Origin of the sequence: Polaromonas jejuensis NBRC 106434 (genome assembly GCF_001598235.1) — a bacterium.
GTDB classification, from domain to species: domain Bacteria; phylum Pseudomonadota; class Gammaproteobacteria; order Burkholderiales; family Burkholderiaceae_C; genus Polaromonas; species Polaromonas jejuensis.
Map to the genome: position 1 here is coordinate 111,881 of NZ_BCYO01000002.1, position 221,727 is coordinate 333,607.

224 protein-coding genes, 1 tRNA gene and 3 pseudogenes (2 of these 228 only partly in view) are annotated in these 221,727 nt (G+C 63.3%); 110 read left to right on the forward strand and 118 right to left on the reverse strand.

Annotated elements, in window-relative coordinates; all coding sequences use genetic code 11:
* Nucleotides 1–148 carry the start of an efflux transporter outer membrane subunit gene (locus PJE01S_RS02965; protein ID WP_084389354.1) on the reverse strand. It extends 1,382 nt beyond the left edge of the window, so the window shows 148 of its 1,530 coding nt (coding positions 1–148); its start codon is at nt 146–148; the stop codon falls past the left edge of the window.
* Between the two features lie 89 nt (nt 149–237).
* Entirely contained in the window at nt 238–762 is a 525-nt protein-coding gene (locus tag PJE01S_RS02970) for a MarR family winged helix-turn-helix transcriptional regulator (protein WP_068831661.1), read from the reverse strand.
* Nucleotides 763–839: 77 nt separating this feature from the next.
* On the opposite strand from PJE01S_RS02970, the gene PJE01S_RS02975 reads away from it, so the two are divergent.
* Nucleotides 840–2,642, forward strand: a complete 1,803-nt coding sequence (locus PJE01S_RS02975) for an ABC transporter transmembrane domain-containing protein (RefSeq protein ID WP_068831662.1) — start codon at nt 840–842, stop codon at nt 2,640–2,642.
* A 113-nt stretch (nt 2,643–2,755) separates the two neighbouring features.
* A complete protein-coding gene (locus PJE01S_RS02980) occupies nt 2,756–4,072 on the forward strand; it encodes a Glu/Leu/Phe/Val family dehydrogenase (protein ID WP_068831663.1) in 1,317 nt (438 codons plus the stop codon).
* A gap of 145 nt (nt 4,073–4,217) precedes the next feature.
* On the opposite strand, the gene PJE01S_RS02985 is transcribed toward PJE01S_RS02980, so the two are convergent.
* From PJE01S_RS02985 to PJE01S_RS03105, 25 genes are all read right to left on the reverse strand, one after another.
* The gene (locus PJE01S_RS02985; protein ID WP_068831664.1) at nt 4,218–4,742 is read right to left on the reverse strand and encodes a DUF1178 family protein; all 525 of its coding nucleotides are present in this window, start codon (nt 4,740–4,742) and stop codon (nt 4,218–4,220) included.
* Nucleotides 4,743–4,763: 21 nt separating this feature from the next.
* The gene (locus PJE01S_RS02990) at nt 4,764–5,378 is read right to left on the reverse strand and encodes an NUDIX domain-containing protein (protein WP_068831665.1); all 615 of its coding nucleotides are present in this window, start codon (nt 5,376–5,378) and stop codon (nt 4,764–4,766) included.
* On the reverse strand, nt 5,375–5,677 hold the full coding sequence (locus tag PJE01S_RS02995) for a DUF2818 family protein (protein ID WP_068831666.1): 303 nt from the start codon (nt 5,675–5,677) through the stop codon (nt 5,375–5,377). Before PJE01S_RS02995 ends, PJE01S_RS02990 begins: the two co-directional genes overlap by 4 nt.
* A gap of 9 nt (nt 5,678–5,686) precedes the next feature.
* On the reverse strand, nt 5,687–7,189 hold the full coding sequence (nuoN, locus tag PJE01S_RS03000; RefSeq protein ID WP_068831667.1) for an NADH-quinone oxidoreductase subunit NuoN: 1,503 nt from the start codon (nt 7,187–7,189) through the stop codon (nt 5,687–5,689).
* Nucleotides 7,190–7,212: 23 nt separating this feature from the next.
* Entirely contained in the window at nt 7,213–8,688 is a 1,476-nt protein-coding gene (locus tag PJE01S_RS03005) for an NADH-quinone oxidoreductase subunit M (RefSeq protein WP_068831668.1), read from the reverse strand.
* 18 nt (nt 8,689–8,706) lie between these two features.
* On the reverse strand, nt 8,707–10,743 hold the full coding sequence (gene nuoL, locus PJE01S_RS03010) for an NADH-quinone oxidoreductase subunit L (protein WP_068831669.1): 2,037 nt from the start codon (nt 10,741–10,743) through the stop codon (nt 8,707–8,709).
* A gap of 92 nt (nt 10,744–10,835) precedes the next feature.
* Nucleotides 10,836–11,144, reverse strand: a complete 309-nt coding sequence (gene nuoK, locus PJE01S_RS03015; protein WP_068831670.1) for an NADH-quinone oxidoreductase subunit NuoK — start codon at nt 11,142–11,144, stop codon at nt 10,836–10,838.
* Nucleotides 11,141–11,794, reverse strand: a complete 654-nt coding sequence (locus tag PJE01S_RS03020; protein WP_068831671.1) for an NADH-quinone oxidoreductase subunit J — start codon at nt 11,792–11,794, stop codon at nt 11,141–11,143. Before PJE01S_RS03020 ends, nuoK begins: the two co-directional genes overlap by 4 nt.
* 44 nt (nt 11,795–11,838) lie before the next feature.
* Entirely contained in the window at nt 11,839–12,336 is a 498-nt protein-coding gene (gene nuoI, locus PJE01S_RS03025) for an NADH-quinone oxidoreductase subunit NuoI (RefSeq protein WP_068831672.1), read from the reverse strand.
* A gap of 139 nt (nt 12,337–12,475) precedes the next feature.
* Complete coding sequence (gene nuoH, locus PJE01S_RS03030) at nt 12,476–13,555, reverse strand: NADH-quinone oxidoreductase subunit NuoH (RefSeq protein ID WP_068831673.1); 1,080 nt, start codon at nt 13,553–13,555, stop codon at nt 12,476–12,478.
* Nucleotides 13,552–15,705 (reverse strand): NADH-quinone oxidoreductase subunit NuoG, encoded by a 2,154-nt coding sequence (gene nuoG, locus PJE01S_RS03035; RefSeq protein WP_068831674.1) that lies wholly within the window; start codon nt 15,703–15,705, stop codon nt 13,552–13,554. Before nuoG ends, nuoH begins: the two co-directional genes overlap by 4 nt.
* Nucleotides 15,706–15,723: 18 nt before the next feature.
* A complete protein-coding gene (gene nuoF / locus PJE01S_RS03040) occupies nt 15,724–17,121 on the reverse strand; it encodes an NADH-quinone oxidoreductase subunit NuoF (RefSeq protein WP_068831675.1) in 1,398 nt (465 codons plus the stop codon).
* The gene (gene nuoE, locus PJE01S_RS03045) at nt 17,118–17,612 is read right to left on the reverse strand and encodes an NADH-quinone oxidoreductase subunit NuoE (protein WP_068831676.1); all 495 of its coding nucleotides are present in this window, start codon (nt 17,610–17,612) and stop codon (nt 17,118–17,120) included. Before nuoE ends, nuoF begins: the two co-directional genes overlap by 4 nt.
* A gap of 17 nt (nt 17,613–17,629) precedes the next feature.
* The gene (locus PJE01S_RS03050) at nt 17,630–18,883 is read right to left on the reverse strand and encodes an NADH-quinone oxidoreductase subunit D (protein ID WP_068831677.1); all 1,254 of its coding nucleotides are present in this window, start codon (nt 18,881–18,883) and stop codon (nt 17,630–17,632) included.
* Between the two features lie 35 nt (nt 18,884–18,918).
* Entirely contained in the window at nt 18,919–19,539 is a 621-nt protein-coding gene (locus PJE01S_RS03055) for an NADH-quinone oxidoreductase subunit C (RefSeq protein WP_068831678.1), read from the reverse strand.
* The gene (locus tag PJE01S_RS03060; protein ID WP_068831679.1) at nt 19,539–20,018 is read right to left on the reverse strand and encodes a NuoB/complex I 20 kDa subunit family protein; all 480 of its coding nucleotides are present in this window, start codon (nt 20,016–20,018) and stop codon (nt 19,539–19,541) included. The genes PJE01S_RS03055 and PJE01S_RS03060 overlap by 1 nt, the downstream gene beginning before the upstream one ends.
* Nucleotides 20,019–20,056: 38 nt before the next feature.
* Entirely contained in the window at nt 20,057–20,416 is a 360-nt protein-coding gene (locus PJE01S_RS03065) for an NADH-quinone oxidoreductase subunit A (RefSeq protein WP_068831680.1), read from the reverse strand.
* Nucleotides 20,417–20,524: 108 nt separating this feature from the next.
* Nucleotides 20,525–20,609, reverse strand: a tRNA-Leu gene (locus PJE01S_RS03070).
* 119 nt (nt 20,610–20,728) lie between these two features.
* Nucleotides 20,729–21,154, reverse strand: coding sequence for a preprotein translocase subunit SecG (gene secG / locus PJE01S_RS03075; RefSeq protein ID WP_068831681.1), 426 nt, complete (start codon nt 21,152–21,154; stop codon nt 20,729–20,731).
* 33 nt (nt 21,155–21,187) lie between these two features.
* A complete protein-coding gene (tpiA, locus tag PJE01S_RS03080; protein WP_281178548.1) occupies nt 21,188–21,949 on the reverse strand; it encodes a triose-phosphate isomerase in 762 nt (253 codons plus the stop codon).
* An 11-nt stretch (nt 21,950–21,960) separates the two neighbouring features.
* Complete coding sequence (locus PJE01S_RS03085; protein WP_068831683.1) at nt 21,961–22,947, reverse strand: NAD(P)H-quinone oxidoreductase; 987 nt, start codon at nt 22,945–22,947, stop codon at nt 21,961–21,963.
* 75 nt (nt 22,948–23,022) lie between these two features.
* Nucleotides 23,023–25,140 carry a polyribonucleotide nucleotidyltransferase gene (gene pnp, locus PJE01S_RS03090; protein ID WP_068831684.1) on the reverse strand — a complete coding sequence of 706 codons (2,118 nt, stop codon included), beginning with the start codon at nt 25,138–25,140 and terminating at the stop codon, nt 23,023–23,025.
* Between the two features lie 208 nt (nt 25,141–25,348).
* Nucleotides 25,349–25,615 carry a 30S ribosomal protein S15 gene (gene rpsO, locus PJE01S_RS03095; RefSeq protein WP_068831685.1) on the reverse strand — a complete coding sequence of 89 codons (267 nt, stop codon included), beginning with the start codon at nt 25,613–25,615 and terminating at the stop codon, nt 25,349–25,351.
* Nucleotides 25,616–25,791: 176 nt separating this feature from the next.
* The gene (locus PJE01S_RS03100; RefSeq protein WP_068831686.1) at nt 25,792–26,988 is read right to left on the reverse strand and encodes a pyridoxal phosphate-dependent aminotransferase; all 1,197 of its coding nucleotides are present in this window, start codon (nt 26,986–26,988) and stop codon (nt 25,792–25,794) included.
* 55 nt (nt 26,989–27,043) lie between these two features.
* Nucleotides 27,044–28,321, reverse strand: coding sequence for a branched-chain amino acid ABC transporter substrate-binding protein (locus PJE01S_RS03105; protein WP_068831687.1), 1,278 nt, complete (start codon nt 28,319–28,321; stop codon nt 27,044–27,046).
* 129 nt (nt 28,322–28,450) lie between these two features.
* Here PJE01S_RS03105 and PJE01S_RS03110 point away from each other — a divergent pair, with 129 nt between their 5' ends.
* Nucleotides 28,451–28,852 (forward strand): Hsp20/alpha crystallin family protein, encoded by a 402-nt coding sequence (locus PJE01S_RS03110; RefSeq protein ID WP_068831688.1) that lies wholly within the window; start codon nt 28,451–28,453, stop codon nt 28,850–28,852.
* 23 nt (nt 28,853–28,875) lie between these two features.
* On the opposite strand, the gene tsaD is transcribed toward PJE01S_RS03110, so the two are convergent.
* The gene (gene tsaD, locus PJE01S_RS03115) at nt 28,876–29,937 is read right to left on the reverse strand and encodes a tRNA (adenosine(37)-N6)-threonylcarbamoyltransferase complex transferase subunit TsaD (protein ID WP_068831689.1); all 1,062 of its coding nucleotides are present in this window, start codon (nt 29,935–29,937) and stop codon (nt 28,876–28,878) included.
* 142 nt (nt 29,938–30,079) lie between these two features.
* On the opposite strand from tsaD, the gene PJE01S_RS03120 reads away from it, so the two are divergent.
* Nucleotides 30,080–30,712, forward strand: a complete 633-nt coding sequence (locus tag PJE01S_RS03120) for an ANTAR domain-containing response regulator (protein WP_068831690.1) — start codon at nt 30,080–30,082, stop codon at nt 30,710–30,712.
* A 132-nt stretch (nt 30,713–30,844) separates the two neighbouring features.
* Here the strand turns inward: PJE01S_RS03120 and PJE01S_RS24970 are convergent, their stop codons facing one another.
* On the reverse strand, nt 30,845–31,039 hold the full coding sequence (locus PJE01S_RS24970) for a hypothetical protein (protein ID WP_157090206.1): 195 nt from the start codon (nt 31,037–31,039) through the stop codon (nt 30,845–30,847).
* On the opposite strand from PJE01S_RS24970, the gene PJE01S_RS03125 reads away from it, so the two are divergent.
* From PJE01S_RS03125 to PJE01S_RS03135, 3 genes are all read left to right on the forward strand, one after another.
* The gene (locus tag PJE01S_RS03125; RefSeq protein ID WP_068831691.1) at nt 31,038–32,282 is read left to right on the forward strand and encodes a CmpA/NrtA family ABC transporter substrate-binding protein; all 1,245 of its coding nucleotides are present in this window, start codon (nt 31,038–31,040) and stop codon (nt 32,280–32,282) included. The genes PJE01S_RS24970 and PJE01S_RS03125 overlap by 2 nt on opposite strands.
* 49 nt (nt 32,283–32,331) lie before the next feature.
* Nucleotides 32,332–33,312 (forward strand): nitrate ABC transporter permease, encoded by a 981-nt coding sequence (ntrB, locus tag PJE01S_RS03130; protein WP_068831692.1) that lies wholly within the window; start codon nt 32,332–32,334, stop codon nt 33,310–33,312.
* A gap of 108 nt (nt 33,313–33,420) precedes the next feature.
* Nucleotides 33,421–34,236: an ABC transporter ATP-binding protein gene (locus PJE01S_RS03135; protein WP_068831693.1), complete on the forward strand. Its 816-nt coding sequence runs from the start codon at nt 33,421–33,423 to the stop codon at nt 34,234–34,236.
* Between the two features lie 165 nt (nt 34,237–34,401).
* On the opposite strand, the gene PJE01S_RS24975 is transcribed toward PJE01S_RS03135, so the two are convergent.
* Nucleotides 34,402–35,721, reverse strand: coding sequence for a DUF5666 domain-containing protein (locus PJE01S_RS24975; protein ID WP_157090207.1), 1,320 nt, complete (start codon nt 35,719–35,721; stop codon nt 34,402–34,404).
* A 22-nt stretch (nt 35,722–35,743) separates the two neighbouring features.
* Nucleotides 35,744–36,559 (reverse strand): DUF6502 family protein, encoded by an 816-nt coding sequence (locus tag PJE01S_RS03145; RefSeq protein WP_218017489.1) that lies wholly within the window; start codon nt 36,557–36,559, stop codon nt 35,744–35,746.
* Nucleotides 36,560–36,838: 279 nt separating this feature from the next.
* On the opposite strand from PJE01S_RS03145, the gene PJE01S_RS25475 reads away from it, so the two are divergent.
* On the forward strand, nt 36,839–37,372 hold the full coding sequence (locus PJE01S_RS25475; RefSeq protein ID WP_068831695.1) for a hypothetical protein: 534 nt from the start codon (nt 36,839–36,841) through the stop codon (nt 37,370–37,372).
* A 93-nt stretch (nt 37,373–37,465) separates the two neighbouring features.
* On the opposite strand, the gene PJE01S_RS03155 is transcribed toward PJE01S_RS25475, so the two are convergent.
* Nucleotides 37,466–37,906, reverse strand: a complete 441-nt coding sequence (locus PJE01S_RS03155) for a CBS domain-containing protein (protein WP_068831696.1) — start codon at nt 37,904–37,906, stop codon at nt 37,466–37,468.
* Nucleotides 37,907–38,225: 319 nt separating this feature from the next.
* Here PJE01S_RS03155 and PJE01S_RS03160 point away from each other — a divergent pair, with 319 nt between their 5' ends.
* Together PJE01S_RS03160 and PJE01S_RS03165 are read left to right on the forward strand one after the other, a co-directional pair.
* Nucleotides 38,226–39,497 (forward strand): MFS transporter, encoded by a 1,272-nt coding sequence (locus PJE01S_RS03160; RefSeq protein WP_068831697.1) that lies wholly within the window; start codon nt 38,226–38,228, stop codon nt 39,495–39,497.
* A gap of 93 nt (nt 39,498–39,590) precedes the next feature.
* A complete protein-coding gene (locus PJE01S_RS03165; RefSeq protein ID WP_068831698.1) occupies nt 39,591–40,802 on the forward strand; it encodes a nitrate/nitrite transporter in 1,212 nt (403 codons plus the stop codon).
* Between the two features lie 237 nt (nt 40,803–41,039).
* Here PJE01S_RS03165 and PJE01S_RS03170 read toward each other — a convergent pair whose 3' ends face one another.
* Entirely contained in the window at nt 41,040–42,794 is a 1,755-nt protein-coding gene (locus PJE01S_RS03170) for a bifunctional protein-serine/threonine kinase/phosphatase (protein ID WP_068831699.1), read from the reverse strand.
* Between the two features lie 382 nt (nt 42,795–43,176).
* Nucleotides 43,177–44,484: a type IV pili methyl-accepting chemotaxis transducer N-terminal domain-containing protein gene (locus PJE01S_RS03175; RefSeq protein ID WP_068831700.1), complete on the reverse strand. Its 1,308-nt coding sequence runs from the start codon at nt 44,482–44,484 to the stop codon at nt 43,177–43,179.
* Between the two features lie 491 nt (nt 44,485–44,975).
* Between PJE01S_RS03175 and nirB the strand changes: the two genes are divergently transcribed.
* The 11 genes from nirB to PJE01S_RS03225 all read left to right on the forward strand — a co-directional run bounded on the left by nirB (nt 44,976) and on the right by PJE01S_RS03225 (nt 57,014).
* A complete protein-coding gene (nirB, locus tag PJE01S_RS03180) occupies nt 44,976–47,420 on the forward strand; it encodes a nitrite reductase large subunit NirB (RefSeq protein ID WP_068831701.1) in 2,445 nt (814 codons plus the stop codon).
* Between the two features lie 10 nt (nt 47,421–47,430).
* Nucleotides 47,431–48,213, forward strand: a complete 783-nt coding sequence (locus tag PJE01S_RS03185; protein WP_068831702.1) for a type IV pili methyl-accepting chemotaxis transducer N-terminal domain-containing protein — start codon at nt 47,431–47,433, stop codon at nt 48,211–48,213.
* 13 nt (nt 48,214–48,226) lie between these two features.
* Nucleotides 48,227–48,613, forward strand: coding sequence for a nitrite reductase small subunit NirD (gene nirD / locus PJE01S_RS03190; RefSeq protein WP_068831703.1), 387 nt, complete (start codon nt 48,227–48,229; stop codon nt 48,611–48,613).
* Nucleotides 48,614–48,748: 135 nt separating this feature from the next.
* Nucleotides 48,749–48,862, forward strand: a complete 114-nt coding sequence (locus PJE01S_RS26270) for an ATP-binding protein (RefSeq protein ID WP_369406093.1) — start codon at nt 48,749–48,751, stop codon at nt 48,860–48,862.
* Nucleotides 48,859–51,789: a nitrate reductase gene (locus PJE01S_RS03195; protein WP_068831704.1), complete on the forward strand. Its 2,931-nt coding sequence runs from the start codon at nt 48,859–48,861 to the stop codon at nt 51,787–51,789. Before PJE01S_RS26270 ends, PJE01S_RS03195 begins: the two co-directional genes overlap by 4 nt.
* Nucleotides 51,790–51,823: 34 nt before the next feature.
* Nucleotides 51,824–52,729: a DNA-binding protein YbiB gene (gene ybiB / locus PJE01S_RS03200; RefSeq protein WP_068831705.1), complete on the forward strand. Its 906-nt coding sequence runs from the start codon at nt 51,824–51,826 to the stop codon at nt 52,727–52,729.
* Nucleotides 52,726–53,526 (forward strand): uroporphyrinogen-III C-methyltransferase, encoded by an 801-nt coding sequence (cobA, locus tag PJE01S_RS03205; RefSeq protein WP_068831706.1) that lies wholly within the window; start codon nt 52,726–52,728, stop codon nt 53,524–53,526. The genes ybiB and cobA overlap by 4 nt, the downstream gene beginning before the upstream one ends.
* A 67-nt stretch (nt 53,527–53,593) precedes the next feature.
* On the forward strand, nt 53,594–54,601 hold the full coding sequence (locus tag PJE01S_RS03210) for a hypothetical protein (RefSeq protein ID WP_068831707.1): 1,008 nt from the start codon (nt 53,594–53,596) through the stop codon (nt 54,599–54,601).
* 151 nt (nt 54,602–54,752) lie between these two features.
* Nucleotides 54,753–56,009, forward strand: a complete 1,257-nt coding sequence (locus PJE01S_RS03215; protein WP_174548509.1) for a BaiN/RdsA family NAD(P)/FAD-dependent oxidoreductase — start codon at nt 54,753–54,755, stop codon at nt 56,007–56,009.
* Between the two features lie 209 nt (nt 56,010–56,218).
* A complete protein-coding gene (gene rpsU, locus PJE01S_RS03220) occupies nt 56,219–56,431 on the forward strand; it encodes a 30S ribosomal protein S21 (protein WP_011484193.1) in 213 nt (70 codons plus the stop codon).
* 121 nt (nt 56,432–56,552) lie between these two features.
* Nucleotides 56,553–57,014, forward strand: a complete 462-nt coding sequence (locus PJE01S_RS03225; RefSeq protein ID WP_068831708.1) for a GatB/YqeY domain-containing protein — start codon at nt 56,553–56,555, stop codon at nt 57,012–57,014.
* A 40-nt stretch (nt 57,015–57,054) separates the two neighbouring features.
* On the opposite strand, the gene PJE01S_RS03230 is transcribed toward PJE01S_RS03225, so the two are convergent.
* Nucleotides 57,055–57,951 carry a DMT family transporter gene (locus PJE01S_RS03230; RefSeq protein WP_068831709.1) on the reverse strand — a complete coding sequence of 299 codons (897 nt, stop codon included), beginning with the start codon at nt 57,949–57,951 and terminating at the stop codon, nt 57,055–57,057.
* 14 nt (nt 57,952–57,965) lie between these two features.
* Nucleotides 57,966–59,375 carry a metalloprotease PmbA gene (gene pmbA, locus PJE01S_RS03235; protein ID WP_068831710.1) on the reverse strand — a complete coding sequence of 470 codons (1,410 nt, stop codon included), beginning with the start codon at nt 59,373–59,375 and terminating at the stop codon, nt 57,966–57,968.
* A gap of 25 nt (nt 59,376–59,400) precedes the next feature.
* On the opposite strand from pmbA, the gene yjgA reads away from it, so the two are divergent.
* Together yjgA and mog are read left to right on the forward strand one after the other, a co-directional pair.
* Nucleotides 59,401–59,991 (forward strand): ribosome biogenesis factor YjgA, encoded by a 591-nt coding sequence (yjgA, locus tag PJE01S_RS03240; RefSeq protein WP_245660568.1) that lies wholly within the window; start codon nt 59,401–59,403, stop codon nt 59,989–59,991.
* 2 nt (nt 59,992–59,993) lie between these two features.
* Complete coding sequence (mog, locus tag PJE01S_RS03245; RefSeq protein WP_068831712.1) at nt 59,994–60,611, forward strand: molybdopterin adenylyltransferase; 618 nt, start codon at nt 59,994–59,996, stop codon at nt 60,609–60,611.
* 71 nt (nt 60,612–60,682) lie between these two features.
* Here mog and cysE read toward each other — a convergent pair whose 3' ends face one another.
* Nucleotides 60,683–61,462, reverse strand: coding sequence for a serine O-acetyltransferase (gene cysE, locus PJE01S_RS03250; RefSeq protein ID WP_068831713.1), 780 nt, complete (start codon nt 61,460–61,462; stop codon nt 60,683–60,685).
* A 9-nt stretch (nt 61,463–61,471) separates the two neighbouring features.
* Nucleotides 61,472–62,281 carry an RNA methyltransferase gene (locus PJE01S_RS03255; RefSeq protein WP_068831714.1) on the reverse strand — a complete coding sequence of 270 codons (810 nt, stop codon included), beginning with the start codon at nt 62,279–62,281 and terminating at the stop codon, nt 61,472–61,474.
* 157 nt (nt 62,282–62,438) lie between these two features.
* Between PJE01S_RS03255 and PJE01S_RS03260 the strand changes: the two genes are divergently transcribed.
* From PJE01S_RS03260 to fabG, 13 genes and pseudogenes are all read left to right on the forward strand, one after another.
* Nucleotides 62,439–63,434, forward strand: a complete 996-nt coding sequence (locus tag PJE01S_RS03260) for an inositol monophosphatase family protein (RefSeq protein ID WP_068831715.1) — start codon at nt 62,439–62,441, stop codon at nt 63,432–63,434.
* Between the two features lie 131 nt (nt 63,435–63,565).
* Nucleotides 63,566–63,862, forward strand: coding sequence for a phosphopantetheine-binding protein (locus PJE01S_RS03265; protein WP_068831716.1), 297 nt, complete (start codon nt 63,566–63,568; stop codon nt 63,860–63,862).
* Nucleotides 63,859–64,539: a COG4648 family protein gene (locus PJE01S_RS03270; protein ID WP_068831717.1), complete on the forward strand. Its 681-nt coding sequence runs from the start codon at nt 63,859–63,861 to the stop codon at nt 64,537–64,539. The genes PJE01S_RS03265 and PJE01S_RS03270 overlap by 4 nt, the downstream gene beginning before the upstream one ends.
* Nucleotides 64,536–66,231 (forward strand): annotated as a pseudogene (locus PJE01S_RS03275) (AMP-binding protein). The gene PJE01S_RS03270 and the pseudogene PJE01S_RS03275 overlap by 4 nt, the downstream one beginning before the upstream one ends.
* Complete coding sequence (locus PJE01S_RS03285) at nt 66,228–67,199, forward strand: lysophospholipid acyltransferase family protein (RefSeq protein ID WP_068831720.1); 972 nt, start codon at nt 66,228–66,230, stop codon at nt 67,197–67,199. The pseudogene PJE01S_RS03275 and the gene PJE01S_RS03285 overlap by 4 nt, the downstream one beginning before the upstream one ends.
* A 3-nt stretch (nt 67,200–67,202) precedes the next feature.
* On the forward strand, nt 67,203–67,850 hold the full coding sequence (locus PJE01S_RS03290; RefSeq protein WP_068831721.1) for a LolA family protein: 648 nt from the start codon (nt 67,203–67,205) through the stop codon (nt 67,848–67,850).
* Nucleotides 67,850–70,195: an MMPL family transporter gene (locus tag PJE01S_RS03295; protein WP_068831722.1), complete on the forward strand. Its 2,346-nt coding sequence runs from the start codon at nt 67,850–67,852 to the stop codon at nt 70,193–70,195. Before PJE01S_RS03290 ends, PJE01S_RS03295 begins: the two co-directional genes overlap by 1 nt.
* The gene (locus PJE01S_RS03300) at nt 70,188–70,991 is read left to right on the forward strand and encodes a polysaccharide deacetylase family protein (RefSeq protein WP_068831723.1); all 804 of its coding nucleotides are present in this window, start codon (nt 70,188–70,190) and stop codon (nt 70,989–70,991) included. The genes PJE01S_RS03295 and PJE01S_RS03300 overlap by 8 nt, the downstream gene beginning before the upstream one ends.
* Before the next feature lie 68 nt (nt 70,992–71,059).
* Nucleotides 71,060–71,686, forward strand: coding sequence for a phosphatase PAP2 family protein (locus PJE01S_RS03305; RefSeq protein ID WP_245660570.1), 627 nt, complete (start codon nt 71,060–71,062; stop codon nt 71,684–71,686).
* Between the two features lie 57 nt (nt 71,687–71,743).
* A complete protein-coding gene (locus PJE01S_RS03310; RefSeq protein WP_068831923.1) occupies nt 71,744–72,943 on the forward strand; it encodes a beta-ketoacyl-[acyl-carrier-protein] synthase family protein in 1,200 nt (399 codons plus the stop codon).
* 1 nt (nt 72,944) lies between these two features.
* Nucleotides 72,945–73,742 (forward strand): beta-ketoacyl synthase chain length factor, encoded by a 798-nt coding sequence (locus PJE01S_RS03315; RefSeq protein ID WP_068831725.1) that lies wholly within the window; start codon nt 72,945–72,947, stop codon nt 73,740–73,742.
* Nucleotides 73,736–74,203 carry a hotdog family protein gene (locus PJE01S_RS03320; RefSeq protein WP_068831726.1) on the forward strand — a complete coding sequence of 156 codons (468 nt, stop codon included), beginning with the start codon at nt 73,736–73,738 and terminating at the stop codon, nt 74,201–74,203. Before PJE01S_RS03315 ends, PJE01S_RS03320 begins: the two co-directional genes overlap by 7 nt.
* Complete coding sequence (gene fabG, locus PJE01S_RS03325; protein WP_068831727.1) at nt 74,200–74,919, forward strand: 3-oxoacyl-ACP reductase FabG; 720 nt, start codon at nt 74,200–74,202, stop codon at nt 74,917–74,919. The genes PJE01S_RS03320 and fabG overlap by 4 nt, the downstream gene beginning before the upstream one ends.
* A gap of 19 nt (nt 74,920–74,938) precedes the next feature.
* Here fabG and PJE01S_RS03330 read toward each other — a convergent pair whose 3' ends face one another.
* Both PJE01S_RS03330 and PJE01S_RS03335 read right to left on the reverse strand, forming a co-directional pair.
* The gene (locus PJE01S_RS03330; protein WP_068831728.1) at nt 74,939–75,712 is read right to left on the reverse strand and encodes a glycosyltransferase family 2 protein; all 774 of its coding nucleotides are present in this window, start codon (nt 75,710–75,712) and stop codon (nt 74,939–74,941) included.
* 39 nt (nt 75,713–75,751) lie between these two features.
* Nucleotides 75,752–76,567 carry a lysophospholipid acyltransferase family protein gene (locus PJE01S_RS03335; protein ID WP_068831729.1) on the reverse strand — a complete coding sequence of 272 codons (816 nt, stop codon included), beginning with the start codon at nt 76,565–76,567 and terminating at the stop codon, nt 75,752–75,754.
* Between the two features lie 345 nt (nt 76,568–76,912).
* On the opposite strand from PJE01S_RS03335, the gene mutS reads away from it, so the two are divergent.
* Genes mutS through PJE01S_RS03350 form a run of 3 tightly spaced genes read left to right on the forward strand, consistent with a single transcriptional unit; the run spans nt 76,913 to nt 81,291 of the window.
* Entirely contained in the window at nt 76,913–79,534 is a 2,622-nt protein-coding gene (mutS, locus tag PJE01S_RS03340) for a DNA mismatch repair protein MutS (protein ID WP_068831924.1), read from the forward strand.
* Nucleotides 79,535–79,574: 40 nt separating this feature from the next.
* Nucleotides 79,575–80,402 (forward strand): proteasome-type protease, encoded by an 828-nt coding sequence (locus PJE01S_RS03345; RefSeq protein WP_068831925.1) that lies wholly within the window; start codon nt 79,575–79,577, stop codon nt 80,400–80,402.
* A gap of 52 nt (nt 80,403–80,454) precedes the next feature.
* Nucleotides 80,455–81,291 (forward strand): alpha/beta hydrolase, encoded by an 837-nt coding sequence (locus tag PJE01S_RS03350; protein WP_068831730.1) that lies wholly within the window; start codon nt 80,455–80,457, stop codon nt 81,289–81,291.
* 32 nt (nt 81,292–81,323) lie between these two features.
* Here PJE01S_RS03350 and PJE01S_RS03355 read toward each other — a convergent pair whose 3' ends face one another.
* On the reverse strand, nt 81,324–82,148 hold the full coding sequence (locus PJE01S_RS03355; protein WP_068831731.1) for an undecaprenyl-diphosphate phosphatase: 825 nt from the start codon (nt 82,146–82,148) through the stop codon (nt 81,324–81,326).
* 95 nt (nt 82,149–82,243) lie between these two features.
* Here PJE01S_RS03355 and PJE01S_RS03360 point away from each other — a divergent pair, with 95 nt between their 5' ends.
* Entirely contained in the window at nt 82,244–82,891 is a 648-nt protein-coding gene (locus PJE01S_RS03360; protein WP_068831732.1) for a DUF924 family protein, read from the forward strand.
* Nucleotides 82,892–83,162: 271 nt separating this feature from the next.
* Here PJE01S_RS03360 and PJE01S_RS03365 read toward each other — a convergent pair whose 3' ends face one another.
* Nucleotides 83,163–83,513: a hypothetical protein gene (locus tag PJE01S_RS03365; protein WP_068831733.1), complete on the reverse strand. Its 351-nt coding sequence runs from the start codon at nt 83,511–83,513 to the stop codon at nt 83,163–83,165.
* Nucleotides 83,514–83,648: 135 nt separating this feature from the next.
* On the opposite strand from PJE01S_RS03365, the gene PJE01S_RS03370 reads away from it, so the two are divergent.
* Nucleotides 83,649–85,478, forward strand: coding sequence for a glutamine--tRNA ligase/YqeY domain fusion protein (locus tag PJE01S_RS03370; protein WP_068831734.1), 1,830 nt, complete (start codon nt 83,649–83,651; stop codon nt 85,476–85,478).
* 44 nt (nt 85,479–85,522) lie between these two features.
* A complete protein-coding gene (locus PJE01S_RS24300) occupies nt 85,523–88,279 on the forward strand; it encodes an nSTAND1 domain-containing NTPase (RefSeq protein WP_084389328.1) in 2,757 nt (918 codons plus the stop codon).
* Nucleotides 88,280–88,514: 235 nt separating this feature from the next.
* Here the strand turns inward: PJE01S_RS24300 and PJE01S_RS03375 are convergent.
* Together PJE01S_RS03375 and PJE01S_RS03380 are read right to left on the reverse strand one after the other, a co-directional pair.
* A pseudogene (locus PJE01S_RS03375) lies at nt 88,515–88,877 on the reverse strand (DUF72 domain-containing protein); the annotation flags it as partial.
* 23 nt (nt 88,878–88,900) lie between these two features.
* Nucleotides 88,901–89,764, reverse strand: coding sequence for a restriction endonuclease (locus PJE01S_RS03380; RefSeq protein WP_068831736.1), 864 nt, complete (start codon nt 89,762–89,764; stop codon nt 88,901–88,903).
* 322 nt (nt 89,765–90,086) lie between these two features.
* Between PJE01S_RS03380 and PJE01S_RS03385 the strand changes: the two genes are divergently transcribed.
* Nucleotides 90,087–90,377 carry a nucleotidyltransferase family protein gene (locus PJE01S_RS03385; protein WP_068831926.1) on the forward strand — a complete coding sequence of 97 codons (291 nt, stop codon included), beginning with the start codon at nt 90,087–90,089 and terminating at the stop codon, nt 90,375–90,377.
* A complete protein-coding gene (locus PJE01S_RS03390; RefSeq protein ID WP_068831737.1) occupies nt 90,374–90,724 on the forward strand; it encodes a HepT-like ribonuclease domain-containing protein in 351 nt (116 codons plus the stop codon). The genes PJE01S_RS03385 and PJE01S_RS03390 overlap by 4 nt, the downstream gene beginning before the upstream one ends.
* Before the next feature lie 258 nt (nt 90,725–90,982).
* On the opposite strand, the gene PJE01S_RS03395 is transcribed toward PJE01S_RS03390, so the two are convergent.
* Entirely contained in the window at nt 90,983–91,291 is a 309-nt protein-coding gene (locus tag PJE01S_RS03395) for a hypothetical protein (RefSeq protein ID WP_157090209.1), read from the reverse strand.
* A 141-nt stretch (nt 91,292–91,432) separates the two neighbouring features.
* Here PJE01S_RS03395 and PJE01S_RS03400 point away from each other — a divergent pair, with 141 nt between their 5' ends.
* The 4 genes from PJE01S_RS03400 (at nt 91,433) to PJE01S_RS03415 (ending at nt 94,043) form a co-directional block, all read left to right on the forward strand.
* Entirely contained in the window at nt 91,433–91,924 is a 492-nt protein-coding gene (locus PJE01S_RS03400) for a restriction endonuclease (protein WP_245660572.1), read from the forward strand.
* Nucleotides 91,925–92,112: 188 nt separating this feature from the next.
* Nucleotides 92,113–92,331 (forward strand): hypothetical protein, encoded by a 219-nt coding sequence (locus PJE01S_RS03405; protein WP_068831927.1) that lies wholly within the window; start codon nt 92,113–92,115, stop codon nt 92,329–92,331.
* Nucleotides 92,332–92,348: 17 nt separating this feature from the next.
* The gene (locus tag PJE01S_RS03410; RefSeq protein WP_245660574.1) at nt 92,349–93,254 is read left to right on the forward strand and encodes a M23 family metallopeptidase; all 906 of its coding nucleotides are present in this window, start codon (nt 92,349–92,351) and stop codon (nt 93,252–93,254) included.
* Nucleotides 93,255–93,515: 261 nt separating this feature from the next.
* Entirely contained in the window at nt 93,516–94,043 is a 528-nt protein-coding gene (locus PJE01S_RS03415; RefSeq protein ID WP_068831740.1) for a hypothetical protein, read from the forward strand.
* A 26-nt stretch (nt 94,044–94,069) separates the two neighbouring features.
* Here PJE01S_RS03415 and PJE01S_RS03420 read toward each other — a convergent pair whose 3' ends face one another.
* The gene (locus tag PJE01S_RS03420; RefSeq protein WP_245660575.1) at nt 94,070–96,292 is read right to left on the reverse strand and encodes a PAS domain-containing sensor histidine kinase; all 2,223 of its coding nucleotides are present in this window, start codon (nt 96,290–96,292) and stop codon (nt 94,070–94,072) included.
* 305 nt (nt 96,293–96,597) lie between these two features.
* Nucleotides 96,598–98,655 carry an acetate--CoA ligase gene (gene acs, locus PJE01S_RS03425; RefSeq protein WP_068831741.1) on the reverse strand — a complete coding sequence of 686 codons (2,058 nt, stop codon included), beginning with the start codon at nt 98,653–98,655 and terminating at the stop codon, nt 96,598–96,600.
* Nucleotides 98,656–98,924: 269 nt separating this feature from the next.
* Between acs and PJE01S_RS03430 the strand changes: the two genes are divergently transcribed.
* Together PJE01S_RS03430 and PJE01S_RS03435 are read left to right on the forward strand one after the other, a co-directional pair.
* Entirely contained in the window at nt 98,925–99,347 is a 423-nt protein-coding gene (locus tag PJE01S_RS03430; RefSeq protein ID WP_068831742.1) for an ACT domain-containing protein, read from the forward strand.
* A 159-nt stretch (nt 99,348–99,506) separates the two neighbouring features.
* Entirely contained in the window at nt 99,507–100,481 is a 975-nt protein-coding gene (locus tag PJE01S_RS03435) for a cysteine synthase A (RefSeq protein ID WP_068831928.1), read from the forward strand.
* A gap of 92 nt (nt 100,482–100,573) precedes the next feature.
* Here PJE01S_RS03435 and PJE01S_RS03440 read toward each other — a convergent pair whose 3' ends face one another.
* A complete protein-coding gene (locus PJE01S_RS03440; protein ID WP_068831929.1) occupies nt 100,574–100,960 on the reverse strand; it encodes an SRPBCC domain-containing protein in 387 nt (128 codons plus the stop codon).
* A gap of 316 nt (nt 100,961–101,276) precedes the next feature.
* On the opposite strand from PJE01S_RS03440, the pseudogene PJE01S_RS03445 reads away from it, so the two are divergent.
* Nucleotides 101,277–101,944, forward strand: a pseudogene (locus tag PJE01S_RS03445) (M23 family metallopeptidase); the annotation flags it as partial.
* A gap of 48 nt (nt 101,945–101,992) precedes the next feature.
* On the opposite strand, the gene manD reads toward PJE01S_RS03445, so the two are convergent.
* The 7 genes from manD to PJE01S_RS03480 form a co-directional block, all read right to left on the reverse strand.
* Nucleotides 101,993–103,204, reverse strand: coding sequence for a D-mannonate dehydratase ManD (gene manD, locus PJE01S_RS03450; RefSeq protein WP_068831743.1), 1,212 nt, complete (start codon nt 103,202–103,204; stop codon nt 101,993–101,995).
* Between the two features lie 73 nt (nt 103,205–103,277).
* A complete protein-coding gene (locus tag PJE01S_RS03455) occupies nt 103,278–104,087 on the reverse strand; it encodes an amino acid ABC transporter ATP-binding protein (protein ID WP_084389330.1) in 810 nt (269 codons plus the stop codon).
* Nucleotides 104,084–104,743 carry an amino acid ABC transporter permease gene (locus PJE01S_RS03460; RefSeq protein WP_068831744.1) on the reverse strand — a complete coding sequence of 220 codons (660 nt, stop codon included), beginning with the start codon at nt 104,741–104,743 and terminating at the stop codon, nt 104,084–104,086. The genes PJE01S_RS03455 and PJE01S_RS03460 overlap by 4 nt, the downstream gene beginning before the upstream one ends.
* Entirely contained in the window at nt 104,740–105,405 is a 666-nt protein-coding gene (locus PJE01S_RS03465; RefSeq protein WP_068831930.1) for an amino acid ABC transporter permease, read from the reverse strand. The genes PJE01S_RS03460 and PJE01S_RS03465 overlap by 4 nt, the downstream gene beginning before the upstream one ends.
* Before the next feature lie 129 nt (nt 105,406–105,534).
* Nucleotides 105,535–106,383 (reverse strand): transporter substrate-binding domain-containing protein, encoded by an 849-nt coding sequence (locus PJE01S_RS03470; RefSeq protein ID WP_068831745.1) that lies wholly within the window; start codon nt 106,381–106,383, stop codon nt 105,535–105,537.
* 67 nt (nt 106,384–106,450) lie between these two features.
* Nucleotides 106,451–107,287 (reverse strand): substrate-binding periplasmic protein, encoded by an 837-nt coding sequence (locus tag PJE01S_RS03475; protein WP_068831746.1) that lies wholly within the window; start codon nt 107,285–107,287, stop codon nt 106,451–106,453.
* 40 nt (nt 107,288–107,327) lie between these two features.
* Nucleotides 107,328–108,059, reverse strand: a complete 732-nt coding sequence (locus PJE01S_RS03480) for a FadR/GntR family transcriptional regulator (protein ID WP_068831747.1) — start codon at nt 108,057–108,059, stop codon at nt 107,328–107,330.
* Between the two features lie 127 nt (nt 108,060–108,186).
* Here PJE01S_RS03480 and PJE01S_RS03485 point away from each other — a divergent pair, with 127 nt between their 5' ends.
* The 4 genes from PJE01S_RS03485 (at nt 108,187) to PJE01S_RS03500 (ending at nt 112,553) form a co-directional block, all read left to right on the forward strand.
* Complete coding sequence (locus tag PJE01S_RS03485; RefSeq protein ID WP_068831748.1) at nt 108,187–109,623, forward strand: mannitol dehydrogenase family protein; 1,437 nt, start codon at nt 108,187–108,189, stop codon at nt 109,621–109,623.
* Nucleotides 109,624–109,685: 62 nt separating this feature from the next.
* Nucleotides 109,686–110,441, forward strand: coding sequence for an SDR family NAD(P)-dependent oxidoreductase (locus PJE01S_RS03490; RefSeq protein ID WP_068831932.1), 756 nt, complete (start codon nt 109,686–109,688; stop codon nt 110,439–110,441).
* Between the two features lie 152 nt (nt 110,442–110,593).
* Nucleotides 110,594–111,991: a TAXI family TRAP transporter solute-binding subunit gene (locus PJE01S_RS03495; protein WP_068831749.1), complete on the forward strand. Its 1,398-nt coding sequence runs from the start codon at nt 110,594–110,596 to the stop codon at nt 111,989–111,991.
* Nucleotides 111,981–112,553 (forward strand): pseudouridine synthase, encoded by a 573-nt coding sequence (locus PJE01S_RS03500; RefSeq protein WP_084389331.1) that lies wholly within the window; start codon nt 111,981–111,983, stop codon nt 112,551–112,553. Before PJE01S_RS03495 ends, PJE01S_RS03500 begins: the two co-directional genes overlap by 11 nt.
* Before the next feature lie 15 nt (nt 112,554–112,568).
* On the opposite strand, the gene PJE01S_RS03505 is transcribed toward PJE01S_RS03500, so the two are convergent.
* The gene (locus PJE01S_RS03505) at nt 112,569–113,153 is read right to left on the reverse strand and encodes a DUF2242 domain-containing protein (RefSeq protein WP_422630671.1); all 585 of its coding nucleotides are present in this window, start codon (nt 113,151–113,153) and stop codon (nt 112,569–112,571) included.
* A gap of 282 nt (nt 113,154–113,435) precedes the next feature.
* Between PJE01S_RS03505 and trxC the strand changes: the two genes are divergently transcribed.
* Together trxC and PJE01S_RS03515 are read left to right on the forward strand one after the other, a co-directional pair.
* Nucleotides 113,436–113,882 (forward strand): thioredoxin TrxC, encoded by a 447-nt coding sequence (trxC, locus tag PJE01S_RS03510; protein WP_068831751.1) that lies wholly within the window; start codon nt 113,436–113,438, stop codon nt 113,880–113,882.
* A gap of 208 nt (nt 113,883–114,090) precedes the next feature.
* Nucleotides 114,091–114,315 (forward strand): hypothetical protein, encoded by a 225-nt coding sequence (locus tag PJE01S_RS03515; protein ID WP_068831752.1) that lies wholly within the window; start codon nt 114,091–114,093, stop codon nt 114,313–114,315.
* Nucleotides 114,316–114,608: 293 nt separating this feature from the next.
* Here the strand turns inward: PJE01S_RS03515 and PJE01S_RS03520 are convergent, their stop codons facing one another.
* Entirely contained in the window at nt 114,609–115,079 is a 471-nt protein-coding gene (locus PJE01S_RS03520; protein ID WP_084389332.1) for an Hsp20/alpha crystallin family protein, read from the reverse strand.
* A gap of 39 nt (nt 115,080–115,118) precedes the next feature.
* Nucleotides 115,119–115,559 (reverse strand): Hsp20/alpha crystallin family protein, encoded by a 441-nt coding sequence (locus PJE01S_RS03525; RefSeq protein WP_068831935.1) that lies wholly within the window; start codon nt 115,557–115,559, stop codon nt 115,119–115,121.
* Between the two features lie 326 nt (nt 115,560–115,885).
* Here PJE01S_RS03525 and PJE01S_RS03530 point away from each other — a divergent pair, with 326 nt between their 5' ends.
* Nucleotides 115,886–116,323, forward strand: coding sequence for a universal stress protein (locus PJE01S_RS03530; RefSeq protein WP_068831753.1), 438 nt, complete (start codon nt 115,886–115,888; stop codon nt 116,321–116,323).
* 248 nt (nt 116,324–116,571) lie between these two features.
* Here the strand turns inward: PJE01S_RS03530 and PJE01S_RS03535 are convergent, their stop codons facing one another.
* From PJE01S_RS03535 to ylqF, 16 genes are all read right to left on the reverse strand, one after another.
* Complete coding sequence (locus PJE01S_RS03535; protein ID WP_068831754.1) at nt 116,572–117,138, reverse strand: carboxymuconolactone decarboxylase family protein; 567 nt, start codon at nt 117,136–117,138, stop codon at nt 116,572–116,574.
* Nucleotides 117,139–117,148: 10 nt separating this feature from the next.
* Entirely contained in the window at nt 117,149–118,489 is a 1,341-nt protein-coding gene (locus PJE01S_RS03540) for an aspartate aminotransferase family protein (RefSeq protein ID WP_068831755.1), read from the reverse strand.
* 102 nt (nt 118,490–118,591) lie between these two features.
* Entirely contained in the window at nt 118,592–119,500 is a 909-nt protein-coding gene (locus PJE01S_RS03545; protein ID WP_068831756.1) for a carbon-nitrogen hydrolase family protein, read from the reverse strand.
* A gap of 36 nt (nt 119,501–119,536) precedes the next feature.
* Complete coding sequence (locus PJE01S_RS03550; protein ID WP_068831757.1) at nt 119,537–121,060, reverse strand: M81 family metallopeptidase; 1,524 nt, start codon at nt 121,058–121,060, stop codon at nt 119,537–119,539.
* Nucleotides 121,057–122,133, reverse strand: coding sequence for an ABC transporter ATP-binding protein (locus PJE01S_RS03555; RefSeq protein ID WP_068831758.1), 1,077 nt, complete (start codon nt 122,131–122,133; stop codon nt 121,057–121,059). The genes PJE01S_RS03550 and PJE01S_RS03555 overlap by 4 nt, the downstream gene beginning before the upstream one ends.
* Before the next feature lie 33 nt (nt 122,134–122,166).
* Entirely contained in the window at nt 122,167–122,988 is an 822-nt protein-coding gene (locus PJE01S_RS03560; protein ID WP_068831759.1) for an ABC transporter permease, read from the reverse strand.
* Nucleotides 122,985–123,827 (reverse strand): ABC transporter permease, encoded by an 843-nt coding sequence (locus PJE01S_RS03565; RefSeq protein ID WP_339374661.1) that lies wholly within the window; start codon nt 123,825–123,827, stop codon nt 122,985–122,987. Before PJE01S_RS03565 ends, PJE01S_RS03560 begins: the two co-directional genes overlap by 4 nt.
* A 2-nt stretch (nt 123,828–123,829) precedes the next feature.
* Nucleotides 123,830–124,861, reverse strand: coding sequence for an extracellular solute-binding protein (locus PJE01S_RS03570; protein WP_084389333.1), 1,032 nt, complete (start codon nt 124,859–124,861; stop codon nt 123,830–123,832).
* A gap of 402 nt (nt 124,862–125,263) precedes the next feature.
* Entirely contained in the window at nt 125,264–126,196 is a 933-nt protein-coding gene (locus PJE01S_RS03575) for a MurR/RpiR family transcriptional regulator (protein ID WP_068831936.1), read from the reverse strand.
* Nucleotides 126,197–126,230: 34 nt separating this feature from the next.
* A complete protein-coding gene (locus tag PJE01S_RS03580) occupies nt 126,231–127,286 on the reverse strand; it encodes a C45 family autoproteolytic acyltransferase/hydrolase (protein WP_068831762.1) in 1,056 nt (351 codons plus the stop codon).
* Nucleotides 127,276–128,004, reverse strand: coding sequence for a glutamine ABC transporter ATP-binding protein GlnQ (gene glnQ / locus PJE01S_RS03585; protein WP_068831763.1), 729 nt, complete (start codon nt 128,002–128,004; stop codon nt 127,276–127,278). Before glnQ ends, PJE01S_RS03580 begins: the two co-directional genes overlap by 11 nt.
* Nucleotides 128,001–128,657 (reverse strand): glutamine ABC transporter permease GlnP, encoded by a 657-nt coding sequence (gene glnP, locus PJE01S_RS03590; protein ID WP_068831764.1) that lies wholly within the window; start codon nt 128,655–128,657, stop codon nt 128,001–128,003. The genes glnQ and glnP overlap by 4 nt, the downstream gene beginning before the upstream one ends.
* A 32-nt stretch (nt 128,658–128,689) precedes the next feature.
* Nucleotides 128,690–129,439 (reverse strand): glutamine ABC transporter substrate-binding protein GlnH, encoded by a 750-nt coding sequence (glnH, locus tag PJE01S_RS03595; RefSeq protein ID WP_068831765.1) that lies wholly within the window; start codon nt 129,437–129,439, stop codon nt 128,690–128,692.
* Between the two features lie 139 nt (nt 129,440–129,578).
* Nucleotides 129,579–130,454: a MurR/RpiR family transcriptional regulator gene (locus tag PJE01S_RS03600; RefSeq protein WP_068831766.1), complete on the reverse strand. Its 876-nt coding sequence runs from the start codon at nt 130,452–130,454 to the stop codon at nt 129,579–129,581.
* Between the two features lie 376 nt (nt 130,455–130,830).
* Nucleotides 130,831–132,048, reverse strand: a complete 1,218-nt coding sequence (locus PJE01S_RS03605; protein ID WP_068831767.1) for an MFS transporter — start codon at nt 132,046–132,048, stop codon at nt 130,831–130,833.
* Between the two features lie 21 nt (nt 132,049–132,069).
* Nucleotides 132,070–133,065, reverse strand: a complete 996-nt coding sequence (gene ylqF, locus PJE01S_RS03610) for a ribosome biogenesis GTPase YlqF (protein WP_068831768.1) — start codon at nt 133,063–133,065, stop codon at nt 132,070–132,072.
* Between the two features lie 261 nt (nt 133,066–133,326).
* On the opposite strand from ylqF, the gene PJE01S_RS03615 reads away from it, so the two are divergent.
* Both PJE01S_RS03615 and PJE01S_RS03620 read left to right on the forward strand, forming a co-directional pair.
* Nucleotides 133,327–133,620, forward strand: coding sequence for a hypothetical protein (locus PJE01S_RS03615; RefSeq protein ID WP_174548510.1), 294 nt, complete (start codon nt 133,327–133,329; stop codon nt 133,618–133,620).
* A 20-nt stretch (nt 133,621–133,640) separates the two neighbouring features.
* A complete protein-coding gene (locus tag PJE01S_RS03620; protein WP_068831769.1) occupies nt 133,641–133,859 on the forward strand; it encodes an oxidoreductase-like domain-containing protein in 219 nt (72 codons plus the stop codon).
* Nucleotides 133,860–133,952: 93 nt separating this feature from the next.
* Here PJE01S_RS03620 and PJE01S_RS03625 read toward each other — a convergent pair whose 3' ends face one another.
* Nucleotides 133,953–134,261 carry an EthD family reductase gene (locus tag PJE01S_RS03625; protein WP_068831770.1) on the reverse strand — a complete coding sequence of 103 codons (309 nt, stop codon included), beginning with the start codon at nt 134,259–134,261 and terminating at the stop codon, nt 133,953–133,955.
* 99 nt (nt 134,262–134,360) lie between these two features.
* The gene (locus tag PJE01S_RS03630) at nt 134,361–134,996 is read right to left on the reverse strand and encodes a DUF2076 domain-containing protein (RefSeq protein WP_084389356.1); all 636 of its coding nucleotides are present in this window, start codon (nt 134,994–134,996) and stop codon (nt 134,361–134,363) included.
* 265 nt (nt 134,997–135,261) lie between these two features.
* Here PJE01S_RS03630 and PJE01S_RS03635 point away from each other — a divergent pair, with 265 nt between their 5' ends.
* Nucleotides 135,262–135,516 (forward strand): hypothetical protein, encoded by a 255-nt coding sequence (locus PJE01S_RS03635; RefSeq protein WP_068831772.1) that lies wholly within the window; start codon nt 135,262–135,264, stop codon nt 135,514–135,516.
* 273 nt (nt 135,517–135,789) lie between these two features.
* Nucleotides 135,790–136,635 carry an intradiol ring-cleavage dioxygenase gene (locus PJE01S_RS03640; RefSeq protein WP_218017490.1) on the forward strand — a complete coding sequence of 282 codons (846 nt, stop codon included), beginning with the start codon at nt 135,790–135,792 and terminating at the stop codon, nt 136,633–136,635.
* Nucleotides 136,636–136,670: 35 nt separating this feature from the next.
* Here PJE01S_RS03640 and gshA read toward each other — a convergent pair whose 3' ends face one another.
* The gene (gene gshA / locus PJE01S_RS03645) at nt 136,671–138,239 is read right to left on the reverse strand and encodes a glutamate--cysteine ligase (RefSeq protein ID WP_068831773.1); all 1,569 of its coding nucleotides are present in this window, start codon (nt 138,237–138,239) and stop codon (nt 136,671–136,673) included.
* Nucleotides 138,240–138,599: 360 nt separating this feature from the next.
* On the opposite strand from gshA, the gene PJE01S_RS03650 reads away from it, so the two are divergent.
* Nucleotides 138,600–139,337 carry a hypothetical protein gene (locus PJE01S_RS03650; RefSeq protein WP_068831774.1) on the forward strand — a complete coding sequence of 246 codons (738 nt, stop codon included), beginning with the start codon at nt 138,600–138,602 and terminating at the stop codon, nt 139,335–139,337.
* A 110-nt stretch (nt 139,338–139,447) separates the two neighbouring features.
* Here the strand turns inward: PJE01S_RS03650 and PJE01S_RS03655 are convergent, their stop codons facing one another.
* The gene (locus tag PJE01S_RS03655) at nt 139,448–140,110 is read right to left on the reverse strand and encodes an alpha/beta hydrolase (RefSeq protein WP_068831775.1); all 663 of its coding nucleotides are present in this window, start codon (nt 140,108–140,110) and stop codon (nt 139,448–139,450) included.
* A gap of 280 nt (nt 140,111–140,390) precedes the next feature.
* Here PJE01S_RS03655 and PJE01S_RS03660 point away from each other — a divergent pair, with 280 nt between their 5' ends.
* Together PJE01S_RS03660 and PJE01S_RS03665 are read left to right on the forward strand one after the other, a co-directional pair.
* A complete protein-coding gene (locus PJE01S_RS03660) occupies nt 140,391–140,858 on the forward strand; it encodes a DUF4864 domain-containing protein (protein ID WP_245660577.1) in 468 nt (155 codons plus the stop codon).
* 346 nt (nt 140,859–141,204) lie between these two features.
* Nucleotides 141,205–141,792: a hypothetical protein gene (locus tag PJE01S_RS03665; protein ID WP_068831776.1), complete on the forward strand. Its 588-nt coding sequence runs from the start codon at nt 141,205–141,207 to the stop codon at nt 141,790–141,792.
* A 129-nt stretch (nt 141,793–141,921) separates the two neighbouring features.
* Here PJE01S_RS03665 and PJE01S_RS03670 read toward each other — a convergent pair whose 3' ends face one another.
* Together PJE01S_RS03670 and PJE01S_RS03675 are read right to left on the reverse strand one after the other, a co-directional pair.
* Nucleotides 141,922–142,440 (reverse strand): DUF1993 domain-containing protein, encoded by a 519-nt coding sequence (locus PJE01S_RS03670; protein ID WP_068831777.1) that lies wholly within the window; start codon nt 142,438–142,440, stop codon nt 141,922–141,924.
* 153 nt (nt 142,441–142,593) lie between these two features.
* Nucleotides 142,594–143,067 (reverse strand): Lrp/AsnC family transcriptional regulator, encoded by a 474-nt coding sequence (locus PJE01S_RS03675; protein WP_068831778.1) that lies wholly within the window; start codon nt 143,065–143,067, stop codon nt 142,594–142,596.
* A gap of 256 nt (nt 143,068–143,323) precedes the next feature.
* On the opposite strand from PJE01S_RS03675, the gene PJE01S_RS03680 reads away from it, so the two are divergent.
* Genes PJE01S_RS03680 through PJE01S_RS03690 form a run of 3 tightly spaced genes read left to right on the forward strand, consistent with a single transcriptional unit; the run spans nt 143,324 to nt 146,561 of the window.
* Complete coding sequence (locus tag PJE01S_RS03680; RefSeq protein WP_068831779.1) at nt 143,324–144,487, forward strand: M20 aminoacylase family protein; 1,164 nt, start codon at nt 143,324–143,326, stop codon at nt 144,485–144,487.
* A 23-nt stretch (nt 144,488–144,510) separates the two neighbouring features.
* Nucleotides 144,511–145,830 carry a diaminopropionate ammonia-lyase gene (locus tag PJE01S_RS03685; protein ID WP_084389335.1) on the forward strand — a complete coding sequence of 440 codons (1,320 nt, stop codon included), beginning with the start codon at nt 144,511–144,513 and terminating at the stop codon, nt 145,828–145,830.
* On the forward strand, nt 145,827–146,561 hold the full coding sequence (locus tag PJE01S_RS03690) for an aldolase (protein WP_068831780.1): 735 nt from the start codon (nt 145,827–145,829) through the stop codon (nt 146,559–146,561). The genes PJE01S_RS03685 and PJE01S_RS03690 overlap by 4 nt, the downstream gene beginning before the upstream one ends.
* Nucleotides 146,562–146,627: 66 nt before the next feature.
* Here PJE01S_RS03690 and PJE01S_RS03695 read toward each other — a convergent pair whose 3' ends face one another.
* The 7 genes from PJE01S_RS03695 to PJE01S_RS24985 all read right to left on the reverse strand — a co-directional run bounded on the left by PJE01S_RS03695 (nt 146,628) and on the right by PJE01S_RS24985 (nt 156,399).
* A complete protein-coding gene (locus PJE01S_RS03695) occupies nt 146,628–147,683 on the reverse strand; it encodes a tRNA dihydrouridine synthase (RefSeq protein WP_084389336.1) in 1,056 nt (351 codons plus the stop codon).
* Between the two features lie 15 nt (nt 147,684–147,698).
* The gene (locus tag PJE01S_RS03700) at nt 147,699–148,946 is read right to left on the reverse strand and encodes a methyltransferase (protein ID WP_068831781.1); all 1,248 of its coding nucleotides are present in this window, start codon (nt 148,944–148,946) and stop codon (nt 147,699–147,701) included.
* Between the two features lie 432 nt (nt 148,947–149,378).
* The gene (locus PJE01S_RS03705; RefSeq protein WP_068831940.1) at nt 149,379–150,791 is read right to left on the reverse strand and encodes an efflux transporter outer membrane subunit; all 1,413 of its coding nucleotides are present in this window, start codon (nt 150,789–150,791) and stop codon (nt 149,379–149,381) included.
* A 22-nt stretch (nt 150,792–150,813) separates the two neighbouring features.
* Complete coding sequence (locus tag PJE01S_RS03710) at nt 150,814–154,056, reverse strand: efflux RND transporter permease subunit (RefSeq protein ID WP_068831782.1); 3,243 nt, start codon at nt 154,054–154,056, stop codon at nt 150,814–150,816.
* A gap of 33 nt (nt 154,057–154,089) precedes the next feature.
* Nucleotides 154,090–155,319 carry an efflux RND transporter periplasmic adaptor subunit gene (locus PJE01S_RS03715; RefSeq protein WP_068831783.1) on the reverse strand — a complete coding sequence of 410 codons (1,230 nt, stop codon included), beginning with the start codon at nt 155,317–155,319 and terminating at the stop codon, nt 154,090–154,092.
* Between the two features lie 25 nt (nt 155,320–155,344).
* On the reverse strand, nt 155,345–156,238 hold the full coding sequence (locus tag PJE01S_RS03720) for an alpha/beta hydrolase (protein ID WP_068831784.1): 894 nt from the start codon (nt 156,236–156,238) through the stop codon (nt 155,345–155,347).
* On the reverse strand, nt 156,220–156,399 hold the full coding sequence (locus PJE01S_RS24985; protein WP_157090212.1) for a hypothetical protein: 180 nt from the start codon (nt 156,397–156,399) through the stop codon (nt 156,220–156,222). Before PJE01S_RS24985 ends, PJE01S_RS03720 begins: the two co-directional genes overlap by 19 nt.
* A gap of 242 nt (nt 156,400–156,641) precedes the next feature.
* Between PJE01S_RS24985 and PJE01S_RS03725 the strand changes: the two genes are divergently transcribed.
* The gene (locus PJE01S_RS03725) at nt 156,642–157,574 is read left to right on the forward strand and encodes a LysR family transcriptional regulator (RefSeq protein ID WP_068831785.1); all 933 of its coding nucleotides are present in this window, start codon (nt 156,642–156,644) and stop codon (nt 157,572–157,574) included.
* A 36-nt stretch (nt 157,575–157,610) separates the two neighbouring features.
* Here PJE01S_RS03725 and PJE01S_RS03730 read toward each other — a convergent pair whose 3' ends face one another.
* On the reverse strand, nt 157,611–158,270 hold the full coding sequence (locus PJE01S_RS03730; protein ID WP_084389337.1) for a DNA-3-methyladenine glycosylase: 660 nt from the start codon (nt 158,268–158,270) through the stop codon (nt 157,611–157,613).
* Nucleotides 158,271–158,380: 110 nt separating this feature from the next.
* Here PJE01S_RS03730 and PJE01S_RS03735 point away from each other — a divergent pair, with 110 nt between their 5' ends.
* Nucleotides 158,381–158,596: a hypothetical protein gene (locus tag PJE01S_RS03735; protein WP_068831786.1), complete on the forward strand. Its 216-nt coding sequence runs from the start codon at nt 158,381–158,383 to the stop codon at nt 158,594–158,596.
* A gap of 201 nt (nt 158,597–158,797) precedes the next feature.
* Nucleotides 158,798–158,971: a hypothetical protein gene (locus PJE01S_RS24990; protein ID WP_157090213.1), complete on the forward strand. Its 174-nt coding sequence runs from the start codon at nt 158,798–158,800 to the stop codon at nt 158,969–158,971.
* Nucleotides 158,972–159,053: 82 nt separating this feature from the next.
* Here the strand turns inward: PJE01S_RS24990 and PJE01S_RS03740 are convergent, their stop codons facing one another.
* Entirely contained in the window at nt 159,054–159,575 is a 522-nt protein-coding gene (locus tag PJE01S_RS03740; RefSeq protein ID WP_068831787.1) for a GNAT family N-acetyltransferase, read from the reverse strand.
* A gap of 110 nt (nt 159,576–159,685) precedes the next feature.
* Here PJE01S_RS03740 and PJE01S_RS03745 point away from each other — a divergent pair, with 110 nt between their 5' ends.
* From PJE01S_RS03745 to PJE01S_RS03760, 4 genes are all read left to right on the forward strand, one after another.
* Nucleotides 159,686–160,021: a 2Fe-2S iron-sulfur cluster-binding protein gene (locus PJE01S_RS03745; protein WP_084389338.1), complete on the forward strand. Its 336-nt coding sequence runs from the start codon at nt 159,686–159,688 to the stop codon at nt 160,019–160,021.
* A 193-nt stretch (nt 160,022–160,214) separates the two neighbouring features.
* Nucleotides 160,215–161,285, forward strand: a complete 1,071-nt coding sequence (locus PJE01S_RS03750; protein WP_068831789.1) for a M14 family zinc carboxypeptidase — start codon at nt 160,215–160,217, stop codon at nt 161,283–161,285.
* A 13-nt stretch (nt 161,286–161,298) separates the two neighbouring features.
* Complete coding sequence (locus tag PJE01S_RS03755; RefSeq protein ID WP_068831790.1) at nt 161,299–162,060, forward strand: alpha/beta fold hydrolase; 762 nt, start codon at nt 161,299–161,301, stop codon at nt 162,058–162,060.
* 167 nt (nt 162,061–162,227) lie between these two features.
* Nucleotides 162,228–162,704, forward strand: a complete 477-nt coding sequence (locus PJE01S_RS03760; protein ID WP_068831791.1) for a hypothetical protein — start codon at nt 162,228–162,230, stop codon at nt 162,702–162,704.
* A gap of 42 nt (nt 162,705–162,746) precedes the next feature.
* Here the strand turns inward: PJE01S_RS03760 and PJE01S_RS03765 are convergent, their stop codons facing one another.
* A complete protein-coding gene (locus tag PJE01S_RS03765) occupies nt 162,747–164,192 on the reverse strand; it encodes an aminotransferase-like domain-containing protein (RefSeq protein WP_068831792.1) in 1,446 nt (481 codons plus the stop codon).
* Nucleotides 164,193–164,335: 143 nt separating this feature from the next.
* Here PJE01S_RS03765 and PJE01S_RS03770 point away from each other — a divergent pair, with 143 nt between their 5' ends.
* Nucleotides 164,336–165,121 carry a c-type cytochrome gene (locus PJE01S_RS03770; RefSeq protein WP_084389339.1) on the forward strand — a complete coding sequence of 262 codons (786 nt, stop codon included), beginning with the start codon at nt 164,336–164,338 and terminating at the stop codon, nt 165,119–165,121.
* Nucleotides 165,118–166,395: a c-type cytochrome gene (locus tag PJE01S_RS03775; RefSeq protein ID WP_068831794.1), complete on the forward strand. Its 1,278-nt coding sequence runs from the start codon at nt 165,118–165,120 to the stop codon at nt 166,393–166,395. The genes PJE01S_RS03770 and PJE01S_RS03775 overlap by 4 nt, the downstream gene beginning before the upstream one ends.
* A 31-nt stretch (nt 166,396–166,426) precedes the next feature.
* Here the strand turns inward: PJE01S_RS03775 and PJE01S_RS03780 are convergent, their stop codons facing one another.
* Entirely contained in the window at nt 166,427–167,662 is a 1,236-nt protein-coding gene (locus tag PJE01S_RS03780; RefSeq protein ID WP_245660581.1) for an MFS transporter, read from the reverse strand.
* Nucleotides 167,663–167,873: 211 nt separating this feature from the next.
* Between PJE01S_RS03780 and PJE01S_RS03785 the strand changes: the two genes are divergently transcribed.
* The 5 genes from PJE01S_RS03785 to PJE01S_RS03800 all read left to right on the forward strand — a co-directional run bounded on the left by PJE01S_RS03785 (nt 167,874) and on the right by PJE01S_RS03800 (nt 171,284).
* Nucleotides 167,874–169,184 carry an NAD(P)/FAD-dependent oxidoreductase gene (locus PJE01S_RS03785; RefSeq protein ID WP_068831795.1) on the forward strand — a complete coding sequence of 437 codons (1,311 nt, stop codon included), beginning with the start codon at nt 167,874–167,876 and terminating at the stop codon, nt 169,182–169,184.
* Between the two features lie 31 nt (nt 169,185–169,215).
* Nucleotides 169,216–169,359: a hypothetical protein gene (locus PJE01S_RS25490; RefSeq protein WP_169804358.1), complete on the forward strand. Its 144-nt coding sequence runs from the start codon at nt 169,216–169,218 to the stop codon at nt 169,357–169,359.
* Between the two features lie 107 nt (nt 169,360–169,466).
* Nucleotides 169,467–169,733 (forward strand): VF530 family protein, encoded by a 267-nt coding sequence (locus tag PJE01S_RS03790; protein WP_068831796.1) that lies wholly within the window; start codon nt 169,467–169,469, stop codon nt 169,731–169,733.
* Nucleotides 169,734–169,776: 43 nt separating this feature from the next.
* Nucleotides 169,777–170,475 (forward strand): pseudouridine synthase, encoded by a 699-nt coding sequence (locus PJE01S_RS03795; RefSeq protein WP_068831797.1) that lies wholly within the window; start codon nt 169,777–169,779, stop codon nt 170,473–170,475.
* Nucleotides 170,476–170,525: 50 nt separating this feature from the next.
* Nucleotides 170,526–171,284, forward strand: coding sequence for an SDR family NAD(P)-dependent oxidoreductase (locus PJE01S_RS03800; protein WP_068831943.1), 759 nt, complete (start codon nt 170,526–170,528; stop codon nt 171,282–171,284).
* An 81-nt stretch (nt 171,285–171,365) separates the two neighbouring features.
* Here the strand turns inward: PJE01S_RS03800 and PJE01S_RS03805 are convergent, their stop codons facing one another.
* The 6 genes from PJE01S_RS03805 to PJE01S_RS03830 form a co-directional block, all read right to left on the reverse strand.
* Nucleotides 171,366–171,605 (reverse strand): HP1242/YdcH family protein, encoded by a 240-nt coding sequence (locus tag PJE01S_RS03805; protein WP_068831798.1) that lies wholly within the window; start codon nt 171,603–171,605, stop codon nt 171,366–171,368.
* 69 nt (nt 171,606–171,674) lie between these two features.
* Nucleotides 171,675–172,112, reverse strand: a complete 438-nt coding sequence (locus tag PJE01S_RS03810) for a universal stress protein (RefSeq protein WP_068831799.1) — start codon at nt 172,110–172,112, stop codon at nt 171,675–171,677.
* Nucleotides 172,113–172,289: 177 nt separating this feature from the next.
* Nucleotides 172,290–172,607 carry a DUF427 domain-containing protein gene (locus PJE01S_RS03815; protein ID WP_500796506.1) on the reverse strand — a complete coding sequence of 106 codons (318 nt, stop codon included), beginning with the start codon at nt 172,605–172,607 and terminating at the stop codon, nt 172,290–172,292.
* Between the two features lie 100 nt (nt 172,608–172,707).
* Nucleotides 172,708–173,196 carry a hypothetical protein gene (locus PJE01S_RS03820; protein WP_068831801.1) on the reverse strand — a complete coding sequence of 163 codons (489 nt, stop codon included), beginning with the start codon at nt 173,194–173,196 and terminating at the stop codon, nt 172,708–172,710.
* Between the two features lie 59 nt (nt 173,197–173,255).
* Nucleotides 173,256–173,951, reverse strand: a complete 696-nt coding sequence (locus PJE01S_RS03825; protein ID WP_068831802.1) for a glycine zipper 2TM domain-containing protein — start codon at nt 173,949–173,951, stop codon at nt 173,256–173,258.
* Nucleotides 173,952–174,115: 164 nt separating this feature from the next.
* Nucleotides 174,116–174,646, reverse strand: a complete 531-nt coding sequence (locus PJE01S_RS03830) for a cupin domain-containing protein (protein ID WP_068831803.1) — start codon at nt 174,644–174,646, stop codon at nt 174,116–174,118.
* 145 nt (nt 174,647–174,791) lie between these two features.
* Between PJE01S_RS03830 and pabB the strand changes: the two genes are divergently transcribed.
* Both pabB and PJE01S_RS03840 read left to right on the forward strand, forming a co-directional pair.
* Nucleotides 174,792–176,681, forward strand: coding sequence for an aminodeoxychorismate synthase component I (pabB, locus tag PJE01S_RS03835; RefSeq protein ID WP_068831944.1), 1,890 nt, complete (start codon nt 174,792–174,794; stop codon nt 176,679–176,681).
* A 112-nt stretch (nt 176,682–176,793) separates the two neighbouring features.
* Nucleotides 176,794–177,351, forward strand: a complete 558-nt coding sequence (locus PJE01S_RS03840; protein ID WP_068831804.1) for a YaeQ family protein — start codon at nt 176,794–176,796, stop codon at nt 177,349–177,351.
* Between the two features lie 183 nt (nt 177,352–177,534).
* On the opposite strand, the gene PJE01S_RS03845 is transcribed toward PJE01S_RS03840, so the two are convergent.
* A complete protein-coding gene (locus PJE01S_RS03845; protein ID WP_245660583.1) occupies nt 177,535–179,295 on the reverse strand; it encodes a long-chain fatty acid--CoA ligase in 1,761 nt (586 codons plus the stop codon).
* A 331-nt stretch (nt 179,296–179,626) separates the two neighbouring features.
* On the opposite strand from PJE01S_RS03845, the gene PJE01S_RS03850 reads away from it, so the two are divergent.
* The 6 genes from PJE01S_RS03850 to PJE01S_RS03875 all read left to right on the forward strand — a co-directional run bounded on the left by PJE01S_RS03850 (nt 179,627) and on the right by PJE01S_RS03875 (nt 183,711).
* Nucleotides 179,627–180,409: a GntR family transcriptional regulator gene (locus PJE01S_RS03850; RefSeq protein WP_068831805.1), complete on the forward strand. Its 783-nt coding sequence runs from the start codon at nt 179,627–179,629 to the stop codon at nt 180,407–180,409.
* 26 nt (nt 180,410–180,435) lie between these two features.
* Complete coding sequence (locus PJE01S_RS03855; protein WP_068831806.1) at nt 180,436–181,227, forward strand: transporter substrate-binding domain-containing protein; 792 nt, start codon at nt 180,436–180,438, stop codon at nt 181,225–181,227.
* A gap of 68 nt (nt 181,228–181,295) precedes the next feature.
* Entirely contained in the window at nt 181,296–181,958 is a 663-nt protein-coding gene (locus tag PJE01S_RS03860) for an amino acid ABC transporter permease (protein ID WP_068831807.1), read from the forward strand.
* 2 nt (nt 181,959–181,960) lie between these two features.
* Nucleotides 181,961–182,611, forward strand: coding sequence for an amino acid ABC transporter permease (locus tag PJE01S_RS03865; RefSeq protein WP_068831808.1), 651 nt, complete (start codon nt 181,961–181,963; stop codon nt 182,609–182,611).
* Nucleotides 182,601–183,344 (forward strand): amino acid ABC transporter ATP-binding protein, encoded by a 744-nt coding sequence (locus tag PJE01S_RS03870; RefSeq protein WP_068831809.1) that lies wholly within the window; start codon nt 182,601–182,603, stop codon nt 183,342–183,344. Before PJE01S_RS03865 ends, PJE01S_RS03870 begins: the two co-directional genes overlap by 11 nt.
* Nucleotides 183,345–183,432: 88 nt before the next feature.
* A complete protein-coding gene (locus PJE01S_RS03875) occupies nt 183,433–183,711 on the forward strand; it encodes a hypothetical protein (RefSeq protein ID WP_068831810.1) in 279 nt (92 codons plus the stop codon).
* A 40-nt stretch (nt 183,712–183,751) separates the two neighbouring features.
* Here PJE01S_RS03875 and PJE01S_RS03880 read toward each other — a convergent pair whose 3' ends face one another.
* Nucleotides 183,752–184,237, reverse strand: a complete 486-nt coding sequence (locus PJE01S_RS03880; protein WP_068831811.1) for a Cd(II)/Pb(II)-responsive transcriptional regulator — start codon at nt 184,235–184,237, stop codon at nt 183,752–183,754.
* An 87-nt stretch (nt 184,238–184,324) separates the two neighbouring features.
* On the opposite strand from PJE01S_RS03880, the gene PJE01S_RS03885 reads away from it, so the two are divergent.
* From PJE01S_RS03885 to PJE01S_RS03925, 9 genes are all read left to right on the forward strand, one after another.
* Entirely contained in the window at nt 184,325–184,984 is a 660-nt protein-coding gene (locus tag PJE01S_RS03885; protein ID WP_068831812.1) for a cation efflux transmembrane domain-containing protein, read from the forward strand.
* 22 nt (nt 184,985–185,006) lie between these two features.
* Nucleotides 185,007–185,465, forward strand: a complete 459-nt coding sequence (locus PJE01S_RS03890) for a hypothetical protein (protein WP_068831813.1) — start codon at nt 185,007–185,009, stop codon at nt 185,463–185,465.
* A gap of 111 nt (nt 185,466–185,576) precedes the next feature.
* Nucleotides 185,577–185,930, forward strand: a complete 354-nt coding sequence (locus PJE01S_RS03895) for a hypothetical protein (protein WP_157090214.1) — start codon at nt 185,577–185,579, stop codon at nt 185,928–185,930.
* An 11-nt stretch (nt 185,931–185,941) separates the two neighbouring features.
* Nucleotides 185,942–187,360: a TolC family protein gene (locus PJE01S_RS03900; protein WP_068831815.1), complete on the forward strand. Its 1,419-nt coding sequence runs from the start codon at nt 185,942–185,944 to the stop codon at nt 187,358–187,360.
* A gap of 30 nt (nt 187,361–187,390) precedes the next feature.
* Nucleotides 187,391–188,803 (forward strand): multicopper oxidase family protein, encoded by a 1,413-nt coding sequence (locus tag PJE01S_RS03905; RefSeq protein ID WP_068831816.1) that lies wholly within the window; start codon nt 187,391–187,393, stop codon nt 188,801–188,803.
* A 57-nt stretch (nt 188,804–188,860) separates the two neighbouring features.
* Nucleotides 188,861–189,370, forward strand: a complete 510-nt coding sequence (locus PJE01S_RS03910; RefSeq protein ID WP_084389340.1) for a cupredoxin domain-containing protein — start codon at nt 188,861–188,863, stop codon at nt 189,368–189,370.
* Between the two features lie 26 nt (nt 189,371–189,396).
* Nucleotides 189,397–189,906 carry a DUF411 domain-containing protein gene (locus tag PJE01S_RS03915; RefSeq protein WP_068831818.1) on the forward strand — a complete coding sequence of 170 codons (510 nt, stop codon included), beginning with the start codon at nt 189,397–189,399 and terminating at the stop codon, nt 189,904–189,906.
* 11 nt (nt 189,907–189,917) lie between these two features.
* Nucleotides 189,918–190,205 carry a copper-binding protein gene (locus tag PJE01S_RS03920; protein WP_068831819.1) on the forward strand — a complete coding sequence of 96 codons (288 nt, stop codon included), beginning with the start codon at nt 189,918–189,920 and terminating at the stop codon, nt 190,203–190,205.
* A 167-nt stretch (nt 190,206–190,372) separates the two neighbouring features.
* On the forward strand, nt 190,373–191,704 hold the full coding sequence (locus tag PJE01S_RS03925; RefSeq protein ID WP_068831946.1) for a TAXI family TRAP transporter solute-binding subunit: 1,332 nt from the start codon (nt 190,373–190,375) through the stop codon (nt 191,702–191,704).
* Between the two features lie 21 nt (nt 191,705–191,725).
* On the opposite strand, the gene PJE01S_RS03930 is transcribed toward PJE01S_RS03925, so the two are convergent.
* The 3 genes from PJE01S_RS03930 to PJE01S_RS03940 are packed head-to-tail and all read right to left on the reverse strand — an operon-like array spanning nt 191,726 to nt 193,503.
* Nucleotides 191,726–192,571, reverse strand: coding sequence for an anti-sigma factor family protein (locus tag PJE01S_RS03930; RefSeq protein WP_068831820.1), 846 nt, complete (start codon nt 192,569–192,571; stop codon nt 191,726–191,728).
* A gap of 3 nt (nt 192,572–192,574) precedes the next feature.
* Complete coding sequence (locus tag PJE01S_RS03935) at nt 192,575–193,087, reverse strand: RNA polymerase sigma factor (RefSeq protein WP_068831821.1); 513 nt, start codon at nt 193,085–193,087, stop codon at nt 192,575–192,577.
* Between the two features lie 38 nt (nt 193,088–193,125).
* The gene (locus PJE01S_RS03940) at nt 193,126–193,503 is read right to left on the reverse strand and encodes a COG4315 family predicted lipoprotein (protein ID WP_068831822.1); all 378 of its coding nucleotides are present in this window, start codon (nt 193,501–193,503) and stop codon (nt 193,126–193,128) included.
* A gap of 328 nt (nt 193,504–193,831) precedes the next feature.
* Between PJE01S_RS03940 and PJE01S_RS03945 the strand changes: the two genes are divergently transcribed.
* Nucleotides 193,832–195,352: a CYTH and CHAD domain-containing protein gene (locus tag PJE01S_RS03945; RefSeq protein ID WP_068831947.1), complete on the forward strand. Its 1,521-nt coding sequence runs from the start codon at nt 193,832–193,834 to the stop codon at nt 195,350–195,352.
* A 38-nt stretch (nt 195,353–195,390) separates the two neighbouring features.
* On the opposite strand, the gene PJE01S_RS03950 is transcribed toward PJE01S_RS03945, so the two are convergent.
* Nucleotides 195,391–195,927, reverse strand: a complete 537-nt coding sequence (locus tag PJE01S_RS03950; protein WP_068831823.1) for a DUF1415 domain-containing protein — start codon at nt 195,925–195,927, stop codon at nt 195,391–195,393.
* A 167-nt stretch (nt 195,928–196,094) separates the two neighbouring features.
* On the reverse strand, nt 196,095–197,756 hold the full coding sequence (ettA, locus tag PJE01S_RS03955) for an energy-dependent translational throttle protein EttA (RefSeq protein ID WP_068831824.1): 1,662 nt from the start codon (nt 197,754–197,756) through the stop codon (nt 196,095–196,097).
* Nucleotides 197,757–198,184: 428 nt separating this feature from the next.
* Here ettA and PJE01S_RS03960 point away from each other — a divergent pair, with 428 nt between their 5' ends.
* Nucleotides 198,185–199,873: a DEAD/DEAH box helicase gene (locus PJE01S_RS03960; RefSeq protein ID WP_068831825.1), complete on the forward strand. Its 1,689-nt coding sequence runs from the start codon at nt 198,185–198,187 to the stop codon at nt 199,871–199,873.
* A gap of 104 nt (nt 199,874–199,977) precedes the next feature.
* On the opposite strand, the gene PJE01S_RS03965 is transcribed toward PJE01S_RS03960, so the two are convergent.
* The 10 genes from PJE01S_RS03965 to PJE01S_RS04010 form a co-directional block, all read right to left on the reverse strand.
* A complete protein-coding gene (locus PJE01S_RS03965) occupies nt 199,978–200,361 on the reverse strand; it encodes a cupin domain-containing protein (protein WP_068831826.1) in 384 nt (127 codons plus the stop codon).
* 1 nt (nt 200,362) lies between these two features.
* Nucleotides 200,363–201,400: an L-idonate 5-dehydrogenase gene (locus PJE01S_RS03970; protein WP_068831827.1), complete on the reverse strand. Its 1,038-nt coding sequence runs from the start codon at nt 201,398–201,400 to the stop codon at nt 200,363–200,365.
* Between the two features lie 30 nt (nt 201,401–201,430).
* Nucleotides 201,431–202,201: a glucose 1-dehydrogenase gene (locus tag PJE01S_RS03975; protein ID WP_068831828.1), complete on the reverse strand. Its 771-nt coding sequence runs from the start codon at nt 202,199–202,201 to the stop codon at nt 201,431–201,433.
* 13 nt (nt 202,202–202,214) lie between these two features.
* A complete protein-coding gene (locus tag PJE01S_RS03980) occupies nt 202,215–202,724 on the reverse strand; it encodes a gluconokinase (protein WP_377371786.1) in 510 nt (169 codons plus the stop codon).
* An 18-nt stretch (nt 202,725–202,742) separates the two neighbouring features.
* On the reverse strand, nt 202,743–203,813 hold the full coding sequence (locus PJE01S_RS03985; RefSeq protein WP_068831830.1) for an ABC transporter ATP-binding protein: 1,071 nt from the start codon (nt 203,811–203,813) through the stop codon (nt 202,743–202,745).
* Between the two features lie 17 nt (nt 203,814–203,830).
* Complete coding sequence (locus PJE01S_RS03990; RefSeq protein ID WP_068831831.1) at nt 203,831–204,685, reverse strand: carbohydrate ABC transporter permease; 855 nt, start codon at nt 204,683–204,685, stop codon at nt 203,831–203,833.
* Nucleotides 204,686–204,761: 76 nt separating this feature from the next.
* Complete coding sequence (locus PJE01S_RS03995; protein ID WP_245660585.1) at nt 204,762–205,577, reverse strand: carbohydrate ABC transporter permease; 816 nt, start codon at nt 205,575–205,577, stop codon at nt 204,762–204,764.
* A gap of 135 nt (nt 205,578–205,712) precedes the next feature.
* Nucleotides 205,713–207,098, reverse strand: coding sequence for an ABC transporter substrate-binding protein (locus tag PJE01S_RS04000; RefSeq protein WP_068831833.1), 1,386 nt, complete (start codon nt 207,096–207,098; stop codon nt 205,713–205,715).
* Nucleotides 207,099–207,147: 49 nt separating this feature from the next.
* Nucleotides 207,148–207,891 (reverse strand): FadR/GntR family transcriptional regulator, encoded by a 744-nt coding sequence (locus tag PJE01S_RS04005; RefSeq protein ID WP_068831834.1) that lies wholly within the window; start codon nt 207,889–207,891, stop codon nt 207,148–207,150.
* A gap of 94 nt (nt 207,892–207,985) precedes the next feature.
* Nucleotides 207,986–208,945, reverse strand: a complete 960-nt coding sequence (locus tag PJE01S_RS04010) for a 2-hydroxyacid dehydrogenase (RefSeq protein ID WP_068831835.1) — start codon at nt 208,943–208,945, stop codon at nt 207,986–207,988.
* A 132-nt stretch (nt 208,946–209,077) separates the two neighbouring features.
* Here PJE01S_RS04010 and PJE01S_RS04015 point away from each other — a divergent pair, with 132 nt between their 5' ends.
* The 8 genes from PJE01S_RS04015 (at nt 209,078) to PJE01S_RS04050 (ending at nt 218,208) form a co-directional block, all read left to right on the forward strand.
* A complete protein-coding gene (locus PJE01S_RS04015) occupies nt 209,078–210,814 on the forward strand; it encodes an IlvD/Edd family dehydratase (protein ID WP_068831836.1) in 1,737 nt (578 codons plus the stop codon).
* 239 nt (nt 210,815–211,053) lie between these two features.
* Nucleotides 211,054–212,130, forward strand: a complete 1,077-nt coding sequence (locus PJE01S_RS04020; RefSeq protein WP_068831837.1) for an ABC transporter ATP-binding protein — start codon at nt 211,054–211,056, stop codon at nt 212,128–212,130.
* Nucleotides 212,131–212,193: 63 nt separating this feature from the next.
* Nucleotides 212,194–213,513 carry an ABC transporter substrate-binding protein gene (locus tag PJE01S_RS04025; protein ID WP_068831838.1) on the forward strand — a complete coding sequence of 440 codons (1,320 nt, stop codon included), beginning with the start codon at nt 212,194–212,196 and terminating at the stop codon, nt 213,511–213,513.
* Between the two features lie 122 nt (nt 213,514–213,635).
* On the forward strand, nt 213,636–214,538 hold the full coding sequence (locus PJE01S_RS04030) for a carbohydrate ABC transporter permease (RefSeq protein WP_068831839.1): 903 nt from the start codon (nt 213,636–213,638) through the stop codon (nt 214,536–214,538).
* Nucleotides 214,535–215,410 carry a carbohydrate ABC transporter permease gene (locus PJE01S_RS04035; protein ID WP_068831840.1) on the forward strand — a complete coding sequence of 292 codons (876 nt, stop codon included), beginning with the start codon at nt 214,535–214,537 and terminating at the stop codon, nt 215,408–215,410. Before PJE01S_RS04030 ends, PJE01S_RS04035 begins: the two co-directional genes overlap by 4 nt.
* 413 nt (nt 215,411–215,823) lie before the next feature.
* Nucleotides 215,824–216,711: a 2-dehydro-3-deoxygalactonokinase gene (locus tag PJE01S_RS04040; RefSeq protein WP_068831841.1), complete on the forward strand. Its 888-nt coding sequence runs from the start codon at nt 215,824–215,826 to the stop codon at nt 216,709–216,711.
* Nucleotides 216,712–216,748: 37 nt separating this feature from the next.
* Nucleotides 216,749–217,387 (forward strand): 2-dehydro-3-deoxy-6-phosphogalactonate aldolase, encoded by a 639-nt coding sequence (locus PJE01S_RS04045; protein ID WP_068831842.1) that lies wholly within the window; start codon nt 216,749–216,751, stop codon nt 217,385–217,387.
* Nucleotides 217,384–218,208 (forward strand): SDR family NAD(P)-dependent oxidoreductase, encoded by an 825-nt coding sequence (locus PJE01S_RS04050; protein ID WP_068831843.1) that lies wholly within the window; start codon nt 217,384–217,386, stop codon nt 218,206–218,208. Before PJE01S_RS04045 ends, PJE01S_RS04050 begins: the two co-directional genes overlap by 4 nt.
* A 77-nt stretch (nt 218,209–218,285) precedes the next feature.
* On the opposite strand, the gene PJE01S_RS04055 is transcribed toward PJE01S_RS04050, so the two are convergent.
* Complete coding sequence (locus PJE01S_RS04055; RefSeq protein ID WP_068831844.1) at nt 218,286–218,891, reverse strand: hypothetical protein; 606 nt, start codon at nt 218,889–218,891, stop codon at nt 218,286–218,288.
* Between the two features lie 176 nt (nt 218,892–219,067).
* Here PJE01S_RS04055 and PJE01S_RS04060 point away from each other — a divergent pair, with 176 nt between their 5' ends.
* The gene (locus PJE01S_RS04060; RefSeq protein ID WP_068831845.1) at nt 219,068–219,745 is read left to right on the forward strand and encodes a DNA-3-methyladenine glycosylase I; all 678 of its coding nucleotides are present in this window, start codon (nt 219,068–219,070) and stop codon (nt 219,743–219,745) included.
* On the opposite strand, the gene PJE01S_RS04065 is transcribed toward PJE01S_RS04060, so the two are convergent.
* The 3 genes from PJE01S_RS04065 to PJE01S_RS04075 form a co-directional block, all read right to left on the reverse strand.
* Entirely contained in the window at nt 219,740–220,714 is a 975-nt protein-coding gene (locus tag PJE01S_RS04065) for a magnesium and cobalt transport protein CorA (RefSeq protein ID WP_068831846.1), read from the reverse strand. The genes PJE01S_RS04060 and PJE01S_RS04065 overlap by 6 nt on opposite strands.
* Before the next feature lie 140 nt (nt 220,715–220,854).
* Nucleotides 220,855–221,328, reverse strand: coding sequence for a MaoC family dehydratase (locus PJE01S_RS04070; RefSeq protein WP_068831847.1), 474 nt, complete (start codon nt 221,326–221,328; stop codon nt 220,855–220,857).
* Between the two features lie 56 nt (nt 221,329–221,384).
* Nucleotides 221,385–221,727 carry the 3' portion of an MATE family efflux transporter gene (locus PJE01S_RS04075; RefSeq protein ID WP_068831848.1) on the reverse strand. It continues 1,061 nt past the right edge of the window, so only the last 343 of its 1,404 coding nucleotides appear in the window; the start codon falls outside the window, past its right edge; the stop codon is at nt 221,385–221,387.

Consider the following 221,727-nt stretch of genomic DNA (forward strand, 5'->3'; position numbering starts at 1 on the left):
CCTCACCCGACGCGGCGGCACTCAGGCCCAGCGACGGCGCGTCGCGCAGGCTGGACTGCGGCGTGATGCCGGACATGTCGGCGCAACCGGTGATGCCGGTGGCCATCAGGCCCGCGGCCACCAGCCCGGCCGCGGCAACGAGGGCCATGCGAAAGGAGGCGCGCCACAGCGGCAAGGGTTGCTGGCTGCGCCCAGGCGCACTCAAGGGAAAGCCTGAAAAGGAGTTGGTTTTATCTGTCATTTTTCTTCCGCCGATGCTTGCAGGGTTTGCGCCGTTTCAAGAATGCGGCGCAGGTAGCTTTTAAGGATTTGCCATTCGTCGACCGAGAAGCCGGCCAGATGGGCGTTCTGGACGCGGCTGAGAATGGCCGGGATGCCTTGGGCCGCCGCACGCCCGGCGTCCGTCAGCTCCAGATTGACCACGCGCCGGTCTTCCGAAGAACGAACACGGCGGCACAGCTGCTTGGCCTCCAGGCGGTCAAGCAAGCGGGTCATGGAGCCGGCATCCAGGTCGCATTGGCGTGCCAGTTCGGCCACCGTTGAGGCCCGGCCCATGTAGAGCTTGAGCAGCGGCACCCATTGCGCGTTGGTCAGGCCGGTGGGCTCGAGTTCGCGCTCCACACCCTGGGCAATCAGGGCAATGATGCGGCGCATCAGGTAGCCGACGCTGTCATCCGGCTTGTAGCCTTCCGCACGGTAAAACTCGACCAGCGGACACGCGAGCGCGTCGATGAAGGGATTGGATTTGCTTTTTGAAGCCATGGGCGAATATTACTTGCTTAGACAAATATTGTCAAGGCTGTGTTTGCAAGGGCAATTTTTATGGCTAAACTCGCCGGATGGCCGCCTCAAACTCCTTATCGCCCTCTTCTGCGTCTGCCGCGCCCAAGGGCTCTCCCCGCTCCCTGTCGGGCCTGGCCCCCTTTCTGCGCCCCTACCGGGCGCGGATTGCACTGGCCGTGCTGTTCCTGGTGCTGGCGGCGGTGGCCACGCTGGTGTTTCCGCTGGCCTTGCGCAGCCTGATCGACGGCGGCCTGAGCGCGGCCGGCAAGGGCGAGCAGCTGATGGCGCTGCGCACCCACTTTTTCGAGCTGTTCGCCGTGGCGGCGGCGCTGGGGCTTTTTTCGGCCGGCCGCTTCTACATGGTCAGCTGGCTGGGCGAACGCGTGACCGCAGACCTGCGCAATGCGGTGTACTCGCATGTGCTGCGGCAAAGCCCGGAGTTTTTTGAAACCACGCAAACCGGCGAGGTGCTGAGCCGCCTGACCGGCGACACCACGCTGGTGCAGACCGTGGTCGGTTCGTCGCTGAGCATGGGCCTGCGCAATGCCGTGATGGGCGTGGGCGCCCTGGTCATGCTGGTCTACACCAACCCCTACCTGATGGTGCAGGTACTGGGCGTGCTGGTGCTGATCGTCGCGCCGTCGGTGTGGTTCGGGCGGCGCGTGCGCAAGCTCTCGCGCGCCAGCCAGGACAGGATGGCCGACTCCAGCGCGATTGCCGCCGAGGTGCTCAATGCGATTCCGGTGGTGCAGAGCTACACCGCCGAAGCCAGGGAAACCGCGCGCTTTGACCAGTCGACCAGCGACGCCTTCCATACCGCCGTGCGGCGCAGCAAGGCGCGCTCGGTGCTGGTGGCCTTCATCATCATCGCCACCTCGGCGGGACTGCTGTGGGGCCTGTACCAGGGCACGCAGGCGGTGATGCGCGGCGACATCACGGCCGGCCACCTGGGCCAGACCATCGTCTACGTGATCATTCTGGCCGGCGCCGCCGCCGTGCTCGGCGAGGTCTATGGCGACCTGCTGCGCGCCGCCGGCGCCACCGAACGGCTGATGGAACTGCTGGAAACCCGCTCACCTGTGATTTCACCTTCAAAACCGGCTCCAGCGCCTACCACGCAAGCGGGAAGCGCTATCAAATTTGATAACGTGACCTTTCACTACCCGTCCCGCCCGGCGCAAGCGGCGCTCAGCGACTTCAGCATGAACGTGGCGCCCGGCGAAACCGTGGCCATCGTGGGCCCCAGCGGCGCCGGCAAGAGCACGGTGTTCCAGCTGCTGCTGCGCTTTTACGATCCGACCTCGGGCCGCATCACGCTCGATGGCGTGGCGACCCGCGACATGGCCCTGGACGACCTGCGCCAGCACATCGGCATCGTGCCGCAGGATGCCGTCATTTTCTCCACCAGCGCACTGGAGAACATCCGCTACGGCAAACCCGGGGCCAGCGACGAAGAAACCAGGGCAGCGGCGCAGGCGGCGTTTGCGCATGAATTCATCAGCGCCCTGCCCGAGGGCTACGACACCTTCCTGGGCGAGCGCGGCGTGCGCCTCTCGGGCGGCCAGCGCCAGCGCATTGCGATTGCCCGCGCCATGCTGAAAAACGCCCCGCTGCTGCTGCTCGACGAAGCCACCAGCGCACTCGATGCCGAAAGCGAACGCATGGTGCAGGCGGCGCTGGAGTCGGCCATGAAGGGTCGCACCACGCTGGTGATTGCCCACCGGCTGGCCACGGTACAAAAAGCCGACCGCATCATCGTGCTGGACCACGGCCGCCTGGTGGAGCAAGGCAGCCATGCCGAGCTGGTGAACCGCGGCGGCGTGTATGCGCGGCTGGCGGCACTGCAGTTCAACGTCTGAGGCAAACCTTAACTATGCATTTTTTGCATGAAGCCACATGAAGCTGGCCTTGGACAGTTCAAGGCCACGCACCTAAGCTCCGGGGCTTGATTGTTCCCACAAGGAGTTTTTTCATGTCACAAACACCCTCCTCCGGCGCAGGCGTTGCCCCTGGAGCCCACCCCCTGCCCTCTTATTTGCAGGCCGACAACCTCGGCCCCTGGGGCAATTACCTGCAGCAGGTAGACCGCGTCATACCGCACCTGGGCAGCCTGGCGCGCTGGGCCGAAACGCTGAAGCGCCCCAAGCGCGTGCTGATTGTGGACGTGCCGATTCACATGGACAACGGCACCGTGGCGCACTTTGAAGGCTACCGCGTGCAGCACAACGTCTCGCGCGGCCCCGGCAAGGGTGGCGTGCGTTTTCACCAGGACGTGACGCTGTCTGAAGTGATGGCGCTGTCGGCCTGGATGTCGGTGAAAAACGCGGCGGTGAACGTACCTTACGGCGGTGCCAAGGGCGGCATCCGTGTCGACCCGAAAAAGCTGTCACGCGGCGAGCTCGAGCGCGTCACGCGCCGCTACACCAGCGAGATCGGCATCATCATCGGCCCCACCAAGGACATTCCGGCGCCCGACGTGAACACCAACGAGCAGATCATGGCCTGGATGATGGACACCTACTCGATGAACACCGGCTCCACCTCCACCGGTGTCGTCACCGGAAAACCGGTCGACCTGGGGGGCTCACTGGGCCGGCGCGAAGCCACCGGCCGCGGCGTCTTCACGGTAGGTGTTGAAGCGGCCAAACACATCGAACTGGATATCGCTACCTCCCGCGTGGCGGTACAGGGCTTCGGCAATGTGGGCGGCGTCGCCGGCAAACTGTTTGCCGAAGCCGGTGCCCGCGTGGTCGCCGTGCAGGACCACGGCGGCACGATTTACCGCGAAGCCGGGCTGGATGTGCCGGCCCTGCTCAGGCATGTGGCCGAGACCGGCAGCGTGGGCGGCTTTGCGCAAGCGGAGGTGATTGCCAATGAGCAGTTCTGGGACGTGGACTGCGACATCCTGATTCCCGCAGCGCTGGAGCAGCAAATCACCGCGGCCAATGCCGGGCGCATCAAGGCGCGCATGATTATTGAAGGCGCGAACGGGCCGACCACGCCCGAGGCCGACGACATCCTGCAGGAACGCAATGTGCTGGTGCTGCCCGACGTGATCGCCAATGCCGGCGGCGTCACCGTCAGCTACTTTGAATGGGTGCAGGATTTTTCCAGCTTCTTTTGGGATGAGGCCGAGATCAATGCGCGCCTGGTGCGCATCATGAAAGAGGCCTTCGCCAGCGTCTGGCAGGTCGCCCAGGACCACAAGGTCAGCCTGCGCACCGCCACATTTATCGTGGCCTGCAAGCGCATTCTGCACACGCGCGAACTGCGCGGCCTCTACCCTTGAACCCGCCCGGCCTGGCGTGCTGAACGCCAGGCCATCAGGCCTTATTCCATTTCCAATTCAATGCGGGATTAGGCGCACGCCCGCAGACAGTACTACAGCACGGCAAGGGCGTGCAACGACATACCGTGCTGAAGTGGAAATGGAATTACTGCAGGGTTTCCTTGAGGGCCGGAGGCAGGGGCAAGGGCATCACGTCGATACCCTCCTCCAGCAACGCCACCGTTTCGCGCGCGCTGGCCCGGCCGCGGATGTTGCGCGCCTCGGCGTCGCCGTAATGCATGCGGCGCGCCTCGTCGGCAAAGCGCTCCCCCACATCTTCGGTATTGGCCAGCACATGACGCAAGGCCTTGAGAAACGCGGCCTGCGCTTCAGGACCTGATGCCACGGGATGCTTCACCGCCGTTTCGCCACGAGTCGCAACGCCGTCGACGCCCGGCACCGCTGGCGTGGCGGCGGATGGCTGGTGCGCGCGCTCCGCGCGTGCCGCATCGGACGCCTGATGGGCCCCCAGGTTGAGCCGCGGCGCACTGGGCAGCTTTTGAATGCCTTTATCCGCACACATCGGGCATTCAATCAGGCCACGCGCCAGTTGACCCTGGAAATCATCTTCAGAGGCAAACCAGCCTTCAAACGAATGCTGCCGCGAACACTGGAGATTCAGGACTTTCATGACGGGATTATCGCCAGGCGGCTACCGGGCCGCAGGCTGCCAGTCCAGTGCCCATGTTCCCGACAACACGTTCTGCAACCACAACATGCCGGTCAGCGTTTTGGCATCGGTGACCTGGCCGTTGCCGCACCAGGCCAGCAATTCGGCAGGCGTGGCCGTGAACACGTCGAGGAACTCCCCCGCATCCAGCTGGCGCTCGCCCTGGGTCAGGCCGCGCGCAAACCAGACGTCAATGAATTCGGTCGAATAGGAAATCACCGGGTGCAGCACGCCTGCCCTGGCCCATTCGCGCGCGCTGTAGCCGGTTTCCTCCAGCAATTCGCGCTGCGCACAAGCCAGCGAAGGCTCGCCGGGGTCGAGCTTGCCGGCCGGGAATTCAATCATCACCGCTTGCACCGGATAGCGGTATTGGCGCTCCAGCACCAGCCGGCCGTCGTCCAGCAGGGCCACGATCATCACTGCGCCGGGGTGAACCACATATTCGCGCGTGGCATGGCTGCCATCCGGCAAACCCACCGTATCGCGCAGCACATGAAGGAAGTTCCCCTTCAGCAATTTTTCAGAGCCCACGCAGGTCTCGACCAGATGGGCGTCGGCCACGCCGTTCTCCCCGTCCAGAGCAAGCGCAGGCCTCATGTCCGGGGCTTGAACAGATAGCGGTAGGTAAAACCAGGAAAGGCAAAAGTCAGGAAGAGCGTGCCGGTGATGGCGTAAAACTCCCAACCCTGAGGCGCAATCTGCCCGAGGCGATGCTCAAGGTACAGCCCTAGCGCGCCGACCAGCAGATACCAGACGACCAGCTCCCCCAATCGCAGCGCCAGACTCTTAGGGGTCTTGAGCGCCACCACCGCGAAGAGGCGGTTGCTGATAAAGGGCAGATTGGCTGCCAGCAAGGCCAGCAACACCACCAGCCACACTGAAGCGGTCTGAGTCATGAGCGGGTCTTAGCTTCCCAGGGTCTTGACGATGCTGCTGATCGATTCCGCGCACAAGTTCATCAGGCCGCCAGGCACGATGCCCAGAATCAGGATGAGCGCGCCATTCATGGCCAACACGGCCTGGGCATCCGCCGGTGCCGAGATGGGCTGGGCATTGTGGCTATGGGGTGCATCAAAATACATCACCTTCACCACGCGCAGGTAGTAGAACGCGCCAACAAGCGACATGATCACCGCAAAAACGGCGAGCACGATGTAGCTGGTTTGCTGCGAAGAAATCAAGGCCTGCAACACAGACAGCTTGGCGTAGAAACCCACCAGTGGCGGCAAACCGGCCAGCGAGAACATGCTTATCGCCATGACACCGGCGTACAAGGGGCTGCGCTGATTGAGGCCGGCCAGGTCGGTGATCTCTTCGGACTCGTGCCCGGCACGCGCCAGCAGCAGGATGATGCCGAACGCGCCCAGCGTGGTGAGCACATAGGTCAAGGCATAGAACATGGCGGCGCCATAGGCCGACTCGGTATTGATCTGGTTGCCGTTGACCACACCGGCCAGCAGGCCAAGCAGCAGGAAACCCATTTGCGAAATCGTTGAAAACGCCAGCATGCGCTTGAGATTGGACTGGGCTATCGCGGCCAGATTGCCGACCAGCAGCGAGCCAATGGCCATCAAGGCCAGCATCTGCTGCCAGTCAATCGCCAGGGGCAGCAGGCCTTCCACCAAAAGGCGGATGCAGATGGCGAAAGCCGCCAGCTGCGGTGCGCCGCCGATCAGCAGGGTGATGGCCGTTGGGGCACCCTGGTAAACGTCGGGCAGCCACATATGGAAGGGCACAGCACCCAGCTTGAACGCCAGGCCGGCGACGATGAACACCAGGCCGAACACCAGCACCTGGTGCTTGACCTGACGGCTGGCAATGGCGTTGAACACCTCGTTGATGTCCAGAGAACCGGTCGCGCCGTACAGCATGGACAAACCATAAAGCAGGAAGCCAGAGGCCAGCGCACCGAGCACAAAGTACTTCATCGCCGCTTCCGTGGCGGTGGCGTTGTCACGGCGCAAGGCCACCAGTGCGTAACTGGACAGCGTCAGCAATTCCAGGCCCATGTAGAGGACAAGGAAGTTGTGACCCGAGATCATCACAAACATGCCCAGCAAGGAGAACAGGCCCAGGGTAAAGAACTCGCCACCGCGCAGCATGTCGCGGTCAGCCGCGTAAGGCCGGCCATACACCAGCGTGACCATCAGGGCGATGCTGGAAAAACACTTGAGCCAACTGCCCATGGGGTCCACGACCACCATGTTGCCAAAGCCATAGAAGGTCTGGCCGCCCAGCGCGTAGCGGGCTTCCAGAGCGGCCACCACGGCCAGCGTCAGCATGGTCAGCACATGGGTGCCGGTGCGGCGCGGTGTTTTTACGCCCAGGTCTGCGAGCGCAATCACGCAGGCCATCACCAAGAGGACGATCTCGGGGAAAACCGCGATCCAACTGAGTTTGTCAATCATCTGAATTCTTTGGATAGGTTGCGTCAGTTCAGTTTCGAGATGGCCACGTGCTTGAGCAGATCAGCCACCGAGCTGTCCATCACATCGGTAAACGGCTTTGGATAAATACCCATGTACAAAGTAGCAATGGCCAGCAAGGCCAGCGACAGGAATTCGCGGGCATTGATGTCTTTCAGCGCCTTGACGTCGTCATTGGCCACCGGCCCCAGGTAGACGCGCTTGTACATCCACAGGGTGTAAGAGGCGCCGAAGATCAGTGCCGTGGCGGCGGCCCCGCCGATCCAGAAATTGGACTTCACGGCCCCCAGAATCACCATCCACTCGCCCACAAAACCGGCCGTCGCCGGCAAGCCGCAGTTGGCCATGGCGAACAGCAGCGCAAACGCTGCAAACTTGGGCATGGTGTTGACCACGCCGCCGTAACTGGCGATTTCGCGTGAATGCACGCGGTCGTAAAGCACGCCGATGCACAGGAACATCGCGCCCGACACGAAGCCGTGGGCAATCATCTGGACGATACCGCCCGAGACGCCGAGGTCATTGAAGATAAAGAAACCCAGGGTGACAAAACCCATGTGCGCGACAGACGAATAAGCCACCAGCTTTTTCATGTCCTGCTGCACCAGGGCCACCAGCCCCACGTAGACCACCGCAATCAGCGACACGGCCGCCATCAACCACGCCCACTCATGCGCCGCATCGGGGGCGATCGGCATGGAGAAGCGCAGAAAGCCGTAAGCACCGAGCTTGAGCATGATGGCCGCCAGCACCGCCGAGCCGCCCGTCGGAGCCTCCACGTGAACGTCGGGCAACCAGGTGTGGACTGGCCACATCGGCACCTTGACGGCAAAGGCCGCAAAGAAGGCGAAGAACAGCAGCGTCTGCACCGTACTGCCCAGCGGCAGCTTGTGCCAGGTCAAGATATCAAAGCTGCCACCCGACTTGTTGTACAGGAAGATCAGCGCCACCAGCAGCAACAGCGAACCAAGCAGCGTGTACAGGAAGAACTTGAAGGCCGCGTAGATCTTGTTGGGGCCGCCCCAGATACCGATGATCAGGTACATCGGTATCAGCGTGGCCTCGAAGAACACGTAGAACAGAATCCCGTCCAGCGCCGCGAACACACCAATCATCAGGCCGCTGAGGATCAGGAAGGACGCCATGTACTGGTTGACGCGGGTCGTGATGGACTCCCAGCTGGCGATGATGACCACCACATTGATGAAGGCCGTCAGCAGCACGAACCAGAACGAAATGCCATCAACACCGAGGTGGTAGTTGACATTGAAACGCTGGATCCAGCTCGCTTTTTCGACGAACTGCATGGCCGAAGTACCCAGCTTGAAGCCGTCATACAAAGGCAAAGTCACCAGGAAACTGACGATCGCACCGATCAGGGCAATCCAGCGCACACTGCGTGCCTGCTCGTCCCGACCCAGCGCCAGTAGAACGACACCGAAAACAATCGGTGTCCAGATGGCAAGGCTCAACAAACCCATTCTTGTTCTTCCTTATTCTTATCGATTGAGCCAGACGAAGTACGTCATCAAAACGAAGACGCCCAGAATCATCCCGAAGGCATAGTGATAGATATAGCCCGACTGCAAGCGGCGGATCACGCTGGAGACCCAGCCCACCAGCTTCCAGGAGCCGTTGACGAACGCACCGTCGATCAGCGCCTCATCGCCGCCCTTCCACAGAGCCGTCCCCAGCAGGCGTGTACCACGGGCAATGACGTTTTCGTTGAACCAGTCGAAGTAGTACTTGTTCTCCAGCAGCGTGTGGATCGGCTGCACCTTGCGCTTGATGGCCGCAGGCAAGGCCGGGTTCACCAGGTACATGTAATACGACAGCACCACACCCGACAAGGCCAGCCAGAACGGCGCTGCCGTCAGGCCGTGAATCGCCATCTGGAGCGGGCCGTGGAAGACCTTGGCCATCTCTTCCATGGCGGGATGGTGCTCAAGACTGACGAAGATCACGTCCTTGAAGAAATCACCGTACAGCATGGGCTGAATCGTCATGAAGCCAATCACCACGGAAGGGATCGCCAGCAGGATCAGCGGAACCGTCACCACCCACGGCGACTCGTGCGGCGCATGGTGCTCGTCATGGTGATGATGCGGATCGGGTTCTTCGGCCGGGTCGTGGTCTGCAGCGCTGTGGTTCTGGTCATAGCGCTCCTTGCCGTGGAAGACCAGGAAGTACATGCGGAATGAATAGAAAGCCGTGACGAAGACACCGGCCAGCACGGCGAAGTGCGCGAAGCCGGCGCCCGGCAGGTGGCTCTCGGCCACCGCCTCGATGATGCTGTCCTTGGAATAGAAGCCGGCGAACAGAGGCGTTCCGATCAGCGCCAGCGAGCCCAGCAGCGACGTGATCCAGGTGATGGGCATGTATTTACGCACGCCGCCCATCCAGCGGATGTCCTGGTTGTGGTGCATGCCGATGATGACCGAACCAGCGCCCAGGAACAGCAGCGCCTTGAAGAAGGCATGCGTCATCAGATGGAATACAGCCACCGAGTAAGCCGACGCCCCCAGGGCCACCGTCATGTAGCCCAGTTGCGACAAGGTGGAATAGGCCACCACGCGCTTGATGTCGTTCTGGATGATGCCGAGAAAACCCATGAACAGCGCCGTGATGGCGCCGATCACCATGATGAAGCTCAGTGCGGTATCGCTGAGTTCAAACAGGGGCGACATGCGGGCCACCATGAAAATGCCTGCCGTCACCATGGTGGCGGCGTGAATCAGCGCGGAAATCGGCGTGGGGCCTTCCATAGAATCGGGCAGCCACACATGCAGGGGGAACTGGGCGGACTTGCCCATGGCACCGATAAACAGGCAAATGCAGATCACCGTGACCAGCATCCAGCCGGTGCCGGGGAAAGCCAGCTTGGCCAGTTCGTCAGCCTTGGCAAAGGCTTCGCCATAGTTGAGCGTGCCGGCATAAGCCGCGATCAGGCCAATGCCGAGTATGAAACCGAAGTCACCTACCCGGTTCACCAGGAAGGCCTTCATGTTGGCGAAAATGGCGGACGGCTTGTTGAACCAGAAACCGATCAGCAGATACGACACCAGGCCCACCGCCTCCCAGCCGAAAAACAGCTGCAGCATGTTGTTGCTCATCACCAGCATCAGCATGGAGAAGGTGAACAGCGAGATGTAGGCGAAGAAGCGGTTATAGCCCTCGTCTTCCTCCATGTAGCCGATGGTGTAGATGTGCACCATGAGCGACACAAAGCTCACCACGCACATCATCATGGCGGTCAGGCTGTCGACCAGGAAGCCGACTTCCATTTTCAGGCCGCCCACCGTCATCCAGGTGTAAATCGTTTCATTGAAGCGCGCACCATCGAGCGCAACGCTTTTGAGCGTCATGGCCGAAATGATGAAGGCCACCAGCACACCAAAAATTGTGAGGGTGTGCGACAGGCGGCGACCTATCCAGTTGCCGCCAAACGAGGTGCCGAGAATACCGGCAACCAGCGCCCCCACCAGGGGCGCCATCGGAACGGCCAGCAAGGCCGATGCAGAAAGGGTTTGACTCATTGTTTAACCGCCCGTAGGGCCGCCCCAAGGGCGGTTAGCGCCCCCTTGGGGGGCAGCGAATACATGAAGTGAAAAGCGTGGGGGCTCATTGTTTAACCCTGCAGCGTATTGAGTTCGTCGACGTTGATGCTGGCCTTGTTACGGAACAGCAGCACCAGGATGGCCAGCCCGATGGCGGACTCGGCAGCCGCAACGGTCAGGATGAAAAACACAAAGACCTGGCCCGCCATGTCGTTCAGGTAGTAGGAGAACGCCACAAAATTCATGTTGACGGCCAGCAGCATCAGCTCAATGGCCATCAGCAGCACGATCAGGTTCTTGCGGTTCAGAAAAATGCCGATGACCGACAGCGCAAACAGCATCGCGCCGAGGGAAAGAAAGTGTCCCAAAGTGAGCATCATGATTGTTTTTCCTCGGCGGCAGCCGGCACGGGCACCACAGGCGCAGCGACCACAGGCTTCATCTTGACCAGGCGAAGACGGTCAGCCGCCTTGACACGGACTTGTTCAGATGGATTCGTGTTTCTGGAATCCTTGCGCTGACGCAGCGTCATGGCAATGGCCGCAACCATGGCCACCAGCAAGATGACAGCCGCAATTTCCAGCGGATAGAGATATTCCGAATACAGCAGCTTGCCCAACTCTTTGGTATTGGACACCTGAGCCGCGAGTTGACCGGCCGCCGAAGAGGCCAGCTTGGGCGGCTCGCGAAACCCGCCCATCAAGACATAGGACATTTCCAGCGCAATGATGGCGCCCACCGTGCCGGCCAGCGGAAAATGCTTCCAGAAGCCCTTGCGCACGCTGTCCAGGTTGATGTCGAGCATCATCACCACAAACAGAAAGAGCACCATCACCGCGCCCACATAGACAAGCACCAGCGTGATGGCCAGAAATTCGGCTTTGAGCAATATCCAGACGGCGGCCGCCTGGAAAAATGCGAGCACAAGGTACAGCGCCGCATGCACCGGGTTGCGCGCCGTAATCACCCGGAATGCAGCAAAGAGCAGCACCGCGGCGAAGACATAGAAGAGACCTGTTTTAGCGTCCATATTGTTGTGGATTCTTTCTTGAGCCAGCTACTTGGGCGTGGGATTCAGCGGTATTTGGCATCGGCCGCCTTGTTGGCAGCAATTTCGGCTTCATAGCGGTCACCCACTGCGAGCAGCATCTCTTTGGTGAAATACAGGTCACCACGTTTTTCACCGTGGTACTCAAAAATGTGGGTCTCGACAACCGCGTCCACCGGGCAGGCCTCCTCGCAGAAGCCGCAAAAAATGCATTTGGTCAGATCGATGTCGTAACGCGAGGTGCGGCGGCTGCCGTCGTCCCGCACGTCGGACTCAATGGTGATGGCCAATGCCGGACACACCGCTTCGCAGAGCTTGCAGGCAATGCAGCGCTCTTCGCCGTTTTCATAACGGCGCAGCGCGTGCAGGCCGCGAAAACGCGGGCTCAGCGGGGTTTTCTCTTCGGGGAACTGGACCGTGATCTTGCGGCTGAACATGTACTTGCCGGTCAGGGCCATGCCCTTGAACAGCTCGGTGAGCATGAAGCTCGAAACAAAATCCTTGACGGAGGCTACGGCACTCATGATGATTTCCTGCGCAACTGAGTCATAGAAAGGCTGCTATTCAAGCAGGGGCCGCGGAACCGGCTTAGCCGGGCCGCAGGCGCAGCGGCCCCCTCGGGGGGCAGCGCATTACACGAAGTGAAAAGCGTGGGGGCCATCGTCATTTCCAGATGTTGTATGGGGTCTGCATCCAGGCCCCGACGACCACCAGCCAGACCAGGGTCACAGGTATGAAGATCTTCCAGCCCAGACGCATGATCTGGTCGTAACGGAAGCGTGGGAAGGTGGCGCGCACCCACAGGAACATCGTGACCACCACAAAGGTTTTTGCCGCCAGCCAGATCCAGCCCGGGATCCAGTTGAAAAAGGCGCTGTCGATCGGAGGCAGCCAGCCACCCAGGAACAGGATGACGCACAGGGTCGACACCAGAATCATGTTGGCGTACTCGGCCAGGAAGAACATGGCAAAGGCCATGCCCGAGTACTCGACCATGTGGCCGGCAACGATCTCGGACTCACCCTCGACCACGTCAAACGGATGGCGGTTGGTCTCGGCCAGGCCGGAGATGAAATACACCACAAAAATCGGCAGCAAGGGCAGCCAGTTCCATGACAGGAAATTCAGCCCTTGACTTGCAGCCATGCCTTTGCCCTGGCTCATGACGATGTCCGTCATGTTCAGGCTGCCTGCCACCATGAGCACCACCACCAGGCAAAAGCCCATGGCAATTTCATAGCTCACCATTTGTGCCGAGGCGCGCATGGCGCCCAGAAACGCATACTTGGAGTTGGAGGCCCAGCCCGCAATGATCACGCCATAGACTTCCATCGAAGTAATGGCCATCAAAAACAGCAAGCCGGCATTGATGTTGGCCAGCGCCACATCAGGACCAAAAGGAATGACGGCCCAGGCCGCCAGCGCCGGCATGATGGTCATGATGGGACCCAGCACAAACAAGCCCTTGCTGGCCGCCGTGGGCATGATGATTTCCTTGGTCAGCAGCTTGAGCGCATCGGCAATCGGCTGCAGCAAACCCAAAGGCCCCACGCGATTGGGGCCGAGACGGATCTGCGTAAAACCAATCGCCTTGCGTTCCCACAAGGTGAGGTAGGCCACGCAACCCATGAGCGGCAGCAGAACACAGACGATCTTGATGAGCGCCCAGAGCACGGGCCAGACTGTCGCGGGCCAGATGCCGCCCAGCAGACCCTGGCCGAAGCCGTAAATTCCGTCAATCATGCGCTGACTCCTTCAAGGCTGGCCGCCTGCCGCGCATCGGCCGTCAGCTGCAGCGATGTCGCGCGCCTGACCAGCCCGTCGAGTTGATAAATGCTGGCCACCGCAGGCACTTGGCCGACAGCATCGGCCGGCGTAAGGGTCGCCTGCATGGCGTCCATGCTGTTGTCCAGCCTGTCGGCCGGCACTTGCGCCGCGGCTGCGCCAGGGATCTGCTTGAGCACATCCTGTGCCGACTCAAAATCAAAACCGGGCAAATTCAGCAGATTGGCCAGCACGCGCAAGACTTTCCATGCCGGACGCGTTTCACCCAGCGGCTTGACGACGGCATGGAAGCTCTGGATGCGACCTTCGGCATTGACGAAGGTACCGGGGGTTTCGGTGAACGGCGCAATCGGCAACAGCACGTCGCTAAAGCCCATATTGGCCTTGAACGGGCTCAGCGTGACGACCATCTGGGCGGCGTTCAGCGACGCTTTGGCCCTGGCGCCTGCGGCCGAATCAAATTCCGGCTCGTTATTCAACAAGATGACGGCCTTCAGCCTGCCATCGAGCATTTGGCCGGCGTGCAGGCCTTGCGCACCCGGCAAGGCTCCCGCCAGTTGCGCACCCACGGTGTTCGCCGCTTCGGTCAGGTAGCCCACGGTCGCGCCGGTTTGCGAGGCTATCCAGTTGGCGAGTGCCAGCAGGGTAGACGCATTGGCATGGTGTGCGGCAGCATTGCCCAGCAGGATGGCTTTGCGCTCACCGCCCAGCAATGACAGTGCAATCGCCTTGGCGGCCTCGGTGGCCTGTCCCGGAGCCGGCGCAGACACACCCTTCTCTGCCGCCACCGCCGCAGCCACATCCGCCAGGGCTTGCGCCCAGGCATCCGGCGACACCAGCAGGGTGTTGGCAACTGGCATGGCCCAGGCGTCGGCAGCAGCCAGTTCCGCTATTGAATTAATAGCACTCAGCGCACAACCCTTGCGGACAGACTGCCGAATACGTTGTGCAAACAGGGGGTGATCCTTGCGCAGATTGGAGCCGACCACGAGCACGCGCTGCAATTCCGACAGCGAGGCAATGGAGGTGCCCAGCCAGCGCACAGAGGCCGAGTTCGCAAATTCAGCGTTGCGCAGGCGGTAATCGACGTTCTCGCTGCCCAGGCCGCGCATCAGGGCGGCAGCCAGGTACAGCTCTTCCAGCGTGCTGTGCGGGCTGGCCAGGGTACCGATGCTGGCCGCGCCGTGGTCAGCGCTGATCTGCTTCAGGCCATTGGCCACGTATTCAAGCGCGGTCTGCCAGTCAACCGTCTTCCACTCGCCGCCCTGCTTGAGCATGGGACTCAGCAGGCGTTCGTCGCTGTTCAGGGCTTCGTAGGAGAAGCGATCGCGGTCGGCAATCCAGCATTCGTTGACGTCTTCGTTTTCGAGCGGCACCACGCGCATGACCTTGTTGCTCTTGACCTGGACAATCAGGTTGGCGCCGGTCGAATCGTGCGGGCTGACGGACTTGCGGCGCGACAGCTCCCAGGTACGGGCGCTGTAGCGGAAGGGCTTGCTGGTCAGCGCGCCGACCGGGCAAATGTCGATCATGTTGCCCGACAGCTCGGAGTCCACCGACATGCCCACAAAGGTTTCAATTTCGGCGTGCTCACCGCGGTGCGACATGCCGAGCTCCATCACGCCGGCCACTTCCTGGCCAAAGCGCACGCAGCGTGTGCAGTGAATGCAGCGGCTCATCTCCTGCATGGAGATCAGCGGGCCCACATCCTTGTGGAACACCACGCGCTTTTCTTCTTCGTAGCGTGATTCGCTGCCGCCATAGCCCACGGCCAGATCCTGCAACTGGCACTCGCCGCCCTGGTCGCAGATCGGGCAGTCCAGCGGGTGATTGATCAGCAAAAACTCCATCACGCCCTGCTGGGCCTTGATGGCTTTGTCGCTCTTGGTGCGCACTATCATGCCCTGGGTCACCGGCGTCGCGCAGGCGGGCATGGGCTTGGGGGCCTTTTCCACATCCACCAGGCACATGCGGCAGTTTGCCGCAATGCTCAATTTCTTGTGGTAGCAGAAATGCGGAATGTAAGTGCCCGCCTTTTCAGCGGCATGCATCACTGTGCTGCCTTCGAGCACTTCCACCTTCTGGCCGTCGAGTTCTATTTCAACCATTGTGTTTTCTTTCCGCGGTCAGGCCTGTGCGACGGCTGGGGAGCTCGCAGCCTGCGATGCGTCGGGTTTGATCATGGCTTCAAACTCATGACGGAAATGCTTGATCATGGCGCGCACCGGCATGGCGGCGGCATCGCCCAAGGCGCAAATGGTGCGCCCCTGGATGTTGTCGGCCACGGAGTTGAGCAGGTCCATGTCGCTCGAACGGCCCTGTCCGGTGTGGATGCGCTCCACAACGCGCCACAGCCAGCCCGTGCCTTCACGGCAAGGCGTGCATTGGCCGCAGGACTCGTGCATGTAGAAGTAGGACAAGCGCTTGAGCGACTCAACCATGCAACGGCTGTCGTCCATCACGATCACCGCGCCCGAGCCCAGCATGGAGCCGGCCTTGGCGATCGAGTCGTAATCCATGGTGCATTCCATCATGATGGACGCAGGCAGCACCGGGGCAGAGGAGCCACCGGGAATCACGGCCTTGAGCGTGCGGCCCTTGCGCACGCCGCCCGCGAGCTCCAGCAGCTTGGCAAACGGCGTGCCCATGGGCACTTCATAATTGCCGGGCAATTCCACATCGCCGGACACCGAGTAAATCTTGGTGCCGCCATTGTTGGGCTTGCCGCATTCCAGATAGGCCTGGCCACCGTTGCGGATGATCCAGGGCACGGCCGCGAAGGTTTCGGTGTTGTTGATCGTGGTCGGCTTGCCGTACAGGCCAAAGCTGGCGGGGAATGGCGGCTTGAAGCGTGGCTGGCCTTTTTTGCCTTCCAGTGATTCCAGCAAGGCGGTTTCTTCGCCGCAGATGTAGGCGCCGAAACCATGCGACGCATGCAGCTCGAAATTGAAACTGCTGCCGAGAATGCCCTGGCCGATCAGGCCCGCGGCGCGCGCCTCGGCGAGCGCTTCTTCAAAGCGCTGGTAAGTCGCAAAGATTTCGCCGTGAATGTAGTTGTAGCCGGCGCTGATGCCCATCGCGTAGGCGGCAATCGCCATGCCTTCGATCACGCTGTGCGGGTTGTACTGCATGATGTCGCGGTCTTTGCAGGTACCCGGCTCGCCTTCGTCGGAATTGCAGACCAGGTATTTCTGGCCCGGGAACTGGCGCGGCATGAAACTCCACTTCAGCCCGGTCGGGAAACCCGCGCCGCCACGGCCGCGCAAGCCGCCGGTCTTGACCTCGGCAATCACCTGGTCAGGCGTCAGGCCTGCGCCGCCATCCTGCCCCAGGATTTTGCGCAAGGCCTGGTAGCCGCCGCGCGCCTCGTAGTCCTTGAGTCGCCAGTTGCTGCCGTTGAGGTCGGCAAGAATCTGCGGATTGATGTGCCGGCCATGAAAGCAGGTCTGCACGCCGGTGGCCGCAAATTGCGACAACACGCTTTGTGCTGCCGCCTGGTTATTTGAGCTGGATGCGAGCGTCATAAGACTTTAGCCTCGGCAGATTTGAGACCATCGATGAGCTGGTCCAGTTTTTCATTGTTCATGAAGCTGCACATCGTGACGTCGTTGACCAGCATCACGGGAGAGTCCGCGCAGGCGCCCAGGCACTCGGACTGCTGCAAGGTGAAAAGGCCATCGGCCGTGGTCTCGCCCATGGCGATGCCCAGTTTATGCTCCAGATGCTTGAGCGCCTTGGCGCCATCGCGCAACTGGCAGGGCAAGTTGGTGCAGACGTTGAGCTTGTACTTGCCCACCGGCCGCTGGTTGTACATGTTGTAGAAGGTGGTGACTTCATGCACGGCAATCGGCGCCATGCCCAGATAGTCGGCCACCAGCTTTTCGCTCTCGGCGCTCACGAAGCCCTGTTCCTGCTGCACGATGGCGAGGCAAGCCATCACGGCCGACTGCTTCTGGTCCGCAGGGTATTTGGCGACTTCGCGGTCAAAACGCGCTTTGGTTGGTTCAGAAATCATGGGGGAAGTCATGGGATTTAGCGGTCAATTTCACCGAACACAATGTCCATGGTGCCGATCACGGCAACGGCATCGGCGATCATGTGGCCGCGCGACATTTCATCCATGGCGGCCAGATGCGGAAAGCCTGGCGGACGAATCTTCAGGCGGTAAGGCTTGTTCGCGCCATCGCTGACGATGTAAATGCCGAACTCGCCCTTGGGATGCTCGACCGCCGCATAGGCTTCGCCCTCGGGCACATGGAAACCTTCGGTGAAGAGCTTGAAATGGTGAATCAGCTCTTCCATGTTGGACTTCATGGATTCGCGATCGGGTGCGGCAACCTTGTGGTTGCTGGTGATCACCGGGCCGGGATTGACGCGCAGCCAGTCCACGCATTGCCTGATGATGCGGTTGGCCTGGCGCATCTCCTCGACGCGGACCAGATAGCGGTCATAGCAGTCGCCGGTCTTGCCGATCGGGATGTCAAAATCCATGTGCGCATACACGTCATAGGGCTGCTGCTTGCGCAAGTCCCAAGCCACGCCGGAACCGCGCAGCATGGCGCCGGTGAAGCCGAGGTTCAGGGCGCGCTCGGGCGGCACCACACCCACACCGACCGTGCGCTGTTTCCAGATGCGGTTGTCGGTCAGCAGGGTTTCGTATTCGTCAACGAGCTTGGGAAAGCGGGTCACGAAATCATCGATGAAATCAAGCAGTGAACCCTGGCGGTTTTCATTCAGCGCCTCAATCGCCTTGGCGTTCTTGATCTTGCTGACCTTGTACTGCGGCATGCTGTCCGGCAGGTCGCGGTAGACGCCGCCCGGCCGGAAATACGCCGCATGCATGCGTGCGCCGGAGACGGCTTCGTACATGTCAAACAGGGTTTCGCGCTCGCGGAAGCAGTAAATCAGGATATTCATCGCGCCGCAGTCAAGACCATGCGCGCCAAGCCACAGCAGGTGATTGAGCAGACGCGTGATTTCCGCATACATCACGCGGATGTATTGCGCACGAATAGGAACGTCGACACCCAGCAGCTTCTCGATGGCCAGACAGTACGCATGCTCGTTGGACATCATCGACACGTAGTCGAGCCGGTCCATGTAGGGCAGCGACTGGATATAGGTTTTGCTTTCGGCCAGTTTTTCGGTGGCGCGGTGCAGCAGACCGATGTGCGGATCGGCGCGCTGGATCACCTCGCCGTCGAGTTCCAGCACCAGGCGCAGAACGCCATGCGCGGCAGGATGCTGCGGTCCAAAGTTGAGCGTGTAGTTTTTGATTTCAGCCATGTCGTATCTCTTGCCGGTGTACTTGTCGGTACGGCTTATTGAAGGCCACCGTAGTTGTCCTCGCGGATCACGCGCGGCGTGATCTCACGGGGCTCGATGGTGACCGGCTGGTAAATCACGCGCTTTTGCTCGGGGTCGTAACGCATTTCCACATGGCCCGTGGTCGGGAAGTCCTTGCGGAAAGGATGGCCGATGAAACCGTAATCGGTCAGGATCCGGCGCAGGTCGTTGTGCCCTTCAAAGACGATGCCGTAGAGGTCAAAGGCTTCACGCTCAAACCAGTTCGCGGAATTCCAGATGCCATTGACCGAATCAATGACAGGAAAATCGTCATCAAGGCAAAACACCTTGAGGCGTACGCGCTGATTCAGGCTGACCGAGAGCAAGTGCGAGACAACGCAGTAGCGCAAGCCGTCGTACCGGCCGTCCTTGTACTCGGAATAGTCCACACCGCAAAGGTCAATCAGCTGCTCGAACTGGCAGCCTGCCGCATCACGCAGCAGGGTTGCCGCAGCCAGGTAATCGGCCGCGGCCACGGTCACCGTGACTTCACCGAGCGCGATCTGCACATTTTTGACCTTGGCGCCAAGCACTGCGGCCAGGGTATCGCCAAGTTGCCGGGCGGAAGCCGGCGAGGAAGAGGAAGAGGACTGCATCAGGCCCTCGCAATCGTGTTGGTGCGGCGAATTTTTTGCTGCAGCTGGATGATCCCGTACAGCAGCGCCTCGGCGGTAGGCGGACAACCCGGCACATACACATCCACCGGCACGATGCGGTCGCAACCGCGCACCACGGAATAACTGTAGTGGTAATACCCGCCGCCGTTGGCGCACGAGCCCATGGACAAAACCCAGCGCGGCTCGGCCATCTGGTCGTAGACCTTGCGCAGGGCCGGCCCCATCTTGTTGCACAGCGTGCCGGCGACGATCATCAAATCAGACTGGCGCGGGCTGGGGCGAAACAGCATGCCGAAGCGGTCGATGTCGTATCGCGCCGCGCCGGCGTGCATCATCTCAACCGCGCAGCAAGCCAGACCGAAGGTCATGGGCCAGAGCGAGCCAGTCTTGGCCCAGTTGACCACCGAGTCATAGCTCGTGGTCATGAAGCCTTCGTTGAAAACACCTTCAAGTGACATACCCGTACCTTTTTGGCAAAAACCCTAGCGGGTCTTTTTCATTCCCAGTCCAGCGCACCTTTTTTCCACTCGTAGACAAAGCCCACGACCAGAATGGCCAGAAAAATCATGACTGACCAGAAACCCACCGGACCGATTTCCTTGAGCACAACCGCCCAGGGAAAAAGAAACGCGATTTCAAGGTCGAAAAGAATAAAGAGGATGGCGACCAGGTAGTAACGCACATCGAACTTCATGCGGGCGTCTTCGAAGGCCTCGAAGCCGCACTCGTAAGGGGAATTTTTTTCAGCGTCGGGACGATGGGGGCCCAGCAAACGGCCCAGCACCTGCGGCGCAACACCGACACCCACGCCGACCAGAATAAACAGGAAAACAGGGAGGTATTGATCGAGGTTCATCGTGGATTCAACTTCTGGACAGCGGCCTGCGCAGTTGTTTGCGCAGCCTGTACAGCTTACCGTTTGAACCGACAGCATCGCCGGAGCGGTGCTGCCGATGCTTTTATCTGGTGCGGACGGCGAGACTCGAACTCGCACAGCTTTCGCCACTACCCCCTCAAGATAGCGTGTCTACCAATTTCACCACGTCCGCGGTTTTTATTCAGCTGCCCGGATGGCATGAGGAAACTTTGCAGTTTTTGGCTTTCCGGACAGTCTTAGAGTTTACCCTGAAATCCGCCCACTCCCACTGGAAGCGACGGCTTTATCAGCTTATTTCGTAGGAATTTGCCCGGCGCCCGACGCAGCGGGTGCGGGTGGCGCAGGAACTGCAGCACTGGACGTTGCCGGTGCGCTGGTTCCGGGGATTTGAGCCGCGCCGGAAGCCGCGCTCGCGGCTGCTCCAGGAACAGGCGCCGTCACGGCCGCCCCCTCCAGAACACTGGAGCCGGTGCGCGGCTGCGCATTGCCGAAGTAAGCCAGCATCAGGGTGCAGGCGAAAAACAGCGCCGCCAGAATGCCGGTGGTGCGCGACAGGAAGTTGGCGCTGCCACTGGCGCCAAACAGGCTGCCCGAGCTGCCGCTGCCAAACGCTGCGCCCATGTCGGCGCCTTTGCCGTGCTGCACCAGGATCAGGCCAATCATGCCCAGCGCCGCCAGCATTTGCACTGCGAGAATAACGGTCAATACAACGTTCATACTTACTCCTAATTTAATAGCGTACTGCGCCCGTCACACCTGGGCTGCAGCAATAATCTTTAAAAAATCCGGGGCATTGAGCGAGGCGCCGCCAATCAGGCCGCCGTCAATGTCGGGCTGGGCCAGCAGCGTTGCCGCATTGGCCGCATTCATGCTGCCACCGTAGAGGATTTTCACACGCGCCGACTGATCGGTCGCGGCTTTGAGCTGGGCCCGCAGCACGGCATGCACGGCCTGCGCTTCTTCAGGCGAGGCAGTCTTGCCGGTACCTATGGCCCACACCGGTTCGTAGGCCACCACGATCTCACTGATGCAGTGCCCGTTGGCGTGAATCACGGCGGCCAGCTGGCGCTTGACCACTTCTTCGGTGTGTCCGGCTTCACGCTCGGCCAATGTCTCACCAACGCAGACGATGGGCGTGATGCCGGCCGCCAGCGCGGCCCTGGCCTTCTCGGCCACCAGCGCATCGGTCTCGAAGTGGTACTGGCGGCGCTCGGAGTGGCCGACAATCGCGTAACGGCAAGCGAAGTCCTTGAGCATGCCGGCACTGACCTCGCCCGTGTAGGCACCCGAGGCTTGCGCCGACACATCCTGCGCGCCCACGCCAACGGTTGACAGTGCGGGCTGGACGGATTTCAGCGCCTGTACTTGCGCCAGGTAAGGCGCAGGCACGCACACGGCAATGTCGCAAGACGGCTTGTTGGCAGCCAGCCCCTGCGCCAACGCGCCCAGCAGGGCCTCGTTGGCCGCCAGGCTGCCATTCATCTTCCAGTTGCCTGCAATCAGCTTCTTCATCTTGCCTGCCATTACCAGGTTAAAACGATTTTGCCGACATGCTGGTTGGACTCCATCAGCGTGTGGGCCTGGGCCGCATCGGCGGCCGCAAAAGTGCTGTGGATCACGGGCTTGATGGCACCGCTGGCCAACAGTGGCCAGACTTTATCCTTGAGCGCCCTGGCAATGGCGGTCTTGAATTCGAGCGAGCGCGGACGCAGGGTTGAACCGGTCACGGTCAGGCGCTTGCGCAGCACCAGGCCGGCGTTGATTTCGGCCTTGACGCCGCCCTGCACCGCGATGATCACGAGACGGCCGTCTTCGGCCAGGCTCTCGACTTCACGCGCCACGTAGCTGCCGGCGACCATGTCCAGAATGACATCGACGCCGCGGCCATTCGTCAGCTTTTTGACTTCTTCCGCAAAGTCGGAGGTCTTGTAGTTGATCGCATGGTCGGCGCCCAGGCCCACGCAGGCGGCGCACTTGTCGTCGCTGCCTGCCGTCACCAGCACCGTGGCGCCCAGCGCCTTGGCCATCTGGATGGCGGTTACGCCGATACCGCTGGAGCCGCCCTGGATCAGCAGGGTTTCGCCGGCTTGCAGGCGGGCCCGTTCAAAGACATTGCTCCAGACGGTGAAGAAAGTTTCCGGCAGCGAAGCCGCTTCCACATCGCTCAGGCCGGCCGGCACCGGCAGGCATTGGCCGACGGGCGCCACGCACAGCTCGGCATAGCCACCGCCAGCCACCAGGGCGCACACGCGGTCGCCAATCTTGAAGCCGGCCGCCGCCATGGCCTGAGCATCGCCGGACACGATTTCGCCCGCCACCTCAAGGCCGGGGATGTCGGACGCGCCGGGCGGCACCGGGTAGTTGCCCGTGCGCTGCAGCACATCCGGCCGGTTCACGCCGCTGGCGCTCACGCGGATCAGCACCTCGCCAGCACCAGCAAGCGGCGCGGGACGGGCACCCAGGCGCAGCACGTCGGGCGCGCCATAGGAGGTAATTTCAACGGTTCTCATGGGTTTCCAGATAATTTGTGCCGCCAGCACCCGCTATTCGGGCGTCGGCAGCTACAAAATAAATAGCAGAGAGGATCAGCCCCGGTCCTGGTCCTGGGCCGGGCGGTCCAGCAAGGCCTTCATGGACAGCTTGACGCGGCCCTTTTCGTCGGTTTCCAGAACCTTGACCTTGACGATCTGGCCTTCGCTCAGGTAGTCGGTGACCTTCTCCACGCGCTCGTGGGCGATCTGGCTGATGTGCAGCAGGCCGTCCTTGCCGGGCAGCAGGTTGACCAGTGCACCGAAGTCCAGGATCTTGGTGATGGCGCCTTCGTAGACCTTGCCGATTTCGACTTCGGCGGTGATCTCGGCGATGCGGCGCTTGGCCTCGTCCGCCTTGGCGCTGTCAGTGGAGGCGATGGTGATGGTGCCGTCTTCCTCGATGTTGATCTGGGTGCCGGTTTCTTCGGTCAGCGCGCGGATCACGGCGCCGCCCTTGCCGATCACGTCGCGGATCTTCTCGGGGTTGATCTTCATCACGTAGAGGCGCGGTGCGAAGTCGGACACTTCGGCCTTGGCTTCGCCCATGGCTTCCTGCATCTTGCCCAGGATGTGCATGCGGGCTTCCTTGGCCTGGGCCAGCGCGACCTGCATGATTTCCTTGGTGATGCCCTGGATCTTGATGTCCATCTGCAGCGCGGTGATACCGAAGGTTGTGCCGGCGACCTTGAAATCCATGTCGCCCAGGTGATCTTCGTCACCCAGGATGTCGGTCAGCACGGCGAAGCGGTTGTCTTCCTTGATCAGGCCCATGGCGATGCCGGCCACGTGGGCCTTCATGGGCACGCCGGCGTCCATCAGCGACAGGCAGCCGCCGCAGACCGAAGCCATCGACGAGGAGCCGTTGGACTCGGTGATCTCGCTGACCACGCGCATGGTGTAGGGGAATTCTTCCTTGCTGGGCAGCACGGCGACCAGGGCGCGCTTCGCAAGCCGCCCATGACCAATCTCGCGGCGTTTCGGGCTGCCGACACGGCCGGTTTCGCCGGTGGCGAACGGAGGCATGTTGTAGTGCAGCATGAAGCGGTCTTCGTAGTCGCCGGACAGCGCGTCGATGCGCTGCGCGTCGCGCTCGGTGCCCAGCGTGGTCACGACCAGCGCCTGGGTTTCGCCGCGCGTGAACAGGGCCGAGCCGTGGGTGCGCGGCAGCACGCTGTTGCGGATTTCGATGGCGCGCACGGTGCGCGTGTCGCGGCCGTCGATGCGGGGCTCGCCGGCCAGGATCTGGCTGCGCACGATCTTGGCTTCGATGTCGAACAGCATGCCGTCAACGGCGACGCTGTCGAATTCAACGCCTTCGGCCTTCAGGCCCGCCTTGGTCCAGGTCGTCACTTCGCGCGTGGCGTGGGTGCGAGCCTGCTTGTTGCGGATCTGGTAAGCAGCGCGCAGCTTTTCTTCGGCCAGCGCGCCGACCTTGGCGATCAGCACTTCGTCTTTGGGAGGAGCACGCCAATCCCAGACAGGCTTGCCGGCATCGCGCACGAGTTCATGGATCGCGTTGATCGCGATATTGCCCTGCTCATGGCCGAACACCACGGCGCCCAGCATGATTTCTTCGGACAGTTGCTGGGCTTCGGACTCGACCATCAGCACGGCGGCTTCGGTACCGGCCACGACCAGGTCCATCTTGGAGTCTTTGAGCTGGGTCTTGCCGGGGTTCAGCACGTACTGGCCGTCAATGTAGGCCACGCGGGCGGCGCCGATCGGGCCGTTGAACGGGATGCCGGAAATCGCCAGCGCGGCGCTGGAGGCGATCAGCGCGGGAATGTCGCCTTCGACTTCAGGGTTCAGCGACAGCACATGGATCACAACCTGCACTTCGTTGAAGAAGCCTTCGGGAAACAGCGGGCGGATCGGGCGGTCGATCAGGCGCGAGGTCAGCGTTTCGAATTCGCTGGGGCGGCCTTCGCGCTTGAAGAAGCTGCCGGGAATGCGGCCGGCGGCATAGGTTTTTTCCAGGTAGTCAACGGTCAGCGGAAAGAAGTCCTGGCCGGGCTTGGCATCGGTCTTGGCGACCACGGTGGCCAGCACCACGGTGCCGTCCATGTCAACGACGACGGCGCCGCTGGACTGGCGTGCGATTTCGCCGGTTTCCATGGTGACCTTGTGCTGGCCCCACTGGAAGGATTTGGTGACTTTATTGAAAATGCTCATGTTCTTTTCTCCACTAAATTCACGCGCTTGAGGCAGCGCGGGAGGCCCGGAGTGACAGCTGGCTGAACACGATGCCATTCCACAAAACGCCTGATTTTCAGGGCTTTTCTTGTGGAATGACACAGCGCGTGCTCGTTTTGCCTTGCTCCGAAGTAAAAAACGCCTGAGCTAGTGAACTAACTCAGGCGCTTCCTGTTGGGTTTATCGCTTACTTACGCAGGCCAAGCTTGGCAATCAGGGCAACATAACGGCTTGCGTCCTTGGACTTCAGGTAGTCCAGCAGCTTGCGGCGACGGCTCACCATGCGCAGCAGGCCGCGACGGCCGTGGTGGTCTTTGGCGTTGGCCTTGAAATGGGGGGTCAGTTCGTTGATGCGGCCGGTCAGCAGCGCCACTTGAACTTCAGGACTGCCGGTATCGTTGGCAGCGCGGGCGTTGTCCTTGACAATCTCGGCCTTGATTGATTTTGCAATCATGTATTTTCCTCTTGCACTGTGTGCACTTGCGAGCGAAGCAGTGTTCCCACTATTGGGACTTGACCGCTTTCGTCGTGTTCTCCGCCTTGAGCCGGCTACTTTTTCAAGCAGCCCCGCTAAACGCAGAGCCTTGGATTATAGCCCAGGGCCTGTTCACCCTAAAACGGGCGTGCGTTTTAGGGTGAACAGGCCCTAAGCCAATGTTTCAGCCTATCCACACCCTGCCCCAGCCTGGCGACATCCCGGCTGGCGAAACACCAGCGCAGCCAGCCCTGGGCCTCTGGGCCGGGATTCACCATGAAGGCATTGCCGGGCGCCAGCCCCAGCCCGGCCTCCGCCACCAGCCGCTTGGCGGTCTCCAGCGAGTCGGCAAAACGGCTTTGGTCTGCCAGCCGGAAAAAGGCGTACATCCCCCCTTTGGCCGGCGCCACCTCCACGCCCGGCACCGCCTGCAGCAGCGGCACCAGCGTGTCGCGGCAGGTTTTGAGGTGCGCCACCAGCTGCGGCGTGACATCGCCGGTTCCCTGCAGGGCCGCCAGGCCGGCCCGCTGGATAAACACCGGCGCGCAGGAGGTGTTGAACTCGACCAGCTTGCCCATGTGCGGCGTCATGGCCGGCGGCATGACCAGCCAGCCCAGGCGCCAGCCGGTCATCAAAAAGCTCTTGGAAAAACTGTGCACCACCACCAGACGGTCTTGCGGCGCGGCAATATCCAGAAAACTCGGCGCGCAGCCGTTCGGCGTCTTTTCGAAATAAAGACGCTCATAGACCTCATCCGCCAGAATCCAGGTGCCGGTGCTGCGGCAGTGCGCCAGGATGGCTTCCTGCTCGGCCCGGCTCAAGGTCCAGCCGGTCGGGTTGTTGGGCGCGTTGACGATCAGCAGTTTGGTTTGGGGCGTGATCGCGGCCAGCAGTTCCGTCATGTCGAGCTGCCATTGACCGGCCACCGGCTTGAGGCTCACGCACTTCACATCGGCGCCCATGATGGCGGGCTGCGCCGTGAGGTTGGGCCAGACCGGTGTCACGGCCACCACTTCGTCGCCGGCGTTCACCAGGGCCTGCACGGCGAGCATCAGGGCATTCACGCCGCCCGAGGTGATGGCGATGCGATCGGCGCCAATGGGCGCAGCGCCCGGGCAGCGCAGGGACGTCGCATACCGGGCGATCGCCTCGCGCAATTCCGGCAAACCGAGGTTGTGCGCGTAAAAAGTCTCGCCCTGCTGCAGGGACGCAATGGCCGCCTCGCGGATGAAGGCCGGCGTGACCTCATCGCTCTCGCCAAACCAGAACTTGAGCACATCGCTGCGCCCCATGCCGGCATTGGCCACCTGGCGAATCATCGACTCCTCAAGATTCAAAACTGCCTGCCTCATGTGCGCCTTTCAATTTTTACGGTATTACCTGGAGGGACCCGCGGTTTCAGCAAGTTTAGGGCCGCACCATCTTGCAGCTGTATGGCTGCTCGGCACGCTCGGCCGCAATCGTCTTGATCACACGAAAACCGTAGCCCGAGCCCTCGACATCAAACTTCACACCGGGCGCGCCCTGCTTGCCCATCATCGCCACCTGCAGCGGCTGCTGGAACTGGTGATCGGCGGCCCGCATCGCGCCCTGATAGCCCGAAAACTTCACCGTGGCCCGCTCCATCTGGGCCGCCACGGCAGCGGCATCCGTCGCGCCGGCCTTCTCCAGGCTTTGGGCCAGGGCTTCGATCATCATCTGCATGCGCATGTGCACATAGTCGTCCTCCGGCCTGGGAAAGCGCTGGCGGAAAGACCGGTAGAAGGCTTCCGCTTGAGCCCCCGGGGCATTCGGAAACCAGTCGGCCACCGCGATCACCTTGCCCACGCCAGCATCGCCCAGCGCGGCCGGCACGCCCAGCGCATTGCCGTAAAAGGTGTAGAACTTGCCTTCGTAGCCGACCTCTTTCGCCGCCTTGATGAGCAGCGTCAGGTCGTTGCCCCAGTTGCCCGTCAGCACGGCCTGCGCGCCGCTGCTCTTGATCTTGACGGCGTAGGGAATGAAGTCCTTCACGCGCCCGAGCGCGTGCAGCTCGTCGCCCACGATCTGCACGTCGGGGCGCTGCGCGCCCAGCTGCTGGCGCGCCTCGCGCAGCACCGCCTGGCCAAAGCTGTAATCCTGGCCGATCAGGTAGACGCGCTTGAGCGCCTTGTCGTCCTTGAGCACATCCATCAGGGCGGCCATGCGCATGTCGGCATGGGCGTCAAAGCGGAAATGCCAGTAGCTGCATTTCTCATTCGTCAGGCTGGGATCGACCGCCGAATAATTCAGGAACAGCACGCGCTTGCCCGGCTCGCGCTGGTTGTGTTTGTTGATGGCATCAATCAGCGCCGCGGCAACGGCCGATGAGTTGCCTTGCGCAATGATGCTCACGCCGTCGTCAATCGCCGAGCGCAAGGCCGCCAGCGACTCTTCGTTCTGGCCCTTGTTGTCGTAGCGCTCCACCACCAGCATGCGCGAACCGTTGGCCAGCTTGACGCCGCCGCGCGCATTGACACGCTCGGTCGCCCACACCAGGTTGCGAAAGACGGCTTCGCCGGTGTTGGCAAAGGAGCCGGACAGGCTTTCAATCAGCGCAATCCGCAGAGGCGGCAGGGAGGCCGGCGGGGTGGCCGGCTGCGCCTGGGCCAGCAGCGAAACGCCGAGACATAGGGCCGCAGCGACCCGTTTCAAGAGTTTTTGCATAAAAAAATAGATCCGGTTCTCAGCTTGAATAAGTCGGTGACATGCCTAGTTGAAGAGCATGCGGCAGTCATGGTGAACGCCGCGCAGTGCAAGGGGAATCCTCTAAGCACTTCATCCAAAGGAGTCCACATGTTTTACACCCTCGCGCCCCGTTCCAGCCACACGTTTAACCGCAACTTCTCGCCCGCGGCAGGTCACGGCGCCCTGGAAAAATTCCTCAGCGACACCCTCTCCGGGCTGGCCGACGCGAGCAGCGCCAAAGCCGCCAGCGTGGAAGATGAGGAAACCCGCTACAGCCTGCAGCTCGACGTTCCCGGCCTGGCCAGGGAGCAGCTGAGCATAGACATTGAAGGCGATGTGGTGCGCGTTACCAGCAAGGCCGATGCCCCGCGCAGCGTCAAGGCGGCCTGGCGCTTCCCGCTGGAGATTGATGTGGCGGCCAGCACGGCCAAGCTCGAAAACGGCGTGCTGAGCTTGAGCCTGGCCAAGAAAATTCCGGTCAGCAACGTGAGCCAGCTGGCCATCCAGTAAACCGGCGTTCATAGCCAGTCGCCTCAAGGCGCGGCGGCCAGCTCGGGCTGCAGCGCGGAAAGACTCCAGCGCGGCTTCACATCAAAGGTGTAGCCGCGCTGCAGCACCTCCAGTTTCACCAGCCCGGCCTGCAGGCGCATGCCGGCCGCCATGGCAATCATGGCGCCGTTGTCGGTGCACAAATGCAGCTCGGGGTAGTGCACGCGGATGCCGCGCTGCCGGCAGGCCGCGTTGAGCTGGCTGCGCAGCAGGGCATTGGCCCCCACGCCGCCCGCCACCACCAGGCGCTTGAGCCCGGTCTGCGCCATGGCGCCCAGTGATTTCTTCACCAGCACCTCCACGATGGCGGCCTGCGTCGAGGCCGCCAGATCCGCCTTGCGTGCCTCCAGTTCATCGCCCAGTTTTTTGGCCTGCGTCAGCACGGCGGTTTTCAGGCCGGCGAACGAAAAATCAAGGTTGCCGCTGTGCAGCAGCGGCCGGGGCAGCCTGAAGGCCGCGCCATCGCCCTGCTGCGCCAGTTTCGACAAATGCGGCCCGCCTGGATAGGGCAGGCCCATGAGCTTGGCCGACTTGTCAAAGGCCTCGCCCGCGGCGTCATCAATGGTTTCGCCGAGCAGCTCGTAACTGCCGACGCCATCCACCCGCATCAGCTGGGTATGCCCGCCCGACACCAGCAGCGCCACAAAGGGGAACTCAGGGGGGTCGGCACTCAGAAAAGGCGACAGCAGATGCCCCTCCAGATGGTGCACGCCCATCACCGGCTTGCCCAGCGCCGCCGCCAGCGAGCAGGCCACGCCCGCCCCCACCAGCAAGGCACCGGCCAGGCCGGGCCCGCGCGTGTAAGCCACCACATCGACCTCGGCCAGGGAGCGCTGCGCTTCTTTCATGGTTTCCCGCGTCAGCGGCAGCACACGCCGGATATGGTCGCGGCTGGCCAGCTCCGGCACCACGCCGCCATAGGCCTGGTGCATGTCGATCTGGCTGTAGAGGGCGTGGGAAAGCAGACGGGGCAGCGGTTGGGCGCCGGCATCCACCAGCGCCACACCCGTTTCGTCACAACTCGATTCAATTCCTAGGACTAGCATCGCCCCAAGTGTAAGGTTTGCGCTATTTCCGGACGCCAGACCGGGCCAGCGGCCCGAAGCCAGCCTCAGCCCGGCCCCGAGAAATGCAGGCCAAGCGGTGCACCGGCCTACCATCCTGGCGCGAATCTTGCTTAGTTTTGGCATGGTAACGCCCCATTCCTTGCGCCTGGTCGTGATTGCGCCGGATTTATCTGCATCCGATGCTGCGGATGAGGCCGGGCTGGCGCTGATTGAGCGTTCACGCCAGCTGCGCATTGGCCTGCTTGAAAACGGCTACAACATCGTGGCGGTGTTGCCGGTGGACACTTTTCTGCGTGAGCGGCTGGCGCAGTTGCAGCCCGACATGATCATTGTGGACGCGGAGAGCGAGGCCAGGGACGCGCTGGAGCATGTGGTGATGGCCACGCGTGACGAGCGCCGCCCGATTGTGCTGTTCACCAACGACGATGACACCCGCCATGTCCGGGACGCGGTGGCCGCCGGCGTCTGCGCCTATATCGTGGCCGGGCTGGAACCTACGCGCATACGCCCGATCCTGGATGTGGCGATGGCACGCTTCGAACACGAGCAGGGCCTGCGCCGCGAGCTGGCCGACGCCAGGTCCGAGCTGAATGACCGCAAGGTCATAGACCGGGCCAAGGGCATGCTGATGCAGCGCCAGGGCCTCTCGGAGCAGGCGGCCTATGAAAAGCTGCGCAAGGCAGCGATGGACAAGGGCCTGCGCCTGGCCGAAGTGGCCCAGCGCATGCTGGACGTCGCCGACCTACTAGGCTGAAGCAGCCGAAATGGTGCAGCGCACAACGACGGTGCGCACCCGCAAAAATCCGGCCCCAGGCCTGCCTGCTATTAATTCAATAGCCTCCTGCGCCCGTTAATCAAGGGCTAGAGGCCTATTTCCTTGATATTTTCAGGCCACACCGGCGCAAAACAGATTGGCACGGCTTTTGCTCTGACCTAGGCATCGGGCTTTCCACTTCAACGGCGAAGTGGCTGATGCCCCAGGAACAAAGGCGTTCGCACCCTGCTGCCACTCTTCAATGTGGCGGTCCGGGTCGAGCGCCTTTTTTGTTTTCGTTTCTTTACCTTCTGGAGTCGCTGACATGACCGATCTGCTGAAATCCTCCCTGACCCGCCGCACCGTGCTGCAGGCCGCCGCCGTCGGCGCCGTGGGCCTCAACCCCGCGCTGCGCGCCGCCGTCTACGCCCAGGGCTCGGACGCGCCGGAAAAAAAGGAGGTCAAGATTGGCTTCATTCCGCTGACCGACTGCGCCTCGGTGGTGATGGCCTCGGTGCTGGGCATAGACAAGAAATACGGCGTGACCATCATCCCGACCAAGGAGGCCAGCTGGGCCGGCGTGCGCGACAAGCTGGTCAACGGCGAGCTCGACTTTGCCCACGTGCTCTACGGCCTGGTCTACGGCGTGCACATGGGCACGGCCGGCCCCAAGAAAGACATGGCCGTGCTGATGAACCTGAACAACAACGGGCAGGCCATCACCTTGTCGAAAAAAATCGCCGACAAGGGCGCCGTGGACGGCGCTGGCCTGGCCAAGCTGATGGCCAGCGACAAGCGCGAATACACCTTTGCCCAGACCTTTCCCACCGGCACGCACGCCATGTGGCTTTACTACTGGCTGGCCGCCAACGGCATCAACCCGATGAAGGACGCCAAGGTCATCACCGTGCCGCCGCCGCAGATGGTGGCCAACATGCGCGTGGGCAACATGGACGGCTTTTGCGTCGGCGAGCCCTGGGGCCACCGCGCCATCATGGACGGCATCGGCATCACCGCCGTGACCACGCAGGACATCTGGAAAGACCACCCTGAAAAAGTGCTGGGCACCACGGCCGAGTTCACCAAGAAATACCCCAACACCGCGCGCGCCGTGACCGCCGCCATCCTGGAGGCCGGCAAATGGATCGACGCCAGCCTGGCCAACAAAAACAAGATGGCCGAGACCATCGCCGACAAGGCCTATGTCAACACCAGCGTGGACGCCATCAACCAGCGCATCCTGGGCCGCTACCAGAACGGTCTGGGCAAGACCTGGGACGACCCGAACCACATGAAGTTCTTTAACGACGGCGCGGTGAATTTCCCTTACCTCACCGACGGCATGTGGTTCCTCACCCAGCACAAGCGCTGGGGCCTGATCAAGGAGCACCCGGACTACCTGGCCGTGGCCAAACAGATCAACCAGATCGACCTGTACAAGCAGGCGGCCACCGCCGCCAAGGTGAACGTGCCCAAGGACGCCATGCGCACCAGCAAGCTGATCGACGGCACGGTCTGGGACGGCAAGGACCCGAAAAAGTACGCCGACGGCTTCAAGGTCCACGCCTGAAGCGCTCTTGAACTCTCATTGAATATTCCACTTGGAAAGAGGTGATGCCATGGTCAGTGCCGTATTTCACAACTCGCTGGAGGCCGCAGCGAAGGCTGCCCGCGGCGGCGAAAGAACCCGAGAATCAAGCGCTACACATTTGATAGCTGACTCCGCCCATCAAAAGGGCGCCACAGCCCAAAATGACATGACGAGTCCGGCCATATCCGCGCCCCCGGTCGCCCCGCCGACCGCCAGGCGGCAGTGGGATGCCTCTGCTCTCTGGCTCGGCATCCTGCCGCCCCTGCTGGGCCTGGGCCTGCTGGTGCTGGTCTGGGAGCTGGTGTCCATGGGCACCGGCGCGAGCATCCCCTCGCCCAAGGACACGTTCACGCAGGCGGTGCAGATCTTCAGCGACCCGTTTTACAGCAAGGGGCCCAACGACCAGGGCGTGGGCTGGAACGTGCTCTCCTCGCTCAAGCGCGTGGCCATGGGCTTCGGCATGGCGGCCATCGTCGGCATTCCGGTCGGTTTCCTGATCGGCCGCTTCACCTTTTTGAGCCGCATGTTCAACCCGCTGATCAGCCTGCTGCGCCCGGTCTCGCCGCTGGCCTGGCTGCCGATCGGCCTGCTGGTGTTCAAGGGCGCCAACCCGGCCGCCATCTGGACCATCTTCATCTGCTCGATCTGGCCCATGATCATCAACACCGCCGTGGGCGTGCAGCGCGTGCCGCAGGACTACATGAACGTGGCGCGCGTGCTGAATCTTTCCGAATGGAAGATCGTCACGAAAATTCTTTTCCCGGCCGTGCTGCCCTACATGCTGACCGGCGTGCGCCTGGCGGTCGGCACCGCCTGGCTGGTGATCGTGGCGGCCGAAATGCTGACCGGCGGCGTCGGCATCGGCTTCTGGGTCTGGGACGAGTGGAACAACCTCAACGTCAAGAACATCATCATCGCGATTTTTGTGATCGGCATCGTCGGCCTGATCCTCGAATACGCGCTGATCAAGCTGGCCACCGCCTTCACGTTTGAAGAAGTGAAGAACTAAGAAAGCCCTCCCCCGAAGCGCCTTCGGCGCCTCCCCCTCAAGGGGGCACCACCAGCGGCCCGGCAAAGCCGGTTCCGCGGTGGTCCTCGCAAAAATCGGAGCCACATCATGAGCGAATCCTTTTCCACCAAATACATCGAAATCCACGGCGTCGAGCAGACCTTCAAGACCAAAAAAGGCCCGTTCCGCGCCCTGCAGAACATCAACCTCACGGTGACCAAGGGCGAATTTGTCGCCTTGATCGGCCACTCGGGCTGCGGCAAGTCCACCCTGCTCAACCTGATTGCCGGCCTGACGACGCCGACCCAGGGCAGCCTGCTGTGCGCCAACCGCGAAATCGCCGGCCCCGGCCCGGAGCGCGCCGTGGTGTTTCAAAACCACTCGCTGCTGCCCTGGCTGACCTGCTTTGAAAACGTGTACCTCGCCGTCGAACGCGTGTTCTCGGCAAACGAAAACAAGGCACAACTAAAAGCCCGTACCGATGCAGCGCTGGCCATGGTCGGCTTGAGCCCCGCCGCCCAAAAACGGCCCGGCGAAATCTCCGGCGGCATGAAGCAGCGCGTCGGCATTGCCCGCGCGCTGTCGATGGAGCCCAAGGTGCTGCTGCTGGACGAGCCCTTCGGCGCGCTCGATGCGCTGACCCGCGCCAAGCTGCAGGACGAGCTGCTGCAGATCGTGGCCAACACCCAGAGCACGGTGGTGATGGTGACGCACGACGTCGATGAAGCCGTGTTGCTCAGCGACAAGATCGTGATGATGACCAACGGGCCTTCGGCCACGATTGGCGAAGTGCTGCGCGTGGATTTGCCGCGCCCGCGCGACCGGGTGGCGCTGGCCGAAAGCGCGCCCTATCAGCAGTACCGCAAGGCGGTGATTGACTTTTTGTACACGCGCCAGGCGCATGTTGAAAAGCTGACGGCCTGAAGTCCAGCGCCGCCGGGGCCAGAGATGACCCCGTCGGCGACATCAGCCATCATCGGCCATTCACCAGCGGGCATCCAGGCGTGCGCATGCCGGCACGCCTTTGCGCAGGGGCAGGCACAGGAAACGGCACGCATGAAGTCTGGAAGGCAAAAGCATTGCAGGCGATCATTTCTTGCCACCGCTACCACCACCGCTACCACCGCCGCTACCGCCACCACCGCCGCCAGATGAGCCGCTACCGGATGAGCCGGAATTGGAGCCCGAAGAGCGGCCGCTGCCGTCCGATCCCTTCTGCGAACCGCTGCTCTCCGAACCATCCTTGCCGCCCGAGCGGCCTTGACTATCACTGCTTTTACCGCTGCTGCCCAGACCACCGCCCGATCCGCCCCCCTTGACATACACCCTGTCCACCAAAATGTGCTGGTCTGCACCCACCCTGCCGCTGATCTGCACCCGCTGATCGACCGTCAGGGCGCTGCTGCCGGAAATCTGCACATTGGGCGCCAGTGTCACCACGTCATGGCCCACGCTGAGTTCGCGCCCACGCATGGCATGCACATAACCCTCAATCACCACGCTGTCCACCTGCCCCACTGTCTGGCGTGTCGGGTCAACCTGCATCTCCTGCGCGACAAGACGGCTGCCGTCCCAGCGACCGCGCACCAGCACCTCAGCGCCCGGGACAGCGCCAGCTGGCAGGCTCAAGGTGTCCAGGCTGATTCGGGCACCGTACAGGGTGAAGCCAGCGGCATCGGCATCGACCTGGCCGATTTGCCCGGTGATCTGCGCCTGTTCCCGCGCCGCCTGCGGCTCAATGCGCGAGGCCGCCACTTCACCCGAGGACAGGCGGTGCCCGCTGACCTCGACCCAGTCACCGGCCTTCAGGTTTTTCAGAGCGCCTGGATCGCTGGCGCGTACGGTCTGGCCCAGCAGTTCAAGCTGGCCGGTGCTGGCGTCAACGCGGCTCAGCGGGCCGACGGCGGCATGCAGCACGGCAATGTTGCGCGCACTGAGCTGGGCCCCGGTGCCCGAGGCCCGCACGGCCACCAGCTGTCCGACTGCCAGCTCACGCGCCGTGGCCGTCCGGCCATCGGCAAATACCGGCGTGCTGGTGTCGTAATGCACCTCCACACCATTGACGCAAATGCTCGCAAAACCGGTGATCACGCCCACCACACCGGTACCGCCTATCCCCCCGTTATCGCCGTTGCGGATGCCGGTGCCGCCTATGCCGGGGCGCCCCGCCACCACGTCCTTGCCGGCTGACTCGTTCCCGGCAACGCCACCCGTCAGCGTCGGCCCGGCGAGCATTGGCGCACCGGTGCCGCCAACGCCGGGCTGCTGGGCAGCGGGGTTGACCAGGGACGCCTGGGTGTCGCACATGTTTTGTGCCTGCACGGGCGCACAGACGACGAACACGGCAAGCAGGCCAGCCACCGCCTGACTCAAGGCTCGAGAGGACAAGGAATGGGTGCGGGTATTCACAGCAGCCTCCTGTGGCGCTTGGTCAGCCATCTTTGGCCGGCGTCGCCGGCTCGGTGTAGAAGTAGACGCCAAAGGTCATGCGCTGCCGGGGCGCGGTGTCTGCCGCGTCGGCCTTTTCAAGGGCGATGGCGCTCTTGTTGAGCTCCAGCAAGACCTTCATGGCGACCTGTTCAGACTGCTTTGACAATGCCGCGATGGAGCCCGCGCCGAGCGCGTCGTAGTGAACGCTGCGCTCCAGAAACGGCGGCGCCCCGCCCATCAGATTGTGGGCGGCCGCGGCGGCATGGTCATGCAGGTTGTGAGCGAAATAAAACGCTTTTTCGTCAAAGCCTTCGGCGGGAATAAAGGCTTGCACGTTGAGGCATACCCGGCGCTGTTCATCGAATCGCACCATGCCCAGACGCAGCCACTCATCGAGCACCACGCGTGAACGAATGTCGCTGTTCACGCCGGCCACCAGGGCCTCGAAGGACAAATCCCCGCCTTCGCTGGCAAAGCGGGCCAGCGGCCGGGGACCGCCGTTTTCATCTAGGTACTGCGGAGAGCCCAGCCAGACGGCCACCAGTTGCGCCCCCAGCGAAACCACCGAGGGCACGATCTCGACGTCGGAGGCCATTTCCTGCCGCAGGCGATTCACCTCTTTTCTATGGATGCCCGAGACCAGGCTCACGCGGCTGTCGGTGGGCGGTTTCGAGTCGATGCGGAAATCCTTGTCGGCAATTTCCACAAAAAGCGCTTTCAGCAGGTCGCAAAGATAGGGGTAGGTGATGCCGCGCGCCAGCATCAGCCGGACCAGAGGGCGCAAGACGCGACGCAAGGCCAGGACGAACGCAGGCATTGGCGCGGTGGTGGGTGGAGTTTGCATCTGAAAAATTGATTTGTGCGACTTCAATATAGCAGCAAACGTGGGAAATAGTTACACAAAAATCATTGACGCGGGATTTTCTTCCACATATTGTTTGGGCGTACGTGGGAAATAATTACACGTACATACGGAGCGAACGAGAAGCCGGCAAGTGCAGATCAGGTGACCCAACGGCACTGGCCCCATCAACAAGGTTTGATTTCTCCACGCTCCAGGCGTATCCACGTTTTAGTTTTAGAAAAGGAATTTGCCATGTTCAACTTCAGGAAAATTGCGATGGCGGTCGCCACGGTAGTCGCTGTCGGTCTGACCGTGCCGGCCATGGCCCGCGACGGCGGTGGCGGTGGCGGTGGCGGTGGTGGCGGAGGTGGTGGCGGCGGCGGCGGTGGAAGCAGTGGTAGTGGCGGCAGCAGTGGTAGTTCTGGCGGCGGCTCAGGCGGCCGGGGCGGTGCCAGCGCCAGCAGTAGCCAAGGTCGCGGCGCCGACAACGCGGCAGACCATCGCGGTCGTGACGCCGACAAAGCAGCCGATAAGGCTGAGAAAGCAGCGGAAAAAGCGGCCGAGAAGGCGGAAAAAGCAGCGGAAAAAGCGGCCGAGAAGGCCGAGAAGGCCGAAAAGGAGAAGGCTGAGAAGGCCGAGATGGAGAAGGTCGAAAAGGCCGAGAAGGCCGAGATGGAGAAGGTCGAGAAGGCCAAGAAGGAAGCCGCTGAAATGGCTCGCGATGCCGACAATCAAGGTCGGGGTCGGGGTCGGGGTCGCGGGGCCGATGACACGGCTCGCCGGTAACGGCAATAGCCGGACGGCGTGATGCCACATCCCGGAAGCCGGCGGTCAGGGCATGCGCCTGCGCGGTCGCAGCCCTGACTGGTCGGGGCCTGGTCAGCCACGCTGGCCGGTGATGTAGTGCTCCAGCTGCTCGATCACGAATTTCTGCGCGGAGATGATGTCCTTCACCAGGTCGCCGATGGATATGAGCCCGACCAGCTTGCCTGCGTCCACCACCGGCAGGTGGCGCAGCCGGTTTTCGGTCATCAGTGCCATGCAGTGCTCGCTGGTCTCGGTGGAGCTCACAAACATCACCGAGCTGGTCATGACATCGCGCACCAGCGTCGCCGCGGACGTGCGACCCAGCAGGGCAATCTTGCGGGCATAGTCACGCTCCGTCACGATGCCGACGATGGCCTCGCCCTCGGTCACCAGCAAGGCGCCTATGCCCTTCTCGGCCATAAGCCGAAGCGCATCGAGGACCGAAGCCGTCGGTGCGATGGTGTGGACGGAGGGGTCGGTCTTGGACTTCAGAATGTCGGTCACAGCGGTCATGAGAGGCCTCCCGGAAAGAAATTGCACACACCAGACAGAGTGTGAGCCCATAGGCACCGGCAGCGCAACAGGCGAATGCCCTGCAACGCCGGCCCGGCCAAGCACAGCTTGGCCTGCAGAGGCCAGGGCCAGGGCGAGCCTGCGGCCCTCGGGGTGACATCACGCCCAAAGCGCCGGCCCAGCCGGTCCGCACGGCCGTGGAGCGCAGACACTGAACAAATTTGGTGCGGCGCATCGGTTTTTCGCACCAGTAATGGCACAAATTTTGCTTGAAAGGGTTCGAGACCTTATCCAAACCCCTTCTGCAAGCACCATCCCCGTGATCTCTCTCAAAACATTCCTCAAATCAGGGCATTCCCCCACCCTGTTTGCCGCGTTTTTGTACTTTTCATTTTCATGCTGCATTTGGGTGCTCAACGGGGCCATGGCGCCCTTCATTTCCGAGACCTTCAATCTGAGCCCGGCGCAAAAAGGCCTGATGCTGTCCGTCCCCATCATCGCCGGGGCGCTGATGCGTTTTCCGCTGGGCATTTTGTCGCAATACATAGGCCGCAAAAACGCGACGCTCGCGGAGATGAGCCTGATTGCCGTCGCCATGCTGTTCGGCTTCTTTTTCGTCAAGAGCTTCAACGACCTGCTGGCCATGGGCGTCTTGCTGGGCATTGCGGGCGCCAGCTTTGGTGTCGCCCTGTCTCTGGGTTCGGGCTCGTTCCCGCCCAAAAACAAGGGTCTGGCCATGGGCCTGGTGGGGGCCGGCAACGTGGGTACGGCCGTGTCCGTGCTGATCGCGCCGCCCCTGGCGCAGGCCTTTGGTTGGATCACGGTTTACGGCCTTGCCGCCTTGGCCATCAGCATTCCCATGATCGTGATGATCGTGTTTGCCAAGGAGCCGCCGGACCTGGACAAACACGCCTCGTTTCGCGAGCACATCGCCTGCCTGTTCGAGAAGGACGGCTGGGCATTCAGCCTGATCTACGCCGTGACCTTTGGCGGCTTCATCGGCCTGGCGACTTTCTTGCCCACCTATTACTACGACCAGTTTTCCGTCAGCAAGGTACAGGCCGGCCAGCTCACCATGCTGGCGGCCTTCATGGGCGCGGCGCTGCGCATTTTTGGCGGCTGGATTTCAGACCGCTGGGGCGGTGTCAACACCCTCAGCGTGGTGCTGATCACCATTTCAGCCACGCTGGTGCTCTGCGGCATCTCTGGCGGTTCACTCGTGGCCACCACACTGCTGGTCATGCTGTGCTTTGCCGCGCTGGGAGCGGGCAACGGCGCCGTCTTTCAACTCGTGCCGCTGCGCTGGCCGCTGGCCACGGCGGTGGCGGGCTCCATGATTGGCGAGATAGGCGCGCTGGGCGGCGGCCTGGTGCCCAGCGCCATGGGCCTGTCCAGACAATACGCAAGCAGCTACATGTGGGGGTTTTTCTTCTTCGCCGTGCTGGCGCTCATGATGCTGGTGATGCTGCGGATCATGCAAATTCGCTGGACCCGCACCTGGGCTGAAAAGGGTGGCAGGGCGCGCAGCCAGACCGCCCCTTCCGGCATGGCCTACCCTGCCGGCAGAGACGGCGCCGGACTGGAAAATTGAGCCGGATCGAAGCGCGCTCCAGCCCCAGCTGGCACGCTTTTCGCACTAAATCCGTGAGCTTTGCTTTCAGGTTTCACGAAGAGGATATGCACCATGGCAGGTTTTCGCACCTTTCTCAAGTCGGGCCATGCACCGACTTTATTCGCCGCCTTCCTGTATTTTGATTTCTGCTTTGCCGTCTGGGTACTGAACGGGGCCATGGCGCCGTTCATCAGCGAGGCCTTCCATCTGACGGCCGCGCAGAAGGGCTTCATGATTTCGGTGCCCATTCTGGCGGGCGCCCTCATGCGCTTTCCCCTGGGCATCCTGGCGCAATACATCGGCCGCAAAAACGCCGCGCTGGTCGAAATGGGCCTGATCGTGCTGGCGTTGGCCTATGGCTACTTCTTCATCAGCGCGTACAACCATGTGCTGGCCATGGGCGTGCTGCTGGGCATTGCCGGCGCCAGCTTCGGCGTGGCGCTCTCGCTGGGCTCGGGCTGGTTCCCGCCCCAATACAAGGGCCTGGCCATGGGCATTGCGGGTGCGGGCAACTCCGGCACCGTGCTGGCTGTGCTGTTTGCGCCGCCGCTGGCCACTGCCTACGGCTGGCAAACGGTCTATGGCCTGGCCGCGTTTTTCATGCTGATCCCTATGGTCGTGATGATCGTCTTCGCCAAGGAACCGCCGGACATCGAGCACCAGAGCTTTCGCCAGCACATCGCCTGCCTGTTCGAAAAAGATGGCTGGGCGTTCAGCCTGATCTACGTGGTCACCTTCGGCGGCTTCATCGGCCTGGCCAGCTTCCTGCCCACCTATTTTTATGACCAATTCGGCGTCACCAAGGTGCAGGCCGGCCAGCTCACCATGCTCTCCGCCCTCATGGGCTCGGCCGTGCGCGTGGTCGGCGGCTACATCTCCGACCGCGTGGGCGGCATCAACACCCTGAGCGGCGTGCTGGTGGTGGTCGCCATCACCCTCGTGCTGTGCGGCATGGCCGGCGCCTCGCTGACTCTCACCACCCTGCTCTTCATGGTCTGCTTTGCGGCGCTCGGTGCCGGCAACGGCGCGCTGTTCCAGCTGGTGCCCCTGCGCTGGCCGCTGACCACCGCGGTGGCGGGTTCGATGATTGGCGAGGTGGGCGCGCTGGGAGGCGGTTTCATTCCCAACGCCATGGGCCTGAGCAAACAGTACACCGATACCTACCTCTGGGGCTTTGTGGCTTTCGCCATCCTGGCCGTCGTGATGCTGGCCATGTTGCGCGTCATGCAAATCCGCTGGACCCGCACCTGGGCGGAAAAAGGTGGGAGGGCGCGCAGCGCCTGAGCACCTTTTCAGAGAAGGCTAACTTTGCCCCGGCAAAGTTAAGCGCAGCGCGCCGGAACTAAAAGGGTGGCCGCGCACGCAGTGCGTGATCAGCGAAGCTGATAAGAGGCGCGAAGCGCGTTGCCGTCTTTTCTGCGAAGCTAAAAAGGCGGTCGGGCCAGAGCCGTACCAGCCTGATACGCTACCAAAACGATAGCGCCTTGCACCCACCCCACAAGGATGCAAGGCGGTTTTTCTTTATTTCGGCAAAAACAGCAGCCAGTACACCAGCAACAGGTTGAACAGCAGGCTGATGCCCAGCGCCAGCTTCCAGAGCGCCGTTGGGTCGCGCTGCATCAGCGGCGTGGCCGGTGGTGCCGTCAGCGGCCGCGAAGCACCGCGCTCCAGCGCCAGCAGCAATTCTTCGGCGGTTTCAAAGCGCTGGCGCTTGTCGCGCGCCACGGCCTTGAGTACCACGTGGTCCAGCCAGATCGGTATTTCTGGCCTGTGCCGGCTGGGCGCTACCGGGTCGCGCCAGTAACGGCCAGCCTGGTAAGGCAGCACCTCGCCATAAGGCAGCTTGCCGGTCAGCAACTGGTAGAGCGCAACCCCGAGCGCAAACAAATCACTCTGGGCATCGGGCAGCTCCACCGGCCCTTCATGCGCCAGGGCCCCGGCCCTTCCGCTGAAACCCCATTGCTCCGGATTGATGTAGCTGGGCGTGCCGGCGTGCAGCGCACGCTGCGACTCGGGCTCGCGACCGGACAGGGCCACGCCCAGGTCCAGCAGGCGCAGCACACCGTCTTCGCCCTGGTGCAGGTTGGCGGGCTTGATGTCGCGGTGAATCACGCCTTGCCGGTGCAGCAAGCCCAGCGCTTTGGCCACCTGCGTGGCTGCGCTCAGTACCTGCGGCAGGCTGACCTTGTGTTGGCGGTCCAGCAGTTGCTGCAAGGTTTCACCGGCATGCCAGTCGTACAGCAGATAGAACGCGCTCGGCTCTTTGCCACTGGGCAGGCGGCTATGGAGGTTGACCAGGTAATCCGCCGCGCGCGATGACTGCATGCGCTTGGCCAGCCAGGCTTCGTGCGCCAGCATGGCGCGCTCTTCGGGGTCGTGGGCGCGCGACGGGTGCAGGGTTTTCAGCGCATAGAGCCGCTGCGTCTGGAGGTCACGCACCTGGTGGAGCACATTGATGCCGTTGTCGGCCACCGTGGCGGTCACCGCCAGGCCATCGAGCGTGTCGCCCAGTTTCAGGCGCGCCGGCACCGGCAGCGCGAGGGCCTGGCGATTTTCATCCTGCAAAGTGGCATCGAGCAAACCCAGCACGCGCACCACCAGCGCCGTGGCGTTGTCGTGGCTGCCGGCCGCCAGTGCGGCATCCACCAGTTGCTGGCTGATGAGCTGGGCGTCTGACACGGCGACGGTCATGGTGTTGATTTTTTTCACAGGCAGCACACCGTGAACGCCATCACTCAACAAGACAAACACATCGCCAACCTGCAAATCGCCTTGCGAATAATCCACCACCAACCGGTCTTCGGCGCCCACAGAGCGCAGCAACTGGTGCCGAAAATCGGGGTGCTCCACCACATGGTCATGGGTCAGCTGCGTCAGCTGGCCGTCCCGCAACAGGTAGGCCCGGGTATCGCCCACATGGGCCAGCGCATACGACTGCCCGCGCAGCACCACGGCGGTCAGGGTGGTCAGGCCCAAGGCGGGCTGACGGCGCCGGTTCAGCCCGGCCAGCCAGGCGTTTTGCGCGCCAATGATGCGGTCCAGCGCTACCGTGGTGTCCCAGGTTTCAGGCGTGCCGTAGTAATCACGCACCAAACTGGTGACCGTGGTTTGCGCGGCCTCTTTGCCCATGCCGCCGGCGCTCACGCCATCGGCAATCGCCACAATGGAGCCCATGCCTTCTTGCCCCGGCTCAGGCAGCATGGCCGCGCAAAAGTCCTCGTTGATGTCTTTGCGGCCCGCCAGCGATGCGAAACCAATGTCTAGGTTAAATGCCATGCACCAGGATAAGCAAGTTTCATGCTTGATTTTGGTGCATCGCAGCAAACTGCAGGCCCGTACTGCAACCCGAAAGTAGCGGAACAAAATGAAAGCGATGGATTCTCGTGCCCAGGGCAAGGCGCAAGCCGCAGCGAAGGCCATGCGCCTTCGCAAGGGTTGCAACGCCGCCATGGGTGCGAAGACGCGCTTTCATGTTTCGATATTTCCGGGTTGCAGTATTAGTGTGGTGTTGCATGCTTGACGGTAAAAATAAAACCGATGGATTTTTGTTCAGGGCAAGGCGCAAACCACAGCAATAGTTCCACTATTGCGAGGATTTGCAACGCCGCCATGGACGAAAAGACGCGGTTTTATGTACCGGATAGCGTGCAACACCACACTAGCCCACCAGCATCTGCATGCTGCGCTCGTAATGGTCGGAGAGCCGTTCGAACACGTTGAGCAGGTCTTCGCTGGCCACAGCCAGGCGTTCCAGCCGGGTGAGCCGCTCCTGGCCCGAAGACTGCCGGGCATCCCTGGCGTCCGCCAGCATCTGCTGCCAGCCCATGCTGGCCGTGTCCAATGCGTTGCGAATGTCCTGGCTCGTCAGGGGAATGCCGTTGAGGTAACTCAAGGCCTGCTCGAAGGCCGCGCTGGACTCGGCCATACCGTCTTCACTGCGCTGCATCAGGCTGCTGTCGCCCAACACCGCCAGCAAGGCATATTTCGCAAATCGTTGCGACAGCATGCGCTGGCGACCCGCCACGTTGAGCAGTTGCAGCGGCATCACGGAACCGCTATTTTCGAGGTTGCTGGTCAGGCGCTCGGCCGCCTGCAGCAGCAACTCGGCCAGCTCATCGACCGACTCATGGCCTGGGGCCCGCTGGCCGGCCTTGGGATGGCCATTCAAGACCTGTTTCAGGTCGGTCCAGGCAAGCACCACCTGACCCAGCAGGTCGCCATGGGTGGGCCTGGACAAACTTCTGCCCAAATGAGCCAGATTGGCATCGATGCGCCGCACCGACTCCTTCAACTGCTCGCCGCACCGCGCGGCCTGTACCCCCGCCTGCTGCAGCAAATGCAGCTTGACCAGCCGCTGCGACAGCATGCGCAACTGCCCGGAGCGGTTCACGGCTTCGGCAAAATGGGCCGAGTGGATGATGTGCTGCGACACCTGGCCCAGCCGCTGGTTGCTGTGCATGGAGGCGGTTCGCAGCATCTGGAAGGCATCGTCGTCCGACACTTGGCGCGCGCGCATGAGGATGCCCTTGGCGCGGTCCACCATCTTGCGCTCCTCAAAACGGCTGGAGATGTCACGCAACTCCTCTTGCAGCGCCCGCTCGCGCCGAAACCGGGCCTGTGCCAGGTGAATCAGCGGGCGCAGGCGATGCGGACCGTAGCCGCTGACCACATAGGCGTGAATGCCCGACTCGGTGGCACGCACGATGTTGTCGGCATCCCCGTCGCTGGTGAACACCAGAACCGGACACGGCGCGGTATCAGCAATCGCCTGGGTGACCCTGAACAGCGTTTCGCCGGGCAGGGAATCGTCACAAATCACCACGTCTGGTGCATGACGCACGACCTCCTGCACCAGTTTGCTGCGGTCTTCTGCAACACCCAGCACCCGGATGCCCGCCGCCTCCAGGTCGGACACCAGCGGGTGCGCGCTATTCGAGCCGTTCAAATGTACCAACGCGGATGTCATAAAAATCAATGAGTTAAGAAAAGAACCACGCTGTCAGGCATGCAATTTGCGCACCATGCCCTGGTGCATCGCCGGTGCCGTGCGCGACCTACCCAATCATATGGCACAAGTCTTGCTTAAAACCAATCGGGCGTAACGAAGCGCCCGACCTTAGCGATAGCACTGCGGGTTCTGCGCATAACGACGTGCGTAATGGTGTGCCTCATGCCGGTGTCAATAGCCGGTTCACCTGTAGCCAGGAGAGAGCATCATGTATTCCCCTAATTTTCCCTTGCCCCCTGCGGTTTCTGGCACGCCTGCGATTGCCGGGCTGCAGGCCGTCTCAACGGGCGCTGCCTGTCCCGGGACCGCAAGCGCAAGGCCTGGCCCGGGTGGTGCACCACTTTCGCGCGGCGACGTCCAGCCGCCCTTTCGTGCTCCGGCCCCTTTTCACCCCCTTATGGCATGAGGCTTGCGCCCAGCCAACCGTATAGAAACCTGGAATAGCCGCTATGAAAAAGTCAAAACTGGTGATGGTCGGTAATGGCATGGCGGGCGTGCGCACCCTTGAGGAATTGCTCAAGATTGCCCCCGACCTTTATGACATCACCGTCTTCGGTGCCGAACCCCACCCCAACTACAACCGCATCCTGCTCTCGCCGGTGCTGGCCGGCGAACAGACGCTGGATGAGATCGTCCTCAACTCCTGGGACTGGTACAAGGACAACCACATCACGCTGCATGCCGGCAAAAAGGTGGTCAAAGTGGACCGCGTCAAGCGCGTCGTGCTCGCCGAAGACGGTACCGAAGAAACCTATGACCGCCTGCTGTTGTGCACCGGCTCCAACCCCTTCATGCTGCCGGTGCCGGGCAAGGATTTGCAGGGCGTGATCGCCTACCGCGACATCGCCGACACCAACGCCATGATCGAGGCCGCGCAGAAGTACAAGAAGGCGGTCGTCATCGGCGGCGGCCTGCTGGGCCTGGAAGCGGCCAACGGCCTGATGCTGCGCGGCATGGAGGTCACCGTGGTGCATGTGATGCCCTGGCTGATGGAGCGCCAGCTCGACGATGTGGCGGGCAAGCTGCTGCAGAAATCGCTGGAAGACCGCGGCCTGAAATTCATGATTGGCGCACAGACGCAGGAACTCACCGGCGGCGACGATGGCCGGGTCAAATCGATCAAGTTCAAGGACGGCACCGAAGTTGAAACCGACCTGGTGGTCATGGCCGTCGGCATCCGCCCCAACACCGAGCTGGCCGAGTCCATGCGCCTGCACTGCAACCGCGGCATCGTGGTCAACGACACGCTGCAGACCACCACCGATGCGCGCATCTACGCCGTGGGTGAATGCGCGGCCCACCGCGGCATTGCCTACGGCCTGGTGGCGCCGCTTTTCGAGCAGGCCAAGGTGGCGGCCAACCACCTGGCACAGTTCGGCATCGGCCGCTACAGCGGCTCGCTGACCTCGACCAAGCTCAAGGTCACCGGCATCGACCTGTTTTCCGCCGGCGAATTCATGGGCGGCGAGGGCACGGAGGAAATCGTCATGTCCGACCCGTTCGGCGGGGTTTACAAGAAGCTGGTCCTGAAAGACGACAAGCTCGTGGGCGCCTGCCTGTACGGCGACACGGTGGACGGCAGCTGGTACTTCAAGCTGCTGCGTGAGGGCCGCAGTGTGGGCGAGATCCGCGACAGGCTGATGTTTGGCGAATCCAACATCGGCGACACCGGCCACGAGGGCCACAGCAAGGCCGCCGCCATGCCCGACGAAGCCGAAGTCTGCGGCTGCAACGGCGTCAACAAGGGCGCCATCTGCAAGGCGATCAAGGAAAAAGGCCTGTTCACGCTCGACGAGGTGCGCAAGCACACCAAGGCCAGCGCCAGCTGCGGCTCGTGCACCGGGCTGGTCGAGCAGATCCTGATGTTCACCGCCGGTGGCGACTACTCGGCCACGCCCAAGAAAAAGGCCTTGTGCGGCTGCACCGACCACAGCCACCAGGAGGTGCGCGACGCGATCAAGGCCAACAAGCTGCTGACGATTGCCGATGTCTACAAATTCATGGCGTGGCGCACCCCCAACGGCTGCGCCAGCTGCCGCCCGGCCGTCAACTACTACCTGATCTCGACCTGGCCCAAGGAGGCCAAGGACGACCCGCAAAGCCGCTACATCAACGAGCGCAGCCACGCCAACATCCAGAGGGACGGCACCTACTCGGTGATCCCGCGCATGTGGGGCGGCCACACCACGCCCGACGAACTGCGCCGCATCGCCGACGCGGCCGACAAGTACAAGATCCCGACCGTCAAGATCACGGGCGGCCAGCGCATCGACCTGCTGGGTGTCAAAAAGGAAGACCTGCAAAACGTCTGGAAGGACATCGGCATGCCCACCGGCCTGGCCTATGCCAAGGCCCTGCGCACGGTGAAAACCTGTGTCGGCAGCGAGTGGTGCCGCTTCGGCACGCAGGACTCGACGCAAATGGGCAAGGACCTGGAGCACGCACTGTGGGCCATGTACTCGCCGCACAAGGTCAAGATGGCGGTCAGCGGCTGCCCGCGCAACTGCGCCGAATCGGGCATCAAGGACGTCGGCGTGATAGGCGTGGACTCAGGCTGGGAAATCTATGTGGGCGGCAACGGCGGCATCAAGACCGAAGTGGCCCAGTTCCTGGTCAAGGTCAAGACCTCGCAGGAAGTTCTGGAATACGCCGGCGCCTTCCTGCAGCTGTACCGCGAAGAAGGCTGGTACCTTGAGCGCACGGTGCACTACATCCAGCGCGTCGGCCTTGATCACGTTAAAAAGAAGATCCTGGACGACGCCGAAGGCCGCAAGGCCCTGTGGGAGCGCCTGCAATTCAGCGTGGACGGCGAGCCCGATCCCTGGTTTGAGATGGACAAGGCGGGCGTTGACAGCCGCCAGTTCTCGGCCATCTCCGCCCCCACCTCCGCATAAGGACCAGCTCATGAAGCGTGTCTTCACCCGCCGCATCTTTTGCGCGGCAACCCTCGCCCTGGCAGGCGGCAGCTACGCGCAGGTGAACAATCTGGGCGACGCCATCAACAAGGCCGGCCGCCAACGCATGCTGTCCCAGCGCATGGGCAAGGCCTGGCTGGGGCTAGGCCAGGGCATACAGGTTGAGTCCGCCCGCCGCGTGCTGGACCAGTCGATGGCGCTGTTTGATCGCCAGCTGGTGGAACTCAAGGCTTACGCCCCCGCCGGCGACACCCGCGACACCTATGTGCAGCTGGAGTCGGCGTGGTCAGGCTACAAGGCCTTGCTGGTGGGGGCCGCGCCCTCGCAGGAGCAGGGCAAGCCACTGCTGGACCAGGCGGGCAAGGTGCTGGCGCTGGCACACAAGGGCACCGGGCTTTTCGAACAGCAGTCCGGCAAACCCGGCGCCAAACTGGTCAACATCGCCGGCCGGCAGCGCATGCTGTCGCAGCGCATGGCCCAGTTTTACCTGGCGAACAACTGGAAAATAGACAGCGCCGCGAGCCTCCTTGAACTGGGCAAGGCACGCGACGAATTTGTGCCGGCGCTGGAGCTGCTGCGCAACGCGCCGGAAGCCACCGCCGAGATCAAGCAGGAACTGGTGCTGGCGGATAACCAGTGGCTGTTTTTTGACAATGCGCTCAAATCACGCGCCGCAAGTGCCAAGGCGGCCTCCGACGTGTTTGTCACCAGCGAAAACCTGCTGCAAGTGATGGACCGGGTCACCGGCCTGTACGCCCGTATTCTTGGATAGATGAGGAAGCACCATGAGTGAATGGAAAAAAATCTGCCTGGTCACCGACATCCCGGTGCTGGGCTCGCGCCGCGTGGCGCGTGCGCGCGGCATGGATGTGGCCGTGTTTCGCAACGACCAGGACGGCATCTTTGCGCTGCTGGACCGCTGCCCGCACAAGGGCGGCCCGCTCTCCCAGGGCATTGTGTTTGGCACCAGCGTGGCCTGCCCGCTGCACAACTGGACCATAGACCTGGAAGGCGCTTGCGCCAGGGCACCCGACGAGGGCTGCACGCCCAAATTCAGCGTCAAGGTTGAAGACGGGGCGGTGCACCTGGACGCCACCGAACTGGCCACGCTGGCGCTGGAGCAGCAGCCGGTGGTAGCCGGGCCCGCCAGCAAAGAACCCACGTCTGCGTGAACACCCCCATGATGGTTGACGCCGCCGTCAAGAAAACCCGCGCCACATGCCCCCGCTGTGGCGTCGGCCGCGGTCTCGCGCTCGCGCGGACCGCTTTGCGGACTCATGAAACACCGCAGCCGGAGCTTGTTTGCCATGGCTGAAACACGATCTACCTGCCCTTACTGCGGCGTCGGCTGCGGTCTCGCGCTCGCGCGGACCGCGTTGCGGCAACATGAAACACCGCAGCCGGGGCTCTGCCGACCATGACTGAAACACGATCTACTTGCCCTTACTGTGGCGTCGGCTGCGGTGTGATCATCGAATCGCAGGGCGACCAGATCACCGGCGTGCGCGGCGATCCGGAGCACCCGGCCAACTTCGGCCGGCTCTGCACCAAGGGCTCCACGCTGGCCCTGAGCGCCTCGGCGGCCGTCACGCGGCAAACCCGCCTGCTGCAGCCCATGCGGCGCGAGCACCGCCAGGAAGCTGCCAGGCCGGTCTCCTGGGACAGCGCGCTGGACTTCGCCAGCGAAAGCTTTGCGCAAATCATCCGCGAGCACGGACCCGATGCGGTCGGTTTTTACCTCTCGGGCCAGCTGCTGACCGAAGACTATTACGTCTTCAACAAGCTGGCCAAGGGCCTGATCGCCACCAACAACGTCGACACCAACTCGCGGCTTTGCATGAGCAGCGCGGTGGCGGGCTACAAGCAGACCCTGGGCGCCGACGCGCCGCCCACCTGCTACGACGACGTGAAGCACGCGCAGTGCCTCTTCATCGTCGGCAGCAACACCGCCTACGCCCACCCGATTCTTTTTCGGCGCATAGAAGACGCCAAGGCGGCCAACCCGGCGCTCAAGATCATCTTCTGCGACCCGCGCCGCACCGACACCGCCGAGATCGCCGACCTTTACCTGCCGATACAGCCCGGCACCGACGTCGCGCTGTTCAACGGCATGCTGCACATCATGCTGTGGGAGGGCTGGACCGACCCGGCCTACATTGCCGCGCACACCACCGGCTTCGAGGCCCTGAAGGCCACGGTGCGCGACTACACGCCCGACATGGTGGCCCAGACCTGCGGCATCAAGAAGGAAGACCTGCTGCAGGCAGCCCGACTGTTCGCCACCTCCGCCGCCACCCTGAGCCTGTATTGCCAGGGCCTGAACCAGTCCAGCAGCGGCACCGCCAAAAATGCGGCGCTCATCAACCTGCACCTGGCGACGGCACAGATCGGCAAACCCGGCGCCGGGCCGTTTTCGCTGACCGGCCAGCCCAATGCCATGGGCGGCCGCGAAGTCGGCGGCATGGCGAACCTGCTGAGCGCCCACCGCGACCTGGCCAATCCGCAGCATCGCGCCGAAGTCGCCGCACTCTGGGGCCTGCCATCGGTGCCTTCAACGCCGGGGAAAACCGCCGTCGACATGTTCCAGGCCGCTGCCGATGGCGAAATCAAGGCGCTCTGGATTGCCTGCACCAACCCGGCCCAGTCCATGCCCGACCAGGCCACCGTGCGCCGTGCGCTGGAACGCGCGGAGCTGGTGATCGTGCAGGAGGCCTTTGCCACCACGGCCAGCTGCGACTATGCCGACCTCCTGCTGCCGGCCACCACCTGGGGCGAAAAAATCGGCACGGTGACCAACAGCGAACGCCGCATCAGCCGCGTGCGGCCGGCCGTTCCCGCCCCGGGCGCAACCCGCCATGACTGGGCCATCGCCGTTGATTTTGCGCAGCGGCTGGAAAGACGGCTGCCGGCACGTGGCGCCGGCCCCCTCTTCCCCTATTCGCTGACGGATGAAGCGCTGGGCGTCGAAACCATCTGGAACGAGCACCGCGAATCCACGCGCGGCCGCGACCTCGACATCACCGGCATGAGCTACGCCATGCTGGAAGACGCGCCGCAGCAGTGGCCGCTGCACGAGGGGCAAAACACGGGCAAGGTCCGCCTCTACGAAGACGGCATCTTCCCGACCGCCGACGGCAAGGCCAGATTCGTCAACACCGTCTACAAACCCGTCGCCGAACCGCGCGAATCCCGCTACCCCTTCTCGCTGACCACCGGCCGCCTGCGCGACCAGTGGCATGGCATGAGCCGCACCGGCACGCTGGGGCGGCTGTTTGGCCATGTGGCCGAACCGTCCCTGCAGATGAATGCGCAGGACATGGCCAGGCGGCAGCTCCTGGAGGGCGACCTGGTGCATGTCACCTCCAAGCGCGGCTCCATCGTCGTGCCGGTGCAGGCCTCGCCCGAGCTCGCGCTGAGCCAGGCCTTCATGGCCATGCACTGGGGCGGGGAATATTTGAGCGGCCAGTCCAGCAGCGGCGAAGCGCTGGCCGGTGTCAACGCCCTCACCACCTCGGCCTACTGCCCCAGCTCCAAACAGCCCGAGCTCAAGCACGCGGCAGTCAAGATCCTCAAGGCCGAGTTGCCCTGGTCACTGCTGGCCATGGCCTGGCTGCCGGAGGGCGATGCGCTGGCCGCGCGCGAGCAGCTCAAGCCCCTGATGAGGGTCTTCCCCTTCAGCAGCTGCGTGCCGTTTTCCAACAATGCACCGCTGGCAGAACCCCAGCGTGAGCGCTGCGGCGTGTTGTTTCGCGCGGCGGGCCATGAGGCGCCCGCCGAAGAAACGCTGCTTGAGCTGGAGCGCATTCTCGGCCTCGACAGCCCGGACACCCTGCACTATGCCGACCGGAAAAAAGGCCAGCGCCGCTCGGTGCGGCTGGTGCGCCAGGGCGAGCACGCCGAGCTGGCCGGCTTCGTCCTCGCCGGCGACACCAGCGCCCAGGCCTGGATCGCCACGCTGCTCAAGGACGAGCTGCCCGCGCAGGCCTATGGCCGCCTGCTGCTGCTGCCGGGCGCCAAGCCGCCGGTGGCGGTGATGGCGTCGATGCAGGGCCGCGGCCAGCTGGTGTGTACCTGCTTCAATGTCAGCGACCGGGCCATTGACGAGCATCTGTCGCTCCTCAGCCAGGGGGGTGGCAGCAGCGGCTACCTCGGCACCGATGAAGCCAGGCTGGCCTCGCTGCAGGAGCGCCTGAAGTGCGGCACCAACTGCGGCTCCTGCCTGCCCGAGCTCAAACGCCGGGTGCGCGCGGCCCGCGGCGCCGGCGCAGCAGAAACATCGGTGCCAGCGGCGCCAGCACGCAGCGTCATCCCGATCAAGGCACTGCCGCAGGGCACATTAAACTCATAACCAAAAGTCATCTGCATTCGCGGACAATTACGAAATGGGAATTAGCCAATACATCAAGGAAATCGGTCGCGGCGCACGCGGCGCGAAGCCGCTCACGCGCGCGCAAGCCTGCGACCTCTTCGGTCAGGTGCTGGACGGCACGGTGACCGACCTTGAAATTGGCGCCTTTTGCCTGGCCATGCGCATCAAGGGCGAAACGCCTGAAGAAATGGCGGGTTTCCTCGATGCCACCCAGGCGCGGCTGAATCATTTCCCCGCCTCCGGGCGTCCGCTGATTGTGCTGCCCAGCTACAACGGCGCGCGCAAATTGCCGGTGCTCACCCCGCTGCTGGCGCTGCTGCTGGCGCGTGAGGGGCTGCCGGTGCTGGTGCATGGTGCAGCCACGGAATCCAGCCGCGTTCTAGCATCCAATGTGCTTGCAGCGCTCGGCTATCAAGCGCCAGAAGCTATCAAATCAATAGCAAACGGCGAAGTGGTGTTTGCCCCGACCGAGCTGCTGTGCCCCGGCCTGAAACGCCTGCTCGACGTGCGCCGCGTCGTCGGCTTGCGCAACCCGGGCCACAGCGTGGTCAAGCTGATTCAGCCCACAATGGCGCCCTGCCTCATCGTCAGCAGCTACACCCACCCCGAATATGCGCGCAGCATGGCCGCCACCTTTGAACTGACGGGCACCAGCGCCCTGCTGTCGCGCGGGCTGGAAGGCGAAGTGGTGTCCGACCCGCGCCGCACCTCGCAAATCGACGGCTTCCTGCGCGGCGAGCGCATCCCGCTGCAAGCGCAGCAGACCGGCACGCTGGCCGAGGTGGAAGGCCTGCCCAAGGAGATTGACATAGAGACCACCGCCCGCTACACGCGGCGCGTGCTGGCCGGCGACGCGCCCGTGCCGGCCGCCCTCACGCAGCAGGTTCAATTCATCCAGCAACTGGCATCCCGACTATGAGCACCTCTTTGCCCCCCCACAACGGCCAGCGCACGGCCGGCAGCTGCACCCTGGTGGGCGCGGGCCCGGGCGATCCCGAGCTGCTGACACTCAAGGCGGTCAAGGCGATTGGCGCGGCCAGCGTGCTGTTCGTCGATGACCTGGTGAACGATGCCGTGCTCGCCTACGCGCGGCCCGACGCCCGCATCGTGCATGTGGGCAAGCGTGGCGGCTGCAAGTCCACGCCGCAAGCCTTCATCGAAAAGCTCATGATCGCGGCGGCGCGCGAAGGCGAAGCCGTGGTGCGGCTCAAGGGCGGCGACCCCTTCATCTTCGGGCGCGGCGGCGAGGAGGTCGAGCACCTGCGCGCAGCAGGCATCGCGGTGACGGTGGTCAACGGCATCACCGCCGGGCTGGCCGCCGTGACCTCGCTGGGCGTGCCGCTGACGCACCGCCAGCATGCGCACGGCGTGGTGTTTGTCACCGGCCACGCCCAGCCCGGCTCGCTGGGGCCTGACTGGCGGCAGCTGGCCGCCACCGCCCACAGCGCCCGCCTGACACTGGTGATTTACATGGGCGTCAGTGGCGCCGGGCATATCCAGAACGAGTTGCTGATGGGCCTGCCCGCCAGCACGCCGGTGGCCGTGATCCAGAACGCCTCGCTGCCGACCCAGCGCCACATCACCAGCACGCTGGGCGCGCTGGCCGACGCGATTCAAGCCGGCGGCATGGCCAGCCCGTCCATCATCGTCGTCGGCGATGTGATGGCCGGCGTGGCGCTGGCGGCCTCGCACCCCGAGGCCGTTCGCGCGGCCTGAGCCGTTCCGGCGTCACGGCGCCGTCATACACGCTCACTACGCTTCCAGTTTTTGACTGGAACCCTTAATGTCAACCCGCCGAACCTCCAACCGTTTCCTGGCTGGCGCGCTGCTGGCGCTCAGCATGAGCTGCGCCCAGGCGCAAACCTTTTCCTTCGGACTGTGGGGCGACATGCCGTACCAGAAGGCGGGCGACGCCCCGAAAATCCCGGCGCTGCTCAAGAGCATCAACCAGTCCGACATCGCCTTCTCGATCTACGACGGCGACATCAAGGACGGCAGTTCCAAATGCACCGACGACATTTATGCCTCGGCACTGGCCATGTTCGGCCAGCTGAACAAGCCCGTGGTCTATGTGCCCGGCGACAACGAATGGACCGACTGCCACCGCCTGAACAACGGCGGCTATGACGGGCTGGAGCGCCTGGCCTATGTGCGCAAGACCATGTTCCCGACCGCCAATAGCCTGGGCAAGCGCCAGATGCCGCTGCTTCACCAGGGCCAGCCCGGCGAGAAGTTCTATGAGAACACACGCTTCAGCCACCGCCGCATCGTGTTTGCCGGCCTCAACGTTCCCGGCAGCAACAACAACAAGATACTGGACGAGAAAGACTGCGCCCATAAAAGCGCCCGCACCGCCGCACAGTGCGAGGCCAGCAACGCCGAATACCTGGAACGCGATGCCGCCAACGTGGCCTGGATGCAGCAGGCTTTCCAGGCAGCGAAAGAGCAGAAGGCGCTCGGCGTGGTGCTGGTGATCCAGGCCGACCCGGGGTTTGACCTGCCGGAGACCGAAGACATTGATGAAAGCAAGGCCCCCGGCGTCAGCGGCTATCGCAACTTCATTGACAAACTGGTCGCCGAAACCGAGCAGTTCAAGGGCCAGGTCCTGCTGGTTCATGGCGACACGCATTTCTTCAAGATGGACAAGCCGCTCTACAGCCCGACCAGGATGCTGGCCAATCTCACGCGCCTGCAAACCTTTGGCAGCCCGATGATTCACTGGGTGCGCGTCACGGTGGACCCGAAGAATGCCAATGTCTTCACGGTCCAGCCCGTGATCGTGAAACAGTAAGGCACCAAGGTCCGGTGGCATCCGCCAGGCCGGCCCGGGACTGGACGCGGCTAAACTTCCGGGCTCAACAGGACGCGGCAGCAGCACCCCGACCAGGTCGCTATTTTTTTGATAGCTGCTTGCGCCCGTCTTATCTGGACCAGAGGCTGATTTGACGCATAAATTCGATGTGGTGGTGATAGGCGCAGGCGCTGCCGGGCTGTTTTGCGCCGGCGTGGCGGGCCAGCAGGGCCTGAAGGTGCTGCTGGTGGACCACAGCGAGAAGGTGGCCGAGAAGATCCGCATCTCGGGCGGCGGCCGCTGCAACTTCACCAATCGCGACGCCACACCCGCCCAGTTCCTGAGCGAGAACCCGCACTTTTGCCGCTCGGCCCTGTCGCGCTACACGCCGCAGGACTTCATCGAACTGCTGCAGCGCTACGGCATTCCCTTCCACGAAAAGCACAAGGGCCAGCTTTTTTGCGACCGCTCGGCCGAAGACGTGATCAACCTGCTGCTGGCCGAATGCGCCGCCGGCCAGGTCACGCGCTGGCAGCCTTGCAGCATCAAAAGCATTGCAGGCCCAGAGCAGACGGGCACCAGCGGCTACCAAATAGAGAGCGACCGCGGACTCATCGAAGCGCCCCAGGTGGTGATTGCCACGGGCGGGTTGTCGATTCCGAAAATCGGCGCCACCGATTTTGGCTATCGCCTGGCCAGACAGTTCGGCCTGCGCCTGGTGGAGCCCCGCCCGGCCCTGGTGCCGCTGACCTTTGACGGCGACAACTGGGCGCCTTATGCCCAGCTCGCCGGCCTGGCGCTGCCGGTGCTGATCGAAACCAGCGCGCCCGACGCCTCGCCCAAACAGCGCAAAAAGGCCACGGTGTTCTCGGAAGACCTGCTGTTCACCCACCGCGGCTTAAGCGGCCCGGCGGTGCTGCAGACTTCCAGCTTCTGGCGCGAAGACCAGCCGATTCGCGTCAACCTCGCGCCTGGCCTGGACCTGGCCGCCACGCTGCTGCGCGCCAAGGCCAGCTCGAAAAAGCTGATTGCCAACGAACTCGCCAGCCTGGTGCCCAGCCGCCTGGCCGACGCCTGGGTCAGCCAGGACCCGGCTTTGCAGCGCCCCATCTGCGACGCCACCGACAAGGCCCTCCTGGCGCTGGCGCAGCGCCTGGCCGACTGGCAACTCACGCCCAACGGTTCGGAAGGCTATCGAAAGGCCGAAGTCACCGTGGGTGGCGTGGACACCCGCGACCTGTCGTCCCAAACCATGGAATCGAAGCAGCCGGGCCTGTATTTCATCGGCGAAGTGGTTGACGTGACGGGCTGGCTCGGCGGTTACAACTTCCAGTGGGCCTGGGCCTCCGGCTTCGCCTGCGCCCACGCGCTGGCAGCCAGGCACGCAAGCCTTGCAGAAGCGGCCTAAAATGCCTGCCTCAAGCCCCGTCCAAATGGGGCCGGTGCCGTTTCTGCCTGCTTTTCTGGCACTCCGGGCGCAAGGCCTCCGGCTTTTACAAGCGCAAAGCCCCTGAAAGCCTTTGCGGACTGCTATAATCCAAGGCTTTGCTAGCAAACCCGCACCTGGCCTGATCCTGATCAGATCAATTGAGGTGCACCTTTTGGATCAATTCATCAATGACCACTATCCGTGTAAAAGACAACGAGCCCTTCGACGTCGCCCTGCGCCGTTTCAAGCGCACCATCGAAAAACTCGGCCTGCTGACCGACCTGCGCGCCCGCGAGTTTTACGAAAAACCAACGGCCGAGCGCAAGCGCAAGAAGGCAGCCGCCGTCAAGCGTAACTACAAGCGTATCCGCGCCATGCAGTTGCCCAAGAAGCTGTACTAATCAGTACGAGTAGGCCTTCCGGCAACTCAAAAGCCCGCAAGAGGACGCTCTGCGGGCTTTTTTAATTTCTGTGCAGCGCAAAATGCACATCCCCCTTCATTCGCCCCTTCAGGAGCCCGCAATGTCACTCAAAGACCAGATCACCGAAGACATGAAAACCGCCATGCGCGCCAAAGACAGCGAGCGCCTGGGCACCATACGCCTGCTGCTGGCGGCCCTCAAGCAAAAAGAGGTCGATGAGCGCGTGGTACTCGACGATGCGGCCGTGGTCGCCATCGTCGACAAACTCATCAAGCAGCGCAAGGATTCGATTGAAGCCTTCCAGAAGGCCGAACGCACCGACCTGGCCGACAAGGAAGCCGCCGAGCTTCTGGTGCTGCAGGGCTACCTGCCCGCGCGCATGAGCGCCGAAGAGGTCACGGCCGCCGTGAAAGCCATCGTCGCGGAGCTGGGCGCCGAACTGGGACGCGCTGCGGGCCCCGGCGACATGGGCAAGGTCATGGGCGCGGTCAAAACAAAACTGGCGGGCAAGGCCGACATGGGCCAGGTGTCCGCCGCCGTGAAGGCCGCACTGGCGTCCTGAAGCCGGGGCGCATCGCCCTCAAGGAGACTTCAGAGAAATCTCAACGGTAGCCCAGGATCAATGCACAGCCAGCCACCGCCAGCACCGCGCCGCACCAGGCGCCCAGTGCGGGGCGGCGGCTGTAAACCACCCAAAGCAGCGGCAGCAGCAGCACGGGCGATACCGAGGACAGCATGCCGACCATGCCGGCGCTGCCGCTTTCCAGCGCCTTGAGCACCAGCGTCATGCCCAGCACCATGGAGACGCCCGCGCTGGCAAAGGTGTTGAGCAGGTCCTGCCTACGCAAAGGCTGTTTCGCCCGGGTGATCGAGAGCCCAAAGCCCCATAGCAGCGCATGGGCGCCAAAGCCCGCGCTCATGCGCACGGCGGAGGCCGTGACGGCATCCACGGCGCCGCCGGCCATCAAGGGCTTGAGCATGAGCGTCGCCACCGCCTGGCCGAGTGCCGCCAGCAAGCCCAGACCAATGCCGGTGGCCAGCCGGCCCTGCGTGCGCTCCCACTGATGCGACTCGCCGTCCCGCTTGCCCAGCGCAATGGCCGTCATCACCCCGCCGGCCAGCAGGGCGCCGCCCAGCAGTTGCCAGCCCGCAATGCGCTCACCCAGCCAGAGCCAGGCCCGCATGACAGAGAACAGTGAATGGGTTGCAAACAAGACGCCGGAACGACGCGGACCGAGCCGGTTCATGCAGGCAAACAGGGCCGTGTCGCCGACAAAAATGCCGATCAGGCCGGAGGCGGCCAGCAAGGCCACCCCCTCGCCGGTCAGGGCATGCCAGCCACCGCCAAGCAAGGCAGCGCCCCACAGCACCAGGCTGGCAAAAGCCATGCGCCACCGGGTGAAGGCAAACGCCCCCATACGCCCGGCCGCCGCCGCAGAGAACAAACTGGATGAGGCCCAGCAGGCGGCAGCCAGCAGGGCCAAGGCTTCAGAAGGCATGCGTCAAAACGCGATCAGCTGCCCGCCACCTTCATGCGATTGATCAGGATGGAGCCCACGGTTTTGGCGCCGTAGTTGTAGGCGTCGGCCCCCACGGCTTCTATGCCCATCAGCATGTCCTTGAGGTTGCCGGCAATGGTGATTTCTTCCACCGGAAAGGCGATGCGGCCGTTTTCGACCCAGAAGCCGGAGGCGCCGCGCGAGTAGTCGCCGGTCACGTAGTTCACGCCCTGCCCCATCAGCTCCGTCACAAACAGGCCGCGGCCCAGCATGCGCAGCATGGCGTCCAGATCATCATCGGCACGCGTGTGGCGGCTGGTGAGCGTGAGGTTGTGTGAGCCGCCGGCATTGCCGGTGGTGCGCATGCCCAGCTTGCGGGCCGAATAAGTGCTCAGGAAATAGCCCTGCACGAGGCCGGCGTCCACCACCTTTCGCGCGCTGGTGATCACGCCTTCCTCGTCAAACGGCGCGCTGCCCTTGCCCTTGAGCAGGTGCGGGTCTTCATAAACGTCGATGTGCCCGGGGAAGGCGGCCTTGCCCAGGCTGTCCAGCAAAAACGTGCTCTTGCGGTACAGCGCACCGCCGCTGACGGCCTGCACAAAAGCGCCCAGCAGGCCGGCGGCCAGCGGGGACTCAAACAGCACCGGGCACTGAACGGTGGGAATCTTGCGGCTTTTCAGGCGCGCCAGCGCCCGTTCGGCGGCATACCGGCCCACGGCTTCGGGGCGGGCCAGCTCCGCGGCGTCGCGCATGGAGCTGTACCAGGCATCGCGCTGCATCTGGTCGCCCTTGCCGGCAATCGGCGCCACCGAAATGCTGTGGCGCGAACTGGCATAGCCGCCGCGAAAGCCCTTGGTATGGGCGCTGAAAAAATGGCTTTGCTGGGCCGACACGCCGGCGCCTTCGCTGTTGGTGATCAGGCGGCTGGTCTCCAGCGCCGCGGCTTCGCATTGCAGCGCCAACTGCGCAGCCTCTTCCGAGGTAATGGCCCAGGGATGGAACAGGTCCAGCGCCGGGTGCTCACGGGCGATGTCGCGGTCGTCGGGCAGGCCGGAGGTTTCATCCTCGGCCGTGAAGCGGGCGATGTCGTAGGCCGCCTTTACGGTCTGCTTGATGGCCGCCTTGGAGAAATCGCTGGTGGCCGCATTGCCGCGTTTTTTGCCCACATACACCGTGATGCCCAGCGACTTGTCGCGGTTGCGCTCCACGTTTTCAAGCTCGCCCTTGCGCACGCTGACCGACAGGCCGCAGCCTTCCGAGGCTTCCGCTGCGGCATCGGTGGCGCCCAGCTTTTTGGCGTGGCCGAGCGCGGTGTCGACCAGGTCTTCGAAAAAGTCCCGCTGGTAGCTGAAACCGGCCTCGGGTTGGCTGGTTTTCGTGCGGGAAGCGCCGCGGGATGAACGGTCAGAGGGTTTTTGGGTCATATGGGTAGCTATGATACTGACTGCTATGAACAACAAGACTCCCAAGCCTATTAAGGGCTACTGGTCCAACGGCCGATTCGTCAAACCCGAAGAAATTGCTTTGGAAGAAGTCGGCCCGCCCAGTAAAACCCAACTCAAGGCCGAGGCCGATGAAAAACAGGCGCTCGGCGAAGCGCTGCTGACCCTGCGCGCCGACCTGATGGCGCGCCTGGACCTGCCCGACAAGCTGCGCGATGCGATTGCCGACGCCAAAAAGATCACCAATTTCGAGGGCAAACGCCGTCAGATGCAGTTCATCGGCAAGCTGATGCGCCCGCTGGATCCCGAGCCCATCCGTGCCGCCATCGACGAACAGCTCAATGGTTCGGCCGACCTCACGCTGATGCTGCACCTGGCCGAGCAGTGGCGCGACAAGCTGATCGCCGACGACGAGGCCCTGGGTCACTGGCTCACCGAACACCCGGATACCGATTCGCAGCAACTGCGCGCGCTGATCCGCCAGGCGCGCAAGGACGCCAAGCCCGAGAAGGCCGGCGAAGCGCCGCGCCACGGCAAGTCCTACCGCGAGATGTTCCAGCTGATCAAGCAGGCGCTGTCGCCCGAGCAGGACGCCTGAGCATGGCAGACAACGCCGCCTCCAGCGCCACCCTTGACGCGGTCAGGATAGGCATCGTCTCGGTCAGCGACCGCGCTTCCACTGGTGTCTACGTCGACAAAGGCCTGCCGGCCCTCAAGGACTGGCTGACGCGCGCGCTGCGCAACCCCATCGCCTTTGAGGAACGCCTGATTCCCGACGAGCAGGACCGCATCAGCGCCACGCTGATCGAGCTGGTGGACGCCGGCTGCGCACTGGTGCTGACCACCGGCGGCACCGGCCCGGCGCTGCGCGACGTGACGCCCGAAGCCACGCTGGCCGTGGCGCACAAGGAAATGCCCGGGTTTGGCGAGCAGATGCGGCAGATCAGCCTGAAGTTCGTGCCGACGGCGATTCTGTCGCGCCAGTGCGCGGTGATTCGCGAGCAAAGCCTGATCCTCAACCTGCCCGGCCAGCCCAAGGCGATCCAGGAAACCCTGGAAGGGCTGAAGAATGAAGCCGGTGAATCCGTCGTGCCCGGCATTTTCGCGGCGGTGCCCTACTGCATAGACCTGATTGGCGGGCCTTACCTCGAAACGCACGACGAAGTCTGCAAGGCGTTTCGGCCCAAGAGCGCGATTCGCGCCCCGAAAACCCCATAAAACAGCCTGTAGCCCTTACGAAAAGGTCGTCAACAGCTATTAAATTAATAGCATACTGGTCGCCGTGCCGGCTACTTGCCCACCAGCTGGTTCAGCTTGGCGGCCTCAAAGGTCTCCTGCAAGGCGGCGTCCTTGGGCACGCAATCCCGGCTCTGGGCCGCTGGCAAGCCGGCCAGTTTTTCAATCGCCTGCCAGAGCATGGCAATCTGATGCTCCTGGCCGGCGGCGTTGTCGATCAGGCCGCGCATGGCCTGCGACAGCGGGTCGTCGTTCTGCGTGACGCCGTAGGCCGAAAAACCCATCTGGCTGGCGGCCAGCTCGCGCTTCACGTCGGCATCGGCCTGGATCACACGGGCCGGGTTGCCCACCGCGGTGGCGCCTGCCGGCACCGGCTTGACCACCACGGCGTTGGAGCCGATCTTGGCGCCATCGCCCACGACAAAGCCGCCCAGCACCTGCGCGCCGGCGCCGACCACCACGCCCCGCCCGAGGGTCGGGTGGCGCTTGGCGCCCTTGTAGAGCGCGGTGCCGCCCAAGGTCACGCCCTGGTAAATCGTGCAGTCGTCGCCGATTTCGGCGGTTTCGCCGACGACGACCCCCATGGCATGGTCGAAAAACACGCGCTCGCCGAGTTTGGCGCCGGGATGGATTTCAATGCCGGTGAAGCCGCGCGTCAGATGGGAGACAAAGCGGCCCAGCCACTTGAAGCCGTGGTTCCAGCACCAGTGGGCCCGGCGGTGCAAGACCACCGCATGCAGGCCGGGATAGCAGGTCAGCACCTCCCAGCGGGTGCGGGCGGCGGGGTCGCGGTCAAGAATGCACTGGATGTCGGAGCGTAGTCTGGAAAACATGCGGCAAGTCTACTGGGCGGCTGGCGTGTCTGCTGAGCGGGTCGTTTTGTCCGCATCCGGCATGGCCTTATTCAATGCGCTCTTGGACATGGCCTTGGCCACGCCGCGCAGGATGTGGATTTCTTCGGGACTGAGCTGGGCGCGGTTAAACAGCTGGTTCAGGCGCGGCATGAGTTTTTTGGGCGAGGCCGGGTCCAGAAAGCCGATATCGGTGAGCGCCTCTTCCCAATGCCTGAGCATGCCGGCCACCGCGGCGGCATCGGCCAATTGGGGTTCGGGAGTGGCGGACTGCACCGCAAAGCCGCCCAGCGCCTGGCGCCAGTCGTAGGCAATCAGCTGCACCGCCGCGCCGAGGTTGAGCGAGCCAAACTTCGGATCGGTCGGAATGCTCAAGGCCACATGGCAGCGGTAGACATCCTCGTTTTGCATGCCAAAACGCTCGGAGCCAAATAAAAAAGCCACCGAATCGGGCCTCAGCCCTTGCCCAGACTCCGCATCACGCTCTTTTTTTGATAGCAAATCAGCGAAATGCGCACGCGGCGCGCGCGTGGGCGGGCCAAAGTCGCGCGGCGTCATGGCCGTGGCACACAGATGCGCCATGCCATCGAGCGCCTCATCGAGCGTGGCCACGATGCGGGCGTTTTTGAGCACATCCAGCGCGCCGCTGGCCCGCTGTATGGTTTCCTCGCGGTTCAGCACATTGGCCCAGCGCGGCGCCACCAGCACCAGGTCGTCAAAGCCCATGACTTTCATGGCGCGGGCGGTGGCGCCCACGTTGCCGGCGTGGCTGGTGTTGATCAGGACAAAACGGGTTTTCATGGGTAAAGCGGGCCCCGCCACCAGAGAAAGCCCCAAGTTTCGGAGCCTGCGCGGACAATGTTGGGGCGAAGCCGGTAAAATGCCGCTATTGTCGCCTGCCCCGGTTACCGGGTCGCAGTCCTGATCGCAGTTTTCTGCCCGCTCTTTCTTACAATTTATGTCCAGCAATCTACACCCCATGCTCAACGTGGCCATCAAGGCTGCGCGCGCCGCCGGCGCCATCATCAACCGCGCGGCACTTGACGTCGAAGCGGTCCGCGTTTCGGTCAAGCAGACCAACGATTTCGTCACGGAAGTGGACCAAAACGCTGAAGCCGCAATCATCGAAACCCTGCTGACCGCCTACCCCGGCCACGGCATTCTGGCCGAGGAATCCGGCAGCGAGCATGGCGCCAAGGACTCCGAGTTCGTGTGGATCATCGACCCGCTGGACGGCACCACCAACTTCATACACGGCTTTCCGTTTTACTGCGTCAGCATTGCGCTGGCCGTGCGCGGCAAGGTCGAGCAGGCCGTGGTGTACGACCCCAACCGCAACGACATTTACAGCGCCAGCAAGGGCCGCGGCGCCTATGTCAACGACCGCCGCATCCGCGTGGCCAAGCGCACGCGCTTGCAGGAAACCCTGATTTCCACCGGTTTCCCCTACCGCCCCGGCGACAAGCTCAAACCCTATCTCAACATGCTCGGCGAAGTCATGAGCCAGTGCGCCGGCGTGCGCCGACCCGGCGCCGCCGCCCTGGACCTGGCCCATGTGGCCGCTGGCAACAGTGACGGCTTCTTTGAATCCGGCCTCAAGCCCTGGGACGTGGCGGCGGGCTCGCTGCTGGTGACCGAGGCCGGCGGCCTGATCGGCAACTTCACCGGCGAGGCCGACTTCATGGACCACGGCGAATGCGTGGCCGCCAACCCGCGCATTTACGGCCAGCTGGTGGCGACGCTCGCCAAATACAGCAAGTTTGCCGGCGCGGGCGACAAGGCCACGGTACGCCAGGCTTTGCAGGACGCCAGGGCGGAGCCGGCCGGCGCAGAAAACAACACCGAAGGCAGCGAAGGCCCGGCCTCCGTCGTGGCTGAAAAAGCCACGCTCAAGGCCCGCAAAATCAAGGCCCAGCCGGCCGCCGATTCCGGCGCGCCAGACGCACCGTTCTAAAGCCGCCACCGGCGCCGTTCGGCCGCCGCCTGGGCTGGCCCCAGAGGCGTTTCAGCTAAAATCAGCACCCCGACGCCCTGGCGCCGGGGCCTCGGCAATCTGCCCTCCCCCACACTGATCAATCATCTCCCATGTCCGAATTGACCGCGCAAGCATCATCCACACCGGCTGATGCGGCCCTGCTATCCGAAGTCGCCGAACTGGTGGTCAGCGCCCTGAACCTGGAAGTCGCTGCCGCCGAGGTGCAGGCTGACGAACCCCTGTATGGCGACGGACTGGGCCTGGACTCCATCGACATTCTTGAAATTGCGCTGGTGGTCTCCAAGCGCTACGGCCTGCAGCTGCGCGCCGACCACGAAGACAACCACGCCATCTTTCACTCGCTGCGCAGCCTGAGCGACCATATCGCCGCCCAGCGAACCAAGTGAAAGCCGGACTGACGACACGGTTAACCCAGGCCTGTCGTTGGGGCGGCCTCATCGGTCTGGGCATAGGCTACGCGCTGCTCTCCCATCTGGCGGCCGCGTCGGCCGTGCACAGTCTGCCCGGCGCCCTGGTCGCCATGGCGCCCATGCTGGTGCTGGCCTTTCTGATCGCATGGCGCTCGGACCGGCGCGCGCTCATGCTGGGCCTGTGGCTGGCGGGCTGCACCGTGCTCTACGCCATCAAGGGCTGGCTGATCGCCCATTACCACTGGGTTTTCCTGCTGGAGCATGCCGGCACCTATTCACTGCTTTGCGCCACTTTCGGCCAAACCCTGCAGAACGGCCAGACGCCGATGATTTCGCGTTTTGCCCGCATCGTGCACGGCAGCCTCTCGCCCGCGCTCGTTCGTTACACCCGCTCTGCCACCTGGGCCTGGGTTTTGTATTTCGGCGGCATTGCCGGGCTTTCGCTGTTGCTGTTCTGGCTGGCCCCGATTGGCATCTGGTCGGCGTTTGCCTACCTGCTGGGCATTCCCCTGCTGGTGCTGATGTTCGCGGGGGAATATGCCGCGCGCTGCTGCCTGCTGCCGCCAGCCGACCGGGCCGGGCCGCTGGAAGCGATTCAGGCCTACCGCCAGGCATCTTCAGAGGGCAAGGCGCGGCCCCGCCACACGCCATGACCACCTTCCCACTCATCACGCATCGCCATGCGCAAGAGGTCCTGGCCTGCGTCCACGACCAGCCTGTGACGGTGGCGCACTTCCTGGCCGACGTCAGGCAGCTCGCCGCGGCGCTGCCGGCGGGCCGGCATGTGCTCAACGTCTGCGGCGACCGCTACCGGTTTGCCGTCGGCGTGGCGGCCGCCTTGCTGGCCGACAAGATCAGCCTGCTGCCTCCCACGCTCACGCCCGAGATGGTGCGCCAGGTCAAGGACTTTGCACCTGACGTGTTTTGCCTGACCGACCAGCCGCAAACCATAGACCTCCCGCAGTTTTCATGGGCGGATGCCCTCGCAGCGCGCGCGCCGGCTGCGGCCGGCATGCAGGCCGGCCGCCTTGAGATTCCGGAAATTCCCGCAGCACGGACCGCGGCCATCGTATTCACCTCGGGCTCGACCGGCACACCCGTGGCGCACCGCAAAAGCTGGGGCGGGCTGGTTCACAGCGTGCGCGCTGAAGCGGGCCGTCTCGGCCTGCTGGACGGGCGACAGCACAGCATCGTGGCCACGGTGCCGCCGCAGCACATGTTTGGCTTTGAGTCTTCCGTGCTGCTGGCCCTGCAAAGCAGTGCCACGCTGAGCGCAGCGCATCCGTTTTACCCGGCCGACATCTGCTCGGCACTGGCGGCCGCCACGCGTCCGCGCATGCTGGTCACCACCCCGGTGCACCTGAGGGTATTGCTGGCCTCGGACCTCGACATTCCCCTGCCCGATCTCGTGCTGTCGGCGACCGCACCGCTGCCGCCCCAACTGGCGCAGGCGGTCGAGGCTCGCCTGCAGGCACCGCTGCTTGAAATTTACGGCTCGACCGAGACCGGGCAGATCGCCACACGCCGCACGACGCAAACCGCCGAGTGGACACTTTTTCCGGGCATCAGGCTCAGCGCCATGCAGGGTCGGGTCTGGGCATCGGGTGTTCATCTTGAGCAGGCCATGCCCCTGGGTGACGAGCTTGAGCTGCTCAGCGACGAACGCTTTCTGCTGCATGGCCGCACCGCCGACCTCATCAACATCGCGGGCAAACGCAGCTCGCTCGGCTATCTGAACCACCAGCTCAATGCGGTGCCGGGCGTGATAGACGGCGCGTTTTTCATGCCCGATGAAGGCGACGGCGGCCACGTGACGCGCCTGATGGCCTTTGCGGTGGCCCCGGGCATGCAGGCCTCCATGCTGCTGGCCGCGCTGCGCGAGCGTATTGACGCGATTTTCATCCCCAGACCGCTGGTCATGCTGGACGCACTGCCACGCAACAGCACCGGCAAATTGCCGCAAGACGCGCTCAAGGCCCTGGCATACGCGCATCAGCACCAAGGCGATAAGGGGGCCGCCCATGCACGGTGAAGCCACGCTCCTGATTGCGCCGGATCACCCGGCCTTTGCCGGGCATTTTCCGGGCGCGCCCATCGTGCCCGGGGTGGTCTTGCTCGACGCTGCGGTACATGCCGTGCGGCAGGCACGGCAGGCCTGCGCACCGGGAGACGGCGTGGAGGGTCTCTGCCAGATCAGCGCGGCCAAATTCCTCAGCCCGGTCGGGCCGGGCGAAACACTGCGCATTTCTTGGAGCAGCGCCGCCTCGGGCAGCACGCGCTTCGACATTTCCAGCGGCAGCCGCAAAGTGGCCACGGGCACGCTGGTATTTCCACCGGCGCCATGACAGCGGAGCGCAACGCCACACCGCCCGGAAGCGCCGAATGGCAGCAAAATCCTGAACGCAGCAACGTCTTCATGCTGCGCGTCATGACCTGGATTTCGCTGCAACTGGGTCGACGTGCGAGCCGCATCGTCTTGTACGGGATTGCGGCCTACTTTCTGGCCTTTGCTCCAAGGGCGCGCCGCATGTCGCGCAGCTACTTGCGCCGCGTGCTCAGGATGCCATCGGCGGCCGCCGTCGGCTGGCGACATCTGTTCCGGCATTTCCTGAGCTTTGCATCGGCAATCCATGACCGGGTCTATCTGCTCAACGACCGCTTCGAGCTGTTCGACATTCGCGTTCACAACCAGGCGCTTATCGACAAGATCGTCGCCGATGGCCAGGGTGTGTTCCTGATCGGTGCCCATCTGGGAAGTTTCGAGGTGCTTCGTGCCATCGGCCGCAAGCAGCCCGGCCTGCGCGTGGCCATGGTGATGTACGAGGAAAATGCGCGCAAGATCAATGCGGCGCTAGGCGCCATCAATCCGAATGCGCAGCAGGACATCATTGCCCTCGGCCATGTCGACTCCATGATCCAGGTGCATGAGCTGCTGGCCCAGGGTACCGTCGTTGGCATGCTGGGCGACCGCTCGCTGGGAAATGACGACACGCACCCGGTTGAGTTTCTGGGCGACACGGCGGCGTTGCCGCTAGGCCCCTTCCGGATGGCTGCGATCCTGAAACGCCCGGTGCTGTTCATGACCGGGCTGTACCGCGGCGGCAATCGCTATGACATCCACTTTGAAGCCCTCGCCGACTTTTCGGAGCTGGCGCCGCGCGGCCGCGCACAGGCGGTGCAGGCGGCCATGACGCGCTATGCGGCCCTGATGGCGCAATACTGTGACAGCGCCCCCTACAACTGGTTCAATTTCTTTGACTTCTGGCGAGCCCCAGAGCCGCGTAAAAGCAGACACTCTGCAGAAATCTCCTGACCCATGACGCTCTTCCTTCACCCGTCAAAACCTGCCAGCCCCTGGGCATCTTCCCGGGATCGCCTGAAGCGTCTGGCATCCGCCATCGCCGCACTCACCATCGGCCTGGCACTGGCCACGCTGAGCCAGTCGGCCTTCGCCGCCTGGGACCTCCAGCAGCTGATGGATGCGCTGGCACAGAACAAGTCCGGCCACGCCACCTTCGTGGAGAAAAAATACATTGCCGTGCTCGAGCAACCCGTCGAGTCATCGGGAGAGCTGCTCTACACCGCACCGGACGGGCTGGAAAAACGCACGCTCAAGCCCAAGCCCGAAGCCATGGTTGTGAATGGCGGCGAGCTGCTCATAGAACGCGGGCGCCAGAAACATCGCCTGCAGTTGCAGGCCTACCCGGAACTGGCGGCCTTCATCGACAGCATTCGCGGCACCCTGGCGGGCGACCGCAAGGCGCTGGAACGCAACTACCGCCTGAGCCTGGAGGGCACGGCAGATCGCTGGACCCTGCAACTGCTGCCGCTGAATGAAAAAATGCTGGCCGTCATACAGCGCATCAGCATCGCTGGCGCGCGCGACCAGGTACGCAGCATTGAAATCGTCCAGGCCGACGGTGACCGCTCCCTGATGACCATCGAAAAGCTGGCGGCTCCGTGATGACGCCAATCCGCCGCCACGGCATGACGGCCATCTCGCTGTGGCTGGCGTTTTTGCTCGCCTGCGGCGCCATCATCGCCCGTACGCACTTCACCACGGACCTGTCGGCGTTTCTGCCGCGTACGCCCACGCCCGAGCAGCAATTGCTGATGGATCAGCTGCGGGATGGCCTGGCCTCCCGCCTTATTCTCGTGGGCATTGAAGGTGCCGATGCGCCCAGCCGCGCCGCGCTGTCCAGGCAAATCGCCCAGCGCCTGCGCGCCGACCCGGCCTTTGTCAGCGTCAACAATGGCGAACCCGTCAACACCGAGCGCGATCGCGCCTTCCTGTTCAACAACCGCTACCTGTTGAGCCCTGCCGTGACACCGGCACGCTTCAGCGCAGACGGCCTGCACACGGCCTTGAGCGACAGCATCGATCTGCTCGCCTCGCCTGCCGGACTGCTGGTCAAGTCCTTGCTGCCGCGCGACCCGACCGGTGAAATGGTGCAGTTGCTCGAGCAACTGGACAGCGGCAGCCACCCCAGGCTGGTGGATGGCGCCTGGGCATCACGCGACGGCCAGCGCGCCTTGCTGCTGACGCAAACGCGCGCCGCAGGGTCCGATACCGATGCCCAGCAGCGCGCCATGGCGGCCATCCGGCAAGCCTTTGAAACGGCGCCTGGCGCCACGCCCGCGGCCAAATTGCTGATGACCGGCCCCGGTGTGTTTTCGGTGACTTCACGCGACACCATCAAAAGCCAGGTCAGCCGCCTGTCCCTCATCAGCGTCGTGCTGATTGCGACCTTGCTGCTGCTGGTTTATCGCTCCCTCACGGCACTCGCCCTGGGCTATTTGCCCGTCATCAGCGGCGTTCTGGCGGGCATCGCAGCGGTCAGCCTGGGCTTTGGCTCGGTGCACGGCATCACGCTTGGATTTGGCACCGCGCTGATCGGGGAAGCCGTGGACTACTCCATCTATCTGTTTGTGCAATCCGATCAGGACAATGCAGACCGGCAGAACTGGATCAAGCGCTTCTGGCCCACCATCCGGCTCGGCGTGCTGACGTCGATATTCGGCTTTGCCTCCTTGCTGATGTCCGGCTTTCCGGGCCTGGCGCAACTCGGCCTGTATTCGATTGCCGGACTGGTCAGCGCCGCCACCGTGACCCGTTTCGTGCTCCCGCATCTGCTGCCGGCAAAGTTTCGCATCCATGACGTCTCGGCGATCGGCCGCGTACTGGCCCGACTGACGCAGCGCGCCACCGCACTGCGCTGGCCGGCCGCGATCCTGTTGCTGGCGGCTTGCGCCATCCTGGTCATGCACCGCACCAGCCTGTTCGATGACAGGATATCCTCCCTAAGCCCGGTATCGCAGGCCGATGTGGCGCTCGACGAGCGTCTGCGCGCCGACATGGGGGCGCCCGATGTGCGTTATCTGGTGGTCGTTTCGGGCCCGAGCCGGGAAGCGGTTTTGCGCTCCTCCGAGCAGGTTTCCGCACTGCTGCAGGCGCAAGTCGACCAAGGCGAGCTCGCCGGATTTGAAAGCCCCAGCCGCTACCTGCCCAGCATCGCGACGCAGCGCGCACGCCAGGCCAGCCTGCCTGCGCCGGCCCAGCTGGAAACACAGCTGGCACCAGCGGTTCAGGGCCTGCCGGTACGCGCAGCACTGTTCAAGCCCTTCCTGGCCGATGTTGACGCCGCCCGCAGCCAGCCCCTGCTGCAAGCAGCCGACCTTGAAAAGACCTCCATGGCCATGGCGATAGATGCCTTGCTCATTCAGCAAGGCCGGCAATGGCGTGCCTTGTTGCCGCTGACCGCGCCCGAGGGCCGCAACATCAATGCCAGCCGTCTTCAGGCGTCCCTAGGCGCCACCCATCTGCCCGATGTCCTGTTTGTCGACATGAAGGCCGAGTCGGATCATCTGTATTCCGGCTACCTGCGTGAAGCCGTCCTGCTCTCGCTCGGCGGCGTGCTCGCCATTGTCGGACTGCTGCTACTGGTATTTCGCTCGCCCCTGCGCGTGGTGCGGGTCATCTCGCCGCTTGTGGCCTCCGTCATCACCGTCACGGCGGGATTGGCCGTGTTTGGCCAGCAGCTGATGATTCTGCACCTGGTGGGCTTGCTGCTGGTGGTCGCGGTGGGCTCGAATTACGCCCTGTTCTTTGACAGGCCGGATCCGGGCATGCCGATCTCGCCCCGCACGCTGGTGTCCATGCTGTTTGCCAACCTCACCACTGTTGCAGGTTTTGGCCTGCTGGCGTTTTCCAATGTATCGATACTGCAGGCCATGGGCGTCACCGTGGCGCCTGGCGTTATTCTGGCGCTGATGTATTCAGCGATTTTCACCCCTCATCCCGATGCGTAAATCACGCTGGCAGCCCACACCCTTGGTATATGCATCTGCCGCGCTGCATATGCTGGCCCTGGTGGCTGTCATCGCAGTTCCCGGCCAATGGCGCTGGGCGCTGGGCGCCGTGGTGCTCAACCATCTGCTCATCGCGGCGATCGGCCTCTGGCCGCGCAGCCACTGGCTGGGGCCGAACTGGACCCGGCTGCCCGCCGCCGCCACGGCGAGAAATGAAATCGCGCTGACCATTGATGATGGCCCCGATCCGGACGTCACCCCGCAGGTGCTGGATTTGCTGGACCGGTATGCGGCCAAGGCGACCTTTTTCTGCATCGGTGAAAAAGTCGCACGCTACCCGGATTTATGCCGGGAAATCGTGCGCCGCGGCCATGCCGTGGAAAATCATAGCCAGCAGCATCGCCATCATTTTTCATTGATGGGCCCGCGCGCCATGCTGCGTGAAGTGCAAGCCGCACAAGACACGCTGACGACGATTTCCGGTCAGCGCCCCCAGTTCTTTCGCGCCCCTGCCGGCTTGCGCAACCCTTTTCTCGACCCGGTGCTTCATCGACTCGGGCTGCTACTGGCCAGTTGGTCGGCGCGCGGTTTCGATACCCGGGTCGGCGACGCCGGGCGCGTTAAACACAAGCTGCTGCTGGGCCTGCGCGCGGGCGCCATTTTGCTGCTGCACGATGGCCATGCCGCGCGTACCGACCGTGGCAGCCCGGTCATTCTCGAAGTGCTGCCCGAGCTGCTGGCGTCCGCTGCGGCCGCCCGATTGCGTACCGTGACCTTGCGACAGGCTCTTTCATGAGCACCGGGCAGGCCGGTCATGAGCCATGGCATCGGCAGGCCGCGAAGGTCATACCCAAGAACTTTTATTTGAAAAGTATCGGAACGACTCTTTTCATCAGCCTTTTTTTCGGCGCCTACTTTTACTTGCTCAAACACCCCGCCTACCCGACCACGGTAATGCCCACCACCTGGCTGGATCGCCTCATCGGCTTTCAGCCCCTGGCGCTGCCCGTGTACCTGTCGCTGTGGGTCTACGTTTCCCTGCCGCCCTTGTTTTTGGCGAGCCGGCGCGAACTCTATAAGTACGGCCTGGCGATGGCGCTGACCTGCCTGGCAGGGCTGACCATTTTTTATTTCTGGCCTACGGCCGCACCCGCTGCCGATATCGACTGGGCGCGGTATCCCGGCATGGATTTCCTGAAGAACATGGATGCCTCGGGCAATGCCTGCCCATCCCTTCATGTCGCCACAGCCGTTTTTTCGGGCATCTGGTTACATCACTTACTTCATCGCCTGGGCGGGCCCCTGTGGCTGCTTTTGCTCAACGGAATATGGTGTATCGCCATCGTCTACGCCACATTGGCCACACGCCAGCATGTCGCCGTGGACATGTGGGCCGGTCTCGTGCTTGGGGCGCTGGCGGCCGGCCTGTCCTTGCGTCAACAGCTGCGCGCGAAGGTCGCGGCACAAGTCCGCCACCACCCCTCTGTTTGACCCGGACTTACCGCCTGCTTTTGCTAAAGTACCGCCTTATTTAGATTGGTTTTCTCTCTGTACCCGCTCTGGCTTTCCCATTTCACCGCGACCAGCGGCATCGGCTGCGGTCTCCAGCAGACCCTCGCCGCGCTACGCCAGCACCGCGGCGGCTTGCGGCCCTGTGCGTTTGACACGGTAGATCTGGCCACATTTGTTGGCGAGGTCGCAGGTGTCGATGCCGTGCAGCTTCCCGCGCATCTGGCCGACTTTGATTGCCGCAACAACCGGCTCGCCTTGCTGGGCTTGATGCAGGACGGCTTTGCCGAGGCGGTCGCCGCCGCCAGCCAAAAATATGGCGCGCAACGCATTGGCGTATTTATCGGCACCAGCACCTCCGGCATTCTGCAAACCGAGCTGGCTTACCGTCGGCGCGGCCCGGTGAGCGGTGCACTCCCCGCCGATTTTATTTATGGCACCACGCACAATACCTTCTCCGTCGCCGATTTCACGCGCCACTATTTCGGACTGACCGGCCCGGCCGCCGTGGTCTCATCGGCCTGCTCCTCCAGCGCCAAGGTATTTGGCTCGGCCCGCCGCATGATCGCCGCGGGACTGATAGACGCGGCAGTGGTGGGCGGGGTGGATTCGCTGTGCCTGACGACCTTGTATGGCTTCAATTCCCTGGGCCTGATTTCCGCACAGCCCTGCCGCCCGTTCGACGCCGCGCGCGACGGCATTTCCATTGGCGAGGCGGCGGCGTTCGCCCTGCTGGAGCGCGTGCCGGAGCAGCCGGATGAGCATGCCGTACTGCTGCTGGGGGTGGGCGAATCCAGCGACGCCTACCACATGTCATCCCCCCATCCCGAGGGCCTTGGCGCGCAGATGGCGATGCAGGATGCACTGGAAATGGCCGGCCTCGGCGCGGCCGATATGGATTACATCAACCTGCATGGCACCGCCACGCCAAGCAACGATGCGGCCGAGGCCAAGGCCGTTGCGGCGCTGTTCGGATCGGCCACACCGTGCAGTTCCACCAAAGGCGCTACCGGACACACGCTGGGTGCGGCGGGCGGCCTGGAGGCGGTGATCTGCGCGCTGGCACTGCAACATGGCCTGCTGCCGGGTGGTGTGAATACACAGCGCCCCGATCCGGCGCTGCCGCTCAATTACCTGCAGGAAAATCTTGAGCAGCCGGTTTCCTATGTGCTCAGCAATTCGTTTGGCTTTGGCGGCACCAACTGCAGCCTGGTGCTTGGACGCGGCAGAGGCCATTAACATGCACGCACTCACCGCCTACATTGAAGGCATAGGCCTCTTGGGACCTGGTCTCAATGGCTGGCCTGGCAGCCTGGCCCTGCTCACCGGGCAACAAGCCTATCAGCCCCATCCAACGCTATTGCCGCCGCCGCTCAGCCTGCCTGCGGCAGAACGCCGGCGCAGCAGCAGCATCGTCAAGCTGACGCTGGCCACCGGCCTGGAGGCTGTGGCCGCAGCCGGGCAGGACGCAGCCCAGCTGCCATGCGTATTTTCCGCCTCCAGCGGCGATGGCTACAACTGCCACGAAATCTGCCAGATGCTGGCCTCCGACGATAGACAGATATCTCCCACCCGCTTCCACAATTCGGTACACAACGCCGCGGCGGGCTATTGGAGCATCGCCACCGGCGCGATGACCGCCTCGTCGGTGTTGTGCGCGTTTGACGCGAGTTTCGGCGCCGGCTTGCTGGAGGCGCTTGCCCAGGTGGTCGTCGACAACAGACGCAGCCTGCTGCTGGCCTGCGACACCCCTTATCCCCAACCCCTGCATGGCGCCCGCCCCATCCCGGATGCATTCGGCGTGGCCCTGGTGCTGGCACCCCGGCGCAGCGCGCAGGCCCTGGCGAAAATCAGCGTCAGCCTGAGCGATGCGGCTGCGGAGCGGCTTGACGATGCCGCGCTGGAAACCCTGCGCATGACCATTCCCGCAGCGCGCAGCCTGCCCTTGCTGCGCCGGATTGCGCAAGGCCAGGCGGCCCATGTGGTGCTTGACTACCTGGACAGCGCGCGCCTGGCCCTGGACATCTCCCCATGCTAGACCACGCCTGGATTGCCGGCCATATCCCGCATCAGGGCAGCATGTGTTTGCTCGATCAGGTGGTGCACTGGGACAGCCAGCGGATCCAGTGCCGCGCCGGCAGCCACCGCAGCGCAGACAACCCGCTGCGTTCACGCCACCAGCTTGGTGCCGCCTGCGGGATTGAATATGCGGCGCAGGCCATGGCGGTGCACGGCGCCCTGCTGGCCCCCGCAGACAGCAGTCGCCCGCGTGCCGGTTTTCTTGTGAGCGTGCGCGGCACGACCCTGCACGTGTCGCGACTGGATGACATAGCCGCCGATCTCGACATTGAAGCCAATTGCCTCAGCAGCGGCGATGGTCACATCCTGTACCAGTTCAGTCTTCATGCCGCCGGGCGCCTGCTTCTTGACGGCCGTGCTGCCGTGGTCGTGAACGCCGACGGCACTGCCTCCCCATTACCTTCAGGAGACACCCCATGAAACACGCGCTGGTCACGGGCGGCAGCGGCGGCATCGGTGCCGCCGTTTGCCGGCGCCTGGCTGCAGAGGGTTGCCATGTCTTGATCCACGCCCATCGCGGGGTCGATGCGGCGCAGGCGCTGGCGGATGACATCAGCGCTCAGGGCGGCAGCGCGCAGGTGCTGGTGTTTGATGTGACGGACCGGGCCGCTACGGCTGACGCGCTTCATCCATTGCTGGAAAACCAGCCCATCCAGATTCTGGTCAACAACGCCGGCATCCATGACGACGCCGTATTTCCCGGCATGCGTGATGCACAGTGGCATCGCGTCATCGACGTGTCGCTGCACGGCTTTTTTAACGTCACCCAGCCCTTGATGATGCCGATGATACGCACGCGCTGGGGGCGCATCATCAACATCACCTCGGTGGCCGGCATCGTCGGCAACCGCGGCCAGGTGAACTACTCGGCGGCCAAGGGCGCGCTGCATTCCGCCACCAAGTCGCTCTCGCTGGAAGTGGCCAGCCGCGGCATCACCGTCAATGCCGTGGCGCCCGGCATCATCACGACGCCCATGAGCCAGCACAGCTTTGATGCGCCCACCATTGCCCAGCTGGTTCCGATGAAGCGCGCCGGCCGGCCCGAGGAAGTGGCCGACCTGGTGAGTTTTCTGGCCTCGGAGCGCGCGGCCTATATCAGCGGCCAGGTGATCTCGATCAACGGCGGGATGGTGTAGCTGGCTGCGTACAGGTGTATCAGCCGCCTTTGATGCGCCGCGCGAGCAACAGCGGCAGGCGCAGCACAAAGCCTAAAAACAGCCGGCTGTGCATCCAGGTGAGCAGGAGGTTGTCGCGCAGGTAGTTGAAATGCGAGACGCCGCCTTCATCGGCGCGAAAGTAGCGCACCGTCGCGGGCAGATTGACAGGCTTGACGCCGCGCCAGCACATGCGCACGACGGCCTCGGGGTCAAAATCGAAACGGCGCATCCAGCGCTGGCCATGCATGACGCGCCGCAGCGGCTCAATCGGATAGACACGAAAACCGAACAGCGAATCGCCAATGCCCGCCCAAAGCGTTTCAAGATTGGCCCAGCCGTTGGAGACCTTGCGGCCGTTGACGCGCAGGCGCGGCGCGTCGGCGGCAAACACCGGCAATCCCAGCACCATGACCGCCGGCTGGCCGGCGGAAGCGGCCATGAAATCGGGAATCAGGTGCGCCGGGTGCTGGCCATCGGAGTCCATGGTCAGCACATGCGTGAAGCCCTGCGCGGCGGCCAGATCCAGCCCCTGCAGCACGGCAGCGCCCTTGCCGACGTTGTGCGGCAAAACGATCACCCGCAAACCTTCATCCTGCGCCGCCATGGCCAGCAGACCTTCGGCGCTGCCGTCGGTGCTGCCGTCCACTACCACCCAGACCGGCGTCCACTGCGCGCGTGCCGAGCGCACCGTTTCATACACCTTGGGGCCAGGGTTGTAGCTGGGAATCAGGACCATATGCGTACTGGACGCGCTGGGTGGGTAGGCATTCATGGCATCTGGGCAGGATAAAAAGGCAGACAGGCGCTCAGCTCAGGCCGGCGGCACCGAGACGGAAAATTCAGGTAATTGCACATGGGCCAGTTCGGACTGGAAGTACTGCTCCAGCTCATGGGTGAAGTGCACGATGTGCTGAGGCGGCTCAAACCGCTTGCCAAGACGGATCCGGTAGGTAATGGGCATTTTCGGCGTCCGCAGAACGGGCCAGCCCTTCCCCAGAAAACCCGAATTGGTTTCAATAAAAACCGTCTGCACCGGCACGCCGGCATGTTTGGCGACCAGTCCCGTCGTCCCCTGCATAGGGCTGACGGGAAACCGGGCTGTGCGGGTGCCCTCGGGAAACAGCAGCAAATGACTGCCCTGACGCAAATCGCCCACCGCCAACTGCACCATGGTGCGCAGCGGCGTGTTGCGGATATAGCCCACCAGGCGGGCACCCGCGCCAAAAAAGACGCTGTTGACAATCTCGGCCTTCATGATGCAGGCGGCATCGGGCAGGCGCGACAAAATCATGACGGCATCGAGCAGTGACGGATGGTTGGGCGCGATGACCATGGCCGGCCCCTCACGCAATGCGTCGAGTGCCGCCAGGTCAAACTGGCAGGCGCCCATGAGCACCAGAAAGCGCAGGTAGCCCCGGAACGTCGCAACGACCAATTTGCGGCCCATCCGTTTGCTCAGCGCCCGCGGTAAAACCGCACGCATGGCGATGGCCATCAACGAGACGACAAGGCACATGACACCCAGTACGAGGTAGCCCAGGTAAAGCCTGGCCGTTTCATGCAGGGCCGCGTGACCCGCGGGCGGCGTGAGCTGCCCGTTCAGAGCAACATTCGATTTTTTTTCCATAAACTCAGGGCCTGTGACAGTTTTTTACGTGTTGCTGTCTCAGTGTCTTGACATGCGAATGTCGGCTTTTGCGCTGGCCGGTCACAAACGCCCCAAGCATGGCGCCTGGCCATGGACGCGGGGGCAATGAACTCGGCTCGGTGATGGCGCTTCCTTCCTTGGGTGGATCAAGCCTGCCGCCTGCGGCAGGACTGGTTTTGCTTCAGGCGTCGACTTCATGAGTTTACTTCGCCGGGCTCGAAAGCTCAGGCCCCGCCGGCAAAGCCGCCCGTGTACCGGCCGGAAGCGGCCCGCATCGATAATGCTGCATTGATACTGCGCGACCTCTACCCCTTGACCAAGACCATGAGTGAAAAAATCCGGGTGACCCCAGAAACCGCCAACCCCAGCAAACCCCTTGCAGGTCATACCCCCATGATGATGCAGTACCTCGGCATCAAGGCGGACTACCCCGACACGCTGGTGTTCTACCGCATGGGCGACTTTTACGAGGTCTTCTTCGCCGATGCCGAAAAAGCCGCGCGCCTGCTTGACATCACGCTGACCAAGCGCGGCCAGTCGGCCGGCGAGCCGGTGGTCATGGCTGGCATTCCCTTTCATGCCCTCGAAGGCTATCTGGCCAAGCTCATCAAGCTTGGTGAATCGGTGGCCATTTGCGAACAGGTCGGCGACGTCGCCACCAGCAAAGGGCCGGTCGAGAGAAAAGTGGTGAGGGTGGTGACGCCAGGCACGCTGACCGACACCGAGCTGCTGAACGACAAGACCGAATCCATACTGCTGGCCGTGCACCAGGGCGCCCGCAACACCTGCGGCCTGGCCTGGCTCAGCGTCACGCAGGGTGAAATCAACCTGGCGCATTGCGCCAGTGACGAACTGGAGACCTGGCTGGCCCGCATCGCCCCCAGCGAGCTGCTCTACAACATCGACGTCACGCCGGCCTTCGAGCAGCGCCTCAAAGCCCAGCGCTGCGCCGCCAGCGCGCGCCCGGCCTGGCAGTTCGACCCGGCTCTCGGAGCACGCCGCCTGCTGGAGCAGCTCAAGGTCGCCTCGCTGGCCTCCTGGAATGCGGAATCCCTGGGCGAAGCCCACGCCGCCGCCTCGGCGCTGCTGGGTTATGCCGAGCACACGCAGGGCCGCGCCCTGCCCCATGTGCAGGGCCTGCAGGTGGTGCGCTCGGGCGAGCTGATCGAGCTGCCGCTCACCACGCGGCGCAACCTGGAACTCACGCAAACCCTGCGCGGCGAGGATTCGCCGACGCTGTTTTCACTGCTCGACAGCTGCACCACCGGCATGGGCAGCCGCGCCCTCAAAAGCTGGCTGCTGAGCCCGCGCCGCGACCGCGACCAGGCGGCGGCCCGGCTGGAAGCCATCACGGCCTTGCGCAGCGGTCCGCAGCAAACCCTGCGCGCCCGGCTCAAGGGCTGTACCGATGTCGAGCGCATCACCGCCCGCATTGCGCTGCGCCAGGTGCGGCCGCGCGAATTGATCGCACTGAAGGACACGCTACAAAAAACAGAGCTACTTGCGCCCGTGGATACTGGGCTATCGGCACTTTTAACCAAAATTTTTGAAGATCTGCAACCGCCGTCCGGCTGCGCCGAGTTGCTCGGTCACTGCATCCTCGAGGAACCGGCAGCGCTGATACGCGACGGCGGCGTCATCAACCACGGCTGCGACGCCGAGCTGGACGAGCTGCGCGCCATCCAGACCAATTGCGACGGTTTCCTGCTCGATCTGGAGGGCCGCGAAAAGGCCCGCACCGGCATTGCCAACCTGCGCGTGCAGTTCAACAAGGTGCATGGCTTTTACATCGAGGTGACGCAAGGCCAGACGGGCAAGGTGCCCGACGACTACCGCCGCCGCCAGACCCTGAAGAATGCCGAGCGCTACATCACGCCCGAACTCAAGGCCTTTGAAGACAAGGCCCTGTCGGCGCAGGAGCGCGCGCTGGCCCGCGAAAAATGGCTGTACGAGCAATTGCTGGACCAGCTGCAGGACTTCATTCCGGCGCTGAGCCGGCTGGCGCGGGCGATCGCCTCGCTCGACGCCCTCTGCGCGCTGGCCGAGCGCTCGCTCACGCTGAACTGGGCCGCGCCTGTCTTTGTGCGCGAGCCCTGCATAGACATTGCCCAGGGCCGCCACCCGGTGGTGGAAGCGCGGCTGGCCGAGACCGGCGGTGGCTCCTTCATTGCCAACGACTGCCAGCTCACCGGCAAAAGCCGCATGCAGGTCATCACCGGCCCCAACATGGGCGGTAAATCCACCTATATGCGCCAGGTCGCCATCATCGTGCTGCTGGCCAGCGTGGGCTCCTATGTGCCGGCCAGCGGCTGCCGCCTCGGCCCCATCGACGCCATCCACACCCGCATAGGCGCCGCCGACGACGTCGCCAACGCGCAGTCCACCTTCATGCTGGAGATGACCGAGGCCGCGCAAATCCTGCATGCCGCCACGCCACATTCGCTGGTGCTGATGGACGAAATCGGCCGTGGCACCTCCACCTTCGACGGCCTGGCGCTGGCCGGCGGCATTGCCGCCTACCTGCACAACAAGACCCAGGCCTTCACGCTGTTTGCCACGCATTACTTCGAGCTGACCGAATTTCCGGCCCGCCACCATGGGGCGATCAATGTGCACGTCAGCGCGGTCGAGTCCGGCGCCGACATCGTCTTTCTGCACCACATCGAGCCCGGCCCCGCCAGCAAGAGCTACGGCGTCGCGGTGGCCAAGCTGGCCGGCGTGCCGGCGGCCGTGGTCAACCACGCGCGCCATGCGCTGAATGCGCTGGAAACCCAGCAAAACGAAACCCGTGCCCAGATTGACCTGTTTGCCCCGCCGCCACAAGCCGCCGCGCCCGAGCTGAGCGCCGTGGACAAGGCATTGGTTACCATAGACCCTGACGCGCTGAGCCCACGCGAAGCGCTGGATGCACTTTATCAACTGAAAAAGCTGTCGGCCGTTGCCTGAGCTGCGGCTCCCTATGTTCTCCACCACTCCTTATCGCCCCATGACTTACTGCGTCGCTGCCAAACTCAATGCCGGCCTGGTGTTTTTGTCAGACTCCCGCACCAACGCGGGCCTGGACCACATCAGCACCTTCCGCAAGATGATCGTCTACGAAAAGGCCGGCGACCGCTTCATGGTGCTGCTGTCGGCCGGCAACCTGTCGATCTCGCAATCGGTGCGCGAAATCCTGCAGGTCGAGCACCTGAAGGACCGCGACGGCGGCGAACCGATCACGATCTGGAATGCCAAAAGCATGTTCGACGCCGCCCGCGTGCTGGGCTCGGCGATTCGCCGCGTCTACGAGCGCGACGCCGAGGCGCTGAAAAATACCGACGTGGACTTCAATGTCGCGATGGTGTTCGGCGGGCAGATCCGCGGCGAAGGCATGCGCCTGTTCCAGATGTACTCGGCCGGCAACTTCATTGAAGCCACCGAGGAAACCCCCTACTTCCAGGTCGGTGAATCCAAATACGGCAAGCCCGTGCTGGACCGCGTGCTGACCCCCGAGACGCCGCTGGCCGAGGCCGCCAAATGCGTGCTGGTGTCCATGGACTCGACCATGAAGTCCAACCTGTCGGTCGGCCTGCCGCTGGACCTGGTGGTCTATGAAGCGGACAGCTTCAAGAGCGACAAGATCGTCTGCATAGACCAGGACAACCCCTATTACAAGATGATGCACAGCAACTGGGGGCAAAAGCTGCGCCAGGTCTTCGACAGCATCGAGGATCCGGTGTGGGACGACGCGCACACCGACACGCCGCTCAAAATGCCCGCGGCCCGCCATGCCCCGCTCAAAAAAATCAATACGCCCGAGCAGAAGCTGATTTAAACGCCGCCCCCCAGGGAAGCCCTGCCACCCACGCGCCGCGGCGCCCCACACCTTGCCCTCCAGTTCCAAACCTCTCGTCATTTTTTCGCACGGCAACAGCTTTCCGGCCAGCACCTATAACGTGCTGTTCCAGAGCCTGAAGGCCCGCGGCTTTCAGGTCAAGGCGATTGAAAAATTCGGCCACGATCCGCGCTACCCGGTCACCAGCAACTGGCCGCACCTGGTGCAGCAGCTCGCCGACTTCACGAGCCAGGAAGTCGAGAAATCCGGCCAGCCGGCTTTTCTGGTGGGCCATTCGCTGGGCGGTTTTTTAAGCCTGATGTGTGCGGCCCAAAACCCGGTTCTGGGTGGCCAGCCCGTCAGGGGCGTGCTGCTGATCGACTCGCCGATTCTGGGCGGCTGGCGCGCCAAGGCGCTGAGCGTGGCCAAACGCGCCCAGCTGGTGGGCTCGATCTCGCCCGGCGTCATCAGCCGCAAACGCAAATTCCAGTGGCTGGGCCGCGAGGAGGTGCTGGCGCATTTCCGCAGTAAAAAGGCCTTCGCCCGGTGGGACGAACAGGTGCTGCGCGACTACATCGAGCACGGCACGCACGATGACCAGGGCAAGGGCCAGCGCCTGCTGAGCTTTGACCGCGATGTGGAAACCGCCATCTACAACACCCTGCCCGACAACCTGGAGGCCCTGCTCAAGCGGCACCCGCTCAAGTGCCCGGTGGCCTTTATTGGCGGGCGCCAATCGGCCGAGATGAAGCAGGTCGGCATGGCCATGACCGAAAAAGTCACCAAGGGCCGCATCATGATGCTGGACGGCAGCCATTTGTTTCCCATGGAAAAGCCCGAGGCGACGGCCGCGGCGGTTGAGGCTGCCCTACGCAACCTGATGGCTTGATGCCGGCCCCGGCCGGCATCGGCTGACGAAACTCAGGCGGACCAGACGACCAAACCACTCCAGGCAGTGGCCAGCACCACGAGGCCAAACGCAATGCGGTACCAGGCAAAGCCGACAAAGGTGTGGCTGGCGATGTAGCGCAGCAGCCAGCGGATGCACAGCCAGGCGCTGATGAAGGACACCACCAGCCCCACCGCGAACAAGGGGAGGTCCGCCACGGACAGCAGCGCGCGCTCCTTGTACAGGCTGTAAACCCCGGCGCCAATCAGCGTGGGAATGGCCAGAAAAAACGAGAACTCGGTGGCCGCCGTGCGCGACAGGCCCAACAGCATGCCGCCTATGATGGTGGCGCCGCTGCGGCTGGTGCCCGGGATCATGCCCAGGCATTGCACAAAACCGACCTTGAGGGCGTCCAGCGCCGTCATGTCGTCGACCGACTGGATGCGGGGCACGGGCTTGGCGACCTTTTCAACCCACAGGATGATGAGCGCGCCAACGATGAAGGCGCCGGCCACCACGCCAGGGTTGAACAAATGGGCCTTGATGGTCTTGTAGACCAGCAGGCCCAGTATGGCGGCCGGCAAGAAACCGATCAGCACATTCAGCGCAAAACGCTGCGCCTGCCGCTGGCTGGGCAAGGCCAGCACGGTGCTGCTGATTTTTTGCCAGTAATAAAGGACCACCGCGAAAATGGCACCGGTCTGGATGGCGATATCAAACACCTTGGCCTTGTCATCGTCAAAACCCAGCAGCGATCCGGTCAGGATCAGGTGACCGGTGGATGAAATGGGCAGAAACTCCGTCAGGCCCTCGACAACGCCCATGACGGCGGCTTTGATCAACAGTGCAATATCCACGCTGGCTCCCTATTAAATTGCTGCTGATTATCGTTGCCAGGCTTAAGGCCTCCTGAAGCACGCGACGAATTCGTCGCTGCTAAGCTTGTCGCGCCATGACCGCACCACCCACCGACCCCATCCCCCCGCAAGCCGGCGACCAGGCCTCGGCCGCCGATATCCTTGATTTCTGGCTGGCCGACGGGCTGACGCAGGGCTGGCCCACGAAAAACCTCGGCCCGCGCTGGTTTGGCGGAGGTGCCGCGCTGGACGAAGAAATCAGAAAGCGCTTTGGCGCGCGGGTGCTGCAGGCGGTGGCCGGCGGGCTGCAGGACTGGGAGGCGCAGACCCTGAGCCGGCTGGCGCTGGTCATCCTGCTGGACCAGTTCACCCGCAATGTGTTTCGCGGCACCGGCCAGGCTTTTGCTGGCGATGCGCGCGCCCAGCGGCTGGTGCTGGACACGCTGGCGCACCAAGCCGACCGGCAACTGCCCTGGGTCGCCCGAGTGTTCACCTACATGCCGCTCATGCACGCCGAAGACCGGGCCATGCAGGATGAATGCGTGGCGTGTTTTGCACAACTGGTGGCGGATGCACCCGCCACACTGAAGCAGCGCCTGCAGGGCCACCTTGGCTATGCCCGCCAGCACCGGGACATCATTGCCCGCTTTGGCCGCTTTCCCTACCGCAACGCCGTGCTGGGGCGGGCCAATACCGTTGAAGAGGAGACGTTTCTGCGCAAGGGGCCGCGTTTCGGGCAATAAAACAAATAGCGCGGGTTAGAAGCCACTCACACCGGCTTGCCGGGGATATTCCCTCTGCTGCTATGAGATGAGCGGCCCCTATCTCCACTACGTCTTGTTGCGTTATGTTTCGCTTTGTTGCTTCCCGGGCATTCTGCAACGCCCAGCCTGCACCCACAAAAAAGCCTGCAGGAAGCAGGCTTTGAGCGGGCTTTGGTTTAAACCCGATTAATACTGGTAATAAACCGGGCCAAAACCCTGCCGGCAACCACATCGACCGTGATCATTGCGATCAATCGTCGTCGTCATGGTCGCGGCCATGTTTTTTGTGCCAACCGTGGCGATAGCCGGGCTGTACATACACCACTTGAGGCGAGCCGTAGTAATAAGGGCGGGGCTGCACATAAACCGGAGCCGGTTGCACGTAAACCGGTGCTGGTTGCACATACACGGGCTGGGGCTGCACATACACAGGGAATGCATTGCCCACATTCACGCCCACGCCGGGGGAACCGATGCCCACCGACCAGAACACGTTGTCCCTGGCCTGAGCTGCACCGGTAAAGCCCATGGCCGCAACCGCCAGTGTGGCGGCAGCACCGGCCAGGATGACAGAACGGTTTGCCTTGATTGCTGACTTCATATTGTCTTTCTCCTTAACGGGGCAGGAAATGCCCATGTGTTGATTAAACGCGGGAGTCGGGTCAGGGCTTACCGCTTGCACAGTTAAGAAGGTAGCCAAACGTAACCCGGCCCGACTACGGCCTAAAATCGGACAATGACATCCCCCGCCCCCTCCAAAGCCAATGCCGCCGCGTCTGGCCCTGCCGACAAAGAAGCCCACAAGCCCAGCAACTTCTTGCGCCAGATCATCGAAAAAGACCTGGCTGAAGGCACGTATGGCAGCCGCCGCTGGGGCGGCAGCCCCGGTGATGCCGCCCACCACGCCGCCGGCCAACCCGACCCGGCCAGGGTGCGCCTGCGCTTTCCGCCCGAGCCCAACGGCTATTTGCACGTGGGCCACGCCAAGAGCATTTGCCTGAACTTCGGTCTGGCGCGCGACTACGGCGGCGTGTGCCATCTGCGCTTTGACGACACCAACCCCGAAAAAGAAGACACCGAATACGTCAACAGCATCAAGGACGCCGTGCAGTGGCTGGGCTTTGGCTGGGACAACAAGAGCCCGGCAGGCCATGAATCCAACCTCTACCAGGCCAGCGACTACTTTGACTTCATGTACCGCGCCGCCGAGTACCTGATCGAAGCCGGCCACGCCTACGTGGACGAGCAGACCGTGGAGCAAATGCGCATCAGCCGCGGCGATTTTGCCCACCCCGGCACCGACAGCCCCTTCCGCAGCCGCACGCCCGAGCAGAACCTGGCGCGCTTTCGCGAAATGCGCGATGGCCTGCATGAAGACGGCTCCATGGTGCTGCGCGCCAAGATCGACATGGCCAGCCCCAACATCAACCTGCGCGACCCGGCCATTTACCGCATTCGCCGCGCCCACCACCACCACACCGGCGACAAATGGTGCATCTACCCCATGTACACCTTTGCGCACCCGATCGAGGACGCACTGGAGCAGATCACCCACAGCCTGTGCACGCTGGAGTTTGAAGACCAGCGCCCGTTTTACGACTGGCTGCTGGACCGCCTGTGCGAAGGCGGCCTGGTTGCCACGCCGCACCCGCACCAGTACGAATTTGCGCGCCTCAACCTCACCTATGTGCTGACCAGCAAGCGCAAGCTGGCACAACTGGTGTACGACCACAAAGTCAGCGGCTGGGACGACCCGCGCATGCCCACCATCGTCGGCCTGCGCCGCCGCGGCTACACGCCCGAGGCGCTGCAGCTGTTTGCCGAACGCATTGGCGTGACCAAGAGCGACAGCTGGATTGACTACAGCACGCTCGAAGGCGCGCTGCGCGACACGCTGGACCCGATCGCCCCGCGCGCCATGGCCGTGCTGGACCCGATCAAACTCGTGCTGACCAACTGGGATGCGGTCATGGGTGCAGGCAAGCTAGACGACTGCTCTGCCCCCGTGCACCCGCACCACCCCGAGCTGGGCAAGCGCAGCTTCAAAATCGGCAAGGAAGTGTGGATTGAACGCACAGACTTTGAAGAAACGCCACCCAAGGGCTTCTTCCGCCTCTTCCCCGGCAACAAGGTGCGCCTGAAATACGGCCACGTCATCGAATGCACCGGCTGCAGCAAAGACGCCAATGGCAACGTCACTGAAGTGCAAGCCACGCTAATCCCCGACACCAAGAGCGGCACGCCGGGTTCGGACGCCGTCAAGGTCAAGGGCGTGATCACCTGGGTCGGCGTGAACGATGCCGTGCAGGCCGAGGTGCGCCTGTATGAACGCCTGTTTGTTGAAGCGCATCCCGACGCGGGCGGCAAGGACTTTATTGAAAACCTGAACCCCAACAGCCTGAAGGTGCTGCAGGCCGTGGTCGAGCCCTCACTGGCTGCGGCCAAAGCCGATGACAAATTCCAGTTTGAACGGCATGGCTACTTTGCGGCAGATCGGGTGGATCATGCGGCGGGTAGGCCGGTGTTTAACTTGGCAGTGGGGCTGAAGGATTCGTGGGGGAAATAATTTAATTGCTCGCAAATAAAAATTAGAGGATAGGGAGACACAGCATGGCAGTTATCGACAGTTACGATTTATCGATCGAGGTAACCGTCAAAGAGGGAGACAACAGTACACAGCGAGGAGCCTTACTTGAGACCTTGGCCAAAAGAGTTTTAGTCTCACTGCAATATGAGCATGTAACCACTGATATTCGCGTCACTGGATGTGAACTTGACATTGTTGCGCGAGATAAGCAGTCAACTGCACAAGTCATTGTGGAATGCAAGGCATATCGAGATAGGACAATTTCAGCCGACGTCTTAACAAAAATGCTCGGCAATTTGTTTGTGCATGGCTACTCGTCCGCTTGGTTAATAACAACGACGAACCTGGGGAAAGATGCTAAGGGTGTAGTTGATAAGTTCAAAGAAAAATCAATCGACGAACGCCAAAAGCTACGGGTGTACGGCCCAAAGGAGTTGATTGAGCTTTTGATATCTACCGGGCAAATTTGCAGCCCAGAAACGCTTCCACTTCCAGCCGCGTTGCATGCGCTTTCTGCAAGAACTCTGCTGCTTACGGACGTCGGCGAGTACTGGGCAGTTACCGCAGTAGGAGGGGACTCAGGTGTTGCGGATACGGTAATGGTATTTGATGCCGCATCTGGAAAGGCTGTAGCGAGCACAGCATTAATTCAACAACTATCTGAGCGCGATTCCAATTTGCGCTCTCTGCGCTGGATTTCTGCAGAAGAAGAGTTAGCAACGAGCAGCCTAATGGCAGAAGGTCTTAGGCAAGAACTCGACAGTATCGCACCGGTACCCGTTGCCGATGACTGGTCGGACTATCGACCAGCTAGGCCAGAAGACTTCGTGGGCAGGGACGAAATTCTTGCTGATATTGTCAAATTTTTTGAGGAGATAAGAGCCTCGACAAGTGGCACCAGACTTCTTGCAATTAAGGCCCCATCTGGATGGGGAAAGAGTTCGTTTCTAGTCAAACTTCGCTCCACTTGTCTAAATATAAGAAATCGCAACAAATTTTTTCTGTACTCCGTTGACTGTCGAACGGCGACATCGCAGCGCTATCCAGAATTGGCCTTAAAGAGATGTTTCGATGAAGCAATTGATTCAGATTTTGTTACGGGCGAAAAGAATTCAAGTCGCATTACCTCAGCCGGTCAACCTTTTTCAGATTCGAGCATTCAGTCAATACTGGAACAGTTGCGTCAGCAAAATAAGGTAATCGTTCTCTTCTTCGACCAGTTCGAAGAAATTACTACCAAACAGGAACTGTCAGACCTGTTTTTACAAATCAAGATGCTGTGCGCCGCAGTCCAATCTGCCAATGAGAATGTACTGCTTGGATTTTCTTGGAAGACCGACGGCTCCATACCTACAGATCATCCGGCTTATCACGTATGGCATTCGTTCGCAGATCATCGCCGAGAATTCGATCTTCCTCTTTTCTCAAAAGCTGACACCGGAAAACTCCTAACTGGTCTTTCCAAAGAATTGCGTCAACCAATTGAGCCATCCCTACGGAGACTATTAACCGAACACTGCCAAGGTTATCCATGGCTCTTAAAGAAGCTTTGTGTTCACGTTTTTCAAGTTCTTAAAACACAGCCTACTCGACAGAGAGAATTGCTTGAACGCGCTCTCGACATTGCCGCGCTGTTCCAGAAGGATCTCTCCGACTTGAATGCAACTCAAGTAGCATGTTTAGAGAAGATTGCTCTTGACTCTCCAGCCGATCTCTTCCGGATTTCTGAGCAGTTCGGTGAAGAAACTGTATCGGCACTGACGCAACGACGTTTGATAGTTAGGAATTCGGGAAAACTAGTTGTTTATTGGGATATTTTTCGAGACTATGTTCTAACCAAGCAGATCCCAGCAATTCCAACTCGCTATATGCCTGTTTCATCTCCAGCTTCGGCGAAGAGCGTTTTGGAATCGCTAACTGTCCGGCAACAAACCCAGCTCAGCGTTCTTGAACAGAAGCTTGGGCTAGGCGTTGCGACGATCGACAACATTGCCCGCGACTTGGTGATGATGGGCGTATGTCAATACGACCGCAAAAATGCGAAGCTGAAGCTTGTGCATCGCACAGAACAGGAAACGATCGCGGCAGGCTACCGATTTTTAAGTTCTCATTCACTACTGAAGCGACTAGTAGACCAATTTGGAACGGGATTTCGAGGTATCTCCTTGGCACAAATTGAGACTAGCGTAAGTGGTGCATTTGATGCTCACGACTACGCTGGAAAGACCATCCGGGTTATTGCCCTTCGATTAGTAGCGTGGCTGCTAGCGTATGGAATATTAACGATGGATGCAGACGAAACGTTAACCCATGACACTTCAAAGAGTGTCCCCGCGTCCTACGACGAACTGAGGATCGATAAGCGCAGAAGAGGAACCGCTCGAATTTTCACTGGGGGCTCACCACCTGCTAGGGTATTGGACGTTATCCGCTCAATGCATGGTGATGGTTATACGCCAGTCCCAACAGATAAGAACTCGCTGTATGCACTAATCGGCCTCGGCATAATTTCAACCGCTGTTGCGCCCACATTTATAGAAAAGCCATCCAAAGACAAAATGGAGGTTTGGTTAGCTAGCAAAGTGCTGGGGCAGCCTTCAATACGGGCTACGCGAGAAGTCCTTCGCAGAAACCCCAGTGCTCCGCCCCTTGAAGTTGGAAATGCAATTGAAGCTCTCGCAAAGACAAAGCTATCTGAAGCAACAAAACGTAGATACGGAAGTGGCCTGACGGTTTGGGTAAATTGGATTCATAGCCTGCTGCTAGTCAAACCAACTTGAGACCTCAGTGAACACTGGGTTAACTGAGGGGAAATCGGGGAAATCGGAGTCAGATTCCAATTAAGTTTTAGGCTAATCGAACATAAGCACGTAAAACAACCTTAGCCGACCAGATTCAAAGAAAAATCGGCCTCCAGCCCAATAACTACTTGCGTCAGCAGCTATCAAAAACGTAGTAGGGTAATTGGGGTCAGACTCCAATTGCTCACCAAGGTAATCAGAGCCAGACTCCAATTCATGTCGCATCCAACTGCCGCATCAACACCCTCGCATTCCTCTGCCCCTGATCCTCGTAGTTGTTGTTGAACACCACGTGCATCGCGCCGACCCGGGTGGCCAGTTCGCGGATGCGGGGCACCAGCGCCGCGAGTTCCTGGTCGGAGTAGTCGTAGTTGAAGCGCTCGGACGATGCCGTGAGCCCTTTCTGGTTCCAGGTTTCGCGGTTGCGCTCGTGCAGCCGCAGGATCGCGAGATCGGGATGCGTGGCCTCCCACACCGCCGGCACGCTGTTGGCAAAGCCCTGCGGCGCGTCCACCACCACATGGACCACGTTCAGCTCCCGCTCGAACACGAGGGAATCGGGGGTCAGATTCCAATTAACGGATAGTGACGGTAATGAGTTCAACCAACGTTCCGAGTGCCCCTACACGCCGGATATTGAATGCAGCCCCAAAACTCCCCGCCCGCGTTACCCCCGCGCTTCGCAACCCGCTTTTTCATGGCGGCACCGCAAGCGGGACACGCAGGTAAGGCGCTAGGCAGCGGCACCAGCGCATCAAAAGCCCGCCCTGGTTGTTCATTGACAGTGCGCCGTGCCACCTTGGCTTGCGCAAGCAAGCCATGCAAATGCGGGCCGTCTATAAGCGTGATATTTCGGCCCGCAGCGAATGCCGTTGCATCTTCAGTGAAGTGGCCAGAGGTCACGACAAAGCCGCCAGCGGCCCCCTTTGCAGCCATCACGCCGTAAAGCTCGCGCACCACCATCACGCTGACCTTGAATGCCTTCCACTGCTTGCATTGAACCAGGAATTTTTCAGCTCCTTTGCTGAGCACCAGATCAATTCCGCCATCAGGCCCTGCTCCGCCGGTTTCAGCGACGCGGTAGCCCTGCAGGCGGAACGCCTCGCCCACCAGCACTTCAAACTCACGCCATGACATGCCGTCAAGCGCTTCCGCAGATTTGCTTTGCGAGACATTGGTGACCAAAGATTGCCGGCGGCGACGCGCCAAATAAGACCCCAGCGCGCCGAAGAGACAGATGATTGGGACAATGAACTGCCCCGCGAATGCCAGACCCGTGATCACGGAGCCAACGGCTACGGCCGCCATCTGCCCTGGTTGAAGGTTTTGTATGGGTGTTGGCTTGGCCAACTGATGCAAAAAAACATAGCTTACCAAGGCGAGCACCACACCGGCCCACCACGGCAGCATGGCTACCAAATCCAGCATGTCCTCCAACGGACTGGTCTTCCTTCTACGCGCCATTTTCTTCCTCCCTTTTTAGAGCAATTGGGATCAGATTCCAATTAAATTCAAATTCTGCTCCCCAGCCCCAGCATAACGGCCATGCCACTCATGGGCAGCTCGGCTAACGGCTTGGTCGAGTGAATGACCCCGCAAGGCCAGACGCTGGATGAGGTGAAGCGGGAGTCGACAAATGCGACGCACGAGTATTTGCTTCCTTTTTGATAGCTGCTTGCGTATGTTCTGCGGGGGATAGAGGCAGTTTCTTCTTAAGAAAGTTGCCTGAAATCACATGCCGGCACCGCTGTACCCGACCACGACCTGTCGCAGTACACTTCACCCTATGCGCCCCTCCGAAGCCCTTTCCCTGCACCGCACTCGCATCCGCGAGATTGCGCTGAGCCACCGCGTAAGTGGCGTGCGGGTGTTTGGCTCGGCACTTCATGGTGACGATGTTTCGGGCAGTGACCTTGATCTGCTGGTAGAGCCCACCCCGCAGACAACGATGATGGACATTGGCGCAATCCGCTTTGAGCTGAAGAACCTGCTCGGGCTTGAGGTGGATGTACTCACACCCAACGGGCTGCCCGCCAAGTTCCGGGAGCAAGTCTTGCGTGAGGCCGTTCCCGTATGAGCCGTGCAGACCCGCTGCGTATTGCGGACTATCTCCAGCACATTCTGGAAGCCATCGACAACATTCAGGATTACACCGTTGGCATGGATCTGGATGCATTCATGGCAGATCGCAAAACCCGCGATGCCGTGATTCGCAACCTGGAAGTAATCGGTGAAGCATGCAATAACGTTGCAAAAAACCACCCCGCTTTTGCCTCTCAGCATTCGAGCGTGCCTTGGGGCTTTGCTTACGAAATGCGTAACGCGCTATCGCATGGGTACTTCACAGTGGACCACGCCATCGTTTGGCAGACGATCCAGCAGGACCTGCCAAAGCTTAGAAGTCAAATCTCGGATCTGGTTTAACCTATTTTGCTATTTTTTTGATAGCTTCTGGCACCCACTCTGCAGGCGCTTATGGCCATTTCTTCGTCTGACAGTATTCGCCAGGGGAAGATCGGGGTGAACCGCTGTGCTGGGTTTCGTTAGCGGCTCTTGATGCATCCTTGGGGAACGACAGCACCTGCTCTTCGTGGGTCCATCTTTCCCCCACCTTGAGTTAACCCCTTGCCTAAATCCACGTCCTGAAGAGACGTGGATTTACGGCACTGATTTGCCAAGAGACTACATCAACTTGGTCGGCAAAAGTTTCCAGACCTCGGCTTCTGCATAACCGCAGAGAACACGTTTTCCGGTATCACTGAATATGCCGCTGTTGAGCAGAGGTTGTCGTGCTGGTGCGTTTTCTTCCCAAGTCTTGACCAGCACCTCATCGTCGGCCAGGGGGTACCCCGGTACATTGACGGTGACGGTTCCGAAGGGCTCGCCTTCGTCGGTTGCCAATACAAATTTGCGGGCAGGACCCACGCTGTAGCGGCATCCGAACAAATTAACATCCCTTCCATTGACTTTAAAGCTAGCGATTGGGTTCATAAAGTCTCCTCCATTTCGAAAAAAATTTCTGAGACTTGTAGTAATCATCGGTTTCCCCGCCTTCTTCGGCTAGCTGTGTGTAGGCGTAGGACCCCGACATTCCTCGTAGGACACTCCCCCTGATGGAAAGAGAAAGGCCCGTTGGTTCTCGATGAGGTCAAGGCGTCGCGACGGCCCAGTCCCGACGAGCCTCGCGCACGTCCGGCGAAGTGGTCAGCTTCTACCAGAATGGTGGTCAATGATTGCCAGCATCCGCACAAACACTGGAGCGGTAAGCCGGTGGGCGTAAAAAAGATGCGCGAGTTCTTCGGCGTGATGGCTTCGCACCAGCTCAAGCGCGGCACTTACGCAACTTCGTCCACCTACACGGAAGATGCAAGGCAATTCGCCAAAGCCAACGGTATCAATGCCATGGATGGCCAAGCCCTGCTCCGCCAGATCGCGACTCGCACACCCGAACAGCAGCATGCCTTGCTGGCAGTCGACTACGAAGGCGAATACTGGCGCCCCACCTGCGCGAGCTGCGGCATCAAACTGGCCGAGCGCACCCCGGCCAAAGGCGGCGCGGGGTTCTGGGGTTGCAGCAACTACCCACGATGCAAAACCCGGATGCAAATAACAGCGGCGGCATAACGGCCCCGCCAATCAGCCGCTTCGGGCCTTTTCAATTCTTCCGGTCTCCAGCAACTTGCCGGCACTGCGGCGGCACTGCCGTCCCGTAAAGTCGCGTCCTTTGCCGACACACAACTGCCCGCGCTGCACGTAATATGTTTTCTGCGGCCTCACAACAGGCGGCCGTTTAAACCATGCAGGAGATTGCCATGCCCCAATTCGCCATGATTACCGGTGACGTGACCTACACACCGGGTGACGGTGCGCCCATCGAAATCCCGCGGGGGCGTGTGGAAGTCGCGCTGGCGTTCGACAGTGCCACCCTGAGCTGGGAAGCGGCCCCGGGCATTGCCGGCCTGACCGCCATTCCGCTAAGCCAGTTTGAGGACTATGTGCGGGATGGCAAGATCACCTGGATCCCGGATTAAATTAATAAGCAAGCGCCGTGTCCACTCGCCATTTCCACCCCACCCCTGCGCCATCTACGCCCTTCACCCGCCGCTCCGCCCTGCTGGCTGCCATGGGCCTGCTGGCGCTACCCGCGTCACGCCTTGCTGCGGCGGCAACGCACCCGCCATCCGGTGTATGGCCGAAGGCATTGCAGGTGCCCGGTGGCGTGGCCCGGCTGTCGCTGGGCCCGGCGGCGGCACGGCCCGTGGCGCATCTGCATGACGGTCATGGCGATGTGCCTTTGCTGGTGTTGGGCGATGTGATCGAATGGACCGCGCTGGTGGGCATTGCGCTGTCGGCCACGCCCGGCGAGGCGAGCATTACGGTAAAAACAGCCGGTGGCGGCCAACGGGAGCTGGCCTATACGATTGCCCCCAAACGCTACAGCGAGCAGCGCCTGACGGTGGCGCCGGGTGCGGTCGATTTGTCGCCTGAAGATGAAGCGCGCTATGAGCGCGAACGCGCGCACCAGGAGCTGGTAATGGCCACCTTCAGCCAGCCCTTGCCGCAGGCCTTGCGCATGCGGGTGCCGGTGCCGGGGCGGCGCTCCAGCTCGTTCGGGCTGCGGCGCGTGTTCAACGGGCAGTCGCGCAATCCGCACAGCGGCATGGACATCGCGGCGGCCACGGGCACGCCGGTGGTGGCGCCGCTGCCGGGCCGGGTGATAGACACGGGCGACTATTTCTTCAACGGCAGCACGGTGTGGCTGGACCACGGCGGCGGGCTGCTGACCATGTATTGCCACCTGAGCGCGATTGACGTGAAGACTGGCGACCTGCTGATGACCGGCGAGCACCTGGGCGCTGTGGGCGCCACCGGCCGCGTGACGGGGCCGCACCTGCATTGGGGTGTGATGCTGAACCGGGCCATGGTGGACCCGGCGCTGTTTCTGGCGGCCTGACGCGGGCGCAGAGCAGGCGCAGAACGGGGCGACGGCGTTGCCACCGATCGGCCGCCAGGAAGTTACAAACAAAATATGCCCATAGCCCAATGGATATGGGCGCAAGCAGCTCCTAAAAACATAGCGCCTTGCCTGGCTTGGGCTTGATACCGGTCTGCTGTCGGTTAAATCTGGACACGCCCCTCTAGCCCATTAGGTCGCAAACACTAGGAGAAACCCTGATGATTAGGCATCATTGAACCCCTACCCCAAGGAAACACCATGAGCGCCAAAAACCTCTCCACCGTTGCCGTTGACCTGATCGAGTCTTATGGCAATACCGCCAAAAACATGATTGATGCCTACCGCGCCGGCGGCGAGCGTGTGGTCGGCCTGCTGGAGCAGCGCTGGAACCGCGCGCTGAAAGAGTCACGCACGCAACTGACGGCCGAAACGGTCAAAAACGCATCGGCTGCGCAGCTGGCTTTCAGCGTCTACTACACCAAGGGCCTGACGCTGGCCGCCAATGGCGCCCAGCAAGCGGTGAACCAATTGGTCAAAGTGGCCGAAGCGGGCGTAGAGCGCGTGGCCGCCAACGCCAATGCGTTTGAAGAAAAAACCGGCGTGAGCACCTTGAGCACGCTGGCCCAGGCCACCGCGCCCGGTGCGGAAATGCTGAGCAAGCTGGCGGCGCAGATCGAGCAAAAGACCGCCGAGTTGGCCAGCAAGATTGCGGGTGACGATGTGGTGACCGCCAGCGTCAAGCGCACATCGGCTTTCAGCCAGCGGCGTACCCGCAAAACGGCCTGATTGACACTTGCAGGCGGCCTTGAGGCCTAGCCCACAGTGAAATAAAACGCGGCGCCTTCGTTGGGCCTGCTTTCAGCCCAGACGCGGCCGCGGTGGCGTTCAATCACGCGCTTCACCGTCGCCAGCCCTATGCCGGTCCCCGGAAAATCGCCGGGCGAGTGAAGGCGCTCAAAAGTGCCGAAAAGTTTGTGGGCAAAAGCCATGTCAAACCCGGCGCCGTTGTCTTTGACAAAAAAGATGGTGGCGCCGTCGGCATCCAGTTCGCTGCCCACATCAATCCGTGCCAGCGGCTGCCTTGCAGTGAACTTCCACGCGTTACCCAGCAGGTTTTGCAAGACGGCCGACAGCAGGCGGGGGTCACCTTGCGCGCTCAGGCCGTCCTGAATCTGCACCTGCACCTGGCGCTGCGGCTCACGCTCGCGGCAGTCCTGTCCGATCCGCCGGGCGATGGCGGAAAGATCGACATGTTCTGACTTGATCTGCTCGCGGGACAGGTGGGCAAGGGTCAGCAAGCCCTCAATCAAATCGCCCATCTGCTTGACCCCCACACCGATTCGATCCAGGTAGTGCTTGCCCTTTTCGCTCACATTATTTCCATCGCCTTTCATCAGCAACTGGCTGAATCCGTGAATGGTATTTAAAGGCGAGCGCAAATCATGTGACACGGAATGGGCAAAAGACTCCAGCTCCTTGTTGGCCGCTGCGAGTTGGCCGGTGCGCAGCAACACCCGTTCTTCGAGTTCGCTGTTGAGGCTGAGAATTTCCTGCTGTTGTTGCCTGCGCTCCGTGATGTCGCGCTCCACAGCCACCCAATGGGTGAACCGGCCGGACTCGCCGGCGATGGGCGCGATATCGATTTCCAGCCAGAGCTCCTGCCCGGCCTTGGTGTGAATGACAATTTCTGCGCGAACGGCTTGCCAATTTTTCATGGCGGCGCGAATCCGGTCCAGCTCGCCTCGGTGGGTTTTGGGTGCCCAGACAAGCCCCGGGGTGCTGCCAATGGCCTCTTCCCGGCTGTAACCGGTGTAGCGCTCGAAAGCATCGTTCACAAAAACAATGCGCGGACCCGACTCGTCAAAAGGTTCGGCTTCCATGATGACCACAATGTCGTTCAGGCGCGACACCGCCGTCTCCAGCAGCCGCAGCTGCGCCTGCTCTGCGCGCCTCTGGGTGATGTCCTGAAAGTACACCGCGAGCCCCGCCTCCGTCGGGTAGGCGTGGACATCAAACCAGGTATCAAGCGGCTGGTAAAAAACCTCAAAGCGGCTCGTGCGTTGCTCCTTCACCGCCAGGTGAAATTTCCTTTCGACACGCGTTCCCGCGGCCTCGGGGAACGCCTGCCACAGGTTCTGGCCCAGGAGGTCTTCCCGGCGTTGCTTGAGCATGCGCTCTGCCGGACCGTTCAGGTAGGTGAGCGTCCAGTCTTTGTCCACCAGGAAAAAACCGTCGGTGATGCTTTCCAGCGTGGTGATGAGCTGTGCCTCCAGCGCCAGCATGCGCGCCTCGGCCTGCTTTTGCTCCGAGATGTCCTGGAACGCCCCCTGGAGGCGAACAATTTTTCCGTCTGCATCGCGCACCGCCTCGCCGATGGAGTGCACCCAGATGCGCCGGCCCTTGGCGGTCATCTTGGGAAGCACGAATTCGTAAGGCGTGCCGTGCTGCGCGCAAGCATCCACCAGACGGCTCACGGTGGCCCGGTCTTCCGGAAGAAAGTAGCCAATGCCCTCTTCAAGCGTCGGAACATAACCTGGGGGCACGTCGTGAATCAGGCAGTTTTCATCCGACCAGGTCAGGGTGCGGTCTGGCAGGTCAATCGTCCACCCACCCAGGCGCGCCACCCTGCCGGCGATGCGGTTCATGACGAGATCTTTCTCCAGCAGCGCCGTGGCCTGTTTCAGGTCGTCAATATCTGTGAAAGTGCCCAGCCATTGGGTCGTTCGGCTCGCCGTATCCACGTGCGGGACAGCACGGCCCAGCATCCAGCGGTAGACGCCGTCGGCCCGGCGCAGCCGGTACTCGACTTCGCAGGCCTCGCTACTTGCCAACCCCTGCGCCCAAAACCTGGAAGCCCGCAGGCTGTCGTCGGGATGCATGAGGCGGGTCCAGCCGTGGACCAGGCTCTCCTCCATGGACAAGCCTGTGTAGTCAAGCCACTTTTGATTGAAGTAGGTGTACGAGCCATCCGCCTGCATCATCCAGACGATCTGGGGCATCGCGTCTGTCAGCAGCCGAAACTGTAGGTCGCTCACGCGCTGAGCCTTATCCGGGAGCCTGTCTGTCCCGTGCCCGGCAGGGTTATCGGCCTGGCCGGGTCATTTACAAGGGGCGCACCGGGCCCATACAAGGAAATTCTCTGGTAGACAGCCTGCATAGACAGCTCTTTCTTCTTTTTTAGGATTCCCCCTTCAGTGCCGCGCGAAAACATGTCTGCGCAGGCACTTGTGGATTCAACCGTCCAACATAATGCTACAGGCAAGTTTAGCGCCTGGTGTCTCAAAACGGGGAGTTTGCGCGGCCCCTGGTTGCGGGATCCCGCATCGTGAGCGCCTTGGCGCTACTTGGCCAGCTCCCTGATCTTTTCAACAACCTCCGGATTGGCGAGGGTGGACACGTCGCCAGGATCCAGGTGATTCGAGATCGCCGCGAGCACGCGGCGCATGATCTTGCCCGAGCGGGTCTTGGGCATGTCGGGAACGACGATCACGCGGCGCGGCCGCGCGATGGCGCCGATCTCGGACACGACCGATGCCGAGACCCGGTTCGCAATCTCCTCGGAAGGCGCCAGCCCCGGCTTCAACGCCACATAGAGGTCGGGCACCTTGCCCTTGACCGGGTCGGCGACCGGAACCACGGCCGCTTCGACCACCTCGGGCACGAGCAGCGCGGCCGATTCGATTTCCTTGGTGCCCAGGCGATGGCCGGCGACGTTGATCACGTCGTCGATGCGGCCGAGGATCCGGTAGTAACCGTCGGCCGCCTGCACCGCGCCGTCACCCGCCAGGTAGGGCCAGTCGCGCCAGTCCTTGCTCTCGGGGTCTTTGCAATAGCGCGCGTAGTACTGGCGCACGTAGCGCTCCGGGTCTTTCCAGATCGTCTGGAAACCGCCCGGCCAGGGGTTGCGGATGCAGATGTTGCCTGCCTTGCCCGAACCGCTCGCCAGCTCCTTTCCTTCGTCGTCGTAGATCACCGGATGAATGCCTGGAATCGCGGGCCCCGCGCTGCCGGGCTTCATCTTGTGGATCCCCGGCACCGTGCTGCAGAGGAATCCGCCGGTCTCGGTCTGCCACCAGGTGTCCACGATGGCTGCTTCGCCCTTGCCGACCGCCTTGTAGTACCACTTCCACACTTCGGGCTCGATCGGCTCGCCCACGGTCGTCATGTGCTTGAAGTGGTGGTTGTACTTCAGGGGCTCGTCGGGTCCGTCGCGCCGCAGTGCGCGGATCGCTGTGGGCGACGTGTGGAAGATGTTGACGCCGAGGTCTTCAGCGATACGCCAGGGTCGTCCGGCGTCCGGATGGGTTGGCACACCTTCATACACCACCGAAGAAGCGGCGAGCGCCAGCGGGCCATAGACGATGTAGGAATGGCCTGTGATCCAGCCGATGTCGGCCATGCACCAGTACACATCCTCGGGGTGAATGTCCTGGATGAACTTCGATGTCCAGGTGACGTAGGCGAGGTAGCCGCCGATCGAGTGCTGGCAGCCTTTGGGCCGCCCCGTCGTGCCGCTCGTGTACATCAGGAACAGCGGCGCCTCTGCCGGCATCTGCACGGGCTCGACACGCTGGCCACGGAACTTCCTAAGGACGTCGTTGATGACGAAGTCGCGTCCCTCCACGAGCTTCGTGGGGCTCGAGTTCTTGCCCGGGTAGCGCTGCCAGATCAGGACCTTGTCCACCTGTTGGCCGTGGCTGGCGGCCTCCATGACCGCGGTGTCGGCTTTCTCCTTATGGTCCAGCAAATTGCCGGCGCGGTGATAGGCGTCCATGGTGATCAACACGCGGCTCTCGGAATCCGCGACGCGGTCGGCGCAGGCCTTGCCGCTGAATCCGCTGAACACCTGCGAGTGAATCACGCCGAGCCGCGCGCAGGCGAGCATGGTGATGGGCAGCTCCGCCACCATCGGCATGTGCAAGGTCACCCGGTCGCCCGCCTTCAGGCCGCAGAAATCGCGCAACAGGGCCGCGAACTCGTTGACGCGTACGAAAAGCTCCTGATAGGTGAGGTGCTGTGGTGCCTCGTCCTCCGGCTCGGGCACGAAATGGATCGCCGTCTTGTTCTTGTGCGTGGCAAGGTGGCGGTCCACACAGTTGTAGCAAGCGTTGATCTTGCCGCCGACGAACCATCGCCAGAACGGGGGATTGCTGGTGTCGAGTGTCGTCTCCCAGTACTTGTACCAGTCCAGCAGGTCCGCGAACTCCTTGAAGCACTCGGGGAACTTGTCGAGTGCAAAACGCGCGAAGATGCCCGCGTCCGTCAAATTGGCCTGCGCGATGAAGGGGTTGGACGGCGAGAAATAGTCCTCCTCCGGCCAATGCACCGCGATCTGCGCCTCGGAGATATCGGCCGTCTGCCGCTCGGTGGCATGGCGCGGCAACTTGTCTTTTGACATGACCGTTCCTCCTTGGTTTTCCGTGACTCCAATGCAGGCGCTCGGCGCGCCAAGCGCAATGAGCGGACTGCCTTTGTCACAAAAATCAATATTAGTCCGGGCCTGGTGAATTGCCAAGAAAAGCGCCAGATCAGAAACTCACCGCGTGCCCAAGCAAAGCGTTGATTGAGAAGAGAAACCCTTGACACTACCCTGCCGAGCCTTGCTTTTGGGCCCGTCATGACCTAGATTTTAAATTTTCCCAAGGCGCAATGAAAGGAGAATCTGTCATGGATCTTCTCGTGGAACGTGTGGATGTTTGGGCGGCGACCATTGAAGACCGGCCCGGCGGCCTTTCGGAGGCGCTGGCAACTCTGCGGGATGCGGGGGCAGACCTGCAATCCATCATTGCACGGCGAACCCCGGAACAACCTGGCAAGGGGGTCGTGTTCGTCACGCCGCTGCAAGGTGACAGGGAAATCCGTGCGGCCGCACAAGTGGGTTTCAACGTGACCGCAAGCCAACACTGCGTTCGGGTCATGGGCCCGGACCGGCCGGGCATCGCCGCGGAGTTGACCCAGAAGCTTGCTGACGCGCGAATTGACCTGCGCGGATTCTCGGCCTCCGTGATCGGCCCACAGTTTGTGGCCTACGTGGCGGTGGATTCGCTGGACGATGCCAACAAGGCGATGGATATCTTGCAGAAGGCCTGAACCACCGGTGTCGAGCGCTGTCGTGGCGTTGGTGAATCCGGAGCGGCTCGCCATTGTTTGCCTGGTCTGGCGCACCGGCCTGCCGCGATATTTTCATTGGGAGTATGCTTTACGGGAGATACCAGGTTCGCCCATCATCGGGGCGTGGAGGTCTGCATCATGGACGTGCGCGAAGGCTTCATCGGCAGCATAGGCAACACACCGCTGATCCGGCTGGCAAGGCTGAGCGCCGAGACCGGCTGCGAAATCCTCGGCAAGGCGGAGTTCCTGAACCCGGGCGGGTCGGTCAAGGACCGCGCGGCGCTCTACATCATCCAGGATGCCGAGCGGCGCGGCGCGCTGAAGCCCGGCGGCACCGTGGTGGAGGGCACCGCCGGCAATACCGGCATAGGGCTTGCCCACATCTGCGCGGCGCGCGGCTACCGCTGCGTGATCGTCATCCCCGAGACGCAGTCGCAGGAAAAAATGGAGCTGCTGCGCGTGCTGGGCGCCGAGGTGCGGCCGGTGCCGGCCGTGCCGTACAAGGATCCCAACAACTACCAGAAGATCGCCTCCCGCCTGGCGCAGGAGATGGACAACGCGATCTGGGCCAACCAGTTCGACAACCTCGTCAACCGCCAGGCCCACTATGAAACCACCGGGCCGGAGATCTGGCGCGACACGGCCGGCCAGGTGGACGCCTTTACCTGCTCCACCGGCACGGGCGGCACGCTTGCCGGGGTGGCGCGCTTCCTCAAGGAACAGAACCCCGCTGTGCGCAGCGTGCTGGCCGACCCCTACGGCAGCGGCCTGTACAGCTTCGTGAAGACCGGCCAGATCACGGTGGAGGGCAACTCCATCACCGAAGGCATTGGCTCCAGCCGCGTGACGGCGAACCTGGAGGGCACGCCCATAGACGATGCCGTGCGCATCAATGACCCGGACTGCGTCGCCATGGTCTACCGCCTGCTGCGCGAAGAGGGCCTGTTCGTGGGCGGCTCCACCGGCATCAACGTGGCGGCGGCCGTCTGGCTGGCCCGCCAGATGGGGCCGGGCCACACCATCGTCACCCTGCTGTGCGACCGCGGCGGGCTTTATTCAAGCCGGCTGTTCAATCAGGCCTGGCTGGCGGAAAAGGGATTGGCGCCGCAGTGATGGAAAGAATCCGGGCCGGATTGCTATGCGCTGGAAACATCTCAACGCGCCTGAGCAATCGGGGTCAGACGCCAACTCCTCACCAGCGCCGATCAACCCAGGTACTTATTCAAGGGCTCCCAGTATTTGGCGTGCCAACCGCTATCCAGGTGCTCGCGCGTGCCCTCCGGAAAGCCGGTGTGGTCGAAGACAATCAAGGTGTCTGCGCCCTGCGCCTTGAGCGCGAAGCGGACCACGGAATAAACGCCGGCCTCCCAATTGGCCACCCGCCAGGCCTGGACGATGCGCTCGTTGGCCATCAGCTCCAGGTTACGCCCGACGATCATGCCGCCAAAGCATGAAAAGACGCCGCCCGCCTCGGGGCTGATCTCGGCCGGCGCGCCGCTGAACGCGCTGAACTGCTTGCTATCGGTCAACGCGCTGTAGACGCGCTGCGGGCTGGCTGTGACGACGATTTCCTGATGAATGACATGAGACATGGCCATACTCCAATCCAAAGTCAGAAAACTAGGGGCAAATTCCAACAAACCCATCAGCTTACAGTCGCTATTGTTTCTATAGCTACCAGCGCTTGCCCATCAATCGCCAGAGCCTTGTTTTGCATCTGTTTTTGCCAAACCCCGTTTGAGTTGACTCGCCCCAATTCGGCACAAGGGCAGCACAGCCATCGCGGGGCATGGCACCTGATATTGTTGATTTGATCGCAAATTAAAAACCACTGTTTCCGTCCCCCCTTCACAGGCTGAGCTCACTCATCACCCCCACCTCGGCCACCCAGCACTGACTCGCCGCTTCGCCCGGCTGTCGCTGGGCCCGGCGGCGGTGCGGCCGGTGGCGCATCTGCATGACGGTCATGGCGAGGTGCCCTTGCTGGTGCCGGGCGATGTCGTCGAGTGGGCGGCGCTGGTCGGCATTCCCCTGGCCGCCGCGCCCGGCGAGGCGAGCATCACGGTGCAGACCGAAGGTGGCGCCGCGCACCGTCGACCTGTCGCCCGCGGACGAGGCGCGCTACGAGCGCGAGCGCGCGCACCAGGCGATGATGGCCACCTTTAGCCAGCCTTGGCTGCAGGCCTTGCGCATGCGCGTGCCGGTGCCGCGCTCCAGTTCCTTTGGACTGCGGCGCGTGTTCAACGGGCAGGCGCGCAATCCGCACAGCGGCATGGACATCGCGGCCGCCACCGGCACGCCCAAGCACGCCCATACAGGCGCCGCTGCCGGGCCGGGTGATAGACACGGGCGACTACTTCTTCAACGGCAACACGGTGTGGCTGGACCACGGCGGCGGGCTGCTGACCCTGTACTGCCACCTGAGCGCGATTGACGTGAAGACTGGCGACCTGCTGATGACCGGCGAGCACCTGGGCGCCGTGGGCGCCACCGGCCGCGTGACGGGGCCGCACCTGCATTGGGGCGTGATGCTGAACCGGGCCATGGTGGACCCGGCGCTGTTTTTGGCGGCCTGAGGCCAAACCGCACAGGCAGCGCAGGCGCTGCCTGCCTATGCCGCCGGATTACCAGTTCACCAGCGTCCCATCATGCTGCAGCCGGTTCACCGGCAGATAAGCGCGCTGGTAGGGGTATTTGGCGGCCAGCTTTTCGTCGATGTCCACGCCGTGGCCAATCGTTTCGCCGCAGTGCATGTAGCCGTCTTTGAACGAATAGCTGTGCGGGAAGACTTCGTCGGTCTGTTCGGTATGGCGCATGTACTCCTGGATGCCGAAGTTGGGCACCCAGGTGTCAAAGTGCAGGGCTGTACCCATGCAGACCGGCGACAGGTCGGTGGCGCCGTGGCAGCCGGTGCGGACCTGGTGCATCGCGGCAAAGTCGGCAATGCGGCGCAGGTGCGTCAGGCCGCCGGCATGCACGATGGTGGCGCGAATGTAGTCGATGAGCTGGTTCTGGATCAGGTCCTTGCAGTCCCAGATCGTGTTGAAGATCTCACCCACGGCCAGCGGCGTGGTGGTGTGCTGGCGAATCAGGCGGAAGGCTTCCTGGTTCTCCGCCGGCGTGGCGTCTTCCATCCAGAACAGGTGGAAGGGCTCGAGGGCCTTGCCCAGCCGTCCCGCCTCAATCGGCGTCAGGCGGTGGTGCACGTCGTGCAGCAAATGGATGTCCGGGCCGACGGCCTGGCGGACGGCGTCGAACAGCTTGGGCGCGTGCAGCAGGTATTTCTCGGTGCTCCAGTCATGCTCGCTGGGCAGGGTGCCGTCGGCCGGCTCGTAGAACATATTGCCTCGGCCGACACCATAGACTTTTTCGAGGCCGGGCACGCCGCTCTGCGCGCGGATCGCCTTGTAGCCCATTTCCTTGTAGCGCAGCACCTCATCGACCGTGTGCTCGATGTCGCTGCCGTTGGCATGGCCGTAGACCATCACGCCCGAGCGGCTGCGGCCGCCGAGCAACTGGTACAGCGGCAGGTTGGCGGCCTTGGCCTTGATGTCCCACAGGGCGGTGTCGACGGCGGCGATGGCGCTCATCGTGACCGGGCCGCGGCGCCAGTACGCGCCCTTGTAGAGGTATTGCCAGATGTCTTCGATCTGGTGGGCGTCGCGGCCTATGAGGCAGGGAATGACATGGTCGTTCAGGTAGCTGACCACGGACAGCTCGCGGCCGTTCAGCGTCGCATCGCCGATGCCGGTCAGGCCTTCGTCGGTTTCGATCTTGAGGGTGACAAAGTTGCGGCCGGGGCTGCAGACGATCACGCGGGCATTGGTAATTTTCATAAAAGGTTGGTCTTTAAAAGGCTGGAATGCCGGAAAAATGGGGATGTCTAAAGGCAGAGGCGGGAGCGCGGCTTCAGCCGTTCCAGCCCAGGTGGCCAAGGAAGTCACGCGTGCGCGCCACCGTGGGGTTGTCAAAGATCTGCGAGGGCGGGCCTTCTTCCATGATGGCGCCGTTCTCAAACACGACGACCCAGTTGGCCACGCGCTGGGCAAAACTCATCTCGTGGGTGACCACAATCATGGTCATGCCCTCCTGCGCGAGCTTCTTCATCACGTTGAGCACCTCGCCGACCGTCTCCGGGTCGAGCGCCGAGGTCGGCTCGTCGAACAGCATGACTTCGGGCTCCATCGCCAGGGCGCGCGCAATCGCCACACGTTGCTGCTGGCCGCCGGACAGGTTGGCCGGAAAGTTCTGCGCCTTGGCCGACAGGCCGACCTTTTCAAGCAGCACCATCGCCCGCGCACGCGCGTCGGCTTCGCTCATGCCCAGCACCGTGATCGGCCCCATGGCCACGTTGTCGAGTGCGGTTTTGTGCGGGAAGAGCTCAAAGCTCTGGAACACCATGCCCATGCGCTGGCGCACCTTGCGCACGTCCGCCTCGCGTGTCGGCAGCGGGATGCCGTCGAGCAGCACGCGGCCGCCGTTGAGAGTTTCCAGCGCGTTGGTGCAACGCAACAGCGTGGACTTGCCGGAACCGGACGGACCGATCAGGCACATCACCTCGCCCTTGTTGACCTGCAGCGAGACATCGTTGAGCGCCAGAAAGTCGCCGTACATTTTTCGCACGTTCTCATAGACCAGCACCGGCGGCTGGTCGGCGCCCTTGCGCGGCTTTGACACGGCGGCAGCGCCGGCGGCAAATTGCTCTGTCAATGCGTTCATTCCTTGACTCCATATTTTTTGTGGATCCAGTCCACGAGCTTGGCCTGCGGATAACCCATCAGCCAGTAAATCACGGCCATGGCCGTGAGCATTTCCAGCACGCGGAAGGTCTGCGCGCGAATCTGCATCGAGGTGTAGGCCAGCTCGCTGACGGCGATCACCGACACCAGCGAGGTGTCCTTGAAAAGCGAAATCCAGGTGCTGGCCAGCACCGGCAAAATGCGCCGGCCAGCCTGCGGGATCACGACCTTGAACATCGCCTGCCGACGCGACATGCCCATGGCCAGCGCCGCCTCCATCTGCCCCTTGCGGATGGAGTTGATGCCGGCGCGAAAGGTCTCGGCGTTGTAAGCCGAAATATTCAGCACCAGCGCCACCAGCGCCGTCGTCAATGCGGAGAACTGCACGTCGAAGGCGATCGGCATGACATAAAAAGCCCAATAGATCACCAGGATCAGCGGCAGGTTGCGGAAGAACTCCACAAAAGCCAGCGACGCCGAGCTCAGGAATTTATTGGACGACAGGCGCATCAGCGCCAGCAGAATGCCGCCTGGCACGGCCAGCAGCATGGTCACGACCGTGAGGCCTATGGTCAGCGCAGCGCCGTCGAGCAGCGCCGCGCGGTGGGTCCAGATGACGTTCCAGTCGAAGTTCATGAGCGCCCCAGGTGTGCAAGTTTGTGATACAGGCGGTCGACCACGCGCGTGACCGGGAACAGCACCAGGAAGTACAGCACCATCACCGCGGTGAAGACTTCAACCGGCCGGTAGCTTTGACCGGCGACGGTCTCGGCACGGTGCATGAGTTCAGGCACCGCAATCACCGTCGCGATGGCCGTGTCCTTGATCGCCATCGTCAGCACCGAGCCGAAGGCCGGCAGCATGCGGATGGTGGCCTGCGGCAGGATGATCTTGCGCAGGATCTGCGCCCGCGACATGCCGAGGGCCAGGCCGGCCCGCGTCTGTCCGGGGCGGATGGACTCGATGCCGGCGCGGATGATTTCCGACGCATAGGCCGCGATGTGCAGCGTCAGCCCGACCAGCGCCGCCCAGAACGGCGGGAAGGTCACGCCGGCCAGCAGCGGGAAGGCAAAGTAAATCCACACCAGCACGACCAGAATCGGGATGGCGCGCATGGTGTCGACATAAAACACCAGCAGCTTGCTGAGCCAGCGCGGGCCGTACAGGCGCAACAGCGCAATCACCAGCCCGGCCAGGATGCTGGTGACGGCGCTGATGACGCTGAGCAGGACCGTCACGCCGAACCCGCTGGCAAAAAAACGCCAGTTGTCGACGATCGGTGAAAAATCCACGTCCATGAAGGTGTCCGTCAAGGTTAAAAAAATGCAGCGGGCCACGCGGCCTGCCGGTTGGGGCAGGTCGCAGGCAGGAAATGCGGCCGTGGCCGCGCGGCTGGAAGCCGGGGCTTCGGTGGCCCGGGCTGCGGATTACTTCAGCGTCTGCGTCATGCGCAGTTCTTCGGCCGCGAGCGCGGGCTGCATGCGCTTTTCGACTTCACGCAGCCAGTCGAGGTAGACCTGTTCGTTCTTGTTCACGCCCATGCCGGTCTTGATCTCGAAGATCTTGCTGTCCTGGCAGTTGTTTTCTTTCGGGAAAACCGCCAGGCCCTTGACCTTTTTGTTGATGTTGGGCCACAGCATGCGGTTCAGCGGCGCGACGTCCGAGCGGCCGGCCAGCACCTCTTCAATCGGCGCGACCGAACCGGAATTGGTCACGCCGCGCAGCTTGGCCTTGGAGAACTGCTCACGCACCAAAGGTTCTTCGCCGGCGCCTGAAAAGTAGGCCATCGTGATCTCGGGCTTGTTGAAGTCCTCCAGCGTCTTGGCATTGGTGAACTTCGGGTTGTCGGCGCGGCCGAACATGCAGACGCCGGTGCTGGAGAAGGTCACGAAGTCGATGATCTTGGCGCGCTCGGCGTTCTGGTTCAGGGGGCCGATCATGATGTCCATCTGGTTGGCGATCAACGCCGGCACCTTGGTCTCATGGCTGACCGGCACCGGCACCATCTGCACGCCGAGCAGCCTGGCAAACTCCTTGCCCAGCATCCAGGACGGACCCGACCAGGCTTCGCCTTCGCCAGTCGTGTTCTGCGCCAGCCAGGGCGGGTTGTTGACGACACCGACGCGCAGCACACCGGCCTTGCGGATGGCGTCGATACGCGGGCTGGCGCCGGGTGCGGGCGGCGTCTGTGCGAAGGCAGCGCCTGCCGCTGCGGCCAGCGTGGCGGCCAGGGCGATGGCTTGGCAGCCACGGGAAATCGATGGGAAAAATATCATGCTGTGTCTCCTGTTGTAGTGATGTGACGTCGTGATGTGAATTTGGATGCTGTGTTGACCGGCTGCGTTACTTCATGTTCTCGATGACTTGTTTTTCTTCGCTCGCCAGGCGTGGCGCCAGGGTTTTTTCGACCTCGCGCAACCAGTCGAGAAAGACCTGCTGGTTCTTGTCGATGGCCAGGCCGATAGACGCGGCCATCTCGACCGAGTCCTGGCAGTTGTTGCCCTCAGGCAGCACCTTCAGGCCTTTGACCTTGCGATTGAGCGCCTGCCATGGCACGCGGTTGATCGGCGTCACATCGGCACGCCTGGCCATGATTTCCTCGACCGGTGCCGCGGTGCCGGCGACGGACACGCCGCGCAGCTTGGCGTTGGGAAAGCGCTTCTTGACCCAGTTCTCTTCGCCGCCGCCGGTGAAGTAGGCGACCGTGATGTTGGGATTGTTGAACTCGTCGATCGACTTGGCGTTGGCGACCTTCGGGTTGTCCGCGCGGCCAAACACGCACAGCGCGGTACGCGAGTAGGTCACGAAGTCGACCACGTTCAGGCGCTCGGGCGTGACCGAGAGCGGCGAGATCGTCATGTCGGCCTGGTTCGACGCGAGCACCGGCACCTTGGTCTCGTGCGAGACCGGCACGGCCTGCAGCTTGACGCCAAGTCGCTTGGCCACCTCGTTCGCCAGCGACCATGCCGGGCCGGACCAGGCATCGCCGGAACCCGAGGTGTTCTCGACCAGCCAGGGCGGATTCGACAGCACGGCCACGCGCAGCACGCCAGCCTTTTTTATCGCATCGACGCGCGGGCTGGCGCCGGGCGCGGGCGGTGTCTGGGCAAAGGCCGCAGTGGCCAAGCCGAGCAGCAGGCCGGCAAGGCCGGATTTAAGACGAAAGGATGGGCTGGGCATGGTTTGTCTCTCTTGATTTGTGGTTGAAATAAAACGCGCGTCAGCGCCAGGCCTGGGCGAACTCGCTGATGACGCGCTCCAGGTGCGCGCGCATGGCGGCCCGCGCCGCAACCGGGTCGCGTGCCAGCAGGGCCTTGAAGATGCGCTGATGGTCAGCGTGCGACGCCAGGCGCAGCTCGGGGGTGTGGAAGTGGTGCTCGATCTTGGTCCAGACCGGGCCCCTGGCCTGCGCCCACATGGCCGTGACCATTTGCAGCAGCACGCTGTTGCCGGTGGCCTGTGCGATGCGCAGGTGAAACAGGCGGTCGGCCGCCTCGTTGGCCTCCTTGTCGTCCATGTGCTCGTGCATATCGGACAGGGCGGTGAAGATCAGGTCCAGATCGCCGTCCTTGCGCGTCTCGGCCGCGACCGAGGCGATCTCCGACTCGATCAGGCAACGGGCACGCAGCAACTCGAAAGGGCCAGGCCCGGTTTCCGGCATGAACGAGGGCGCCGCCGCGGAACCGCTGGTTTGCGTCACATAAATGCCCGAGCCACCGCGCACCTCGACCACGTTCTGCAGCTCCAGTGCGATCATGGCTTCGCGCACCGAGGTGCGGCTCACATCAAAGCGCTCGGCCAGTGCGCGCTCCGACGGCAGGCGTTCGCCCAGCTTGAATTCCCCTTGCGCAATCAGCGCCAGTATTTGCGCGGCCAGGCGCTGGTAAGAGCGATCGGAACCGATCTTTGGTACGGGTACGTCGTCGTTGGACGGGATGAGGTGAAGTGCCATGGTCTTAAAAGTGGTTGGACCAAATGTAGATTGGTATACCAAATACCCCAATAGTGGTTTACCACTATTGGTGAATTGGTCGATCCAGATGTTCAATCGAACTCTTTTTCCTTGAGCACCCAGACTTATGCGCGCACTTTCCCAAGCCTCTCTCGACGAGCTCAAAGCCGCCACGCCAGGCAAGCAGGCCAGCTTGCAGCTGCCCCACTACGACCGCCAGCAGATGGCTGTGGGCGTCGTGCACCTCGGTCTGGGCGCATTTCACCGCGCGCATCAGGCGCTGGTGTTCGATGCCCTGTTAGCGAAGGGTGATGCCCGCTGGGGCGTACTGGGCGTGGGCATGCACAGCACCGCACTGGCCGATGCGCTGGCGCCGCAAGACGGCCTCTACACGGTGCAGGTGGCCAGCGCCGCGGGCCGCCGCTGGCAGATCGCCGGCGCCGTGCGCCAGACCTGCGTTGCGGCGCGCGAACCGCAGCAGGTGATAGCCGCCATCGCCGCGCCGTCCACGCGCTGGGTGACCTTGACCGTGACCGAAAAAGCCTATGGCCCCGAGCTGGCCACGCTGCTGGTGAAGGGCCTTGCCGCACGGCGCGCCGCAGGACTGGGCGGCTTGACGCTGGCCTCCTGCGACAACCTGACCGGCAACGGGCACAAGCTGCGCCAGTTGTGCCTGGCCGCCGCGCAGCAAAGCGACGCCGACCTGGCAACCTGGATCACCGCGCGCTGCACCTTCCCCAACAGCATGGTGGACCGCATCGTGCCGGCGGCCACGCTGCAGCACCGCGCCGATGCCGCCGAAGCCACCGGCCTGGACGACGCCTGCGCGCTGGGCACGGAAAGCTTCTGGGAATGGGTGATTGAGCGCGACTTTGCCGACCCGCTGGATGCGGGCGTCCTCGCGTCTGCAGGGGTGACCGTGGTGGACGAGGTCTTGCCCTTCGAGCAGGCCAAGCTCTGCATGCTCAACGGCAGCCACACCGCCATCGCGCTGATGGGCGCGGTAATGAGCCTGCCCACGGTAGCCGACTGCGTGGCCCACCCGGACATCCACTGGTATGTGCATGAGCTGATGACCGGCGTGATGATGCCGCAGTTGCGGCGCCCGGATCTGCCGGCCTACCGCGATGCCCTGCTTGAGCGCTTTGCCAACCCCGACCTGCGCCACAAGGTTCACCAGATCGCGTCCGATAGCTCCCTGAAGATTCCTTTGCGCTGGCTGGGGACGGTCAAGGCGCGGCTGGCATCCGGCCAGCAGGTCGAGCCGCTGGCCTTTGCCAGCGCCGTGTGGATGCGCTACCTGCTGGCCGAAGACGACCAGGGCCGGCCCTATGCGATTTCCGACCCTCTGGGCGACAGGCTGCAGGCCCTGGCACAGCAACACCGCGGCGATGCCGCCGGCACGGTGCAAGCCATGCTGGCGCTGCCCTCGGTTTGGGGCAACGCCCTGCCCGCAAACCCGCAATGGACATCGCGCGTGACCTTCTGGCTGGAACGCATCCAGGCCGTGGGCGTTGCCGGTGCGCTGTCGCAACTGAGAGCGGCCCAGGCAACTTCCCCCTGAGCTGGCATGGCATGACAGGCCTGCATTCAGAACTTCAATTCATCTACCCCCACCGAGAAACCATGATCCCCAACACCCCCCTCATCCAAGACCAGGTCGCCCTTGTCACCGGCGCCAATGCCGGCATGGGCCTGGCCACCGCCCGCGCGCTGCTGGAGGCCGGCTACCGCGTGGCGGCCACCGACCTGCGCACCGACCAGCTGGCCGGCCTGTCAGCCGCGCATGGCGACCGCCTGGCCTGCTTCATCATGGACGTGAGCGACTACGGCGCGGTGCATGCCGCCTGCGACCAGATCGAGGCACACTTCGGCCGCATCGACGTCTGCGTGAACAACGCCGGATTTTTGCAGTACGCCAATTGCGAACAGACGACGCCAGAGCTCTGGCACAAGACCCTGCGCATCAACCTGGACGGCGTTTTTTATGTGAGCCAGCGCGTGGCGCCGGGCATGAAGGCACGCGGTTTCGGCCGCATCGTGAACATGTCCTCGTACGGCGCCAAGACAGGCGGGCTGTCGCCATTGCCCGCCTACGCCGCCAGCAAGGGTGCAGTCATTTCGCTGACCTTCAGCTTTGCACGCGAATACGCGCCCTTCGGCGTGACCTGCAATGCGCTGGCCCCGACCTTCGTCAAAACGCAGATGCTGACCGAGCAGGTCAGCGCCGAGCGCCAGGCCGAGTTGCGCCAAAAGATACCGGTTGGCCGTTTTTGCGAGCTGGAAGAACTCGCGCACAGCGTGCTCTTTCTGGCGCACCCGCTCAGCGGCTTCATCACCGGCGAGGTGCTTGATCTCAACGGTGGCCTGCAGTTCGATTGAAGCGCCAACCTGAAACCGGCCAGGCCTTAACCGAAGCGATGGCGGGGCCTTGAGGTCTGGCGGTATAGGCGCACAAAGCCATCGCGCCCCCAAGCGACCCAGAGAGCCCAGAGAACCGTTGAGACCCCACCACTCTGGTTAGACTCTGCGCCATGCGCCTCATCCCCTCCCTGACCCGCAAGCAAACCCTGCTGCTCACCGTGGCCGTCATTGCCGGGCTGGCGGTGGCGCTCTCTATGCTGTCGCGCTCCATCAGCCCCGCACCGCCGCGCCAGGCGGAGATGACGACCGGCGCGGTCGATGGGGCGGTGCACCAGTTTGCGCTCAGGTACCAAAGCTACCTCAAGGCCAACGGCGTGAGCCTCAAGCTCCTGCCCTCGAGCGGCGCGGTGCAAAACCTGGAGCGGCTCCACGCCGGCACGTCCATCGGCTTTATGCAGGGCGGGCTGGGCCAACTGGCGCTGGACCCGGCGGATGCCGATGCCGGGACACCGCTGCGTTCGCTGGGCGTGATCGGTTACGAGCCGGTGTGGCTCTTCACCTCCGCCGCGCTGGCCAGGCCGCTGGCCAAAGGCCTGGGCCCGCTGGCCGGCAAGAAGGTGGCGATTGGCGTCGAGGGCAGCGGCACGCGCAAGGTGGCGCTGGAGGTGCTGCAGAACTACGGCGTGACGGCGGCCAATGCCACGCTCGTTGCCGAGGGCGGCCTCCTGGCGGCCAAGGATTTGATCGCCCAAAAACTGGACGCGCTGATACTGATTGGCGCGCCACAAACGCCCGCCGTGGAATTGCTGCTGGCGCAGCCCGGGGTGCAACTGGTGTCGCTGGCGCATGCCGAGGGGCTGACGCGGCGCCTGCCCTACCTGTCGCTGGTCACGCTCAAGGCCGGCTCGGTGGACCCGGCCCAGGACCTGCCGCGCGAAGACATCACGCTGCTGACCACCACGGCCAACCTGGTGGTTCAGCAGGACCTGCACCCGGCCTTGAGCTACCTGCTGCTGGAGGCGGCGCACGACATCCACCGGGGCGGCACGCTGCTGAACAAGCCGGGCGAGTTTCCCCACCCGCGCGCCACGGACTACCCGCTGGCCGACGAGGCGGTGCGCTATTACAAGGACGGCCGGCCGTTTTTGCAGCGTTACCTGCCCTACTGGGCGGCCAATGCGCTGCAGCGCCTGCTGCTGGTGTTGGTGCCGCTGGTGGCGATTGCGGTGCCGCTGTTCAGGGTGGTGCCCATCCTGTTCGAGTTCCGCGAAAAAAGCCGGCTTTACCGCCGCTACGGCGCGCTGCTGGAGATGGAGCGCGACATCCAGTCGCGCCAGCTCAGCGCGGACGAGATCGCGCTGGCCACGGCCCAGCTCGACCAGATTGAAAACGACGTGAGCCACATGAAGTTTTCGCTGGACTTTTCAGACCGGGTCTACACCTTGCGCCAGCATGTGGACTATGTGCGCCGGCAGTTGCAGGCCCATAGCGGCGAACTGCAAAAAGCCCCAGGCAAGCCGCAGGAGGGCCGAATAGCGGGTGCTATGCTCCCCCGCCATGAACCCTGACCCCGCCTCCAGCCTGCCCCGACTGATTTGCTTTAACAAGCCCTACGGCGTGCTCAGCCAGTTCACACCTGAAGGGCGCTGGCGCGGGCTGAAGGACTTCATCGCCATCCCCGGCGTCTATGTGGCCGGGCGGCTGGATGCGGACAGCGAAGGCCTATTGCTGCTGACCAGCGACGGCCAGCTGCAGGCCCGCATTGCCGACCCGCGCTTCAAGATGGAAAAGACCTACTGGGTCCAGGTGGAAGGCGAGCCTGGCGAGGCCGCGCTGCAGGCCCTGCGCCAGGGCGTGCAGCTCAACGACGGCCCGACCCGCCCGGCCCGCGCCCGGTTGATGGCGCCGCCGCCCGCGCTCTGGGAGCGGGAGCCGCCGATTCGGTTGCGCGCCGCCATTCCCACCGCCTGGCTGGAGCTGGGCATTCGCGAGGGCCGCAACCGCCAGGTGCGGCGCATGACGGCGGCCGTGGGCTTTCCCACCCTGCGGCTGATACGCGCCGCCATAGGCCCCTACTCGCTGGACGGGCTCGCACCGGGAAGCTGGCGCGATGCCGACATGGGCGCCTGAAACGCCAGCCCGGGCTCAGGGGGCCTGGTCCGTCGGCTCATCCCCCACCAGGTAGCGCTTCACCAGGTCGAAGAAGCTGTCATAAAACGCATCGGAGGCGATGGTTTCGCTGCTCACCTTGACCATGGAATCATTGCCCGAGGTAAATGGCAGCGAGACCGAGCCAATCGCGCCCACGCCCAGGCTGGCCGAGTTGTTGCTCTTTTTCAGGGCGTAGCTGTCCTGCAGGGCGGTGACGAAACCCAGGCTGATGCTTCCGCTGGCATTTTCCGGTGCGCACACCACCCGTATCACCATCTGCAGGTGCGACTCGGCCTCGGGCTGAAAGCTTTTCTGGCCCTCCACCAGATCCGCCCGAGCGGTGTTGATGATGTAGCCCTGGCTCAGCAGGGCGCGCCTGGCGGCCTCGCAGGTTTGCGCGGGGGTCGCGTCGAAGAGCCGGGAGTAGGTCGCGGTGGAACCGAATTTTTCCTGCAGGGGAAAGGCCTTCACGCCGGACCCGCAGCCTGCCAGCAGGCCCGACAGGCCCAAGAGCCCCGCCAGGCCGAGGCGCGCCAAAGGCCAGACGGTTGATCGATCACGTATCCAGGACAACTTCAAAGCCAGGCACTCCTTCAGGCATCAAAAATCTTTTTTCGCTTGGCATGCAACACCCGCAACGCCGGGAGCCGCAGCCTGCGCCCCCATGGCTTGATCGCAGTGGCCGGGCAAAGTTGCATAGGCCGGCGGCGACGCGGTGAAGTGCGGCTCCGATTATCTCAGCGCCCCACGGGCCCCGGCCCCGTGGCCGGGAATGGCCGCGCCGTTTTCGGGGCGGCGCAAAGGCCGCTGGCGTTCAGACCGCGCTTGAAATGCCCGGCGGCGGCCCCAGAATAAGGACCTATGACCGCCCTACTCCACATCGTCTGCCCGCACTGCCACACCACCAACCGCGTCCGCGCCGACCAGCTCGGCAGTGAGCCGACCTGCGGCAGCTGCAAAAAGGCGCTGTTTGAGGCGCACTCCGTCGCGCTTGACGAGGCGGCGTTTGACAAGCACATCGCCCGCAACCAGATTCCGGTGCTGGTCGATTTCTGGGCGCCCTGGTGCGGCCCCTGCCGCCAGATGGCGCCGGCTTACGAGCAGGCGGCGGCGCAGCTGGAGCCGCAAGTGCGCCTGGCCAAGGTGGACACCGAGGCCGTGCCCAGCCTGGGCGCGCGTTTCAACATTCGCAGCATTCCCACGCTGGCGCTGTTTGTGAACGGCCGCGAGGTGGCGCGCCAGCCCGGCGCCATGGGGGCGGCGGACATCGTGCGGTGGGTGCAGTCGCATTTGCGCCAGGGGCGCTGAATCGGGCCCTGGCTGAAGCCGACCGGCCCCGCCCCAGCCGGGTTGGGCACTTATGCCCGCGCCCTGTGAACCACCCTGTTGATAAGCCCCTGAACAAGCCCGAAAACGCACGCCGGCATTGGGTTTGCAGACCCTGCTCAATGTTTGGGCAGCCCGCGGGGCGCACCGAAAGACCACGAGGCGTATGCCAGGTAGCCAGGACACCGGGATGGCGTTGCTTGCCGGGAAATGGTCCCATGTACTGTCGCGCACCGAGCCGCGTTCAGGCCCGATTTACGCCAACACGGAAGGCCATGGCGGGTTTGCCGAATATCTGGATAAGTGGCTGCGCGAAATGGAATTCGTGGCCCAAGGGTTTTCCGCATCAGGCGGCCCGCGCCAAGCCCTGCCGGTTTGGCTTGCCCCTCAAAATGCTATGTTTTCAATAGCTTGAAACGCATAGCCAGCAAGCGCTAACGGCCAATTGAATGCCTAAATCGGCAGCTGGGGTGCGACACCCGCTGCTGGCCCAGCCCCCCCTCTATTTCGCATGGGGTTCACCCACAGCTTTACCCCCAGTTCCTGTGGGTCACCCTGTGGATAAAAGTGTGAACAAGACGAAAAACCCGCGCCAGTTCTGGCCTGACAGCCGGTGCGCAGCAAACAGTCAGCGCCGGGGCCGCGGGCCAGCGCAGCGCCGATTGCCGCTGCGCTGGCCGATGGGCGCGCTGGCGCCGCCTGAGCCACTTAAGCCACGCTCACGGTGATGCGGCGCGGCTTGGCTTCTTCTGCCTTGGGAATGGTCAGCGTGAGTACGCCGTTGACCAGCCGGGCAGCTATCTTGCCCGGGTCCAGTTCATGGCTGAGGGTGAAGCTGCGCCGGTACTGCGGGTTCTGGACTTCACCGTAGATGAGTTCCACGTCGCCCGCCACGGGCACCGAGGCCGTGCCTTCAATCACCAGGCTGTCGCCGCTGACGCGCACGCCCAGCCGCTCCTTGGACACGCCCGGCATGTCGGCGATCACGGTAATCCCCGCCTCGTCTTCAAAAATGTCCACAGCGGGAAGGGTCGTAATGCCGGACTGGGAGGACTCCGTCCCGCCGGCCAGGAGCTCACCGCCCTGGCCGGTGGTTTCGCGGCTGCCCTCAGGCGTGCTGACATCCTTGACATCGCGGCCGCTCGGCGTGCCGCGACTTACTTGATGGCGATGCTGCATGGCATGCTCCTTTCTTGCATTTCTTGAAAAAAATGGGCTTTAGTTGACGCTGATCTGGCGCGGCCGGGAGGCCTCGCGCCGGGCCACGGTCACCCGCAGCACGCCGTCGCGGCAGCTGGCTTCTATCCTGGCCGGGTCGGCATCTTCGGGCAGGGAAATCACGCGGCGAAAGCTCCCCTTGAAGCGTTCCTGCGCGTACACGGCGGTGTTGTCGCCGCCCGCGGGGGCATCGTCCTTGCGCTCGCCGGCAATGACCAGCAGGCCCTTGTCGATGGTGATCTGCAGCTCGGCCGGGTCAAGCCCCGGCACCAGTGCCAGCACTTCAATGGCACCGGCGGTGCTGCCGACGTTGATCGCCGGGAAGCTGCGGCGCGACAGGGCGCGAAGGCTGCTGCCCGGACGGAAGGCCTGCTCAAAACTTTGCTGCAGGCGATTGAGCTCGCCGAACAGCTCGCCATAGAGGTCCAGAGTTCCATTCATGATGCGCATCTCCTTTCCCTGGAAAATCATGAAGGGGCCAACAGATCCAGGGTTCTGTTGCCGGCTGGCGCCACGCGCCAGCCTTGGGAAAAACCATGGCCGAGGGGGGGCCCGGCCACCCCTGAAAACATTTACTTATTAGCGGGCAGACAGATTTCAAGAGCCGCCGGATCGACAGGATTCAAGCGTGCGGCGGACGCGCGGCGTTGTTCAATGGATGTTGGATTGATGTGGACCAGCAGCGTTCATCGTGTCACACTTGAAGTGGCATCGCTTCCCGTCGGGGAGCCCTCTCCGAGCCTGTGGAGCAAGCTCCTGGAGGAAATATGTTTACACATCTTTTATTGCCAACCGATGGCTCCCCTGCGTCCGAATTCGCGATTCAAAACGCCATCGAGTTTGCCAAGCAGACGCATGCCAGGGTCACCGGCGTACATGTGATCCCGGAATTCCACGTGTTCACCTACCAGACCGAGATGCTGGAGGACACCAGGGAGCAATACGCCAAGGAAAGCAAGGTGCAGGCCGCCAAGTTCCTGGCGACGATAGAACGCGCGGCCGAAGAGGCCGGCGTGGCCTGCGAGACGCTCACGCTGGTCGGCGACCATCCGTATGAAGCCATCATCAAGGTGGCCGAGGACAAGGGCTGCGACCTGATCGCCATGGCCTCGCATGGCCGCAAAGGCGTGAGCGGTTTGCTGATGGGCAGCGAGACGCAGAAAGTGTTGACCCATACCCAAAAGGCTGTGCTGGTATTTCATTAAACCGCGCTTACCCCCAGTTCCTGTGGGCCAGTCTGTGGATAAGCCGCCCAACAACTCCGCAAAGCCCCGTCCCTGCTGGCTTTGCACAGGCTGCCCATGAATTGATCAGGACGGCTGGCACCGTGAACAATACCGGCCCGCCGTCACTAGCTATAGTTTTTATAGCATCCTGGGCTGACCCTGCTAGGACTGGCGTCCAATTTCATGACCAACAAGCGGCCACCTCCCCGGCACCCTGCGGGTTAAGCCTATTTGTCAAGAACAGGCAGCGGGCTCGCGCTCGACGCCGGCACCGCCGTGCGGGCGGCGTTCATCACCATGGAGAGAAAGGCGTAATAGCCATTGATGCCTATCAGGTCAATCGCGCCCTTGTCGCCGAAGCGCTCGGTGGCGGCGGCCCAGGTCGTATCGGAGACCTGCTGATCGCGGTGCAGCTCGGTGCAGAAGTCGTACACCACGCCCTCGTCGGCGGGCATGGCCGGCGGCCGCTGGCCCTCGGCAATGGCCGCTATGGTGGCCTTGGCCACGCCTTCGCGTTCGGCAATCGGCGCATGGATGGCCCACTCGACCTGCTGGGTCCAGTGGCGCGCCGTGATCAAGATCGCCAGTTCGGACAAGCGCAGCCCCAGCGCATTGCGGTAGCGCAGGTACTCGCCCATGCGCTGGGCATGGGTCATCAGTTCGGGGCTGCGCAGCAGCGGCACAAAGGGCGAAATCAGCGCGCCGCGCGGGCCACGGATGATTTCGTCGGCATGCTCGCGCTGCTCGTCGGTCCAGGTTTCCGGCGGCAAGGGAGGGAGGCGGTCAACACTCATGCGCGGCCCCTCAGTTCGCCACGCCGGCCGCGGCCAACACCTGGGCAATCGAGGTGGCCAGCCGGTTGACGATCTGGTCCACGTCGGCCTCGCTGACGATGAAGGGTGGCGCCAGCAGAACGTGGTCGCCATGGCGCCCATCGACCGTGCCGCCCATGGGATAGACCAGCAGACCGTTGGCCAGCGCCTGGGCCTTGATCCTGGCGTGCAGCTTGAGCTCGGGGTCAAAGGTGGCCTTGCTGGCCCGGTCGCGCACCAGCTCGATGCCGCAGAACAGGCCGCGGCCGCGAATGTCGCCCACATGGGGATGCTGGCCAAACTTCGCCTGCAGGGCGCGCATCAGGTAGGCCCCGCGCGACCGGACTTGCGGCATCAGTTGGTCGCGCTGAATGACTTTTTGCACCGCCAGTGCAGCCGCCGTGGCCATGGGGTGGCCAATGTAGGTGTGGCCATGCTGGAACAGGCCGCTGCCCTGGCGAATGGCCTCGATGATTTCGGCGCGTACCAGCACCGCGCCTATGGGCTGGTAGCCGCCGCCCAGGCCTTTGGCAATCGTCATCAGGTCGGGCACCACGCCCTCCTGCTCCACCGCATGCAGCGTGCCGGTGCGGCCCATGCCGCACATCACTTCGTCGGCAATGAAGAGAATGCCGTAGCGGTCGCAGAGTTCACGCACGCCCTTGAAGTAGCCGGGCGTGGGCGGCACGGCGCCCAGGGTGGCGCCCACCACGGGCTCGGCCACGAAGGCAATCACGCGCTGGGGGCCGATTTCCTGAAACTTGGCGTCCAGTTCCTGCAGCAGGCGCTGGGTGTAGGCGTCCTGGCTCTCGCCGTCCTGGCGGCCGCGGTATTCGTAGCAGGGCGAAACACGGCCCACGTCCATGAGCAGCGGCGCAAACTGGCGGCGCCGCCATTCGTTGCCACCCACGGCCAGCGCGCCCAGCGTGTTGCCGTGGTAGCTCTGGCCGCGCGCCACAAACAGCGTGCGCTCGGGCTGGCCGATCTCGACGAAATACTGGCGCGCCAGCTTGAGCGCGGCCTCGACCGACTCGGAACCGCCGGAGGTGAAATAAACCTTGTCCATGCCCCTGGGCGCATGCGCGGCCAGGTGGCTGGCCAGCTCTTCCGAGGCTTCGCTGGTGAAGAAGCTGGTGTGGGCATAGGCCAGCTTGTCGGTCTGGGCATGCATGGCGGCCAGCACATCGGGGTGCGCATGGCCCAGGCAGGAGACAGCGGCGCCGCCGCTGGCGTCGATGTAGGCCTTGCCCTGGGCATCCATGATGTGAATGCCCCTGGCACCGACAGCCGTCAGCGGCGTGGATTGCAGGGAGCGGTGAATGATGTGGCTCATTGGAGATTTCCTGTCAACAAGTAGGGAACACGTAGAAATAGCGTCAGGTCGAAATGGGTCGGCGTATCAAGCAGCCAAACCAAAGCCGTGGGACAAGGCCTCTCAGCTTGCGCCGAGGGGAGGCGCTGCGCCATGGCGGGCATAGACATCTGGGCGACGGTCTGTGAGCAGGCCGACGAAGCTGCGGTAGCGCGCAACGGCGCTCAGGTCCAACTCGGCCTGGATCACCTCTTCCTCCTCCGTGCGCGACTCGGCCAGCACCTTGCCGTCAGGGGCAACAATCAGGCTGCGGCCCATGAAACGGCAGTTGCCCTGCCGGCCGGCACGGTTACAGCTGAGAAAGAACACGCCGTTCTCGATCGCACGCGTATAGGCCCGGTGGGTGAAAATTTGCTCATCTTCCAGCGGCTTGTCTTGCTGCCTGAACGAGGCCCAGACGTTGGTGACGATATCCGCGCCCTGCAGCATCAGCGCACGCGTCAGTTCAGGGAAGCGGATGTCGTAGCAGACCTGCATGCCGATACGTCCGAATGGCGTTTGCTGGACCGAGATCGTGTCGCCAGCAATGAAATACAGCTTCTCCAGATGCCAGCGATGGATCTTGTGATACACGCCCAGCACCCCCTGCGGGCCGACCAGGATCGAGGCGTTGTACATCGCGCCTGACAGTACCGGGTGGCGCAAGGCCAAGCCGGCCACAACGTGTACGCCATGCTCCCGCGCCACGCAGCACAACATCTCAGTGAAGGGACCGCCTTCAGGTTCTGCCGCCTGGTACAGACGCAACGCGTAGTCGTGCGCTCCGCCCGACGCTTCGCTAAATGCTGCTCCAGGCTCGAGCGGCTCGACGTAACCGGTGTTGGACAGCTCTGGAAATACGATCAACTGGGCACCCGCCGCAGCCTGTGCCACCGCCAGGGCCCGCATACGCTCGAGGTTCAACTGGGGATCTAGAACCCGGGCGTCAAACTGAACCAGGCTTGCGTTGACTGTGGATGGGTGTATGTCCATATCTCCTCGCTTCATTCCATTGTTGGGTGTTGAATTTCAGGCCGAAGGCAAGGCATCAACGAACGGAAACGCCCGTTTTGTGTCCAGATGGCGATAGGGCAGCACGGTCAGGTCGGCCGGGCCGTGATCGGGGGTGTCGACGATCACGATTTCTTGCGCGAGTGGTTCGTAGAAATGACGGAAATGCGTCTTCGAACGCAGGACAATGATGTCGAAGTCCTCCGGGCGCAGTCCGAAGATGTAGAACGGATCGCCATCAACCGCGAAGGCAAACTCGCTGACAACGCTGATCGAGATTCCGTTCACGTCGAGCAGTGCCGTCAGGCCCAGATTGACCGGTACGCCTTGTTGATAGGTGCCGGACACGCGGTATGTCTTGCTGCCGGCCCACAGCACGCGTGCGCTGACCCGAACCTCGGGGCCGGCTCTGTCGGAACTGTGCCCCCCCAGCCTCAACTCAACGGTGCTGCCCACACCGGCCTCAAAGGCCTTGCGGGCCGCCGCCGAGTCCCACAGAAATGGCACAGCCGCGCGCTGCACCCCGCGATTGAGCAGTTCAGCCAGGACGTAAGTGGAATCATTCATGCGGTCGGCGTGCTCAAGCAGGACATAAGGCTTGCCTGCGTTCCGCACCCCCTGCTGCACGTGATCGATCGCATTGCCGACTGAGAACACTTCCAGCGGCCGGTACAGTGCGTGCCGCTGTTCCCAGATGTTTGCCGCCAACTCGTCGGCGATCGCCTGGGCGCGCTGCGGGTCGCCATCGCCCACGCACAGAACTGAAAAGCCGGTGTTGTGTGCATCGGCGTACGAGAATCCGGCCAGGATCGAAATGTCCAGATAGCCATCGCTTTGCGCTTCGATCGCACGGGCCCGCTCAATAATGTCGGCCAGCGGCCGCAAGGCAGTGGCGCTGAAAATGCTGGGCACCAGCACCCCGGGTTTGGCGATCGCCCAGACTGGCGCGATCTCACTGCGCAGCGTCTTGAGCATGCACTGCGCCGCGCGCCGGCCGGTCTGTGCCATGTCGGTGTGCGGCGACTTGTGGTACGCGAACGCGGCGGTGGCGCCGGCAATGGTGCGACCATCCAGGTTGCCGTGGTAGTCAAAGGCAACCATCAATGGCTTGTCCGGCCCAAGCACGATGCGCACCTTGTCGATGATGTGGCGCTCAACATCGTGATACGAGGGCGCCCACGATGCACCATGCAGGAACAGCAGCACACCATCGAGACTGTCGGCCTGCGCGGCAATGGCTCCGGCGATCTCGTCGGCATAGCGCTCCACGGCCTCATCGGTGGCAGGGCCAAGCGCGCCGAGCACCGCATTCACGATGGGCAGCATGTCGACGTTGGCCTGCTCGCACACCTCTATGAATCCGCCCATCACATCATTGGTGCCACGCCGCTGATCGAGGATGGCCTCGCCGCGCTGCGCGGTACGTTCAAAGTCGGCGTAGGTGGACATCACCGGCAAAAAACTCACCGACTCAAGATGAAACCCTGCGATGGCCAAGCGCAGCGTCCTGGGTTTCGGGGTGTTCGCAATCGCCTTGCTCATGCAGCCTCCTGCACCGTGGCGCCCAGCACACGCATGTCGCTGCTCGCCCATGCCAAAGCGACGCGGTCGTTCTCCTTGAAGGTTCCGTCGCTGCTGCTGGATTGCACGGCCAGTACTTGGCCACCCGGCAGGCGCACGCGGTAGCGGACGGTCGAGCCGAGGTACACGCGGCCTATCACTTCGCCGGTCATGAGGTCGCCCGGCCCCGGTGGACTCAAGCGGATCGATTCCGAGCGCAACATGACCTTGATCGGGCTCTTTGCCGCAGCCGGGACTTGCGCAGGCAGTGGCAACTTCAAGCCATCGTGCGACTCAAAGTGCGCCGTGCCGTTACCTTGTGCCACGCTGCCTTGCAGCAGGTTGCCGATGCCAAAGAAGTTGGCGACAAACGGACTCGCTGGATTGCGGTAGATATGCTCGGGCGCGCCAACTTGTTCGATGCGCCCGGCATTGAAGACCGCGATGCGGTCCGACAGCGACATGGCCTCTTCCTGGTCATGCGTCACCATGACGGTTGTGATACCCAGCGTCTTGTGCAACTGGCGCAACTCGAACTGCAGGTCTTCACGCAGGTTTTTGTCGAGCGCCCCCAGGGGTTCGTCGAGCAGCAAAATGGAGGGCTTGAACACGACGGCGCGTGCCAGCGCAACACGCTGTTGCTGGCCGCCAGAAAGCTGCGCCGGCTTGCGCTGCGCGAACCCTTCCAGCTTGACGGTTGCCAATGCCTTTGTGACCTCGCGCTCTATCGCATCGGCCGACTTGCCACGCACACGCAGTGGAAATGCCACGTTGTCGTAGACCGTCATGTGCGGAAACAGCGCGTAACTCTGGAATACCAGGCCGATATTACGGCTGGAGGTCGGTAGATAAGTCACGTCCTGATTGCCAATCACGATGTGGCCTTGGTCGGGGCTGTCGAGCCCTGCAATCATGGTCAGCAAGGTGGTCTTGCCGGAACCGCTGGGCCCGAGCAAGGTCAGGAATTCGCCTTCGCGCACATGCAGGTCGATGTTGTCGAGCGCAGTCACGGCGCCGAAGCGCTTCGTGATTGCCCGGATTTCAATGCTGGCCATGAAATAGTTCCTTTTTCGGTTGCACGTTGTTGGTCAGCGCTTGTCACCGTGTGCTATGCCACCCAGAGCACCACCCGACAGCCTGGCCACAACCAGCATCAGCAAAACGCTGCCAACAATCAGGATCGTGGCGACCGCGGTGATCGTCGGGTCAAGCTGCTGCGACAGGTCGTTAAACATCTTCTTCGGTATCGTCACGTAGCTCCCCGCCAGGAAGTAGGTGATCACTACCTCGTCGAAGCTCACGATGAACGCAAAAATCCAGGCCACCAACAGTGACGGATAGACGTTGGGAATTACGATAGACGCGAGCACCCGCGGCCATGTTGCGCCCAGGCTGCGTGCGCTTTGTTCGATTCGCACGTCCAGTGCCCGCACGGCCACGCCCACAACGCTGATCACATACGGAGTGGCCACGAGAGCGTGGCCGATGACCAGCCCGGTAAAGGTGCCGAGAAGGCCAAGCGCCGCGAAGGCGAAATACAAAGCGATGGCGCTGATGATGTGAGGAATGATCATCGGGGCCATGAAGTTCGCATCCAGCCAGGCACCGCCCTTGAGCCGGCTTCTGGCCAGGCCATAGGCCGCCAGCGAGCCCAGCACCAGCGCAATGACGCTGGAGCACAGCGCCAGTTTCAGGGAGGTGAGCAAGGCCTCGATCCATACTGGCGTCGACAAAAACGCCTCGTACCATCGCAGCGAGAATCCCTGGGGTGGAAACTGCAGCGCGCTGCGATCGGAGAACGACATCGGCACGACGATGAGGATAGGCGTACAAAGGAACAGCAACACCAGCGCGCCGGCAGCTCCCAACAGAAAACGCGCAAAGCGACCCGTATCAGGCTTGGCACTCATGCGCGTCCTCCTGCTTGCGAAGCGCTAGTCAGTTGCTTGTGCACCATGTAGAACCCCAGCGTCATCAGCAGCAAAATAGACGAGAGCGCTGCGGCCAACTGCCAATCGGACAGGACATTGATCAGACTGTCGAGTACGGTAGCGATCATCGGTACCCGGTTGCCGCCCAGGATGGCCGGCGTCACGAGGAATCCGAGTGTCAGGATGAAAACCAGCATGGTGCCCGCCAGCAGCGCGGGCAGGGTCAGCGGAAAAAACACCGTCCAGAACACGCGCGCCTCGCCGGCCCCGAGCGAGCGTGCGGCTTGAGTCAGGCGGCGGTCGACGCCACTCATATTTGCATACAGTGGCAGCACCACCAGCGGCAGCAACAGGTTCACCGTGCCGACCAGGACGCCGAGCTCGTTGTAGATCAACGGCAGTGGACTTTCGACGAGACCCAGATCCAGCAGCAGCCGGTTGACGATGCCGTTGTTGCCGAGCACGACAATCCATGCATAGGTGCGCACCAGAATGCTGATCCAGAACGACAGCCCTACCAGCGCCAGGACGGCTGTGCGCAGCCGCGCCGCCTGCAACGTATAGATCCAGTACGCAAGTACGTAACCAAAGACGCCGCAGGCCAAGGCCGTCGCCAGTGCCATCTTGAAGGTATTGAGTATGACCAGCAGGTAGGCAGAGCTGGAGAACAGTTCCTGATAGGCACCCCACACGCCTGCATCGCTTTGAAAGCTGAGCGACAGCATCCGCAGCACGGGCAGGTCGAAGACGACGACAACAAAGACCAGCAGCGGCAGCAAATAGCCCATCCTCTGCAAGCGCGACCCCCGCGTGCTCATGCTCACATGCCCAGCTTGAATTGTTGCCAGCGCTTCTCGACCTTCGGTGCGATGACTTTCCAGCCCTCTATGTCGTTCATGAACTGCAACTTGGCGTTGCCAGCCGTGGTGGGATACAGCGCGGCCTTGTCGGCGGCCAGCACCTTGTCAAGGTTCGCGCTGGCGCCGGAATAAGGGATGCGGGCCATCGCCACCACCTGATTCTCCGGCACGGTCAGCTCATGGAAAAACTGCATGGCGGCCATCTTTTGCTCCGGCGTCGCGCCCCTCGGCACGCCGAAGTACGACAGGTCCAGGATGCCCTGGTTGTAAGTCATTGAAATGCCCGGTTTGCCATAGACCCGACCCGAATAAGTCATTGCGTAAGCCACTTCCTTATCCTGAAGCAACTGCGGTGGCTGCGAGCCCGCTGTCCACCACACCGATACATGCGGGCGAATCTTCGCCAGACTGCGGAATGCGCGATCGATGTCCAGCGGGAACAGCTTGTCCATTGGCACACCATCGGCCAGCAGGGCCACAGGCAGCATCACGGAGGGGTCATCTATCAGGCTGCGTTTGCCCGGGAAGTCGGCCACATTCCAGAAGTCAGCCCAGGTCTTGGGCGCCTTGACGTCGCTGCGCCACGCCATCACGTTGGAAAAGTACGACCAACCGATGGCGTGCGAATCCTTGGCCTCGGCGGTGATCGGCTGCGGAGCGATGGCGGCCCAGTCCAGCGGTTCGAGCAGGTTCTCGGTCTTGGCTTGCACCAGCCAACTGCGTGGCACCAGCACGATAGGCGTCGTGATGTTCTTGGACGCCACCATGGCCTTGAGTTTGCCGAGGGAGGTGGGATTTTCTCGCACGACACGGATGCCCGTTTTCTTTTGGAACGGCTCGATGTAGGCGGCCTGCACCGCCTCACCGGAGTCGCCGCCTGCCTCCAGCATGCGAATTTCCTTGACAGTCTGCGCATTGGCGGCCGGTACGGCCAATAACGATAGCGCAGCCGAAGCCAAGGCTAGGCGGGTAAATGAACGGATAGAGCGCATTGGAAATCTCCTAAATTGCAAGGTTGATACATGCTTCAGCCTTGGCGCCCGGCTGTCGCAAATGGAATCGTCACTGGTCCTGTCCTTGTCTCTTCATGCAACGGATGCCGCATAAAGGCCAGTATAAGAAACAAATGATCCAACATCAACTTATTTGCAACGTTCGCGCCATATTTTGCGCACAAAACTGGCGCAGCAAGGGTTTTCCCCTGGGGTTTGCTGACGTTTCAGCGCAGCCATAACTGGGCCGCAGCGAAGACAGGCATTGGCTTGAAGTGGCTGGCAATTCGGCGCTGGTACTTGAGCCCTCCAAACATGCATGTGGTGACATGGCTCTCCTTGTACAGGCGCCGATCACAGCTTCTTTGCTCTTTGCGCTCAACAGAGCCTGGTCGAGCGGGCTTAACCGGTTTCGATTTCCAGTTCGGTGATGAAGCGCTCGCGGCGCTCCAGGGCCTGCAGCGCGCTCGCACCCAGATGGGTCGCCACCAGATTGAGCAGGCCCTCGCAAAACACGAGGTAGGCCCCCATGCTGTTGCTGAAGAAACTGCTTTCATGCGGAATGAAGAAAGCGTGTTGCGCCGGCTGCACCAGCGGCGATGCCCGGGTGTCGGTGATGGCGATCACGACCAGCCCCGCCCTGGCGGCAGCCAGCGCCGCGTCAACCACGCTGCGGGTGTAGGGTGCAACACTTGTTGCAATCACCACATCACCGGGCTGAAGCTGGGCCAGGCCTTCGGCCATTCCCAAGCCCTGGGCATCCAGCAGCCCCACATCGGCGCGTATCAGGCCCAGCCCGTAACTCAAAAAACTCGCCAGGGCACTGAATTGCCTGAGGCCGTGAATCCGAACCCGGGGGGCTTCTGCCAGCGCCTTGGCCGCCCCCTGAAGTTCACTGGCCGACAGCTGCGCCAGAAAACCTTCGACATTGTTGATAGACTCCCGGGCCAGCTGCACCACCGTGTCCACCTCGGGGCTGCGCCCGCCGTTGCCACCCTGCGCCCGCGCCGAGGCGCCCGCCACCAGGCGCTCGGCCTGCTGGCTGTAGAAGTGCCGATGGCGTTCAGCCAGGCTGTCGCGAAAGACATTTTGAAAGTCGACAAATCCGGCATAACCCAGCCGGGTGGCCAGGCGGGTCAGCGTGGAGGGGCTGACCCCGAGTGTGGCCGCCAGCTCGGTGATCGAGCGGACGGCCACCTCTTCCGGGCGCTCCACCAGTTTTGCCAGCACCGTGTGGGCCTTGCCGCCGAGGGCGAGGCCCCCTTCCTCCCCACGGCCAATACCCACGGTCAGCTCGCGCAGCTCTTCAACGCTTCTCGGGATGGCCTGTGACATGGTTGCTGGTTTCTCCGTCTGGATCAAAGCGCGCTCAAAGCGGGGATTGCGCATGGCCATCGGTCATGCGAAAACGTGGCGGGTCTTGCGGGCGCTCGTAGACCAGCCAGTCTACATGGGTGTCGCGCACCACGATGTCGGCCGTGGCCTGGGTGTTTTCATCGTCGCTGTCGGCCGGATCCTTGCGGTAGATAGGGAACGCTGGGTCCTGCGCATCCGCCAGTATGTTGAGCGGCTGGATGGCGCTGCCGCCCTCGATCGCCTGCGCCAGCAAGGCATCGCCACGCAGCTGCCGGCGCCGGGAAGACTCGGTGATGAGCTGGGGAAAGCCTTGCATGGCCGGATGGATCGCATGGTTGGCATGCAACGCAGGCGCCTCCACGGTACGCACCGAGCAGGCCGCCGAGCTGAACTCGATCGACAGCAAGTGCGCACAGCCGCGCTGCGCCACACTCAGGTGAAAGCCACCGGCCCGTGGCTGCGCTTGCAGCAGCCGGACCACCTCGTCCTGCGTGGCCAGCTCGAGCAGGGCGCGCGTCAGCACCATGCGGGGCATGCCCGCATCGACGCTGAGTTCACGCAGGTTGTTGACGGTGATGGCCAGGCCCTGCTGCGTCACAGCAAAAGTGTGGCCGGGTATGGAGCCCGGGTACACAAAAGAGGCAAAGCCCGGGCTGTCGTCCACCGCGAATTCCGCCATGGCGCAACGCCCCGTGAAGCCGGGATCGCCGTCTTCGTTGTGGCTGATGCGTTGCACGCCGGAGCCGGGAATCTGCACCGTTGTGCAGCCGTCCGGGGACATGGCCCACAGGTCACCACGGCAGTTCCAGAGAAAAACATCGCCCAGGGGAAGCTGCAGGCCCGAGGCCAGGCCTTGCAGCTCCGACCAGACGCGCGGGAACCTGGCCTGCACGAGTGCGGCCATCCGGGCGACGCGTTCGCTGCCGCGCCACCCCATCACACCGGCCCAGGCCTTCGAGTGCAGCAGGTGCTCATGCACCGCCTGCGCCCCGAAGCGGCCCAGCGCCTGGCCCGCTTCAAAAGGGCTGCCGCTGATCTTGAGATAGGCGAAACTGGGCTTATTCGACATGTTGAAGAAATTCACGTAAACGCTGGCTGGAAGGGTTGTCCAAAAGTTGGGCGGGCGGGCCGTCGACGGTGATGTGGCCGTGCTCCATGAAAATCAGGCGGGTGCCGACCTGGCGTGCAAAGGCCATCTCGTGGGTGACGACGACCATGGTCATGCCCTCTTCCGCGAGCGCCTGCATCACGCGCAGCACTTCCTGCCGCAGTTCCGGGTCGAGCGCCGACGTGGGCTCGTCAAACAGCATCATCTTGGGCTTGACGGCCAAGGCCCGCGCAATGGCCACGCGTTGCTGCTGCCCGCCCGAGAGCTCGTTGGGGTAGTGCCCGGCTCGCTCGGCCAGGCCCACCTTGGCCAGCAGCTCGCGCGCCAGGTCTTGCGCCGCCGCTTTGGACATGCGGCGGACCTGCCGCGGACCGAAGGCCACGTTTTCCAATGCCGTCATCTGCGGGAAGAGATTGAACTGCTGAAACACCATGCCCGCCTCCTGGCGTATCTCGCGGACCATGGCCGCGCCACCCAGGACGCTGAGGCCATCCACCCGCAGGTCGCCTCCATCAATCGCCTCCAGCGCATTGACGCAGCGCAGCAGGGTGGACTTGCCCGAGCCGGACGGCCCGATCAGCACGACCACCTCGCCCTTTTTGATATTGAGACTCACCTGGTCGAGAACGACCGTGGAGCCAAAGCGCTTGGTCACGCCTGCAAACTCAACCATGCTCATAAGATTCGCATCCTGTTTTCGACGGTGCGCAGGGTCAACGTCAGCACTCCAATAAGGAGCAGATAAATCACCGCCACCGCGGTCCAGATCTCCACGGCGCGGAAGTTCGAGGCCATGATCTCCTGGCCCTGACGCGTCAGTTCACCCACCCCGATCACGATGAACAGCGAGGTGTCTTTCAGACTGACGATGAACTGGTTGCCCAGCGGCGGCGTCATGCGGCGAAAGGCCACCGGCCCCACCACAAAGGCGAGCACCCGCCAGGTCGGCATGCCCAGGGCGACACCGGCCTCACGCAGCCCGCGCGGCACCGAAAGGAAAGCGCCGCGCACAATCTCGGCAATGTAGGCACCCGAATTGACGATGATGGACGCGACGGCCGCCGTCATCGCGTCAACCCGGATTCCCAGCAACACAGGCAGTGCAAAGTAGATGAACATCACCTGCACCACAATGGGCGTGCCCCGCACAAAGCCCACATAAAGCAAGCCGATGGTGCGAACAGGCTTGTTGCCGTAAGCGCGCATCAAGCCAAACAACACCCCGACCAACGTGCCGCCGACCAGGCCAGCGATCGTGATCAATACCGTCAGCTTGGCGCCCCGCAGCAAGGCCGGCAGGGCATCAGAAATGACGGACCAGTCGAATTCCATACCGGACTCCTGTTCTCGCTTGACTTACTTGATTAAGGCTTTGGCGGCTCGGTGCCAAACCACTTCTTGTAGATCGTGGTGTAGCGCCCATCGGCCTTGATCTTGGCCAGTGCCCCATTGACCTTGGCGACCAGCGGGCTGCCTTTGGGAAAGCCGATGCCGTACTGGTGCGCCAGCATCTGGGCGCCCACGGCCTTGACCTTGCCCTTGCCGGCGGTGGCGATGTAGTACAGCACGTTGGGCGTGTCATGCATGGCGGCGTCCACACGGCCGGTCTGCAGCTCGAGGTAGGCGTTGTCGATGTTGGGGAACAGGCGCAGGTCGGTGCCGGCAAAGTTGGCCTTGGCATAGTCCGCGGCGGAGGTGCCGGTCTTCAGCGCCAGGGCTTTGCCCTTGAGGTCTTCAGCGCCCTTGATGGTGCTGGCCGCCGGCACCATCAGCATGAAACCGCTGTCGTAGTAACCGTCCGAAAAGTCGATGACCTTCTTGCGCTCATCCTTGATCGTGATGCCGGCCAGCGCCACGTCCACGTTCTTGGTCTGCAGGGCGGGCAGGATGCCGCTGAAGTCCATGGGCTGCAGCTTGTAGTCCAGCTTCAGTTCCTTGGCGACGCTGTCCCACAGGTCAATGTCGAATCCAACGTACTTGTCGCCCTGTTTGAACTCGAAGGGAACAAAGGCGGTGTCCACCGCGACCAACAGGGTTTCGGCGCGGGCGGCCTGGCCCAACAAAGCGGCAGCACCCAGCGCCAGAACCGCCATTTTCAAAAAAAGCTTGCTCATGAAAGAACCTTTCAGATTGAAGTTTCACCATATTGGTGCAAACACATTTGCGTAATGCTATTGTGTGCAACAATATTTGCATATTACGTGCCAGCTCCGGCTTTTTGAATGTGGGTTTACCCGAAGGGCTGGGAAAAGCTCAGGCCTTGGTGGCCGAGCGCTTGGCAGAAGGCAGCAGGTAGGCGCCGGAGTCGAACAACTGCTGTTCGGCAGCATCGATTTTTTGCGCGACGGCCTCGCCCGCATCGGCCACCAGCAGTTCCAACAGGGCTTCCATGACGGCCATGGCCGCGGCGACCGACGGAAAGAAGGACGGGCTTGCCGCGGAGAACAGCACCTGCACATCAGCCGCCAGGGCCAGCGGCGAGGCATTGCTGTCGGTCAGCGCAATCACCCGCGCACCGGCGGCCCGGGCCGTTTCGGCCACCGTGACCGATTCGCTGGAATAAGGCGCGAAACTGATGGTCACCACGGCATCCCCGGGCTCGATGGGCCGCATCTGCATCTCCAGGCCGCCGCGGTGCGCATCGATCAGGTGGACCGAATTGCGGAAGAGCCGGTAACCGTAGACCAGTGAATAGGCCATCGGAAAGCTGGCCCGGAAGCCGGCAACATGCACGGCCCTGGCGCTCTTCAGCAGCCTGGCCGCCTCGCGCAGCGAGTCCTTACACAGCGCCTCGGTGGCGTCCAGGTTCTGCCGCTGCACGGCAAACATCTCGCCCAGCAAATCCACCTCACGCCCGCGGGTGGCCAGGCTTTTGGCGCGCTGGCCATAGCGTCCGGAATGCAGGCCCAGGTCTTCGGCAAACGCCGACTTCAGCTCCGGCCAGCCGGCATAGCCCAAATGTTGTGCAAGACGCACCAAGGTGGATGGTGGCACCTGGGCCTGCTCCGCCAAGGTACGCATGGACGAAATCACCACCTCGTTGGGATGGTCCACCACAAAGCGCGCGGCCACCTGCATTTTCGGACTCAGGGAGGAAAAGCGCCCAAGAATAAGCTCTGTACTTTGCATGAAATTCCGTTTGCAACACCCGATCAACAATTGGATCGAATGTTACATCGCACAGCCAGGCCGACGATCCATGGGGCTTGCAGCGCTTTTTCCAACCCGCGTGCGGGCGCATGCGTCGCCCGCATCACCCTAGGGCCCGGCACACCCGTTTACCCCCAGCTCCTGTGGGCCAGTCTGTGGATAAGCGTTCCAACAACTCCGCAAAGCCCCGTCCCTGCTGGCTTTCCACAGGTTGCCCATGAATTGATCAGGGCGGCTTCCCCGTGGACGGTATAGGTCTGCCGTACTTGGAGCACTTCCGTTAACTATTATTTTGATAGCAGCTAGCGCTTTCCCTGCCTTGGCTTGAAGGCGATTTCCAGGCCAAAACCCTGGCTCAAGCCTGCTGCGCTCGCGCCTTCAGCCGGCGCGTCACCCGCAGCATCAGCAGCGAGATCAAGCCACAATACCCGCCCAGCCCGACGATCAACGCCGGGTAGCTGACACCCGCATCAATCAGCAGGCCGGCCAGGCCCGGGCCGGTCGCCGAGGCAAACACCAGCACGGCCACGATCACGGCGCGCACCGCGCCCAGGTGCTTCACGCCATAAATCTCGGGCCAGAGCGAGCCGTACAGCGACAGCGAAAAGCCGTTGGACATGCCATACATCGCCATGAAGGCAAAGATGACCCAGGAGGCCTGCAGGGAGCCCAGCAGCAGCAGGCCCAGCCCGAGGGGCAACAGGTAAAAAGGCAGCAGCCTCAGGCCTGACAGGCGGTCAATCAGCTGCCCCGACACCAAGGTGAAGGCAATCGTCATCAGCGCGTACAGCGTAAAGGCCGACGCAAAGGCCTGCAGCGACCAGCCACGCAGCTCGACCAGGTACACCTGATGAAAAAAGATGGTGTTGCCGATGAAGGCCGGCGGCGCCATGGCCAGCATCAGCAGGTAAAACAGCGGGTCGCGCAGCACCTGCGGGCGGGTCCAGTCGCGGGCGAGGCCCACGCGGGCCACCGGGTCAGACGCCTGCGCCTCGCGCTCGACGGCGACCAGCGAGGCAATCAGCGGCAAGCCCAGCAGCAGCAAGGCGCCGGCGGCGAGCCACCAGCTGTTGCGCCAGCCCACCGACGCGGCCAACGCCACAAAGCCCAGGGGCAGCAAGGCCTCGCCGGTGTTCAGGCCCAGCGTGGCGAGCGACACCGCCCGCCCCCGCTGGGCGGAAAACCAGCGCGCCATGACGGTGAAGGCGGTGTGGGTCATCATGCCCTGGCCCAACAAGCGCAGCAGGTAAATCGCCACGAACAGCATGGCGATGTGGCGCGACAGCGCCATGCAGGCGGCCGCCACGGCAAGCAGCGGCACGATGGCCAGCGTCATCTTGCGGGCGCTGTAGCGGTCCACCAGATGGCCCAGGCGCGGCAGGGTGAGCGCGCTGGCCAGCGTGGCGGCCATGTAGAGCGAGCCAAACTCGCCATGCGAGAGGGAAAACTCGCGCCGGATATCGCCCGCCGAGAGCGAGATCAAAAAGGTCTGCCCGACGGACGAAAAGAAAAAAAGCAGAAAACCGCCGCCCAGCCAGCGGGCGTTGTCGCGCAGAAAGGCGATGAAGGGCATGGGCGGCCGGGCGCTTGCGCTTCAGGGCGTGTCTGGCGTATCGGGTGTTTCGGTCGCGTCGGAATGGCGCGGCTTCTCGGCCCTGGGGATTTTCTTGAACTTGATCAGGCGGTTGGTTTCGATCTTGTCTTTCTTGAGCTGCCGCTCGGCATCGAGCTTTTGCCCCGCGGCCAGCCAGCCGGCAAACTCGTCGGGCGTCTCCAGCGTGATGCGGCCCAGCGTGCCGGCGCGGAATTCGTAGATCACGATTTCGGCGGCCTTTTGCAGGTTGATGCGGCCCTTGGCTAAAACCGCGCCGCGCTTGCGGCCGATTTCCTCCAGCATCTGCTCGTCGGTGATGCCGGACACCACTTTGACCTTGTAGCGCGCCTCCAGCGAGGCCGGGTAGTGCTTGATCAGGTAGTCAAGCAGCTCCAGCGCCACCTCTTCTTCCTCGAAGGCGTTGCGGCCAATCGCGCCGCTGGCGGCCAGGTTGTAGCCGCTCTTGGCCACGATGATGCGCGGCCACAGCATGCCGGGCGTGTCCCACAGGTAAAAACCGTCGGCCAGCACGATGCGCTGCTCGATCTTGGTGATGCCGGCCTCGTCGCCGGTCTTGGTGGCGCGCTTGCCGGTCAGGGTGTTGATGAGGGTGGACTTGCCGACGTTGGGAATGCCGCAGATCAGCACGCGCATGGGCTTGACCATGCTGCCGCGCGTGGGCGCCAGCGCATGGCAGGCATCAATCAGGCGGCGCGCCGGCGCGGTGTCGCTGGCGTCCAGCTCAATCGCGCGGGTGGCGGGCAGGCTGTTGTAGTGCGCCAGCCAGAGCGGCGTGCGCACCGGGTCGGCCAGGTCCTGCTTGTTCAAAACCTTGAGCGCCGGCTTGCCGCTGGTGAGTTCGGCCAGCATGGGGTTGGCGCTGGAGCCGGGCAGGCGGGCATCGAGCAGCTCGATCACCACATCAATTTCCTTGATGCGCTCGCTGATGGCTTTTTTGGTCAGGTGCATGTGACCGGGAAACCACTGGATGGCCATCGGGATGTTCTTTCTTGGTTCGAAGTCTGGATTGCGGCGACATGACGGGCAGGCGGTGTTGCGCATTCCGTGCGCATTCCGGCCAATCAGCCAAGCCCGATTATCGACGCGCCGCGCCGGCCGGCCCAAGGCGGCCCGACCCCGCCGCAAATGGGGGCAAGCCACGCGCCGTGGCGGGGCGATGGGGGAGAATCGGGGAAACACCCCTCCCTGCCACCCTACAGCGCCCCAAAGCGCCCTTCAGCGCCCTCACCTACCGCCATGTCCCTGCCCAAGCCTCCCAAACGCCGCCCTAGCAAAGCCGGCTACAGCACCAGCGCTGGCGCCGCCCAGAACAGAGCCAGCCAGAAGGCCAACAACGAGCTGCTGTTTAAGGGCATTTTGTGCAGCCTCATCGGCCTGGGCGTGCTGATTTCACCCTACTTCATCACCTCGCCGGGCATGCAGGGCATCGTGGCCCAGTCCTCGCTGGTGGGCTGGTTTGCGCTGGTGCTGGGCGTGGCGTTTATCGGGGTGTATGCCTGGCGGCGCCTGGCAAGCGCAAAAAAACAGTAAGCGCGCGCCCCCAAAAAATCATGCCGGACTGTCCCGCCGAACGCTCGGAGCGCGAAGCCGCGCTGGCCCTGTTCAGCGCCCTGCAGCAGCGCGCCCAGGCCGCTGGCGTGGCCCTGCGCGCGCCGCCGCCCGAGCCGACCAGCTGCTGCGGGCGCGGCTGCAACGGTTGCGTGTGGGAGGGCTATTACAGTGCGGTGGACTACTGGCGCGAAGAGGCCTTGCTGCAGTTGGCAAGCTGACCGACAGGGCACCGGGGACATCGGAGCTGTACGACGCGAAAAGCGCGCCGCAGCAGTGGCGCGCTGCGCCGGAAGCTGCGGCGAGCATGCACCTCAAAGCAAGCGCGTTTCGCCCATCATCAAGTCCACGCCGGCGCCAGCAAAGTTGGCCAGGTCGGCAGCAGTCGCCTGCCCTTGCGGTGAGGCGATTGCCTCCTGAATGGCCGACATGGAGTCAAACTCAAGAATGGCGACCAGGTACGCGGCATGCTTGCCTGCCATGCCCATCACATCACCGCGTGTGACTTCATAGCTGCGCAAGCCCGGCAGGGTCTTGGCCAGCGGAACATGTTTATTGAAATAGTAGTCGTCAAATGCAGCGGCGTCTTCAGGCTGCTGATAGCTTGCAATAAGTTTGGCCATTTCGCGTCCCCAGGTTTTTGCCGGACCAGCAAGCCGCTGGCTGGCAACGCACTTTAGCAACACGCGCTCGCAATGGCCAGACCCGCGCTACCTTGGCGCTCAAGTCCAGTCGCTTGAGTCGCCGCGGCCGATATCAAGCAACTCATCGAAACCGGCGCTATTGTCCGCGCTGCCCCCACTGGCGTCAGCGGGCGGGTCGAAGAAGTTGTTGATGGTGCTTGTTGCACTCTCGGCGGCGGGCGAACTCAAGGGATTGGCGCCAAAAAGCGATGAATGGTGGTGGCCATCGACCAAATGGTTAATGCCCTGGAACAGGAAGGCGCCGGCCGCCACACCCGCGGCAGTGGTCGCCACGTTGGACAGGAAGCTGGGCACCTGAAATCCAGGGGACGGGGCAGCAAGCGGTGCGGGTTGAACGGCCGGGCTGGTCATTGCGGGGGGCGAACCCACGGGGCTGGCTGGGCGACCCCAGGTCGTCGCATCCAGAAAACCTGAGGCCGGTGCGCCAGGCCGCTGCCGCTCCAGCTGGGCTTTGAGTTGCGCAATCTGCGCTTCGGCGCCCCTCAAGGCGGCGTCAAGCATCACGGCGCGCTGCACCACAAGATAGGCCGCATCGGCTTGCCCTGCAAACGTGTTGGCAATCATCGCCTGCGCCTCCTCATCCTTGAAGCCAAGCTGCGCTTGGGCCAGTTGTTGCAAAAAGGTGGTCAACTGCTCGCGCTCTTGCAAATTCATCGAAGGCTCCAACATGTAAATCAAGACAGCGCCGAGATGCGGCCCCGCCGCCAAGAGTTCAAGAGCCGGCAACACATTGATACCAAACCCGCCGCTGAAGTCCCCTCGAATTCCCGAGCCGATCGACAGCGGAAATCAGGGAATTTCTTCACACATCGCTCAGCTTTTTCCCTGTTTTGGAATTATTGCGCCGGCCTTGTCTGCGCATAGTCAGACTCGGCCGTTGTAGAGGGGTATCTGGGCAGAATGTGAGGAGGGTCTCATCATGCAAGTTGAGGCAAAACAAGCACCACAGGTCGATGATGCGGCACCCGGCGCCGATGAGAGCGCTTCGCTGCTGGCAGAGGTCGATTTCAAATGGCTAATGGCTGGGCAGGGCTGGTGGATTGACACCAGCCGCTTCCATAGCGATCCATCGTATGCCGCCGGCCTCTTGCGATTGGCCATGGCATCGCCATTTTTTGCGTTGCGGGACTGCGCGGCTACGTTGCTGGCTCAGATTGGCGGCCCCGCTGCATGAGACGCCGGGCGGCCTGCCGACTGGCGAGCAACGATCCAGACGCACTGTCGTCGAGGGTCGAAACAGCACGAAACCATGCGCATGGGTGAATACCAGTTTCGCTATGGTTTCAATAGCTGATAGCGCAGGGAGGACAAGGGCTGGAGCCCTGTTTTTCTTGAATCATTGGCAGCACCAGCCCGCGCCGTTGACGCTGGCGGAACGGCAGCGCTACAGTCCAGACACATGGCTGCGTTGCACTGAAAAAAACGCCCTTGACTACTGGAGCCTGCCTTGAAGCCTCTCGCACCATCCCCCCAAAATACCCCTGCCCTCCACCGGCGTCACTGGCTGGCCTTTGGCGTGGCCAGCGCCGGCGCGGCCGGGCTGGCCACCAGCGGCACGAATGCCGCCACCGACAAGGTCGCAACAGCCTCTTTGCCGCTGACGGCCCAGGCCACCGAAGGCCCTTATTACTTTGACGCCGGCAAGGTCCGCGCCGACATCACCGAAGGCCTGGCCGGTGTGCCGCTGGAGGTGCGCTTTACCGTGATGGACGCCAGCGCTGCGCCGCTGCCCAACATGCGGGTCGACATCTGGCACTGCAACGCCGCAGGGCTTTATTCGGGTTATGCCGGCCAGGGCGACCAGCGCAGCACCAGCACCAAGGGCAGCAGCTTTTTGCGCGGCACGCTCATCACCGGTGCCGATGGCATGGCGGCCTTTCGCAGCATTTACCCCGGCTGGTACGAGGGCCGCACCACGCACATCCACTTCAAGGTGCTCAGCGGCGCGCGCACGCTGCTGACCTCGCAGTTCTTTTTGCCCGACGCGCTCAGTGAGTTTCTCTACACCAGCCTGCCCGACTACCGGCGCACGCACCTGCGTGAAACCCTCAACCGCAACGACGGCATTGCGCTGATGGCGGGCAGCACGGTGCTGGGGGCGGTGCGCGAAGAGGCCGACCGCTACGTCGCCATGCTCAATGTGGTGGTCGATCCCTTGGCCAGGCAGCTTGCCGGCCGGCCGCCGGTTCCCGGTGAAGGGCCGCCGCCCGGAGCCGGTGGCCCGGGGCGCGGCAAGGCGCTGACGGCGGCTGAACGACTGGCGGCGCTGGTGCCCGGCAAGCCGAAAAACTAATGGCGGGCGCCAGGGCCGAACCCGTCGGCCCGGCGCTAGGCCTGGGCCGCCGCTGGCGTGCCCAGCCGCTGGGGCGACACATACTGCTCGCGGTAAATCTCAAACGGCATGGTATCGGCCGCTTCAATCTTTTTCTGCTCTTCAATCGACTGCTGCGTCAACGCGGCAAAGTGCGCCTGCTGCCCGGCCGTGAAGGGCAAAGCCAGCAGCGTGGCCCTGGTCTGCAGGGACTGCGCGCGGACGAAGCGGTTGAAGGAATTGCCAAAGTCCCGGGCCATCGTGTCCAGCACGCGTGCCGAGGGTGTGCTGTCCGGATTGCGCAGCGTGGCCTCGGCACTGCGCACGGCGTCGCCATAAGCGCTGCCGCCCTGTGCGGCGTCCAGCGCGGCGGCAATCGGCGCGCATTGCGCCAGCACCTCGGCGCCCCATTCGGTCAGCGCCACCTCGGCCCCGGCACGTTTGAGCCTGAGCCCGGGTTCGCGGCCGCGCGCCGCCGTGTGGTGCTGGTTGTGCTTGAGTTCGGCGATCTCGGCCGGCGTGTCGGGCGGGCTGTCGGCCAGCAGGCAGTGCAGCAAAAACACATCGAGGAAACGCATGGTCTGCGCGGTGATGCCCACGGGCACGAAGGGGTCCAGGTCCATCAGCCGCACTTCGACATATTCCACGCCGCGCTCACGCAGGGCATGCAGCGGACGTTCGCCCGGGAAGATCACGCGCTTGGGCCGGATGGTGCCGTAGAACTCGTTTTCAATCTGCAGCAGCGTGCTGCCCAGCTGGTTGTAGTCGCCGCCGGGGTTGCGGATGCCAATCGCTTCGTAAGCCGGATAAGGCCGGGTGAGCGCATCCTGCAGGGACGCGGCGTAGCCTTCCAGGCTGTTGTAGCTGACCGCCAGCGAGGCCTGCGCATCGCTCTGGTAACCCAGCCGCCCCATGCGCAGCGAGGTGCCGTGCGGCATGTACATGGTGTGCTCGGCCAGTTGCTGCAGCTCGTGCTGGCGGCCGGCCACAAAGTTGGAGCAGACGGCGGGCGAGGCGCCAAACAGGTAGAGCAGCAAAAACGCGTGGCGGCGGAAATTGCGGATCAGCGCAAAGTACTGCTCGCTCGTGACATCGGGCAGCGACCAGTTGTAGTGAATGCCCGAGATGGTCTGCATGCGCCGGCCATAGCGGTGGGACAGGCCCATGCGGTAGACACTTTTGGCACGCCCGACGTTGGACGAGCCGAAGCGCGCGATCGGGATGGTTTCGTCGGTCGGCAAATCGCAGGGCATGCTGGACACCCACAGCATTTCGTCGCCGATGTCTTGCATGACACGGTAGGTGAACTGGTGGATTTGCGTGAGTTCTTCCAGCGTGGCCTCAACACTGGGGTGCGCACCCGTGACCAGCTCCACCTGGGACTCGCTGAAGTCGGTGGTGATGCTGGGGTGCGTGAGGGCCGAACCCAGGGCCGCCGGGTGCGGCGTCAGCGCCAGACCGCCGCCGGGCTGGGCACGCAGGCTTTCCTTTTCAATGCCGCGGCGCATGCCCTGAAGCCTGGCCGGGGTAAGCGCTTTCAGGCGATCCTGCAAAAGCGCGCCCGCGGGCGCCTGCAACTTGTTCATATCGTCATTCCCTCAGATCTTGGATTGGCGTGGAAGTTATCACAGGCCGGCGCTTCCCGCTGGGGCAAACCGGCTTTCCAACACAGCTTGGTGGAGTCTGCAAGGGCCGCAGGCACAAAATCGGGATTTGCGCCACAGCCGACGTTTGGGCATGCAAATCCGCACTTTAGCGCCCGAATGCAGGGGCCGGTCCGGGCCCTTTCGTTTTAATTGTCAAAAACCTTCTTGACTTGTCTGGCCGGCTCAACGAACATTGGAAACAGCTTGTAACATGTCATGGATCCCTGCCGTCACCCAGAAGCCGTTTTGACAGGGCCCGCCAACCCTAGCGCAGTCCGCACTGCCATCACAATGAAAAAAATGCTGAAAACGTTGTTAGGCGCCGCGGCGCCAGCCAAACCGGCCAGGGGCGTGCTGCCCTCGAGCCGCGACAACCCGCTCACCATCGAAGACGGCTCACTCAACGCCACGCGGCGCCAGCTGGCGCAGATGCTGCTGCGCGACCTGCTGCGCAATCACGGCATCCCCTTGCAATGGATAGAGTGCCAGATGCAGGTGGTGGCCAGCCGCAGCCGCGGGTCCGGCATGACGATGCGACTCATCATCAAGCATTGGGACGAGCGCCTGATGAACTACTGCTATGCCTTGCAAAGCGCGCTGGTGGCCGACATCACCCGCTTTGAACCCCAGGCTTCGGAGTGGCTGCACAGCATTGCGTGGCAGCTGGAGGTGGCCGAGACCTGCCCTTACCTGACGCTGCCCGAGAAGGCGTTCTGGCTGGGGCCGGCCAAGCCCGCGCCCAGCCCCACGCCCATCGCCAGGCCGCCGCGCGTCCACGTCACGCCCATTCCGGCGGTTGCGCCCATGGCGCCGATTTCGCCCACGCCTCCCGCAGCCGCCGTGAGCGCGGCAGCTGCGGCGGCGCTGGATGTCGATCTGGCGACGCCGGTCGCCCCACCGGCCGAGACCGCCCAGGAAGACGACGCGCTGAAGGACCTGGAGCGCCTGTTTCTCATACGCGACCAGGCGCTCGGAGTGCCATTGGCCGACGACCAGGCCGCGCCAGGCTATGAGGCAACGCAGCCATCAGCGCCTTGAGGCGGACGCCCAGGCGCCCAAGGCAGGGCCTCATCAATGCCTGAATTGCTATATTTTCGATAGCCTTCAGCGCCTGCAAGACGGGCGCTACCGCGATTTTTATTAAAAAATCAGGCCAGCACGCGACGCAGCCAGCGCGCCAGGTCGGCAATTTCCTGCGGGCAGACCGAGTGCTCCATCAGGTACTCGTGCCATTCCACCGGGTAGCCCTGCGCGCTGAGTGCGTCGCGCGTCGCGGTGGCGCGCGGCAAGGCCACCACGCCGTCGCGCGTGCCATGGGCCAGAAAAATGGGCACGTCCCTATTGGCATCGCTGCGCTCTGCAGCGGTCTTGTCGGCCAGCGGCAAGTAGCCCGACAGGCCGGCGATGCCGGCCAGGCGCTCGCTGTGGCGCAGGCCAATCATCAGCGCCATGGCGCAACCCTGAGAAAAACCGGCCACCACGATGCGATGGGCCGGAATGCCGCGCGACTTTTCATGGGCAATCAGCGCCTCAATCGAAGCTTGCGACTGGCGCAGCCCGGCCTCGTCCTGCCGGCTGACCAGGTCGGCACCGAGGATGTCGTACCAGGCAGGCATTTCATAGCCGCCATTGATGGTGACGGGCATGATGGGTGCGCTGGGAAACAGAAAGCGCACCGGGCCCACGCCGGACAAATCCAGCTGCTCGGCAATCGGCAGAAAGTCGCGGCCGTCCGCGCCCAGGCCATGCATGATGAGAATGGTGGCAACAGGGTTGTCGCCGGTCTGGGCTTCTAGAACTTCAAGGGACATGCGCTTACCGGGTAGTGGGATGAATCGGAGGAGTCGGCCGGATGCGGCGCTTGAAGCGCGCAAGGCCACAAGAGCGGAAAGCTTCTGATTTTAGTGGCCCGCCCTGCTCGCCGGCAGCGGGGCCGGACCTGGCCGCAAACCCCGCCCACGATGCGCCGGCCGTTGCCCCCGGGCAAGGCCATGGGCGCGCCAGCGCTGAAACCTCAGCAGATGCGTAGATTTCAGCGCATGATGGTGGCCGGGGCATTTTCAAAATGCGTTTGTTGCCGGAGGAGGCGCCATGATGAAAACCCGTTCACATCTCTTCCTTGCACGCCTGGCGCGTGTCATGGCGATGCTGGTGGCGGCCCTGGCGCTGCTGTCCACGCTAGCGCCGGCCCATGCGGCCTCCTTGAGCGCCACCGATGAAAAAAGCGTGCGCGCCGTGATCGAGGGCCAGCTCGCCGCCCTGGCCAAGGACGATGCCGGCAAGGCGTTTTCCTATGCCGCGCCGAATGTGCGCCGCAGGCTGGGTTCTTCAGCCGCTTTTATCGCCATGCTGCGAAACAGCTACCCGATGATCTACCGCCCGGCCTCGGTCGCCTTCCTCAAGCCCGAAGGCCAGAACAACCATGCGATTCAGCGGGTGCAAATTCTGGATGCCGACGGCGATGCGTGGCTGGCGATTTACAGCCTGGAGCGCCAGAAAAACAAGACCTGGCGCATCACGGGCTGCGCCGTGATGGAAAACAAGGGCCGCATGGCGTGACGGCCTGGTGCTTGCCGGCTCTGCTTTTGCCAGCTCGAACTTGCCGCGCCGGTCGGCCACGGCGCTACATTTTTAATAGCTAGCTGTGCCCGTATTTTCGGGGCTGGAAGCATTTTTACCCCCCAAACACCGCAGCGCCGACCTTTTGAGCCCTTGACCCATGCAGGCCAAGGATTCATGGATTTCGGTGAACTATTACCGGTTTTGCCCAGCAGATCGCTTGACTTGCGCCACGGACAGGCGGACCATCATTAACACTTTGTAACGCCCAACAAGTCTTTTTTCCAGCTGGGCGAGCCAACTTATGAGTAAGTTGGTCTTCAAGTTTGCATCAGGGGAGCATGACATGAACATCCGCCAGTTATTCGGCCTCAAAAGCCGAGCAAAACCTTTAAAGGCCGAACCCGCATCCGCCGCCGAGGGCCCTGCGACGATTGAGGATGGCTCTGCCAACGCCCTGCGCCGCCAGCTGGTTCAGGTGCTGGTGCGCGACTCCCTGCGCCGCCACGGCATTCCGGCCCATTGGCTGGACTGCCAGATGCTGCTGGTTTCCAGCCGCAGCCGCGGCGAAGGCATGTATGTGCGGCTGGTCGTGAAGCACTGGGACATGCGTTTGCTGACCTATGCCGTCGCCTTTGAAAAGTCGCTGCGTATCGACATCACGCGCTTCGAGCCCCATGCCGCGCAGTGGCTTTATGGCATCTCCTGGCAACTGGAGGTTGGCGACAGCTGCCCCTATCTCCAGCTGCCGGATCGCTCGATCTGGACCCTGCCGCCAAAACACCATGCCGAAAGCGAACTCAAACAGGATCTGGAGCGCATGTTTGCCATACGCGACGCCGACATGCTGGCGCGCGGCGCGGCAGCGCCCACCCATCCGAGCGGCGCCTATGCAAAAACCGAACCCCAGACACTGGCGAAGCTGTACGGCTAAGCCCCCACGCTTGCCACTACGTGTGCTGCGCTGCCCCCCGAGGGGGCTGAACTTGCGTGGGGCGGCCCTGCGCTGCGTTCTGTCTAAGCGGCCGTCTGCCCGGCTTCACCCGCCCGCGCCTGCTGGGGCTCAATACGTGCCGATGTAGTCCTTCTTGCCCACTTCCACGCCGTTGTGGCGCAGGATGGCATAGGCCGTGGTGGTATGGAAAAAGAAATGCGGCAGGCCGTAATTGAACAGGTAGGACTGGCCGGTAAAACGCTTTTCCTTGGGCGTGCCGGCCTGCGTGACGATCTCGCGCGTGGCGGCCTCGTCAAATTTCGCGACATCCAGCCCCTCAATAAAGGCCAGCACGGTCGCGATGCGCGCCTGCAGCTCGGCAAAGCTCTGCTCCTTGTCTTCCAGCTTGGGCACTTCCACGCCCGCCAGCCGCGCCGACACGCTCTTGGCGAAGTCGCTCGCCACCTGCACCTGGCGCACCAGCGCAAACATGTCGGGGAACAAACGCGCCTGCAGCAGCGCGTTGGGGTCAATTTTTTTCTCGGCGGCGTGCGCTTCGGCTTTGCGCAACACCTCTTTGAGCCCGCCCAGCATTTGCTTGAAGACGGGGACGGAGCTGGTGTAGATAAAACTGGGGGTGCTGGTCATGGTTTCTTTCGGTAAGGGGTGAAGACCGGTCTGCGGGTGCAGACACAGTCACACGGGGATTCTCGCCGGGTTCAGCGGCGGCTGCTTTGCGATGCTGCAATGGCCTGACAGCCGCCGCCCCCTGCAGTGGTGGAGGAAAGCCGCAAGCCCGGATCAATCCGCCGGTTCTGTCAGCGGTATCTTCGTCTCAAACTTGGAACAGTTCATGGCGAACGTGCTTTTGAAATTGCGCACGTTGTTGTTGGATGAAAACACCTCACGCGTGAACGCGTGGTAGCGCTCCATGGACGCCGAGTTGACGATCAGCAGGAAGTCGAACTCGCCCGACACCTCATAGCACGCCATCACGTCACCCTCGGCCGCCATCTTTTTCTCGAAGTTGCGCAGCAGCGCGTCGTTTTGCTTGTCCAGCTCGACCGAAACGAACACCGTCAATGGCCGGCCGACGCGAAGGCGGTCCACAATGGCCACTTCCTTGAGCAGCACGCCCCTGGCTTTGAGCTGGGCAATACGCCGCTGGCAGGTAGCGGCTGAGGCATGCACCTGTTCGGCGAGCGTGCGCAGCGGCACGGTTGCGTCCTGCTGCAGCAGGTTCAGGATTTGGGTGTCGAGCCGGTCCAGGGTCATGGAAAGCCTCATTCCATTTCTACTTCAAAGCGATAGGTCGTTGCCCCACCTTGCCGTGCTACAGCACTGTCTGCGGCGGAGCGCCTACTCTCGCATTGAATTAAAAATGGAATCACAAGTTGATTGATCGTGGGAAATTATTTCATTAAATTTTTACTAATGAGTCAAAACACTCAAATTGCACCAATGATTGATAAATCGTCTCAGTCATGCTTTTTAAGATCAGTGCATGGATCACCCGACATCGGAGCCCGTCATGACCACCCCTGATTTCGAGCCGCAACTGGTGCGCTGGCGCCACCACCTGCACCGCCACCCCGAAACAGGGTTTGAAGAGGTGCAGACCGCCGACTATGTGGCCAGCGTGCTCAAGGCGCTGGGCCTGGAGGTACACCGCGGCATAGGCGGCACCGGCCTGGTGGCCAACCTGACGGTGGGCGACGGCAAAGGCGTGATTGGCCTGCGCGCCGACATGGACGCGCTGGCCATCACCGAGACGGCAGAAGGCCGGGCCCATGCCTCGCAGATGCCGGGCCGCATGCACGCCTGCGGCCATGACGGCCACATGGCCATGGTGCTGGGCGCGGCCCAGCTGCTGCGCGAGCGGCGCAACTTCAATGGCACGGTGCGCTTCATCTTCCAGCCGGCCGAGGAGCATGGGCGCGGCGCCAAGGCCATGATGGACGACGGCCTGTTCGAACGCTTCCCGGTGGACGAAATCTATGGTGCGCACAACATGCCGGGCCTGCCGGCCGGCCACTTTGCGACCCGCACGGGCGGCATCATGGCCAGCGAAGACAACTTCGTCATCCACGTCAAAGGGCGCGGCACCCACGCCGCGCGCCCGCACATGGGCGTGGACCCTCTCGTGATCGCCGCCGAGATCGTGCTGGCGCTGCAGACCATCGTCTCGCGCTCGCTGGACCCGAGCATGCCGGCGGTCATCTCCTGCACCGAATTCATCACCGACGGCATCCGCAATGCCATTCCGTCCAACGTGATCATCAAGGGCGACACGCGCAGTTACGCGCCCGAGGTGCAGGCCTTGCTGGAGCAGCGCATGCGCGAGGTCAGCGTTGGCATCTGCAGCACCCACGGCGCCGAATGTGCATTCGAGTACACCCATGAATTCGCGCCCACCGTCAATTGGGACCAGTGTGTGCCCACAGCCCTGGCTGCGGCCACCGCCGTCGCCGGGGCCGACAAGGTGGATGGCAATGTGCAGCCCATGATGATCTCTGAGGACTTCGGCGCCTTTCTTCGCGTGGTGCCGGGTGCCTTTGTGTTCATCGGCAATGGCGACAACGGGGCCCCAGGCAGTACGCCGCTGCACAACGCGCGCTACGACTTCAATGACAGCGTGCTGCCCGTGGGGGCGCGCTACTTCGCCGAGCTTGCGCGCATCCGGTTGCCGCATTGATTCCCGCTCTGAAAGACCTTCCCATGCTGATCCCCAACCCGCTCGCCCAGCGTGGCGCCTATGACGCCGCCCTGCAGCAAGTCATGAACATAGCCCAGGCGCGCGAAAGCCGGCGCAGGCTCTCGCACTGGTCGCTCCTGAATCCCGGCGCCACGCCGGTCTGGCAGCTGCCGCAACTGGCGCGGCGCCTGTCGGTCGGGCAGATCAGCGTCAAGGATGAGTCAACGCGCTCGCCGCTGGGCAGCTTCAAGGTACTGGGCGCACCCATAGCCCTGCTGCGCCTGATCCAGCGCCGCTGGCCCGGCAAGACCTTCACGCCGCAGGACCTGCTGGCCGGCCGGCACGCCCAGGACCTGCAGGGCTTCGTGGTCATCAGCGCCACCGACGGCAACCACGGCCGCGCGCTCGCCGCCGCGGCCCAGAGCATGGGCTGCCGCTGCGTGATCGTGCTGCACGCCCATGTAAGCGTTGAGCGGGAAGCACCGATTGCCGCCTTCGGCGCCGAGATCGTGCGCGTCACCGGCAACTACGACGATTCCGTGCAGGAAGCCGCCCGCCTGGCAGCGGCGAACGGCTGGCAGGTGGTGTCGGACACCTCCTATGCGGGCTATGAGGAGATCCCGCGTGACGTGATGCAGGGCTATGCCGCCATCGTGGATGAGTTGCTGGAGCCCGAGGCCGATGCCGCACCCTGCCCCTACACCCATGTAATCCTGCAAGGCGGCGTGGGCGGCCTGGCAGCCGGCATCGTGAGCTACTTTTGGGAACGCTACGGCGCCCGGCGACCGAGCTTCATCGTGGTCGAGCCGGAGCAGGCCGACTGCCTGTGCCAAAGCGCGCGGCTGGGCCGCCCGGCCATGGCCAGCGGCTCGGTCGACTCCGTGATGGCGGGCCTGGCCTGCGGTGAAACCTCGCCGCTCGCGTGGCGCTTTCTGCAGCCGGCCGTAGATTTCTTTGTGACGGTCTCCGACGAACAGGCGGTGGAGGCCATGCGCGCGCTGGCTTCGGGCGAGGCCGGCGATGTGCCCGTGCTGAGCGGCGAATCGGGCGCTGCGGGGCTGGCGGCTCTGAAGGTTCTGGCGGGTTCGCCAGAACTGCGCCGGCAAACCGGCCTGGGCGCCGATTCGCATGTGCTGCTCATCAGCACCGAGGGCGCCACGGCGCCTGCCGCGTATGCGCAGCTGACGGGGCACACCGCCCCGTCGGTGCTGGCGGCACAGGCCGGCTGGCTGGCCAGCACGGAGGTCAGCGCGAAAATAAGCGAGCAGGCGCCGATGGATCGCATGGCCCGAAAAGCCAAGGTCGGCACACTGACCCCCAACCAAGGAGCATCAACAGCATGACAAGCTCGAATTCACACGATGAAGACTTTCACTCCGCAGCCGTCGGCAAGTTGCGGGCCGACCTGGCGCTGGCCCTGCGTGCGGCGGCGCTCCACGGCCTGGCCGAAGGGGTCTGCAACCACTTCAGTGTCGAGCTGCCCGATGGCTCCAGCCGGTTTCTGCTGAACCCGCGCGGCCTGCTGTGGAGCGAGATCCACGCGGACGACATCGTGCTGATCGATGTGGAAGGCAACAAGCTGGCCGGGCGCCACGAGGTGGAACCCACGGCCATGTTCATCCACGCCGCCATCCACCGCATCGCCGGCAAGGCCTGCGTGCTGCACACCCACATGCCCTACGCCACGGCCCTCACGCTCACCACCAACCGGGCGCTGGACACCACCCTTTCGCAAAATGCCATGCGCTTTCACGGCCGCGTGGCGGTTGACCCCCATTACAACGGCCTGGCCCTGGACACCTCGGAAGGCGAGCGCATCGCCCATGCCATGCAGGCGGCCGATGTGGTGTTTCTGGGCAACCATGGCGTGGTGGTCTGCGGTGCGCGAATGGACTGGGCGTATGACGACCTGTATTACCTCGAGCGGGCCTGTGCTGCGCAGGTGCTGGCCCAGTCCTCGGGTCGGCCGCTGGCGCCAGTAGCCCGGGCCATTGCCGAGCGCGTGGCCCAGCAGACGCTTGGCGAGCGCCTGCAGTCGGAATTGTTTTTTGAGGCGCTGAGGCGCACGGTCTGAGCGAGCGCTTAGCGCAGACGGCAGGCCGCCATGGTCACCGTGACGCAGCCCGTTTCGGATGAACAGTCACATGGCCTCAACCACCGGGGCAAGCATCAAGAGGGACAGCGGCTGCAGAGTCAAACCGGACGGCAGGTTTGCAGCAAGCTGCGCCTGCACCACACCCGCCAGCCATTCATCAATCAGCACCGGGTCATTGATGGTCTTGAGCAATTGGTAGGCGGTCTCCGCCTCGGGAAAACGGCGACGCAGGAAATTGAGCCACTGCTTGAGCCGACCGGCGCGCGAACGGGTATCGAGCCGGGTGCAGACGATATGCCAGAAGTCGGCGAGCAGCGGCACCATCGCGGGCCAGCTTACGCCCGCATGGCCTGCTGGTGCCGGACTGCCTGCAAGCCCGTTCATCGACGCCTTGATCGCCAGGCCCAGGCCAGGATCGGTCACCATGCCGCGGCCCAGCATCAGGCTGTCGCAGCCCGAGGCCTCGCGGCAGCGGCGCGCATCGTCCACGGTCCAGATTTCACCGTTGGCCACCACCGGAATATTGACCACTTCACGAATGTCGGCGATGCGCTCCCAGTAAGCGGGCGGCTTGTAGGCCTGCGCCTTGGTGCGGGCATGCACGACCAGCTCGTCGGCGCCGCCATCGGCAATCGCCAGCGCGCATTCCACCGCCCGGGAATCGTCATTGAAACCCAGCCGCATCTTGGCGGACACCGGCATGTGCGCGGGCACGGCGCGGCGCACCGCGCTGACGATGGCCAACAGGGTTTCAGGCGCCTCCAGCAGCAGCGCCCCACCGCCGTGGCGGTTCACCACCTTGGCCGGGCAGCCGAAGTTGAGGTCAATGCCGGCCGGCCCCAGCCCGGCGAGCCTCGCGGCATTCTCGGCCAGGCAGACCGGGTCCGAGCCCAGCAACTGGGCGCGTACCGGCACGCCGGCAAAGGTGCGGCCGCCGGTATGCAGCTCGGGCACGATGCGGGTGAACACGCGCTCGGGCAGCAACTGGTCGGTGATGCGGATGAATTCGGACACACAGCGGTCAATGCCGCCCACCCGCGTGAGGATGTCGCGCAGCACAAAGTCCAGCAGGCCTTCCATCGGTGCGAGCAGGATGGTCATGCCGGTGTCTTTTTTTCAGGCCGCAGCCAGCCGCCACAGCGAAGTGACTTCAGCCGCACGCGCGGCATGCAGCGCGTCTGTCGCGTCGGAGGCCTTGGGGTGATGCGGCTGCGCGTCGAGGCGGTCTACCACCTTGAGCCCCGCAGCGTCAATCGCAGCCAGCAGCCATGCGCGAGTGCGCAGGCCCAGGTGCTCGGCAATGTCCGACAGGATCAGCCAGCCTTCGCCCCCGGGTTCGAGGTGCGCCGCCAGGCCATTGAGGAAGCCGAGCAGCATGCGGCTGTCTTCGTCATACACCGCATGCTCGATCGGCGAGCCGGGGCGCGCCGGCAACCACGGCGGGTTGCAGGCGATGATGTTGGCCTTGCCCTCGGGGAACAGGTTGGCCTCGCGCACTTCGACCTGCGGGAAGCCGAGCCGCTTGAGGTTGTCGCGCGCGCAGGCCAGCGCGCGCGGATCCTGGTCGGTGGCCACCACGCGCTGCACGCCGCTGCGCAGGGCCAGCACCGCGGCCAGCACGCCGGTGCCGGTGCCGATGTCAAAAGCGACCAGGTCTGCAATGCCTTCGGGCACGGGCGCCTGCGCCACCAAGGCTATGTATTCGCCACGCACCGGCGAGAAAACGCCGTAATGCGGATGCACGCGGTTGTGCGGCCCGTCTTCACCCAGCGCAGGAATGGCAACCCCCTTGCGGCGCCACTCGTGGGCGCTGATGAAGCCCATCAACTCGCGCAGCGAGGCGACGGAGGGACCCGTGCCATCTTTATTAGCCGGCCCCCAGGCTTCCGCGCAGGCTTTCTTCGCATCCGGCGCACGGCGCAGCGGGATGCTGTAGTCCGCGTCAAACGGGATCAGCACCATGCCGAGCACTCGGGCACGTTGCGCCTGTGCCTGGCGATGCAGATGAAAGGCTTCCGGGAAAACCGGTGCGGGGGCGACGGCCTCAACAGTTGAGGCGCCTGCCTTGTGGCGCTTGTCGCGTTTGGGCTTGGCCGGCTTGTCGACACGGCGCGCCAGCGCCTGCAGCAGCAGGCGTGCGTTCTGGAAGTCGCCGCGCCAGAGCAGGCCGGTGCCTTCACAAGCCAGCCGATAGGCCGTGTCGGCCGCCATGCTGTCGTCGGCGATCACCACACGTTTGGGCGGCACGGCGCCGCGCTCGGAGCGCCAGCGCGCCGAATGGGCCTCGTTGCCCTTGCCCTCGGTCCAGTGGATGAGGGGATAGGCAGCGGCAGAGGTGGAAGGAGCGGCAGGTGAAACAGACATCAGGGCAGACAGTAAAGAGGGTGAAAGCAGAAAACAGCCAACTGTTTTAACAGATGGCGTCCGCTTCCGGCTCCACCCCGGAGCGGATTGGGGCCACCAAAACGAAAAAACGGCCTGAAACGGCCGTTTTTAGCATCAAAAGTGGCTGGGAGGCCCGGATATCCGGTACAAGCAGCTACTTATTTTATAGCATCCCGGTCGATAGCAGTCCACCCCGGCGGGTTTTCAAGCGGGGGCCGCGGAACTGGCTCTGCCAGGCCGCAGGCGCCGTCCCCTGCAAGGGGAAAAGGAGGCGACACGAAATGAGCGCCAATAGGGGTGCGCCCCTCTTCCTCAGCGGGGGCCGGGGTCCGGCTTCGCCGGCCCACAGGCGCCCGTCCCCTGCAAGGGGAAAAGGCGTTACACGCAGTGAACGCCGATAGGGGTGTTCAGTCAAGCACTCCAGCCACCGCCCAAGGCGCGAATCAACCCAACCGTTGCCAAGTACTGCGCCGCCTTCACCTGCAGCGCCTGCCGGCGGTTGCGCAGCTCGCTGCGCTGGGCATCGAGCAATTCGAGCTGGCTGACAAAGCCATTGCGGTAGCGCGAGTCCGACAGCACGGTGGCGCGGCTGGCCGAGGCGACCGAACGGGACTGCGCTTCCGACTGGTCGGCCAGCAGCCGCAGGGCCGAGAGCTGGTCTTCCACATCCTTGAAGGCCACCAGCACCTGCTCGCGGTAATTGGCCAGGGCGATGTCCAGCTCGGCATTGGCGTTCTGCACACCGGCTTCACGCCGACCGCCGTCAAGCAAAGGCAATGAGAGCAAGGCCCCCACGCCCCAGGCACGGGCGGACATCTTGAACAGGTCCTTGAGCTCGGGCGCGGCGTAGCCGCCGTTGGCCGTCAGCGAAAAGTTCGGGAACCAGGCGGCCTTGGCCACACCGACGCGGGCCTGCGCCGCCTGCATGCTGCTTTGGGCGGCCGACACGTCGGGCCGGCGCGTCAGCACCGTGCTGGGCACGCCGGCCGGTATGGCGGGCAAGGCCGTGGCCCATTCACCGGGTGCGACCTGGAAGCTGGAAGCGACCTCACCCACCAGTACCGCCAGTGCATGCTCCAGTTGGGCACGGCGCTGGTCCAGTGCCAAAGCTTCGGATTCCGTGGAGGCGACCTCGGCGCGCACGCGCGCCACATCCAGCTCGGCCACATCGCCTTCCTTGAAGCGCACCTCGGTCAGGCGCAGGGTGTTGCGGTAGGCCTGCAGCGTGTCTTTCACCAAGGCGCGTTCTGCATCAAGCGCGCGCAGATTCAGGTAGGTCTGCGCCACATCGGCCTGCACCAGCAGCCGCGTGCTGCGCAGCAAGGCTTCGCGTGATTGCGCATCCAGTGACGCCGCATTCGACGCGCCCGAGAGCTTGCCGAACAGGTCAACTTCATACGACAGGTTGGCACTCACGCTGACCACGGTTTGGGGAACGTTGCCGGTCGTGATGTCTTTCTGGCGCACGGCCCCTGCGCCCAGGCCCAGTTGCACCGAGCGGTTGGCATCGGTGGCGCCCGCAATGGCACGGGCCTGCGCCAGCCGGCCGGCGGCGACCTGCACGCTGTTGTTACTGCGACTGGCTTGTTCTACCAGCTGATCCAGCACCGGATCGGAGAAAACCGCCCACCAGCGGCCCTGTGCCTGCACTTCAGGCGAAACAGGGGCCGCGGATGCGACCGGGTCTGTGCTTTCCTTGAAGGCCGTCGGTGTGACTGGCAGGCTGGAAGAATCAATCGATGCGCTGGTGGCGCAACCGGCCAGCACCAGTGCCGCGAACAGCGGCACCAGTGTCAGGCGCGCTTTGGAAGTCATGTGGTTCATGGTGAACTCCTTGGTATTTTTGTTATTCGTGGTGTCCCAGTGCTGCCGCAGGCTGGGCGTGGCCACCTGTGCCACCCGCCGCATGGGCGCCCGCAAACGCTTCGAGGTGCGGCACCTCGCCGTGCAGCTTCAGCGGGCGGTTGCCCGTGAGGCGGCGCAGGGTCACGTAAAACACCGGCGTGAGGAAGAGGCCGAAGGCCGTCACGCCAATCATTCCCGAGAACACCGCCACGCCCATGGCATGGCGCATTTCGGCGCCGGCGCCGGTCGACAGCACCAGGGGCAGCACGCCCATGATGAAGGCCAGCGAGGTCATCAGGATGGGGCGCAAACGCAGGCGGCTGGCTTCAATGGCGGCCTGCAGCGGCGTGCGCCCGGCAAACTCCAGCTCGCGCGCAAACTCCACGATCAGAATCGCGTTTTTCGCCGACAGCCCCACCAGCACGATCAGGCCGATCTGCGTGAAGATGTTGTTGTCGCCGCCGGTCAGCTTCACGCCCAGCATGGCGGCCAGCAGGCCCATGGGCACGATCAGCACGATGGCGATCGGCAGCGTCAGGCTTTCATACTGCGCGGCCAGCACCAGGAACACCAGCAGCAGCGCCAGCGGGAACACCCACAGGGCCGAGTTGCCGGCAATGATTTCCTGGTAGGTCAAATCAGTCCACTCGTAGCTGATGCCGGGCGGCAGGGTTTCGGCCGCGATGCGGGCCACCGCGTCCTGCGCCTGGCCCGACGAATAGCCGGGCGCGGCGCCGCCGTTGATGTCGGCCGCGAGGAAGCCGTTGTAGCGCATGGCGCGTTCGGGCCCAAAGCTGGGCGTCACCTTCATCAGCGCCGACAGCGGCACCATTTCGCCCGTGGTGGAGCGCACCTTGAGCAGGCCGATGTCCTCGGCACGGGCGCGGTAAGGCGCGTCGGCCTGGACTCGCACGGAATAGGTGCGGCCAAACTTGTTGAAGTCGTTGGCATACAGGCTGCCCAGGTAGATCTGCATGGTGTCGAACACGTCGGTCACCGGCACGCCGAGCTGGCGCGCCTTGGTGCGGTCGATGTCGGCATACAGCTGCGGCACGTTGACCTGGAAGCTGGAGAACAGGCCGGCCAACTCAGGCGTCTGGTAGGCCTTGGCCATGAAAGCCTTGGTGGCGGCGTCCAATGCAGCGTAGCCGAGCGAGCCGCGGTCTTCCAGCTGCAGCTTGAAGCCGCCGGTGGTGCCCAGGCCCTGCACGGGCGGCGGCGGGAACATCGCGATGAACGCTTCCTGGATGCCGCCGAACTTGGCGTTGAGCTGGCCGGCAATGGCGCCCGCGCTCAGGTCCGCGCTCTTGCGCTGGTCAAACGGCTTGAGCGAGACAAACACGATGCCGGAGTTGGAGCTGTTGGTGAAGCCGTTGATCGACAGGCCCGGAAAGGCAATCGCATGTTCCACACCGGGCTGCTTCATGGCGATCTCGCCGATGCGACGGATCACGTCTTCGGTGCGGTCCAGCGTGGCGCCGTCGGGCAGCTGGGCAAAACCGATCAGGTACTGCTTGTCCTGGCCGGGCACAAAGCCGCTGGGCACGGCCTTGAAGAGGCCCGTGGTGGCCAGCACCAGCACCAGGTACACGCCCAGCATCACGGCCTTGCGCGAGATCGCGCCCTTGACACCGCGGCTGTAATTTTCGGAGCCGCGGCCGAAGGCCTTGTTGAAGGCATTGAAAAAGCGGCCAAACACCTTGTCCATGCCGCGGGTCAGCGCGTCCTTGGGCGCATCATGGCTCTTGAGGAGCAGGGCCGCCAGAGCGGGCGACAGGGTCAGCGAATTCACGGCCGAGATCACGGTGGAAATCGCGATGGTCAGCGCAAACTGCTTGTAGAACTGGCCCGAAAGACCCGTGATGAAGGCCAGCGGCACGAACACGGCGATCAGCACCAGCGCAATCGCAATGATGGGCCCCGAGACCTCGCGCATCGCCCGGTAGGTGGCGTCGCGCGGACTCAGCCCCGCCTCGATGTTTCGCTCGACGTTTTCCACCACCACAATCGCGTCGTCCACCACGATGCCGATGGCCAGCACCAGCCCGAACAGGCTGAGCGCATTGATCGAAAAACCAAACAGGTGCATCACCGCAAAGGTGCCTATGACCGAAATGGGCACGGCCAGCAGCGGGATGATGGAGGCGCGCCAGGTCTGCAAAAAGATGATCACGACCAACACCACCAGCGCCACGGCTTCGAGCAGGGTGTGCACCACGGCCGTGATGGACGAGCGCACGAACTGGGTGGTGTCGTAGACGATCTCGTAGTCCACGCCTTCGGGCATGTTTTTCTTGAGCTCGCGCATCACGGCCTGGACGTCATCGGAAATCTGGATGGCGTTGGAGCCCGGTGCGGCAAATACCGGCACGGCCACGGCCTGCTTGTTGTCGAGCAGCGAGCGCAGCGCGTAGTCAGCCGCGCCCAGTTCCAGGCGGGCGATGTCGCGCAGCCGCGTCACCGCACCGTTCTTGTCGGTCTTGACGATGATGTCGCCGAACTCCTCTTCGCTTTGCAGGCGGCCCTGGGCGTTGATGGACAGTTGCATGTCCACACCGGGCAGGCCGGGCGAAGCGCCCACCACACCGGCAGCGGCCTGAATGTTCTGCTCGCGGATGGCGCGCACCACGTCACCGGCGGACAGGCCGCGCTCGGCCACCTTTTGCGGGTCCAGCCAGACTCGCATGGAGTAATCACCCGAGCCGAACAGCTGCACCTGGCCCACGCCGTTGATGCGCGCCAGCCGGTCCTTGACATTGAGCACCGCGTAGTTGCGCAGGTAAGTCATGTCGTAGCGGTCGTTGGGCGACAGCAGATGCACCACCATCGTGAGGTCGGGCGAGCTCTTGATCGTGGTGACACCGAGGCGGCGCACTTCTTCGGGCAAGCGCGGCTCGGCCTGCGCCACGCGGTTTTGCACCAGCTGCTGCGCCTTGTCAGGGTCGGTGCCCAGCTTGAAGGTGACGTTGAGCGTCATCAGGCCGTCGGTGGTGGCCTGGCTGCTCATGTAGAGCATGCCGTCCACGCCGTTGATGGATTCCTCCAGCGGCGTGGCCACGGTCTCGGCAATCACCTTGGGATTGGCACCCGGGTACTGGGCGCGCACCACCACGGTGGGCGGCACCACGTCCGGGTACTCGGCGATCGGCAGCGAGCGCAGCGCGATCAGGCCAGAAATAAGCATGAGCAGCGACAGCACGCCGGCAAAGATCGGCCGGTCGATAAAGAATTTGGAGAGATTCATACGATGTTCTTGTTCAAGTTTTCAGGCGCCCGATCAGGACTTGGCCGCCACCTGCACCGGCTTGGCGCTGAGTTCCGCCTTGGCCGACATCTCGACCGGCTGCGGCGCCACCAGCGCGCCCGGGCGGATGCGCTGCAGGCCGTTGACGACGATGCGCTCATTGGCGGCCAGGCCGCCCTTGACCACGCGCAGGCCGTTGACGGAAGCCCCCAGCGTGACTTCGCGGTACACCGCCTTGTTGTCGGCGCCCACCACCAGCACGAATTTCTTGTTCTGGTCCGTGCCCACGGCGCGCTCGTTGATCAGCAGCGCCGTGCCCTTGGTGGCTTGGCCCATGCGGATGCGCGCAAACTGGCCGGGCATCAGCTGGCCGTCTACGTTGTCAAACACGGCGCGCGCGCGCACAGTGCCGCTCTTGGCATCGACCTGGTTGTCGACCAGTTGCAGCCGGCCTTCAAAAGGGGTGTCGGTGCTGGCCGCGGTGCCCATCTGCACGGGAATGCGGTCCAGGTTGCGCCCGGCACCACCAGCGCCCTGCACATCCTTCAAGGCCTTGGCCACCACCTGCTCGTCGGCATCAAAGCTCGCATAAATCGGGCTGACCGAGACCAGCGTGGTCAGCACGGGCGCACCCGGACCGGCCGCCACCAGGTTGCCCACCGTGACTTCCAGCTTGCCGACCCGCCCGGCCACCGGTGCACGCACCTGCGTGTACCCCAGGCTCAGCTGGGCGGTCTGCAGGGCCGCCTGGGCGGCGCGCAGGTTGGCATCGGCCTCGCGCTGGCCGTTCACGCGCTCATCAAACTCGCGTTTGGAGATGGCCTGCTCGCTCCACAAACGCTGCGAGCGCTCATGCTCGCCCTTGGCCTGCGCGACCCGGGCCTGCGCGGCGGCCACCTGGGCATCGGCACGCTCCACATCGGCGGCGTAAGGCGCGGGGTCTATGGTCAGCAGCAGGTCGCCCTTTTTGACGAGTGCACCCTCACGGAAATGCACGGCCTGGATGGTGCCGGCGACGCGTGAGCGGATATCCACCCGCTCTACCGCTTCGAGCCGGCCGGAAAACTCGTCCCAGGCCGCGATATCGCTTTGCACGACGGTGGCGACAGACACCGGCGTGGCAGGCTGCTCCGCAGGCGCGCCCGGCTGGGCGCGTGAGCTGGACACGCCGAAGACGGCGGCGGAAATACCGGTCACGGCCAGCACGGCCAGGGCCACGGCCAGAAGACGGCGCCTGGGGGTATGTAGTTGGATAGCTTGCATGGTGAACTCCCTCAAAAAAACGGATTTAGGAAACTGAAGAAATAGGGGTGTGCCCGGCCTGTGCGGCCCCGGCGCTGGAGAAAAAACCGGTGAACTGTTCATGCAGGACAGGCGCCCAGGCCACTTTGTGACTGGCGGGGTTCAGGTAGCTGCAAGGCCAGCCGGTGGGCACTGGCAGCACGGCGGCATGCGCAACCAGCCCCGCAGTGCGCAGCCGCCCGGCATAGGCCAGCGCCTCGTCGCGCAGAGGATCGTCCTGCGCCGTGATCAGCAAGGTGGGAGGCAGCCCCGCCAGGCGCAGGGCCGAACCGGGTGCCGCATAGGGATGGCTGGCATCTTCCAGCCGGGGCAGGTAGTGGTGCCAGCCGTCGGCCCAGGTACAGCCCACCGGGCCGGCTTGCGCATCACGCAGCGAAGCCGTTCCCAGGCAGGGATCCAGCATCGGTGACAGCAGGATCTGCCCGGCCAGCGCCGGCTCCTGAAGGTCACGCGCCATCAGCGATACCGCTGCGGCCAGGTTGCCGCCGGCCTCCTCACCGGCCACAAAAAGCGGCGCGCCGGCGCCCGCCAGCTTGTGGCGGGCCTTCCAGGCCCACACCAGCGCGGCATAACCCGCTTCAACAGCATCCGGGAAAGGATGAGCGGGGGCCAGCGGATAGTCCAGCGACATCACGACCGCACCCGCCTCCGCCAGAAGCCCGGCCACGCAGGAGCCGCCTTCGAGCGAGCCCCCGACAAAAGCGCCCGCATGAAAATGCACCACCAGCGGCGAAACGGCGGCGGTGCGGCGACGACCATAGAAACGCACATCCAGCGGCTTTTTCAGCGCAAGCTGGATCTGCTTGTCCACCCACGGGGGTGAGGCTTGGTCGGTGCCTGAGGAGGCGGGCTGGCGGCTTTTCATCTTCTTGAGCCGCATGCGGCTCGGGTTTGTTGCAATGCAGCAGAAGATACGCGCCGGGTGCCAATTAATAAATAGCCGTTTCGCTTATGCTTTATTTCACCAATGAAACAATCGATCGTCTTATTGATAAAGGCTGCGCAGTGACAGCAGCTCTGTTGCGGGATGTCAAACTTCATAAAGCCTCCTCTGAAAGGTTGAGGCGCGAAGTCTTGGCCTTCCCACCGTTGCAGAGTCAAGCCATTGCCCGCAATCCCTGGAGATATTTATGGCTATTTCCGGCAAGCCACGCGAGCTTGCCAGGGTCGTGACAATCGCCCATCACCTGTTTCGGCCCGGCCATCACGGAGGCCCGGCTCTGCCCACCGACTCGCTGCCCAAGGCATGGCATTAACAGGCTCTTACCGACACAGGACGCTTCATGGACAAGTTTTCCGCAATGCAGGCTTTTGTACGGGTCGTGGAAGCCGGCACCTTCACCAAGGCGGCCGACTCCATGGGCATGCCCAAGCCGACCGTGACGCGGCTGATCCAGACGCTTGAGCAGTCGCTGGACACCAAGCTGCTCAACCGCACCACCCGCAAAGTCACCGTGACGGCCGACGGCGCGGCCTACTACGAACGCGCCGGTCGCCTGCTGGGCGACATGGAAGAGCTGGAGGCCAGCATGTCGCGCGCCAAGGCCAGCCCGCGCGGGCGGCTCAAGGTGGACATTCCGGCTTCCCTGGGCATGGCGGTGGTGATCCCGGCCCTGCCCGACTTTTATGCGCGCTACCCCGACATCCAGCTGGAGCTGGGCGTGAGCGACCGGCCTGTCGACATCATTGCCGAGAATGTGGACTGCGTGATACGCGGCGGGGAGATCACCGACCAGTCGCTGGTGGCGCGCCGCATTGGCGAGTTTTACCTGATGTCCTGCGCGTCTCCGGCCTATCTGAAGCGCCACGGGGTGCCCGAACACCCCCGTGATCTGGAGCATGGCCACAAGCTGATCCGCTATGTGTCGCAGCGCGACGGCAAGCTGTACACCCTCACGGTCCACAAGGACGGCGAGGCGGTGGAAATCGAGGGCCAGCACCAGTTGGCGGTCAATGATTCGAATGCTGGCGTGGCCGCGGCCCTGGCCGGCCTCGGGATTCTGTATACCCTCACCTTTCTGGTCCAGCACCACATCAGCAGCGGCGCACTGGAGCCGCTGTTTGCGGGCTGGTGCACGGAAGCCAAGCCCATCCATGTGGTTTACCCGCCCAACCGCCACCTGAGCAACAAGGTGCGCGTCTTTGTGGACTGGGTCGCCGAGCTGTTTGCCAAACACGACCTGATACAGCGCAAAAGCACGCTGCCGGCCCCTTGATGCCGGCCGCAGCAGCGCCCTCTGGCCCCTGTTGCCCTATGGAAAAGGACGGCTGAGAAACCGCGATTGCGCCAGGCCAAAGCGCCAGGGCTTGTCGGTGGCCTTGGAAATACCGATGCGGGGGCCTGCCAGCAGCACGCGGCCCGCCGTGGCCGGCGCTGCGAGCAGTTCGAACGGCGGCCGGTCCAGCGGCATGCCATTGCAGCCCAGATCCACCCCCAGGGCCTGGCCGACCCGGCCGGGCCCGGCGCAGAGCAGCCGTATATCGTCCAGCCCGCGCCGCGCGCGCATCAGCGCCAGCCCATGGGTAGGCTCCAGGGCGCGTATCAACACCCCCGCGCCATGACCGGCTTCGCGGCAGACCAGATTGAGGCACCAGTGAATGCCGTAAGAGCGGTACACGTAGGCGCAGCCCGGTGGGCCAAACATCGCGGCATTGCGCGCGCTGGGGCCGGTAAAGCTGTGCGAGGCGGGATCTTCCCGGTCATAGGCCTCGGTTTCCACGATGCGGCCACCGACGCCATCGACCAGCAGCAGCACGCCGATCAGCCGGCGTGCCACGACCTCGGAAGGCGCTGAAAAATCGATGCCTGCGAGGACGGAGGATGACGCTGGCAAGGTGACTCCCGCATGAAATTGAAAGGCGAATGATGGCTTGCTCGCGGCTTCGCTGCGGCCATGGACGCGAAGTTCCATCGCCGGGATTGGGCGGCCGCGCCAGCCCTCCTACAGCCGCCATCATCCCACGCCTACAGCGGGCCGCGTCCCTGCCCCTTAAGGTCATCTCCTCACGCCTTGGAGACACCATGCCCAGATTCACCGCCCCGCCGCCCAATGGCGACAGCCGCCAAGCCCTTCAAAAACGTGCCCGGGACGCGCGCCTGCCGGCCGCGCCCGAGGAAAAGGGACGCTGGCCCTTTTCCGTCGCCAACACGCCGGAGGCCAGCACGCCTTCGGCAGGCGACGACGAGGGCCGGAATCCGGCTGCGCGCTCTGACAGGGCCGGAAAACCACAGGAATGATGAAAACCGCCGCGGCTTCAACCAGCCGAAGCCGTGCTGCAGGAGATGGGTGGCAGGGGGCTGGAAAACCGGGGGCGGGACGGCTACCATTTCATCAGCGCGACTGCCGGCCTGGACCGACAGCCAAACCGTCACTTCGCCGGCCTGACGCCGGTGGAGCCCCTCAATCATGAAACGCTCTAAACGTTCAAGGAGATTGACATGGCCATCATTGCAAAACCTGCCCTGAAGACCGGTCGCGTCGGCAAGGGCCGGCCGCACAGCGGCCCGCCGGAGGAGGATGAAGACGAGGAAGACGGCCTCGAATTGCCGGTCGACCCCGACGAGGGCGCCCCCCTGATTCCCGACGATGATCGCGTGGTGATGCCCTGGTGATGGCGTACTGACTGGCGGCCTCAGCGCTGAGATGTCAAGGCCCATTCATAAGCCAGAAGACTTTCAGCCGGCCTGCGGGCCATCAGTCGACGGCGCGCTTGAGGCGGATTTCCTCCAGCTTGGCGCTGCCGAAGTCAACCGTCTTGAGCGATGGCATTTCGCGCTTGAAGCCGGCCGCGTGCTCGAAAAACTGCAGCGCGCGTTCATTGCGCAGCAACACCCACAGCGTCACCTGCGTGCAGCCTTCTTCCTTCAGGCCTTCACGCGCACCGTCCCACAGGGCCACGCCGGCACCTTGGGCCCAATGGTCCGGCGACACATACATGGCCCAGATTTCGCCCACGGTGGACCGGGTTTTCGCATCGCGCGAGCGATCAAAGCCGACAAAACCGACCACCTTGTCGTCCTGCGTCGCCACCAGCACTTGCGGCTCGCTGTATTCGATGGCCTCGCGCCAGTAGGCCTGACGCTTTTCCACCGTGACCTTGTTCAGGTAGTCCTGCGGCATCACGTCCTTGTAAGCGGCCTGCCAGGTGGCAACGTGAATTTCGGCAATGGCTTTGGCATCGCGGGCGGTGGCGGGACGAACGGAATAGCTGGACATGAAAAATCGCTTTTGGGTATCAGTGGGGAAAGGATAGGGAGGCAGGATTGTCGCGCATATCGGGCAGCGCCCCCGGCTCTGGGGTAAATTCAGGGCTACGCCTCCAAGCCATGCCACCCGCCAGAAACCCAGTGTCCCTCCCCCTGCCCAGCCCCCCCGAGAATGCAGCCAGCCCGGTGTTCAGCGCACGCGTGGAACCGGACGGCTTCAGGTTTGAGGCGCCGGCCTCGCAGCCGCTGTTGCAGGCGGCCGAACTGGCCGGCCTGGCGCTGGCGAACTCCTGCCGCAACGGCACCTGCCGCACCTGCATCTGCCAGCTCAGCAAGGGCCAGGTGGTCTACCGCATTGAATGGCCGGGCCTGAGCGCCGAGGAAAAGCAGGCCGGCTATATCCTGCCCTGCGTGGCCTATCCCCTGTCTGATGTGGTGATCGAGCGGTCTTTGTAGTTTCTTCACCTCAGCTTTTTTCCCGCCGCCCGGAAATTTCCATCAAAATAAGGCTACAGCCCAATAGCAACGGGCGCAAGAAGCTATTCTTTTAGTAGCACCCATGGCTGAACCTTGGCCCGATTGAGACGGCGCTGGTCAGGCGCGGGCGGCACAACATGGTTTTGTCAAACAACTGTGCAAGGATGGGCGCATGGACGCTTCGCACCCCACGGCCGACCTCGCCAGCCTGGCCCCCACCCCGGATGGCGCCGCCACCTTTGACGAGCACGAAGAGCTCAAGGCGATTTTGCGGGCCGGCAGCGCGCAGTTTGAAATCCAGAGCGTGGGCCACATCGCCGCCGGTGCCGCCTCATTTCCGCTGTTCACCGCCAGCATCGGCTCACGCGATCCGCTGGCGCCCGCGGTGGGTTTTTTTGGCGGCATTCACGGGCTGGAGCGCATAGGCACGCAGCTGATCCTGGCCTATATGCGGGCGCTGCTGTTTCGCCTGGCGTGGGACGAGCTGCTGCACCAGCAGCTGCAAAAGGTCAGGCTGGTGTTCATGCCCATCGTCAACCCCGGCGGCATGTGGGCGCAGCAGCGCGCCAACCCGCAGGGTGTGGACCTGATGCGCAACGCTCCGCAAAGGGCCGAGAGCGACGTGCCGTTTCTGGCCGGCGGGCAAACCTGGAGCCCGCTGCTGCCCTGGTATTGCGGCCGGCCGGGTGCGCCCATGGAAGCCGAAAGCACCGCCCTGCTGCAGGTGGTGCGCGAGCAGCTCGCCGGCCGGCCCTTCAGCCTGGCGCTGGACTGCCACTCGGGTTACGGCTTTGACGACAGCCTCTGGTTTCCCTATGCCAAAACGCGCCGGCTGATGGCCCACCTGCCCGAGATGTTTGCGCTCAAGACCCTGCTGGAGCAATCGCATCCGCACCATGCCTACCGCTTTGAGCCGCAAAGCAGCCAGTACCTGCTGCATGGCGATTTGTGGGACCACGCGTACGACCATGCGCCGGCAGGCCATGTGTTTTTGCCGATGACGCTGGAGCTCGGCTCTTGGCTGTGGATACGCAAGAATCCGCGCCAGCTGTTTTCGCGCAACGGCATTTTCAACCCCGTCAAGGCGCACCGCACCCAGCGCGTGCTGCGCCGCCATGCCGACCTGCTGGACTTCCTCACGCGCGCGGCCTATGCCGCGCCGCGCTGGTTGCCGGCCGGCGAGCGGCGCGCCCAGCTGCTGCTGCTGGCGACGGCGCACTGGCGGCCAAGGCGCATTGCATGAGCGCGGCTTGCTCATGAGCTGGATTCTTTTGCGCGGCCTGACGCGCGAAGCCAGGCACTGGGGAAGCTTGCCGCAACGGCTGGCGCCGCTCGTGCAGACGACTGGCGCCGGCATCACGCCGGTGCTGGCGCTGGACCTGCCGGGCAATGGCGCGTTTTACCGCGAAACCTCTCCGCCTTCGGCGCGCGAGATGGTGGACTTTGCGCGCCGGCAGTTGCGGGCCCAAGGGCTTGCGCCGCCCTACAGCCTGCTGGCCATGTCGCTGGGCGGCATGGTGGCCGCCGACTGGGCGCAGCAGCATCCGCAGGAGATTGCCGGGCTGGTGCTGATCAACACCAGCATGCGCCCCTTCAGCCACGTGAGCGAACGGCTGCGCCCCGGCCGCTGGCCGGCGCTGGCCTGGCTGGCCGCGCGCTGGCGTGCAGCGGTGCCTGCCGAGCGCCTCATCCACCGGCTCACCTGCCGGCAGATGGCGACGCGCGAACAGGACATCGCCGCCTGGGTCGGCATACGCCAGGATGCGCCCGTGAGCGCCGCCAACGCCCTGCGCCAGCTGTGGGCCGCCGCCCGTTTTTCCAGCACGGCGCCGCCGCGCTGTCCGACGCTGCTGCTGTCTTCACAAGGTGACCAGCTGGTTGATCCGCGCTGTTCGGCCCGGCTGGCCCGCGCCTGGCAGGCCACGCACCATCAACACCCCTGGGCCGGCCACGACCTGCCGCACGATGACGCAGACTGGGTCTGCCAGCGCATCAGCGACTGGCTGGCCGGCGCATGAATTGCTCCTTTTTTTATAGCTGCCAGCGCTTGCATTTCCTGGGCTGCATCCCATTTCCATTTAAAGGCAGCGTCACTCCACCAGCGCACGGTGACGGACTTTGCCGATCGGCGCTGCCGCACCCTGTGGTCTCAGGCAAAATTCGGCCTCCCCGCACAGCCCAGCCCATGAAGAAGAAGACCAACGCTTTCGCGCCTGAAACGGCGCCCGCCCGCTCGCCCGCCTCCGGGGCACGCCATGCAACAGCTGAACAAGCCGCGGAAAAATCACCCCTGCGGCAAAAACGCCTGTGGGTGCTGGCGCTGGGCACGGCCGCCGTCTGGCACCTGAACCCGGCCTTTGGTGACATGGCCCAAATGATTGGCATGATTGCCTGCGCCACCAGCAAGGGCCTGTCCAAGGACGCCATCGCCCAGTTGCGCCTCACGGCAGACAGCCTGCGCCCCCAGATCGCGCCACTGCCCGCCCATGCCTTGAGCCTGGTCGTCAGGCGGGCTGAAGCCGCCTGCGGCGCGGTGCTCGACAAGGGCGCGCGCGTGAAGGAAGTCGAAACCAGCTGGGACAACTTCCTCGCCTGTGTGCAGGCCTGGCAGGACAGGCCGACGCTTGAAGTCCCCGCGCGCGCCAAAAAGCCTCGCGCCTGAACGCCCAGGAGCCGCCAACAAATCCCGGCGCAGCGGTCCTGGTCAGCGCGGCGCCTGCGCATATGGGCTTTGCTGCCGCACCAGCGCCCCCAAAGTTTGCATGGCCGCCTCAAAGCGCGCACTCCAGGGGTGGCCGTAGTTCAAACGCAGGCAATGCCCGAAGTTGCGGCGCGCTGAAAAAATCGGCCCGGGTGCCACGCTGATGCCCTGCTCCAGCGCCGCGTGGTGCAGGGCCAGCGCATCAAAGCCCTGGGCAAACTCCACCCATACAAAATAGCCGCCGGCCGGTCGCGATACCCGCACCCCTTGCGGAAAGTGGCGCGCAATCGCCGCCAGCAGGCTGGACAGCTGCGACTCCATGGCGTGGCGCAGCCGGCGCAGATGCTTGTCGTAGCCACCATGCTGCAAGTAGTCAGCCACCGCCAGCTGCGCCGGCAGGCTGGCCGACAGCGTGGTCATGAGCTTGAGCCGCGCTATCTGCTGGCCGAAGCGCCCGGGCGCGACCCAGCCCACGCGGTAACCGGGTGCCAGTGTCTTGCTGAAGGAACTGCAATGCATCACCAGCCCCTTGCGGTCAAAGGCCTTGGCCGGCAAGGGGCTGCGGTTGCCGAAGTAGAGCTCGCCATACACATCGTCTTCAATCAGCGGGATGTCATGGCTGGCCAGCAGGGCCACCAGGGCCTTCTTTTTCGCCAGCGACAGGCTCGCGCCCATGGGGTTTTGAAAAGACGTCATGAACCAGCAGGCCTTGACCGGATGGCGCTTGAGGGCCTGGTCCAGCGCGGCCAGGTCCAGGCCATCCTGCGGATGCACGGGGATTTCCAGCGCCTTCATCTTGAGCCGCTCCAGCGCCTGCAGGCCGGCATAAAACCCGGGCGACTCGATGGCGATCAGGTCACCGGGCCGGGCCGCCGCCGTGAGGCAGAGGTTGAGCGCTTCCAGTGCGCCACTGGTCACGATCAGTTCTTGCGCCGACTGCGCCATGCCCATGCCCAGATAGCGCAGCGCAATCTGCTGGCGCAACACCGGGTGGCCCTGCGGCAGGCTGGCGACGGTGTCCTGCCCGTGCAGATGGCGCGCCACGCGGGCCAGCGACTTGCCCAAACGTTGCAGGGGAAACAGCTCGGGCGCTGGAAAGGCCGAGCCCATAGGCACGATGGCAGGGTCCTGCACGGCGTCCAGCACGGAGAACACCAGCTCGCTGATGTCCAGCCGCGGCGCCACCCGGGCCGGCGCGCTGCCAGACTTGCCGGCGGCGGGCGCGGCCAGTGGCTGCATGGCCGATGCCGTCACGTAGTAGCCCGAACGCGGGCGGGCGCGCACCAGCCCTTTTTCCTCCAGCCAGTAGTAGGCCTTGAAAGCCGTGGAGGCGCTGAGCCCGTGCTGCGCCGTGATGGTGCGAATCGACGGCAGCCGGGTGCCGGGGGCCAGCCGGCCGTTGCGGATATCGGTGGCCAGCAGTTCGACCAGTTGCTCGTAGCGCTTCATGGGGCCTCGGTGGGGTGCCTGGCCAGGGTCGGGCAATGGCGGCCATCTGATATTCTAATTTTTGGAAAATTGGCATCTGGTATGCTTTTTTAGACCCCATCTGATGCTTACGCATCCGGCCCGTGTCAGGCATGATTCAGCCCATGGCAAAGACCCTCTCCCTTATCCGCAGGCTCGCCGCCGCGGGCTTACTGGCCGGCCTGACGGGCCTGGCCGCGAGCCCCATGGCCACCGCCGCGCCGTTTGAAGACACCATCGCCCAGCGCGCCATCGCCTGCACCGCCTGCCACGGCCCGCAGGGCCGCGCGGCGCCCGACGGCTATTACCCGCGACTGGCCGGAAAGCCGGCGGGCTACCTCTACAACCAACTGCTCAGCTTTCGCGACGGGCGGCGCCACTACGGCCTCATGACACAGCTGCTGGAGCCGCTCAGCGGGCCCGCAGGCGACGCCTACCTGATGGAGATCGCGCAGTACTTTTCGCAGCTTGAGGTGCCCTACCCGGCGCCGCTGCCCACCACGGCATCGGCCGAGTCCCTGCGCCACGGCCAGCGCCTGGTAAAGGAAGGCGACGCAACTCGCCAGCTTCCGGCCTGCGTGCAATGCCACGGCCTGGCCATGACCGGCGTGTCGCCCAACATTCCGGGCCTGCTGGGCCTGCCGCGCGACTACCTGAATGCGCAGCTGGGCGCCTGGAAAAACGGCCAGCGCCGCGCCCACGCGCCCGACTGCATGAAGGACGTGGTGGCCCGCCTCAGCCTGGAAGACATCAATGCCGTGGCCAACTGGCTGGCCGCGCAGCCCCTGCCCGCCAGCACCAAACCCGCCACCGCCCTGCCGGCGCTCGCCCCGGGCGCGGCGCCCATCAGCTGCGGCAGCGCACCCGCAGCGCCGTCCCTGAAAGCGGCCGAACCGAAGGCCCGGAAATGAAAAAAACAATCAAGTTCACGCTGGCACTGGGCGTTGTGGTGGCCGGCGCGGCAGCGCTGGTCTGGGCGCTGAACGTGCGCGACGAAGTCGATGTGAATACGCCCGTGGCCACGGCCGCCCCCAGCGATGGCCTGATTGCGCGCGGCGCCTATCTGGCACGCGCCGGCAACTGCGTGACCTGCCACACGGCAAAGGGCGGCGAAAGCTATGCCGGCGGCCGCGGCATAGACACGCCCTTCGGCACCGTCTACACCTCCAACCTCACGCCCGATGACAACACCGGCATAGGCAGCTGGTCACCGGCCCATTTCTGGCGTGCCATGCACAACGGGCGCTCCAAGAACGGCCGCCTGCTCTACCCCGCCTTTCCCTATCCCGACTACACCCAGGTGACGCGCGAAGACTCCGACGCGATCTATGCCTACCTGCACAGCCTGCCCCCCGTGGCCCAGCCCAACCGGCCGCACGCGGTGCGCTTTCCCTACAACTCGCAGGCCGCGCTGGCGGTATGGCGCGCGCTGTATTTCAGCCCCGGCGTGTACGAGGCCGACACCCGCCGCAACGCGGAGTGGAACCGCGGCGCCTACCTGGTCAAGGGCCTGGGCCACTGCAGTGCCTGCCATACCGCGCGCAACGTGATGGGCGCCACCAGCACCGGGCTGGACCTGGCCGGCGGCCTGATTCCGATGCAGAACTGGTATGCGCCCTCACTCACCTCGCCGCACGAAGCCGGCGTGGGCGACTGGGACCGGGCGCACATCGTGAGCCTGCTTAAATCCGGCGTCTCGCCGCGCGCCTCGGTCACCGGCCCGATGGCCGACGTCGTGCTGAACAGCACGCAGTACCTGAACGACGAAGACCTGGGCGCCATGGCACAGTTCCTCAAGGAGCTGCCGGCCGCGCCGTCGGACTCCGACGCCCCCAGCGCCCCGGCCATCTCCTCGGCCAAAGGCGCCAAGCTGTACGAGCAGCATTGCGCGCAGTGCCACGGCAATGCCGGCCAGGGGATTGCGAACGCCTACCCGGCGCTGGCGGGCAACCGCGCCGTGACCATGAAGTCCACCGCCAACCTGGTGCAGATCGTGCTCAACGGGGGCTATGCGCCCGCCACCGAAGGCAACCCGCGACCCTTTGGCATGCCGCCCTTTGTGCTGGTGATGAACGACAACGACATGGCGGCGGTGCTCACGCATATACGCGGCGCCTGGGGCAACCAGGCCGGCGAAATCACCCCCTTTGAAGTGAACCGCGTCCGCGCCAACCGCGCGCCCTGAACGAGGCCGGGGGCGTGGCGGCCGCAGGCGGTTATTCAGTCATGCGGTCGCGGTGGGCCAGTGCCGGAAACCCCTTCAGCCACAGCGCGGCCACCAGCAAGGTGCCCAAGCCGCCGGCCAGCACCGAGCCCACGGGGCCCAGCAGGGCCGCCGTCGCACCGGACTCGAACTCGCCCAGCTGGTTGGAAGCGCCTATGAACACCGAGTTGACCGCGCTGACCCGGCCGCGCATGGCGTTGGGGGTTTCAATCTGCATCAGCGTCTGCCGCACCACCACGCTCACCATGTCGGCGCCGCCCGAGATGGCCAGCGCGCCCAGGGACAGCACAAAGCTGCCCGACAGGCCAAACACCGCCATGCACAGCCCGTAAAGCGCCACCGCCGCGAGCATGGTGTGGCCCACGCGCCGCTCCAGCGGCCAGCGCGTCAGCACCACCGAAGCCAGCAAGGCGCCCGCCGCCGGGGCCGCACGCAACAAACCCAGGCCCCAGGCCCCGACATGCAGGATGTCTTTCGCAAACATGGGCAGCAGCGCCGTGGCGCCGCCCAGCAGCACGGCAAACAGGTCCAGCGACACGGCCCCGAGCAAGGCCTTGCGCCGCCACACAAACTCCACCCCGGCCAGCAGCGCGCGCAAGGACACCGGTTCGCGCGGCGACGGCGCATGGTCGTAGCGCAAGACGGCAACCAGCATGCTGCCGGCCACAAACAGAAAAGCACAGGTGGCATAGACCGCCGTGGCACCCGCCACAAAGATCACGCCGCCCAGCGCCGGCCCGCCAATCACCGCCGCCTGCATGCCGCCCGAGCTGAAAGCCATGGCGCGCGGCAGCATGGCCGGCGGCACCAGCATGGGCATGAGGGCCTGCTGCGCCGGCATCTGGAAGGCCCGGGCCACGCCCAGCAGCACCGACACCGCCAGCAGCAGTTCGCGCGAAGCCCAGCTGGCCGAAGCGCCCCAGCCCTGCGTGGCGGCCACCAGGATCAGCGCCACACTGGCCTGCGTGACCAGGCAGGCGGCGATGATGCGGCCACGGTGCACCCGGTCGGCCACATGGCCGGCCACCAAAGTCAGCAGCAGCGCCGGCGCAAACTGGTACAGGCCGACCAGGCCCAGGTCCCAGGCGCTGCCCGTCAGTCCATACATCTGCCAGCCCACGGCCACCATCAGCATCTGGTTGCCCGCGGTGCCAAACAGCCGCGCCGACCACATGCGCATGAAAGCGCGCTGGCGCGTCAGATCCTGAAAGCTGTGGGTGGGTCTCATGGGCGTTGAAGCTTAACAGCGGGCCACCACCCCGCGTCATCGCCCCAGCGCCTGGCCGCTCTCGATTTAATAGCTAGCTGCGCCCTATGCATAATGGCTACAACCATTTTTAGCCCTGAAAACAAATGTTTCAAGGGAGCCGGACAAGGCCGCCAGCCCGGCGGCGGCCACGGCGGCAGTTACCATCGGCGGCAGAACAAGGAGAAGGCTTATGCAACGCATCGTCATCGTCGGAGGCGGCGCCGGAGGGCTGGCACTGGCAACCCAACTGGGCAAAAGCCTGGGTAAAAAGGGGCTGGCGGACATCACCCTGGTGGATGCCGCCCGCACCCATGTCTGGAAGCCCCTGCTGCACCAGCTGGCCGCGGGCAGCTTTGACACCCATGCCGAAGAAATCGAATACCTGGCGCAGGCCCGCTGGAACCACTTCAAGTTCCGCCTTGGCAGCCTGGTCGGCGTGGACCGCCACAACAAGACGCTGCAACTGGCAGCAAGCTATGACGAGGCCGGCCGCGAGATCACGCCGGCCCAGCAGCTGGGCTACGACACGCTGGTGATTGCCGTGGGCAGCCAGACCAACGACTTCGGCACACAGGGCGCGGCCGAGCACACCATCAAGCTCGACAGCCCGCAAGCGGCCAAACACTTCAATGACCGCTTGATCAATGCCTGCATACGCGCGCAAACCGTGCCGCGCGCGGCGGGCAGCGGGCGCCTCACCGTGGCGATTGTGGGCGGCGGCGCCACGGGCGTGGAGCTGGCCGCCGAACTGCATGCCGCCGCGCGCGTGCTGGCCAACTACGGCTTTGACCATATCCATCCCGAGAAGGATTTGCAGATCGTGCTGGTCGAAGCCGCGCCGCGACTGCTGGCGCAACTGCCCGAGCGCCTGAGCGAATCGGCGATGCGGGAATTGCGCAAGCTGGCCATTGAAGTGCACACCAACGAAAAAGTCGTGGAAGTCACCGCCGACGGCCTGAAGATGGCCAGCGGCAAGGTGATCTCATCGAGCATCACCGTGTGGGCCGCCGGCGTGAAGGCCGCCGACTTTTTAAGAACCATAGGCGGCGACGACCCGCTGGAAACCAGCAAGCTCAACCAGCTGATGGTCAACGGCAACCTGCAGACCACGCGCGACCCCAGCATTTATGCCTTTGGCGACTGCGCCGCCTGCCAGCAGCCCGACGGCACCTGGGTGCCGCCCCGCGCCCAGGCCGCCTACCAGCAGGCCATGTACCTGACGCGCGCCCTGCCGCGGCTGGCCGCCGGCCAGGCGGTAGCGCCGTTTGTCTTCAAGGACCAGGGCTCGCTGGTGTCGCTGTCGGAGTATTCATCGGTCGGCAGCCTGATGGGCAGCCTGACCAAGGGCAGCTTTTTTGTTGAAGGCCAGTTCGCCAAGCTGATGTACTGGGCCCTGCACAAACAGCACCAGCTGGCGCTGGGCGGTTTCAAGAAAACGGCGCTGATCACGCTGTCGGAAATGATTGACCGGACGTACCGCCCGCGCATCAAGTTGCATTGATAATCGGCCTATAAATCAACCGGAGAGCACCATGGCAAAAGGTCAGCAACACAACGAGAAGATGGTCAAGAAACCGAAGAAAGACACCTCGCCGCCCAAGCCGGTGTCGCCCGATGCGGTGCGCCCGACCATCGTGACGCAGATCCCGCTGCGCGGCAAACTGAAAAACAAATAAGCGGTGACGGCTTCTTCCGCGCCCCAATTTTCCGCCGGGCCGCCCCAAGGAAAATCAGCCCCCTCGAGGGGCAGCGAGGACACGTCAGTGCCGAGCGTGGGGGCTATATGACCGCGCAGCCGGGCAATCCGCTGCACGGCGTGACACTCGAGGCCATCGTCACTTCGCTGGCCGATCACTACGGCTGGGAAGAACTCGGGCAGCGCATCAACATCCGCTGCTTCACCAGCGAGCCCAGCGTCGCGTCCAGCCTGAAATTCCTGCGCAAGACGCCCTGGGCGCGCGAGAAGGTGGAAAGCCTGTACCTCTTCATGCTGCGCGAGATCAAGCGCGCCAGCCCGCCGGTGCACAACTTTCCGCCGCCGCGGCCTTGAGCCCTGCGCGGGTCCGGTCAGCGCGGCGCCCCATGACGGCCTCATGATGCACGGCCCGCTGCCAAGCCATCTTCCGGCTGCGCCTGCCGCCGCCACCCCAGAGCTTGACGTGGTGCATGCCGATGCGCTGCTGCTGGTGCTGAACAAGCCTTCGGGCCTGCTGGCCGTGCCGGGACGCGGTGAGGACAAGCAGGACTGCCTGAGCCGCCGCGTGCAGCGGCACTACCCCGACGCACTGATCGTGCACCGGCTGGACATGGCCACTTCGGGCCTGATGCTGATGGCGCGCGGCCTAGTCATGCAGCGCGCGCTCGGCAAAGCCTTCGAAAGCCGCGAGGTGCACAAGCGCTACGTGGCGGTGGTGGATGGCTGCCTCCGGCCGGCAGAAAGCCCCGATGGCTGGGGCCTGATCGATCTGCCCATCGCGGTCGACTGGCCGCGCCGCCCCTTGCGCATCATTGATGCGGCGCTTGGCAAACCCAGCCAGACCCGTTGGCGGGCCATGGCTTTTGATGAGGCCACGCACAGCACGCGCGTGGAACTGGAGCCGCTCACCGGCCGCTCTCACCAGTTGCGCGTGCACATGCAGGCGCTGGGCCATCCCATGCTGGGCGACACCCTGTACGCCCCCGAGGCGGTGCAGGCCCGGGCGCCGCGCCTGCTGCTGCATGCCGCTTCGCTGCGGCTGGAACACCCGGCCAGCGGGGCCCTGCTGTGCTTTGAAAGCACACCCGGCTTCTAATTCCATTTCTACTTCAACGCGGGGCAGCGGGAGCCGCTACCATGCAGGCCATGACGCAGCAACATCTCTTCATACTCACCGGCGCCTCACGCGGCATGGGCCTGGCCATGGCCCGCCAGCTTCTGACCCCGGGCCACACGGTGCTGTGCATTTCACGCAGCACGCAGCAAGCCCTGGCAGAGCACGCCGGGCAAACAGGCGCCACCTTGCTGCAATGGTCCCATGACCTGGCCGACAGCGCCGCGCTCGGTGCCAAGCTGGAAGGCTGGCTGCAGGATCAGGACGGCAAGGCTTGGGCCGGCGCCGCGCTCATCAACAATGCCGGCGTGATTCCCCGCATAGTTCCCCTCAGCGACGCCGACGCCTCCGACCTCGCCAGGGCCTTGCGCGTCGGGCTGGAAGCGCCCATGCAGCTCACGTCCGCGTTTCTGCGTGCCACCGACAGCTGGCCGGCCCCGCGCAAGGTGCTCAATATCTCGTCGGGCTTGGGACGCAGGCCCATGGCCTCGCAGGCGGCGTATTGCGCCGTCAAGGCGGGCATGGATCACTTCACGCGCTGCCTCGCGCTGGAAGAAGCACTGAAGCCGCGCGGCGCCAGGGTCTGCTCGCTGGCGCCCGGCGTGATCGACACCGGCATGCAGCTGCAACTGCGCAGTGCGGACGAGGCGGCCTTTCCCGACCGCGAGAATTTCGCCCGCCTCAAAAGCGCAGGGCAATTGACCTCGCCCGAGGACGCTGCCAGCCGCGTGCTGGCCTATCTGGCGCGGGCTGACTTTGGGGACCAGGCCGTGGCGGACGTCAGGGGCTAGCCCGCCTGCCCAACACGGTTGGGCCAGCGGCGGGTTTGACGGGCATCAGGAACTCACGAGTTCTGCCCGCATATGCCCGCGTCACCGGGTCTTGAGGATCTCGTAAATTTCGTCCTTGGTTTTCAGCCGTCTTTTCTTCAGCGTTTCAAGGGCCTCATCGCTGATGGAACCCACGCCCTTCTCGTATTTCGCAATGGTGTGGTTGTCGTCGTCGTACCGGGAGAAAAGGCGTGCAAATTGCGCATCTGACGCTTTGAGGCTGTGCATTTTTTCCCGGTACTGCGGAAATTCATGCGCCAGGTCGTGGTTCAGAAAATCCATGAAAACTCCTTGTGGTGGATGAGGAGACGCCGTAACGTGCTGCGGCGCCAGCAGCGAGAACACGACCACCTAGTCGCGAACGACCAGCACCGGCAAATGGGCGTGTGACAACACCTGGGCCGTGACGCTGCCCAGCACCAGCTTTTCCAGTCCGCGCCGCCCATGGGAGCCCATGACGATCAGGTCCGCGTTAATGGAGCCGGCGGTATCCAGAATGCCACGGTAAATCGCATGGCCTTCCACCACAGAGCCGGTGACCGTGATGCCGTGGTCTGCGAAAGCCTGTTTGGCCGCCGTGATGGCTTCGTTGGCCTCGGCAGTGGCGGCGCTGAGGTATTCGGCCTGGCCGTAGGAGAAGTCCGTTCCCACCCCGGTAAAGGCATAGGGGTCTATGACATAGATCACCGTCACCTCACTTTGGAAGGCCTCGGCAATGGCTATTGCCTTTCCGATGGCCTGGCGTGCGGTGGACGAGCCATCGACAGGGACCAGAATGTGCTTGAACATGACGCAATCTCCTTGAAGCCGCTAAAAAGATTCTCAGTCAGTACCCCTGACCGGTCAATGCCCGCCCCCGGCGCCCCCCGAAAAGCGGGTTGCCATGCCTCACCTACCTATAGGTTATAGCCCATCGCCCCCCACAAGCGCCGTCGGACAAAGCGCCGAGAGGGCCGGCTGCCCGGCTCAGGGCTCGATCTTCACGCCTTTCCAGAAGGCGACCCGTCCCTTGATGTTGTCGGCCTCGGGCTTGGGGTCGGGGTAATACCAGGCCGCATCGGTGTTCATTTCGCCATTGACCAGCAGCGAGTAGTAGCTGGCCTGGCCTTTCCAGGCGCACATGGTGTGGTGGTTGCTGAAGGTCACGTAGTCGCGGTTGAGCGAGCTCTCGGGGAAGTAGTGGTTGCCTTCGACAATCACCGTGTCGTCGCTTTGCGCAATCACTGCGTCGTTCCAGATGGCTTTCATGTTTTTTTCCTGATGTGCGGTTGATCCATGTGCAATGCTAACCCCCCTTGCGCAGGCGATGCGGCTCCGGGGTTTTGCGCCAAGGCTGACTGCCGCAAAGGCTCCCCAGGAAAAAGGGGCCTATGCGGACCGCGCCTCAATCGCGGCGGCCGCCGCCGCGCTCGTCCCTGTTGTGGCCCCGGCCATGGTCATCCCTGTCGTGGCCCCGGCCATGACCTCTTTCATGGTCATCGTCATCGTCACCGCGGTGCCGGTCCCGGCCTCCGCGCCGCTCGTAGTCGTCGTCACCTTTGACCCTGACGAAGTAAACCGGCTGGCCACAGGCGTTGTACCTGGCGCAGTGTTTGGCCCAATTTTTGGCATGGCCAGGCGGCACATGCAGATACAGCGGGGGCTGCTGCACCAGCACCGGTGCGCGTTGAATGATGACCGGCTGCGCATAGATCAGTGGCGGCGGCGGCGCATTGCCAATATCGATACGGCCATACACGCCCGGCGCCAGCGCGCCTTCCACGGTGGCGCTCACATACGGCGCAGCGGCCTGGGCCGCGCCAGCCCACAGGGCGGTCGCGCCGCCCAGGGCCACAAGACTCGCCAGCAGCAAGGGTTTCACAGTTATTTTCATGGGGACTTTCTTGAATGAATCGGCTCAGGAGGGTTGGAGGCCATGGAGGCATTCACCCGTCAGGCGAGCTGCGCGCTGTAGGCCGGGTGGCGGGCGGCCGATGAGGTCTCAACGGGTGCCAGCCGCAGGCTATGGCCCTCGACCACCACCCGCGAGCCGGCGGCCACTGGGCTGGCCTGCTCAATGGTGCGGACGGAACCATTGTTCATGCGCACGCGCATCTGGTAGACCGTGGTTTTCTTCATGTTTTTCTCGATGGTATTGCCGGCATAGGCACCGCCTGCCGCGCCCAGCACGGTCATGGCGGTCTTGCCGCTCCCGCCGCCGACCTGATGACCGAGCAAGCCACCGACGACACCGCCGGCGACCGTGCCAATGCCCACGGTGGTGCCGCCAACGGCCACACCGTTCACGTGGCCCTGACGCTGCACGGCGACCACGGATTCGACCGTGCCGCAGTTGGCGCATGCCGCCCTGGGCGCTTGAGCCACCGCCACGGGGGCCTGCCTGGCAGCGGGCAGCGCCGCCTTGGCCACGGGCTGGCCCATTTCCGGCGCGGCGTTCGCCATGACGGCGGCGCCGCCGGTTCGGGCCTCGGAGTGATTGACCACCAAAGCCGCGGCCAGCGCCATGGCCGTGACGCCCATCACCGCCATGGTGGGCATCAGCGCCTTGCTGTGGCGCAGTCTTTCGGAGAAGGCCGGCTGGGGGGTGTTTGAATTGTTTGAGTTGTCAGGCACGGGATGGGTGTCCATAAAGAGGCTCCTTTTTCGCAAGCCCTATTTGTAACAAGCGACGCGGATACACCCCGTATGACGACGTGACATTGGTAAGGAAAGTTTTCCAAACTGCGGAAAAAAGCCGTGTATTGCGGTATTTCAGCGTTCTTTACACAGCCTCACAGGCGCTGACCTGCGCTTTACAGGCCCCCTTGGGGATGGGTCGGATCGATCCAGAGCACCGTATCCGGCTTTTCAACCGGCTCGATGTCCAGGTTGATCGCCACCGCCTCGCCGTCGCTGCGGCACAGCACACATTCGAGCACCTCGGTCGGGCTGGCATTGATTTCCTGGTGCGGCACATAGGGCGGCACATAAATGAAGTCGCCCGGCCCGGCCTCGGCCGTGAACTCCAGATGATCGCCCCAGCGCATGCGCGCCCTCCCCTTGACCACGTAAATCACGCTTTCCAGATGGCCATGGTGGTGGGCGCCGGTTTTGGCATCGGGATGGATGGTGACCGTGCCGGCCCACAGCTTCTGGGCCCCCACGCGGGCAAAATTGATCGCGGCACGCCGGTCCATGCCCGGCGTCTGCGCGGTGTTGGCGTCAAGCTGGCTGCCTGGAATCACGCGCACGCCGTCGTGCTTCCAGGCGCTCGTCTGTTGCTCGGCTTGATGCGCCTGGCTGTGCGCCTGGCCCTGCTGACGATGTGTGTGATCAGTACTCATTTCAGTCGCCGGTAGTGTGTGGTCTGCCAGCGTACACCCAGTTGACGCGCAGCGGGGGCGTTAGCATCAGGTATATCGGGCGTTGCCCGCAGCACATGCCCTTTCCGCATTCCTTCACCCCATGCCCCGGCCCGACCCCACCGCCATGCCTGCCCCTATACCGGCCCCTATACCGGCCCCGACACCGGCCACAGCCCCCGACTGCTTCGCGCTGCTGGACGATCAGGAGGCCAGTCCCTCTGATCCGCGGTCGCGCCTGTACACCGGCCATGCCGGCACCCTCTGCTGCCGGCACGCGTCGGAGCTGCCCGCCATGCTGGAGCAGATGCAACAGGCCTTGCAGCAAGGACAGCATGCCGTGGGCCTCTTCAGCTATGAGCTGGGTGCCGAATTGCACCGTGTCGCACCGCGTGAAAATAATCCGGCCTTGACCCAGGTCCTGCTGTTCGAGCGTTGCGACCGGCTTTCGGCGGCGCAGGTCGCCTCGTGGCTGGCCGAACGCGAGCAGCTGACGCAGACCGTCAGCGGCAATGCGGGCCAGCGCAGCGCCGGCATTGCGCGCATGCGCAGCAGCGTGACCGAATCGGAATTCGCCGCGGCGATGGCGCGCATCCAGGCCTATATCGAGGCGGGCGATACCTACCAGATCAACTACACCTACCGTGTGCGCTTCGATGCATTCGGCTCGATCCATGCGCTCTATCGCCGCTTGCGCGCGCGTCAACCCGTGCCCTACGGCGCGCTGGTGGCCCTTCCGGATGGCCAGGCGCTGCTGTCGCTGTCGCCGGAACTGTTTGTGCGGCATGCGCAAGGCGACCTCGTGACGCGGCCCATGAAAGGCACGGCCGCCGCCAGCGGCGACGCCCGGCAGGATGCGGCGCACGCGGCAGCCCTGGCCGCCGACCCTAAAAACCGCGCAGAAAATGTGATGATTGTCGACCTGCTGCGCAGCGACCTCGGGCGCGTCGCGCAATTCGGCAGCGTCAAGGTGCCGCAGCTCTTTGACGTCCGGCGCTACAGCAGCGTGCTGCAAATGACCTCCACCGTGCAGGCCCGCTTGCGCGACGACGCCAGCCTGACAGAGGTGTTGACGGCGCTGTACCCCTGCGGCTCCATCACCGGTGCGCCCAAACGCCGGGCCCTGCAAATCATTCGCGAGCTGGAGCCCGATGCGCGCGGTTTCTATACCGGTGCGATTGGCTGGTTTGAAGCCCCCACCGCCCCGCAAGGACTCGGTGACTTCTGCCTCTCCGTGCCGATTCGCACCATGGTGCTGCAAGCCCCCTCCGGCGATGGCCTGCGCGCCGGCGAGATGGGCGTGGGCGCCGGCATTGTGCATGACAGCAAGCCGCAGGACGAATATGCCGAATGCCAGCTCAAAGCCGAATTCCTCACCGGCCTGGGCCATGACTTCGAGCTGTTTGAAACCCTGCATGCCAGCCATGACGAGGGCTGCCGCCACCTGGCGCGGCATCTGCAGCGCCTGCGTGCATCAGCCTGCCATTTCGGCTTTGCCTACGACGAAGAAAAAATTCGGAACGCCCTGGAGCAAGCCTGTGCCGCACTGCCTGCGGGCCAGCCCCACCGCCTGCGCCTGGCCCTGAATCATGCCGGCCACTGCCATATCCAGACCGGCCTGCTGCAGCCATTGACCGGGCCGGTGCGCGTGCTGCTGGCAGCGCAAGCCACCGACGCCGGCGATCTGTTCCTGCGCCACAAGACCACGGTACGCGACCGCTACGATGCGGCCTGGCGGGATGCCGAAGCGCACGGCGCCTTCGACAAGCTGTTCTTCAACACGGACGGTGAACTGACGGAAGGCGCGCGCAGCAATGTGTTCGTGAAACTGGCAGGGCGCTGGTACACCCCGCCGCTGTCCTGCGGCGTGCTGCCGGGCGTGATGCGCGCGGTGCTGCTGGCCGACCCGGCCTGGGCGGCCACCGAACGGCGGCTGACGCGGGACGACCTGCGTGCCGCCGAAGCCGTGGTGATCAGCAATGCCCTGCGCGGCGCCCTGCCCGTGACCGTGGGCTAGCAACGGCGCGTCGAACAGCGGGCCCGCCCCGCCATCCGAGGCCGGCGGCAAAAGGCTGTTCCAATAGAGGGTTTAACGCAGGCCGATCAAGCCGCCACCCGAGAAATTTTCCATGGCCATCAAAGCCACCATCTACAAAGCCCAACTGCAAATCGCCGACATGGACCGCAACGTCTATGCCGACCACAGCGTGACCATTGCGCGTCACCCGTCCGAGACCGATGAGCGCATGATGATCCGCCTGCTGGCCTTTGCGCTCAACGTGCCGGCCGACGACAAGCAGGGCCAGCTTGAATTCGCCAAAGACCTGTGGGACGTGGATGAGCCCGCCCTGTGGCACAAGGATTACACCGACGCCATCCAGCACTGGATCGACGTGGGCCAGCCCGATGACAAGCGCCTGATGCGCGCCGCCGGCCGCGCCGAACGCGTCACGGTGATCAGTTTTTCCAGCAGCACGCCGGTGTGGTGGAAGGGCATCGAGACCAAACTCACGCGCGCTGCCAACCTGGTGGTGTGGCAGATCGAGGCGGCGCAAAGCCAGGCGCTGGCCAGGCTGGCCGAGCGCGGCATGCAGCTGCAGCTCACGGTTCAGGACGGCACGGTCTGGATGAGCACCGGCACCGATTCGGTGGAGATCACGCCGCGCCGGCTGACCGTCGGCGGCTGAGCGGCCCCGGGCCTCAGGCGTCGCTGCTGGGTGGCGCTGCCTGCTGGCCTTCAGCTTGCCGCGGCCAGGGCGGCAGCCGGGGACGTTGGCCCCATCGCCAAAACGCTATGCTTTTAATAGCATTCTACGCCCATCTCATATGGGCCAGATGGTTATTTGAAGATTATTTCTCCAATGACCGCATCACACGGCGCCGCTTTCAGCCTCCTGCAGCACGCGCCACATCACCTTGCCCGAGCCGCTTTTCGGCAGCGCATCGACGAACTGCACGACGCGCGGGTATTTGTAGGCGGCCATGTTGTCCTTGCACCAGTTGATGATGTCGTCTTCGGTGGTCTTGCCCCTGGCCTCGGCGCGCAGCACCACCACGGCCTTGACGGTTTCACCGCGGTAAGCGTCTTTGGTACTGATGATGCAGGCCTCCTGGATGGCCGGGTGCTTGAACATCAAGGCCTCCACCTCGGCCGGCCAGACCTTGAAGCCCGAGGCATTGATCATGCGCTTGAGCCGGTCGGTGATGAAGAAATAGCCCTGTTCGTCCACCCGCCCCAGATCGCCGGAACGAAAGAAACGCTTGCCGTCAAGTTCGATGAAAGCGGCCGCCGTGGCCTCGGGGCGTTTCCAGTAGCCCTGGAAGTTCTGCGGCCCGCACATGATGATCTCGCCCTGTTCGCCCTGCGGCACCTCCTGGAGCGTCAGCGGGTCGATCACGCGCGCATCGGTACTCAGAAACGGCACGCCCAGGCATTGCTGCTTGGTCGCATCGGGCGGGTTGCTGTGCGAAGGCGCAGCGGTTTCCGTCAGGCCATAGCCTTCGGCAAAGCGCAGGCCGTATTGCTCCCACAGGCGCTGGGCCACGGCTTGCGGCATGGCCGCCCCGCCGCCGCCGATATAGACCAGGCTGCTCAAGTCAAAGCTGGCAAAGTTGGGACTGGCCAGCAGGTCAATCACCATGGTCGGGATGTTGGTCCAGTGCGTCACGCCCCAGCGCGAGATCAGCCGCCCGGCCAGTTCGCGGTCCCAGCGCGGCATGATGACCAGCGTGGCGCCGCCGTAGATCGCCGCATGCATCACGGACACCATGCCGGTGATATGGAACATGGGCACCACCGACAGCACCACGTTCTCGAACGTGCTGTTGCCCCACAGGCAGCTGGCCACCGCGTTGTGCATGAGGCTGGCATGGGTGTGCATGCAGCCCTTGGGCAGGCCGGTGGTGCCGCTGGTGTAGGGCAGCACCGCCAGGTCCTGCGGCGTGGCGGTGTGCGCCGGCGGCTCGCTGCCCTCGCCCCGGTCCACGATGGCATCAGCCCAGCGCATCACCGTGCCGCCCTCCAGCGCGGGCAACGCATGCTGCGTGCCCAGCCACTCACGCCAGGCTTCGGGCATCGCCTCATCGCCCTGGCCCTGGGGCTGCATGTCAAAGGCGTCGCCGTAATGCGTCACGATCAGGTGCGCCAGCCGTTCCTCGGGCGCCAGCTGGGCGTTGGCCCTGGCCAGCTCGGACGCAAGGTCGGCCACGATGATAGCCACCTTGACGTCCGGGTCGGTGATGTAGTGCTTGAGCTCCTCGGCCCGGTTCATCGGGTTGACGGGCACCACCACGGCGTCGGCCCGGAGGACCGCAAAGTGCGCAATCACCCACTGCGGGCAGTTCTGCATGTCAAGCAGCACGCGGTCGCCCTTGCGCACGCCCAGCCGGTGCAGGGTGGCGGCCAGGCGCTCGGCCTGCCGTACCACCTCGGCATAACTGAGCACCCGGTCAAAAAACACCAGTGCCGGCTTGTCCGGGAAACGCAGCGCACTGACCGCCAGGTTGTGCCACAGCGAGGTCTGCGGCGGTGTGATGCGGCGCGGCAGCCGCTTGGGCCAGACCTGGTAATGCAGGTCGTGGCGCGGGGCCGCAGGGGTGATAAGAGTAGGGTCGGCAGAAAGAGGGGGCACAGCAAAGCTCCGGACAGGACATGGACCCCACAGCCTAGCCGGTGCCCGCGCGCCGCACACTGGGGATGCACCTGATAAGGTGGCGCCGCTTGTCGCCTGTGTGACCCGGCTTCATGGCCGCTGACCTGATCCCCGGATACGCGACGATAAAGGCCTGCGACCCCAGTCGACGCGACATCAGCCGTTCACCGCCTTGGTGCGCGTGCCGCCGCGGGCGCCACCATCCGCATCGTCAGCACACCACGCAGGTGCACAAGACTTGTATACCGGTTGAATAAACAGGCCTTGCTGCGCGGCAAACGGCTGGCACGGGATATGCAATGTTTCCTGCATGGCAACGGCTTCCGACATCAGCACCCGCATTCTTGAAGCGGTCATGGCCCGGAAGCTGGCACCCGGCGCGCGTCTGGGTGAGCAGCAACTGGCCATGCTGTTCGACTGCAGCCGCACGGTCGTGCGTGAAGCCCTCACCCGGCTGGCTACCCGCGGCATCGTCACCGTGAGTGCGCGGCGTGGCTGGTATGTCATTGAACCCTCGCAGGAGGATGCCCGCGAAGCCTTCGAGGCTCGCCGCGTGATAGAGATGGGCCTGATCCGCTGCACTGCTGAGGTCAACAAAGCCGCCATCAAACAACTCAAAAGCCACCTCAGCCGCGAGAAAGCGGCCGTCAAGGGTAGCGACGTGGGACTGCGCAGCTTCTTACTCGGCGACTTTCATGTGTGCCTGGCCGAATGCCTGGGCAACAGCCTGCTGGCCGATACCCTGCGCGACTTCACGGCGCGCACCACGCTGATTGCCATGCTCTACCAGTCCTCGCACGATGCCGCCCAATCCTGCGAAGAGCATGTGCAGATCGTACTGGCGCTGGAACAGGGCGATCTGGTGCTGGCTGAAAAGCTCATGCAAAAACACATCGGCAGCGTGCAGGCCACGCTAAGGCTGCAGGCCGACGCTAACCCGCTGGCGCAGCTGCGCAGCGCCTTGAGGCCGTTGCAGGCTCTGCCCGACGCAGCTGCGACCAGCAGCGCCAAACGAAACGAAATATGTATACAAAATATAAAATACAAAAGTAATGGAAAACCCGATCAGCGCTTGGCCCCGCTGTCTGAATAATCGTCAAACCACCTAGGAGCTGTGTCATGAAATCAAGCAAACGTCTCTTTTCTCTCGGCATGGCAGCCGCCGCCCTGCTAGCCGCCTCTGGCATCCATGCGCAAACCGCACTGGACGATGTGCTCAAAGCCAAAGAAATCAAGATCGCCATTCCCACCGACTTCCCGCCTTATGGCTCGGTCGGCACCGACCTCAAGCCGCAAGGCCTGGACATTGATGTGGCGCAATACATCGCCAGCAAGCTGGGCGTGAAGGTCGAACTGATCCCGGTCACCACGGCCAACCGCGTCCCTTATCTGCAAACCAAAAAGGCAGACCTCGTGATCTCGACCCTCGGGAAAAACCCCGAGCGCGAAAAAGTGGTGGACTTCACCATCGCCTATTCGCCCTTCTTCATCGCCGTGTTCGGACCCAAGACGCTGGCCGTCAAGGGCGCGCCCGACCTGGCCGGCAAGTCGATTTCAGTCACCCGCGGCTCGGTGGATGACATGGAACTCACCAAGATCGCCCCCTCCAGCACCGAAATGCGCCGTTTTGAAGACAACAACTCCACCGTGGCCGCCTTCGTTGCAGGCCAGGTTCAGTTGCTGGCCACCAGCGCCCAGGTCGCAGGCAGCATGATGAGCAAGAACCCGCAGCTCGGAACCGAATACAAGTTCGTCCTGAAAGACTCGCCCAACTTCATTGGCGTGGCCAAGGGCGAAGACAAGCTGCGCACCAGGATCAATGAAATCCTCAGCGACGCCAAGAAATCGGGCGACCTCGACAAGATCGCCGTGAAATGGCTGGGCCGGCCTGCCGGCGACCTGCCACTTTGATGCCGCCTTTCATCACCGGTCGCTGCGGCTGAACCTGCCCAGCCGCAGCCCATCATGAGATTTTCAGCATGCTCATAGAACTTGATTTTCCTGCGGTGCTTGCCGAGTGGCCCATGCTGGCCAAGGGCGTGGTCTGGACGCTGGGCCTCACGGCGGTCTCCACCGTGCTGGGCGTGGCCATCGGCATCGCCTGTGCCTGGGCCCGCGCCCACGGGCAGCGCTGGCTGCAATGGATGGTGGGTGTGTATGTTGAACTGATCCGCAACACGCCCTTCATCGTCCAGCTGTTTTTTGTGTTTTTCGGCCTGCCTGCCGCCGGCGTCAAGCTGTCGCCGGAAACCGCCTCGGTCATTGCCATGGTGATCAATCTGGGGGCTTATTCCTGCGAGATCATTCGGGCGGGCATAGAGGCCACACCCAGAGGGCAGATTGAAGCGGCGCTGAGCCTGGCATTGAACCGCACGCAGACTTTTGTGCGGGTGGTGCTGCCGCCAGCGCTGCGCAAGGTCTGGCCTGCGCTGGTGAGCCAGATCATCATCGTGATGCTGGGTTCAGCGGTCTGCGGGCAGATCTCGGTGCAGGAGTTGAGCTACGGCGCCAACCTGATCCAGAGCCGCAATTTCCGCGCCTTTGAGGCCTTCATCATCGCCACGCTGATTTACCTCTTGCTGTCCATGGTGGCACGCAAACTGCTGAATTGGTTGGGCTCGCGTTTTGTCTTCGGTAGATAAGCATGATTGACTTCACACTCTGGGATATTTTTCGCAATCTGCTGCTGGCCCTGCGCTGGACGGTGGCGCTGTCGCTGATCGCGTTTGTCGGCGGCGGCATCGTCGGCCTGTTGCTGCTGATTGCGCGGCTCTCGGGTGTGCGCGGCGCCGGGCGGGCCGTCAGCGCTTATGTCCAGCTGTTTCAGGGCACGCCGCTGCTGATGCAGCTGTTCCTGGCCTATTTTGGCCTGGCGCTGTTCGGCATCAACACCTCGGCCTGGATCGCTGCGGCCCTGGCACTCACCTTCTACACCAGCGCCTACCTGACCGAAATCTGGCGCGGCTGCGTCGATGCCATCCCCAAGGGCCAATGGGAAGCGGCAAAAAGCCTGGCCCTGAATTTTGGCGAGCAGTTGCGCCACATCGTGCTGCCGCAGGCCGTCCGGATTGCCGTGCCACCCACCGTCGGGTTTCTGGTGCAGGTGATCAAGGGAACGGCACTGGCTTCGGTAATCGGCTTTATCGAGCTGACCAAGGCCGGCACCATGATCACCAACGCCACCTTCAAACCCTTTGTGGTGTACAGCTGCGTGGCGCTGATGTATTTCGCACTGTGTTTTCCGGTGTCTTTGTATGCCCGCCAACTGGAGAGGAAACTGAAAAATGAACGCTGAAAAGACACTCGTTGAGATCAACCAGCTGCGCAAAAGCTTTGGCAGCAATGAGGTCTTGAAAGGCATTGACCTCGACGTCAAGGCCGGCGAGGTGATTGCCATCATCGGCAAAAGCGGCTCGGGCAAAAGCACGCTGCTGCGCTGCATCAATGGCCTGGAAGAGTTTCAGAGCGGCACCTTGCGGGTCGATGGCAAGCACCTGCTGCATGACAACCCGCAAGTGATGCGCGATTTGCGCCAGCGCGTCGGCATGATCTTTCAGAGCTTTAACCTGTTTCCGCACCTGACGGTGGGAAAAAACATCATGCTGGCGCCCACGCTGGTCAAAAAGACCTCGGGCGCGCCCGCCGAAACGCAAGCCAAGGCGCTGCTGCAGCGCGTGGGCCTGGCCGAAAAATTTGAATCCTGGCCCGATCAGCTCTCAGGCGGGCAACAGCAGCGCGTGGCGATTGCCCGCGCACTGGCCATGCAGCCCTCGGTGCTGCTGTGCGACGAGATCACCTCGGCCCTGGACCCCGAACTCGTGGGTGAAGTGCTGCGCGTGGTCGAAAGCCTGGCCGACGAAGGCATGACCCTGCTGATGGTGACGCACGAAATGAATTTCGCCCGCAAGGTGTGCGACCGCGTGGTGTTCATGCACCAAGGCCGGGTACATGAGATAGGCGCGCCCGACGAAGTGTTTACCAACCCGCAAACGCCCGAGCTGAAACAGTTTCTCGGGATGATTCAATAAACTACGGTGAATCGCCTATTGCCAGCGCCACCAAGACCGTCGGCCTGGCACAAGCTGCCCTGTAATCGCCTGATTTTCAAACACCGACATGACGCCCCAGGCGCAACTTGCCCGCATGCAGGACGCCCTGCAGCAACTGCGGGCCGACACCCTGACCGTGGCTGCCTTCTCGCAGCTGGCGCAAAGCCAGCCGGCGCTTGAGGCCACGCTGCCACCGCGTTTTCACGAAGTGCTGATGCAGCTGCTGGACCGGCTGGAGTCCAGCGCCCTGTTCACCGAGGAAAGCTGCTCCTTCAGCCGGAAAGACTTGCTGGACAGCCTGCAGCTGTGGCTGGACAAGGCACAGTTGCAGCTTCAAAAAGCCTGAGCGCCTGTACCCAAGGGCGCGGGTACACGATTGGCGGCCATCAGACGTGGCGCTTCACGCCGGCGGGCCGGCCGTCGCCAACGTGGTCCTGCGCCGGCAGTGCATCGGCGCGCTCATGCAGCGCTTCGATGATGTGGCAACGGGCGTCCGTGCCGTCGCAGCGGTCGCGCAAGGCCTTCAGGTCTTTTTCCAGGGCCCGCAACTCCGCCAGGCGGGCGCGCACATGCGCCAGGTGGCCGTCGAGGGCGTCACGCGCCGCGTCGCAGTCGGCCTTGCGGGTCAGGTCCAGCCCCAGCAGCGTGCGCACCTCGTCCAGCGACATGTCCATGGCGCGGCAAAAGCGGATGAAGCGCAGCTGGTGCACATCGCCCTTGCTATAAAAACGGTAGCTGTTCTCGCTCCTCCCATGCGGGCTGAGGAGCTTTTCCTTCTCATAAAACCGGATGTTGGCGGCCGACACGCCGCTCAAGGCGGCCGCCTCGCCGATCTGATAACCCCTGGGCGCTTGCGGGTTTGTGGATGCCATCGCTTGACCTTGAAGTGGCTTGAAGGTTTCCAATGATGCCACTGATTCAAAAAGCACGAAGAAACCGCGAAGAACAAAGGAAACCCGATGTCAGCCCACTGCCCCCACGACCACCCCGCCACCGAAGCCGGGACCAGCCACTCGCGCTACCGGAAAATTCTCTGGATCGCGCTGGCCATCAACCTGGCCATGTTCATGCTCGAGATCGGCGCCGGCTTGCGCGCCGGTTCGGCGTCCCTGCTGGCTGATGCCATCGATTTTTTTGGCGACTCGGCCAACTACGCCGTGACGCTGGTGGTGTTGTCTATGGGCGGGCTCTGGCGCGCGCGCGCGGCATGGCTCAAGGGCGGCAGCATGCTGGTGTTTGGCCTGTGTGTGATGGCCCGGGCGTTGTGGATGTTCACCCAAGGCGGCGTGCCCGAGGCCTTCACCATGGGCGGCATCGGCTTGCTGGCGCTGCTGGCCAACGGCGCGGTCGCCCTCATGCTCTATGCCTGGCGCGAGGGCGATGCCAACATGCGCAGCGTCTGGCTGTGTTCACGCAATGACGCGCTGGGCAACCTGGCCGTGATGGCGGCGGCGCTGGGCGTGTTCGGCACCGGCTCGGCCTGGCCCGACCTGGCCGTGGCAGGCGTGATGGCAGGCCTGGCCATCACCAGCGGCTGGACCGTGATGCGCCAGGCGCGGCGGGAACTCAAGACCCTCAAGCCGGTACCGCAGGCCGCCACTGAACATCAGGGCTTTTAATCCCATCGGTTATCATTTACCGATGCGTTTTCTGCTCTTCGCGCTCATGATCGTCCTGCTGCCCCTGCGCGGCTGGGTCGGGGATGCGATGGCGACGGAAATGGCACTGGCCCAGCTGCAGCACCCGTCATCCGCTACAAAAAACATAGCAGTAGACACCCATGAAACAAGGGCTGAGACGCATTTTCATCATGAAATAGCGATGCCAGACCGGGTCCATGAGCTGCAGGCAGCAAATCACACGCACGAGGCGCAGGCCATTGACGACTGCGCGGGTCACGCGCCCGATGACGCCTCCTCTCACCTGACGGACGGACACTGCGGGGCTTGCGCCGCCTGCCAGGCTTGCCACACGGTCGGCTTGTCTTCAAGCACCGCCGACTTGAACCTCGTTGTCAATTCGCCCACGCTGCCACATTCGCTGGCAGCCCAATTTGCCAGTGCTGAAGCCGCACTGGGCCAAAAACCCCCGATTTCCTGATCCCCAGGCCCGTATTGGGTCTGTACCTGCCGTCCGGCGCGGGTTTGAAGCCCGCCTGCCCGTACAAGCGCGATGCCTGGCATCGCAGACGCATGTATTTCAGGAGATCTTGTGAGCCTTCGATTGACTTCAACAAACCCGCACACCTGGCTTGCGGTATTGCTGCTACCCCTGTGGAGCACCGCCGCCATGGCACAGGTTTCGGCAGCTGCTTTACCGCCAGCACCACCCGCCCCCCCATCAGCCCTGGCGGCACCTGCGGCCTACCACTCTGCTCTGGACGGCTACCAGCCCTACACCGACGAAAAAACCGTCAACTGGAAAGAGGCCAATGACACCACGGCCCGCATTGGTGGCTGGCGTACTTACGCCAAAGAGGCCAGCCAGCGCGAGTCCGGGGCCAGACCGCAGGTGCCAGATGCCGCGACCCCGCCCGACCCACACGCCGGACACGCCAAACCGTGAAAGAGCCAACGATGAGAACGATTTTTCGATGGGGCGCGGTGGCCACCGCCACCCTTGTGCTGGCAGGCTGTGCTTCTGTCAATATTGATCAGGCAGTGTCTGCAACCAACGACTCCACCAGCGGCTTTACCCAAGGCAAGCTTGAGCTCAGCCGCACCGAGCAGCAAGGGCAAGCCAGAGCCAGGCTGAGCAGCGAGCTGCTGGCCAAGCCACTCAGCATGGAGGATGCGGTGCAACTGGCCCTGTCCAACAGCCCGGCCGTGCAATCCCTGCTCGCCCAAAGTTGGGCCGACATGGCTTCGGCGAATCAGATGGGTCGTATCGCCAACCCGCTCTTCACCTTTGAACGGACTACCTTTGGCAGCGAGCTTGAACTGAACCGCTTGCTGTCGTTTGGCCTGCTGGATTTGCTGACGTTGCCGCAACGCGTGGCCATTTCGCGCGGCCAGATCGCGCAGGCCAAGGTACAACTCAGCGCCAGCGTGGTCGAACAAGTCACGCAAGTGCGCCAGTCCTGGGTACGCGCCGTCGCCGCACGGCAGACCCTGGAATATGCCAATCAGGTCAACCGCAGCGCACAGGCGAGTGCCGAACTGGCCAAGCGCATGCAGCAGGTGGGCAATTTCACCAGGCTGCAGCGGGCCCGCCAGCAGGTTTTTTATGCCGATGCCGTGGCGCAACTGGCGTCAAGCCGGCATGCGGCCACCGCCGCCCGTGAAGAGTTGACGCGCCAACTGGGTTTGACGGACGAACAAGCCGCGCAACTCAAGCTGCCTGAGCGTCTGCCCGACTTGCCCAAGGAGCCGCGCCAGGCCGGTGTTGTGAGCGCCAACGCCACGCAACAACGCCTGGATGTCCAGATGGCGCGCCATCAACTGGATGTCGCCGGTAAATCACAAGGCTTGAACCTGATCACCAGCCTGGTTGACGTGGAACTTGGCATTCGCCGCGACACGGTGTTTGACAACGCGGCAGGCACCAGCACGCCGCGCAAGGGCTACGAGTTGGGGATACGCCTGCCGATCTTCGATTGGGGTTCTGCGAAGCGAGATGCCATGAACGCGCAGTCGCTGGCGGCAGCCAACCGCTACGAGAGCACGGTTCGCGGGGCGTCGTCGCAACTGCGGGAAAGCTATTCGGCCTATCGCACCGCCTACGACGTGGCGCGCCACTACCGCGATGAGATCGTGCCGCTACGCAAGACCATGGCCGAAGAAAACCTGCTTCGCTACAACGGCATGCTGATAGGCGTGTTCGAACTGCTGGCCGATAACCGCGACCAGATCTCCAGCGTGACGGCTGCCATCAACGCCTGCCAGCAGTTCTGGCTCGCCGATGCCGCACTTGCAGCCTCCATGATCGGCAAGCCGACCGCCACGATGATGGCCGCGCCTGCTGCCGGTGCTGCTGGCGAAGCCGCCGGTCACTGATGGCCCGCACAACCTGATAACGGAATTCATATGACGAACAGAAGAAATTTTTTGACAGGCGCTGGCGCACTGACGACGGCCGCCTGCGCCGCGGCGGTCAGTCGGGTTGCCATGGCGGCACTGCCCGAGCCCATACTCCAGACCAAGCCCGACACCATGCCGCCCCTGGTGCCCAGCACCGGCCGCCCCTACAACCCGGTGGTCACCCTCAACGGCTGGACGCTGCCCTGGCGCATGAACAATGGCGTGAAGGAATTCCACCTGGTGGCCGAACCCGTGGTGCGCGAGATGTCGCCCGGCTTCAAGGCGCATCTGTGGGGCTACAACGGCCAGTCACCGGGGCCCACCATCGAGGTGGTGGAAGGCGACCGGGTGCGCATCTTTGTGACCAACAAGCTGACGGAGCACACCAGCGTGCACTGGCATGGCCAACGACTGCCCAACGGCATGGATGGCGTGTCGGGCCTGACGCAGCCGGCCATTCCGGCAGGCAAGACCTTTGTCTACGAGTTTGTCGCACGCCGCCCAGGCACCTTTATGTACCACCCGCATGCCGACGAGATGACGCAGATGGCCATGGGCATGATGGGTTTCTGGATCACGCACCCCAAGGCCAGGCATCCGCTGATCGATGAGGTCAACCGCGATTTCGTGTTCCTGCTCAATGCCTACGACATCGATCCCGGCGCCTACACGCCCAAGATCATGACCATGCTCGACTTCAACCTCTGGAGCTGGAACAGCCGGGTCTTTCCGGGCATTGACCCGCTGGTGGTGCGCAAGAACGACAAGGTGCGCATCCGCATCGGCAACCTGACCATGACCAACCACCCTATGCACTTGCACGGACATGAGTTTTTGGTGACGGGCACGGACGGCGGCCCCACGCCGAAATCGACCCGCTGGCCCGAGGTGACGACCGATGTGGCAGTGGGCCAGATGCGGCAAATCGAGTTCCTGGCCGACGAAGAAGGCGACTGGGCCTTTCATTGCCACAAGAGCCACCACACCATGAACGCCATGGGCCACGACGTGCCGACCATGATTGGCGTGGACCACCGAAAAGTCGTGCGCGACATCACCAACGTCATCCCCGACTACATGGTGATGGGCGAGCGCGGCATGGCCGACATGGGCGAGATGGAAATGCCTTTGCCCGACAACACTGCGCCCATGATGACCGGCGCCGGCCCGTTCGGCTCGGTTGAGATGGGCGGCATGTTCAGCATGGTCAAGGTGCGCAAAGACCAAAAGCCCGGCGACTACAAAGACCCGGGCTGGTACAAGCACCCGGCAGGCGAAGTGGCCTACGAGTGGACAGGCGCATTGCCTAACCCTGCGCGCTTTGCGGCAGAGGGGGGCAAATCCATGCCCGTGCAGAACATGCCAGCGAAAGAAGTCGAAGTCCAAGTGCGCAAACCTATGGGCAACATGAAACATTGATCACCTGATCGCTTTTTCTTCAACCTCCTGTTCCCTTCCTTTTAAAACGAAAGAACCATGAAAAAAATGACCTCCTCCCTTCTGGCCACGCTTATGGCCACCCTGATTGCCGGCGCCAGCGGCATCGCCGCCGCCCACGGCGATGAAACACACGCCAAAAAATCCGGCCCAGTCAAGAAGGAACAAAAAGAATGGGGCATCGCCGGCGATGCCAAGGCCGTCAACCGAACCATTACCTTCACCATGACGGACAACATGCGCTTTACGCCCGACAAGATCGACGTCAAGCAAGGCGAGACCATCAGGTTCGTCATCAAAAACGGTGGCCAGACCCTGCACGAAATGGTGATCGGCACCCCAAAAGACCTGGAGGCGCATGCAGCACTGATGATGAAATTCCCGACCATGGCGCATGAAGAGCCCTACATGGCGCACGTCGGGCCGGGTAAAACAGGCGAAATCATCTGGACATTCAACAAACCCGGCACCTTTGACTTTGCCTGCCTGATTGCAGGCCATTACCAGGCCGGCATGACCGGCAAAGTCACTGTGGTAGCTTCACGCTAGCTTCTTGACCTTCACAGGAGATTTCCATGCGCAAACGTTTATTCATCAAAGCCATGGCGGTGTTGGCCGGCACCGGCGGCACCGCCATGGGCATGCCACTGTCAGCCCAAACGCGCCCTGCCATCGAGGTCTGGAAAGACCCCGACTGCGGCTGCTGCAAGGACTGGGTGAAACACCTGGAGGCCAACGGCTTTCAGGTACGTGTTCACGACAGCGGCAACACCGCGGCCAGAACCCGGCTGGGCGTGCCCGAAAAACTGGGCTCATGCCACACCGCACAGGTCGGTGCGAAGATTGACGCAAAAACCGGCACACCGGTGGCCGGCTACGCCATCGAAGGACACGTTCCGGCCCGCGAAATTCACCGCCTTTTGAAAGAGCGCCCATCGGCCATAGGCCTGGCCGTCCCCGGCATGCCGGTCGGCTCACCGGGTATGGACGCGCCCATTTATGGCGGGCGCAAAGACCCCTATGACGTGCAGCTCATCCAGCGTGATGGCAGCACCACTGTTTACCAAAGCTACAACCGCTCCTGAAAGAATCCCTCATGAAACGCATAACCCCTCTGATCACCGCCTTCCTGGCTTGCGCTGCTTTTGCGCAGGCCGCCTTGCCCCTGACCGAGGCCGAAGTCCGCAAGATCGACAAAAACGCCGGCAAGATCACCCTCAAGCATGGCGAGATCAAAAACCTCGACATGCCGGGCATGACCATGGTGTTTCAGGTGAAAGACCCGGCACTGCTCGACAAGGCGAAGGCGGGCGACAAGGTCAACGTCACCGTGGACCAGATCAACGGCGCATTCACCGTTCTCTCGATCGAACCACGAAAATAGTCAGCGCCAGGGGGCGGCGCCAGCCGCCACCCAAGGCATTCCGACCACCGAAACGCTATCATTAAAATAGCTACATTCGCCCATAAATAATGGGCTTCAGGCCTTTTCTATCAATTGAAATGGCTTGAGCGAAAAGGCCGGCGGCGCCTCATGCTATGGTTAGCTACATGCCCAAAACCATACGCTACACCCTGCTGTCGCTGCGCGATCTGGCCATCTCGGTCGGGCCGTTCATTGTGCTGGCCGTCGGCTTGCTGCTGCTGGCCTACTTGTGGCTGGACCCGAACCCGCCCAAGCGGGTCACACTGGCCACCGGGCCGGCGCAAAGCGCCTACGAGGAATTCGGCAAGCGCTACGCCAGGCTGCTGGCCGAAGACGGCATCGACGTCACCCTGCTGCCCTCCCAGGGCTCGGCCCACAACCTGCAGCTGCTGCGCGAAGGCAAGGCGGACCTGGGATTTGTGCAAGGCGGCACCAGCGAGATGCAACCCGAAGACGAAGACAAGCTGGAGTCGCTGGGCAGCCTGTTTGTGGAACCGGTATGGCTTTTTTACCGGGAGGGCGCCGTGCCTAAATCGGCAGGCAAGGGTGCTTCACTGGATGCGCTGACGCAACTGCAGGGCCTGCGCGTGAACATCGGCACCGCCGGCAGCGGCATTCCCAGCCTGATGAACAAGCTGCTGGCCAGCAACAAGGTGGACCTGTCCACCCTGGAGCTTTCCAAGCTTGAACAGACGCCCGCCACGGTGGACTTCCTGGAAGGCAAGCTCGACGCCATCGTGTTTGCCTCGGCACCGGAATCACTGATGGTGCAGATGCTGCTGCAGACACCCGGCGTCAAGCTCATGGATTTCCCGCAAAGCGAGGCCTACGCGCGACGCTTTGCCTTTCTGAGCCCGGTCGTGCTGCCACGCGGCGTGGTGGACCTGGCGGCCAACATTCCGCCGCAGGATGTGCGGCTGGTGGCCCCCACCACCGCGCTCGTCAGCCGCAAGGGCACGCACCCGGCCTTGCTGCAGCTGTTTGTGCAGGCGGGCAACCAGATCCATGGCAGCGCCGGCTGGTTCAAGCGGGCCCGCGAATACCCCAAACTGGAGAACAACGAACTGCCGATTTCAGCCGAGGCCGAACGCGGCATCAAAAGCGGCAAGCCTTTTTTGCAGCGCTACCTGCCCTTCTGGGTCGCCAACCTGGTGGAGCGCATGTGGCTGGTGATGGGTATCATCCTGGCGATCATGCTGCCGCTGTCGCGCATCATTCCGCCCTTGTATGCGTTTCGTGTGCGCTCACGCATTTTCAGGTGGTACGGCCAGCTCAGGGACATAGAAAACCGCATTGAACGCACCAGCGATACGCCGAACACCAGCGCTTTGCTCGAAGAGCTCAACAACCTGGAACGCCGGGCCGAAAAAATCAGCGTGCCCCTGTCTTACACCAACGAGCTCTATGCGCTGCGCAGCAATATCCATCTGGTGCGCAGAAAGCTGCAAAGGCCGTAGCCTGCCGCGCAGGTGCCCGGCCTACGAAGCCGGCTCAAGCTGCCGGTACACCTCCTGCGAGATGCGCGCCAACTCCTTGCGGTCTATGCCTCCCGACAAGGCGTAGCCGAAGTTCCTGTCCACCCAGTAGAAAACGTTGACCGCGCCGTCCTGGCCAAACCTGAAGGCGGTCGCCTTCCCGGCCGCCTCGCGCGTGACGTACAAGGTGAGCCGCTGGCCACTGGCCGCGGTGTACATGAACTGCGCTACGGGGCCCTTGTCACCGGGCAGCAGACGCCCCCCCACCAGCTCATAGCCCAGGGCACTCAGGGCGGGCGGGTGCACGGGCGTGCCAAGCCGCTTGCTGAGCCAGGTGACCAGTACCTGCTCCTGGTCCGCGCCCACTTCCACCGGCCTGCGGGCATCGGGACTGTAGACCAGATGGGCGACGGCGGCGCGCTGTGCAAAGCCCGGCAGCTGCCCCGCATTGGCGGTGTTATTGGCCGCGAGTTGCAAGCCAGCCTTTGCGGCGGCAAGGCGTGCGGCGTCGCCGTCCATCGCACCGCGAACCCACCAGGCCGAACCCGCACTGACCACGGCAACCGCAATGCCCGCCGCCAGGCCGCGCCACGGCCAGGCTGCGGCCTCCGGTTTCAAGGGCAAGTCCAGGGGCAGCGGCTCCCGCACCACGGGATCCAGCCACTCGCGAAGCAGCGCGTTTTGGCGCTGCCATTCCAGTACGCGCTGGCGCTCATCGGGGCGGCTGGCCAGAAAATGCTCAATGTCGAGCCGGCGTGCCGCTGTCAGCTGCTGGTCCACATAAGCATGCAGATCGGCCTCGGTGACGGGCGCCGCAGTACTTGAGGCGATGGGTTTGATCTCTTCCATAACTTATTTGATGCGCTGGATCTTGCTGGCCACGTCGCGTCCTTCCATTTCTGCGCGCAAGCGCTCGCGCGCCCGTGACAGGCGGGACATCACCGTTCCCACCGGAATGCCGAGCACTTGCGCCACCTCCTGATAGCTCAGCTCTTCTACGCCGACCAGCAGCAAAACCGCCCGCTGCTCGTGCGGCAAACGCTGGAGCAGACGCTCCAGGTCACGCACCTCCAGCCGGTCAGCCTGTGTGGCGCGCTCGGGCAATTCCGGCACCTTGTCGCCCGCGCTGTCTTCAAGCCGCGAACGCTGGGACCGCAGGCGATCGACAAAGGCGTTGTGCATGATGCCGAACATCCAGGCCCGGATCTCGCCGCGCTTTTGCCACATCGAAAACCGGCGCCAGGCGCGTTCCAGCGTGTCCTGCACCAGGTCATCGGCCCGATCGCGGTCCGCGGTCAACCCGCGCGCATAACGGCGCAGGCTGGGAATGCAGGCCACGATATCGGCTTCGTCCTGGGCGAGCATGGGTCACAAATGGGAAGCAAGCGCGCGGCGGCGCAGGTTTACGGCTTGATCACGTGCCACACGTCTTTAAAATTGTCACCCAACTTGTCGCCCGGTTTGGCATCGGCGGAATAGAGATACAGCGGCTTGCCTTTGTAAGCCCACTGCTTGCCACCGTCGTCCCGCGTCACGATGGTCATGTCACCCACGGGTTTGGCATCAGCGGCCGCCATGACGGCGGGCCACAAGGTAATGCAAGGGCCGTTGCAACTGCTTTTGCCGCTGCCGGCAACATCCTTGTCAAAGGTGTAGACCGTCAAGCCGGCGTTGTTGACCATCAGGCCAGCCGGGCCTTTAACCGCCATGTCGGCATGCGCGAAGGTCGAGACCAGGGCGATGAGAGAAACGGCCAATGTTGAAATCAAACGGGTTTTCATGGCGTTCTTCCTTGAAAAGGTTAAGAAAAAGTCGAGAAGGCACTGTGAGGGACGCAATGGCCTGCCCGTTTATTCCCGCCGCATGCAATTTAGCCATAACTTTTTAATCCCGGTGCAAGCGCCTGCCAATTCTTGAACGGCGGCAACAACACCTTGCGCACTGCTCAGCAATAACCGTCTGGCAGCAATGCAGCAGCAAAAACTGTGGCTTTTTTTGAAACGGCTGCGCCCCCAAGCACCGCCAAGGTGCTAATCTCATTGCGCACATTGAGGTGACCACACCTCGATTCAACGACCTCTCCAGAGAACAAGACCCGCGGTGAACACCATGAAGTCAGAGGCGCTTATCCGTCCCCCGGAAGAAATTGAACTCAAGCTTGCGCTACCCGGATCCGATCCGTCCAGCCTGAAGCAACGCCTGGCCCGAACGCCCGTACTGGCGCGTCGCCAGGCGACGCAGCTGCAGTTGCACAACGTTTACTTCGATACACCCGGGCAGCTCTTGCGCCGCAAGCGTGCCGCCTTACGTCTAAGGCGCACAGGAAGTGCAGCCAAGCCCGAGTGGCTGCAAACCCTCAAGACGGGCGCGCGCAGCGACTCGGCCTTGAGCCAGCGCGGAGAATGGGAAACCCCGGTGCCCGGCGAAAAGTTGGCCTTGCAGGCGCTTCAGGCCACGCCGTGGTCAAGGATCGATCCCGATGGCAGCGTGTTTCGGGCGCTGGCACCGTGCTTTGTCACAAGCTTTGAGCGGACAAGCTGGACGGTACGCAAGCGCGATGGCACCGTCATCGAGATGTCGCTGGACATCGGAAAAATCATTGCCGGCAACAAAAACACCCCCCTTTGCGAGCTGGAACTCGAGCTGGTCGCCGGTCAACCGGCCGCACTGTTCGACATGGCGCAACAGATCGCGCGCCACATCGCGGTGATGCCAGAAAACCTGAGCAAGTCGGAGCGTGGCTACGCCCTGGCGCAGGACGCCCTGAACGCACCGCTGCACGCCCAGCCGGCGTCACTGACTTCTGACATCCCATTGGCCGGGGCGGCGCAACGCGTGCTCCGCGAAATGTTCTGCCAGTTCACCGTCAACCTGAACGCACTGCGTAACTCGGATGACCCTGAGGTGGTGCACCAGGCCCGCGTCGGCTGGCGACGTTTCAGAAGCGCCTGCCGACTTTTCAAGCCGGCCTTTGCGGCTGATGCGCCGCCGTCCTGGCAGCCACTCCAGGCGCTGCTGGCTTTCATGGGCGAGCTGCGGGACCTCGATGTGGCCCGAACCGAAACACTTCCGCCCATCGCCTCAGCCTACACGGCAGGCGACGCCCGGCGGGAAGAAAAATGGCAGGCGATGACGCAAGCCTTGGTGCATGCCACCACACTCCAGCGCAAGGCCGTTCGGTACGCACTGGAAGCGCCAGCGGTCGGAGCGGCCCTGCTGACGATCACACAATGGCTGGAAGCATGGCCCGAGATGCCTGGAGCAGGTGATGCGCGGTTAGGCCCGAAAGAGTCCCTGCGCCGCTGGGCCAGACGCCGCATAGTTCGCCAGCATGACCGGTTAAAGATCGCGCTGAGGAATGTCGACAGCCCCGAGAGTCAGCACCGCGTCCGCATACTCGCCAAGCGGATGCGCTACGGCATCGAAGCGCTGCGCCCACTTTTACCCGGGCGCCGTGCCCAGCGCTGGCATCAGCAGGCGACGGACCTGCAAACCAGCATAGGGGCAGCGCGTGATGTCATGCAGGCGGCAGCGCTGGTTGCCAAACTGGACGTGGACCGTGGCCTGGTGGAATTCTTGCGTGGCGTCGCTGCTGGCCGGGCAAGTTCCACCCAGGCGGGGCGTCCCTGACACGCTGACGCGCCGGAGCGCAATTTTTCCGCTCCGGCCTACAGGCCCAGCGCCTTCCAGCCCTCGTGCCCGATTTTTTCCAGCGTCTTGATGTTCTCTTCGAAAATCGCTTCGGCTTCGGGAAAAGCCTGCACAGCCCGCTCTACGCTGTCTTCGCGCAGCAAATGCAATATGGCAAACGGCGCGCGGTTGCTGTAGTTGCTGATGTCGTCAGGCTCGGTGCCGTCAAACTGGAACTGCGGGTGAAAGCTGGCCAGTTGCACCACGCCTTCCAGCCCATGCTCCTCCACCACGCCATCGGCGATTTCCAGGAAGTCATTGAAATCCAGGAAGTCGTCGAACAGCGTGGGATGGATCAGCAGCGTCGTGTCCACCTCTTCGGCCGGCGTCGCCACCAGCAGGTCGAGCTCGCGGTCAAGCTCTTCCAGCAGGTCGTCGGCGTGCCGCGCGTGGCTCACCACCAGGCGCACCTGGTTCTTCACGTACACCGCCTTGGCAAACGGGCACAGGTTCAGCCCGATCACGGCTTTTTCGAGCCACAAGCGGGTTTGAGTGAGAACTTCGTCGTCGGTCATAACCATCTCCAGAGAGCTACACGCAGCGAGCAAACGCGAGGGGCTCCTAAAACCAAGCAGGGGCCGCGGAACCGGCTTAGCCGGGCCGCAGGCGCAACGGCCCCCTCGGGGGGCAGGGAGCTACACGAAGTGAGCGACCGTGGGGGCCATACCCACACCGTGGGGGCTCAATGTAGTGCCTTGAAGCGCACGCGCTTGGGCTTGGCACCCTCTTCACCCAGACGTTTCTTCTTGTCGGCCTCGTATTCCTGGTAGTTGCCATTGAAGAAGGTCCACTGGCTGTCGCCTTCGGCGGCCAGGATGTGCGTGGCGATGCGGTCCAGGAACCAGCGGTCATGGCTGATCACCAGCACGGAACCGGCAAACTCCAGCAGCGCATCTTCCAGCGCGCGCAGGGTTTCCACGTCCAGGTCGTTGGAGGGTTCATCCAGCATCAGCACGTTGCCGCCGGCAATCAGGGTCTTGGCCAGGTGCAGGCGACCGCGCTCGCCGCCCGAGAGCATGCCCACACGCTTTTGCTGGTCGGCACCGTTGAAGTTGAAACGCCCGGCATAGGCGCGGCTGGGCATGGTGAACTTGCCGACGGTCAGCATGTCAAGCCCGCCCGAGATGTCTTCCCAGACGGTTTTCTCGTTGGCCAGGTCGTCGCGGTGCTGGTCCACAAACGCCATGCGGGCGGTCTTGCCGATCACCACTTCGCCGCTGTCGGGCTGCTCCTTGCCTGAAATCAGCTTGAACAGCGTCGACTTGCCGGCGCCGTTGGGACCGATGATGCCGACGATGGCGCCGGCCGGCACCTTGAAGCTCAGGTTGTCAATCAACAGGCGGTCCCCGAAGGACTTGCTCACGCCCTTGAACTCGATGACTTCATTGCCCAGGCGCTCGGCGACCGGGATGAAAATCTCCTGCGTCTCGTTGCGCTGCTGGTATTCGTAGTCCGACAACTCTTCAAAGCGTGCCAGACGCGATTTGCTCTTGGCCTGGCGCGCTTTCGGGTTCTGGCGCGACCATTCCAGTTCTTTCTTCAGGGCCTTGGCACGGGCTTCTTCGCCCTTTTGCTCCTGCGCCAGGCGCTCGCCCTTCTGGTCCAGCCAGCTGCTGTAGTTGCCTTTCCACGGAATGCCGTGGCCGCGGTCCAGTTCCAGAATCCATTCGGCGGCGTTGTCGAGGAAATAGCGGTCGTGGGTAATGGCGACCACCGTGCCCGAGTAGCGCTGCAGGAACTGTTCCAGCCAGTCCACCGATTCGGCGTCCAGGTGATTGGTCGGTTCGTCGAGCAGCAGCATGTCGGGCTTGGACAGCAGCAGGCTGCACAGGGCCACGCGGCGTTTTTCGCCACCCGACAGAACGCCGATCTGGGCGTCCCAGGGCGGCAGGCGCAGCGCGTCGGCAGCGATTTCCAGCTGGTGCTCGGAATCGGTACCAGAGGTCGCGATGATGGCCTCCAGGCGGGCCTGCTCGGCGGCCAGCGCGTCAAAATCGGCATCGGGCTCACCATAGGCGGTGTACACCGCTTCCAGCTGGGCCTTGGCGGCAAATACCGCGCCCATGCCGGCCTCGACACTCTCGCGCACGGTGTGCCCGGGGTCCAGCTTGGGTTCCTGCGGCAGGTAGCCGATGTTCAAGCCCGGCATCGGCATGGCTTCGCCTTCGATCTCGGTGTCCAGGCCGGCCATGATCTTGAGCAGCGTGGACTTGCCCGAGCCATTGGTGCCCAGCACGCCAATCTTGGCGCCGGGAAAAAAGCTGAGGGAAACCTCTTTGAGAATTTGACGCTTGGGCGGCACGATTTTGCCGACCTTGTTCATGGTGAAAACATATTGCGCCATGGTTTACCTTGCGATTCGTGAATGAAATGAACGAATTCCGCCGGAGGCGGGCAATAGTTGTTTCAATAATACGTACTGAGCCATCAGGATTACTCTGGTAAAAGGGGAAAACGGCGCAAGGAAACGGATTGCATGCTGCCGGCTGGCAGGTCTTTTTGCAGGTTTCTTGCGGGCTAAACCACACGCCGGACCCTCAAAACCAAGGCGAATTTCCGGTGTGAATCCCCCGATTATCGTTCCGTGCGACAATACTTGGGTTGCTGGCTCCAGTTGCCCTCAACATTTGGGCACATCTCGGGTACTAGCCTCGCTAACTCCTTACGATGTTTTTGGCCCGATTTCCTGATCCCATCTGCCTATGACTGGCGGGTTGCTTTCAAACAAGGCACCCAACAGGCCGATCCAAAGCGCCCCAGCGGCGCAACACCATGACATTTGAAGAATTGAACTTGGCCCCGGCCATTCTTAAAGCCGTGCTCGAACAGGGCTATGACTCCCCCACGCCCATCCAGGCACAGGCCATTCCCGCCGTGATCGCCGGCGGCGACCTGCTGGGCGGCGCCCAGACCGGCACCGGCAAGACGGCAGCGTTCACCCTGCCCCTGCTGCAGCGCCTGTCCACCGAACCGCGCCTGACCAACCGCCGCGGCGTCAACGCCGTGCGCGCCCTCATCATGACGCCCACCCGCGAACTGGCAGCCCAGGTGGAGGAAAGCGTACGCACCTACGGCAAATACCTGGACCTCACCTCGATGGTGATGTTTGGCGGTGTCGGCATGGGCGCGCAAATCGAAAAACTGCGCCGCGGCGTGGACATTCTGGTGGCCACCCCCGGCCGCCTGCTGGACCATGCCAGCCAGGGCACGCTGGACCTGAGCCAGGTGCAGATTCTGGTGTTGGACGAAGCCGACCGCATGCTGGACATGGGCTTCATCCACGACATCAAGAAAGTGCTGGCCCTGGTGCCCAAGCAGAAGCAGTCGCTGCTGTTCAGTGCCACCTTCAGCGATGAAATCCGCGAACTGGCCAACGGCCTGCTGAAAAACCCGCAGAGCATCCAGGTGACGCCGCGCAACACCACGGTGCAGCGCATCACGCAAACCATTCACCCCGTGGGCCGCAGCAAGAAGAAAGCGCTGCTCACCCACATCATCAACGAGCACAACTGGAGCCAGGTGCTGGTGTTCACACGCACCAAGTTCGGCGCCAACAACGTGGCCGAGCACCTGAGCAAAAACGGCATTCCTGCCATGGCGCTGCACGGCAACAAGAGCCAGACCGCGCGCACGCAAGCCCTGCAAGGCTTCAAGAGCGGCGACATACGCGCGCTGGTGGCCACCGACATTGCGGCCCGCGGCATTGACATCGACGAGTTGCCGCATGTGGTGAACTACGAGATCCCTAACGTCAGCGAAGACTATGTGCACCGCATCGGCCGCACCGGCCGCGCGGGCAACAGCGGCGAGGCCGTGAGCCTGGTGTGCCTGGACGAAGAAGGCTTCATGCAGGACATCGAACGCTTTACCAAACAGACGATTGAAAAAGTCATCGTTCCCGGCTTTGAAGCCGAGCCCGGTGAAAAAGCCGAGCCGCTGGCCATGGGCCGCCAGACCATCTGGGGCGGCCTGGGCAAGCCGCCAAGCCGTGACGTGATGCAGGCAGCCGCCAAGGCCGCCCGCAGCGAAATGATGACCCGCATCCGCGAAACCAAGGGCGCACAGCCTGCCCGTGGCGCCAATGCAGGCGGTCGCGGTCGTGGCCCTGCCGGCGGAGGCAATGCGGGCGGTAACCGTGGCGGCAATGGTGGTGGTAATTTCGCCGGCAATGGCGAGCGCCGCGGCCCGGCCCAGCCGCGCCAGAATTCCGGCTACCCGCAAGGTGGCCAGCCACGGAATGCACAGGCGCCGCGCCAGCAGGGCAGCGAGCCCCGCAATGACTTCGACAACCACCAGCCGGCCAGTCACGCTTCCTCCGGATTCCCGTCCTCAGGCCAGCCCACCGGCAACCGCAACAACTTCCGTGGCGGCAACCGCTCCGGCGGTGGCGCGGGCGGCGCTGGTGGCCGTGGCAATGGGCCTCGCCGGTCGGGCGGTTCCGGCCCGTTTACCGGCCGGTAAACGCCACACGGCGGCTCACTGCGTGGGCCGCCGCGCACCAGCGCAGCAAGACCCCAGGCGGTCGGTGCGCACCGCGGATTCCTTCCTCGAATTTGCCGCAGCGGTCAGCCCCTCACAAACAGGGTCACCAGCGGATCCGGCCCTGCCTGGCAACTCCAGTGACCGTGCACGGCGGCATCGAAAACCGCTCCCGTCGGCAAGGTATCGGCCGAATAGAAATGCTCGCCAGGCTTGAACACGCGGGAGCTTCCGTCCTGCAGGCCAATCTGCATTTCACCGCCGAGGACGAACACCCACTGGGGCGTTCCCGTGCAGTGAAACTGGCTGCGAAAGCCCACCGGACTGTGGCGCAACTGATAACCGGGAGAGGCGAACACCGCCGACAGCATGGAAGCCGGCGTGCCATCACTCAAAGCCATCGGCTCTTCACGGAATTTCGCGCGCCCGTCGCTGTCGGTGAATAAAACCACTTTGGTAAAAACAGTCATCTCAGGCCCCGAAAGCGATCTGGACCTTCATGGCCTGGCGCTTGTCGCCTGCCAGTTCGAAGGCTTCGTTCGCATGCTCAAAATCGAGCGTGTGGCTGATGACGGGCCCACCGTCGATCAGGCGCTGATTCAGAAAGCGCACGGCAACGGCAAATTCCGTATGGAAGCGGAAGGTACCGCGCAGTTCGAGTTCCTTGCCGACGATCTGGTTCAGCGGCAACAAAATGTCGCCGCCCAAGCCGATGGCGACGATGACACCGCGCGGCGCCACCACATCGAGCCCGGCGCGCAGCGCCTTGTCGCTGCCCGAGGCTTCGAACATCACGTCAAACTGCCCTTTCTCGCGCGCATAAGGCGCAAGGCCATCGGCTTGCGTCGCAAGGTTGATGGTTTCGTCAGCGCCCATTTTTTTGGCGCAGGCCAGGGGCACATCCGCCAGGTCAGCCGCGACAATCTGCGCGGCACCGGCGCGGCGCAAGGCGGCGATCAGCAAAGCCCCTATCGGGCCACAGCCCGTGACGAGCACGCGCTTGCCGAACACCGACCCGGCCCGGGAGATCGCATGCAAGCCCACCGACAAGGGCTCGGCCAGCGCCGCTTCAGACAGTGGCAGCTCATCGGCTACCGCGTGCGCCTGGCTGGCATCAATCACCAGCGTTTCACGAAACGCGCCCTGCACATGGGGAAAACGCATCGCGCTGCCGTAAAAACGCATGTCGCTGCAATGGTTGTGCTGGCCCAATTGGCAGAACCTGCAAAGGCCGCAGGGCCGCGAGGGCGAAATAGCGATACGCTGGCCGACGTGAAATCCGGCCACCTCGCTGCCAACACGCTCGACGACGCCTGAAACCTCGTGCCCCAGCACCATCGGCTCCTTGATGCGCACCGTGCCAAAACCTCCATGCTGGAAATAGTGCAGATCGGAGCCGCAAATGCCGCCGAAAGCGACGCGTACCCGCAACTGCTGCGGACCCAGTGCCTCGGCCGCGAAGCTGTCCAGGCGCAGATCCAGCGGGGCATGACAAACCAGTGCGCGCACGGCGTTCTCCAGAAAGTGTTGATCGGACCGTCAAAGGGTGGCGGTGACGCCGCCATCGACATAGAGGATGTGACCATTGACGAATGCCGAAGCGTCGCTGGCCAGGAACACGGCGGCGCCCGCGAGGTCATCGACATCGCCCCAGCGCCGGCTTGGCGTGCGGCCCAGCAGCCAGGCACTGAACTGCTCATCCTGCACCAGTTTTTCGGTGAGCTCGGTTTTGAAATAACCGGGCCCGAGACCGTTGACATTGATGCCGTAGGGCCCCCAGTCGATGGCCATGCCCTTGGTGAGCATCTTGACAGCACCTTTGCTCGCCATGTAGGGCGCGATGTTGGGACGGCCCAGTTCGCTTTGTACCGAACAGATGTTGATGATCCGGCCACGCCCGCGCGGGATCATTTTCCGCGCGACGGCCTGCCCCACCAGGAACACGCTGTCCACGTTGGTCTGCATGAGCTCGCGCCAGTCGGCCTCGGGAAAATCATGCAAGGGCATGCGTTTTTGCAGGCCGGCGTTGTTGACCAGGACATCGATCGCCCCGTGTTCGCCTTCAATGGCGTCCACCGCGGCCTGCACCTCATTGGCCTGGGTCACGTCAAACACATGCCCCTGCACCTGCAGGCCTTCGCCGCGCAACGCAGCCACCGCCCGTTCCAGCTTGGCAGCGTTCCGGCCATTGAGCACCAGGCGGGCACCGGCCTGGCCAAGCCCGCGCGCGAGCGCCAGGCCGATTCCGCCGGACGATCCGGTAATCAGCGCGAGGCGCCCGTCAAGCCTGAAGGTCGTGGAGGTAATCATCGGAAAGAAGCTTTCAGGAGGTTCGGTTGGTCAGCCGGGCGACAATCGTGTTCACGATCGAATCCGGGGTTTGTGCGACGTCGAGTGTCAGTGCGTTTTCTTCTGGTCCCGGAGGCTCCAGCGTCGCAAACTGGCTGTCCAGCAACGAGGTGGGCATGTAGTGGTCAGCGCGGGCCGCCATGCGGGTCGCCAGCAAATCGTAGTCCCCATGCAGGTGGATGAGCCGCAAATCAGGTGCGCCGCTGCGCAGGATGTCGCGGTACGAGCGCTTGAGCGCAGAGCACGACACCACGATGCCATGCCCCTGGGCGCCGGCGGCCGCCAGCCGCCCAGCCAGGGTTTCCAGCCAGCCCTGGCGGTCAGCATCGGTCAAAGCAACGCCCGCCGCCATGCGCGCCACATTCTGCGCAGGGTGCAAATCGTCACCCTCAAGAAAATCGACACCCAGACGCTGTGCCAGCTGCTGCCCTACAGAGCTCTTGCCGCAGCCACTCACGCCCATCACCACCACCTTGCACGACATCATGCTTGACCTGGTGGTTCACTCCAGCCGATTGCCGCTGCCCTCGTCAAACACATGGGCTTTGGCCGGATTGATCTCGAGCCTGACCATGTCGTCGGGCTGCACGCTGGTGCGGCCGTGCATCACCACGATCACCTTGGCCTCCCCGACCTGCAACAAGAGCTCGGTCTCGGCGCCCGTGGGCTCTACCACGATCACTCGCGCCGCAATTCCCTCACCGGAGGTCGAGAGACGGAGGTCACCAGGCCGTGCACCGTAATGCACACGCTGGCCGTCCGATCCCTGTGCCAGCACACCTACTGGCCAGTGATGGCTCTCGGACTCTACCCAGCATCGACCATCGCTGCGTCGCAAGGTGCCTTGCAGCACATTCATCGCCGGCGAACCGATGAACTGCGCCACAAACAGGTTGCCCGGCCGGTCGAACAGTTCCAGCGGCGTGCCTATCTGCTCGATGATGCCGTCATGCATGACGACGATGCGGTCTGCCATGGTCATGGCCTCGATCTGGTCATGCGTGACATAGACCGTGGTGGTTTTGAGCCGCTGGTGCAAGGCCTTGATTTCAGCGCGCATGGCCACGCGCAGCTTGGCGTCGAGATTGGACAAGGGCTCGTCAAACAGGAATACCTTGGGATCACGCACGATCGCCCGCCCCATGGCCACACGCTGGCGCTGGCCCCCCGACAGTTCACGCGGGTAGCGCCCCAGCAAGGCATCCAGGTTCAGGATGCGCGCCGCGTCGGCCACGCGTTTTTCAATCAGCTGCCCATCGGCCTTGCGCAGCTTCATGCTGAAAGCCATGTTGTCGCCCACGGTCATGTGGGGGTACAGCGCGTAGCTCTGGAACACCATCGCGATGTCTCGGTCCTTGGAATCGAGGTCATTGACCACGCCTCCGTCGATGGCGATCTCACCCCCGCTGATTTCTTCCAGGCCGGCCAGCATGCGCAACAGGGTTGACTTGCCGCAGCCCGACGGACCGACCAGAACCACGAACTCACCGTCGGAGATGTCAAAACTGAGGCCTTGAATGATCTTGATCTTGCCGAAAGACTTTTCAATATTACGAAACGAAACAGATGCCATGATTTTGAATTCCCAGATCAGCTTTTCACGGCACCGGCGGTCAGGCCCGACACCATATAGCGTTTGAAGGTGTAATAGATTGCCGCGGGAGGCAGCGCGTAAATGAGGCCAGTGGTCATCAGCAGCTCCCAGGGCGAGTCGTCGGCCGACAGGAAGCTGCCCAGCGCCACGCCCAGCGTCATGCTGCGGTCGTTCGACAGCAGCAGGAAAGCGTAAAGGTATTCATTCCATGCCAGCAGCAGGGCGTAGGTGCCCACCGCCACCAGCGACGGCACCATCAGCGGCAGGTACACCAGCCGAAAGAGCTGCAAGGGTGAAGCCCCGTCCATTTTGGCGGCTTCATCCAGCTCATACGGCAGCTTGTCAGAGGCCTGCTTGAGCACCCAGATGCAGTAAGGTGCTGCGATCGTGACCATCGCCAGGATCAGCGCCCACTGGCTGCCGAGCAAGCCGTAATTGCCCATGGTTTTGTACATGGGGACGGCCAGGAACGCGGCAGGAATGAAGTAGGTGAACAGCGCCAGGTTCATGACCGTGCGCCCTCCGCGCACCTTCAGGCGGCTGATGGCAAAGGCCGCGGCGGTCGCCACGAACAAGGTGATCGCACCCACTGCAACGGCGATGATCAATGAGTTCCCCATCTGCAACCAAAAATAATTGAGGTAGTGATGTTTTTGCATGAACACCACCTCAAAGTTGTCCAGCGTCGGCGCCTTGGGCCAGAGCCGGCCCGAGGTGGCCGAGTCGCGTGGCGAGATGGCAAACAGAAACAGGTGGTAGATCGGAATCATGGTCCAGATGAGCAGCGGGATGCCAATCAGCAGCAGCTTGGCCTCGGTGGTGATGGCCTTGAGGGTGATGCGCTTTTTCATTTCGACCTCCGACGAGCCGCCTCTGGGATGGCGATGGCCCCCTCGGGGGGCAGCGAACGAATGTGAGCGTGGGGGTTCATTTCGAGAGCCGTTTCATCATGAAGTACACCAGCGGCAGCACCAGGGGCATCGCCACCACGATGGACGCCATGGCCAGGTCAACCTGGTCAAGCCGCAGATAGCGAATGCCCAGCGTGGCCAGCACATGCGTCAAGTCGGCCGGGCCACCGCCTGTGAGCAGGTACACGCTGTTGAAGTCGCCCAGTGTCCAGATCATCGACAGGATGCTGGAAGTGAGGTAGATGGTGCGCATCGACGGCCAGGTGATGAATTTGAATTTTTGCCAGTTGCTGGCGCCGTCCACCGAAGCGGCTTCATACTGCTCGGCAGGAATGGACATGCGGGCTGAGACCAGAATCAGGGTCCAGAACGGCAGCGACTTCCAGATGTGCATGAGTATCGAGAACATCAGCGCCAGGGTGGGGTCGTTGAGCCAGTTGGGACCATCGATGCCGGTGAGCTTGAAGATCACGGTGTTAATCACGCCCCACTCGGGGTTGAGCATGAAGCGCACCGACAGGATGGTGGGAATGGAAGGCACCGCCCAGGGGATGATGAACAGCAGCGAGAGCCATTTGATCCAGGTGCGGGCCTGTACAAAAAACCCGGAAAGCAGCAAGGCAACTGCCATCTTGATGTTGATGCCAACCACCAGAAAAATAATGGTGTTGATGACGGTGCGAAAAAATACCGGATCGTCAAACAATGCGACGTAACTCGCTGGGTGGCGCGCCAGCCATAAGCCATAGCCAACCGGATACAGCACAAAAATCAGGAAGACAAGGAGGTAAGGCACTACCAGTACCAATCCCCAGAATTCCCATGAACTCATGCCTTTCCGGACAGGGCCAGGCACAGCTTGCTGCACAGGGATAGTCATTGTGCTCATAAAGTCCTGCAATACAAAAGATATCTAACCGAAGAAGATGGGTCACCCCAGACGGGCCGGGGTGACTTGTGCGACTCCCTATGGTTTGCCTGGTTCAGCCACCGTCTTGATACGGGCGATCATTTCGTCCACCGCTTTGTCAACGGGTACTTTCTCGTTGATGATGCGGTTCATGGCCTTCGCCCAGACATTCTCGTTATTGAGCACGGTGAACTTGTAGTTCTTGGTGAACTCAAACGGCACGGTGCCGGCCGCATACTGGGCGTGTACGGCCTTGCGGTGCACGTCAGCTTTCCAGAAATCGCTGGCCTGGCCCACCTTGGTCACCGGGAACCAGCGGCCCAGAGAGCCCTCCACATACGGTGTCAAGTTGATCTCGTTCATGAAGAACTGCACGAACTCCTTGGCGCGCGCCTTGTTCTTGGAGTCGGCGAACACCACGCCGGTCTTCACCGCCGTGCGGTACACCATCTTGCTGCCATCGGGCTTGTTCGGAAAGCCTGCCGTCGCAATGTTTTCGTAGTAGGCCTTCTTGCCCTTGGCGCGGTCTTCGGCGCTGAGCGACGTGTTGTTGGCATCATCCAGCCACTTGGCGGCGATCGAGATCGTGGCGTTGTGCGTCATGATGGTGGTGCGGTTGTGAAACGCCACGTTGTTGTCCGGGTCCTTCCAGCTGGTGGAAGACGGCGGCGTGCAGCCCTTGGCGTAGACACTGGTGTAGTCCTTCATGGCGGAGATCAGGCCGGCACGGTTTTTAGGATCGTCCAGCAGCAGCTTGCCGTTGTTGTCCACCATCTTGACGTTGTAGGCGTCGGCAAAAGTCAGGAAAGAATAGAACGAGTCGGATGAGTCCACGCCCAGGGGCTGGCCGATACCGAAGGTGCGGTTGCCGGTGGCTTTGCGGTGCGCAGGCTGCGCCTTGTCGCACCAGAAGGACCAATAGTCAGCCCACTTGGTAGGGATGTCCGACTCCTTCAGACCCGCCTCGGCAAGCATGTCTTTCCAGTACTGGATATGCATGGTCTGCTGCTTCATCGGGAACGCGTAGTAGGCGCGCTTCTTGGCAACATCGTTGTACAGGTAGGTGGTCTCAAGCGTGTTGGGTGTGAAGTTGGCCTTCAAGGGCACCAGCACATCGCTCAGGTCTTCCAGCTTGCCGTCGTAAGCCCACTTGGCGGTGACCTGAAAGTCATACACGTCGGCATAAGCCACATCAGGCGGATTCTTGGAATCCAGCGCCGCCACGGTCTTTGGAATCATGTCCTGAATCGGATATTGCGAGAGCTCAACCTTTGTCTTGGTTTTGGCTTCGAACTTTTTGATCACATCAAACAGCGCTTCGTCTTCAGCTTTGTAAAAGCCCTTGACCCACCAGACGGTGAGCTTTTCCTGCGCGACCGCGTTGCCGGCCGAAATCAGGCCGGTCGCGATCATCGCGGTTGCAAGAATTGTCTTGAGTTTCATTTGACGCTGTCTCCTGTGCTGGGTGGTTATGAAAGGACTGACGGAAAACTCAGGTCACCTTGATCGGCCGCGCGGGCCGGCTCAAGCGGGGCAGGCGGCGACGCGAACCGAGCACCTGCTCGATATCCTTGTGCGCGCCATCAATCAGTATCAGAATGGCTTTTTCAGCCCGCGCAGGATCACGCGCGATCACCGCATCAAGCACGGCCCGATGCAACGGCAGCGACGACTTCGGGCCGTCTTTCTTGGCGGTTGAAATCTCGAAGCTGGTGCGCAGCAGCGCATTCAGCGCCTTGCTCATCTGCACCAGCATCCGGTTTTGCGCGGCGTGCAACAGACCCTGGTGGAAGCGAAGATCGAAAGTCACGTAATCGCCACCCTTTTCGATCGCATGCTTCATGCCCGCATAAGCCGCCTCGATGGCCGCGATGTCGTCGGCCGTGGCCCGTACCGCAGCCAACCTCACGGCCGCAGGCTCAACCACCCGGCGCAGGTCTTGCAAGTCACGTACAAACTCGGGCGTGAAGCCAGCCTTGGCCTGCCAGGTAATCACATCCGGGTCAAACCAGTTCCACTGGTCCTCCGTCAGCACCCGGGTTCCCACCTTGGGACCGGTGACGATCAGGCCCTTGGCGACCAGCGACTTGACGGACTCGCGCACCACCGTACGGCTAACACCCAGTTCCTCACACAGCATCGATTCGGAGGGAATCGACCCACCCACGGCATAACGACCCGAAACGATGGCCTCGCCGAGCAGATCTACCGTGTTGCCATGGACGTTCTTGATCATGATTGGGTGTCGATTTTGATTACTATCATATGATGATTGAAAAACAGATTTGCTAAGGAAAACCCGAAGTCAAGGTACATCCGGGGTGCTCTTGCTACGCGCTGATTGACCGACATTCCGGGACCGGGCTCGGCAGCGGCTGACCGGCGAAATGGGCGTGCAGATTGGCCACCGCCAGATCGGCCATGGCCTGGCGGGTCTGCCGCGTGCCGCTGGCCATGTGCGGCGTCAACACCACGTTGTCCATGCCCCGTAGCGCTGCCGGCACATTGGGCTCGTTCTCGAACACATCCAGGCCGGCGCCAGCGATCACGCCGTTTTGCAGCGCCTCGACCAGCGCAGACTCATCCACCACGGAGCCCCGCGCCACGTTGATCAGATAGCCCTGCGGCCCCAGCGCCTTGAGCACGTCGGCATTGACCAGCTTGCGGGTGCCCGCGCCACCGGGCGTGATCAGCACCAGAAAATCCACTTCAGCGGCCAGCGCTTGCGCACTCGGATAGTAGCGGTAAGACACCTCCGGCTTTTGATGGCGCGTGGTGTACGCAATCGACATGCCAAACGCCCGGGCCCGATCCGCGATCGCCTGCCCTATGCGACCCAGCCCGACGATGCCCAGTCGCGCACCTGACACCTTGCGCGCCAGCGGCATCGGTCCGTTGAGCCACTGGCCTGCACGCACATACTGGTCAGCCTGTGGAATGCGGCGCGCCACCGAAAGCATCAGTCCGATGGCCAGATCGGCGACATCGTCATTCAGCACACCGGGCGTGTGCGTCACCGGCACCCGCCGCTCCATGGCGGCCGCCACGTCGATGCCGTCGTAGCCTACGCCCATGACCGAAATCATTTCCAGCGCCGGCAACTGGTCCATCAAGGCGCGCGGAACCTTGGACTCGCCGCCGCCGGCTATCGCACGGATTCGTGGCGCGGCCTTTGCAAACGCCGCAGCGTCGGTTTCATGAATGCGGTCGTGCACGGTATAGGCCTGCTGCAGCGGCTCCATCAGGAATGGCGGCAGTTTGGCGACCACCAGGACTTCGGGTTTTAACAAGGGATTCTCCTCATATCGACGGACTTGCAGAAGTGCCTGTAATCAAGCATTATTGTCTTACCATAATATGATTGAAAAAATTCCGCAAGCTCGACTTCCCTTCCTTCCTTTTCCTTCAACACCCCAAAGACCATGAGCTCACCACCCAAAAAGAAACCCGAAGAACTTCGCAGCCAGCAATGGTTCGGCCGCCAGGACCGCGACGGCTTTGCCTACCGCAGCTGGGTCAAGGGCAAAGGGGTTCCACACGACCAGTTCGACGGCCGGCCGGTTATCGGCATCTGCAACACCTTCAGCGAGCTGACGCCGTGCAACAGCCATTTCCGCACGCTGGCCGAACAGGTCAAGATCGGCGTCTACGAGGCCGGCGGCTTTCCGCTCGAGTTCCCCGTCATGTCGCTGGGCGAAACCCTGCTGCGACCAACCGCCATGCTGTACCGCAACCTCGCCAGCATGGATGTGGAAGAAAGCATCCGCGGCAACCCGATCGACGGCGTGGTGCTGCTGATGGGCTGCGACAAGACCACCCCTTCGCTCTTGATGGGCGCGTCCAGCGTCGATCTGCCGACCATCGGCGTGTCCGGCGGCCCCATGCTCAACGGCAAGTGGCGCGGCCAGGAACTCGGCTCGGGCACGGGCGTGTGGAGCATGAGCGAGCAGGTGCGCGCCGGCACGCTTAAACTCGCTGACTTTTTCGAGGCCGAAAGCTGCATGCACCGCAGCCACGGCCACTGCATGACCATGGGAACGGCCAGCACCATGGCCAGCATGGTCGAGGCGCTGGGCATAGGCCTGCCGGGCAATGCCGCCTACCCGGCCGTCGATGGCCGCCGCAATGTGCTGGCGCGCAACGCGGGCCGGCGCATCGTCGAGATGGTCCACAGCGACCAGAAAATTTCCAGCATCCTCACGCGCGAGGCCTTCGAGAACGCCATCCGAACCCTGGCCGCGATCGGCGGTTCGACCAATGCGGTGATCCACCTGATCGCGATCGCGGGCCGCCTCGGCGTCCAGCTCAGCATCGATGACTTCGACCGGCTGGCCAGCGAACTGCCTTGTCTCGTGAACCTGCAGCCTTCGGGCCAGCACCTGATGGAGGATTTCTGCTACGCCGGCGGCCTGCCCGTGGTGATGAAGGAAATCCAGCACCTGCTGCACCGGGACATCGTCACCGCCAGCGGCAAGACCGTGGCCGAGAACATTGCCGACGCGCAGAACTACGACCCGCGCGTGATCAAGAGCTTTGCCGAACCCTTCAAGGAGAAGGCCGGCATCGCCATCCTGCGCGGCAACCTCGCGCCGCGCGGCGCCGTCATCAAGCCCAGCGCCGCCACGCCCGAACTCATGGTGCACACCGGCCGCGCCGTGGTGTTCGAGAACAGCGACGACTTCCATGCGCGCATCGACGACGACAACCTGGACGTGGACGAAACCTGCATCCTGGTGCTCAAGAACTGCGGCCCCAAGGGCTACCCCGGCATGGCCGAGGTCGGCAACATGCCGCTGCCGCCCAAGATCCTGCGCAAGGGCATCACCGACATGGTGCGCATCAGCGATGCGCGCATGAGCGGCACGGCCTACGGCACGGTGGTGCTGCACACCGCGCCCGAAGCCGCGGCCGGCGGCCCGCTGGCCGTGGTCCAGAACGGCGACATGATCGAGCTCAACGTGCCCGCGCGCCGGCTGCAACTGCTGATCAGCGACGAGGAACTCGCCAAACGACTGGCGAACTGGAAGGCGCCAGCGCCGCCGCTGGACAGCGGCTACTGGAAGCTCTATGTGGACCATGTGCTGCAGGCCGACGAAGGGGTCGATCTTGATTTTCTGGTAGGCAAACGCGGCTCGTTTGTACCGCGCGACAACCACTGACAGTTTTTCATGACCAAGAAATCAGTGCGCAATGCCCGGCTTCAGTCCCTAAAGCTTTTTCGGGTCTCATCTTCCGGCTGCCCCGCATGGAACGCGGCCGGGATCATGGACATGTCCTGGATCGCCACTCCAAAAACCGGATGAGACATGTACGGCTGACACGTTGGTTGATGCTGATGACAGTCTGATTCTTTCATGCTACAAAGTTTCAGATTCAAAAAAGCAACCTCAAGGAGACCATGGCTGCCGTTCAAATCAGGGGGGTCGAAAAATATTTTGGCGCAACCCATGTCATTCGCGGCGTGAACATCGACATTGAGGACGGCCAGTTCACCGTGCTCGTGGGCCCGTCAGGCTGCGGCAAATCCACCCTGCTGCGCATGATTGCGGGCCTTGAAGAAATAGGCGGTGGAGAAATCCTCATCGGCGGCAAAGTGGTGAACAACATGATGCCCAAGGAGCGGGACATCGCAATGGTGTTCCAGAACTACGCGCTCTACCCGCACATGACCGTGCGCAACAACCTGGCCTTCAGCCTGATGCTGGCCAAGCAGTCCAAGGCCATGGCCGATGAGCGGGTCATGAAGGCCGCCGACATCCTGGGCCTGGTCGATCTGCTCGATCGCTTCCCGCGCCAGCTGTCCGGTGGACAGCGCCAGCGCGTGGCCATGGGACGCGCCATCGTGCGAGACCCCCAGGTGTTCCTGTTCGACGAACCCTTGTCCAACCTTGACGCCCAGTTGCGGGTGCAGATGCGCACCGAAATCAAGGAACTGCACCAGCGCCTCGAAACAACCTCTATCTATGTGACGCACGACCAGATCGAGGCCATGACCATGGCCGACAAGATTGTCGTGATGCGCGATGGCATCGTCGAACAGACCGGCTCGCCGCTGGAGTTGTACGACCGTCCGGTCAACCGGTTTGTGGCAGGTTTCATCGGCTCGCCGGCCATGAATTTCCTGCCTGGTGTGCTCAAGCGCAGCGCCGGCGCCGCCACCGTGGAGTTCCGTGACGGCCTGTCGCTGCCGGCGCCGATCCATGCGGGCGGCCAGGACGGCCAAAAAGTAATTTACGGCACACGGCCCGAACACATCGATCTGGCCGATGCGGGTGACGGCGTTGCGACCGTAGTGCTGGTGGTCGAGCCCACGGGAGCCGACACCCAGATCTTCACCAAGATCGCCGGCGTCGAGGTCACCAGCGTGTTTCGTGAGCGCCATGCGTTCAAGCCCGGTGAAACCATCCGCCTGCGACCCGACCCCGCCCGCGCCCATTTGTTTGATGCTGCCAGCGGAATGCGCTTGGCAGGCTGAGTGCTTGACTGCGCCAAGCGGCGCCCGGTTTTTGTTGCTTGACCCAAACTGAAGGAGACATCCATGTCCGGTTTCAATCGTCGCAAATTCCTCAAGAAAACATCGGCAGCCGCCGGTGCCGCCGCGGTCGCGCCCATGCTCTGGCCCACAGCGGCCCAGGCCCAGTGGAGCAACCAGCCCGAAAAAGGCGCCAAGTTGCGGGTGCTGCGCTGGAGCCAGTTCGTGCAGGGCGACATCGACGCCTACATGGCCAACGTCAAGAAGTTCATCGACAAGACCGGGATTGAGGTACGCGTCGACAGGGAAGGCTGGGAAGACGTGCGCCCGAAAGCCGCGGTCGCCGCCAACACCGGCGCCGGCCCCGACATCATCCTGTCGACCAACGACGACGCCAACCTGTACCCCGAGAAGTTGCTCGATGTGACCGACCTATGCGAATACCTCGGCAAGAAATACGGCGGCTGGTATCCGGTGTGTAACGCCTTCCTGCGCCCCGACGGCAAGAAGTGGATAGGTGTTCCGCTCGGCGCAGCCGGCTCGATGATGGTCTACCGCGAGAGCATGTTGAAGGCGGCGGGCTTCGACAGCTTTCCGAAAGATACCGACGGCTTCCTGAAGATGATGAAGGCGCTGAAGGAAAAGGGCACGCCCGGCGGCATGGCGCTGGGCAACGCAACTGGCGACGGCCTGTGGTGCAACTGGCTGATATGGGCCTTCGGCGGCAAGCTCGTCGACACCAACAACAAGGTCGTCATTGACAGCCCCGAGACGATCAAGGCGCTCGAGTACGGCAAGGAGCTGTACGCCAACTTCATCCCCGGCACCTTGTCGTGGCTCGATCCGAACAACAACAAGGCCTTCCTGGACGGACAGATCAGCGTCACCAACAACGGCATTTCGATCTACTACGCGGCGAAGAATTCGCCCGACCCGAAGTTGAAGGAGATCGCGCTCGACATCCAGCACGCGACGTACCCGATCGGCCCGGTCGGCGTGCCGACCGAGTCGCAGCTGTTCTTCAACCAGATGATCATGAAGTACACCAAGTATCCGAAGGCGGCCAAAGAGTTCCTGCGCTTCATGATGGAGCAGGAACAGTACGACCCCTGGCAAACGGGCTGCGGGGGCTATGTCGCGCCGCCGCTGGCGGCCTACGCGAAGGGCGCCGTCTGGACCTCGGACCCGAAGAACACGCCGTACCGCGATGCGGTCAAGAACATGCGGCCGGCCGGCTACGCCGGCAAGCTCGGCTATGCATCGGCGGGCGCGGCGGCCGACTTCATCGTTGTCAACATGGTGGCCGAAGCGGCGAGCGGCGCGAAGACGCCGAAGGAAGCGGCGGAGCGGGCGCAAAAGCGCGCCGAGCGCTATTACAAGGTCTGATGGTGCGTGCCTGTTGACGCCCCTTCCACCGAGGACCCGACAACCCAGGCTGGCTGGGCGGCCAGTCCGGGTTGCAAGATAACTTGCCTTTCCCTTCACGGCAGGACTGACTGAACTTCACCATGCTGCAAAAACTGCAAAACAACCGCAACGCCCTGGGCTTGATTTTCATGCTCCCGGCTGCGGTATTGCTGGTGCTGTTCCTGACGTATCCGCTCGGACTGGGCATCTGGCTGGGCTTCACCGATGCCAAGGTCGGACGTCCCGGTGGCTGGATCGGTCTCGAGAACTACAAGTTTCTGCTGGGCGACAGTGTCACCCAACTTGCCTTGTTCAACACGCTGTTCTATACGACGGTCGCGTCGGTGCTGAAGTTCTTTCTGGGACTCTGGCTCGCGATCCTGCTGAACCGCAACATCCGTTTCAAGACCTTCTTCCGTGCCGTCATCCTGCTGCCATACATCGTGCCGACGGCGCTGTCGGCGATCGCCTTCTGGTGGATCTACGACTCGCAGTTTTCGATCATCAGCTGGGCGCTGGTCAAGACGGGGCTGATCGACCACTACATCGACTTCCTCGGCACGCCGTGGAACGCGCGCTTCGCCGTCATCGCTGCCAACGTCTGGCGCGGCGTGCCCTTCGTCGCGATCACGCTGCTGGCGGGCCTGCAGACGATTTCACCCTCGTACTACGAAGCGTCGGCGATCGACGGTGCCACACCATGGCAGCAGTTCTACCATGTCACGCTGCCGCTTTTGACGCCGATCATCGCGGTGGTGATGACCTTCTCGGTGCTGTTCACCTTCACCGACTTCCAGCTGATCTACGTGATCACCCGCGGTGGCCCGCTGAATGCGACGCATCTGATGGCGACCCTCGCATTCCAGCGCGCGATCAATGGCGGTGCGCTCGGCGAAGGCGCGGCGATCGCGATCGCGATGGTGCCGTTCCTGCTCGCTTGCATCATGTTCAGCTTCTTCGGTTTGCAACGCCGGGCCTGGCAACAGGGAGGGGCCGATAAATGAGCAGCACCACCGATGCCGACTCCGGCGGCATGAGCTTTCTGGAATCGGTACCGCGCCGCGCGGTCACGGTGTATCTGCCGCTGCTCGTGTTCCTGTTCGTGCTGCTGTTCCCGTTCTACTGGATGGCCATCACGTCGGTGAAGCCAGACGCCGAACTGCTCTCGCGCGAAGGCAACCCCTTCTGGGTGATTGGACCGACCCTGACGCACTTCCACAAGCTGCTGTTCGAAACCTCATACCCCGCGTGGATGTGGAACACGGTACTGGTATCGGTCGTGTCGACCGCCTTCTCGCTCGCGGCGGCGGTGCTCGGCGCCTATGCGATCGAGCGCTTGCGCTTTCGCGGCTCCAAGCACGTCGGGCTGGGGATCTTCCTCGCCTACCTGGTGCCGCCGACCATTCTGTTCATCCCGCTGGCCAACGTGGTGTTCAAACTCGGTCTGTTCGACACGCGCTTGGCGCTGATCCTGACCTACCCGACCTTCCTGATTCCGTTTTGCACCTGGCTGCTGATGGGCTACTTCCGTTCGATTCCGTTCGAGCTCGAGGAGTGCGCGCTGATCGACGGCGCCAGCCGCTGGCAGATTCTGGTCAAGATCGTGCTGCCGCTGGCGGTGCCGGGGCTGATCTCGGCCGGCATCTTCGCGTTCACGCTGTCGTGGAACGAGTTCATCTACGCGCTGACCTTCATTTCGTCGTCGGAGATCAAGACGCTGCCGGTCGGCGTTGTGACCGAGCTGGTGCAGGGCGACGTCTACCAATGGGGTCCGCTGATGGCGGGTGCCTTGCTGGGCTCCTTGCCCGTAGCCATCGTCTATTCCTTCTTCGTCGAATACTATGTCTCCGGCATGACGGGTGCGATCAAGGAATAAGACCGTGAAGCTTCAAGGGCTACTGGAAGCTCTACATCAACCATGTGCTGCAGGCCAATGAGGGTGTTGACCTGGATTTTCTGGTGGGCAAACGCGGCTCATTCGTGCCGCGCGACAACCACCAAGCCGATGGCATCGCCCGGGTACGGTGCGGGTACCAGCCTTGGCCGCACCGGCGGGTACCATTGGGATCTAAAAACGCACTGGCCTGCCCTGGCAAGCCTCGCGTTTTTTCTTCGCGTCCCGGCCAGGAGCAACTGACTCCGGGACGCGCAAGCCGCTGTGTTTTCAGGAAGTTCAATGCCACCCACGAAATTTGAGAAGGCCGCGCCCGGCGCGGCCATGATGGCGTTCAGGCAGACCCGCGAAGGCCTGCTCAACGCCCCGCATGACCCAGGACAAGGAGTTTGCGCATGCGCCGCCTGGTAGCCGTCGACTGGGGCACCTCATCGCTGCGCGGCGCCTTGATCGAATCTGATGGGCAGGTGCTTGAAGAGCGCTCCTTTGCACGCGGCATCCTGAGCGTGCCAGCAGGCGAATTCCCCAGCGTTTTTGAAAGCTGCTTCGGCGCCTGGATGGCCCCCGGCACCCTGTGCCTGATTTCGGGCATGGCCGGCAGCCAGCAAGGCTGGCGCGAAGCCCCCTACTGCGCCTGCCCGGCGGGTTTTGGCGACATTGCCGCGCAGCTTGAATGGGTGGAGCCTGGCCGCATCGCCATCGTGCCGGGCTTGAGCGTAGACAGCGGCGGCGTGCCTGACGTGATGCGCGGCGAAGAAACCCAGGTGTTCGGCGCCCTGCAGCTGCTGGGCCTGGACAACACCCGGCTGGTGCTGCCCGGCACACACAGCAAATGGGTCACCGTCATCGATCGCCGGGTCACGGATTTTTCGACCTGGATGACCGGCGAGCTCTATGCCCTGCTGCGCCAGCATTCCATTCTGGCCCGCACGCTTCCGGCAGGCGACCCGGCGCCGGATGCCAGCGCTTTTGACCAGGGTGTGGGCCATGCCCTGCGCGGCCCTGGCCTGCTGAACACGGCGTTCAGCACACGAACCCTGTCATTGTTCAAGCGCCTGCCAACCGACGCCCTGCCCAGCTACCTGTCCGGACTGCTCATTGGCGAGGAACTGAAAGCCCAGACCCTGCAGCGCGGCGAGTCCGTGGTGGTCATGGGCGCCGAAGCCCTGACGGCCCGCTACGAGCAGGCCCTGGCGCAACTGGGCGTATCGGTTCAGCGCGTCGGCGCCGGCGCCACCTGGCGCGGCTTGCGCGCCATTGCCGACACCCTGACCATCGCCTGAGTACACACACACCCAAACCTCAACTGGACGCCGCCCCATGAACGCACACCAAAAACTCGCCCACGCCCTGCAGACCATCCCGCTCGTCGCCATCCTGCGCGGGCTGACGCCTGCCGAGGCGCTGCCGGTCGGCCAGGCGCTGGTGTCCACCGGCTGGACACTGATTGAAATCCCGCTGAATTCGCCGCAGCCGCTGGACAGCATTGCCGCCATGGCGGCCGCCTGTCCCCAGGCCCTGATAGGCGCCGGCACCGTGCTGACACCTGAAGACGTCCGCAATGTGCAGGCCGCGGGCGGCCGGCTGATCGTTTCACCCAACTTCAACCCGGCGGTCGTGCGTGAAGCGGCACGCCTGGGCCTGGTCTGCCTGCCCGGCGTGATGACCGCCAGCGAAGCCTTTGGCGCGCTCGAAGCCGGCGCCACCGGCCTGAAGATTTTCCCCGCGGAAATGATCACCCCCGCCGTGGTGAAGGCGCTGCGCGCCGTGCTGCCCGCCGACGCCGTGGTGCTGCCGGTGGGCGGCATCACCCCGGACAACATGCGCCCCTACTTCGCGGCCGGCGCCAATGGCTTCGGCATCGGATCGGCCCTGTACAAGCCCGGCACCCCGGCCGCCGAAGTGGCCGAAAACGCTATGAAGTTCATAGCATCCTGCACCGGCACCATCAGGGCATGAGCAGCATTTCGCCCAAAAATCCTGCCGCCATCTGGTTCGGGCTGGCGGATCGCGTCTGCATCGTCACCGGCGGCGCCCAGGGCATTGGCGAGGCCTGCATCCGCCGCTTTGCGCGTGAAAACGCCAAGGTAGTCATTGCCGATATCGACGACGCCCGCGGCTCGGCTCTGGCCAATGAGCTCGGCGGCCTTTACGTGCATTGCGATGTGGGCGACAAGGCCCAGGTCGATGCGCTGGTCGCCCAGACCCTGGCGGTGCATGGCCGCATCGACGTGCTGGTGAATAACGCCGGTATTTTCAGGGCGGCCGATTTTCTGGAAGTGACCGAGGCCGACTTCGACGCCGTCCTGCGCATCAACCTCAAGGGCGCCTTTTTGGTGGTCCAGGCCGTGGCGCGCGAAATGGCCAGGGCCGAAGCAAGACAGGGCATAGGCGGGTCCGCCTCGCGGGGCAGCATCATCAACATGAGCTCGGTCAACGCCGTGCTGACCATTCCCACGATCTCCAGCTACAACGTCAGCAAGGGCGGCATCAACCAGCTCACGCGGGTGATGGCACTGGCGCTGGCCGACAAGGGCGTGCGCGTCAACGCCGTGGCGCCCGGCACCATTGCCACCGAGCTGGCCGCCAGGGCCGTGCTGACCAGCGAAGAAGCCAAGGCCAGCATCATGAGCCGCACGCCCATGAAGCGCCTGGGCGAGCCTTCCGAGATCGCCGACACCGTGGCCTACCTGGCCAGCGATGCGGCCAGCTACATCACCGGCGAGATCGTGGTGGTCGATGGCGGGCGGATGACGCTGAACTACACCGTGCCGGTGTAGAACACGCCCCGCCGAGAAGGATCAGGGTCCGTCAAGACCGGCTTTCGCCCCCCAGAGCGGGCCCTACCCTGAACCCCTTAACGGCCAATCAGGGCGCAATAGGCCTGGCGGGTATCGGGCGCGACCGCGTCAACCAGCTGTTCATACGATGTTTTCTGACGGCCCAGCATGCGCGCAGAGGCGACCGTTTTGGACTTGCAAAACCAGTGGCAGGTGTGCTGCAGCAAAAATAGCTCGGCAGACAAGGTGAAGGCCTTGCTCTTCGGCGTTCTGTTGAGGCTGTTCTTTGCTGCGTTGGTGATGCCTTGCGCGTGAATGGCCAAAGCCTTGCGCAGGTCAAACGTGGCCTTGGGGAAAAGCTTGTCGGCATAGGGAATCGCCAAGGCCAGTTTGCTCACGCGCGCGTCAGCCTCTTCAACCCGGGAAAACTCAGCGACAAAACTATTGAGTTGATCACACAACGCCGTCTCGGTGGTCTCCAGCAGACGCCAGATCTGTTCACGACGCGCGGGATCGCCTTCCCCAAGCGCCCGCAGATAGCCCTCGGTCAGGCTTTCCATCAGTTTTTCAATCTGGTATTTCCTGAGATAGCTGCCCAGCAGGGCGATGCGCCTGCTCTGGTATTTCGACTTGAGCATGTGGGCGCCAATGGCGACAAGAACCACCAGAACAAAGATATCCATGACTGCGTTTTCTCGGGGAGGTGTGAGCAGCTCTAGAGTGTAGTCACCGCAAGCCCCTGAACCGCTTGACAACAGAGGCCTTGACTGCCCGCGCAATGAGAGGAGGCAGTGGCCGGGTGGTTCTGGGCGATAGCTGCCGCTGATCACGGCTATTGCCTAAAAGCCTAAAATTCCGCATGCCTTCCAAGACCACCCCCAGCGCCAAAGCCAGCGCGGCCCCGGCCGCCGACGGACTTTTCACCGACGATGCGCCAACCACCCGCTGCGCCTGGTGCCAGGCCACGCCGCTGTACCGTCATTACCACGACACCGAGTGGGGATTCCCGGTGGCGGATGAGCGCAGGCTGTTCGAAAAAATTTGCCTGGAAGGCTTTCAGGCGGGCCTGAGCTGGCTGACCATTCTGAACAAGCGCGAGGCCTTTCGCAGCGCTTTCGCCAACTTCGACGCCGAACAGGTGGCCCGCTTTGACACGCACGACGTCAAGCGCCTCGTCGGCGACGCAGGCATTGTGCGGCACGCCGGCAAGATTGCCTCGACCATCAACAACGCCCAGCGCGTGATCGAACTGCGCCGTGAATTTGGCTCGCTGGGCGCCTTCGTCTGGCGGCTCGAGCCCGATGCCGCCAGCCGGCCCGCGCGCATCACGCCGGATGCCCTCAAGGCCATGACAGGCTCACCGGCCTCCGTGGCGCTGTCCAAGGACCTGAAAAAACGCGGCTGGACCTTTGTCGGACCGACCACCATGTATGCCTTCATGCAGGCCATGGGCCTGGTCAATGACCACCTGGAGGGCTGCGCCAGCCGCCAGGCCGCGCTGGCGGCGCGCAAGGCCTTCAAGCCGCCCCGCTTATAACCAGCGGGCCTTCCTGAAGCGCCAGTAGAGCAAGATGCTGGTAAAGACAATCAGGCCCAGGGCCATCACATAGCCGTAACGCCACTTGAGTTCCGGCATGCCTTCAAAGTTCATGCCCCAGATGCCCGCAAACGCGGTGCAAACCGCAAAAATACTGGCCCAGGCCGCCAGGCGCTTGGTCACTTCACCCTCTTCAATGGTCACCATCGCCAGGTTGACCTGGATGGCCGTGCCTATGGTGTCGCGCATGTTGTCGATAAGGGCATTGATGCGCGACAGGTGGTCGACCACATCGCGGAAATAGTCCTGCACGCCGACACAGATATGCGGCACCCGGCCACCGTGCAGCTTGCCCGCCCCTTCCAGCAAGGGAGCCACTGCGTGCTTCAAAATCGTCACGCGGCCCTTGAGGTCGTACAGCCGCTCAATGTTGGAGCGGGCCCTGCCTTTGGTGAAAATCTCCCGTTCAATGGTTTCCAGCTCGGTTTCCAATTCGTCGAGTATGGGAAAGTAGCGGTCCACCACCGCATCCATCAGCGCGTAGAGCACAAAGCCCGAGCCGTGCCGCAGCAGTTCGGGCTCCCGCTCGCAGCGCTCGCGCACGCCCAGAAACCCTTTCTGGCTGCGGTTGCGGACCGACAGCACGTAGTTGCTGCCGGTAAATACATCGACCTCGCCAATGGTGAGCTCCCCGGGATGGTCCGGCACGGGCTCGACAAGGTGCAGCACGGAAAACAGCGAGGCGCCGTACTCCTCGATTTTTGGCCGCTGGTGGCCGTGCCGTGCATCCTCGACGGCCAGCTCATGCAGGCCGAACTCGTGCTGCATCTCCTCGAGCTCTGCCGGCGTAGCGTCCCGCAGCGCCACCCAGACGAAAGCCTCCGGCCGGGAAATATAGCTGCTGATCTGGCCCACTGGAATATCGGCCAGCTTGGTGCCGTTCTGGTAGACCACGCAATTGATGAGCATCTGATGTCTCCCGCAAGTTGGCTGCCTGCGTGAATTCTGGCACAGCGGCGTTCCGGCGCAATGGCAGAAACGCCGCCCCGGAATCGGAAAGCGCAGCCCTGGACCGCGCTGGCGGCAAGGGCGGCTTTCACGCCACCGCTTCAGAGCCTGCGCGGCACCACCAGCTTGTAGACCGATTGCTGCAGCACATCGCCATGCTGGTTGCGGGTTTCGCTGCGCACCACCACCATGCCGCGGTCGGGCCGCGAACGTGAGGGCGTGACGCTGACCACTTCAGTCTCGACATGCAGCACATCGCCGGGCCGCGTGGGTTTGGGCCAGCTGATCTCGCCGCCGGCGCCTATGATCCCGCCCGCAAGCGGCAGGCCGCCGCCCACCAGCAGGCGCATCGTGATGGCCGCTGTGTGCCAGCCGCTGGCAGCCAGGCCGCCAAACAGCGTGGCCTTGGCCGCTTCAGGGTCCAGGTGAAAGGGCTGGGGATCGAACTGTGCAGCAAAGGACTTGATTTGCGCCTCGTCAAGCGCATGCTCCGCGCTGGTGAAGCGGTCACCCACCTGGAGGTCGTCCAGGTAACGTGCAGATGCCGCGCTGACGTCAGATAGGCTGCTGTTCATGATCGCTTTCCTTGCGGGTTAAGACACATTAAGTCAACGGCTTTTGGACAACTGAATCAACCGGGCTGGATACGGCGCAGCAGCGTGGCCGTGCGGCAGGGCCATCCGACACGGCCGAACCATGCGCCACCGGCGATGGCGGCGGCGATCACCACGCCGTAGACCACCAGCCCCGCACCCTGCGCCACAAACACCTGCATCAAACCACCACCCCAGCGGATCGCGAGCCAACCACCGATGGCAGCCACCGCCAGCCGCGCGATGTTGCCGGCGACAGGCCACAGCAATCGCCCTGCCCCTTGCGAAGCAAAATACAGCACCAGCGCAACCCCGAAAAACCCATAGAGCGGGCCGACCGCGCGCAGATAGAGGGTTCCAGCCTCCAGCATGGCGGGGTCC

What these genes read in the sequence shown, in the direction of transcription:
- PJE01S_RS02970 (WP_068831661.1), bottom strand. Translation starts at nt 762, where the DNA reads ATGGCTTCAAAAAGCAAATCCAATCCCTTCATCGACGCGCTCGCGTGT.
- PJE01S_RS02975 (WP_068831662.1), top strand. Translation starts at nt 840, where the DNA reads ATGGCCGCCTCAAACTCCTTATCGCCCTCTTCTGCGTCTGCCGCGCCC.
- PJE01S_RS02980 (WP_068831663.1), top strand. Translation starts at nt 2,756, where the DNA reads ATGTCACAAACACCCTCCTCCGGCGCAGGCGTTGCCCCTGGAGCCCAC.
- PJE01S_RS02985 (WP_068831664.1), bottom strand. Translation starts at nt 4,742, where the DNA reads ATGAAAGTCCTGAATCTCCAGTGTTCGCGGCAGCATTCGTTTGAAGGC.
- PJE01S_RS02990 (WP_068831665.1), bottom strand. Translation starts at nt 5,378, where the DNA reads ATGAGGCCTGCGCTTGCTCTGGACGGGGAGAACGGCGTGGCCGACGCC.
- PJE01S_RS02995 (WP_068831666.1), bottom strand. Translation starts at nt 5,677, where the DNA reads ATGACTCAGACCGCTTCAGTGTGGCTGGTGGTGTTGCTGGCCTTGCTG.
- nuoN (WP_068831667.1), bottom strand. Translation starts at nt 7,189, where the DNA reads ATGATTGACAAACTCAGTTGGATCGCGGTTTTCCCCGAGATCGTCCTC.
- PJE01S_RS03005 (WP_068831668.1), bottom strand. Translation starts at nt 8,688, where the DNA reads ATGGGTTTGTTGAGCCTTGCCATCTGGACACCGATTGTTTTCGGTGTC.
- nuoL (WP_068831669.1), bottom strand. Translation starts at nt 10,743, where the DNA reads ATGAGTCAAACCCTTTCTGCATCGGCCTTGCTGGCCGTTCCGATGGCG.
- nuoK (WP_068831670.1), bottom strand. Translation starts at nt 11,144, where the DNA reads ATGATGCTCACTTTGGGACACTTTCTTTCCCTCGGCGCGATGCTGTTT.
- PJE01S_RS03020 (WP_068831671.1), bottom strand. Translation starts at nt 11,794, where the DNA reads ATGGACGCTAAAACAGGTCTCTTCTATGTCTTCGCCGCGGTGCTGCTC.
- nuoI (WP_068831672.1), bottom strand. Translation starts at nt 12,336, where the DNA reads ATGAGTGCCGTAGCCTCCGTCAAGGATTTTGTTTCGAGCTTCATGCTC.
- nuoH (WP_068831673.1), bottom strand. Translation starts at nt 13,555, where the DNA reads ATGATTGACGGAATTTACGGCTTCGGCCAGGGTCTGCTGGGCGGCATC.
- nuoG (WP_068831674.1), bottom strand. Translation starts at nt 15,705, where the DNA reads ATGGTTGAAATAGAACTCGACGGCCAGAAGGTGGAAGTGCTCGAAGGC.
- nuoF (WP_068831675.1), bottom strand. Translation starts at nt 17,121, where the DNA reads ATGACGCTCGCATCCAGCTCAAATAACCAGGCGGCAGCACAAAGCGTG.
- nuoE (WP_068831676.1), bottom strand. Translation starts at nt 17,612, where the DNA reads ATGATTTCTGAACCAACCAAAGCGCGTTTTGACCGCGAAGTCGCCAAA.
- PJE01S_RS03050 (WP_068831677.1), bottom strand. Translation starts at nt 18,883, where the DNA reads ATGGCTGAAATCAAAAACTACACGCTCAACTTTGGACCGCAGCATCCT.
- PJE01S_RS03055 (WP_068831678.1), bottom strand. Translation starts at nt 19,539, where the DNA reads ATGCAGTCCTCTTCCTCTTCCTCGCCGGCTTCCGCCCGGCAACTTGGC.
- PJE01S_RS03060 (WP_068831679.1), bottom strand. Translation starts at nt 20,018, where the DNA reads ATGTCACTTGAAGGTGTTTTCAACGAAGGCTTCATGACCACGAGCTAT.
- PJE01S_RS03065 (WP_068831680.1), bottom strand. Translation starts at nt 20,416, where the DNA reads ATGAACCTCGATCAATACCTCCCTGTTTTCCTGTTTATTCTGGTCGGC.
- secG (WP_068831681.1), bottom strand. Translation starts at nt 21,154, where the DNA reads ATGAACGTTGTATTGACCGTTATTCTCGCAGTGCAAATGCTGGCGGCG.
- tpiA (WP_281178548.1), bottom strand. Translation starts at nt 21,949, where the DNA reads ATGAAGAAGCTGATTGCAGGCAACTGGAAGATGAATGGCAGCCTGGCG.
- PJE01S_RS03085 (WP_068831683.1), bottom strand. Translation starts at nt 22,947, where the DNA reads ATGAGAACCGTTGAAATTACCTCCTATGGCGCGCCCGACGTGCTGCGC.
- pnp (WP_068831684.1), bottom strand. Translation starts at nt 25,140, where the DNA reads ATGAGCATTTTCAATAAAGTCACCAAATCCTTCCAGTGGGGCCAGCAC.
- rpsO (WP_068831685.1), bottom strand. Translation starts at nt 25,615, where the DNA reads ATGATTGCAAAATCAATCAAGGCCGAGATTGTCAAGGACAACGCCCGC.
- PJE01S_RS03100 (WP_068831686.1), bottom strand. Translation starts at nt 26,988, where the DNA reads ATGAGGCAGGCAGTTTTGAATCTTGAGGAGTCGATGATTCGCCAGGTG.
- PJE01S_RS03105 (WP_068831687.1), bottom strand. Translation starts at nt 28,321, where the DNA reads ATGCAAAAACTCTTGAAACGGGTCGCTGCGGCCCTATGTCTCGGCGTT.
- PJE01S_RS03110 (WP_068831688.1), top strand. Translation starts at nt 28,451, where the DNA reads ATGTTTTACACCCTCGCGCCCCGTTCCAGCCACACGTTTAACCGCAAC.
- tsaD (WP_068831689.1), bottom strand. Translation starts at nt 29,937, where the DNA reads ATGCTAGTCCTAGGAATTGAATCGAGTTGTGACGAAACGGGTGTGGCG.
- PJE01S_RS03120 (WP_068831690.1), top strand. Translation starts at nt 30,080, where the DNA reads ATGGTAACGCCCCATTCCTTGCGCCTGGTCGTGATTGCGCCGGATTTA.
- PJE01S_RS03125 (WP_068831691.1), top strand. Translation starts at nt 31,038, where the DNA reads ATGACCGATCTGCTGAAATCCTCCCTGACCCGCCGCACCGTGCTGCAG.
- PJE01S_RS24970 (WP_157090206.1), bottom strand. Translation starts at nt 31,039, where the DNA reads ATGTCAGCGACTCCAGAAGGTAAAGAAACGAAAACAAAAAAGGCGCTC.
- ntrB (WP_068831692.1), top strand. Translation starts at nt 32,332, where the DNA reads ATGGTCAGTGCCGTATTTCACAACTCGCTGGAGGCCGCAGCGAAGGCT.
- PJE01S_RS03135 (WP_068831693.1), top strand. Translation starts at nt 33,421, where the DNA reads ATGAGCGAATCCTTTTCCACCAAATACATCGAAATCCACGGCGTCGAG.
- PJE01S_RS03145 (WP_218017489.1), bottom strand. Translation starts at nt 36,559, where the DNA reads ATGCCTGCGTTCGTCCTGGCCTTGCGTCGCGTCTTGCGCCCTCTGGTC.
- PJE01S_RS25475 (WP_068831695.1), top strand. Translation starts at nt 36,839, where the DNA reads ATGTTCAACTTCAGGAAAATTGCGATGGCGGTCGCCACGGTAGTCGCT.
- PJE01S_RS03155 (WP_068831696.1), bottom strand. Translation starts at nt 37,906, where the DNA reads ATGACCGCTGTGACCGACATTCTGAAGTCCAAGACCGACCCCTCCGTC.
- PJE01S_RS03165 (WP_068831698.1), top strand. Translation starts at nt 39,591, where the DNA reads ATGGCAGGTTTTCGCACCTTTCTCAAGTCGGGCCATGCACCGACTTTA.
- PJE01S_RS03170 (WP_068831699.1), bottom strand. Translation starts at nt 42,794, where the DNA reads ATGGCATTTAACCTAGACATTGGTTTCGCATCGCTGGCGGGCCGCAAA.
- PJE01S_RS03175 (WP_068831700.1), bottom strand. Translation starts at nt 44,484, where the DNA reads ATGACATCCGCGTTGGTACATTTGAACGGCTCGAATAGCGCGCACCCG.
- nirB (WP_068831701.1), top strand. Translation starts at nt 44,976, where the DNA reads ATGAAAAAGTCAAAACTGGTGATGGTCGGTAATGGCATGGCGGGCGTG.
- PJE01S_RS03185 (WP_068831702.1), top strand. Translation starts at nt 47,431, where the DNA reads ATGAAGCGTGTCTTCACCCGCCGCATCTTTTGCGCGGCAACCCTCGCC.
- nirD (WP_068831703.1), top strand. Translation starts at nt 48,227, where the DNA reads ATGAGTGAATGGAAAAAAATCTGCCTGGTCACCGACATCCCGGTGCTG.
- PJE01S_RS26270 (WP_369406093.1), top strand. Translation starts at nt 48,749, where the DNA reads ATGGCTGAAACACGATCTACCTGCCCTTACTGCGGCGTCGGCTGCGGT.
- PJE01S_RS03195 (WP_068831704.1), top strand. Translation starts at nt 48,859, where the DNA reads ATGACTGAAACACGATCTACTTGCCCTTACTGTGGCGTCGGCTGCGGT.
- ybiB (WP_068831705.1), top strand. Translation starts at nt 51,824, where the DNA reads ATGGGAATTAGCCAATACATCAAGGAAATCGGTCGCGGCGCACGCGGC.
- cobA (WP_068831706.1), top strand. Translation starts at nt 52,726, where the DNA reads ATGAGCACCTCTTTGCCCCCCCACAACGGCCAGCGCACGGCCGGCAGC.
- PJE01S_RS03210 (WP_068831707.1), top strand. Translation starts at nt 53,594, where the DNA reads ATGTCAACCCGCCGAACCTCCAACCGTTTCCTGGCTGGCGCGCTGCTG.
- rpsU (WP_011484193.1), top strand. Translation starts at nt 56,219, where the DNA reads ATGACCACTATCCGTGTAAAAGACAACGAGCCCTTCGACGTCGCCCTG.
- PJE01S_RS03225 (WP_068831708.1), top strand. Translation starts at nt 56,553, where the DNA reads ATGTCACTCAAAGACCAGATCACCGAAGACATGAAAACCGCCATGCGC.
- PJE01S_RS03230 (WP_068831709.1), bottom strand. Translation starts at nt 57,951, where the DNA reads ATGCCTTCTGAAGCCTTGGCCCTGCTGGCTGCCGCCTGCTGGGCCTCA.
- pmbA (WP_068831710.1), bottom strand. Translation starts at nt 59,375, where the DNA reads ATGACCCAAAAACCCTCTGACCGTTCATCCCGCGGCGCTTCCCGCACG.
- yjgA (WP_245660568.1), top strand. Translation starts at nt 59,401, where the DNA reads ATGAACAACAAGACTCCCAAGCCTATTAAGGGCTACTGGTCCAACGGC.
- mog (WP_068831712.1), top strand. Translation starts at nt 59,994, where the DNA reads ATGGCAGACAACGCCGCCTCCAGCGCCACCCTTGACGCGGTCAGGATA.
- cysE (WP_068831713.1), bottom strand. Translation starts at nt 61,462, where the DNA reads ATGTTTTCCAGACTACGCTCCGACATCCAGTGCATTCTTGACCGCGAC.
- PJE01S_RS03255 (WP_068831714.1), bottom strand. Translation starts at nt 62,281, where the DNA reads ATGAAAACCCGTTTTGTCCTGATCAACACCAGCCACGCCGGCAACGTG.
- PJE01S_RS03260 (WP_068831715.1), top strand. Translation starts at nt 62,439, where the DNA reads ATGTCCAGCAATCTACACCCCATGCTCAACGTGGCCATCAAGGCTGCG.
- PJE01S_RS03265 (WP_068831716.1), top strand. Translation starts at nt 63,566, where the DNA reads ATGTCCGAATTGACCGCGCAAGCATCATCCACACCGGCTGATGCGGCC.
- PJE01S_RS03285 (WP_068831720.1), top strand. Translation starts at nt 66,228, where the DNA reads ATGACAGCGGAGCGCAACGCCACACCGCCCGGAAGCGCCGAATGGCAG.
- PJE01S_RS03290 (WP_068831721.1), top strand. Translation starts at nt 67,203, where the DNA reads ATGACGCTCTTCCTTCACCCGTCAAAACCTGCCAGCCCCTGGGCATCT.
- PJE01S_RS03295 (WP_068831722.1), top strand. Translation starts at nt 67,850, where the DNA reads ATGACGCCAATCCGCCGCCACGGCATGACGGCCATCTCGCTGTGGCTG.
- PJE01S_RS03300 (WP_068831723.1), top strand. Translation starts at nt 70,188, where the DNA reads ATGCGTAAATCACGCTGGCAGCCCACACCCTTGGTATATGCATCTGCC.
- PJE01S_RS03315 (WP_068831725.1), top strand. Translation starts at nt 72,945, where the DNA reads ATGCACGCACTCACCGCCTACATTGAAGGCATAGGCCTCTTGGGACCT.
- PJE01S_RS03320 (WP_068831726.1), top strand. Translation starts at nt 73,736, where the DNA reads ATGCTAGACCACGCCTGGATTGCCGGCCATATCCCGCATCAGGGCAGC.
- fabG (WP_068831727.1), top strand. Translation starts at nt 74,200, where the DNA reads ATGAAACACGCGCTGGTCACGGGCGGCAGCGGCGGCATCGGTGCCGCC.
- PJE01S_RS03330 (WP_068831728.1), bottom strand. Translation starts at nt 75,712, where the DNA reads ATGAATGCCTACCCACCCAGCGCGTCCAGTACGCATATGGTCCTGATT.
- PJE01S_RS03335 (WP_068831729.1), bottom strand. Translation starts at nt 76,567, where the DNA reads ATGGAAAAAAAATCGAATGTTGCTCTGAACGGGCAGCTCACGCCGCCC.
- mutS (WP_068831924.1), top strand. Translation starts at nt 76,913, where the DNA reads ATGAGTGAAAAAATCCGGGTGACCCCAGAAACCGCCAACCCCAGCAAA.
- PJE01S_RS03345 (WP_068831925.1), top strand. Translation starts at nt 79,575, where the DNA reads ATGACTTACTGCGTCGCTGCCAAACTCAATGCCGGCCTGGTGTTTTTG.
- PJE01S_RS03360 (WP_068831732.1), top strand. Translation starts at nt 82,244, where the DNA reads ATGACCGCACCACCCACCGACCCCATCCCCCCGCAAGCCGGCGACCAG.
- PJE01S_RS03365 (WP_068831733.1), bottom strand. Translation starts at nt 83,513, where the DNA reads ATGAAGTCAGCAATCAAGGCAAACCGTTCTGTCATCCTGGCCGGTGCT.
- PJE01S_RS03370 (WP_068831734.1), top strand. Translation starts at nt 83,649, where the DNA reads ATGACATCCCCCGCCCCCTCCAAAGCCAATGCCGCCGCGTCTGGCCCT.
- PJE01S_RS24300 (WP_084389328.1), top strand. Translation starts at nt 85,523, where the DNA reads ATGGCAGTTATCGACAGTTACGATTTATCGATCGAGGTAACCGTCAAA.
- PJE01S_RS03380 (WP_068831736.1), bottom strand. Translation starts at nt 89,764, where the DNA reads ATGGCGCGTAGAAGGAAGACCAGTCCGTTGGAGGACATGCTGGATTTG.
- PJE01S_RS03385 (WP_068831926.1), top strand. Translation starts at nt 90,087, where the DNA reads ATGCGCCCCTCCGAAGCCCTTTCCCTGCACCGCACTCGCATCCGCGAG.
- PJE01S_RS03390 (WP_068831737.1), top strand. Translation starts at nt 90,374, where the DNA reads ATGAGCCGTGCAGACCCGCTGCGTATTGCGGACTATCTCCAGCACATT.
- PJE01S_RS03395 (WP_157090209.1), bottom strand. Translation starts at nt 91,291, where the DNA reads ATGAACCCAATCGCTAGCTTTAAAGTCAATGGAAGGGATGTTAATTTG.
- PJE01S_RS03405 (WP_068831927.1), top strand. Translation starts at nt 92,113, where the DNA reads ATGCCCCAATTCGCCATGATTACCGGTGACGTGACCTACACACCGGGT.
- PJE01S_RS03415 (WP_068831740.1), top strand. Translation starts at nt 93,516, where the DNA reads ATGAGCGCCAAAAACCTCTCCACCGTTGCCGTTGACCTGATCGAGTCT.
- acs (WP_068831741.1), bottom strand. Translation starts at nt 98,655, where the DNA reads ATGTCAAAAGACAAGTTGCCGCGCCATGCCACCGAGCGGCAGACGGCC.
- PJE01S_RS03430 (WP_068831742.1), top strand. Translation starts at nt 98,925, where the DNA reads ATGGATCTTCTCGTGGAACGTGTGGATGTTTGGGCGGCGACCATTGAA.
- PJE01S_RS03435 (WP_068831928.1), top strand. Translation starts at nt 99,507, where the DNA reads ATGGACGTGCGCGAAGGCTTCATCGGCAGCATAGGCAACACACCGCTG.
- PJE01S_RS03440 (WP_068831929.1), bottom strand. Translation starts at nt 100,960, where the DNA reads ATGTCTCATGTCATTCATCAGGAAATCGTCGTCACAGCCAGCCCGCAG.
- manD (WP_068831743.1), bottom strand. Translation starts at nt 103,204, where the DNA reads ATGAAAATTACCAATGCCCGCGTGATCGTCTGCAGCCCCGGCCGCAAC.
- PJE01S_RS03455 (WP_084389330.1), bottom strand. Translation starts at nt 104,087, where the DNA reads ATGAACGCATTGACAGAGCAATTTGCCGCCGGCGCTGCCGCCGTGTCA.
- PJE01S_RS03460 (WP_068831744.1), bottom strand. Translation starts at nt 104,743, where the DNA reads ATGAACTTCGACTGGAACGTCATCTGGACCCACCGCGCGGCGCTGCTC.
- PJE01S_RS03465 (WP_068831930.1), bottom strand. Translation starts at nt 105,405, where the DNA reads ATGGACGTGGATTTTTCACCGATCGTCGACAACTGGCGTTTTTTTGCC.
- PJE01S_RS03470 (WP_068831745.1), bottom strand. Translation starts at nt 106,383, where the DNA reads ATGATATTTTTCCCATCGATTTCCCGTGGCTGCCAAGCCATCGCCCTG.
- PJE01S_RS03475 (WP_068831746.1), bottom strand. Translation starts at nt 107,287, where the DNA reads ATGCCCAGCCCATCCTTTCGTCTTAAATCCGGCCTTGCCGGCCTGCTG.
- PJE01S_RS03480 (WP_068831747.1), bottom strand. Translation starts at nt 108,059, where the DNA reads ATGGCACTTCACCTCATCCCGTCCAACGACGACGTACCCGTACCAAAG.
- PJE01S_RS03485 (WP_068831748.1), top strand. Translation starts at nt 108,187, where the DNA reads ATGCGCGCACTTTCCCAAGCCTCTCTCGACGAGCTCAAAGCCGCCACG.
- PJE01S_RS03490 (WP_068831932.1), top strand. Translation starts at nt 109,686, where the DNA reads ATGATCCCCAACACCCCCCTCATCCAAGACCAGGTCGCCCTTGTCACC.
- PJE01S_RS03495 (WP_068831749.1), top strand. Translation starts at nt 110,594, where the DNA reads ATGCGCCTCATCCCCTCCCTGACCCGCAAGCAAACCCTGCTGCTCACC.
- PJE01S_RS03500 (WP_084389331.1), top strand. Translation starts at nt 111,981, where the DNA reads ATGAACCCTGACCCCGCCTCCAGCCTGCCCCGACTGATTTGCTTTAAC.
- trxC (WP_068831751.1), top strand. Translation starts at nt 113,436, where the DNA reads ATGACCGCCCTACTCCACATCGTCTGCCCGCACTGCCACACCACCAAC.
- PJE01S_RS03515 (WP_068831752.1), top strand. Translation starts at nt 114,091, where the DNA reads ATGGCGTTGCTTGCCGGGAAATGGTCCCATGTACTGTCGCGCACCGAG.
- PJE01S_RS03520 (WP_084389332.1), bottom strand. Translation starts at nt 115,079, where the DNA reads ATGCAGCATCGCCATCAAGTAAGTCGCGGCACGCCGAGCGGCCGCGAT.
- PJE01S_RS03525 (WP_068831935.1), bottom strand. Translation starts at nt 115,559, where the DNA reads ATGAATGGAACTCTGGACCTCTATGGCGAGCTGTTCGGCGAGCTCAAT.
- PJE01S_RS03530 (WP_068831753.1), top strand. Translation starts at nt 115,886, where the DNA reads ATGTTTACACATCTTTTATTGCCAACCGATGGCTCCCCTGCGTCCGAA.
- PJE01S_RS03535 (WP_068831754.1), bottom strand. Translation starts at nt 117,138, where the DNA reads ATGAGTGTTGACCGCCTCCCTCCCTTGCCGCCGGAAACCTGGACCGAC.
- PJE01S_RS03540 (WP_068831755.1), bottom strand. Translation starts at nt 118,489, where the DNA reads ATGAGCCACATCATTCACCGCTCCCTGCAATCCACGCCGCTGACGGCT.
- PJE01S_RS03545 (WP_068831756.1), bottom strand. Translation starts at nt 119,500, where the DNA reads ATGGACATACACCCATCCACAGTCAACGCAAGCCTGGTTCAGTTTGAC.
- PJE01S_RS03550 (WP_068831757.1), bottom strand. Translation starts at nt 121,060, where the DNA reads ATGAGCAAGGCGATTGCGAACACCCCGAAACCCAGGACGCTGCGCTTG.
- PJE01S_RS03555 (WP_068831758.1), bottom strand. Translation starts at nt 122,133, where the DNA reads ATGGCCAGCATTGAAATCCGGGCAATCACGAAGCGCTTCGGCGCCGTG.
- PJE01S_RS03560 (WP_068831759.1), bottom strand. Translation starts at nt 122,988, where the DNA reads ATGAGTGCCAAGCCTGATACGGGTCGCTTTGCGCGTTTTCTGTTGGGA.
- PJE01S_RS03565 (WP_339374661.1), bottom strand. Translation starts at nt 123,827, where the DNA reads ATGAGCACGCGGGGGTCGCGCTTGCAGAGGATGGGCTATTTGCTGCCG.
- PJE01S_RS03570 (WP_084389333.1), bottom strand. Translation starts at nt 124,861, where the DNA reads ATGCGCTCTATCCGTTCATTTACCCGCCTAGCCTTGGCTTCGGCTGCG.
- PJE01S_RS03575 (WP_068831936.1), bottom strand. Translation starts at nt 126,196, where the DNA reads ATGTCACAGGCCATCCCGAGAAGCGTTGAAGAGCTGCGCGAGCTGACC.
- PJE01S_RS03580 (WP_068831762.1), bottom strand. Translation starts at nt 127,286, where the DNA reads ATGTCGAATAAGCCCAGTTTCGCCTATCTCAAGATCAGCGGCAGCCCT.
- glnQ (WP_068831763.1), bottom strand. Translation starts at nt 128,004, where the DNA reads ATGAGCATGGTTGAGTTTGCAGGCGTGACCAAGCGCTTTGGCTCCACG.
- glnP (WP_068831764.1), bottom strand. Translation starts at nt 128,657, where the DNA reads ATGGAATTCGACTGGTCCGTCATTTCTGATGCCCTGCCGGCCTTGCTG.
- glnH (WP_068831765.1), bottom strand. Translation starts at nt 129,439, where the DNA reads ATGAGCAAGCTTTTTTTGAAAATGGCGGTTCTGGCGCTGGGTGCTGCC.
- PJE01S_RS03600 (WP_068831766.1), bottom strand. Translation starts at nt 130,454, where the DNA reads ATGCAAAGTACAGAGCTTATTCTTGGGCGCTTTTCCTCCCTGAGTCCG.
- PJE01S_RS03605 (WP_068831767.1), bottom strand. Translation starts at nt 132,048, where the DNA reads ATGCCCTTCATCGCCTTTCTGCGCGACAACGCCCGCTGGCTGGGCGGC.
- ylqF (WP_068831768.1), bottom strand. Translation starts at nt 133,065, where the DNA reads ATGGCCATCCAGTGGTTTCCCGGTCACATGCACCTGACCAAAAAAGCC.
- PJE01S_RS03615 (WP_174548510.1), top strand. Translation starts at nt 133,327, where the DNA reads ATGTCCCTGCCCAAGCCTCCCAAACGCCGCCCTAGCAAAGCCGGCTAC.
- PJE01S_RS03620 (WP_068831769.1), top strand. Translation starts at nt 133,641, where the DNA reads ATGCCGGACTGTCCCGCCGAACGCTCGGAGCGCGAAGCCGCGCTGGCC.
- PJE01S_RS03625 (WP_068831770.1), bottom strand. Translation starts at nt 134,261, where the DNA reads ATGGCCAAACTTATTGCAAGCTATCAGCAGCCTGAAGACGCCGCTGCA.
- PJE01S_RS03630 (WP_084389356.1), bottom strand. Translation starts at nt 134,996, where the DNA reads ATGAATTTGCAAGAGCGCGAGCAGTTGACCACCTTTTTGCAACAACTG.
- PJE01S_RS03635 (WP_068831772.1), top strand. Translation starts at nt 135,262, where the DNA reads ATGCAAGTTGAGGCAAAACAAGCACCACAGGTCGATGATGCGGCACCC.
- gshA (WP_068831773.1), bottom strand. Translation starts at nt 138,239, where the DNA reads ATGAACAAGTTGCAGGCGCCCGCGGGCGCGCTTTTGCAGGATCGCCTG.
- PJE01S_RS03650 (WP_068831774.1), top strand. Translation starts at nt 138,600, where the DNA reads ATGCTGAAAACGTTGTTAGGCGCCGCGGCGCCAGCCAAACCGGCCAGG.
- PJE01S_RS03655 (WP_068831775.1), bottom strand. Translation starts at nt 140,110, where the DNA reads ATGTCCCTTGAAGTTCTAGAAGCCCAGACCGGCGACAACCCTGTTGCC.
- PJE01S_RS03660 (WP_245660577.1), top strand. Translation starts at nt 140,391, where the DNA reads ATGATGAAAACCCGTTCACATCTCTTCCTTGCACGCCTGGCGCGTGTC.
- PJE01S_RS03665 (WP_068831776.1), top strand. Translation starts at nt 141,205, where the DNA reads ATGAACATCCGCCAGTTATTCGGCCTCAAAAGCCGAGCAAAACCTTTA.
- PJE01S_RS03670 (WP_068831777.1), bottom strand. Translation starts at nt 142,440, where the DNA reads ATGACCAGCACCCCCAGTTTTATCTACACCAGCTCCGTCCCCGTCTTC.
- PJE01S_RS03675 (WP_068831778.1), bottom strand. Translation starts at nt 143,067, where the DNA reads ATGACCCTGGACCGGCTCGACACCCAAATCCTGAACCTGCTGCAGCAG.
- PJE01S_RS03680 (WP_068831779.1), top strand. Translation starts at nt 143,324, where the DNA reads ATGACCACCCCTGATTTCGAGCCGCAACTGGTGCGCTGGCGCCACCAC.
- PJE01S_RS03685 (WP_084389335.1), top strand. Translation starts at nt 144,511, where the DNA reads ATGCTGATCCCCAACCCGCTCGCCCAGCGTGGCGCCTATGACGCCGCC.
- PJE01S_RS03690 (WP_068831780.1), top strand. Translation starts at nt 145,827, where the DNA reads ATGACAAGCTCGAATTCACACGATGAAGACTTTCACTCCGCAGCCGTC.
- PJE01S_RS03695 (WP_084389336.1), bottom strand. Translation starts at nt 147,683, where the DNA reads ATGACCATCCTGCTCGCACCGATGGAAGGCCTGCTGGACTTTGTGCTG.
- PJE01S_RS03700 (WP_068831781.1), bottom strand. Translation starts at nt 148,946, where the DNA reads ATGTCTGTTTCACCTGCCGCTCCTTCCACCTCTGCCGCTGCCTATCCC.
- PJE01S_RS03705 (WP_068831940.1), bottom strand. Translation starts at nt 150,791, where the DNA reads ATGAACCACATGACTTCCAAAGCGCGCCTGACACTGGTGCCGCTGTTC.
- PJE01S_RS03710 (WP_068831782.1), bottom strand. Translation starts at nt 154,056, where the DNA reads ATGAATCTCTCCAAATTCTTTATCGACCGGCCGATCTTTGCCGGCGTG.
- PJE01S_RS03715 (WP_068831783.1), bottom strand. Translation starts at nt 155,319, where the DNA reads ATGCAAGCTATCCAACTACATACCCCCAGGCGCCGTCTTCTGGCCGTG.
- PJE01S_RS03720 (WP_068831784.1), bottom strand. Translation starts at nt 156,238, where the DNA reads ATGCGGCTCAAGAAGATGAAAAGCCGCCAGCCCGCCTCCTCAGGCACC.
- PJE01S_RS24985 (WP_157090212.1), bottom strand. Translation starts at nt 156,399, where the DNA reads ATGAAGTTTGACATCCCGCAACAGAGCTGCTGTCACTGCGCAGCCTTT.
- PJE01S_RS03725 (WP_068831785.1), top strand. Translation starts at nt 156,642, where the DNA reads ATGGACAAGTTTTCCGCAATGCAGGCTTTTGTACGGGTCGTGGAAGCC.
- PJE01S_RS03730 (WP_084389337.1), bottom strand. Translation starts at nt 158,270, where the DNA reads ATGGAACTTCGCGTCCATGGCCGCAGCGAAGCCGCGAGCAAGCCATCA.
- PJE01S_RS03735 (WP_068831786.1), top strand. Translation starts at nt 158,381, where the DNA reads ATGCCCAGATTCACCGCCCCGCCGCCCAATGGCGACAGCCGCCAAGCC.
- PJE01S_RS24990 (WP_157090213.1), top strand. Translation starts at nt 158,798, where the DNA reads ATGGCCATCATTGCAAAACCTGCCCTGAAGACCGGTCGCGTCGGCAAG.
- PJE01S_RS03740 (WP_068831787.1), bottom strand. Translation starts at nt 159,575, where the DNA reads ATGTCCAGCTATTCCGTTCGTCCCGCCACCGCCCGCGATGCCAAAGCC.
- PJE01S_RS03745 (WP_084389338.1), top strand. Translation starts at nt 159,686, where the DNA reads ATGCCACCCGCCAGAAACCCAGTGTCCCTCCCCCTGCCCAGCCCCCCC.
- PJE01S_RS03750 (WP_068831789.1), top strand. Translation starts at nt 160,215, where the DNA reads ATGGACGCTTCGCACCCCACGGCCGACCTCGCCAGCCTGGCCCCCACC.
- PJE01S_RS03755 (WP_068831790.1), top strand. Translation starts at nt 161,299, where the DNA reads ATGAGCTGGATTCTTTTGCGCGGCCTGACGCGCGAAGCCAGGCACTGG.
- PJE01S_RS03760 (WP_068831791.1), top strand. Translation starts at nt 162,228, where the DNA reads ATGAAGAAGAAGACCAACGCTTTCGCGCCTGAAACGGCGCCCGCCCGC.
- PJE01S_RS03765 (WP_068831792.1), bottom strand. Translation starts at nt 164,192, where the DNA reads ATGAAGCGCTACGAGCAACTGGTCGAACTGCTGGCCACCGATATCCGC.
- PJE01S_RS03770 (WP_084389339.1), top strand. Translation starts at nt 164,336, where the DNA reads ATGGCAAAGACCCTCTCCCTTATCCGCAGGCTCGCCGCCGCGGGCTTA.
- PJE01S_RS03775 (WP_068831794.1), top strand. Translation starts at nt 165,118, where the DNA reads ATGAAAAAAACAATCAAGTTCACGCTGGCACTGGGCGTTGTGGTGGCC.
- PJE01S_RS03780 (WP_245660581.1), bottom strand. Translation starts at nt 167,662, where the DNA reads ATGAGACCCACCCACAGCTTTCAGGATCTGACGCGCCAGCGCGCTTTC.
- PJE01S_RS03785 (WP_068831795.1), top strand. Translation starts at nt 167,874, where the DNA reads ATGCAACGCATCGTCATCGTCGGAGGCGGCGCCGGAGGGCTGGCACTG.
- PJE01S_RS25490 (WP_169804358.1), top strand. Translation starts at nt 169,216, where the DNA reads ATGGCAAAAGGTCAGCAACACAACGAGAAGATGGTCAAGAAACCGAAG.
- PJE01S_RS03790 (WP_068831796.1), top strand. Translation starts at nt 169,467, where the DNA reads ATGACCGCGCAGCCGGGCAATCCGCTGCACGGCGTGACACTCGAGGCC.
- PJE01S_RS03795 (WP_068831797.1), top strand. Translation starts at nt 169,777, where the DNA reads ATGATGCACGGCCCGCTGCCAAGCCATCTTCCGGCTGCGCCTGCCGCC.
- PJE01S_RS03800 (WP_068831943.1), top strand. Translation starts at nt 170,526, where the DNA reads ATGACGCAGCAACATCTCTTCATACTCACCGGCGCCTCACGCGGCATG.
- PJE01S_RS03805 (WP_068831798.1), bottom strand. Translation starts at nt 171,605, where the DNA reads ATGGATTTTCTGAACCACGACCTGGCGCATGAATTTCCGCAGTACCGG.
- PJE01S_RS03810 (WP_068831799.1), bottom strand. Translation starts at nt 172,112, where the DNA reads ATGTTCAAGCACATTCTGGTCCCTGTCGATGGCTCGTCCACCGCACGC.
- PJE01S_RS03820 (WP_068831801.1), bottom strand. Translation starts at nt 173,196, where the DNA reads ATGAAAATAACTGTGAAACCCTTGCTGCTGGCGAGTCTTGTGGCCCTG.
- PJE01S_RS03825 (WP_068831802.1), bottom strand. Translation starts at nt 173,951, where the DNA reads ATGGACACCCATCCCGTGCCTGACAACTCAAACAATTCAAACACCCCC.
- PJE01S_RS03830 (WP_068831803.1), bottom strand. Translation starts at nt 174,646, where the DNA reads ATGAGTACTGATCACACACATCGTCAGCAGGGCCAGGCGCACAGCCAG.
- pabB (WP_068831944.1), top strand. Translation starts at nt 174,792, where the DNA reads ATGCCTGCCCCTATACCGGCCCCTATACCGGCCCCGACACCGGCCACA.
- PJE01S_RS03840 (WP_068831804.1), top strand. Translation starts at nt 176,794, where the DNA reads ATGGCCATCAAAGCCACCATCTACAAAGCCCAACTGCAAATCGCCGAC.
- PJE01S_RS03850 (WP_068831805.1), top strand. Translation starts at nt 179,627, where the DNA reads ATGGCAACGGCTTCCGACATCAGCACCCGCATTCTTGAAGCGGTCATG.
- PJE01S_RS03855 (WP_068831806.1), top strand. Translation starts at nt 180,436, where the DNA reads ATGAAATCAAGCAAACGTCTCTTTTCTCTCGGCATGGCAGCCGCCGCC.
- PJE01S_RS03860 (WP_068831807.1), top strand. Translation starts at nt 181,296, where the DNA reads ATGCTCATAGAACTTGATTTTCCTGCGGTGCTTGCCGAGTGGCCCATG.
- PJE01S_RS03865 (WP_068831808.1), top strand. Translation starts at nt 181,961, where the DNA reads ATGATTGACTTCACACTCTGGGATATTTTTCGCAATCTGCTGCTGGCC.
- PJE01S_RS03870 (WP_068831809.1), top strand. Translation starts at nt 182,601, where the DNA reads ATGAACGCTGAAAAGACACTCGTTGAGATCAACCAGCTGCGCAAAAGC.
- PJE01S_RS03875 (WP_068831810.1), top strand. Translation starts at nt 183,433, where the DNA reads ATGACGCCCCAGGCGCAACTTGCCCGCATGCAGGACGCCCTGCAGCAA.
- PJE01S_RS03880 (WP_068831811.1), bottom strand. Translation starts at nt 184,237, where the DNA reads ATGGCATCCACAAACCCGCAAGCGCCCAGGGGTTATCAGATCGGCGAG.
- PJE01S_RS03885 (WP_068831812.1), top strand. Translation starts at nt 184,325, where the DNA reads ATGTCAGCCCACTGCCCCCACGACCACCCCGCCACCGAAGCCGGGACC.
- PJE01S_RS03890 (WP_068831813.1), top strand. Translation starts at nt 185,007, where the DNA reads ATGCGTTTTCTGCTCTTCGCGCTCATGATCGTCCTGCTGCCCCTGCGC.
- PJE01S_RS03900 (WP_068831815.1), top strand. Translation starts at nt 185,942, where the DNA reads ATGAGAACGATTTTTCGATGGGGCGCGGTGGCCACCGCCACCCTTGTG.
- PJE01S_RS03905 (WP_068831816.1), top strand. Translation starts at nt 187,391, where the DNA reads ATGACGAACAGAAGAAATTTTTTGACAGGCGCTGGCGCACTGACGACG.
- PJE01S_RS03910 (WP_084389340.1), top strand. Translation starts at nt 188,861, where the DNA reads ATGAAAAAAATGACCTCCTCCCTTCTGGCCACGCTTATGGCCACCCTG.
- PJE01S_RS03915 (WP_068831818.1), top strand. Translation starts at nt 189,397, where the DNA reads ATGCGCAAACGTTTATTCATCAAAGCCATGGCGGTGTTGGCCGGCACC.
- PJE01S_RS03920 (WP_068831819.1), top strand. Translation starts at nt 189,918, where the DNA reads ATGAAACGCATAACCCCTCTGATCACCGCCTTCCTGGCTTGCGCTGCT.
- PJE01S_RS03925 (WP_068831946.1), top strand. Translation starts at nt 190,373, where the DNA reads ATGCCCAAAACCATACGCTACACCCTGCTGTCGCTGCGCGATCTGGCC.
- PJE01S_RS03930 (WP_068831820.1), bottom strand. Translation starts at nt 192,571, where the DNA reads ATGGAAGAGATCAAACCCATCGCCTCAAGTACTGCGGCGCCCGTCACC.
- PJE01S_RS03935 (WP_068831821.1), bottom strand. Translation starts at nt 193,087, where the DNA reads ATGCTCGCCCAGGACGAAGCCGATATCGTGGCCTGCATTCCCAGCCTG.
- PJE01S_RS03940 (WP_068831822.1), bottom strand. Translation starts at nt 193,503, where the DNA reads ATGAAAACCCGTTTGATTTCAACATTGGCCGTTTCTCTCATCGCCCTG.
- PJE01S_RS03945 (WP_068831947.1), top strand. Translation starts at nt 193,832, where the DNA reads ATGAAGTCAGAGGCGCTTATCCGTCCCCCGGAAGAAATTGAACTCAAG.
- PJE01S_RS03950 (WP_068831823.1), bottom strand. Translation starts at nt 195,927, where the DNA reads ATGACCGACGACGAAGTTCTCACTCAAACCCGCTTGTGGCTCGAAAAA.
- ettA (WP_068831824.1), bottom strand. Translation starts at nt 197,756, where the DNA reads ATGGCGCAATATGTTTTCACCATGAACAAGGTCGGCAAAATCGTGCCG.
- PJE01S_RS03960 (WP_068831825.1), top strand. Translation starts at nt 198,185, where the DNA reads ATGACATTTGAAGAATTGAACTTGGCCCCGGCCATTCTTAAAGCCGTG.
- PJE01S_RS03965 (WP_068831826.1), bottom strand. Translation starts at nt 200,361, where the DNA reads ATGACTGTTTTTACCAAAGTGGTTTTATTCACCGACAGCGACGGGCGC.
- PJE01S_RS03975 (WP_068831828.1), bottom strand. Translation starts at nt 202,201, where the DNA reads ATGATTACCTCCACGACCTTCAGGCTTGACGGGCGCCTCGCGCTGATT.
- PJE01S_RS03980 (WP_377371786.1), bottom strand. Translation starts at nt 202,724, where the DNA reads ATGTCGTGCAAGGTGGTGGTGATGGGCGTGAGTGGCTGCGGCAAGAGC.
- PJE01S_RS03985 (WP_068831830.1), bottom strand. Translation starts at nt 203,813, where the DNA reads ATGGCATCTGTTTCGTTTCGTAATATTGAAAAGTCTTTCGGCAAGATC.
- PJE01S_RS03990 (WP_068831831.1), bottom strand. Translation starts at nt 204,685, where the DNA reads ATGAAAAAGCGCATCACCCTCAAGGCCATCACCACCGAGGCCAAGCTG.
- PJE01S_RS03995 (WP_245660585.1), bottom strand. Translation starts at nt 205,577, where the DNA reads ATGAGTTCATGGGAATTCTGGGGATTGGTACTGGTAGTGCCTTACCTC.
- PJE01S_RS04000 (WP_068831833.1), bottom strand. Translation starts at nt 207,098, where the DNA reads ATGAAACTCAAGACAATTCTTGCAACCGCGATGATCGCGACCGGCCTG.
- PJE01S_RS04005 (WP_068831834.1), bottom strand. Translation starts at nt 207,891, where the DNA reads ATGATCAAGAACGTCCATGGCAACACGGTAGATCTGCTCGGCGAGGCC.
- PJE01S_RS04015 (WP_068831836.1), top strand. Translation starts at nt 209,078, where the DNA reads ATGAGCTCACCACCCAAAAAGAAACCCGAAGAACTTCGCAGCCAGCAA.
- PJE01S_RS04020 (WP_068831837.1), top strand. Translation starts at nt 211,054, where the DNA reads ATGGCTGCCGTTCAAATCAGGGGGGTCGAAAAATATTTTGGCGCAACC.
- PJE01S_RS04025 (WP_068831838.1), top strand. Translation starts at nt 212,194, where the DNA reads ATGTCCGGTTTCAATCGTCGCAAATTCCTCAAGAAAACATCGGCAGCC.
- PJE01S_RS04030 (WP_068831839.1), top strand. Translation starts at nt 213,636, where the DNA reads ATGCTGCAAAAACTGCAAAACAACCGCAACGCCCTGGGCTTGATTTTC.
- PJE01S_RS04035 (WP_068831840.1), top strand. Translation starts at nt 214,535, where the DNA reads ATGAGCAGCACCACCGATGCCGACTCCGGCGGCATGAGCTTTCTGGAA.
- PJE01S_RS04040 (WP_068831841.1), top strand. Translation starts at nt 215,824, where the DNA reads ATGCGCCGCCTGGTAGCCGTCGACTGGGGCACCTCATCGCTGCGCGGC.
- PJE01S_RS04045 (WP_068831842.1), top strand. Translation starts at nt 216,749, where the DNA reads ATGAACGCACACCAAAAACTCGCCCACGCCCTGCAGACCATCCCGCTC.
- PJE01S_RS04050 (WP_068831843.1), top strand. Translation starts at nt 217,384, where the DNA reads ATGAGCAGCATTTCGCCCAAAAATCCTGCCGCCATCTGGTTCGGGCTG.
- PJE01S_RS04055 (WP_068831844.1), bottom strand. Translation starts at nt 218,891, where the DNA reads ATGGATATCTTTGTTCTGGTGGTTCTTGTCGCCATTGGCGCCCACATG.
- PJE01S_RS04060 (WP_068831845.1), top strand. Translation starts at nt 219,068, where the DNA reads ATGCCTTCCAAGACCACCCCCAGCGCCAAAGCCAGCGCGGCCCCGGCC.
- PJE01S_RS04065 (WP_068831846.1), bottom strand. Translation starts at nt 220,714, where the DNA reads ATGCTCATCAATTGCGTGGTCTACCAGAACGGCACCAAGCTGGCCGAT.
- PJE01S_RS04070 (WP_068831847.1), bottom strand. Translation starts at nt 221,328, where the DNA reads ATGAACAGCAGCCTATCTGACGTCAGCGCGGCATCTGCACGTTACCTG.